The following is a 230,686-nucleotide window of genomic DNA, read 5'->3' as shown; positions in this document are numbered from 1 at the left end:
CCTGGGTGGCCGGAGGCGCGCGTTCGCGCGACATCGGTTTTGACGGCGAGGTGGACACGGTCTACCTCGGCTGCTGGCCGCGCGCCACGTTCGCGAAGGTGGGAGGGTTCGACGAGGACCTCGTGCGCAACCAGGATGATGAGCACAACCTGCGCATCCGCCGTGCGGGCGGCCGCATCTGGCAGAGCCCCGCCATCCGCTCCACGTACTATCCGCGCGGCAAGCTCTCGCAGGTGTTCCGGCAGTATTCGCAGTATGGCTACTGGAAGCCCTTCGTGATCCGCAAGCATGGCCAGCCGGCGGCGCTGCGGCATCTGGTTCCCGCGGGGTTCGTGATCGCGCTTCTTGCCTCGGCGCTGGCCGCCGTGCTTGGCGCCGGCTGGCCGCTGGTGCTGCTGCTCGATGCGTACATCGTGCTGCTGGCGGTGGCGCTGATCGGCATGCGCGAGCAGGCCAACTCGGTGGGCAAGGCGCTGCGCATCGTGGCGGTGATCGGGGCCTACCACATCGGCTATGGCTGGGGCTCGATCTGCGGGTGGCGCGACATCCTGCTGGGCCGCGGTCCGCAGGCGAAGTGGGGAGCGCTGACACGATGAGTGGCGAACCCGGTCCCGGCGGCAAGGCGGCGCGCGAGGCGCTCGAGATGCGCGGCCGCTACGCGCGGCGCGACGCCCAGGGCGATGCGCGGCGCTACAGCCTGGACGACCCCTATGCATTCGCCGCCTGGCGTGAGCGCCTGCAGGAGGTCCGGCGCATGCTGCAGTCCTCGGGCTTCATCGAGAGCATCGGCATGCGCGACGTGCTGGAGATCGGCTGCGGCAGCGGCCGCAACCTGCAGGACCTGCTGGACCTCGGCGCCGATGCCCGGCGCGTGCAGGGCATCGAGCTGTTGCCCGAGCGCGCAGCCGCCGCGCGTGGTGCGCTGCCAGAGGCCTGCCGCATCTGGAGCGAGGACGCGCTGTCGCCGCAGATGTCGCAGCGCATTGCCTTCGGCTCGCAGGATCTGGTGGTGCTGTTCACCGTGTTCTCGTCGATTCTGTCGGACGACGTGCAGCAGCAGCTCGCGCAACGGGCATGGCAGTGGCTCAAGCCAGGCGGAGCCGTGCTCTGGCACGACTTCGTCTATGACAATCCGCGCAATGCCGACGTACGCGGCGTGCGCATCAAGCGCGTGCGTGCGCTGTTTCCCGACGCCTCCATGCAGGTGCGCCGCATCACGCTCGCACCGCCGCTTGGACGCGCGGCATGCCGGATCAGCCCGGCGCTCTATCCCGTGCTGGGCAGCATTCCCCTGCTGCGCACGCATGTCCTGTGCCTGCTGCGCAAGAATTCCTGAAGCCATGACCGAACCCTCATCCTCCTCCTCATCATCCCGGCTTCCGCCCACGCCACCAGCCCTGCCTACCTTGCCTTTCGCGCTGCCCGACATTGGCGAAGCGGAGATTGCGGAGGTGGTCGACACGCTGCGCTCGGGCTGGCTCACCACCGGCCCCAAGGCGAGGCGTTTCGAGCAAGAGTTCGCCGAATTCCTGGGCGATGCGGGCCTGCAGTGCATCGCGGTGAATTCGGCGACGGCAGGGCTGCACCTGGCGCTGGAGGCGGCAGGCATCGGCCCGGGCGATGAAGTCATCACCGCCACGCACACCTTCACGGCGAGTGCCGAGGTGATCCGCTATCTCGGGGCCGATCCGGTGATCGTCGATATCGAGCAGCACAGCTGGTGCATCGACCCGCGCGAGGTGGAGAAGCACATCACCTCGCGCACGCGGGCCATCATCCCGGTGCATTTCGGCGGCCGCAGTGCGGACATGTCGGCCATCCTCGCCATCGCGAAACGCCACGGCATCAAGGTGATCGAAGACGCGGCGCATGCGCTGCCGTGCACGCATCGCGGTGCGATGATCGGCACGCTCGCGAGCGATGCCGCCGTGTTCAGCTTCTATGCCAACAAGACCATGACCACGGGCGAGGGCGGCATGCTGGTGACGCGCGACGAGGCGCTGGCCCGCCGCGCGAAGGTGATGCGCCTGCACGGCATCGACCGCGACGCCTTTGCCCGCTTCAACTCGGCGACTCCGGCGTGGCGCTATGACATCGTCGCACCGGGCTTCAAGTACAACATGACCGATATCGCCGCCGCGATCGGACTGGTGCAACTGACACGTGCGCACGAGATGCGCGAGCGACGTGCAGCCATCGCGGCGCAGTATGACGACTTGCTGGCCGACACGGGCATCGCGCTGCCGCCGCACGCCGAGGCGGGCGATGTGCATGCCTGGCATCTCTATCCCGTCGCACTGCCCGCAGGCCTTCATCGGGACCGCTTCATCGATGCGATGTTCGCCCAGGGCATCGGCATGAGCGTGCACTACATACCGCTGCACCAGCAGAGCTACTGGAAGGAGTCGTGCCGCCTGCATGCCGACGACTTTCCCGTGAGCGAAACGCTTTACCGCAGCACCGCATCGCTGCCGATCTACACGCGCATGACGGACGGCGACGTGCGGCGCGTGGCGGAGGCGGTTCGCAGGGCGATGGAGCCGCAGTGAGTCTCAAGCGCGTCGTCGACGTGGCCGGCGCGGCCGCGGGGCTGCTGTTTCTCTCGCCCGTCCTGCTGGCCTGTGCGATCGCCGTGAAGCGCAGCTCGCCGGGCCCCGTGTTCTATCGCCAGGTGCGCGTGGGGCTGCACGGGCGCGAATTCCGCATCCACAAGTTCCGTTCCATGCGCCTGCATGACGGCAAGGGTCCACAGGTCACGGCGGCTGGCGACGACCGCCTCACGGCTGCTGGCCGCGTGCTGCGCCGCTACAAGCTGGACGAATTGCCGCAGCTCATCGACGTGCTTGCGGGTAACATGAGCCTCGTCGGCCCCCGTCCCGAGGTGCCGCGCTACATGGCGCAGTATCCTGACGACGTGCGTGCGCTGATTCTTTCCGTGCGTCCCGGCATCACCGACAACGCGGCCATTGCCTTCCGGGACGAGGAGCGCATGCTGGCCGAGGCGGTGGATGTGGAGCGCACCTACGTGCAGGACATCATGCCGATCAAGGCCCGCTACTACCTCGACTACGTGAGGCGGAACAGCGTGGCGGGCGACCTGGTGATTCTGGCGCGTACCTTCAGGGCCATCGTGGCCCATCGAGATCGATAGAAATGACAGTGAACGGATTGCATTGGAGCCGCGGCATCCTGGTTTTCGCACTCGCGGACGTGCTGATGATTGCGCTCGCGTGGATGGTCGCGTTCTGGTTGCGCTTCAATTTCGAGATGCCCGACGAGTACCGCGCCATGGCGCTCGACACGCTGCCGTGGGCCGTAGGCTGCATGATGATCGGCCTGTCGCTCGCTCGCGTGCAGCGCCAGGCGTGGCGCTACGTGAGCCTGGCCGATGTGCGCCAGCTGGCCTGGGGCGTGCTGCTGGGCGTACTGGCCACGGTGGCCTGCGTGATGGTGCTGCGCTATCCCGGCTTCGCGCGTTCGGTGTTTCCCATCTTCGGGCTGCTGGTGCTGGCGATGCTGGCCGGCGCGCGCGCGACGTGGCGGTCGCTGGCGGAGAAGCGGCATGCGCGCAGCGATTCCGGACAGACGGCGCTGCTCATCGTCGGCACCCTCGAGGAGGCCGACCAGGCCATGCGCACCATCAAGGGGACGCAGGGATGGCATGTGGTGGGCATCGTCTCGCCACAGGGGCAGGACGTGAGCCAGAGCTTGCAGAACGTGAAGGTGGTCGGCACGACGCTGGAGCTCGGGCGCATCGCGCGGGATCTCAACGTGCGGTCGGTATTGCTCGCCAGCCCCCCGGGCTCGCAGCTGCGCCGCGAGGTGCTGCTCCGCTGGTCGGGATCGGAACTCAACCTGCTGTCCATGCCCACCGCGGAGCATTGGCTCAACGTGCCGGCCACCGACCTCAGGCGCGTGGAGCTGGAGGACCTGCTCGGGCGCTCGCCCGTGGTGCTTGATGCGGGCGACCTCGCGGAATGGCTGTCCGGCCAGACGGTGATGATCACCGGTGCCGGAGGCTCGATCGGGGCGGAGCTGTGCCGCCAGGTGGCGCGTTTCGGCGTGTCGCACCTGGTCTGCGCGGATGTGTCCGAGGCGGCCATCTACACGCTGGAGCAGGAACTGCACATGGCGCACCCCGAGATGCAGGGGCACTATTTCACGGCCAATGTGCGCGAGCACGAGCGCATTCTCGCCATCGCCAACCAGTTCAAGCCGGTGGTGATTTTTCACGCCGCGGCCTACAAGCATGTGCCGCTGATGGAGGAGAGCAACGAGATCGAGGCGCTGCGCACCAACGTGCTGGGAACACTCAATGTCGCACGCGTGGCGGGCGAGTGCGGTGCACGGCGCTTCGTGCTGGTGTCCACCGACAAGGCGGTGAATCCCACGAGCATCATGGGCGCCAGCAAGCGGCTGGCCGAGCGCGTGGTGCAGACCATGGCCGCGCAGTATCCCTCCACGGAATACGTCGCCGTGCGCTTCGGCAACGTGCTGGGGTCGAGCGGCTCGGTCGTGCCGTTGTTCACCTCCCAGATTGCGCGCGGCGGCCCGGTCACGGTCACGCATCCGGAGATCGTGCGTTACTTCATGACCATCCCCGAAGCCGCGCAACTGGTGGTGCAGGCCGGGCGCCTCGGGCAGTCGGGCCAGATCTATGTGCTCGACATGGGCGAGCCCGTGAAGATCGTGGAGCTGGCGCGCCTGCTGATCCGCCTGTCGGGCCGCACCGAGACGGAGGTGCCGATCGTCTTCACAGGCCTGCGCCCCGGCGAGAAGCTGTTTGAGGAATGGCTGGCGAATGATGAGACCACCTCGGCCACCAGCCATCCCCAATTGCGTGTGGTGCGCCAGGAGGCCCACACCGTTGCGACGCTCGATGCGAGGTCGTTGCAGGAATGGATCGTGCGGCTTGGCGCAGCGCCCGTGCCCGCCGTGCTGCGCGACGGCCTGCACGGCTACGTGCCCGAGTATCGCCCGCGCGGCGTGTGATCAGGAGCGCGGCGGCATATCGCTTGTCGCGTATCTTTTTTTGCGTGTTGGGCGGCCGGGCCGGGAAGGGCGTCTACCGCGAGATGCCGGTCTTCTCGAGCACGTCGCTGACCAGTTCAAGCCGGGCCAGCGGATTGTCCAGCGACATCAGACGCTGCTTGAGCTCGAGCGGCAACGGCAGCAGTTCGCACCAGCGGTTGGAGACCCAGGCGCAGTCGTTCAGTTGTTCCGCATCGGGCGTGATGCCCACGGTCTCCGGGGCGCGCTCACGAAGCGAGTGCAGGGCCGTGGCCAGCAGGTCGGCGCAGTACTGCAGTTCCTGTGGAATGGCCACGGACTGGTCGGCCGGGATGATGCGCACGTCGGCGACCCACAGGCCGTGACCGAGCAGGCGCTGCTCCACGATCTGGAAACGGTCGCCTCCCTTGCAGCGCACGGCCAGCAACCCCGCCTGCGGCGATTGCAGCTCTTCGATGGTGGCCAGCGTTCCGGTGGCGTAGAGCTGCTCCTCGGGCGCCCCTGCCTTGCGGACTTCGGAACCGCTGGACAACGCGACCACGCCGAAGGGCGCGCCGGCGTGGTGGCACTTGCGCACCATGTCGAGATAGCGCACCTCAAACACGCGCAGCGCAAGCTCGCCGCCGGGAAAGAGCACGGTATTCAGCGGAAACAAAGGCAGGGAAGACAGGGTGAGTTGTTGGGACATGGGAGGTGGATCGCGGTATGCCTCGCTATCATCCCACGTAGTGCAGGCGATGTCGGCCTGTGGACATACTTTTAGTTGCAAAGTCATGCTTTTTCAAATCATCTCCCTGTTGCTGGACATCGGCTGCGGCCTGGTCACGGGCGCGTGCCTGCTGCGCCTGTACATGCAGATGCAGCGTATTCCGTTTTCCAACCCCGTGGGGCAACTGGTGTTCGTGCTGAGCAACTGGCTGGTGATGCCGCTGCGCAAGGTGCTTCCCTCCTCGGGGCGCGTCGACCTGTCGTGCCTGATGGGGGCGTTCCTCGCGCAACTGGTGCAGTTCGTGGTCCTCGCGCTGCTGGTATCGCAGGGCTTCTCCAATGTCGTCGTGATCCTGCTGCTGGCCGTCTTCGGCGTGCTGCGCGTGGCGGTGACGGGCATGATGGGGCTGGTGATCGCCCATGCGGTGCTCTCGTGGGTGCAGACACGCTCTCCCATCAGCGGCGTGATCGACAGGCTGTGCGAGCCGCTGCTGCGGCCGATCCGCCGCTATGTGCCGCTGATGGGGGGCATCGATTTCTCGTCGCTCGTGGCGCTGATTCTCCTGCAGGTCGTGATGATCGTCCTCGGGCACCTGCAGATGAGCCTGATGGGCATTGCCGCTGCGTAAGTATGTCCGACGGATCATCAGGCAGCCGGTCGAAGCGCCACAAGGTGCAAGACAATCCGTGAAACAGCAATCGACGTTCATCCCCATGGCCACCAAGAAACTGTTCTATTACCCTGGCAACGCCAGCATGGCTCCCCACATGGTCCTGGAGGAAATCGGGCAGCCTTTCGAACTGGTGCTCGTCGATCGCAAGCTGAATGCGCACAAGTCGGCAGACTATCTGCGACTGAACCCGAACGGATTGATTCCGGTATTGCTTGACGGTGACATGGTGCTGTACGAGACGGCAGCCATTTGCCTCCATCTGGCCGACACGCATCCCGAAAGCAGCATGGCGCCCTCTTTGGCGACGCCCGAACGGGCCGAACTGTACAAGTGGCTCATGTGGCTCACGAACACGCTGCAAGCGGCATTGATTGTGTATTTCTATCCCGAGCGTTCGGTGGATGCCGGCAACGTGGTCGGCGCCAGCCAGGTGAAGGCGCATGCGGAGTCGAATGTGGGCCTCATGCTGGATCAGCTGGAGTCGCGGCTTCAAGCGAGCGGCGGCCCCTGGCTGCTCGGGGCGCAGTACACGATCCTGGATCCCTATGTGTTCATGCTCTGCCGATGGACCAGGGGCTTCGCGAGGCCGGCGCGCACCAGGCCGTTGCTGGGTTCGTATTTGCAGCGGATGCTGGAGCGACCGGCGATCCGGCGTGCGATCCAGACGGAGGGGCTTGCCGAGCCGTGGGTGTAGGGGGAGGCACTCCGTACCACCCAGCCCAGCCATCATCTCCAGCTCCCCTGCGAGAATGAAAAAACGCCGTCTCCCGTGATCGGGGGACGGCGTCTTGCAGGAGAAACTGCTGCGGAATGCGCGGCAGGTCAGGCCACGGCATCCACCGGCAGGCGCTGCAGCATCGCCAGCGACTGGGCGATGGTCTGGCGCAGCTCGCGGCGGTCGCAGATGAAGTCGACGGCACCCTTGGTCTGCAGGAACTCGGCACGCTGGAAGCCTTCGGGCAGCTTCACACGCACTGTGGATTCGATCACGCGCGGGCCGGCGAAGCCGATCAGGGCCTTGGGCTCGGCAATCACGATGTCGCCGACGAATGCGAAGCCGGCGGAGACACCGCCCATGGTCGGGTCGGTCAGCACACTGATATAGGGCAGGCCCTTCTTCGCCAGGCGCGTGAGCGCCGCATTGGTCTTGGCCATCTGCATAAGCGAGAGCAGGCCTTCCTGCATGCGCGCACCACCGGTGGCGGTGAAGCAGATGAACGGCACCTTCTGCTCGATGGCGGTTTCCACGCCGCGCACGAAGCGCTCGCCGACCACGGAGCCCATGGAGCCGCCCATGAACTCGAACTCAAAGCAGGCAGCGACCACGTTCACGCTCTTGACCGCACCGCCCATGACGACCAGCGCGTCGGTTTCGCCAGTGTGCTCCAGCGCTTCCTTCAGGCGCTCGGGGTACTTGCGGCTGTCCTTGAACTTGAGCGGGTCGACCGGCAGGACTTCCTGGCCGATCTCGTAGCGGCCTTCCTGGTCCAGGAAGGCATCCAGGCGCGCGCGCGCGCCGATGCGGTGGTGGTGGCCGCAGGTGGGGCAGACCATCTGGTTGTGTTCCAGGTCGGCCTTGTACAGCACGGATTCGCAGCTGGGGCACTTGATCCACAGGCCCTCGGGCATCTGGCGACGCTCCGCGGGGTCTGTCTGTTGAATCTTCGATGGCAGCAGTTTTTCGAGCCAGGACATAGGTTTCCTTTGCAATTCTTCGGCGTTTTCACTTTGTGAAAAAATGAAAACGCAAGGGATGGATTATGCGTCCATTGCCTTGCGCACGCCGCGCAGGAAATCAACGGTCAGGGGAATGACTTTCTCGTGCGGCTGGTCTTCGAGCAGCTGGATGATCTTGCTGCCGATGATGACCGCGTCGGAGAACCTGGACAGGGTCTGCGCGGTTTGCGCGTCGCGGATGCCGAAGCCCACGCCGACCGGGATCTTCACATGCTCGCGGATCCGGGGCAGCATGGCTTCCACGGCGGAGGTGTCGAGGGCGCCCGAGCCGGTCACGCCCTTGAGCGAGACGTAGTAGACGTAGCCGCTGGCGATGCGCGCGACCTGCTGCATGCGCTCGGGCGTGCTGGTGGGGGCGAGCAGGAAGATCAGGTCCATGCCCCTGGCGCGCAGCTTGGCGGCGAACTCCTCGCACTCCTCGGGCGGGTAGTCGACGATCAGCACGCCGTCGACTCCGGCCTCTGCGGCGTCGTTGACGAACGCATCAGCGCCATGGTTCTGGTCGTAGCGTTCCACCGGATTGGCATAGCCCATGAGCACGACGGGCGTGGTCTGGTTCTTCTGGCGGAACTCGCGCACGTAGGCGAGCACCTGCCTGAGGTTCACGCCATTGGCGATCGCACGGTCGCCGGCCTTCTGGATGACCGGGCCGTCGGCCATCGGGTCGGAGAACGGCACGCCCAGCTCGATCACGTCGGCACCGGCCTCCACCATGCCGTGCATGAGCGACGGCGTGATGGCGGCGAACGGATAGCCCGCCGTGATGTAGGGAATGAGTGCCTTGCGGCCTTCGGATTGCAATTTTTCGAATGTGGTGGCGATGCGATTCATGCCGCAGGCCCTCCCTTGACTGTGAGACCGCGCATGCTCGGGCGGTCGTAGTAATCGCCGCCGGTGAGGTCGGCCACGGTGCCGATGTCCTTGTCGCCGCGGCCCGACAGGCACACGAGGATGGACTGGTCCTTGCGCATCTCCCTGGCCAGCTTCATGGCATAGGCGAACGCATGGCTCGACTCCAGTGCCGGGATGATGCCCTCCGCGCGGCACAGGTGGTGGAATGCATCCAGCGCTTCCTGGTCGGTGATGCCGACATACTGAGCGCGCTTGATCTCCTGCAGCCACGCGTGCTCGGGACCGACGCCGGGGTAGTCCAGGCCCGCGCTGATGCTGTGGGTTTCGGTGATCTGGCCGTCCTCGTTCTGCAGGATGAAGGTGCGGTTGCCGTGCAGCACGCCCGAGGAGCCGCGCTGCAGCGAAGCCGAGTGCTTGCCGCTGTCGAGGCCTTCGCCCGCCGCCTCCACGCCGATCAGGCGCGTGTTCTCGAACGGAATGTAGGGGTGGAAGATGCCCATGGCATTGCTGCCGCCGCCGACGCAGGCGACCACGGCATCGGGCTGCTCGGCAGCGATCTGCTGGTCCTTGAGCATCTCTGGCATCTGCGTGAGGCATTCCTTGCCGATGACGCTCTGGAAGTCGCGCACCATCATGGGATAGGGGTGCGGGCCGGCCACGGTACCGATGATGTAGAACGTGTTGTCCACGTTGGCCACCCAGTCCCGCATGGCTTCGTTGAGCGCATCCTTGAGCGTCTTGCTGCCGGATTCCACGGGCACGACGGTCGCGCCCAGCAGCTTCATGCGGTAGACATTGGGGCTTTGGCGCTTCACGTCCTCGGCGCCCATGTAGACGATGCACTCGAGGCCGTAACGCGCGCAGATCGTTGCCGTGGCGACGCCGTGCTGGCCCGCGCCGGTCTCGGCAATGATGCGCGGCTTGCCCATGCGCTTGGCGAGCATGGCCTGGCCGATCACGTTGTTGATCTTGTGCGCGCCGGTGTGGTTCAGATCCTCGCGCTTGAGGTAGATCTGCGCACCACCGATTTCTTCGCTCGTGCGTGCGGCGTGGTAGACGGGGGAGGGCCGGCCCACGAAATGCGCCAGTTCGTAGCGGAATTCGCGCAGGAAATCCGGATCGTTCTGGTACTTTGCGTAGGCCTCGCGCAGTTCGTTGATCGCGTGGGTCAGGGTTTCGCTGGCGAACGAGCCGCCATAGGGGCCGAAATGGCCCTGTGCGTCAGGGAAATTGTATTGGGACATGGGTCAGAGAATTCAAGCAGTTGCCCCATCGGCGGCCCGTACGGCCGCGACGAAGCGGTGGATCTTGTCGGCGTCCTTGATGCCCTTGAGCGTTCCTCCGCCCGGGGCATCGGCTTCCACGCCGGAGCTCACATCAACGGCCAGCGTCAGACAGCGCGGCCTCAACTGCAAGATGCCATCGGTCACGTTTGCAGGCGTGAGTCCACCAGACAAAACGAGATGAGAGGCTACGCTTGGTGGAAGGAGTGACCAATTGAATGTTTTGCCACCGCCACCGTATCCGTCGACATGTGCGTCGAGCAGGATGGCCCGGGCTTGAGAGTGATCCTGGGCGTATTTTACGAGGTTGAACGAAGCTGCGCCATCGCCGAGTGGAATTCGGGCCGCCCGCATCCAGGAATGCCGGCCCCGGCCGCTGGCAATCCAGCATTCCTCGGGGCTTTCGTCACCATGGAACTGGAGCATGGCGCCGGGGATCTGGCCGGCCGCGGCCTGGACAGCCTCGGGTGCCTCGTTCACGAACAGCAGCACTGGCGTGACAAAGGGGGGCAGCCGCCTGGCGAGTTCGGCTGCGCGCGCGGCGCTCACCGCGCGCGGGCTCCTTGCATAGAGCACGAAGCCGATGGCATCCGCCCCGGCGTTGACCGCAGCGTCCACGTCCTGCTCCCGCGTGAGTCCGCAGATCTTGATGCGGGTACGGGTCTGGAGGAGCGAGGAAGGAGTGGCGGAGATTGGGGCGTTGGACGAGCTCATGGGAGCCAATCATACGCAGGCGCACGCGTCGGCAGTCCCCATTTTTCGTCGTAGACCGGGCCAAGGAAGTACAGGCCGTCGGGCGAGAAGGTGGGCGCTGCGGCATCGCGGGAGCGGGCGGCGAGCACCTCGAGTATCCATTCGGGCTCCTTCAGCCCCTGGCCGACCAGGATCAAGCAGCCCATGATGTTGCGGATCATGTGGTGCAGGAAGGCACTGGCCTGGAACTCGAAGCGCCAGTAGCAGGGTGTGAAGTGGTGCGGGCTGTTGCGCTCGATCTCGAGCGGTTGCTGCGGCTTGCCGCCGCGCCGGATCACGTCGATGCCCTGCATGGTCTTGATCGGCGACTTGGCCTGGCAGGCCGATGCGCGGAACGAGGTGAAATCATGCTCGCCCAGCAGGTACGAGGCCGCGCGCTGCATGGCCTCGCCGTTGAGCGGATGGAACACCCAGCCGACACGGCCCGTCTCCACGCTCGGACGAACAGGGGATTGCAGCAGCACGTAGGCATAGCGGCGCGCAACGGCGCTGGCGCGCGAGTGAAACTCGTCCGGAACGGGGTGGGCCCACTGGACCGCGATGTCGGGCGGCAGGAAGGCGTTGGGGCCGCGCACCCAGGAGAAGGGCGCACGCTGCAGTTCGGTGTCGAAATGGACCACCTGCATGAGGCCGTGCACGCCCGCGTCGGTGCGGCCGGCGCAGAGAGTGGACACCTCATGAGTAGCAAAGCGGCCCAAGGCCGCTTCGAGATGATCCTGTACGGTGTTGCCGTCCGGCTGACTTTGCCAGCCTTTGTAGGCCTGACCGTTGTAGCTCACACCCAGTGCAATCCTCATCGAAAACTCCTTTTCAGGAGTGAGAGGATCGCACAGGACGGACGGTTCGGGTCGGCAGGCAGCAAAATCAACCCAGCTTGGCAAGCATTTGCTGCGCACGCTGCTTCAGTTCACCGGAGGCTTCCGCGATCACTTCTTCGACGAGGGTGCGCGCGCCTTCGCTGTCGCCGATGGCATTGAATTCTTCAGCAAGCGCGAGCTTGGTGGACAGCGGGTTGTCGGGAAGCGATCCGCCTGCGCCCATGGGAACCGGCGCGGTGGTCTGGCTCAGTGAGCCGGCCGTGGTGGGCTGATTCAGGTCGAGCGACAGGCCGTCCAGGTCGAATTCGAGCGGCTGGCGTGCCGTTGTCTCGACGTAGTGGGCCGTCTCCGATGCAGGGCTGGGTGCGGCCGCGGCGGGAGTCGCCGGTGCGTCGAACGAAATGTCATCGAGCTGGAAATCCAGCGCGTTGGCCGTGTTGTCCGCGGCTGGCGCCATGGCGGGAGCCGGTGTCGTGGGAGTGTCGAGAGACAGGGAGGGCAGTTCGAAGTCCGGCAGCTTGGGGGAGGCTGCAGCCACGGTGGGGGCGGCAGGAGCCGGTGCCGGTGCGATTGGCGGCGCCCACTGATGCGGCTGGGCGGCGGCACCCAGGTCGAGGTCGAGATCAAGATCCGCCGGCGTGCCGGAGACCGGAGCCGGGGCGGTGCTTGTGGGGTACTGCACCGGCAGGGTGCTTGGCGCATCCAGGTCCAGGTGGGGTGTCTGTGCCAATGCCGCACCTGCGGCTGCAACACCTGCCACGGCGGCAGCGCCTGCAGCGCCCGCGCGGACGGCGGCGGACTGGTACAGCGCGTTTTCCGGATCCTGCGTGCGGCCGAGTTCGGAGACGCGGGCCCAGTCGGGACCCTGGCCCTGTGTCAGCGTGAATAGTTCGCGGGCCTGGGCTTCGAGCGCCTTGCGGTCCTGGCGCTTGGCGTAGATTTCCGCCAGCTTCACGTGGATGGAGGTGCGCTCCGGCGTCACACGCGCGGCTTCGCGCAGGATTTCCTCGGCCTGCAGGTCGCGGCCGTAGGCCAGGTACACGTCGGCTTCGGCCACGGGATCGACCTCACCGGCGTCGAGCTGGCTAGGCGAGTAGGCGAGCGACGAGGAGCCGGTGGACAGGCCGCTGTTGGCCGTGTCCACGCGCTGGCCACCGCTCGCGCCGAAGAACGAGTCGGGCGCCAGGTGGCTGTCCATGATCGAGCTGTCGGAGCCGGCCGCTGCAGCCTGTGCCTTGCGGCGCTGGGCTACCTTGTAGCCGCCGTAACCGAGCAGCAGGGCCAGCAGGGCACCGATGCCGCCGAGCTTGATGGGGTCGTCGAGCAGCGACTCGAGGAACGTGGGCTCCGGCGGAGGAGGCGGTGGCACCACGATCTTGCGCGGCTTCTTGGGCGCCGAGGCGGCGGACGCTGCATCGGAAGCGGCTGCCACAGCAGCGCTGGCTGCATCCACGGCAGCGCTGGCCGCCGATGCGGCATCGGTCGCCGCGGAGGCGACTGCCGCCACCGGGGTAGCGGCAGGCACATCGCTTGCAGCTGTGGCGGCTGCAGGAGCGGGAGCCGGGGTGGTCGCGCCGGGCACCTGGGCCGGAACGGTAGCCACGGCCGGCACCTCGGAGGGCTTGCTGGCCGCGCCCGCGCCGCTGGCACCTGCGGCGGGTCCACCTGCGGCGGTGGAGAGCTTGTTCAGGTCGGAGATGTTCTTCGACAGCTCGGCCATGCGCTCGTTGTTCTGATCGGTCTGGCGGTCGCGCGCCAGCTTCTCGTCCTTCTTCTGGGCCTGGATGCCGCCCTTGGAGAGGGTGAGCTTGTCGGAAGAGGCTGCAGCGGGCTTCTGGTCGTCGACCTGGGTCTGCACGGAGCCGGTGGCGGCGCGTTGGGGTGCCGCCACTTCGGCGGAAGGGGCAGCAGCCGCGAGGCGGCGGCGGAATTCGTTGAAGTTGCGGCTTTGGGTCGCAATGATCTTGCGGGCTTCCTTGTCGGGCGTGGCCTGCGCCTGAGCCTCGGTCGGAATCTGCAGCACGGTGCCCGCACGCAGGCGGTTCACGTTGCCGTTGATGAACGCGTTCGGATTGGCGCGCATCATCGCGACCAGCATCTGGTCGAGCGATACACCGGCGGGGCGGTGCGCGCCCGCGATGCGGCCCGCGGTGTCGCCGGTCTGCACACGGACCTCGCCGGCCGAACCATCGGCAGGTGCGGCCACGGGCGCAGGGGCTGCCTGCTGGTTGGCGGCGGCAGCCGCCTTGGCTGCACGATGCTCCTGCGCAGCGGCGGCTGCGGAGCGACGCTCCTGCACTTGCGGCAGTTGGCGTGGAGCCGGGGCGGCCTCGACGGAGCGTTCAGAACGTTCGATGGAGCGCTCGGGTGCGGTGATCTGGGGCGCGGTGGTGACGGGCGGCGCGGCGCGGCGCATTTCCGGCGGATCCAGCAGCATGGTGTAGCTGCGGACGATGTGGCCGGAGGCCCAGGTGGCGTCGATCACCAGGTCGATGAACGGATCGTTGATGGCCCTGGAGCTGCTCAGCTTGAGCACGCCCGTGCCGTCGGGACGGCGCTGGAACTGTACGCGGATGTCGTTGAGTGCCGAGGTGTACTCCAGCCCCTGCGCGCGATAGACATCAGGAGCGGCGGTGGAGGCCTTCAGTGATTCGGCTTCGGCTGCAGAAACCTGCGGTAGATCGATATCCGCTCGCAATGGCTCCCCCAAAGCGGATCTCACATGGATCTGGCCCAGTGCCAAGGCATGAACATCGGCCGAAAACAGGCCGGTGGATACGATGGCAGCCGCCGCCAAAACAGAGATTTTCCAGCGATGCATGTGTGCAATTATTTGATGATGATTGGGCTTTGCGATGACGCAATTGATCTTCTTTTGGCGCCATCCAACACGGGACGTGAAAATATGTAAAAGCACCATAGCAGCAATGTTTTGCACTGACAAGCTGATGCGGCACGCCAACTTCACTCTCCTATCTTTTGGTAGGAAAGCGCTATTTCAAATGTTGGTAATGGACAACGGGATGTTTCTAACTGTATCCACCCCATCCAGCGGTCGGCCCAGAGCGACCGCTGGATGGTGATTCCCGTCAAATGTTACGCGTCGAGCAGGATGCGCAGCATGCGGCGCAGAGGCTCTGCTGCACCCCACAGCAGCTGGTCGCCGATAGTGAATGCGCCCACATACTCGGGACCCATGGCCAGCTTGCGGATGCGGCCGACCGGGATGGTCATGGTGCCTGTCACGGCGACGGGCGTCAGGTCCTTGAGTGTCGCTTCCTTGTTGTTCGGCACAACCTTCACCCATTCGTTGTCGGCGGCGATCATGGCTTCGATGTCGGCCACAGGCACGTCCTTCCGGAGCTTGAAGGTCAGCGCCTGGCTGTGGCAGCGCATCGCGCCCACGCGCACGCAGAAGCCGTCGACCGGAACGGCCGGCGTGCCGAAGCCTTCGCCCTGGCCCATGATCTTGTTGGTCTCGGCCATGCCCTTCCATTCTTCCTTGGACATGCCGTTGCCCAGGTCCTTGTCGATCCAGGGAATCAGGCTGCCGCCCAGCGGAACCAGGAAGTTGGCGGTTTCTTCAGCCGACAGCGCGCGCTGCTTGGCAACGACCATGCGGTCGATCTCCAGGATTGCGCTCTTGGGGTCGTCCAGCAATGCCTTCACCTCGGCATTCAGCGTGCCGTACTGGGTCAGCAGTTCGCGCATGTGCTGGGCGCCGCCGCCGGAAGCGGCCTGGTAGGTCTGGGTGCTCATCCACTCGACCAGGCCGGCCTTGTAGAGCGCGCCCACGCCCATCAGCATACAGGAGACGGTGCAGTTGCCGCCAATCCAGTTGTTGCCGCCCTTGGCGAGTGCGTTCTTGATGACGGGCATGTTCACCGGATCGAGCACGATCACGGCGTCATCCTTCATGCGCAGCGTGGAAGCTGCATCGATCCAGTGGCCGTTCCAGCCCGCCGCGCGCAGCTTGGGGAAGACTTCGGTCGTGTAGTCGCCGCCCTGGGCGGTGATGATGATCTCGCAGCGCTTCAGGGCGTCGATGTTGTACGCATCCTGCAGCGTGGTTTCGTTCTTGGCCATCGCCGGGGCCTTGCCGCCCGCGTTGGATGTGGAGAAGAACAGGGGCTCGATCAGATCGAAGTCCTTTTCCTGTTGCATGCGGTCCATGAGAACCGAGCCGACCATGCCGCGCCAGCCGACCAAACCTACCAACTTGCTCATTTTCAACGCCCTTTCGATGTAAGAAACAGTGCCTGTACGGACTGCTCGCCTGGCTCGTCAGGCCAGAAAGGGCGCACGACGAACCAGGCTGGGTCAGCCCTTAATCGTCGTAATTTTGGTGATGGATGCGTGCGCGGCCGCACCGGCCGAGGTGGCGGGTGCATTGTTCGAGGCGAACGGGCGGGCGGCACACATAATCGGGCCATTGTATAGCGAGAGCACATTTTCGTGCAGTTTTTTTGGAGCCTGCAGACCCTCCCTAGGCGTTTCTACTGTTTTGCAACAGACAGGCCTTGGTCGATAGTGCGACAGGGTAATCGGGTGCCGCGTGGGCGGTGCCTGTCCTATTGTTCGGCAAGAACCTTCAACTCTCATTCAAGGAGCCTCACCCATGGCAGGTTGGTATGAACTCAGCAAGGCCAGCAACGGTCAGTTTCGCTTCGTACTCAAGGCAGGAAACGGGGAAACCATTCTGACGAGCGAGATGTACACCGCCAGGGCGTCGGCCGAAGGCGGGATCGCCTCGGTGCAGACCAACTCGCCCGAGGAGGGACGCTACGAACGCAAGAACTCGTCTAGTGGCAAGCCGATGTTCAACCTCAAGGCCGCCAACCACCAGGTCATCGGCACGAGCCAGATGTACTCGAGCGAGAAGGCGCGCGACGACGGCATCGAGTCGGTCAAGAAGAACGGCCCGACCAAGGAGGTCAAGGATCTGACCTGACGCCCGCGTCTTCCTGCGTCACAAGCGAACCAAAGGAAAAGGCCGCATTGGCAACAATGCGGCCTTTTTGCTTGGGGTGCCACGCCAGGGCGCAGCCGGCGGTGGATCAGCCCAGCGCCTTCACCACGGCATCGCCCATTTCACGTGTGCTTACCTTGGTCGTGCCTTCGCTGTAGATGTCCGGCGTGCGCAGGCCCTGCGCCAGGACCTTCTTCACGGCGTCTTCGATGCGGTCGGCGGCGGCCTCCTGGCCCAGCGAGAAACGCAGCATCATCGCGGCCGAGAGGATGGTGGCCAGCGGGTTGGCGATGCCCTTGCCGGCGATGTCGGGCGCGCTGCCGTGGCTCGGCTCGTACAGGCCCTGCTTCCTGTCGTTCAGGCTGGCCGAGGGCAGCATGCCGATGGAGCCGGTCAGCATCGAGGCTTCGTCCGAGAGGATGTCGCCGAACATGTTGCCGGTGACGATCACGTCGAACGACTTGGGTGCCTTCACGAGCTGCATGGCCGCGTTGTCCACGTACATGTGCTGCAGTTCGACGTCCGGATAGTCCTTGTGCACTTCGGTGACCACATCCTTCCAGAACTGGAAGGTCTCGAGCACGTTGGCCTTGTCCACGCTGGTGACCTTCTTGTTGCGCTTGCGGGCGGCGTCGAAGGCGACGCGTGCGATGCGCTCGATCTCGGGCTTGGAGTAGCGCATGGTGTCGAAGGCTTCCTCGGCGCCGGGGAAGTGGCCGTCCACGGCCGTGCGCTTGCCGCGTGGCTGGCCGAAGTAGATGTCTCCGGTCAGCTCGCGGATGATCAGGATGTCGAGGCCTGCCACCAGTTCGGGCTTGAGGCTCGATGCGCCCACCAACTGCTCATAGCAGATCGCCGGGCGGAAGTTGGCGAACAGGCCCAGGCTCTTGCGCAGCCCCAGGATGGCCTGCTCGGGACGCAGCGGGCGATCGAGCTTGTCGTACTTCCAGTCGCCGACCGCGCCGAACAGGATGGCGTCCGCTTCCTTGGCGAGCTTGAGCGTGGACTCGGGCAACGGGTGGCCGTGCGCATCGAAGGCCGCGCCGCCGACCAGCGCCGACTCCATCTCCAGATTCAGATCGAGTGCATCGAGCACCTTGACTGCTTCCGCGACGATTTCGGTGCCGATGCCGTCTCCGGGCAAAACTGCGATTTTCATGGTTGATTTCCGATTGATGTGAACGGGTTGTTTTCCACCCACTCCCGGGAACAGGAGAGGGTGGAAGAAGGCGGTGGGCGTTTCTGCCTTGCGATAGCTTTAGGCCGAAGCCGGCATCGTGTGCGCCAGCCAGGGCTTGGTTGCGAGGCGCGCGGCTTCGTAGGCCTTGATCTTGTCAGCGTGGCGCAGCGTGAGGCCGATGTCGTCGAAGCCGTTGAGCAGGCAGTACTTGCGGAACGGGATCACGTCGAAGGGGATCTCCTCGCCCTGCGGGCGCACGATGACCTGGCGCTCCAGGTCAATGGTGAGCTCATAGCCGGGGAATGCGTTCACTTCGTTGAACAGCTGGTCGATCACGGCTTCCGGCAGCACGATGGGCAGCAGGCCGTTCTTGAAGCAGTTGTTGAAGAAGATGTCGGCGAAGCTCGGCGCCAGGATGGCGCGGAAGCCATACTGGTCGAGTGCCCAGGGGGCATGTTCGCGGCTCGAGCCGCAGCCGAAGTTCTTGCGCGCGATGAGGATCGACGCACCATCGAAGCGCGGCTGGTTCAGCACGAAGTCGGGGTTGGGTTGGCGGCTGGCCGGGTCCTGGCCGGGCTCGCCGTGGTCGAGATAGCGCCACTCGTCAAACAGGTTCACGCCGAAGCCGGTCTTCTTGATCGACTTGAGGAACTGCTTGGGAATGATGGCGTCGGTGTCGACGTTCTCGCGGTCCATCGGTGCCACGAGGCCCTTGTGCACGGTGAATTTTTGCATGTGAGTATTCCTTGAGTTCTTTCGATGGAGCGGCGCTTACCTGGCTGCGCGCTCGACGGCGCGGCCCGCTGCCTGAACGTCCTGACCGACGCCCTTGACGGTGTTGCAGCCCGCCAGCAGAAAGCTGCCGACGAGCGTGAAGGCGATTGCAAGCCTGCTCATGTCCGTATCTCCTTGGCCGATCAGGCGAACTTGCGCACGTCCACGAAGTGGCCGTGGATGGCGGCTGCAGCGGCCATCGCGGGGCTCACGAGATGGGTGCGGCCGCCGGCGCCCTGGCGGCCTTCGAAGTTGCGGTTGCTGGTGGAGGCGCAGCGCTCGCCGGGCTCGAGCCGGTCGGCGTTCATCGCCAGGCACATCGAGCAGCCGGGCTCGCGCCATTCGAAGCCGGCGGCTTTGAAGATCTTGTCCAGTCCTTCGCGCTCGGCCTGCTCCTTCACGAGGCCGGAGCCCGGGACGACCATCGCCAGCTTGATGTTCTTGGCGACTTTCTGCCCCAGGTTCTTCACCACGGCCGCGGCTTCGCGCATGTCCTCGATGCGGCTGTTCGTGCAGGAGCCGATGAACACCTTGTCGACGAACACGTCGCCGAGCGGCTTGCCGGGCTCGAGGTTCATGTAGGTCAGCGCACGCTCGATCGCACCGCGCTTGTTCGGATCCTTTTCCTTGTCCGGATCCGGCACGGACGCGTCCACGCCCAGCACCATCTCGGGCGAGGTGCCCCAGGTGACCTGCGGGACGATGTCCGCGCCATTGAGCTCGACGACGAGGTCGAACTTCGCGTCCGCATCGGAGTACAGCGTGCGCCAGTAGGCTTCCGCCTGGTCCCACTCCACGCCGGTGGGCGAGAGCGGGCGGCCCTTCACATAGGCAATCGTCTTGTCGTCCACGGCCACCATGCCCGCGCGCGCGCCGGCCTCGATCGCCATGTTGCAGACCGTCATGCGGCCTTCCATGGACAGGTCGCGGATCGCCTCGCCTGCGAATTCGATGGTGTAGCCTGTGCCGCCGGCGGTGCCGATCCGCCCGATGATGGCCAGCACGATGTCCTTGGCCGTCACGCCCCTGGAAACCTTGCCGTTGACCTTGACCAGCATGTTCTTGGCCTTCTTGGCCAGCAGCGTCTGCGTGGCCATCACGTGCTCGACTTCCGAGGTGCCGATGCCGTGCGCCAGCGCGCCGAAGGCCCCGTGCGTGGAGGTGTGGCTGTCGCCGCAGACCACGGTCATGCCGGGCAGGGTGGCACCGTTTTCGGGACCGACCACGTGCACGATGCCCTGGCGCTTGGAGAGGAACGGGAAGAACGCGGCGGCCCCCACCTCGGCGATGTTCTTGTCGAGTGTGGTGATCTGCTCCTTGCTGATCGGATCGGCAATGCCGTCGTAGCCCTGCTCCCAGTTGGTGGTGGGCGTGTTGTGGTCCGCCGTCGCCACGATGGAGCTCACGCGCCAGACCTTGCGGCCGGCCTCGCGGATGCCTTCGAACGCCTGCGGGCTGGTCACTTCGTGCACCAGGTGGCGGTCGATGTAGAGGACGGCCGTGCCGTCTTCCTCCGTATGGATCACGTGTTCATCGAAGACTTTGTCGTAGAGGGTGCGTCCCATGATGTGCTCGTTTCTTTCGTAGGGTCTGAAGGTATTGTTCGGCGATCCACGCGCGTCGGAGCGTTGTCGGATCAGGCGGCCAGCGGTTGGTTCTCGGTTGCCGGCGCGCTGTGCTGCGTCAGGTGCTCGACGAGTAGTCGGGCCGTGACGGGCAATGCGTTGAAGTCCCGCGCGACGACGCGGAGCTCGCGTTCCGCCCATGGCTCGTCCAGGCGCACGGCGGCCAGATGGCCCATGCCGTGCATCAATGCGAACGCGCGGTCGGGAATCAGCCCGATGCCCAGGCCGTTGTCGATCATGCGGCACATGGCGTCCAGGCTGGTGACCTGCATGCGCTGGCGCAGCGGCTTGGCGGTCTGGCCCGCGGCCTGGCGCATCGCGAGGCTGATGCTGCTGCCCGCCTGCAGGCCGACGATGTCCCACTCCATCACTTCGGCGAAGGTGATGGATTCGCACCGAGCCAGTGCATGGTTCTGCGGCATCACGACCACGAGCCGGTCATGGCGGTAGGGGCGGCTCTGCAGGCCCTCGGGATCGTCGGAGGAGCCGGTATGGCAAACGCCCAGATCGGTGGCGCCGTCGCGCACGGCGTTGAGCACTTCCTGGCTCAGATGTTCCTGCAGATCGATCTTGACCTGGCTGTGTTCGCTCGCGAATGCGCCCAGGTCTTCGGGCAGGAACTGCACGATGGCGGAGATATTGGCATGCATGCGCACATGGCCGCGCACGCCGTCGGCATATTCGGAGAGTTCTCCCTGCATGCGTTCGAGGCCGAACAGTACGGTGCGCGCATGATGCAGCAGGCTTTCGCCGGCCGGTGTGAGCGTGACGCCGCGGCTGTGGCGGTACAGCAGTGCCGTGTCGACGGCGGTTTCGAGGTCGGACAGGCGCTTGCTGACCGCCGACGCCGCAATGAATTCACGCTCCGCGGCCCGCCCGATGCTGCCCAGCTCGCAGACTGCGACGAACAGTTGCAGCGAGGTGAGATCGATGCGGCGCGCAAAACTGCGCTCGGAGCTTTTCATTGCGGGGTTGTAATCGTGAAATCAGAATGCGAATGTCATTTTATGGCGAAAATTTGAATATGACATCGCGATTCACGATGGGTTGATACCCGAACGGTGATGGGCGACCGCTGATTCGGCGATGGCTGGAGGCTTCGCTGAAGGCTTCACATGTCGCCCCGTTGCCTCCATGGGCAACGGGGCGCACCGGCATCACTGCTTCAGGACGCGGCGGTAGAGGACGGCGGCCAGCATGATGAAGTAGGCCAGCCCCAGCCATGGTGCCGCGGCGAAGCCGTCGTCCACCAGTGCGAGCGGCGCGTTCTGGCCGCTGAAACCGATGATGGCGGCGATCAGCAGGCCCATCAGGCTCTCGCCGACGATCAGGCCCGACGCGAGCAGCAGGCCACGCTCTTCGGCGGCGGCTGTCCAGTCCTTGCCCTTGCGTTCTCCCCAGCGCTTGAGGGCGCGCTGGATCAGGAGGCCGAGCACGGCGCCGAGGGTCAGGGTCACGCCGATCGTGGGGGGCAGGTAGATGCCCAGGCCGACGGCGAGCGGCGGCAGGGCCCCGCGCGCGGTCTTCTTGCGCAATGTCCAGTCGATGGCGATCACGACGAGTCCGATCGCAACGCCCAGGCCCAGCATCGACCAGTCGAGCGAGCCGCTGAAGATGCCGTTCGCGATCTGGGTCATCAGGTTGGCCTGTGGTGCCTCGAGCGCGAGCTTGGGGTCCATGTCGGCACGCGGCAGCGCTCCCGCGAAGCCGTAGGCGTTGTAGAGCAGGTCGAGCACCGGGGGAATCACGGCGGCACCCACCACGCAGCCGATGATCAGCACGATCTGCTGGCGCCAGGGCGTGGCACCCACCAGGTAGCCCGTCTTCAGGTCCTGCAGGTTGTCATTGGAGATGGCGGCCATCGCGAGGATCACGGACACCATGAACAGCACGAGGACGACGCCGAGATGGCCTGCGAGCGTGGTGTGGAACGACGGTGTCAGCCAGCTCAGGCCGAGGATGGAGACGCCCATCAGCACCGTGGCGATGATGCCGATGCCCGAGATCGGGCTGGCCGAGGAACCGACCAGGCCGGCCATGTAGCCGCAGGCCGCGGCCACGAGGAAGCCGAAGATGGCCGCGAAAACGACGCACAGCGCCGACAGGCCGTAGCGCTCGCCGGCGGCCAGCGCAGGCATGTAGGTGCCGATGAAGTGGTTCACCACGAAGAACAGGACGGCCAATGCCGCCATGCCGATGGTCAGCATCCAGCTGCGCGGCATGTCGAGATCGGTTTCGTCACGTGCTGTCGTACCGGTGGATGGGGAGGTCCTGTTGCGTGACGGCTGGGCGCGCATCGCGGCGACGATGGGGCCTGCCAGTGTCACCAGTGCCCAGAGTGCGGAGATGGCAATCACGCCGGCACCGACGAACTTGGCCTTCTGCGACCACATCTGGGTGGCCAGTGCGACCAGCGTCTGTCCATCCGCCGGAGTGGTGGATGCGGTGAGCCATGGCACGATCACGAACCAGCACAGCACCACGCCCACCAGCACGGCCACGCCAGCCGCAAGACCCATCAGGTAGCCGGCAGCGAGCAGGGCCGGGGAGAAGCCGGTGGACAGGCGCAGAACGGCCGGGCCTGCGGGAATCCAGTACGTCACGGCATCGCCCAGCACGCGAAAGCCGCCGCTCAGCAGCCCGAACAGCGCCGCCATGCCGGTGCCCCAGCCCAGCTCGCGCATGCCTCCAGGCCGCTGGGCGGATGCGTCCTCCCTGTGGCGCTGGGCTTCACCGACCCGCAGCACCTCGGCTGCGGCAACGCCCTCGGGGTAGGGCAGTTCGGACTGCACCACCATCACGCGGCGCAGCGGAATCGTGTAGAGCACGCCGAGCGTGCCGCCGGCCGCGCAGATCAGGGCGGTCTGCCAGAACGGGAAGCCGCTCCACAGCCCTGTCATCACGAGGCCCGGGATCACGAAGATCACGCTCGACAAGGTGCCGGCGGCCGATGCCTGCGTCTGGACCAGGTTGTTCTCGAGGATGTTGGAGTCCTGGAACTTGTAGAGCAATGCCATGGAGATGACCGCTGCGGGAATCGCCGATGCGAATGTCAGGCCGACCTTCAGGCCCAGGTAGACGTTGGCAGCCGTGAAGGCCAGGGTGATCAGGGCACCCAGAATCACGCCACGCAGTGTGAATTCGCGCAGAGGGGTGTGTTGTTGCATGTTCTTCGGTTCTGGTGATGGGCCGGGCATCCGGCGACGGGGCTGGGCGCACCTTACGGCATGTGCGCCGCCTCGGCTGTCGGACAGGGCCGGCAAGAAAAAAAGGCTGAGACCCGTGTCAACAGGTCTCAGCCATTCTCGGCTCCCGAGGAGGCCGGATCCAATGGATTTAACTGAACAGATTCTTGATCTTGTCAGTCCATGTTTCCGTGGAAGGGGAATGCTTGCTGCCCCCCTTCTTGAGGGACTCGTCGAAGTCCTTGAGCAGCTTGCGCTGGTACTCGGTCAGCTTCACCGGCGTTTCCACGACGATGTGGCAATACAGGTCGCCCGGGTAGCTGCCACGCACGCCCTTGATGCCCTTGCCGCGCAGGCGGAACTGCTTGCCGGCCTGGGTGCCCTCGGGGAGGTCGATCGCGGCCTTGCCGGACAGCGTGGGCACCTCGATCTCGCCACCCAGTGCGGCGGTCACGAAGCTGATCGGCACTTCGCAGTGCAGGTCGTCTCCGTCGCGCTCGAAGATCTCATGCTTCTTCACGCGGATCTCGATGTAGAGGTCGCCTGGAGGGCCGCCATTGGTGCCTGGCTCGCCGTTTCCGGTGGAGCGGATGCGCATGCCGTCGTCGATGCCGGCGGGAATCTTCACCTCCAGCGTCTTCTGCGACTTGATCTTGCCCTGGCCGTGGCAGGCCGTGCAGGGCTCGGGAATGATCTTGCCCGTGCCGCGGCAATGCGGGCAGCTCTGCTGCACGGCAAAGAAGCCCTGGCGCATCTGCACCACGCCGGAGCCCTGGCAGGTGCCGCAGGTCTTGGGGCTGGTGCCGGGCTTGGCGCCCGAGCCGTGGCAGGTGTCGCATTCATCCCATGAGGGGATGCGGATCTGCGCGTCCTTGCCGTTGGCCGCCTCCTCGAGCGTGACTTCCATTGCGTACGACAGGTCGTTGCCTCGATAGACCTGGCGGCCTCCACGGCCGCGGCCTCCCGCAGCACCGCCGAACATGTCGCCGAAGATGTCGCCGAATGCCTCGGCAAAGCCGCCGAAGCCTTCGGCTCCGCCCATGCCGCCGCGCATGCTGGGGTCGACCCCCGCATGGCCGTACTGGTCGTAGGCGGCACGTTTCTGGGCGTCGCAGAGAATCTCGTAGGCCTCCTTGACCTCCTTGAATTTCTCCTCTGCGCCCTTGGCGGCGTCACCCTGGTTGCGGTCAGGGTGGTACTTCATCGCCAGCTTGCGATACGCCTTCTTGATTTCGTCCTCTGAAGCGTTCTTGGGAACGCCCAGGACTTCGTAAAAATCTCGTTTGGACATTTCAGGACATTAGGTCAATACAGCCGGTTGGAACACAAACGCCGCGCTGGCTCCACGACGGGAGCCGAGCGCGGCGACTGGACTGGCAGGGAGTCTCCGACTCGACCCCCGGCGCACCCGCGCTGTCAGTCCTTCTTGACTTCCTTGACTTCTGCATCGACGACGTTGTCGTCGGCATCGGCCTTGCCGGAAGCGGCGCCCTGTGCTGCCGCTTCGGCACCGCCGGCAGCGGCTGCCTGGTCGGCATACATCTTCTCGCCGAGCTTCTGGCTGGCTTCCATCAGTGCCGTGGTCTTGGCATCGATGGCTGCCTTGTCTTCGCCCTTGAGGGCTTCTTCCAGTTCCTTGACAGCGGCTTCGATCTTGGACTTCTCGCCCGCATCCAGCTTGTCGCCGTGCTCGGACAGGCTCTTGGTCACGGTGTGCACGGCGGCCTCACCCTGATTGCGTGCCTGCACCAGTTCCAGCTTCTTCTTGTCGTCCGCGGCATTCAGTTCGGCGTCCTTCACCATCTTCTGGATCTCGTCCTCGGACAGGCCGGAGTTCGCCTTGATGGTGATCTTGTTTTCCTTGCCGGTGCCCTTGTCCTTGGCGCCCACGTGCAGGATGCCGTTGGCGTCGATGTCGAAGCTCACCTCGATCTGCGGCGTGCCGCGCGTAGCCGGCGGAATGCCTTCCAGGTTGAACTCACCCAGCAGCTTGTTGGCGCTGGCGATCTCGCGCTCGCCCTGGAACACCTTGATGGTCACGGCCGGCTGGTTGTCCTCGGCGGTCGAGAAGGTCTGCGCGAACTTCGTCGGGATCGTGGTGTTCTTGGCGATCATCTTGGTCATCACGCCGCCCAGGGTTTCAATGCCCAGGGACAGGGGGGTCACGTCCAGCAGCAGCACGTCCTTGCGGTCGCCCGACAGAACCTGGCCCTGGATCGCGGCGCCAACGGCCACGGCTTCATCAGGGTTCACATCCTTGCGCGGATCCTTGCCGAAGAATTCCTTGACCTTTTCCTGGACCTTGGGCATGCGGGACATGCCGCCCACCAGGATCACGTCGTTGATGTCGGACACGCTGATGCCGGCATCCTTGATCGCGGTGCGGCAGGGAGCGATGGTGCGCTCGATCAGGTCGTCCACCAGGGCTTCCAGCTTGGCGCGGGTCAGCTTGATGTTCAGGTGCTTCGGGCCCGACGCGTCAGCGGTGATGTACGGCAGATTGATGTCGGTCTGGGCGGAGTTCGACAGCTCGATCTTGGCCTTTTCGGCGGCTTCCTTCAGGCGTTGCAGGGCCAGCACATCCTTGGACAGATCGACGCCTTGTTCCTTCTTGAACTCGTCGATGATGTAGTTGATGATGCGCTGGTCGAAGTCTTCACCGCCGAGGAACGTATCGCCGTTGGTGGACAGCACTTCGAACTGCTTCTCGCCATCGACGTCGGCGATCTCGATGATCGACACGTCGAACGTGCCGCCGCCGAGGTCATACACGGCGATCTTGCGGTCGTGCTTGTCCTGCTTGTCGAGACCGAAGGCCAGTGCGGCTGCGGTAGGCTCGTTGATGATGCGCTTGACTTCGAGGCCCGCAATGCGGCCTGCGTCCTTGGTCGCCTGGCGCTGTGCGTCGTTGAAGTACGCAGGCACGGTGATCACGGCCTCGGTGACGGGCTCGCCGAGGAAGTCTTCCGCGGTCTTCTTCATCTTGCGCAGCACTTCGGCGCTGATCTGCGGAGGAGCCAGCTTCTGGTCGCGCACCTGCACCCAGGCGTCGCCGTTGTCGGCCTTGATGATCTTGAAGGGCATCAGGTCGATGTCCTTCTGCACTTCCTTCTCGTCGAACTTGCGGCCAATCAGGCGCTTGGCGGCGAAGATGGTGTTCTTGGGGTTGGTCACGGCCTGACGCTTGGCCGATGCGCCCACCAGAATCTCGCCGTCTTCCTGATAGGCGACGATGGAAGGCGTCGTGCGGGCGCCTTCGCTGTTCTCGATCACGCGCGTGGTGTTGCCTTCCATGATGGCAACGCAGCTGTTCGTTGTGCCGAGGTCAATGCCGATGATTCTTCCCATGTTGTTTCTCCGTGTTCTGAAAAGTTGGTGTGTTAGGTTTGGATGACCAGTTACTTGTGGATAACTTGGCGGCCTTCAAGTCTCTGGTGCAAAAAAATTGTCTGGTTGTCGTGTTGTTTGCGGGCGCTTACTTGGGCGCCGCCACTGTGACCAGCGCCGGGCGGAGCACGCGATCTGCAATCAGGTAGCCCTTCTGGAGGACGCTCACAACGGTGTTCGCTTCCTGTTCGGCGGGCACCATGCTGATGGCCTGGTGCTGGTGGGGATCGAATTTTGCGCCAGCGGCGGGGGCAATGGTCACCACCTTGTTGCGCTCCAGTGCCGATGCCAGCTGGCGGCGCGTGGCGTCGGAGCCCTCGCGCAGTTGCTCGTTGGTCGCATTTTCGATGGAGAGTGCCGCATCGAGGCTGTCGGCCACGGGAAGCAGGCTCTCGGCAAAGCTCTCGATCCCGAACTTGCGGGCCTTGGAGACTTCCTCATCCGCACGGCGGCGCATGTTCTCGGCATCGGCCTTGGCGCGCAGGTACTGGTCGGCCAGCTCGGCATTCTTGGCCTTGAGCTCCTCGAGCTCTGCCTTCAGGCTGTTCATTTCATCGGCAGTCTGCGCATTCTGGGCCGCATCGATCTCCTCGGGAGACATGGGCGCGTCGGCAGGTGCTGTGAATGGATTGTATTTTTGATCGGACATGTCGTTTTATCGTGAAATGAATGACAATGCGCCTCAATTGGGGGCGCAATTCGTGATTTCAATAGGGGCGATTGATGCCGTCTTCAGGGCGGGCCGCCGGCCGATCCTATGGATGGGGCTGGACGATATCGCAATTCGGTAATATAATGCCGGGTTTCCCTTGCCACACCGCAACAATCGACGCCGCGGGTGGTTGCAATCCAGCAATCCAAAAGGAGTTTGCATGCGTCACTACGAAATCATCCTGTTGATCCACCCGGATCAAAGCGAGCAGGTTCCAGCCATGCTCGAGCGCTACAAGAGCATGATCACCCAAGGCGGTGGCCAGGTTCATCGCGTGGAAGATTGGGGCCGCCGTCAACTGGCATACCTGATCAACAAGCTGGCCAAGGCTCACTACCTGTGCCTGAACATCGAAGCCGACCAGGCTGTGATGGCTGAACTGGAACACGCGTTCAAGTTCAACGACGCCGTTCTGCGTCACCTGACCGTCCAGAAGAAGAAGGCCGAAACCGGTGCTTCCTCGATGATGAAGACCGTGGAACGCGAAGAAGCACGCAAGGCCAGCCAGGCTGAAGCCGCTGCTGCCAACGAGCGTTAATCAGACACCACGTTCATCCGACAGCCAGGAGGAGTGACAAACCAGATCGCCCTGACGGCCTGCATCGCAGAGGTTCAGTCCTTGCGTTACACGCCCGCCGGATTGCCCGCCCTGGATCTGCGGCTCGAGCATGAGTCGCAGCAACAGGAGGCCGGAATCCAGCGACAGGTCAAGGTGGCCATCAAGGCGGTGGCGTTCGGGACGCTTGCAGAGCGGCTCGCGCGCCAGGCGCTGGGAAGCAGCTGGATGTTCCAGGGCTTTCTCGCCTCGCCGCGCAATGGCAAAGGTGTGGTTTTTCACATCCAGGATATTCAACAGGATTAATTTTCAAGAGGCTCACAAATGGCCACGTTCAAGAAATTCAACAAGGACAAGCGTCCAAAGCGCAACACCCAGTCGCTGCTGTTCAAGCGCAAGCGCTTCTGCCGCTTCACCGTCGCCGGCGTCGAAGAAATCGACTACAAGGATGTCGACACCCTGCGTGACTTCATCGCTGAAAACGGCAAGATCATCCCTGCACGTCTGACCGGCACCCGTGCCATCTATCAGCGTCAGCTCAACACAGCCATCAAGCGCGCACGCTTCCTGGCCATGTTGCCCTACACCGACCAGCACAAGATCTAAGGAGCACGAACATGCAAATCATTCTGCTCGAAAAGGTTGTGAACCTGGGTAACCTCGGCGATATCGTCAAGGTCAAGGACGGCTACGCACGCAACTTCCTGATCCCTTCGGGCCAGGCTCGTCGCGCCACGGAAGCGAACAAGGCTGAATTCGAAGCCAAGCGCGCTGAACTGGAAAAGGTTGCTGCTGAAAAGCTGGCTACCGCTCAAGCCGCTGGCGAAAAGCTGGCTGGTCAGAACGTGAAGCTGACACAGAAGTCCGGCGTTGACGGCCGTCTGTTTGGCTCCGTGACCAACCACGACATCGCTGAAGAGCTGGGCCGTATGGGCTTCGAAGTGGTGAAGTCGCAAGTGCGTATGCCCAACGGTCCCATCAAGATGGTTGGCGACAACACCGTGAACGTTGCACTGCACACCGACGTGGTCGTCGACGTGCTCGTGTCCGTGTACGGCGAACACGCTTAATTCATTTCTTTTGAAATGATTGGAAAGGCCGCCCCTTGGGGCGGCTTTTTTCTTTTTCTTCTTCTGCTGGGGTGCTCGTTTTCACCCTTGCCCCGAGGCATCGCTGCGCTCATTCGGGCCTTCGGCGCACCTGGCTGGTCGCTTTACAGCCTTGGGGTGACCGACTAGCATCGCCCGTTCGATTTCGAAAAGTGTATTCATCCCATGTCCGCCGTGCTGCCTGATTTCCCTGCCAACGATTCTTCGTCCTCCGTGGATCGCGAGGTGGCGAAGCTGCGCATTCCGCCGCATTCGGTGGAGGCTGAGTCGAGCGTGCTGGGCGGCCTGTTGCTGGACAACATGGCCTGGGACCGGGTGGGGGATCTGCTGGTCGAAGGAGACTTCTACCGCAACGAGCATCGGCTGATCTACTCGGCGATCGCTTCGCTGATCAATGGCAGCAAGCCGGCCGACGTGATCACGGTGTTCGAGCACCTGCAGGGGCTTGGCAAGTCGGATGAGATCGGCGGGCTGCTGTACCTCAACACGCTGGCGCAGTATGTCCCCAGCGCGAGCAATATCCGCCGGTACGCGGAGATCGTTCGCGAGCGTTCGATCCTGCGCAAGCTGGTGACGGCCAGCGACGAAATCTCGACCAACGCCTTCAACCCCATGGGCAAGGCGGTCAAGAGCATCCTGGAGGAGGCCGAGCAGAAGATCTTCGCCATCGGCGAAGAGGGCTCGAAGATGAAGCAGGGCTTCCAGTCGCTGGATGCCCTGGTGATCAACCTGCTCGACCAAGTGCAGGAGATGGCCGACAACCCGATGGACGTGACCGGCGTTCCCACCGGTTTTGCCGATCTCGACCGCATGACCAGCGGCCTGCAGGCGGGTGACCTGGTGGTGCTGGCAGCGCGCCCCTCCATGGGCAAGACCTCGTTTGCCGTGAACATCGCAGAGCACGTGGCGCTCAACGAGGGCCTGCCGGTTGCCATCTTCTCGATGGAAATGGGGGCCGCCCAGCTCGCGGTGCGTATCGTGGGCTCGATCGGCCGCGTGAACCAGGGCAATCTGCGCACCGGCAAGCTCAATGACGAGGAGTGGCCGCGCCTCACCGAGGCGATCGAGCGGCTGCGCACCGTGTCGCTGCACATCGACGAGACGCCCGGCCTCACGCCGATCGAGCTGCGGGCGAATGCGCGGCGCCTGGCGCGCCAATGCGGCAAGCTCGGCCTGATCGTGGTCGACTACCTGCAGCTGATGAGCGGCTCGGGCAGCGCGGCGGCGGACAATCGCGCGACCGAACTGGGCGAGATTTCCCGGGGGCTCAAGATGCTGGCCAAGGAGCTGCAGTGTCCCGTGATCGCACTCTCGCAGCTCAACCGTTCGGTGGAGCAGCGTACCGACAAGCGGCCGATGATGTCCGACCTGCGGGAGTCGGGTGCCATCGAGCAGGATGCGGACATCATCATGTTCATCTACCGCGACGACTACTACAACAAGGACTCGAAGGAGCCGAACATCGCCGAGGTCATCATCGGCAAGCAGCGTAACGGTCCCACCGGGACGGTGAAGCTGTTCTTCCAGAAGAACCAGACCCGCTTCGAGAATCTGGCGATGGGGTACGGGGGAGGGGATGAGTATTGAGGCTCATCCCATGATGGCAGGTTGAATTCCACTCTCCTGCTGGAGGGAGAGGGTGGACCGGCGAGGGACGTCGATCCCTGCACCGGCCGCGGGCTTACCGGGCTCCGATCTGCTTGAACTCGCGCTCCACGGCCTCGTGCGCATCCTGCATGTCCCGGGATGGCGGGGGGCTCATCCTGCTCACGACCACCACGGCGATCCATGCCAGGATGAAACCCGGGATGATCTCGTAGAGGCCAAGCCAGCCCATCTGCTTCCATACCAGCACGGTCACCGCACCGACGATGATGCCGGCCAGAGCGCCGCTGCGGGTCATCCGCCCCCAGACGAGCGACAGAATGATCACGGGGCCGAAGGCTGCACCGAACCCGGCCCAGGCGTAGCTCACCATGCCAAGCACCTTGGATTCGGGGTTGCTGGCGATGGCAATGGCGATCAGCGCCACGGCGAGCACCATGGCGCGGCCGATCCAGACCAGCTCGCGTTGGCTGGCGTTCTTGCGCAGGAAGGTGCGGTAGATGTCTTCGGTCAGCGCGCTGGAGCACACGAGGAGCTGGCAGGACAGCGTGCTCATCACGGCAGCGAGGATGGCTGCGAGCAGGGCCCCAGCGATCCAGGGATTGAACAGCTGCTTGGCGATTTCCATGAACACCGTCTCGGAGTTGGCATTCACGCTGGCGGCACCCGCGGGATGGGCCGCGAAGTAGGGGATGCCGATGAAGCCCACGGCCACGGCGCCCGCGAGGCACAGGATCATCCAGGTCATGCTGATGCGGCGTGCCGTGGGGATGGTTTCGACGGACGAGGCGGCCATGAAACGCACCAGAATGTGTGGCTGGCCGAAGTAGCCGAGTCCCCATCCCAGCAGCGAGATCACGCCGACGAAGCTCGCGTTGCGCAGCATGTCGAACTTCTCGGGCGCCACCAGCGTGCTCCAGCTCTGGCCGGGGGCAAGCTGCCCTTGAACCGCAAGCCAGGCGATCACGGGCGCGAGGATGAGCGCGGTGATCATGAGCGAGGCCTGGATCGTGTCGGTCCAGCTCACGGCCAGGAAGCCTCCAATGAACACATAGGCGATCGTGCACAGTGCACCCACCCACAGTGCGGTGGCGTAGGGCATGCCGAACATGTTCTCGAACAGACGTGCGCCTGCGACAACGCCCGAGGCGCAGTACAGCGTGAAGAACACCAGGATCACCAGCGCGGTGACGATGCGCAGCACATTGCTCTTGTCATCGAAGCGGTTGGCGAGGTAGTCGGGCAAGGTCAGGGCATTGCCGGCCCGCTCGGTATAGAGGCGCAGGCGGGCGGCGACCCAGCGCCAGTTGAGATAGGCGCCGATAACCAGGCCGATGGCGATCCAGGACTCGGAGAGTCCCGAGAGATAGATTGCGCCGGGCAGGCCCATGAGAAGCCAGCCGCTCATGTCCGATGCACCGGCCGAAAGCGCGGTCACGAAGCTGCCGAGGCTGCGGCCGCCGAGGATGTAGTCGGAGAGATTCTTGGTGCCCAGATAGCCCAGCCACCCGATGCCCAGCATCGCCACCAGGTAGATGGCGAACATGATCGATGTAGGGTCGTTCCACTGAAATTGCATGCACTTTCCTTCACTTGCATGGTGATTTATTGCGTATTCAAAACGATGCACGCTCGATGGGCGTGTGGAATCATTTTTCGGAGCCTGAAATGTGGTCCGTATGATTCCGCTTGAGTAAAGGGTTTTCCCTTGGTTTGGCGATTGTATTTTGCAATGCTGGCCGCCCTTTCCCGGGTGGCACCGCCTCCCATGTCCAGAGTTGCCGGACCGGTGCGAGTGAGGGGAACGTGCCCCTCAAGTTGGCGGCGGCCCTGTTATATAGATGTTCCCACGTTTCCCTGTTCCGAATGGTCCGCGGCCTTCAAGGAGCAATGCCAGCCAGATAAGCTCAAGCGAAGTTGTGAAGGCAGGTAAAAAGGGATTCTGACTGTGTGGTCTGCGATGGTGGGAACTGGTTCGCCTTCTGTCCTCAAAAAGACCTTGGCAAAAAAATCGCCCCAAGGGAGTGCTTTTCATCTCAGGCCGACCCGGCAATGAAAAAACAGCGCGGACCTTGCGATCGGCGCTGCCTTGCCTGTTAGGCGAACGAAACGAGGATCAACCGTGCGATGCAGTGGCCACCAGATAGATCACCAGGCCCAGCGATACCGCGCCGAGTGCGATGCATGCCCAGACCAGGCGCTGTGCGCCCACCCGGAGGGCGCCGACCGTGGCGACGAGTTGGGCGTTCTGTTCGGCCAGTTTCTCGATGAGCTCGAGCGACTGGCGCTGTGACTGCTCCTGCCGTTCAAGGCGCTCCTGCAGTTGCCGAACCTGCTGCAGCGCCAGTTCGCCGGTGGAGAGGGCCGGACCTGCGCCATCCGCGAGCGCACCTCGCGCTGCCTCGGTGGCTTGATGCTGGTCATGCTGCTGCTGGGCCTCTTTCTTGCGAAGCATGCCCTTGGCCGTCTTGATGATCTGAGGCGTTGCATCGATCACCTTGTCCCAGGGCACCAGCTTGAGGGCCGTGATCCAGTGAGTGGCCATCGGTCAGAGCACCTCGCTGGCAAAGTCCGCGAGGCGCGAGCGTTCGCCGCGTGCCAGCGTGATATGGCCGCTGTGCGGCCAGCCCTTGAACTTGTCCACCGCGTAGGTGAGGCCCGAGGAGCCTTCCGTGAGGTAGGGTGTATCGATCTGCGCGAGGTTGCCCATGCAGATGATCTTGGTGCCGGGGCCTGCGCGGGTGATCAGCGTCTTCATCTGCTTGGGCGTGAGGTTCTGCGCCTCGTCGATGATCACGTACTTGTTGAGGAAGGTGCGGCCGCGCATGAAGTTCATGCTCTTGATCTTGATACGGCTGCGGATCAGCTCGTTGGTCGCGGCGCGGCCCCACTCGCCGGGATTGCCGCCGTCGCCCTTGGCAAGGAACTCGAGGTTGTCGTCGAGCGCACCCATCCAGGGGCCCATCTTTTCCTCTTCCGTTCCGGGCAGGAAGCCGATGTCCTCGCCCACGCTCACCGTGGCGCGGGTCATGATGATCTCGGTGTAGCGGCGCTCGTCGAGCACCTGCGTGAGCCCGGCGGCCAGCGCCATCAGCGTCTTGCCGGTGCCCGCCGTGCCCGTGAGGGTGACGAAGTCGACCTCCGGGTCCATCAGCAGGTTCATCGCGAAGTTCTGTTCGCGGTTGCGTGTATTGACACCCCAGACGGCGTTCTTCTGGGAGCCGTAGTCCTTGAGCGTCTCCAGCACGGCCGTCTTGTCGCGGATTTCGGTCACGCGTGCGTACAGGCTTGGCTCGCCCGGGGCCTCGAAGAACACGAACTGGTTGATCATCATCTGCGCCACGAGCGGGCTCGTCACGCGGTAGTAGGTGTGGGCGCCGCTCTGCCAGCTCTCGACATTCTTGCCGGCCTTGGCCCAGAAATCCGTCGGCAGCGCAAACACGCCCGAGTACAGCAGGTCACCGTCTTCGAGCGTCTTGTCGTTCTGGTAGTCCTCGGCGTCGAGGCCCAGTGCACGCGCCTTCACGCGCATGTTGATGTCCTTGGACACCAACACGACCTCGCGCGGCGCGAACTGCTGGCGCAGCGCCTCGACCACGCCCAGGATCTGGTTGTCGGCCTTGCCCTGGGGCAGGCTGGCGGGCAGCGTGTAGTTCAGCGGCGACGTCTGGAAGTACAGCTTGCCGCTGGCGGCCTTCTGGCCCGTTGCGTCGAGCTGCAGCCCCAGCGCGATGTCCTCGCCGTCGGCGGCTGCCAGCGCGTCAAGCGTGCGGCTGACCTGGCGGCCATTGCGCGCCACTTCCGTCATGCCCTTCTTGTGGCCGTCGAGCTCCTCGAGCACGATCATCGGCAGGAAGATGTCGTGCTCCTCGAAGCGGAACAGGCTGGTTGGATCGTGCAGCAGCACGTTGGTGTCCAGCACGAACATCTTCTTGGGGCCCGTGCCGCGCGCCGCGCGCGGCTTGGCCTTGGGCGCAGGCGTGGTCTGCCCTGTGGCAGTTGTGGGGGCTGCGCGCGATGGAGTGGGGGCTGTAGCAACAGCAGGTGTCGGGGTGACGATGGGCGTTGCGGCCGGAGGCGCAGCCTTGGCCGTCCTGGACGACCTGACGGGTTTCGCCGTGCTGGCTTCAGGAGCCTTGGCGGTAGCGGTGGCTGTGCGCTTGGTGGCGGCGCTCTTGCGGGTGCCTGTGGATGAGGCGCGGGCAGGGGACGCGGGCGTCGAGCTCACCAGCGTGTCCTGTTCAATATCGGAAGGTACGCGATCGGCGGAGGCGTTCTGGCGAAAGGCTTCTGGAGAGAGCAGCGCGGCGCGCTTGGTCGGGGCTGGTGGCAGGGGCATGGTGCAAAAGGCCTCGCTAGCTAGGAACTCAGGGGAACTTCAGAAAAGCAAAAAGCCGCCTAGGAAACCCAAGCGGCTTTCGAATCTGGAGTGCGCGTTGCAAAAATCAATGGCATTGACCCATTATGCACACTCCATGTGATGCTTTGAAACAAGCGCCGGTTTCAAGCGGCTTTCTTGTCCTGCACCTTGATGGCCTTGACGGCCTTGAGCACTTCGTCCACGTGGCCGGGGACCTTCAGGCCGCGCCACTCCTGGAGCAGCAGGCCGTCGGGGCCGATCAGGAAGGTCGAGCGCTCGATGCCCTTGACCTTCTTGCCGTACATGATCTTGTTCTTGACCACGCCGAACATGTGGCACATCTTCTCTTCGGTATCTGCGATCAGCTCAAAAGGCAGTTCCAGCTTTTCCTTGAAGTCGTCGTGGGACTTCATGTTGTCGCGGGAGACCCCGAACACTGCGGCACCCGCCTTGACAAAATCTTTGTACTTATCGCGGAATTGCATTGCTTCCGTGGTACAACCGGGCGTATTGTCCTTGGGGTAAAAATACAGGATCAGAATCTGGCCCAGATGCGAAGCGTTGGATACCTTGATTCCGCCAGTCGCGTTGGCTTCAAATTCAGGAAGGGGTTTGTTGACAACGATCGCCATGGCACTCAATCTCTCTGGATGTAGTCGTTGAAAAGTCGGGAGCATTGGGGTTTATTGCTCTTATTGAAAGTCTCCCGACGGCAACCTGCAATTTTACCCCGAATCCCCTATTTTTACCAGCTATTGAGTTTTATTCTCAATAGGTGTTATGTATTGGACTCTTCCAGCAGAAGGGCTGCGACCACATTCCGGCCTTCTCCAGCGAGGATGTTGTACGTTCTGCAGGCCGCCTGGGTGCTCATGGATTCGAGGCCGATCTGCCGTTTCATCAGTGGCGCAAGCCAGGCTGGCGGCGGGAAGCGGTTCTTTTCGCCGCTCCCGAAAATCACCACTTCGGCATTGAGGTCTGCCAATTGGGCGAAGTGCTCGGGCGTCAGGTCTTCGTAGCGCCTGCAGTGCCATTCGATGCGCTCGCCGCGCGAACCCACGATGAGACTGTGGGTGAATTTTTCGGTGTCGATGGAAATCCAGCCCGGGCCGTAGCCGCTGATGGTCTGGACGTCAAAGCGGTCGGCATGCAGCTTCATGGGGGCGCTCACTGTCTGAAGGGGTCCCGCGCCGCTGCCAAATAAAGGCTTCGGGAGGCGCAGCACAAGGGGAACTGTGCTTAAATTATAGGTTTCACCGGGATCATTCCGCATCCCGTCCGCATTCACAGCCATCGAGTCGCCATGAAACCCGTCCAAAAATCTGCCAAGTTAGCCAACGTCTGCTATGACATCCGCGGGCCGATCATGGACGCGGCGAAGAAGATGGAGGAAGACGGCCAGAAGATCATCAAGCTCAACATCGGCAACCTGGCCGTGTTCGGCTTCGACGCGCCGGAAGAAATCCAGCAGGACATGATCCGCAACCTGCCGACCTCCGCAGGCTACTCCGACAGCAAGGGCATCTTCGCGGCCCGCAAGGCTGTCATGCACGAGACCCAGAAGCAGGGCATCGCAGGCGTGACGCTGGACGACATCTACCTGGGCAACGGCGCTTCCGAACTGATCAGCCTTGCCACCAACGCGCTGCTGGACAATGGCGACGAGTTGCTGCTGCCGGCGCCCGACTATCCCCTGTGGACCGCGGTGACCAGCCTCTCCGGCGGCACCCCCGTGCACTATTTCTGCGACGAGCAGAACGGCTGGATGCCCAATCTGGATGACATCCGCAAGAAGATCACGCCCAACACCAAGGGTATCGTGGTCATCAACCCGAACAATCCCACGGGCGCGCTCTACAGCAAGGAACTGCTGATGGAGATCGTCGAGATCGCGCGTGAGCACGGCCTCGTGATCTTTGCCGACGAGGTGTACGACAAGGTGCTCTACGACGACGCCAAGCACACGCCGTTGGCCAGCCTGTCGACCGACGTGCTCACGCTGACCTTCAATTCGCTCTCCAAGGCCTACCGCAGCTGCGGCTACCGTGCCGGCTGGATGGTGGTGTCGGGCGACAAGAAGGCTGCCAAGGACTACATCGAGGGCCTGAACATGCTCTCCAACATGCGCCTGTGCGCCAACGTGCCGGGCCAATGGGCGGTGCAGACGGCGCTGGGCGGCTACCAGAGCATCAATGACCTGATCTGCGAGGGCGGACGTCTGCGCAAGCAGCGTGACCTGGCCTGGGAACTGATCAACGCCATTCCCGGCGTGTCGTGCGTGAAGCCGCAGGGTGCTCTCTATATGTTCCCGCGCCTCGACCCGGAGGTCTACCCGATCACCGACGACCAGGAGTTCTTCCTTGAGGTGCTTCAGGAAACGAAGGTCATGCTGGTGCAGGGCACGGGCTTCAACTGGCCCAACCCGGATCACTTCCGCATCGTGTTCCTGCCGCACGAGGCCGACCTGCGCGCGGCCGTCGGCCGTCTCGCCGCCTTCCTGCAGAAGTACCGCCAGCGCCATGGCACCGACAAGCCGCGCAGCGTGAGCACTGCCGCAGCCGTTCCGGCCAAGGCCGCAAAGGCCGGCAGGGAGCAGGCCGCCTGATTCGGCCGCCTGACTCCGCCTATTTCCATCCGCCGCACGCGCCCGCAACCCCTGGCGAGCGCGCGCGGTTCCTTCGACTGACTGAAACTTCGTATATGAAACCGATCCAGGTAGGCCTTTTGGGCATTGGCACTGTGGGTGGCGGCACGTTCAGCGTGCTGCAGCGCAATCAAGACGAGATCCGCCGCCGTGCGGGTCGCGGCATCGAGATTTCCATGGTGGCTGACCTGGACACGGAACGCGCCAGGTCCGTCGTCGGTGACAAGGCCAAGGTGGTGGCCGATGCGCGCGAAGTCATCGGCAATCCGGACATTGACGTGGTGGTCGAGCTGATCGGCGGCTATGGCATCGCCAAGGCACTGGTGCTTGAGGCCATCGCGGCCGGCAAGCACGTGGTCACGGCCAACAAGGCGCTGCTTGCCGTGCACGGTACGGAAATCTTCAAGGCCGCGGCCGAGAAGGGCGTGATGGTGTCGTACGAGGCGGCGGTGGCAGGCGGCATCCCGATCATCAAGGCGCTGCGCGAGGGCCTGACGGCCAACCGGATCCAGTGGGTGGCCGGCATCATCAACGGCACGACCAACTTCATTCTCTCCGAGATGCGCGACAAGGGGCTCGACTTCGACGTGGTCCTCAAGGAGGCGCAGCGCCTGGGCTACGCCGAGGCCGATCCCACGTTCGACATCGAAGGCGTGGACGCTGCCCACAAGGTCACGCTGATGAGTTCCATTGCGTTCGGCATTCCGGTGCAGTTCGACAAGGCCTATGTGGAAGGCATCACCAAGCTGGCGGCGGCCGACATCAAGTATGCGGAGCAACTGGGCTACCGCATCAAGCTGCTGGGCATCACCAAGCGCACGGCCAAGGGCATCGAGTTGCGTGTGCATCCGTCGCTGGTGCCCGCCAAGCGCCTGATCGCCAACGTGGAAGGCGCCATGAATGCCGTCGTGGTGAACGGCGATGCCGTAGGTGCCACGCTGTATTACGGCAAGGGCGCAGGCTCGGAGCCGACGGCTTCTGCCGTGATCGCGGATCTGGTCGACATCGCGCGCCTGCACGAAGCCGATCCCGAACACCGCGTGCCTCCCCTGGCATTCCAGTCGAGCTCGCTGGTTGCTGCCGGAGGCGACCTGCCGGTGCTGCCGATGGCCGACGTGGTCACCAGCTACTACCTGCGCATCCGCGTGTCCGACGAAGCGGGCGTGCTGGCCAAGATCACCGGCCTGCTGGCCAACGCAGGCATCAGCATCGATGCCGTCCTGCAGCGCGAAGCCGACGAAGTGGGCGGCGAAGGTTCCACGCAGACCGACCTGATCATCCTCACCCATGACACGCGCGAAGGCGACATGGATCGCGCGCTGGCGGAAATCCAGGGCCTGCCGACGGTGTTGGCGCCGATCAACCGCATCCGCAAGGAAGAGCTGAGCAACTGAGCGCTCTCCGGTCCCCCCGAAGCCGGAACCGAAACCCAAACCGCTGGCGGCCCGCAGGTCGCCAGCGGTTTTTCTTTGCTTTCTTTTTGTTTCAATTTTTCGGAATGAGCGGGTGGCTTGAATCGCCATTGCCTTCGATAGCCCATATTCTTCGTGCTCCAAAGAACACTGCCGCAGCGGAAAGGGCCTAGGGCCGGATGCTGCGCTGGTGTGGCGTAGAAACACGACAACGACCGAAAGGCGCGCATGGGACAGGAACCAAGGAAATGGGGTGGGAGGGTTTCGCGGTGGCTGATTCTGTTTGGCATACCGCTCGTCATTCTTCTGGTGGGCATGTGGCAATGGAGCCGCGCCGATGCGCCGGTCGATGCCCAGGAGCAGATCAAGGAATACCAGTCGGTGATCGCCGAACTGGACGCACTGATCGCCCGGAAGGGCTTCGGCGTGACCGTGACGGTCAATGACAACGGGAAGAAGGTCCTGGCTGCAAGGGTGCGCTCGGAGTACCAGAAGGAGCTGGCCGACCTGCAGGCGGGCGGACTCCACTCGACGAGCCGTCATCTCCAGCCCTGGCTGGCCCTTTGCACCATGGTCTTCAGCGTGCTTGCGCTGGCATGGTCGGCGCTCGGCGTGGTCTACCAGAAGCGACTGGGCCGAAAAGCGATGGAGTCGCGAGCCATCCTGCTGGCGACGTTCCAGAAGGGGCGCAAGCTGTTGCCGCCCTACATGGTGATCATGGTGGTGCTGCTGTTCGGCGGAGCGATCCCGATGCTGGTCTACGAGATCATGCCCATTCTGCGGCACAGCAACTACAGCAAGGGCGACATGAAGATCATGCTGCTGCTCTCCGGTGTCGCGCTGTTCCTGCTGTATTCGGGCGTGAAGGTGCTGTGGGATGTGTGGAAGGCGTCGCGCACGCCGCTGGTCAACGAGCCGATCGAGGTGATGGGGCAGTCCGTCACGCGCGCGCAGGTGCCTGAACTCTGGGCCTTCGTGGACCGCGTGGTGAGCCACACGGGCGCGGGCACGCCGGATGCCATCGTCGTCGGCCTGAACGAAGGCTTCTTCGTGACCGAGCATCCCGTCAAGCTCCGCAATGGCGATCTGTTGCCCAAGGGTCGCGTGCTGTATCTGCCGCTGCCCTACATGGCCTTCATGAGCGCGGCGGAGGTGGCAGCGGTGATCGGCCACGAACTCGGCCACTTCATCGGCGAGGACACCTTGTACAGCCAGCATTTCTCGCCGATCTACAGTGCCACGGTGAACCATATCGTGGCGGTGGCGGGAGGTGCGGACCATGAGGAGTCCTGGCTCGACGTGCTGCGCAGGCCCGCCACGCTGTTCGGCGAGATGTTCCTCGACAGCTTTCACGAGGCCGTGAGCTATTGGAGCCGCCAGCGCGAGCTTGCGGCCGATGCGGTGGGCGCCAAGGTCACGCATCCGATCGCGGTGGCTTCCTCGCTGCTGCGCATCACGGCGCTGGAGCCACATGTATCGCTTGCGCTGCATGAGAACTGGGACCAGGGGCGCGCGGTGGAGGGCGGCGTGCTCGCGCATGTGCGCCGGCTGGTGCAGGCCCACGGCATGGTCGACCCGAGCGAGCATCTGCAGAACCGGCAATCCCATCCCACCGATTCGCACCCCGAGTTGGCCGTGCGCCTCGAGGCCCTCGGCCAGTCGGCCACGCCGGCCTTGATCGCCCGTGCGATGGACCCGCGGCCCGGCACCTTGCTGCAGGAGCTGGGACTGGAGGCAGCGTCTGAAGAGGCGGGCCCGGTATCGCCCCACGCTGCGGCACCCGATGTGACTTCGGCGCTGCAGCAGGAGCTGAGCGGAGCTGCCGCCAGCGCACGGGCGGAGAAGATCGAGGAACTGTCCGGCATGGTTCAGGATGCCAGGGAGCCGAAGGCGATCTTCGACCGCACCACCAAGATGTTCGTGATGGTGCTGTTCTTCACGCTGGTGCTGTTCGCGATCGGTATCGCGGTTCAGTTCACAGGCAACCCGAAGGCCGATACCCGCTGGATCGGTCTGGGGCTGTGCGCGCTGGGCCTGGGCGGCATTGTCTGGCTGGTGTACTTGAGAAAACGCAAGATGCATCCTGCGCTGGTGATTGAGCAGAAAGGCCTGCGCCTGTTCGACAGTCCCGAGTTGCTGGCGTGGGAAGCTATCGATGATTTCGACTTCACCGAGACCAGCCACATGTTCATCATCAAGCTGTCGCTCGATCGGCAGGTGACCCCGCCGGATCTGAAGGTGAGCAAGCTGCGCGCAAGTTTCAACAAGCGCAGCCATGAGCTCACCGTCAACCTGATAGGCTTCGATGGCAAGCGCGCACAGCAGGTTGCGCAGGACATGATGGGGGCCTGGCGCGCGCACTACGCCGTGCAGGAGCTTGTCCGCATGGGGGTGCATGCGCCGTAGTACAGCCCTCGATACGAGGCGTTTTTCGAGCGGTCGGCGTGCCGCGGCGGCGAGTGACCGATAATCGGGGGTTCCATGGCAGGCTGCGCCGAATGGCGTGCCTGTTCTGGATATCGGATTCCGGAACCCGGGTTCCGCCACGCCCGCTGTCCTTCGCTGTTTGCTGCTAGCTTCAAGCCCTTCCATGCTGTACATCTCCACTCGCGGTCACGCCGATCAAAAACGTTTTTGCGACATCCTGCTGGAGGGCCTGGCGCCCGATGGCGGCCTGTATCTGCCGGTTCAGTATCCGCAGATCGATGATGCAAAGCTGACCACCTTGCGCGAGGTGTACCGCACGCAGGGCTATGCCGCGCTGGCATTCGAGATCCTGTCGCTGTACATCGACGACATCCCCGCGGCCGATCTCAAGGCGCTGTGCGCGAAGACCTATACCCGTGAGGTGTTCGGCACCGATGCGATCGTGCCTGTGCGCCAACTCGAGGACGGCCTGCTGGTCGAGGCGCTTTCCAATGGCCCGACGCTTGCGTTCAAGGACATGGCGATGCAGCTGCTCGGCAACCTGTTCGAGTACGAGCTCGCGCGTCGTGGCGAAGAGCTCAACATCCTGGGTGCCACCAGCGGCGACACCGGCAGCGCGGCCGAATACGCCATGCGCGGCAAGAAGGGCGTGCGCGTCTTCATGACCAGCCCCGATGGCCGCATGAGCCCGTTCCAGCAGGCGCAGATGTTCAGCCTGCAGGACGAGAACATCCACAACATCGCCATCGAGGGTGTGTTCGATGACTGTCAGGACATCGTCAAGGCGGTGTCGAACGACCATGCGTTCAAGGCACGCTACAAGATCGGTACGGTCAACTCGATCAACTGGGCGCGCCTGCTGGCGCAGGTCGTCTACTATTTCGCGGGTTATATCCAGGCCACTTCGTCGAACGGGCAGAAGGTGAGCTTTGCGGTGCCGAGCGGCAATTTCGGCAACATCTGCGCAGGCCACGTCGCGCGCCAGATGGGCCTGCCGATCGCCTCGCTGGTGGTGGCCACCAACGAGAACGACGTGCTCGACGAGTTCTTCCGCACCGGTGTGTACAAGGTGCGGGGCGCCGCCAATACCTATGAGACCTCGAGCCCGTCCATGGACATTTCCAAGGCCAGTAACTTCGAGCGCTTCGTGTTCGATCTGGTGGGCCGCGACGGTGCGCGCACGAAACAGCTGTTTGCCGAGGGCGTGGGCCAGCAGGGCCTCTTCGACCTGAGCGCCGATCCCGTATTCAAGCAGGCGGCAGCGAAGTACGGCTTTGTGAGCGGCAAGAGCACCCACGCCGATCGCCTCGCCACGATCAAGGACACCTACGAGCGCTTTGGCGACATGATCGACACCCACACCGCCGACGGCGTGAAGGTGGCGCGCGAGCATCTGCAGGCGGGCACGCCGATGATCGTCCTCGAGACCGCTTTGCCGATCAAGTTCGCCGCCACCATCGAGGAGGCGCTGGGACGCGAGCCCGATCGCCCGGCCAAGTTCGATGGCATCGAGGCGCTGCCCAAGCGCGTGGTGGTGATGGCTGCCGATGTGCAGAAGGTCAAGGACTTCATCGAGCAGAACTGCCGCTGACGCTGCGCGCTGAAGCAGGATCACAATGCCAACCGGCGCCTGCCCATCGGCACGCGCCGGTTGGCGTTTCAGGGACGTCACAGGAAGAAGCGGAAGAAGCGGGAACGGAGGGAACTATGAAAGCGATCGGTTTCGCGGGATATTCCGGCGCGGGCAAGACCACGGTGCTGGAACAGGTGATCCGCATGCTGTGCGAGCGCGGCCAGCGTGTGTCGGTGGTCAAGCATGCGCATCACGATTTCGACATCGATGTGCCCGGCAAGGACAGCTGGCGGCATCGCAAGGCGGGTGCTTTCGAGATGCTCGTCGTGTCGGGCCGTCGCCTCGCGCTGATGCGCGAGTTCGAGCAGCCGCGCGAAGACCTGTCGGTGCATGAGATGCTGGCAGAGCTCGATGCATCGGTGGACTGGGCCATCGTCGAGGGCTTCAAGCGCAGCGACCTGCCCAAGATCGAGATCTGGCGCGAGCCGTCCGCGGGCGAGAAACCGCGTTCGCTTCGCTATCCCGAAGATCCCGCTATTCTTGCCATTGCCACCGACGATGCGTCCCGCCTGCCTCGGGATTGCACGCTCGAAGTGCTGGACCTGAATCGCCCGGGCGGCATCGTCGACTGGATGATGGCGAACGCCGGACGCCTCGGTTACACGCCGCCTGCAGAACCACATCACAAGGAGAACACACGTTGAAGCCGCAATCCCCGCAGAACCTCATGTCACTGGATGACGCATTGGCTGCCGTGCTGGCGCAGGCTGCGCGGGTCGATGCGCCGCAGAGGGTGGACACCTTCGATGCCGACGGCCGTGTGCTCTGGGCGGATGCGGTGTCCGAGCTGCAGGTGCCGCCGCTCGACAATTCGGCGATGGATGGTTACGCCGTGCGCTGCGCCGATGTGCCGCAGGCGGGTGCCGTGCTGCCTGTGAGCCAGCGCATTCCGGCTGGGCATGTCGGCACGCCGCTGGCCGCGGGAACAGCGGCGCGCATCTTCACCGGCGCCCCGGTTCCACAGGGCGCGGATGCCATCGTGATGCAGGAGGATGCGGAGCTGGTGGATGGCCAGGTGCGCATCCTTGCCGTGCCGAAGCCGGGGCAGTGGATCCGCCGCGCGGGCGAGGACATCGCCCTCGGCAGCACGATTCTCAAGGCGGGGACCCGCCTCACGCCGGCCGCCCTGGGGCTGGCCGCGAGCATCGGCCTCGGGCAGGTGCAGGTGGCGCGCAAGCCGCGCGTGGCGCTGTTTTCCACGGGCGACGAACTGGTGATGCCGGGAACCGTTGCACCGGGGGACATGCCGCCGGGCTCCATCTACAACAGCAACCGCTACTTCCTGCGCGCGCTGCTCGCGCGCCTGGGCTGCGAGGTGCATGACTGCGGCATCGTCCCGGACAACCGCGAGGCCACGATCCGGGTGATGCAGGAGGCTGCGCAGATGAGCGATCTGATCCTGTCCACGGCGGGGGTGTCCGTGGGGGAGGAGGACCATGTGAAGCCTGCGGTGGAGCATCTGGGCGAGCTGAACCTGTGGAAGATCTCGATGAAGCCGGGCAAGCCCTTCGCTTTCGGCAAGGTGCGCCGCAGCGGTCCTGAGGGCGGAAGCGCGCATTTCATGGGGTTGCCGGGCAACCCTGTGTCGAGCTTCGTGACCTTCCTGATGCTGGTGCGTCCGTTCATCCTGAGGCTTCAGGGCGTGGAGCATGTCGCGCCGCGTGTGCTGCATGCGCGCGCGGATTTCGACACCGGAAAGGCCGATGCGCGCCGTGAGTTCCTGCGCGTGCGCCAGAACGAAGAGGGCGCGCTCGAGCTGTTCACCAACCAGAGCTCCGGCGTGCTGACCTCTGCCGTCTGGGGCGACGGGCTCGTCGACAACCCCGCCATGACCACGATTGCCAGGGGCGATGTCGTGCGCTACCTTCCCCTGGCCGAACTGCTGCAATGAGCGAGTCTTCGATGAACACCGTCAACGTTCTTTACTTCGCCTCCATCCGCGAGGCACTGGGAATGGGCAGCGAATCGCTGCAGACCTCGGCGGCGACCGTGGCCGAGTTGCGCGAGGAGATCATCCGCGCCAGGGGCGAGGCTGCAGCCGCGGCGCTGGCACCGAACAAGGCCGTGCGCATGGCGCTCAACCAGGTGATGTGCAAGGGCGGCACGGCCATAAAGGACGGCGACGAGGTCGCGTTCTTCCCTCCCGTGACGGGCGGCTGAGCGCCATGGCGACCGATGTGAAACCTGAGGATGCGGTGCATGCTGCGGGCGCAGCGGATGCCGCAGGCGCACCCCGGGTGGATGCCGCCATCAGCGCGCGCACGCGCAAGGCATTGTCCGAGGCGCGCAGCCGGGGGGTGAGGCTGGGCGCCGCGGGCGCGGACAACATCCGCGCCACGGTGGAAAAGCGCAAGGCCGACGCCGACGTGTTCGCCGAGCAGCACCGTGCGGTCTTTGCCGAGTTTCGGGCCCAGGGGCTCACGCACCGCAGGATGGCGGAGGTGCTCAACGAGCGCGGCATTCCCGCGGCGCGCGGCGGCGCCTGGACACATGGGCAGGTGCAGCGCATGCTCCTGCGGCTGGGCGACGAGCCCGCCGGCGAATGAGGGAGGCGGCCGTCAGGCCGCACGCAGCGCCTGCATTGTCGGCAGCTCGGGCAATTGAATGGCGCAGAGCTGGTCGATCACCGCTTCCGAAGCCGGCATCATGGGCGCGCGAAGCTCGGCACTCATCCAGCCCTGGCGTGCAAGCCAGCCCTTGATGGGAGCGGGGTTGGGCTCCGCGAAACTGCCCCGGATATGCTGCTGGAGCGGTGCCCAGATCGCGCGAGCGGATGCCAGATCTCCGCTGGCAAGCAGACGCAGCAGTGCGACGAAATGCTCCGTGTGGGCATGTGCGCTGGCAGCGATCGCACCGTGTCCTCCGAGCGCGAGGTTCGAGAATATCTGGACATCCTCGCCCGCCAGCACCTGCAGCGCGCCGTCGTCGATGAGGGCCTGCGTCTTGGCGGCATCGCCGCCGCAATCCTTGATGGCCACGATGTTCGGATGGCGAGCGAGCGTGCGCAGCGTGGCGAGCTCGATCGTCGCCCCCGTGCGGTAGGGGATATCGTAGATGACGATCGGATGTGTACTGGCGTCTGCGATGCGGGTGAACCAGTCGAGCAGGCCTTGCTGCGAGGGCCGGATATAGGTGGGGGCGGGGACCAGCAGCGCGGCGAGCGGCTGGCGGCCGAGCTCCCGCACGCGATCAAGCATGCGGCCCAGGTGGCAATCGGCAGCACCCATCATCACGGGCAATCCGCCGCTGGCATGGAGAACGGTGGCGAGCACGGCGTTCTCCTCTTCATGGGACAGCGCCGCCGCTTCGCCCGTCGAGCCACAGGCACAGAAACCCGATACGCCCGCCTGCCGCATGCGCGTCGTGAGCGTGTGCAGTGCGTTGTGATCGACGGCGTTCTCATGGAACGGGGTGACGAGTGGAATCCACAGGCCCGAGAAGTCGGGATGGTCGGTTGAATGCATGGCCAGTCTCTTTCTTTCCAATGGCCCGCGATGTCGATGACGATGACAACGACGTCGTGGGCGCGGGTGAAAGACCGCAAATCACCACCGTCCGGCGCGCGAACGGAAGGCTGGCAACAGGTGAGACGGAGTCTCGGCGGGGGAGAAAAAAGAGGGAGATGGGCTGCCAGGCCGGTTCCGTCGCTCATCCGGACGGAACCTCAGCTCCGGTCAGATGAGCTTTGGTTTTTTGGCTTTGCTCGCGCAGGCGGCCACGGAACGCGTCACGCCAGAGGCGTGGGCATCGATGGTGCTGGCGGAGGCGAAGCAAAAAGGCATGGCGGCAAGTGTAGCCTAGTCCTGCGGATTTGTGCAGGACCGCTGTGCGGAATGCGCTCAGGCGTCGTCGTCAGGGGTCCCGATTTCAGGCGTGCGCCAGTTCAGCAGTTCTGCGAGGCGCAGGACGACCCAGCGCGCCTCGCCCGGCTGCACCGCGGAGCCTTCCCCACTCAAGGCGGCATGCATGCCCAGCAGCACGCCTTCCTCCGACGAATTGCCTCCGTGGTAGAGCATCTGCGCCTGGTCGGTCAGGTGCGTGGCCAGGTCTTCACACAGCTCGTAGCGCGCGACGAGCTCGGGCTTTTCGATCAGCAGCTTGCCGCCGCGGCCGGCGAAGAGCTCGACAAAGCTCGGGGGCGGCTGGATCTGCGAGGTTTCGTCCATGGTGCTCAATCCGGCTTGAACAGGCGTTCGAAACGTGCCAGGTCCTCGGCCAGCTCGCAGCTCACGAGTTGCCCCATCTTGTTGTCCGCACGCCGGTGCGCCGCGAACAGGCTGACGCGGCCCGCGAATTCGAAGTCCGGCAGGTGGATCAGCGCATAGGGGTGCGCGACGAACTTCTGGTGCTCGAACAGCACGCGGTGCTGGTTCTGTGGCGACGGATACAGCGTGTACTCGTCGGTGTTGATGGTTTGTGTGGCCATGGCTTGCAACTCGATGGTTTTCCGATTCGTTTCCGACTCGATGTCCGATGCTAACGCGAGCTGCCTCGCCATTGCGCTTCGCACGCCGATTCTGTGGACAAGCATCCGGTTTTCGGGCCTGGCCTGCGACAATGGCGGCATGCCATCCGCCACATCACCCGCTTCTGCAGTCGCCACGCCCATGCCGCGTGTCTCGGTACAGACCGAGGATTTCGATCTCTCGAAGGAGGTCGCCGTGCTGCGCGCGGGCGATGCGCGCGTGGGGGCCGTGTGCACCTTTGTCGGCACGGTGCGCGACCGCAACGAGGGCGATGCGGTGGCGAGCATGGAGCTGGAGCACTATCCCGGCATGACCGAGAAGTCCATCGAGGCGATCATCGACCAGGCGGTTGCGCGCTTTGGGCTCTACGGCGTGCGCGTGATCCATCGCGTGGGGCTGCTTGCACCCATGGACCAGATCGTGCTGGTGGCGGTGACCAGCGCACATCGCGGCATGGCCTACCAGGGCTGCGAATACATCATGGACTACCTGAAGTCGCTCGCCCCGTTCTGGAAGAAGGAACAGACTCCGGACGGTGCGCGCTGGGTGGATGCGCGCGTGAGCGATGAGCAGGCGCTGGCGCGCTGGACGGCGGACAAGCAGGACTGATGGGAAAAAAGACCGTGTTGATCGACGAAAGCCAGGCTCAGCATTTCATTGACCATTACCAGACGCTGCTCGGGCATGTCGCGATCGTGGGCGGCCTGCTGAAAAAGCCGGTGGACAGCGGCGGTGCGCTTGCGTTGATGCAGAAGGCTCGCAACACGCTGGCGCAAAAGAAATCGCTGCTCGACAAGGCGGCGAGGGCGATGGAGCAGGCGGGAGAGCCCCTGCCGCAGGACATGTACGAAGCAGCTTCCAGCCTGCGCGTGAGCCACTGGGTCTATCTGCGCGACACCAGCAGCTACAGCGTGCTGCTCGAATCCGGCGGACTCGAGGCTGCCTATGGCGTGAAGTGCCTCACCACGACGCTCAAGGATGCGGTCGGCGACAGCGGCGCGATCATCGAGACGGGGCTGCTCGAATACCGTGGCCAGATCGTCTGCGACGACCTGATCGCACTGGCGGCGTGGCTCGGCCCCCAGCATCGTGCGGGCTTCAACGCGCAACTGCGCGAGCTGCGGGCGGAAGGGCGATTCCACCGGGGCCGCCTGCTGCCGCTGCCCGGCGCGAAGCCGGCTCGCCGCGCTGCCTAGCGTCCCGTCCAGGTTCTCCTTTCTTGTCCCCGCGTGCACGCAGGGCGCTGCAGCAGGAGGGACCGAGACAATCAGGTTGTCGATGGGCTGATCCGAGCACGAGCCCATTTGCGTGTTACTCCTACGCACTCTGAGCATGCAGAGCGCAATACTTGAGTCCTCTCATTGTCACGCGTGCGATGTGAGGGTGTGCACTGCTGCTATGGTTTTTGATTTCGGTTTCATTGAAATCCGTCATCGCGTCCAGTTTTCAATTTTCATCACTTGAAATTCGGCGGCCCGCTATCAGATAAATCTCATCGACATCAATCTCGCATTGAAACAAGAACCATGAGACTCGACAAACTGACCACCAAATTTCAGGAAGCCCTGGCCGACGCGCAATCGCTCGCGCTGGGCAATGACAACGCCTACATCGACCCCCTGCATGTGCTGGTTGCCATGCTGCGGCAGCAGGACGGCCCGAAGTCGCTTCTGCAGCGCGCGGGCGTGAACGTGGCGGCCCTCACCACGGACGCCGAAAACGCCATCAAGCAGTTGCCCCAGGTGCAGGGGCAGGACCAGCAGGTGCAGATCGGACCCGATCTGACGCGCCTGTTGCAGGCCACCGAGAAGGAAGCCATCAAGCGCGGCGACCAGTTCATCGCGAGCGAACTGTTCCTGCTGGCATTGGCCGACAGCAGTTCCAAGGCTTCGGCGCTGGCCAAGCAGCATGGATTGACCCGCAAGAGTGTGGAAGCGGCGATCGACGCCGTTCGTGGAGGACAGACGATGGACAGTGCGGAAGGCGAAAGCCAGCGAGAAGCATTGAAGAAGTACACGCTCGACCTGACCGAGCGCGCCCGCAGCGGCAAGCTCGATCCGGTGATCGGCCGCGACGACGAGATCCGCCGCGCGATCCAGGTGCTGCAGCGCCGCAGCAAGAACAATCCCGTGCTCATCGGCGAGCCCGGCGTGGGCAAGACCGCCATCGTGGAAGGCCTGGCACAGCGCATCGTGGCCGGCGAAGTGCCGGAATCCCTCAAGGACAAGAGCGTGCTGGTGCTCGACATGGCCGGGCTTCTGGCTGGCGCGAAGTACCGGGGCGAGTTCGAGGAGCGCCTGAAGGCCGTGCTCAACGACGTGGCCAAGCAGGAAGGCAAGATCATCCTGTTCATCGACGAGATCCACACCATGGTCGGCGCAGGCAAGGCCGAGGGCGCGATGGATGCGGGCAACATGCTCAAGCCGGCGCTGGCGCGTGGCGAGCTGCACTGCATCGGCGCGACCACGCTCGATGAATACCGCAAGTACATCGAGAAGGATGCCGCGCTCGAGCGCCGCTTCCAGAAGGTGCTGGTCGAGGAGCCGTCGGTGGAGGACACCATCGCGATCCTGCGCGGCCTGCAAGTGCGCTACGAGGCCCACCACGGCGTGGACATCACCGACCCGGCCATCGTCGCGGCGGCGGAGCTGAGCCATCGCTACATCACCGACCGGTTCCTGCCTGACAAGGCGATCGACCTGATCGACGAGGCAGCCGCGAAGGTGAAGATCGAGATCGACTCCAAGCCCGAGGAGATGGACAAGCTCGAGCGCCGCATGATCCAGTTGAAGATCGAGCGCGAGGCCATGAAGAAGGAAAAGGACGAGGCCTCGCAGAAACGCCTGGCGTTGATCGAGGAAGACCTCGGGGGGCTGGAGCGCGAATACGCCGACCTGGAGGAGGTCTGGAAGTCGGAGAAGGCTGCGGCGCAGGGCTCCGAGCAGATCCGCAAGGAGCTGGACACGATCCGTATCCAGATCGACGAGTTCAAGCGCAAGGGCGACTTCAACAAGGTGGCCGAACTGCAGTACGGCAAGCTGCCGGAGCTCGAGCGCGAACTGAAGGCTGCGGAGAACAACGAGGCGAAGGCCGAAGGTGTTGCCGGCAAGAAGAACCGCCTGCTGCGCACCCAGGTGGGCGCGGAGGAAATCGCCGAAGTGGTGAGCCGCGCGACCGGCATCCCGGTCTCCAAGATGATGCAGGGCGAGAAGGACAAGCTGCTGCACATGGAGGCCAAGCTGCACGAGCGCGTGGTGGGCCAGGACGAGGCGATTTCCGCCGTGTCGAACGCCATCCGCCGTTCGCGCTCGGGCCTGTCGGATCCGAACCGGCCGCTGGGCAGCTTCCTGTTCCTCGGCCCGACGGGCGTGGGCAAGACCGAGCTGTGCAAGGCGCTGGCGGGCTTCCTGTTCGACAGCCAGGATCACCTGATCCGCATCGACATGAGCGAGTTCATGGAGAAGCACTCCGTGGCGCGACTGATCGGTGCGCCTCCGGGGTATGTGGGCTACGAGGAGGGCGGCTATCTCACCGAGGCGGTGCGCCGCAAGCCCTACAGCGTGGTGCTGCTCGACGAGGTGGAGAAGGCCCATCCGGACGTGTTCAACGTGCTGCTGCAGGTGCTCGACGACGGACGCCTGACCGATGGCCAGGGACGTACCGTGGACTTCAAGAACACGGTGATCGTCATGACCAGCAACATCGGCTCGCAGCTCATCCAGGCCATGGTCGGCGAGAGCTCGGAAGACATCAAGGAAGCGGTCTGGGGGGAACTCAAGAACAATTTCCGACCCGAATTCCTGAACCGCATCGACGAGACCGTGGTGTTCCACGCGCTCGACGCCAGGAACATCGAGGCGATCGCGCGCATCCAGCTCAAGCTGCTGGAGTCGCGCCTCGAGAAGATGGATCTGCATCTCGACGTGTCGCCCGCCGCGATGGAGGAGCTGGCCAAGGTCGGCTTCGATCCGGTGTTCGGCGCCCGCCCGCTCAAGCGTGCGATCCAGCAGCGTATCGAAAACCCGCTGTCCAAACTGCTGCTGGAGGGCAAATATCCGCCCAAGAGCGTGATCCCGGTGAGCGTGGATCCTGTGAAGGACCCAGGGGTATTCGAGTTCGGTGTGGCCCGCGAAGGGGCTTGATGCTGAAATAGCGACTCGGATCTGTAATATGGACAGATCCGTGCCGCAAGGTTTGAAAGGAAAGACTGTTTTGAACGATCTGTTGTCTGGAGTTGCCCGATTCGTGTTGCGCCTCATCGTCATTGCCGGCGGGGTGGTGGTGTTCCTGAGCGTGCTCGCAGCGGCCATGCTGCTGGCGCTGATCTGGGGCGTGCGTGCCCTGTGGGCGCGCCTGACGGGCCAGCCCGTGATGCCCTGGGCGATGAAGATGGACCCGCGCAACGGGTGGAGCACGGTATACCGCAGCACGGCACGCTGGTCGGCGCCGCGCGAGCGCGCGGGCGACGAAGGCGAGTCGCGGATGCGGGGCACCGGCATGTTGCGACCTTCGCCCGATGTGACCGATGTGCAGGCCCGCGAGGTTCGTTGAGGCTTCTTTTCTGACGGTTCAGCGTTAATTCACTGTTAACTATGGCAAACGCCGCTGAGGGATTTCCTCAGCGGCGTTTTTCTTGTCAGTTGGGAAGAGTTGGAGGCGGCACGTTGCCTCGCTCTTTTTCCTATGTGCTCATGTGCTGCGCCAGCGCCTTCCACCCGGCGGCAAATACATGTGTCGAGACGATTTCCTCGTACTTTCCAGCATCACCCGGCGCTTCGTCGAAGTTCGCCCCCCATTCGGCAAACGTCTCGCCCGTTGATGTGATCGGCGAGAGCTTGATCCATGCGAGATAGTTGGTCACGGGAAAAGCCGGCTTCACGAAGTTGTAGCTGAGCCGGTGGTGCGTGTCGTCCAGGGACACCAGCTGCTCGCGTACATGCGCGCCATCCTTCAGGTGGAAGGAGCGCACGCAGCCCACGGAATCCGCGCTGCGGCCGTCCTCGATCTCGCTGCTTGCAATGCCCGGGTGCCAGACGGGCAGGCCGTTGAAGTCGCGCACGAGTTGCCAGACCTTGTCGATCGGTGCGGGAATGATTGCGCTTGCATAGGCTGTCGCCATGATGTGTGTCTCCTTGTGATGTAGGGGTGATGAGCCGATGGATCCGCCTGGCTTAGTTACCTGCCTGCAGGGCGAGGTTTTTGAACGCCCGCGTCTGCTCGACCAAGGCCGTTTCCACCGGTAGGCGTTCCATGCTGGATGCGCCGTAGAAACCGTTGCAGCCCGGGCAGTGGGCGAGGATGTAGCGGGCATCCTCGGGCATGGCGATCGGGCCGCCGTGGCAGAGCACGAGCACGTCCGGGTTCACTTCGCGCGCCGCTGTCGCGATGGCGTTGATTTCGCCCACGCAGTCGGCAAGCGTCAGCGCGGTGTCCGCGCCGATGCTGCCCCCGGTGGTGAGTCCCATGTGCGCGACGATGATGTCGGCGCCCGCAGCCGCCATGGCGCGGGCGTCTTCAGGGTTGAAGACGTAGGGCGTGGTGAGCAGGTCCTTCTCGCGTGCCATGCGCACGAGGTCGACCTCCAGCTGGTAACCCATGCCGGTTTCTTCCAGATTGGCGCGGAACTTGCCATCGATGAGCCCGACCGTGGGAAAGTTCTGGATGCCCGCGAAGCCCATGGCCTTCAACTGGTCGAGGAACGGGCCGAAGCTGCAGAACGGATCGGTGCCGTTCACGCCGGCGAGCACGGGGGTGTGCTTCACCACGGGCAGCACCTCGCGTGCCATGTCCACGACGATGTCGTTGGCATTGCCATAGGCCAGCAGGCCCGCGAGCGAGCCGCGTCCGGCCATGCGGTAGCGGCCCGAGTTGTAGATGACGATGAGATCGATGCCGCCTGCTTCCTCGCACTTGGCAGACAGGCCCGTGCCCGCGCCACCGCCGATGATGGGGCGGCCCTGGCGGATCTGTTCGCGGAATCGGGCAAGGATGGCGCTGCGTTCTTGTTTCATGGATGCTCTCAGATGATGTCGTTGAAATGCCGTACCGCGATGGCGGCGAACTCCGGCGAATTGATGGCGTGCGGCACGCGGATCACGCGGCGCAGTTCGGTGGCATGGACGGTCTCCTCGATCGCGCGGAAGAGGGCTTCGTCGGCCTCGGGGTCATGAAAGGGCATGCCGGGGACGTCGAGCACCGAGACCCCGCCCTCGGGCAGCAGAAAGCGCACGGCGCCCTGGCTCCGGTTCAGGCGCTCACCGATCCAGCGGCCCACGGCGATGTTCTCTTCCCGGGTTGTGCGCATCAGCGTGACCTGCGGGTTGTGCACATAGAGGTTGCGGTGCCGGTACTGCTCCGGGACGGTCTCCTTCGCGCCGAAGTTCACCATGTCGAGCGCGCCGCACGATCCCACGTACGGCACGGGCCGGTCGGCCAGAAAGCCGAAGCGCTGCTCGGTGGCCGGCAGCACGCCGCCGAACAGCAGGTCGCAGACCTCCGTCGTCGTGATGTCGAGCACTCCCTTGAAGAAGCCCCCAGCCGCGAGCTTTTCCATCGATTGGCCGCCGATGCCCGTCGCGTGGAACACCATGCATTCGTAGTGCTCCCCCAGCAGCTCGCTGATCTGCGTGATGCAGGGCGTGGTCACGCCGAACATGGTGAGTCCGATCGCGGACTTGTCGTCCTGCGTCTCGTCGCGCGCGCCTGCGGCCATGCCGGCGATGGCATTGGCGGCATTGCAGAGCACCCTGCGCGAGATGCTGTTCAGGCCCGCGATGTCGGTGATGGAGTTCACCATGTAGATATCGTTGGGACCCACGTAGGCGCTGACGTTGCCCGCGGCCATCGTGGAGACCACCACGCGCGGCGTTCCCACCGGGAGGGCGCGCATGCCTTGCGTGACGATGGCCGTGCCGCCGGAGCCGCCCAGGCCGATCACGCCCGCGACGTCGTTGCGCGACACCATGAAACGCTCGAACGCATCGCCCATGGCGCCGACGGCCGTGCCACGGTCGCCCGTGAACACCGCGTCTGCGCCCTGCGGGTGGCTGGCGGCGACGATCCGCGCGCTGAAATCCGCCTGGGCCGAGGGATGGTGGGTGGACACGTCCACCAGCAGCACCTTGTGGCCCTGCATGCGGATACGGTTGGCGACGTAGGCCAGCTCGGCCTGCTTGGTATCGCAGCAGCCGACGACGTAGATCGTTTTTTCTGTGCTCATGACGGGTTCATCTCCGGGCGGGTGTGTTGGGAATGAGGTGATGGCCTGAAGTTGCCGGAACTTGGGTGCTCTGGCAAAGTCCAGTTGAAGGAAACTGGACCATGAAACGTATTTCCGCTGCCCGTGTGACGCGGCTCATCGCGGGCTGGCAGGTGGGTGACAAGAGCCTTGCCCAGCGTCTGTGCCTGGCGCTGGGCAAGCTGATTGCCGCGCGCGAGTTGCCCGTGGGGGCGCTGATGCCGTCCGAACGCGCGCTTGCCCAGGCGCTCGTGGTGAGTCGCGGCACCGTGGTGGCGGCCTATGGCCTGCTGCGCGACGCGCAACTGGTGAGCAGCCAGCAGGGCAGCGGCTATCGCATCGTTGCGTCGTCGAACCACGCACCAGGGGAGGTGCACAACCGGCTCGTCGGCGAGGTGTTGGCGATGCCCAAGGACATCGACATGACCAGCGGCGCGCTGCAGTCCTCTCCCACGCTGATCGCGCTGCTTTCGGGGCTTGCCGGCAGCGACCTGGCCCGCCTGGTGTCGGGACTGGGCTACGACGCCTACGGCCTGCCCGAACTCCGCGCGGCCGTGGCGCGCTACTACGGCGACCTGGGGCTGCCCACGCGCAGCGAGCAGATCCTGATCACCAGTGGCGCGCAGCAGGCGGTGTGGCTGCTGGCCAATGCGCTGGTCGATACCGCGGACACCGTGCTGGTGGAGGATCCGACCTACCGGGGCTCCATGGAGGCCTTCAGGCGGCGCAATGCGCGCCTGGTGGGCACGCCGGTGACTGCTGCAGGCTTCGACTGGCACGCGCTGGAGCAGAACTTGAGCCTGCGCCCCCACCTGTTCTATTGCTTTGCCGATTGCCAGAACCCCACGGGTCGCTCGCTTGATGGTGCAGCGCGTGAACGGCTGGCAGCCTTGCTGCAGCGCCATCCTGTCTTCGTGGTGGAGGATGGATCGCAATCCGAGTTGGGGGTGGAGCGCACCGCGCCGCCGCTACCGCTCGCCGCCCTGTGTGATCCCGAGCGGGTGGCAACGATCGGCACGTTGTCCAAGCTGTTCTGGGGTGGCCTGCGGGTGGGCTGGATCCGCTCGAGTCCCTCCATGATCGCGCGGCTGGCAAGCATGAAGGCTGTGAACGACCTGGGCTCGTCGCGCTTCGACCAGCGCATTGCGGTGGAGCTGTTCGAGCGGCTGTCCGAGGCACGGGCACACCGGCACGATGAGATCCACCGTACGCTGCACGAGGCGATGCAGATCGTGAGGGCCGAAGGAGGGGACGGCTGGCAGTGGCATGTGCCCGATGGCGGCACGGCGATGTGGATGCGCATTCCGGGCGCCCATGCGGTGGCGCTGTGCCAGGCTGCGGCCAGGCGGGGGCTGTTGCTGTCGGCCGGGCCGGCCTACTCGGTCAACGAAGGATTCGGCGAATACATCCGGCTGCCATTCGTGCGGCCGGCGGGCGTGATCGCCCATACGGTGGGAGTGATCCGCCGGCTGCTGGCCGAGGCTGCGGCACGCGACCCGGCCTGAACCCTGGCCTCCAGACGATTGATACAAATTCCTGGCGCTGCGACGGGGGAGTTGGCCGTGGCTGCATTTCGCACCGATATGATGATTGGCATATGACGAGCTATACCCATCCAGCCGATGTCCGCCAGTGGTTCGAACTGCAACACCAGGCCAGCAGGGCACAGGTCGACGTGCCCCTGGTGGTGCGCCGCGAGCGGCTGTTGCGGCTCGGCAAGCTGCTCGACGAGCATGGGCCGGTGCTGGCGGCTGCGGTGCAGGCCGACTTCGGCATGCGATCGCCGCGCCTGACCGAGGTGGCCGACCTGTTCGTGCTGCGCGCGCAGCTCTCGCACACGCTCAAGAACCTCTCGAAGTGGATGAAGCGCAAGCGCGTGTCCACCCCCCTGTTCCTGATGCCGGGACGTGGCTGGATCGAGCGCCAGCCGCTGGGCGTGGTGGGCATCATCTCGCCGTGGAACTATCCAATCCAGCTGGCGCTCGGGCCCGCCATCGACGCGCTCGCCGCAGGCAACCGCGTGATGATCAAGTGCAGCGAGCTCACGCCCCACACGGCCGCGCAGCTGGCGGCTGTGGTGGCGCAGTTCTTCTCGACCGAGGAAATGTGCGTCGTGCAGGGGGACGCCGCCATCGCGGCGCTGGTGTCGTCGCTACCCTTCGATCACCTGGTGTTCACGGGATCCACCGCGGTGGGGCGCAAGGTGGCCCAGGCGGCCGCCGCCAATCTCACGCCGACGACCCTGGAGCTGGGCGGCAAGTCGCCGTGCATCGTCGATGCGGATTGCGATCTGCAGGATGCGGCGCTCAAGATCGTCCATGGCAAGCTGCTGAATGCCGGGCAGACCTGCATCGCACCCGACTATGTGTTGCTTCCGCGCGGCAAGGAGGCTGCGTTTGCCGATGCCTACCGTGCGGCGGTCGCGCAGCTGTTCCCCTATTTCGAGGGCAATGCCGACTATGCCTCCATCATCAGCTCGCGGCATCTCGCACGGCTGCGCACCATGCTGCAGCAGGCCCAGACGTTGGGCGCGCAGATCGAGGTGATGGAACCCCAGCCCGACACGCCGCCTCCGCCGCCCACGAGCATCGGCGACGGAGTGGCGCGGCAGATGGCACCGACGCTGGTGTTCGGTGTCACACAAGACATGCAACTGTTGCAGGAAGAGATCTTTGGCCCGATCCTGCCGGTGATCAGCTACGAGCGGCTGGATGACGCCATCGCACACATCAATGCCGGTGCGCGCCCGCTCGCGCTGTACTGGTTCGGCAGGGATGACGGCATCCGCGATGCGGTGTTGCGCCAGACCGTCAGTGGCGGCGTCTCGGTGAACGACACACTCATGCACATCACGCACGACAACCTGCCGTTCGGCGGGGTGGGTGACAGCGGAACCGGGGCCTATCACGGCGAGCACGGGTTCCTGCGCTTCAGCCACCAGAAGTCGGTGTTCGTGCAGTCGCGGCTCTCCCTGGGAGCGATGCTCTATCCCCCATACGGTGCCCGGTTTGACCGCATCATGGGCCTGCTCAAGCGCCTGTTCTGACCCAGGCGCCAGACCGCCCGGCGAATCTGCCGCACTGGGGAGTCATGCCGGAAGAAGTCTCTATGAACCATGTCGGCCAATTAGGCAAGCTTGTCGTGAAATAGCAGGGTAGTTGAGGTGGAAACGACGAAAAGCGTGGTTTTCGAACCATAGAAAGGGACCGGTTTTTCCGGTCCTTTTTTTATTCCAAGCTGCTGTGACCCGGTTTCGTTACCCGGTAGATAGCACGTTTGACGCTCGAAGTATGGACACCGAAATGATGGGCTAGGGCGTCCATCGTGTAATAACCAGTTCCATACAAACGCACAAGGTGAGCCTCCTTGACAGGCGTCAAAGATCGCTTGCGACCAAACTTCACACCACGGGCCTTCGCTGCTGCGATACCCGCTGCACTTCGCTCTAGGATCATTTCCCGTTCAAACTCGGCAAATGCGCTCAGCATATGCACAAACATTCGACCGTGCGGCGTATCGGTTTCGATAGATTGCGTCAATGATCGAAACCCAATTCCCCGTCGTTGCAGATCTTCAAAAACCCGCACGAAATGCGAAACACTGCGCGCTAGACGGTCCAATTTATAGACCACCAATACGTCACCTTTTTTTAGGCGCTTCAGCAGCTTGGCAAGTTCCGGTCGTTCCTTTATTGCAGACCGACGTTCTTCAACAATATGCTCTATTCCCGCTCTCCTGAATGCTTCTACCTGAGCATCTGTGTTTTGTTCAGAGGTAGACACGCGTGCATAACCAATCTCCATTTATCCTCCCATATATGGAGAGCTGACTATCGCTTGAAATCGCGCTGAACACGCAATGCCAATTGGTTCAATTGACGCAGCCCGGGCGGCTTGTTGTCCATGCTGTAGCTGATCCTCTCATCACGCTTGGGCACTGGCGATACATGATCCTTCAGCTTGCCACCGGCGAGCGTGAATGCCGGGCTTCCATCGGTTATTGCCTCGCAGTGGTCCACCTCGACCGCCACCGGCCGGCCGCGTCCGGTGTAGCACCGGCATTCATCTGCCATGCGCAAGCATCCATTCGGCACCTGGGCCGCCACTGGAAGCGATACCAGGATGATGAGCAGCAGCGCAACGGCGCTAGCGCGCAAACAGCCGACGTTTATCAAGCACGAATGAGCGCCACGCATTGCCAGATACCGTGCCTCGCGGATGTACGCATCGAATTGCAAGAGCCGCGACGTCTCCGCTTCGCTGACATGGGGCGATGCCCCATACCCCACAGCGCCCCTCATGCAGACAGCCTCATGCGCTGATAGCGTGCCACCAGTTGAAGCGATTGATCTGGTGGCAGCGCTCGAGCCAGCTTAACGACTCGCGCCAACTGAAGGTCAGGCACCAGCGGTGCTAACGGCTTGACATGTTGCGGCTTGGCCTTGAACAAGATAGCGAGCAGCTTTCTCCACCATGGGACCTCATCGCCCGCCAGGAAGCGCCCTTCAACATGCCATGGCGAAAGCACTGAATGTGTGCCGTATGGGTAGTCCAAGCGGAACACCTGCCGCGTGTCGTAGCAAGGCTCAATGTCCTGGCCCTTGAACCAAAGTCGATCGCTCACCAAGTCTTGCGGATTCGTGCCAATCCGGAAAACCGCTTGATGAAAACGCGGCAGATAGCCGAATCGATCGCCAAGCAGCATCCCGATCAACGTGCCGACGAAAGGAATGCGCACCTTGTCATAGCGCACATGTCGCACGGTCTGTTCAATAAACGAGTCCCGTAGCTGCTTATCGACCTGGGAGACGTCCTGCATGATGTAGTAGCAGTCCCAGCCATGCTTACGAGCATGCGCCAGGAAATCAAGGGTTCCGGCCCGCCCCTTATCGTTGAACGTGCGCGCGTTGAACCACGTACCCAACTCATCAAGCACCATGGCCCCGTTTTTATCTTCATCGTAGGAATCCGGGTTGCCATGCCCCGCCGCCAGTAAATCGAACTCAGTCGGCTTATCTGGCACGCGCACATAGGTAACCTTCGATCGCGGACCAAACATGGCTTTCAGATCGATATCCAAGTTTGTGGCCACAGCCCTTTTTCGCTTGAAATAGGTCTCGCGCATGCGCAAGACAGCGTGCTTGCTTTTGCCAGTCCCTTTCTTTCCGACGAACGCGTAATCGGTCATATCAGCGGCTGTAGTTGTGAATGCCAGTCTTCCTGATCTTGTAGACCTGACACCCAATCCACACGGAGGCCATGCACGTCAAGATCGCACCGGCATTGCCAGGAATGAACATACCCACGCCCATCAGGAAATAGGACCAAAGCGCCCCATTACCACCGCCACCACCACCGCCCTGAACCATGCCAAGCAACGTATTCAAACAGACAGAAACTGTCGTGACGAAGGTCGTTAGGATGGTGATCCACACAAGGAAGGACGCCAAGCTCAGCGCAGCTTTGAATCCCAGCCAGCGTGAAAAGAAGCCCGTGAGAAAGGTCGCAATCGACCCTATGAAAGTCGCAAGAATCGGCATTTAAACGGCCTCCCTGATCCAGCCCAAACAAAGCCATATAGCCGTCAGCGCCCACACATAAGCCATGATCGCGCGACCAGTATCGACAACCTCACATTGCTTTTCATAGGCCACACCACCAGGGAGAGGTATGGGCGTGCAAGACGCCAACGGAGGCGCTGAAAAGAGCACATTCATGGAATCGAAAATTCCACCACCAGATTCCTTCATCTGATCGCGATTAGCCTCAATATCGGCCTTCCACTTATCCAGACCTTTGCCACCATCACCCTTGTACTCCTTGGGCGTACCTGTCTCATCGATCTTGCAAGGCGGTTGCCCCGGCGCACCGCACGCAGCTTGCTCTTTACCCTCACCCGGCTTGTTCGTCGTGCCGTCTGGCTTGGTTCCCCCACCAGCCGCGCCCCCAGGGCCACCAGCACTACCGCCTGTGCCAGTACTAGGCGTGCGCCCTGCACCGTCAGTACCAGACCCCTCCCCCTCACTCGGCTTATTGCCCGCGGGAGGGTTGCCCTTATCTGAGCCGTTGTTGTTCGGCTTGTTTGGATCGGTAGATGGCACCGGCTTTTGCGCGTTACCAAAGCACCCCTTGACACCATTGACCTCACCGACATAACCCGGGCACGGTGGGTCTTTCGAGTCATCAGGCGTGAGCAAATCAGGCGCTACCTCACTGTCAGAAGTGCTGCAGCTTTCCCCGCTGTAATGACCTCTGAAATCAGTACTGACCCGGTACATGCCATTGTTACCGGGCGTTTGCGATACCCACCCTTTGCAGTCCGCACACGGCTCATTGGCGTCAATGTCTTGCTTACAACCACTGGTGCCACCCGGCGTGCTAGGACTGCAAACACTGAACTGACCGCCCGAAGGAAGCTGGTTAGTTACAACCCAGGACTCGGAAGGGTCACCAACGCTGGGCGTACGCTTCCATCCCGATGTGATATTCACAATGTCGAACGTACCGGCCTTGCCGCCACACTCCGCAGACTGGTTGGATTTACACTGCCCGCCCTGCTCTGAATAGCCAGACTTGCACACACACTCGCCGCCAACGCTTTCCGAATTTTCAGGGCAGACTTGGGCGGTGCTGCATGGGACATTCATCAAATTGATATCCCGGCCATCCTTGTTCTGAGCCATGATTTGACAGAAGCCTGAAGCCGAAATGCCGTAGAAGCGGTAAGCAACACTCTCCCCGGACGGTGGCTCATTTGCTGCGGCGTCTGCGCATGCAGACTCTTTCGACATACCAGTACCGTAACGGCACACATAGCCTTGGCCTGGAGGCACCGAGGCTATGGCTGAATGACCAAGGACCACCAGCATGACGGCCAGCAGCCAACGCCAATAAACAATTCGCATAACGACTCCTCAAACTGCCTTACACATGCCCCCGAAAGGAGGCATGGCGTAAAGCCGCTTAGGCAGCGGACTTGCCGCGCTTGATCCACTTGATGCCAATCATGATGCCGGTCGCAACGACAGCCAGAGCAAAAAGCGGAGTGGCGTAGCTGCTGGCCTCGCCCTTGAGCGCCTCGAGAGAAGCGGCAGCACTCGGAATCGTTTCCTGCGCCATGACGCCAGCAGACAGAGCCAGAGCACCAACGGCGGCAGCAGCCTTAGAACCGTACTTGACCATCACATTACGAGTTGTGTTCATAGAACCTCCGAAAAGTTGAAAAAAAGGTGCAACTGCACCGGCAAGCGTTGCGCCCCTGCGGGGCACGCTACGCATACCCCGCAGGGGCGCAACGCTTGACGCTAAAGTCGCTTCACTACGCGGCGCGAAAGGCCATCCGCACCATTCGCACCTTGAAGCCAATGACGTAACCAACGGCCCATGCCGCCATGAAATAGACAAGACTCGCGGCCATCAGCATCCCGCCTTCAAACAGCCTTCAGGCTGGGCAGGCAGTACCGACAGCACCGCAGGTGCCGGGATCGGCACGGACCAGGGGTTTTTCCAACCCACATAGATCCTGAACACCCCATAACACACAGCTAGAAAAATCACCCACACGGCCATTCGTTGAGCCATAAGACACCCCCACTGAGACACCGACCGCAAGGCCAGCTAGAAAAGAACAAAAAACGATGGTTGCCAGCAGGGCCAAAGCACCCGCATAGCGTCGAAAAAAGGTCATCCAGCAGCGCCCCCACCGGCCAGATAGCCCAGGCCAAACATGACGGCGACAAGGCCGCTCGTCAGGATTTCAGAGAAGTACTGCAACTGGTCGGGCGTCATTGCGCATCCTTGATTTCAGGGAGCCAGGAAAACGGACCGCATGGTTCGATCCTTCGCGGGCCTCGCCGCACGCGGATAAAGCTATGAAAACCGCCGCCCGTTGGTGCGAAGTCAGAGAGCAAAAGCTCTCCTGTCTCAGCATTGACGTAACCGCCTCCCGGCGCAGGTCTAAAGCGGTCTTGCACCGAAGCATTAGCCTGCACATACGAAGGCCAAAGTACCCAACGGCGGCAAGCACGGCCAGTTTCAGACAGGCCTCCACAGCCATGAATTCGAGCGCCATGCGGAAATCCTCCAATCGTTTTTTGGCCCACCTTGCTGACGTACTTCATCAGGTACGCGACCGGGCAATAGGCCTTGTCCCTTCGGGTCATGCCATGCGGCCACATAGGAGGCTCCCAGAGCTTCAAACCGGCCCGGTCTTTACGTGACCATGGGCGATCCCCTTTCGGCGGCGTAAGGCCCCCTTCCAGCCACACAACGATGTGGTAATGAATGACGCCTCGGTCCTGCAATTCAGCAACCCATGCATAGCGCACTGTCTTGCTGCCGGTCTTGGCGTAGTGCCACTTGCGCAGTGCGTCGAGGTATCGGCTGATGTGCTCAGGCTTCCACGCGCGGTTATCGCCGCGGTAGGTCAGCGTCTGCATCCACATCTGCTGCTTTAAGCTGCCCGCGTTGTGCAGGGCCTTGGAAGCCACGCCCAGCGATTTGCGCAGGCGCGTGATGCGGCTTTGGATTGGATCGATGGTGATGACGTTATCGGTCCATGCCAAAGCCACCTGATCTTTGCCGGTGTAGGTCTCACCGCCAACGATCAGAGACGATCCACTTGCAGTCCTGCAAGTTGTTGATACTGAGACAAGCCCGGCAGCGCTGCGCGCTGCCTGCTCAGCTGCACGCGCCTGCTGACGTGCGAACAGCAATGCACCCATGCTCTGCATGCGTGCCTCGTTCTTGGCCTGAAGCGCGCTCATGCCAACTCCAACGGACGGCACTGATGTGCCAGGTCAACCAGCCATTGCGCAAAGGCCGCAGGAGTGCGTTCACGCTCCGCACGACCCATACGTTCGACCGTGCAGGTCGCAGCGACCTCACCAGGTTCGATAGCTGGCACCGGGCCGACGATGTAGAGACACGTCTTTTTCTGGGCACGATGACCGAACCAGCTCTGCATTACCGGCACCAAAACGCCGCCATGCTGATCGCGAACACCGAACGTGCCGCAGCCTGATACGCCCCACAACTTGGAACTGAATGGATGTTCCAGAACACCGCCAAAGCGGCGCACCATAGCCATAGACCACAGCGCCAGCTCGCGCTCACCGTCCCGCGGCTTTGCAAAGTGCGAGAGCTGGCCCCACGCTCTACACGGTGGATGGAAGATGCCAGGTACACCACCCGGCCAGGTCAAGGCATCGCGATCAATGTCGTAGCAGTCACAGCCGAGCGCCGCATAGTGGTTGTCCGCACGGACGAAAAGAGCAGCGACCATCAGAGGCCCTCCCCGCTCACAGGCATGCCGCCTCGCGTGTACGTGAAATCGACGGTGGTCTCTTCGCCTTCCATGCGGAAATGCGCAGACACACCGTCGATCAATGAGAGCTCTTGTTGACGCTGCTCCATGAACAGCGCCAGGAGCGCGTCATGGGCAGCAGCGAGCCGCGCATCGTGCATGGCTTGAGCCATGGTCAGCCCTTGACGTCAGCAGCTGCGGGGGCGGACTTGATCGCGCGCAAACGCGGCGACATGGCAATGTCACCGTTGCGGCTCACATAGACCGATTCAGGCGCGAGGGTGTACTCGCCGATTGGGTAGTAGAGCGCCGCACCTTCGGAGTTGGTGGGCAGGATGATTTCGACCTTCGTGGGGTACGGCTCAGGGTTGCCGTTCTTGTCCACGAGGTGGAAATAGACGTTCTGGAAATTGAGGCTGTAGGGCTTGCCAGATTGCTTGGAGGTGCCGCTTTGGTTGCGGACGTCGGTCGACTTTACCGATACCTTAATCATGATTTCTCCTAGACTGTGCGACGTTGCACACGTTGACCCTGCACGCAAGGCCAACGTTTGAAACGTCAGGCCAATGCAGAGGGAGAAGAAATGGATTTAAGCCAGTACTCCAAAGTGATGGAGCAGATAGAGCAAATGTGGATGCGCGCGCTGATCGTCGATCTGTGCATTAGCGTGATCGCGTTCATCGTGGTTTGTTGGGTTGCGTACTCGATCACGCGCGCCGCCGTTCGTGATGGCATACGCGATGCGCTTCCGCGCTTTCCAGTCGCAAACAACAAAGGAGCGCCACCAGATGGATTCAGGTGGGAGCTTGTAAAAGACGACGCACCCAAAGCACAGATGCCAGATATGCGCGCTGAAAAGTAACTGATTTTCATAAGAAATTCTTAGCTTAAGAATCTCTTTGTTTATTCGCCAGCGAAAAATGCTAAAACCCACTTATCCCAAGAGGTACTCAGATGCAAAAAACCATGGAACTTTGGGCAAAAGCGCAAGAAATTAAGAGCCCTGCGCAATGGGCGCGCGAGTTCAACGTAACCCCGGAGGCGTTTTACGTAGCAAAACGACAAGGACGGCTAAGCCCAATCCTGGCGGGAAACGTTGCTATTGAATTAGGAGAGAACCCAGAGCATTGGATGGCGATTGCCGCTCTGGAAGCAGAAAAAGAAAGCCCGCTCGTAGCAAGACTACAGCGGGCTGTCAACTCATGGCGGAGGCTGTGAGATTCGAACTCACGGAAGGGTCACCCCTTCGGCAGTTTTCAAGACTGCTGGTTTAAACCACTCACCCAAACCTCCCGAAGCCGCATATTCTACACAATCGGGCCACCGCGAAATGAAGAGCAGCGCGACGAGCGGGAGCTACTTGTGAACAGGGGTTGGGCTCTTGCACCGGCTGGTTGGCTGGGAAGCCCGAGCTGCATAAGCTTATTTCCAACGATTCACATTATTTGAATTGAAACGACAATTCGGTTGAAACTTTACACAGCCCCTCGACTCTAGACTTTCAATCTTTGCAGTCTGGATGACGTGAACGCGGCATGTGATCCATCAAGGCTGCGGAACGTAGTCCGCGATAGATCCACCTTTCATCCATCTTGTCGAACATGCAATCCGCTTCTCGTCAGACGCCCACGCGCTACTCCGGCGTGGCCATGACATTTCACTGGGCCCTGGCCCTTGCGCTCGTCACGCTGTTCGGCGTGGGGCTGTACATGACGGGGCTGCCGTTCTCGCCCCAGCGTCTGAAACTCTACAACTGGCATAAGTGGGCCGGTGTGACGATCCTGGCGCTGTCGGTGCTGCGCCTGCTGTGGCGCTTCACGCACCGTGCGCCGCCGCTGTCTTCGAAGGTCGTGGCAACCATGCCGGGCTGGCAGCAGTTGGCACACCATGCCGTGCACTTCCTGATGTATGCGCTGTTCCTGGCCGTGCCGTTGATTGGCTGGGCCTACAGCTCGGCATCGGGTTTTCAGATCGTGCTGTTCGGCGCGCTGCCGTTGCCTGATTTCGTAGCAGCCGATCCCGAGCTGGCCAAGGCGATCAAGCCCTGGCATGCCTATTCGGCCTATGCACTGGCGGCGCTGGTGGTGTTGCATGTGGCGGCGGTGGTGAAGCACCAGGTCATCGACCGCGATGGATTGCTCTCCCGCATGCTGCCGGGACGAGCCTGAGCAGGGGGGGCAGCCCTTCTGCAGTCCAAGCCTGAATTTTGTTTTTCGCGCCGGGCGCAGTGGTGACCCGGCATGCCGTGATGGTGATCTCCAAGGAGAAATGAAGTGATGAATACAGCAATGATGACAGTGAAGAAGACCGTTTCCGTGTGGGGCCTGGGTGCGGCGCTGGCCGGCGCAGCGCTGGCAATGGCATCCGCCCCCGCGCTGGCCGAGCAGAAGCTGGTGCCCGCGCAGAGCGAGATCGGCTTTGTGAGCAAGCAGATGGGCGTCCCGGTGAACGGTCATTTCACCAAGTTCGATGCCCAGGTGTCGTTCGATCCGGCCAAGCTGGCAACCAGCAAGGTGACGCTGTCGATCGATACCGGCAGCGCAACGTTGGGCGTGAAGGAAACCGATGCGGAATTGCCCAAGCCCCTGTGGTTCAACGTGACAAAGTTTCCTCAGGCTACATTCCAGTCCACGGCCATCAAGGCCCTGGGTGGCGGCAAGTTCGAGGTGGCAGGCAAGCTGAACATCAAGGGCGCGAGCCAGGATGTGACCGTCCCGGTCACGCTGGCGCAGAGCGGCGCCAATACCACTGCCACGGGCAGCTTCGCGATCAAGCGACTGGCGTTCAAGATCGGCGAGCAGGAGTGGGCCGACACTTCCATGGTGGCGGACGAAGTCCAGGTGAAGTTCAAGCTGGCACTGACCGGCGTTCCCAAGATCTGATGCAGTTGCATCCCGTTTTTTTGTTTTATTGAATCGTTTGTTTTTCTTTTGAATGGAGTAGATGACATGCGCACAGCATTTTTCGCCCTTGCCACCGCAGCAGCCCTGATGGCTGGCGCTGCCCACGCCGAAACCGCAACCTACGCGGTCGATCCGACGCACACCTTCGCCACCTTTGAGATCAGCCACTTCGGCGCCAGCGTGAACCGCGCGCGCTTCGACAAGAAGGAAGGCTCCGTGCAACTGGACAAGGCGGCCAAGACCGGCAAGGTGGAGTTGACCCTGCAGATGGACTCCATCAATTCCGGCACGGCGCCATTCAACAAGCACCTGCAAAGCGCAGAGATCTTCGACGCCGAGAAATTCCCGACAGCCAAGTTTGTGGGCGACAAGTTCACTTTCGACGGCGACAAGGTGGTGTCCGTCTCGGGCGACCTGACAATCAAGGGCAAGACCCAGCCCGTCACTTTCAAGGCCAACCAGTTCGCTTGCTACGACAGCCCGATGGTCAAGCGTGAAGTGTGCGGTGGCGACTTCGAAACCACCATCGATCGCACGGCCTTCGGCGTGGACTACGGCATTGCCTACGGCTTCCCGAAGAACGTGCGCATCGTCGCGCAGATCGAAGCCATCAAGCAGTGAGTGTTTGATTGACTTGGTGAGTAAGCGCGCAAGCGCTGGCAAATGCATGGGCCGAAAACGTGAGTTTTCGGCCTTTTCTTTATGCTTTTTTAGTCAAAGATTCGGTATTTGAAACAGAGCGGAGTTCTTCAGAGTTTTCCCTGTATGGAGCGTCATCGGCCTGCAATGACATTTGCGAAATTCGCATAGGGCGGATGAATTGCAAGATAAAAGCAAAACGGAGACTCCATGGCTCATTTCACTCGAATCAATAGTTCGCTGCGCGTATGTGCGATAGCGGCCTTCTCGGCGTGGCTCGCAAGCGGCTGCGGCGGCTCTTCGGGCGGCCTCGCACAGGGCAATGCCAGGCATGCATGCGAGGTGTTGGCGGGAAAGACCATTGCCAACGCGGCACTCACGACGACTGTCGTGGGCGCAAGTGCTGAGGTGCCTGAATACTGCAAGGTATCCGGCAAGATAGGTGCATCGCTGAATTTTGAAATGCGCTTGCCGAATCAATGGAATGGCCGGCTGCACTATTGGGGTGGCGGTGGATACAACGGATCGATTCCACCGCTGACGGGATCGGATGCCAGCTCGCGTCTGCCACTGGTTGCGTTGGAGCGTGGATTCATTACCGTTTCCAGTGATTCGGGACACCAGGGTAGCAGCTTGGATGCGAGCTTTGCGCGGCGCGACCCGGCGGCCGCCCGGATGTACGGCAGCCTTTCGGTTCCCACGGTGATGGCCAGCGCCGTGAAGGTCGTGGAAGCGGCTTACGGAAGCCCTCCCGCGAAGGCCTACTTTGAAGGCTGCTCCAACGGAGGGCGCGAAGCCTTGATGGCGGTGCAGCGCAACCCCAAGCTGTTTGACGGGGTGATTGCCCGGGCTCCGGGATACAACGCGGTGGGATTCATTGGCCACTTCCATCTGACGGCCAAGGACCTCGCGGCCCCCGGAGGAATGTTGTCGGAAGGGAAGATCAAACTCATCGCCTCGCGCGTGCGCGGGGCCTGCGATGCGCTCGATGGGATCAGCGACGGTATCGTGTCCAACGCAGCTGCCTGTACGCCCGAGCTTGTTGGCATGGAGACATTGCGCTGCGACGGCGGTGCCGATATGGGCGATTCCTGCCTCTCGGACGCGCAGATGAAAGTCGTCACGGATTGGACCTCCGATGTGAACTGGAATGGCAGTCCCACCTTTCACAACAAGGGCTGGAGCTTGAGCGGCAACGAGGACTATCCGGGTGTCTGGGATGCGTGGCTGACAGGCATGGGGAACGTGCGTTATTCGGCGCGCTATCTGCTGCAGGACACGACGATCAGGAACTATATGGAAAGCGATCCCGGCGTGGATTCCTTGGCGTATTCTCCGTACGACCAGAATCCAGGCCGTCTGGTGGCCGCGGGAGCCATGAATGACGCGACGGATGCAGACATCAGCCCCTTTCTTGACAACGGCGGCAAGCTGATTTTCTGGCACGGTGGCGCAGACCCTGCGCTCAGCACCCGCTCGACGGCCGTGTACTACCAGCATGTGCGAGCGGCCGTCGGTGTCGACAAGGCCGATGCGGCCACCCGGCTGTATTTCGCCCCGGGTGTGGGGCATTGCGCGGGCGGTCCGGGTGCGGATACGAGCGATCTGCTGGCGGCGCTCGATGCCTGGTCGAGTCAGAAAGTGGCTCCGTCCACATTGGTCGCCGTCAAACGGGACGGTGAGGGCTGGCAGGTCTTCGACAGGCCTTTGTGTGCCTATCCGCAGTACCCGCGCTACGTCGGTCCCAAGGGCGATGCGCTGGCCGCCAGCCATGCGGCCAACTACCGGTGCGTGGTAGATCAGTAAGTCTGCTTGGTACTCATCCGAACACGTTGGCGCGCTTGACGATGTGCTCGGCCTGCGCGCTGGTGACGCCGCCCCCCATGGTGCCGAAATGCGATCCCCAGTCTCCGCCTTGTGCGGGTGCACGCGTGCTGAAGAACGCGTCCACGACCTCGCTGGTGCTGTATCGCAGGAGCTCTGCGGCCTGCAGCGTACGGGCAACGGCCTCGGTCATCGGGCGTGCGTAGAACTCGTCCTCGCGCGCGGCAGCGATGAGTTGCCGGGTGCGGGCAGCCAGCGCGTCGAAGCGCGGGTCCTGGCGGGCCTGGGCGCTCCACTCCGATTCGAGGGCATCGACGACTTCCGGTGTGCGGCTCATGGCGCGGCGCACGTCCATGCACATCATGTTGGCCGTGCCTTCCCACACGCTATTCAGCGGTGCTTCACGGTACAGCCGAGCCATCGGGTTTTCCTCGATGAAGCCATTGCCGCCGTGGCACTGCAAGGCCTCGTTGGCAATGGCCGGTGCGCGCGAGCAGTTGAAGAACTTGGCGGCAGGTGTTGCGACGCGGGCCAGCAGCCTCTCATGCTCGCTGGTCTCCATGCCATCGGTTGCCTTGGCGACGCGCAGTGCGAACAGTGTCGCGGCCTCCACCTCCACAGCCATGTCGGCGAGCACATTGCGCATCATGGGGCGGTCGGCGATAGGGGTGCTGAATGCCGTGCGCGTGGTGGTGTGCTGAAGCGCGAGCGTCAACGCCTGGCGCATCAGGCCGGCCGAGCCGACCGCGAAGTCCAGGCGCGTGAGATGCGCGTGGGACAGGATCTCGCGGATGCCACGGCCTTCCTCGCCCACGCGGATGGCAAGCGTGCCCGCGTACTCCACCTCGCTCGACGCATTCGAGCGATTGCCGGCCTTGTCCTTGAGGCGCTGCACGAAGAAGCGGTTGAACGAGCCGTCGGGCAGGGTTCGCGGCAGGAAGAAGCATGTGACGTCGCCGTCCACCTTGGCAAGCGTGAAGAAGCCGTCCGATTGGGGAACAGAGCAGAACCACTTGTGTCCGGTGAGTTCATACCAGTGTGCGGTTGCACCGTGGTAACTGTCGGAGTGCGAGAAGCGTGCGGTGGTCTGTGTCTCGCGCAGGTCCGAGCCGCCTTGCTTTTCCGTCATCGCATAGCCGATCACCACCGAGGGCTTGTCGCCCACTTCGCGGCGGCTGAATTCATATTGCGTTCCGCGGGACTTCTCGGCCCAGATCGCGAGAGCCGGCTCGGCCGAGAAGCCAGCGTAGGACGCGTAGGCCATGCCGGTGGGGCAGGCCGTTCCCTGCTCGACCTGGTTCCAGAGGTAGGAGAGCACGGCGCGTGCATAGTGGCCGTTGCTCTCGCCGTTGCGCGCGTTGGCGCGCCAGGAGAGGTTGGGCACCTCGTGTTGCCAGGCAAGCGACATCAGCTCGTGCCAGCTGGGATGGAACTCGACCCAGTCGATGCGATGGCCGAAGCGGTCGTGTGTCTTGAGCTCGGGGTTGTGCCTGTTGGCCAGGCGCGCAAGCTCCTGCACGTTCGCGTCGCCCGCCACGGCGCCGAGTGCGTCGCAGCGTGCGGCGGCCCAGGGGGCCTCGCGGCGGATGGCGGATGTCAGGACCGCATCGCCGGAGAAGGCATTGAAGCCGCTGGCGGGTTGCGCCTGGTTGCGTACTTCGTGTGTCTGGTAGCGGTTGGCCGGGGCCGCGAGGGTATTGCTGGACAGAGATTGGTTCATGGTGCTTGTCTCCTGGGTGTTGTGGGTGAGATGGCTGGGGTCAACGGCGAGGGGGCTGGACGCTGGCGCAGGCGAGGGCAGCAATCTGGTCCGCAAGTGCGGCAATTTCCAGTTTCTGCTCGGGCTCTGCCATCTGCGATGTGCTTGCCAGCGGCGAGAGAGGACCGATCAGGCCTTCCATGAAGCCGCCCACGATGACGGTGGCGGCGATGTCCGCGCGTACGTCGCTGCGCATGCTCGCGTCGGCCTGGCCTTGTGCGATGACGCCATGGATCACTTCGCTGATGGCGGCGCGATAGGTCAATCGTTCCTCGTCGATGGCCTTGTCGCAGGGTTCGGCGATCAATGCATAGGCAAGGCGCGGGTTGCGCATGGCGCGCAGCACGAAGGTGGTCACCATCGAGTGCAGGCGCTCATGGGCAGACCCATCCGATGCCGCAATGTCGGAGAGCACATCCACCTCCCGCTGCGAAACACGCGAGAGCACTTCGGCAAAGAGCTCGGCCTTGGAGGGAAAGTAGCGGTACACCGTGCCGGTGGCAATGCCTGCCGTGGCTGCAACGTTGGCCACCTGTGCCTCCTGCCACCCACCTTCGCTCACAAGCGCGCGCGCCGCCTGCAGGATACGTGTGCGGTTGTCGAGCAGACGGGCTTCGACGGCAGGGGTCTGTCTATAGGCCATGGAAAGAAATGAATCTTGATTCACGAAATGAGTGAATCATAGTTCATTTTTTAGAGAAGGCAATTTCCGTCCGCATGTTCCAGGCCCGTGACAGGCCTGTCAGGGAAAGTCCCGTAACTCAAAAATGCTCAACCCCTCTCGGTGGTTGGAGGGTCGATGGCGTTGCTTCATTCGAGGATAGATTCGGTTAATCATCGGGTTTCTTGTTTAGTGAGTGCTTCTCCTAATCTGAAATGCCGCCGTGTCGACAAACTATTCAAGTGCCTGTCACTAGAGTCGATTTCTCCAACCAACCAAGAAGGAGGAGAGAGATGGGCACACGGAACTTCAATCTGGATAGTCGGACTGCGGGATATACGCTGGCTGCGTACGGCGCCCTGTTGATGTCAGGGTGTGGTGGTAGAGGAGGCCCGGCGGATCCGCAGGCTCACACTCTGACGGCGGCTCGGGCCTGCGAGGAGGCTGACGGAAAAGTCATGGGAGATGCGAGGCTCAAGGCCTCGGTGGTGGCTGCGGGCGGCGATGTGCCGGTCTATTGCAAGGTGCAGGGAGTGATCGGCACCTCGCTTCACTTTGAAATGCGATTGCCGGAACGCTGGAACGGCAAGCTGCATTTCTGGGGTGGTGGTGGCTATGACGGCTTCATTCAGTCGATCAGCGGGCCTGACGCCAATTCAAGAATCCCGTTGGTCGCGCTCAAGGCGGGCTATGCGACCGTTTCCAGCGACGGAGGGCATCAGTCCGAGCTGTGGAACGCAAGCTTCGCGCTGGCGAATCCCGAGGCGGCCCGGATGTTCGGAAGCCTGTCGGTGCCCACGGTGACGGCCAGTGCGCAGAAGATCCTGGCCTCCATCTACGGGGCGACGCCCGGAAAGTCCTATTTCGAGGGATGCTCCAACGGAGGGCGCGAAGGCATGGTGAGCATGCAGCGTTATCCCAAGATGTTTGACGGGATCATCGTGCGTGCACCCGCATACAACTGGGCCGGACTCATGGGGCATTTCTCCCGCAACGCGAAAGCAGCCATGGCCCCGGGGGCACGGTTATCGGCAGACAAACTGGCTCTTGTGGCAAGGACCGTACGCCACGCCTGCGACGCATTGGATGGGATCACGGATGGGGTGGTGGCGAACCCGGCGGCATGCACCCCTCTGCGGATCAATCTGCCCGCACTGCGCTGCGATGGAGGTGCCGACCTTGGACGCGACTGCCTTTCCGATGCGCAGATGGCGGTCTTTCAATCATGGACCACGGAGGCCGTGTTCCAAGGCGGATCAACCTTCAGAAACACCGCATGGAACCTGAATGGCAACGAAGACGACCCGCTCAACATGGCGCCGTGGCTGACCGGGAATGGCAATCCGGTCACCACCGAGCAATACCGCTACGAGGACACCACGATCAAGAACTACCTGGCGCGCGATCCCCATGCGGACTCGCTGGGGTATTCCTACGATTCGAACATCGGTGCGCTGGTGGACATGGCTGCGCTCAATGATGCGACCGAACCGGATATCAGCCCCTTCATCAAGAACGGCGGAAAGCTGATCATGTGGCATGGGGGTGCGGACCCGGGCATCAACATGAATTCGACCATCGACTACTACGACAGGATGCGAAAGGCCGTCGGCGATGCCGGTGCGAACGCCGCAACGCGGCTGTACATCGCCCCCGGCGTGAATCACTGCGCGACGGGTGTGGGTGCGGATACGGTGGACTTGTTGGCGGCGTTGGACCAATGGTCGAGCGGGAACAGCGCACCCGCGACCTTGAACGCGAGAAAACTGGATGCCGGGGGAGCAGAAGTCCTGGGTCGGCCGCTGTGCGAGTACCCGCAGTATCCGCGCTATGTTGGTGCTGCCGGTGATGCGGCCGCGGCGCGGCTGGCGAGCAGCTACGTTTGCACGGCACCGTAAGCCTCCCATCCGTGTCCTAGCCATGACCATGAGTGCCGGCTCGGAAAGCAAAACGCCGCGATGCGCTTGCACATCGCGGCGTTCCAGGATGACGAGGGCTCAGGCGCTTACTTGCGCTTGCCCGCCGCGTTGGCCGCAGCCAGCGCCGTCATGTTCACCACGCGGCGCACGGTGGCCGATGGGGTCAGCACGTCGGCCGCGCCGCCACCGCCCAGCAGGATCGGGCCGATGGTCGTGCCATGGCCGCCGGTCTGCTTGAGCACGTTGAACAGGATGTTCGCGGCGTCGAGGTTCGGGCAGATCAGCACGTTGGCGGAGCCGGTGAGGGTGGTTTCCAGCAGCGTGTTGTGGCGCACGGTCTCGGACAGGGCGGCATCGCCGTGCATTTCACCGTCGCACTCGATATGCGGGGCCAGCTTCTGGAACAGGTCGCGGGCCTTGCGCATCTTGAGCGCCGAGGGACGGGTGGACGAACCGTAGTTGGAGTGCGAGAGGAAGGCCACCTTGGGCGGCAGGCCGAAGCGCTGCACTTCCTCCGCGGCCATCAGTGCGATCGACGCCAGTTCTTCCGCCGTCGGGTCTTCGTTGATGTAGGTGTCGGCGATGAAGAGCGTGCCGGTGTCCAGCATCACTGCGTTCACGGTGGCGAGCTGGGTGGCGTGTTCCTTGAGGCCGAGCACATCGCGCACATGGCCGAGGTGGGCGTCGAACTTGCCGACCAGGCCGCAGAGCATGGCGTCTGCGTCACCCAGGTGCACCATCAGCGCTGCGATGATGGTGTTGGAGCGGCGTACGGCGGCCTTGGCGGCCTCGGGTGTCACGCCGTCGCGGCCCATGAGCTTGTGGTATGCCTCCCAGTACTGGCGGAAACGCGGGTCGTCCTCGGGATTGCAGATCTCGACGTCCTTGCCGAGTTGCATGCGCAGGCCGGCCTTGGCGATGCGCGCCTCGATGACAGCGGGGCGGCCGATCAGGATGGGCTTGGCAAGGCCATCGTCGAGCGCCACCTGAACGGCGCGCAGCACGCGCTCGTCTTCACCCTCGGCGTACGCCACGCGCTGCACGTTGGCCTTGGCCGCGGCGAACACGGGACGCATGAACATGCTGGTCTGGTAGACGAAACGCAGCAGGCTTTCGCGGTATGCGTCGATGTCGGTGATCGGGCGGGTGGCCACGCCGGATTCTTCCGCGGCCTTGGCAACGGCCGGTGCGATGCGCAGGATCAGGCGCGAATCGAACGGTGTGGGAATCAGGTAGTCGGGGCCGAAGGTCAGCTCCTTGCCCTGGTAGGCCGCGGCGACCTCATCGCTCACGTCCTGCTTGGCCAGCGCGGCGATCTCGCGCACGCAGGCGAGCTTCATGGCCTCGGTGATCTTCGTTGCGCCGCAGTCGAGCGCGCCGCGGAAGATGTAGGGGAAGCACAGCACGTTGTTCACCTGGTTCGGATAGTCCGAACGGCCGGTGGCGATGATGCAGTCCGGGCGGATCGCCTTGGCGAGTTCCGGGCGGATTTCCGGCTCGGGGTTGGCGAGCGCCAGGATGATGGGCTTGTCGCCCATGGTCTTGACCATGTCGGCGGTCAGCACGCCCGGTGCCGAGCAGCCGAGGAACACGTCCGCACCGTTGACCACGTCGGCCAGCGTGCGTGCCTCGGTCTTCTGCGCGTAGCGTTGCTTGGACTCGTCGAGACCGCCCGGGCGGCCGTCATAGATCACGCCCTTGGAGTCGACCATGTAGACGTTCTCGCGCTTCACGCCGAGACCGACCATCACGTCCACGCAGGCAATCGCCGCAGCGCCGGCGCCGGAAACGGCGATCTTGACCTTGTCGATCTGCTTGCCCACGAGCTCCAGGCCGTTGAGCAGCGCGGCGCTGGAGATGATGGCGGTTCCGTGCTGGTCGTCGTGGAACACCGGGATCTGCATGCGCTTGGAGAGTTCGCGCTCGATGTAGAAGCACTCGGGGGCCTTGATGTCCTCGAGGTTGATGCCGCCGAGCGTGGGCTCGAGGGCGGCAACGATCTCGATGATCTTGTCGGGATCGCGGGCATCGAGTTCGATGTCGAACACGTCCACGCCGGCGAACTTCTTGAACAGGCAGCCCTTGCCTTCCATGACGGGCTTGCCTGCGAGCGGGCCGATGTCGCCCAGGCCCAGAACGGCGGTACCGTTGGTGATCACGCCCACGAGATTGCCGCGCGATGTGTACTCGGCAGCCTTGGAGGGGTCGGCCTGGATGTCCAGGCAGGGATAGGCAACGCCTGGCGAGTAGGCGAGCGACAGGTCGCGCTGGTTGGACAGCGGCTTGGTCGGTGTGACCGAAATCTTGCCCTTGGAGGGATTGCGATGGTATTCGAGGGCGGCTTCGCGCAGTGCCGATTCAGCGGCGGACAAAGATTGGGTCATACGATTTCACTACTTAACAATGTGAAGGGGCAACAGAGCTTACTTCAGCTGGGCAGGCATTTCATGTGGCCGAACCCTAGGTAATGCCTACGGAATGCCTACAACAGTTGTGACAAAAGCATACGCATATGCGTGCGCATGCAAAAAGCCCCGGCACCTTGCGGCACGAGGGCTCTGTTTTCAGGTTCCCCGGGTAGGGGATTCGGGCATGCGGGCAGACATCAGGTCAATGTGCGTCGGCCTGGGCCGCAGCTCGCACAGCGGCGGATGTGTCGCTGGTGGTGCCGTTGAAGAAGATGTTCAATAGTACCGCAGAGAGCGAGGCCAGCAGAATTCCCGATTCGATGAGCGGGTGGATGGCATGCGGCATCCACTGGCGGAAGTTGGGGGCCACCAGCGGGATCATGCCCACGCCGATCGACACCGCGACGATCATGGCGTTGTTGCGATTCTTCTGGAAGTCCACATTGCTCAGGATGCGGATGCCGGTGGCGGCCACCATGCCGAACATCACCAGGCCCGCGCCACCCAGCACCACGGTGGGCAGGGATTCGATCAGTGCGGCCATCTTGGGCAGGATGCCCAGAACGATGAGGATGACACCGCCAGCCACGCAGACCCAGCGGCTCTTCACGCCGGTCACGGCCACCAGGCCCACGTTCTGCGAGAAGCTGGTGTAGGGAAAGGTGTTGAAGATACCGCCAAGCAGCGTGCCCAGGCCGTCCGTGCGCAGGCCGCGGGTCAGGTCGTCCTGCGAGACTTCCTTGCCGGTCATGTCGGAGAGTGCGAGGAACATGCCCACCGATTCGATCATCACCACCACCATCACCAGCGACATGGTCAGGATCAGGACGGGGTCGAACACCGGGGTGGCGATTTCGAATGGCAGCACCAGATCGAACCAGGCTGCGTTGGTGACCTTGTGGAAATCCATCAGGCCCATGGCTGCGGTGATGATGCCGCCCACGACGATGCCGGCCAGCACCGAGACATTGGCCAGGAAGCCCTTGGCGAAGCGTGCGATCAGCAGGATGGTTGCCAGCACCGCACCCGAGATGGCGACGCCGGTCAGGTCCGCATACTTGGGGTTGGGGATGGTCGGCACCACGGCAAAGCCCTTGGGGATGGGGGGCAAGGACGAGCCCGGGGCACCCGCTGCAGATTGCGCATCAGCCAGCCACTTCAGGTGCTCAGGGTTCGGCATGGACGGTGCGGTCGGGCCCACGGGGTTGCCGAAGATCCAGTTGATGCCCACACGCATCAGGCTGATGCCGATCACCGCGATGATGGTGCCCGTCACCACCGGCGGGAAGAAGCGCAGCATGCGGCTGATGAGCGGTGCTATTAATAGAGAGACGATACCTGCGCCGATCACCGAACCGAAGATCAGTCCCGCGCCGGCCTGGCCGCCCGTGGCTTGCGCCATGGAGATCATGGGTGCGACCGAAGCGAAGGTCACGCCCATCATCACGGGCAGCTTGATGCCGAACCACTGCGTCGCACCCATGGCCTGGATCAGGGTGACCAGGCCGCAGACGAACAGGTCGGCCGAAATGAGATGCGCAACCTGCTCGGGCGCGAGGTTCAGGGCGCGGCCCACGATCAGGGGAACGGCGACCGCTCCCGCATACATGACCAGAACATGCTGCAGGCCGAGCGTGGTGACCTTGCCAAGCGGGAGCTTTTCATCGACAGGATGGACGGAAGATGACATGGGTGACTACCTCTAGCGTTGCGAAATACCTTGGCGACTCTGCTTGCAAGGTTTGAGCCAAGGTTCGATGCACTTCTTTTGTGCGCAAAAATTCATACAAAAAGTGTATACAAAACATGTTGGCGAACATCCTCGCGCAAACCCTGAGCCCCGGTTGGGGCCTTCCCTAGTCAATAAAAGGCCGTGCTGAAGTAGGAAAAAGGCGGCCCGGCAGAAGGGCGCCGGGGGCAGCACGGCCGGTTCCCGGAGGAAGGCCGCGCGAAAAGGTGGCTGCCGGCAAGCAGTGCGGCCGGCGCATGGCGCATTGCGCGCCATGAAGTGAATTCGTATTATGGAAATTGATTGCACTATACGGTTGGTGCAATGCTGGAGCAGCCCCGCAGGCTTGTTCATCTGTGGGGCTGCGGGACGGCGGGACTACGAGGGGAGGGTCACTCCGTCTTCATGCAGAGCGCACCCGTGTCCAGCGAAGGCGCGGCGGGACGTGTGCCCGCCTGGTCCAGCCGGTGGCTGGCGGCGGTGAGCAGCAGGCCGATCACGGTCAGTGCTCCTGCGGCCCAGCTCAGCGACAGCAGTCCGAGCCCGCCCGCGATCACCGCGCCGCCGATCCAGGCACCAATGGCATTGCCCAGGTTGAATGCGGAGATGTTGAGGCTGGACGCCAGATTGGTGCCCGAGGCTCCGGCCGACTGCAGCACCCGCATCTGCATCGGAGCCACCGTCATGAATGCGGCGATACCCAGCAGCAGTACATAGGTCATGGCGATCCACGGGTTGCCGAAGGTCCAGCGTCCGGCGATCAGCGCGATCAACAGGCCGCTCAGCGTGATGAACAGTGCGCGCATCGCCCCGCCGCGATCGGAGAGCTTGCCGCCCAGGTGGTTGCCGATGGCCAGGCCTGCGCCGAAGACCAGCAGCGTGATCGCCACGGCCTGGTTGCCCATGTGCGTGACCTGGGTGAGCAAGGGCTCGATATAGGTATAGAGCGCAAACACACCAGCAAAGCCGAACACCGTGATGCCGAGGCCCAGCCACACCTGTGCATTGCCGAGTACGGCGAGCTCCTGCCGGATCGGTGCGGGTGCGGGCATGGCCAGTTGGCGCGGCACGAACACCCAGAGGATGAGGAAGGCCGCAATGCCCACCAGCGCCACGGCTGCAAAGGACATGCGCCAGCCGAAATGCTGTCCGATCCAGGCACCCGCGGGCACGCCGAGCAGCGTGGCCAGCGTGAGGCCCGAGAACATCAGTGCGATCGCCGAGGCCTTTTTCTCGGGGGCCACCAGTCCGGTTGCCACGACCGCGCCCACGCCAAAGAACGTACCGTGAGTGAGCGAGGTCAGCACGCGGGCCGCCATCAGCCAGCCATAGCTGGGCGCGAACACGGCCGCGACATTGCCGGCAATGAAGATCAGCATCAGCGCGAGCAGCAGGCGCTTGCGCGGCCAGGCGCGTGTGCCGAGCGTGAGCAGCGGTGCGCCGACAGCCACGCCGATGGCGTAGCCGGAGATCAGCGTGCCCGCTGCGGGAATGCTGATGTGAAGGTCCTGCGCGACCTGGGTGAGCAGGCCCATGATGATGAATTCCGTGGTGCCGATGCCGAATGCACCGGCGGCCAGAGCCAAGAGAGAGGCGGGCATGGTGGATACCGTTCCTGAGTTTGTCCGTTGGGGTAGGGAACTATGCGGGTTTCCCCGTGTTTTGTTTAGACGGAACAAGGGAAATGGACTTGTGCCATCATGGAATAAATGAATCGACGTCCATCCCCAAGGCAGCCAAGCGCCGCAGCCGTGCGCGCCACGTCGCGCGCGCCCAGGCAACCCGCCACCGAGGTGAACCGCTCGGGCGAGCTCGAGGTGTTCGTGCGGGTGGCCGAGCTGGGCAGCTTCTCCGAGGCCGCCCGCCAGCGTGACGTCTCGCCGTCGGCGGTGAGCAAGATCGTCGCGCGGCTGGAGGTGCGGCTCGGCGTGCAGTTGCTGCAGCGCTCCACACGGCACCTGCAGCTCACGGCGGAGGGGCGCAAGCTGCTCGAGAGCGGCAAGCGCGTGCTGGCCGACCTCGACGAACTCGAGACCTCGGTCACCGCGCGCAGCGTTCCCAGCGGCGTGGTGCGCATCAATGCGAGCACGGCCACCGGCCAGTTGCTGCTGGTGCCCCTGCTTCCGCAGCTCATGCAGGCGTATCCGGAGCTCGTGCTCGACCTGAGCTTCACCGACCATGTGGTGGACCTCATCGAGGCGCGCGCCGACATTGCCATCCGCTGGGGCAGCCTGCCCTCGTCGGACAACGTCGCGCGCCTGCTGGGCCGCACGCGCCAGCTGATCGTTGGTGCCCCCGCCTATCTGGAGCGCATGGGAAGACCGCGCCACCCCGACGACCTTAAACGCTTCGTGCGCATCGGCTGGAACTATCCCCGTGCCGTGCCTCACTGGCCGCTGTGCGATCACGCGAGGAAGGAGCGCTTCATGATCGGCATGGGCGAGGTGCTGCGCGTGAACGACGGGGAGGCGATGCGCAACCTGGCGATCGCAGGCGCGGGCCTCGCGCGCCTGTCGCTCTATCACGCCTGGGCCGACCTGCAGGCCGGGCGGCTCGAGGCGGTGCTGGAGGATTTCAATCCCGGCGATCTGGAGCCGATCCATGCGCTCTATGTGGGCAAGCCCGGCCATCTGCCGCTGCGCACGCGCGTGGTGCTGGATTTCCTGAAGAAGCATGTCGACCTGCGCCATGCGGAAAGCGTGCCGAAGGAGTTCTTGAGGAGGCGGTAGCGGATGCGACAGGCGTCAGGGATGCCAGTGGCTGCGCTGAACGATCGTCTCCTGGTCTGCATACCGTGCAGCGGCAAGCGTCCGGGACAATCGATCCGCGGCATCCATGATCGACTTGGCATGCCGTAGCAGTTCGGCGCTCGCGCCATCGCTGGCGGCCACCGCGAGGCTGAGTGCGCCGATCACGGCGCCGCGCGCGGCGAACACCGGTGCGGCGATGCTGGCGGCCAGGGCATTCGCCTCACCCACGGTCGCGTGATAGCCGCGCTGGCGGATGTCCTCCATCAGCGCTCCTTCGTTCCCCGTGAACGCCAGGATCACCTGGCCCGCAGCTCCCCGATCCAGCGGAAGGGGCTCGCCGACGCGCGTCGGGCTCACGAATCCATCGGCGCCGCGCACGCGCAACAGGCGCACGCGGCGGCCATGTTCGAGCGCGAAGAACGAGGCACTGTGGCCGCTTTCGTGCGCGAGCGCGTGCAGGGCGGGCTCGATCACATTGCGCAGGTCGAACGCGCGCTGATAGCGCGCGCCGAGCAGTGCGACCGCGGGGCCCAGGCGCCAGGCGCCTTCGGGCAGGGCCACCAGATAGCCGGCGCTCGACAGGGTGCGCGCAAGGCGCAGGGCCGTGGGCTTGGCCAGTTGCGTGCGTTGCGCCAGCTGAGCGAGCGAGAGCTGCGCATCGTGCTCTCCGAAGGCATCGAGCAACGCCAGTGCGCGAACCACGGCCGTCACGATGGGGCCCTTGGAGGAGGGCGGGGCTGGCGGTGAATCGTCCGCAGTGGGCATGGCTTGGCGTGGTGGAATGAGGCGGATGGACACGAGGTGACCGCGGAAGCTTGGAGAGCCACGGCTTTCATGAGGGTGTCACTTGCAATCGATAGCGTAGCGGGTTTTGCGCACGCCGTCTGGCCTGCGCAGTGACCATGGAGTGTGATCGAGAGTGGCCGTTATGTTCGAGTTGTCAGAAAAGAAGCGAAACCATGCGAGGAAACGCCGCGAGGTGGGCGACGGGCAAGGGTGGATCGGAAGGGCTTGCCTGCTGCTGGCTCTGATGCTGTGCTCCTGGCTGTGGGCCCAGCGCGCGCATGCGGCGGGTGAGGTGCAGTGGCAACTGGACAGGCAGGTCTACGCCGCGAGTGCGCCCATCAAGGTCCGTTTCCAGAACCTGGCGGCGCCGAGCGCCAAGCACTGGGTCGGCATCTGGGCCTATCCCGACAGCGGGGCGCGTGCGGGCGCATGGGACCGCGCAAGCAACGGCGGCAAGGGATCGCTGAAATGGGCCTATCTGCCCGCAGCGGCATCGGGCGAGGTCACGTTGCAGGGGCTTGCGCCAGGTCGCTACAGCGCCTTCCTGCTGGCCAACGATGGCTACGACTGGCTCTCCACGCCCATCATCTTCCAGGTGACGGCAGATGGCGTTGCGGTCAAGGAGAAAGGCTTGCTGGCCAGCAACCAGCGCGTGTTCGATGAAGGCTCCACGGTATCCCTGGCGTACGACGGCATCACGGCATCGGCCAGGAACTGGATCGGCGTGTGGAAGTACGAGGACGGCCCCGGTGCCAAGGCCGATGGCCCGTGGAGCTTCGCCCAGAGCAACGCATCGGATCCCTGGAAGTACGTAACGGCGGCAAGCGGCACATGGGACGTCGCCAACCTGCCGGCAGGCACCTATGCGGCCTTCCTGCTGGCCAACGATGGCTACGAGTGGCTTGCGCCGCCAGCGGTCTTCGAAGTGAAGGCCAAGCCCATCGATCCATCGACCCTCATCGGGCCGCCGGCGTTCGATGGCCGCTCCACCGAGCTCAAGGTGCTGCAGTTCAACGTATGGCTGCGCGCCACCGGCGTGGGCGCGGGCGGTGCCGACATGGTGGCCGATGTGATTCGCGACACGGGCGCCGACGTCATCACGCTGAGCGAAACCGGCGCGGCATACGGACTGCGCCTGGTCAATGACCTGGCCCAACGCGGCTACCGCTTCCATTCCTATGGGCCGGACAAGGACGTGGGGGTGGTGTCGCGCTACCCCATCCTGGAGACGGGTGAATTCAACCGCTTCTCCAAGGCCGTGATCGATGTGAACGGGACGCCAGTGGCCGTGTACTCGGGACATCTCGAGTACCAGTGGTATGTCTGCTATCTGCCGCGCGGCTATGGCGGCGGTACGCCGGGCGGCAATCCGACCAGCGAATATGGCTGGAACAAGATTGCCTCCGGACCGATCACGGATGTGCCGCTGATCCTGGATCTCAACGAAAAGTCCGGCCGCCCGGAATCGATCCGGCAGTTCGTCGCGGATGCGAAGAAGGAACGGGACAAGGGCCGTCTCGTGCTGATGGCGGGCGACTTCAACGAACCCTCGCATCTTGACTGGAGCGCGGCAACCAGGGATCTCTACGATCACCATGGAGCCATTGTCCCCTGGCAGAGCACCACGTTGCTCGAGCAGGCCGGCTATCTTGACGCCTACCGCGTGCGCTTCCCCGATCCGGTCACGCACCCGGGCTTCACCTGGCCGTCCGACAACCCTGCGGTTCCCACCAGCCGGCTCACCTGGGCACCCGAAGCCGACGAGCGCGATCGCATCGACTATGTGTTCTTCCAGCCCGACGCGCGCCTGCAATTGCAGGGCGCGACGGTGGTGGGCCCGCGCAAGTCCATCGTGAAGAATCAGCGCGTCGAGGAAGCGGGCGGCGATCCGTTCATCGAACCCCTGACCGGCTGGCCGACCGACCACAAGTCGGTGATGGCGACCTTTGTGATCAAGCCGCTGGCCCTTACGCTGCCGGAGCTCTCCCGCGGCAAGCAGAACGAGGCCTATCGCGGCGCGCTGACCGTGCTGGGCGGTGCGGCGCCATTCACCTACCGCATCAGCAAGGGCGATCTGCCGCCGGGGATGACACTGGCCGGCGATGGAACGCTGGGCGGCACACCGACCGCGAGCGGCCTGTTTGCCTTCACGGTGCAGGTCGAGGACGCGAGGGGCAGCGTGGCCGAGCGCGACTACAGCGTGGAGATCGCGGCTGCGGAGCAGCCCGTGAAGATTCGCAGCAAGGTGCAACTGACCTCGTCGTCCAACCCCGCGAAGCCGGGCGACCAGCTGCGTTTCACTGTCTCCGTGGTCATGGAGCCGGTCGCTGAAGGATCTGCCAAGGCCGCCGCGTTGCCCACGGGCCACGTCGAGTTCACGGACAATGGCGTGCTCGCCGCCACTGTGCCGCTACAGGATGGGCAGGCCGGCTGGGCGCCTGGCGCGCTGCAGCCCGGCAAGCACGCCATTGTTGCGAGCTACTCGGGCGACGTGCAGTTTGCGGCGGCCAGCATGTCGATGACACAGGAGGTCAGCGCGGTGGTCGCGAGCAACCCGGCGCCCGTGCCGGGCCTGAACGACTTTGGGCTGTGGCTTGTCGGCCTGGCGCTGGCGGTCCTGGGAGGGCGACGCCTGCGCCGTCACTGAGCCTGTTGGCTTGTCTTGGGGCGATGGCCCGCGTGGAATGAGGTTCCGCGCGGGCCTTTGTGTTTGCGTTTCATGGTGTGGAACGCGATTGTGGGGCGGGTCCGCTGTGTCTACGCTTGCGATCCTGTGCTGATGCCATGCCGCCAGCGCTTGTTTTCCAATACTTCTTCAGGAGACAGCAAGTCATGACCCGCTTTCACTCTATTTCTCCCCTGAGCCGCCGCTGCGCCATCGCCTTCGTGATGCTGTGCGCCAGCGTTTCCTCGTGGTCCGCAGAGACCAGCTACCCGACCAAGCCTGTGCGTATGGTCGTGCCGTTCGCGGCCGGCGGCGCGGTGGACACCGTCGGCCGCAGCGTGGCCGAGCGCCTGTCGCAGCAGATGGGGCAGCCCGTCATCGTGGACAACAAGCCCGGAGCAAACGCCAACATCGGCGCGGAAAATGTCGCCAGGTCACCTGCCGACGGCTACTCCCTGCTGGTCGGCGCGAATGGTGTGGTCACCAACAACACGCTGTATCCCCAATTGTCGTTCAACGGCCTGCGCGACTTCACGCCGGTTGCCCGCATCGGCTACGCACCCCTCGTGCTGGTCACGCCGGCGAATGCACCCTACAGCAGCGTGAAGGATCTGCTCGAAGCCGCGCGCGCCAAGCCCGGCGCGATGAACTACGGCTCCGCTGGCAATGGCAGCTCCGGCCATCTGGCGGGTGCGCTGTTCGAGTCGGTAGGCAAGTTCGATGCGCTGCACGTGGCCTACAAGGGCGGCTCGCCGGCATTGGTCGATCTGATTGCGGGGCGCCTGAACTTCATGCTGCTCAACCCGCTCGAAGTGCTGCCGCACGTGCAGTCGGGCAAGCTCAAGGCGCTGGCCGTGACGGGAGACAAGCGCGCGCCCATGCTGCCCAACGTGCCCACGATGGCCGAGGCGGGTGTTCCGGGCTTCGACGCCAGCGTCTGGTGGGTGCTGCTCGCGCCCGCCAGGACGCCTTCGGACATCGTGAACAAGCTCAACGCCGAAACGCTGAAGGCACTGGACGACGTCGGCGTGCGCGAGCGCCTGAATGCACTGGGCGCCGTCATCACGCCATCGTCATCGGCCGATGCCGCGGCCTTCCTCAAGGGCGAATCCGCCAAGTGGGAGAAGGTGATTCGCGATGCCCACATCAAGGCGGACTGAACACATGATCATCGACTGCCACGGCCACTACACCACGGCCCCGAAGGCGCTTGAGGACTGGCGCAAGGAACAGATCGCCGGCATCGGGGAGCCATCGCGCAAGCCGCGCGCGAGCGACCTCCGGATCAGTGATGACGAGCTGCGCGAATCGATCGAGAGCAATCAACTGCGCCTCATGAAGGAACGCGGCGCAGACCTCACGATCTTCAGCCCGCGCGCGAGCTTCATGGCGCATCACATCGGCGACTTCGAGGTTTCCAGCACCTGGGCGGCAATCTGCAACGAGCTCTGCCATCGCGTCTCGCAGCTCTTTCCCGAATACTTTGCAGGCGCTGCCATGCTGCCGCAGTCGCCGGGCGTCGATCCGGGGACCTGCGTGGCCGAGATCGACAAATGCGTGAAGGACTATGGTTTCGTCGGCATCAATCTCAACCCTGATCCGAGCGGTGGCCACTGGACCAGCCCACCGCTCACCGATCGCCACTGGTATCCGATCTACGAGCGGATGGTGGAGTACGACATTCCGGCCATGATCCACGTGAGCACCAGTTGCAATGCGTGTTTCCACACCACGGGTGCGCACTACCTGAACGCCGACACCACGGCGGTGATGCAGCTCATCGAGGGTGATCTGTTCCGGGATTTCCCGTCCCTCAAGTTCGTGATCCCGCACGGCGGAGGGGCTGCGCCCTATCACTGGGGGCGGTTCCGGGGTCTTGCGCAGGAAATGAAGAAGCCGCTGCTGGAGGAGCACCTGCTGAACAACGTCTACTTCGACACCTGCGTGTACCACCAGCCGGGCATCGACCTGCTGGCGCGCGTCATTCCCGCGCGGAACATCCTGTTCGCGAGCGAGATGATCGGCGCGGTGCGGGGCATCGATCCACAGACCGGGCACCACTACGACGACACCAGGCGCTACGTGAACGCCGCAGCGAACCTGAGCGACGACGATCGCCACCTGATCTTCGAGGGCAATGCGCGCCGCGTGTTCAGCCGCCTCGATGCGCAACTGAAGGCCAGGGGCCTGTGAAGGAGAACACCATGTACGAACTGGGAGTCGTTCATCGCAACATCGAGCGCGCCGACCGCGAGGTCGCCGATGCGCTGGCAGCGCCGGGCTGCGCAACGGTGCACGAGGCCATGGGGCGCGTGGGCCTGCTCAAGCCCTACATGCGTCCGATCTATGCGGGGGCGCAGGTATCGGGCACGGCGGTCACGGTGCTGCTGCAGCCTGGCGACAACTGGATGATGCACGTGGTGGCGGAACAGATCCGGCCGGGCGACATCGTCGTGGCCGGCCTCACGGCGGAGTGCACCGATGGCTATTTCGGGGATCTGCTCGCGACGAGCTTCCAGGCGCGCGGCGCGCGGGCGCTGGTGATCGACGGGGGCGTGCGCGATGTGAGGACGCTCTCGGAAATGCGGTTTCCCGTCTGGAGCCGTGCGATCAGCAGCAAGGGGTGCATCAAGGCGACGCTGGGGTCGGTGAACGTGCCGGTGGTGTGCGCCGGGGCCTGGGTCACGCCGGGGGATGTGATCGTTGCGGATGACGACGGCGTGGTCTGTGTGCCGCGGGCACTGGCCGCGAGAACCCTGGCAGAGGCACGCAGGCGCGAGGAGAACGAGGCCGCGAAGCGCGAGAAACTGGCCAGCGGCGTGCTGGGGCTGGACATGTACGGCATGCGCGAGCCGCTTGCGAAGGCCGGGCTGCGGTACGTGGATTGAGGCCTTGGCCCGAGATGGGCCCGGGCGTTGGCACACGGTAGCCTCCTTGCCGCCGCGCAGCGGGGCAAGGAGGACTTGTCGCGTCAGGCCAGCAAGTCCACCAGGGAACGCGCCACGACCTTGGTGGCACGGCGCAGGTCTTCCAGCACCACGCGCTCGTCGGCACGCTTGGCGTGCGACTCAAGCACCGAGCGCGGGCCGGCGCCGTAGATCACGCCAGGAATGCCGCGCTCGACGTACAGGCGCACGTCGGTGTAGAGCGGGGTTCCCACGGCAGCGGGCTTCTCGCCGAAGACCGCTTCACCGTGCGTCTGGATGGCATCGACCAGAGGCTTGTTGCCCGGCAGCGGTGTCATGGCATTCGCCAGCAGCAGGCGCTTGATGTCGATGCGAACGGCGTCTTCGCCCGTGTAGCCATGGGTCTTGTTGAACGCCGCGATGGCATCGGTCATCACCTGGCGGATGGTGGCTTCGACTTCCGCCGGATTCTCTTCGGGAATCATGCGGCGGTCGACCTTGAGCACCACCTTGCCGGGAATGACGTTGGTGTTGGTGCCGCCCTGGATCTGGCCGACGTTCACATAGGGATGCTTGATGCCGGCCACCTTGGAGGTCACCTGCTTGTACTTCACGTTCTCGCCATACAGGGCGTTCAGCACGGCGGTCGCTGCCTGCAGCGCGTCGACGCCGGTGTGCGGCACGGCCGCGTGGGCCATCTTGCCGTGGATGGTCACTTCCATCTGCAGGCAGCCGTTGTGCGCGGTCACGACTTCGTAGCTGAAGCCCGCGGCCACCATGAGGTCAGGCTTGGTCAGGCCCTTCTCGAGCAGCCAGCCCGGGCCGAGAATGCCGCCGAACTCTTCGTCGTAGGTGAAGTGCAGCTCGACGCTGCCCTTGGCCGGCCTGGCAACGGCCTCGAGTGCGCGCACGGCGAAGGTGAAGGTGGAGAAGTCGCTCTTGCTCACGGCGGTGGCACGGCCGAACATGGCGCCATCGGCGATTTCCGCGCCGTAGGGGTCGCGCGTCCAGCCTTCGCCCGGTGGCACCACGTCACCATGCGCGTTCAGCGCGACCGTCTTGCCGCCGTCGCCGTAGGGGCGGCGCACGATGAGGTTGGTGATGGACTGCATGCCGTAGTCCTTCACTTCCTGCTCGGGAACCACATGCTTTTCCGCATCGAAGCCGAAGGACTTGATCAGCTCGGCAGTGCGCTCCGCATGAGGTGCGTTGTTGCCTGGGGGGGTGTCGGTCGGAACCTGCACAAGTGCCTGGAGGAATCGCACTTGCTCATCGAAATGCTGGTCGATCCATGCGTCGAGCGCTGCATAGGTGGCCTGGCGGTCTTGTGTCATTGCGGTTCCTTGGGGTTCTGTTGTTGGTGGTTTGAAAAGAGGGAATGAATCGATCGAGGAGGGAGGGCGATGCCGCGCTCACGCGTGCTCGGCCGCCAGCTGGTCCAGCACATGGCTGAAGGCATCGACGGACAGCTGCATGTCGTCCGACGTGGACGATTCCAGCGGGTTGTGGCTGATGCCCGAGTTCAGGCCGCGCACGAACAGCATGGCCTGCGGCATGATTTCGTGGATCTTCATCGCGTCGTGGCCCGCGCCGCTGGGCATGCGGAACAGCGGAACGCCGAGTGCGTCCACCGCTCTCTCCCAGCGCTTCTGCCATTCGGGTGCGCTGGGCGCGGCGTCGGCGCTCATGGAGCGCTCGGCCTTGTAGTGCAGGCCGCGGCGCTTGGCGATCTCGTCGAGCTTGGCCAGGATGTCCTTCACCATGGCGTCGCGCTGCGCATTGGTGGGTGCGCGCATGTCCAGGCTGAACAGGCAGCGGCCCGGCACCACGTTGATGGAGCCGTTGGGCACGTTGAGCTGGCCGATGGTGGCCACGCTGTCGCCGTCCTGCGCGGCGCGCTGCTCCACATAGAGGGCCAGTTCCGCCACGCCGACGGCGGCATCGCGGCGGCGGTCCATGGGCGTGGTGCCCGCGTGGCTGGCCATGCCGATCATTTCGCAGACATAGCGTTCGCTGCCGTTGATCGACGTGACGACGCCCAGCGGAATGTCGAGTTCATTGAGCACGGGGCCCTGCTCGATGTGCACCTCGATGAAGCCCAGGTAGTCGGCGGCATTGCGCTGGAGCTTGGGAATATCGTCGATGCACAAGCCCGCATGCTGCATGGCCTCGCGCATGGTGATGCCGTCGGCATCCTTTTGCTCGAGCCATTCGTTCTTGAAGTCGCCGATCAGCGCGCCCGAGCCGAGGAACGTGGCCTTGTAGCGCTGGCCTTCCTCCTCCGCGAACGCCACCACCTCGATGCCGAAGGGCAGCCGCTTGTTGCTGCGATGCAGCTCGCGCACGCAGGCCATCGGCACGAAGATACCGAGGCGTCCGTCGTATTTGCCGCCATTGCGCACGGTGTCGTAGTGGCTGCCGGTGATGAGGTACCTGGCATCGTCCTGCGCGCCCTTGTAGCGGCCGACCACGTTGCCGACGGCATCGATCTCCACTTCGTCGAACCCGCAATCCCGCATCCAGTGGCTGATGCGCTGGGCGCACGCGCGGTGCGCTTCGGTCAGGTAGGTCACGGTGAGCTGGCCGAGCTCTTCGTAGCCGGGGTCGGTGTGCTGCGCGAGCCGCTCCTGCCAGTCCCAGACGTCGTTGCCCAGCGTGGGCTCGAAACCGAACTTGTCGTTCAGGCGGATCTCGGCGATGCGATGGATGTTGCGCAGTGCTTCGGCGCGTTCGAAGTCAGGATGATTGTCCAGGCGACGCGCGAACGTGTCGATGATCTCCTGCTTCGGAAGGCCCACACCGCGCGGGCCGCGCACGGCCAGGATGAACGGGAAGCCAAAGCGCTGGTTGTAGTCGGCGTTGAGCTGCTGGATGCGCGCGAACTCTTCCGGTGTGCAGTTGGTGAGGCCGGCCTTGCTCTGCTCATTGGTCGATTCCGCCGTGAGCGTCTTGGACACCATGGCCTTGCCCGCGAGTTCGGGGTGGGCGCGGATCAGGTCGAGCTGGGCCTGCTTGTCCGCGGTGTTCACCACGTGGGCCATGGCGTACTTGAGGTGCGCGAGCGACTTGAACGGACGCGCGGCCATCGCCCTTTCGGCAATCCAGGGCGAGTGCTCGTAGATGCCGTCCAGCAGCTCGGTGGCCTGTGTCACATCTGCGGTGTTGAGTTGTTCGAATGTCAGCGCCATGGTGTTTGTCTCCAGTCGATGAGGTGAATGCGTGTTGCTTGTGTGCTTGTGATGGGCGTGCGGACTGCTTACAGGGCAGGCGCCGGGAAACGCTGCGCCCAATGGCGCGCGATGTCGATGCGACGGGCCACCCACACGTTGTCGTGCTTCTGGATGTGGTCGAGAAAACGCTGCAGCGCCGTGATGCGGCCGGGGCGGCCGAGCAGGCGGCAGTGCATGCCAATGCTCATCATCTTGGGCGCGTTGTCGCCATTCGCATCACCCTCGGCATACAGCGTGTCGAAGGTGTCCTTCATGTACTGGAAGAACGGGTCGGCATGCGAGTAACCCTGCGGCAGCGCGAAGCGCATGTCGTTCACATCCAGCGTGTAGGGCAGGATGAGCTGCTGGTGCTGGCTGCCGTCGGTCTTGCGCACGGTCATCCAGAAAGGCAGGTCGTCGCCGTAGTAGTCGCTGTCGTAGGTGAAGCCACCGTTGTCGGCCACGATGCGGTGCGTGTTGGGGCTGTCGCGGCCCGTGTACCAGCCCAGGCCGTGATCGCTGTTCTTGCCATAGAGCTCGCCGAAGATCTCCATGCACTGCGCCATGTGCGCGCGCTCGATCTCTTCTGGAACGCCCTGGTAGTGGATCCACTTGAGACCGTGGCAGGCCACCTCGTGGCCGAGTTCGTCGAACGCCCTGGCCACCTCGGGGTAGCGCTTGAGCGCGGTGGCCACGCCGAAGACGGTGAGCGGCAGCTTGCGCTTCTCGAACTCGCGCAGGATGCGCCAGACGCCCGCGCGCGATCCGTATTCGTAGATGCCTTCCATGCTCATGTGGCGCTCGGGGTAGGCGGCCGGATTGAACATCTCGGAGAGAAACTGTTCGCTGGCCGCATCGCCATGCAGCACGCAGTTCTCGCCGCCTTCCTCGTAGTTCAGCACGAACTGCACCGCCACGCGGGCCTTGCCGGGCCATTCGGGATGGGGCGTATCGCGGCCGTAGCCGATCAGGTCGCGAGGGTAGGGAGCGCAGGCGTCGTAGGTCATGGTGGTCTTTTCAGTACCGGTTCGGTGCAATCAATTCGGTGCGATCAAATTCGGGGCGCTCAACTCGTGACGGAGGACAACGCCATCGAGAGATCGCTGGTGGGCATGTCACGGTCGAAGGTCAAGCCTTCCTCCACGTGCTGAAGATGCTGCTGCATCAGCCGCACGGCGGTTTCCTCGTCCCTGTCCGCCAGGGCCTGGACGATGGCCTCGTGCTCCTCGTGCGAGTGCTCGGCCGCGGTGGTGCTCTGGTACATCAGCGTGATGAGCGCGCAGCGCGATATCAGGTCGCCGAGCATCTGCGCAAGCACGGCATTGCCCATGAGCTCGGCCATGACGACGTGGAAGTCACCCAGCAGCTCGGTGCGCTGGCCGACGTCGTTGCGCTCCATGGCCTTCTTCTCGGCCTGGATGTGGGCCTTGAGCGCCTTGATCTGCGCGGGCTTGACCTGCTGGACGAACGAACGGGTCATCGCGGTCTCGAGCATGAGGCGGACACCGAAGACCTGCTTGGCTTCTTCCACGGAGGGCGTGGCGACGAACGCGCCGCGTGCCGGCTCGAGCGTCACCAGCCGGTTCTGCGAGAGCTGGAACAGCGCCTGCCGCACCAGTGTGCGCGATACACCGAAGTGATCGGCCAGCTTCTGCTCGCCCAGTTTGGTCCCGGGCAGAAGCTTGTGCTCGACGATGGCGCGAGTGAGCGATTCGGCGATGGTGCTGGTGGCTGACGATTCCATTTCAAGATTTCTCTTCAAGTTCACAAAAATTGTATACACTTTTGGTCGACAGAGGTACAGTCGAATCCACTTAACGTTTAAGGAGTTATCCCAATGGGCCTGAGCACCCACGTTCTCGACACCATGAATGGCTGCCCTGCCGCAGGCATGCAGGTTGAACTCTTCGGTACAGATGGCGACAAGGCCACCCTGATCAAGAGCCTGACGCTGAACCATGACGGTCGTACCGATGCGCCGCTTTTTGACAACAACAGTCTCAAGGTGGGTACTTACCGCCTGACCTTCGATGTGGCGGCGTATTTCAAGGCTCGCGGCGTGTCATTGCCCGAGCCGAATTTTCTCAACAAGGTGAGCCTGGACTTTGGCGTGGCGCATGCGGATCAGCATTACCACGTGCCGCTGCTGGTGAGCCCCTGGAGCTACTCCACCTACCGCGGTTCCTGAGCGCGCCAACACGCTCTGCACGGGCGCGACCTACTTCTTGCCGCGCAGCGTGATGCGTACGTCGCGGCACAGCTGCGTCTGCTTGCGCTGCGGGCATGCGCGCTCGACGTTGGCAACGATCTTGCGGGAATCCTCCCTGCCGACCGCGCCGGAGCGCAGATGCCGCAGCACCACGGGCTTGAGCCAGGAGCGCTTGCGCACGGCCGCATCAAGCTGGCTGACGCCGCCCGGCCGTGCCGACAGCCGTGCGACGGCCTGTGTGAAGGCACGCGTCTGCTCAGCACGGTCGCATGCCCCCGCATTCTCGTAGAGCTGCGCGAAGCGGTCCCACGAGGCGACGCGGGCGAGTTGCTCCTGCACTTTGCTGAACTGCTGTGCATCGCAGGACGGTGCGGCATGCGCAGCCAGGCCGGACGCAAGGCCCCACAGGAGCACTGCCGCAAGGCGGGCGGTGGTGGACAGGTGCTGGCGTGGAGAGTGGGAAACAGTCATGGTGATCGTCGGTTGCGGAGGCTGGCGGCGCGTGCCGGCATGGCGTGGGCCCGGAGTGTAATGAATCGAGACGCGGTGGATGGCGCGGGTTCAGAGTTGCCCCTCGGTCAGGGTGTCCAGCTGGAATCGGCCGGATTTATCCCACAGCCAGGTGTCGGTGTAGACCACATTGCCCATGCGTACAGGCGCCGGGTAGGGGGCTGCGGCACGAACGGTGCGCTCGATCTCCCGGATGACCTCGGGCGCATGGCGCGGGGCGCGCATCCAGTGCAGGCTGCGCACGCGGCCGTTGCCGTCGATGCTCACCTGCAGGACGCCCACCGCATAGAGCAGCGGTTGCAGCTTGCCCTTGTAGATGCGCGCGGCATTCCTGGCATAGAGATGCCGGGCGGCGTCCTGCCGGTAGGCGCGCGCATTGGTGGCCTGCGAGCCGGGGATGGCCGGCTTGTCGACTTTGGGGGCGGGCTTGGGCGCGGGTGTCGGTGCAGGCTGTGGCTGGCGTTTTTGCGCAGGAGCGGGGAGCGGCGCGGGAGTGGCCGGTTCCGGTGCCGGCACCGGTTGGGGCGTGGGGATGGGGGCTGGCGTGGGCGTTGGTGCAGTGCGCGCTCCGGTCGGCTCGTCGCCGCGCCATTCGAGATAGCGATTCACACCCACGAGGACAAGCGCTGCAAGCAGCACGAGAATCCAGCCGCGTCGGTCCTGAGCCCGGGGGGCTTCAGCGCCGAACTTCATGAGGCTGTTCTTTGTCATCGAGGGGAACGCTGGTTATGCTTTCAATCATTCGTACATGAGGACGATCACCGTGTCACTGGCCCTTCAACAATTGTTGCTGACCTTGCAGACGGCTTCGGCATGTCTGGTGTCCGTGGAGTCTACCCAAGGCTCGGCGCCGCGCGAATCCGGCGCGTGGATGGCCGTGACGCAAGGCTCCGGCGCGCTCATCGGAACCATTGGCGGCGGCCACCTGGAGATGGAGGCGATCACGCTTGCGCGCAACCTCCTGCTGGCCCCTGCGGCGGACGTCGAGCTTCCGCTGGTGCGCCGCTGGTCGCTGGGCCCCAGCCTCGGCCAGTGCTGTGGAGGCGCGGTGAGCCTGCGCTTCGAGATCGTGCAAGCCGAACACGCGAAGACGCTCTCAAGGCGACTGCAGCCCGCATTGCATGACCTGGCACTCTTCGGCGGCGGACACGTGGGTCATGCGCTGGTGCGGGCCCTTGCGCCGTTGCCATTCGCGGTCCAGTGGATCGACAGCCGCGACAGCATTTTCCCGGCGGACGTTCCCCCGCAGGTGCAATGCGAACACTCCGATCCGGTCGAAGCGGCGGTGCTTGACCTGCCGCCCGGCTCGCGCGTGCTGATCATGAGCTTCAGCCATGCGGAAGACCTGAGCATCGTCGCCACCTGCCTCAAGCGCCAGCGCGAGCAGGGGGACCTGCCGTTCGTCGGGCTGATCGGCAGCGCCACCAAGCGCGCGGTGTTCGGGAGCCGGCTGCGCCAGCGCGGGTTCTCGGAGGAAGAACTCGCCCACATCACCTGTCCCATCGGCATCGCCGGAATCACGGGCAAGGAGCCGGAGGTGATTGCCGCATCCGTGGCGGCGCAACTGTTGCAATCGGTCTACAGAGAGGCGGATTCGGCGGTGAAATTTTCGGACAAGGGTATGTCCTAGGTCACCTCTGCGCGTTTTTCGCCAGATTTTGTATACACTTTCAGTCAACAAAATTGGTCGCAGCGGTGCCCAGGTCATTCCAAGTCCAAGGTGCGCGGCCAGATGCTGCTCAGAGCGCCCGCAGTGGTGAGCAGAGTCAAGGCAATGTCGCCCCGATGTTGCCCAACGGCGGCTTCACTGCTGCCAAGGTTGAGAGCTATGGAAAGCTACATTCTCGACTGGGCCAATCTGCTCCTGCGCTGGCTTCACGTCATCACGGCCATTGCTTGGGTCGGTTCCTCCTTCTACTTCGTTTTCCTGGACAGCAGCCTCACGCCGCCGGTCGATGAAGACCTCAAGCGCGACGGCGTATCGGGCGAGCTCTGGGCCGTGCACGGCGGTGGTTTCTACCATCCGGTGAAGTTCAACGTCTCTCCGCCCAAGATGCCGGACCACCTGCATTGGTTCTATTGGGAGAGCTACACGACCTGGCTTTCGGGCTTTGCGCTGCTGACGGTTTCATACCTGTGGAATGCCAACATCTATCTGGTCAATCCCGCCAGCCCGAACCCGATGTCGACCAGCATGGCCATTCTTGCGGCGCTTGCGTTCCTCGCGGTGTTCTGGCTGCTGTACGACGGGATCTGCCGCATGTTCGGCCAGGGCAAGAACGGCGACGGCATCGTGGGCGCGCTGGTGCTCGTGCTGGTGTGCATTGCCTCGTTCCTGGCTTGCCATATCTTCCCCGGCCAGGCGGCCTTCCTGCTCATGGGTGCGATGCTCGCGACCTCGATGAGTGCGAACGTGTTCTTCTGGATCATCCCTGGCCAGCGCAAGGTGGTCGCCGCCCTGCGTGCGGGGCAGCCCGTCGATCCGATCCACGGCAAGCGCGCCAAGCAACGCTCGGTGCACAACACCTACTTCACGCTGCCCGTGCTGTTCGCGATGCTGTCGAATCACTACGGCTGGCTCTACAACCACGAGCTGAACTGGCTGGTGCTGATCCTGATGATGTTCGCCGGCGCGGCCATCCGTCAGTTCTTCGTGCTGCGCCACGGTTTCAAGCTGGGCCGCAACAGCCATCCCTGGCCCTATGCGCTGGTCGGCGTGCTGGTGATCATCGGCGTGGCTGCATGGCTCAAGCCTGCGCCGAAGCCTGTGCTGAAGCCTGTCGCACCCGCTGCCTCGGTGACTGCTCCGGTCGCCGCAGCATCGTCGTCCACCCCCGCTCCGGCGGCGCCCGCAGCACCTGCCGCTGCCGGCGTGCCGAGCTACAACGACGTCCACACCATCATGGAGAAGGCCTGCGTGATGTGCCACAGTGCCAAGACCATGGCGCAGAAGGGCGTGCTGCTCGATACCCCGGAAGAGGTGAAGAGCCACGCGCAGCAGATCTACACCCAGGTGGTGCAGCTCAAGAAGATGCCCTTCGGCAACCCGGCCGGCCTGACCGACGACGAGCGCGATCTGTTCAAGCGCTGGTACGAAGGCGGCGCACCGACCGCACCGTAAACACAAGGGCGCGTACAATCCGCGTCCTCAAAGCACAGGAAGGCTGCTGTCCCGGCAGCCTTTCTTTTTTTTCCATCGCGGCGCCACCCATCTGGCGCCGTTCCGGGACCATGTAGAGGAACACCATGTACAAAAACCTCGCTGCCGCGCTTGCGGCCGCCTGTTTTTTTTCTTTTCTTTCCCCCACCACCCCTGCGCACGCCGAATCCGCCGCAAGGCAGAAGCCGGTAAAGGCCGCATTCGTCTATGTGTCGCCCGTGGCCGACGCTGGCTGGACGCATCAGCACGAAGCCGGCCGCAAGGAGATGATGGCCGCGCTGGGCGACAAGGCCGTGCAATCGACCTTCGTCGAGAACGTCGCCGAGGGTGCCGACTCCGAGCGCGTGATCCGCGACCTGGCCGCTTCGGGCAACGACATCATCTTCACTCCAAGCTTTGGCTACATGGAGCCGACGATGCGCGTGGCGCAGGAGTTTCCGAACGTCAGGTTTGAATCCATCACCGGCTACAAGCGAGCGGCCAACGTGAGCACGGCCAACGCACGCTACTACGAAGGGCGCTATCTCTCCGGCGTGCTCGCGGGTCGCATGAGCCGCTCGGGCGTGGCAGGTTTCGTGGCCGGATTCCCCATTCCGGAGGTGATGCAGGGCATCAATGCCTTCACGCTGGGCATGCGCTCGGTGAATCCCAAGGCCGTGGTGAAGGTGATCTGGCTGGATGCCTGGTTCGACCCACCAAAGGAGCGCGAAGCCGCCATGGCGCTGTTCAACGAAGGCGTGGATGTGGTGTCGTTCCAGGTGGCGTCCACCGCCATCATGGCTGCGGCCCAGGAACGAGGCAGGTACGCGATCGGCTATCACTCCAACATGCGGCACGTGGGCCCTGACGCCCAACTGGTCGCCATCACCCATCAATGGGGCAAATACTATGCGGACCGCGTGAAGGCCGTGGCCGATGGCAGCTGGAAGAGCCAGGACACCTGGGGCGGCGTGCGCGAGGGAATGATTCGCATGGACGGCTTCAGCCCGAAGATTCCCCAGACCGTGCGCGAGGAGGTGAAGGCCCGGGAAAAGGAAATGATCGCCGGAAAGCTGCAGCCCTTCCAGGCCGTCGGTGCTCCGATCCGGGACAACCTGGGCGCGGTGCGCATCGAGGTGGGCAGAGGCCTGAAGGACGAAGAGATCCTCACCATGAACTGGCTTGTGGAGGGCGTGCAGGCACCACGAAGGAAGTAAGGGCGGGGATGAAAAAGGGGGCAAGCAGAAAATACCGCTTTCTTATGGAGACTATGCGCCTGCAAGCATGTCACCCGCCCCCGCAGCTTTTAAGCTCCCACCTATGCCTATCTACCGCTCCGCCCTCCTGCGCTTCGCCCCCTCCGGCGAAGCCATCTACGAACAAGACGGCCTGCTCGCGACCGCCGCGGACGCCCACGGCGTGCAGCGCGTGGTCGCCGCCGGCGACTGGAGCGCGCTCAGTGCCCAGCATGCAGGACAGGGCGAAGTCATCCATCTGCCCGGCCGCCTCATCGCGCCGGGCTTCGTCGACCTGCACATCCACTACCCGCAGACCGATGTGATCGGCTCGCCCGCCGAGGGCCTGCTGCCCTGGCTGGAGAACTACACCTTCCCGCATGAGACACGCTTTTCCGACGCGGGCTATGCGAACGAGGTCGCCAGGTTCTTCATCGACGAACTGCTACGCAACGGCGTGACGACCGCCTTCACGTTCTGCACGTCGCACCCGGGCTCGGTCGATGCGCTCATGGGCGAGGCGCACCAGCGCCGCATGCGCATGGTGGCGGGCAAGGTGCTGCAGGATCGCCATTCGCCAGACGGTGTGCGTGACCAGACCGAGCAGTCGCTCATCGACACCGAGTCGCTGATCCAGCGCTGGCACGGCAAGGGCCGCCTGGGCTATGCGATCACGCCGCGCTTTGCCCCCACGAGCACCGATGCACAGTTGCGCGGCGCGGGCGAGCTGGCTGCGAAGTATCGCGACGTGTGGATCCAGTCGCATGTGGCGGAGAACCTTGACGAGATCCGCTGGGTGCGTGAACTGTTTCCCGCATCGCGCAGCTATCTCTCCGTCTATGACGATTTCGGGCTGATGCGCGAGCGCTCGATTTATGCGCATTGCATCCACTTCGATGCGGAAGACCGTGCGCTCATGCGTGATCGCGGCGTGGCGGCGGCGGTCTGCCCCACGAGCAATCTGTTCCTGGGCAGCGGCTATTTCGACTTCGCGAAGGCGGATGCCGTGGGCTTTGGCTACGGCCTGGCGAGCGACGTGGGCGGCGGCACCAGCTTCAGCCCGTTCCGCACCATGCTGGAGGCCTATTTCGTCGGGCGCGAGGGCCAGGCCAAGCAAGGCCAGTCGCTGTCCCCGCAGGCGTTGTGGTGGCAGCATACGGCGGGTGCTGCCCGCGCGGCTGGCCTCGAAGGCACGGTGGGCAACCTGCAGCCGGGCTGCGAGGCTGATTTCGTGGTCATCAATCCCCAGGCGACGCCGCTGATTGCGCGCCGCACCTCGCAGGCCCGCAACCTGGACGAACTGCTGTTCGCGTTGATCGTCCTGGGCGACGACCGCTTGATCGAGCGTACGCAGATCGCCTGATCCTTGCGGAGCTTCCCGAGGCCTTCTCGTTTGCAGTCAAAATAGCGGCCTTTGAGGGAGCCCTGGGCGGATTCGGAGCGATCCGCCCTGCGGCTGCCGCGCATGAGCACTGTTTTGGACGGTGGCGCAGGGCAGGGACCTGGGCGCCGCTGTCGCCTATTGAAGAATCTGCAAGGAGTGACAGGAATGTCCATCAAGAGCGATAAGTGGATCCGCCGCATGGCCGAACAAGAGGGCATGATCGAACCGTTCGAGCCGGGACAGGTCCGCCAGGTGGATGGCCGCAAGATCATCAGCTACGGTACCAGCAGCTATGGCTACGACATCCGCTGCGCTCCCGAGTTCAAGGTGTTCACCAACATCCACAGCACCGTGGTCGATCCCAAGCACTTCGACGAGAAGAGCTTCGTGGACTTCCATGGCGACTCGTGCATCATCCCGCCCAACAGTTTCGCGCTGGCCCGCACGGTGGAGTATTTCCGCATTCCGCGCAATGTTCTGACCATCTGCCTGGGCAAGAGCACCTATGCGCGCTGCGGCATCATCGTGAACGTCACACCGTTCGAGCCCGAGTGGGAAGGCTACGTGACGCTCGAGTTCAGCAACACGACACCGCTGCCGGCGCGCATCTATGCGGGCGAGGGCTGCGCCCAGGTGCTGTTCTTCGAGAGCGATGAGGTCTGCGAGGTCAGCTACAAGGATCGCGGCGGCAAATACCAGGGCCAAGTGGGCGTCACCCTGCCCAAGGCCTGAGGCTGTCCGCACACTCTGGCATCCTTCCGACCCGCCGAAAAATTGCAAACGCGCGGGCGTCCTACTTCCGGTTCCAGGCAAATTATTGTCAACTCATAGGCCTGCCGCGGCGTTTCTGGAACACGGCGCTGGTTTGCCCTGCATTGCGGGCCTTCTCGGCGTAATATCCTGCACCCAACCGATGGCCTGAGACATGGACAGGCAGGCGTCGCACGCAGTTCAAACCGGAGATCAGACAATGAAATGGGAAGGTAATCGCGAATCCAGCAATGTGGAGGATCGCCGTGGTGAAGGCGGCGGTGGCGGCGGCATGATCGGTGGCCGCTCGATCGGCATTGGCACGGTGGTGATTGCCCTGATCGGCTGGGGCGTGTTCGGCATCAACCCGCTGACGACCATCGGGATGCTCTCCGGCGGCGGGCAGCCGCAAGTGCAACAGCAGCAAGGCCCTGCCAAGGCCCCGCCCGGCGACGATCAGCAGGCCAGGTTTGTTTCCACGGTGCTGGCCTCCACCGAAGACGTATGGACGCAGATTTTCCGCCAGGGCGGCGCGCAGTACCGCGAGCCCAAGCTCGTGCTGTTCCGGGGCGCCGTCCCCACGGCCTGCGGCACCGGCCAGTCGGCGATGGGCCCGTTCTATTGCCCGGGCGACCAGAAGGTCTACCTGGACATGGGCTTCTTCGACACCATGAGCCGGCAACTGGGCGCGCCCGGCGAGTTTGCCCGTGCCTACGTGATCGCCCACGAGGTGGGCCACCATGTGCAGACGCTGCTTGGCACCACTGCCAAGGTGGACAATATGCGCGGCCGCGTCAGCCAGCGCGACCAGAACGCGCTGTCGGTTCGGCTCGAACTGCAGGCCGATTGCTACGCCGGCATCTGGGCGAATCACTCCCAGCAGGCCAAGAACTGGCTGGACCAGAGCGACATCGAGTCCGCCATCAATGCCGCCCAGCAGATCGGCGACGACACGCTGCAGCGCCAGCAGACGGGCTCGGTGCGCCCCGATGCATTCACCCATGGCTCCAGCGCGCAGCGCGTGCGCTGGTTCAGCACGGGTCTCAAGACGGGCAGCGTCCAGTCTTGCGATACCTTCAATACCCAATCCCTGTGATCGTGGCTGCTGCTGTGTCAAGTCCGTTTGTTTTTATGCCTCCTGCCAGAGTTCCAGCGGTGCATGGCATGAGGAAAACCCGGACTTTTCCCGGTAGTGCGACAATAGAGGCTTAATGACACAAGCCTATTCTTCCCTTGCGCTGGCTGAACCGCTCAAGCGCGCCGTAGCCGACATGGGCTACGAGTTCATGACGCCGATTCAGGAGCAGGCCATTCCGGTCGTGCTCGCGGGCCAGGACGTGATGGGTGCTGCCCAGACCGGAACCGGCAAGACGGCGGCCTTTTCGCTGCCGCTGCTCCAGCGCCTGCTCAAGCACGAGACCAGCTCCGTATCGCCGGCGCGCCATCCCGTGCGCGCCCTGGTGCTGCTGCCCACGCGCGAGCTGGCGGATCAGGTCGCCCAGCAGGTTGCGCTGTACGCCAAGTACACCAAGCTGCGCAGCACCGTGGTGTTCGGCGGCATGGACATGAAGCCCCAGACCCTCGAGCTCAAGAAGGGCGTCGAGGTGCTGGTGGCAACGCCTGGCCGCCTGCTGGACCACATTGAGGCCAAGAATGTGGTGCTCAACCAGGTCGAGTACGTGGTGCTGGACGAGGCCGACCGCATGCTGGACATCGGCTTCCTGCCCGACCTGCAGCGCATCCTCTCCTACCTGCCCAAGAGCCGTACCACGCTGCTGTTCTCCGCGACGTTCTCGCCCGAGATCAAGCGCCTTGCCGGCAGCTACCTGCAGAACCCGATCACCATCGAGGTCGCGCGTCCGAACGAGACGGCCTCCACGGTGGAGCAGCGTTTCTTCTCGTCCACCGATGACGACAAGCGCCGAGCGATCAAGCAGGTGCTCAAGGACCGCGGCATCAACCAAGCCTTCATCTTCGTGAACAGCAAGCTCGGTTGCGCCCGCTTGACGCGCGCGCTCGAGCGCGACGGCCTCAAGGCGGCGGCGCTGCACGGCGACAAGAGCCAGGACGAGCGCCTGAAGGCGCTTGAGGCCTTCAAGAGCGGTGAAGTCCATCTGCTGTGCTGCACCGACGTGGCTGCACGGGGCCTGGACATCAAGGATGTGCCCGCCGTGTTCAACTACGACGTGCCGTTCAATGCCGAGGACTACGTGCACCGCATTGGCCGCACGGGCCGCGCTGGCGCCTCGGGTATTGCCGTGACACTGGTGACTTCGCACGATGCCAGGCAGGTTGCCGAGATCGAGAAGCTGATCAAGAAGAAGATCAACGTCGAGGCGATCGAGCTGGACGACGATCGTCCTCGCGGCCGTTTCAACGATGGCCGCCGTGCATGGCGCAGCGACGATGGAGAAGAGCAGCGCCAGGAACGTTCCGACCGCCAGCCCGGGTACTCCCGAGGCCACCGCAGCGAAGGCCATCGCGGCGGCTACCGCCAGGCGCCCCAGGATCCGTTCTTCGACAAGCCCTACGAACCCGGAGCACCTTCGCAGGCCCCGGCAAGCTGGGAGGCCAGCGGCAAGGCGCAACCGGTTCGCGGCTCGACGAACATCCGCTCCAAGCGCAAGATTCCCGCGCTGTTCAAGCCGACGCCCGTGTCGGCCGAGTGATCAATCAATCAATCAGTCAATTGATTGATTGATTGATTAAATAATCGACTCTCGCGGGGGATTCCCTTTCCCCCGATACACCGATCGCCAGCCTGCAGGCATCCGCCGCACGCTGGCGTTTTTCATTGCCAGGTGGCCCGGGATGGAGAGAAACATAGGGGAAAGGGGAGGGGCTGTGCTGAATGATGTCGCTGAGCGGGCTTCAGTTGCCCGGCCGTTGCGACTGCTCACATTGCACGTCGAACAACGTGCGCTCGGACAGCGTCGCGCCGATACGCATCGCACTCAGGCAACCGCCCCACACGCAGCCGGTGTCCAGCCCGAGCAGGTCCGGCCGGTTCATGAGGCCCAGGGTGGACCAATGTCCGAAAGCGATCGTGACGCCGGCCGTCTTGCGTCCGGGAACATCGAACCATGGAAGAAGTCCCTCGGGGGCTGCATCCGCGCTCTCGGCACTCTCGAAATCCATGCGACCTTCAGGAGTGCAGAAGCGAATGCGGGTCATTGTGTTCACGATGCAGCGCAGCCTGTCTGTGCCCGCAAGGTCGCCCTGCCACTGGTCGGGCAGGTTGCCATACATCTGGAAGAGAAATGCAGGCATGTCCGGGCCCCGGAGAATCTGCTGCACCTCCTTGGCGTATGCGAGGGTGTCGTCCATGGTCCATTGCGGCACGACGCCCGCATGCACCATCAGCAGGCGATCGCTGCCCACCCGAAGCTCGCGCGCGAGTGGTTGCTCGCGCACCCAGTCGATCATGGCATTGCGGTCGGGGGCATCGAGCACACTGGCCAGTGTGTCGCGCCGCGAAGCATGCCGGGCCCCATGGGCAGCTGCGAGCAGGTGCAGGTCGTGATTGCCGAGCAAGGCGCGCATGCTGTCTCCCGCCTGCATGCAGCGGCGAAGCACGCCGGCTGATTCGGGGCCGCGATTGACAAGGTCGCCCAGCAGATAGAGCGTGTCGCGGCTTGGCGAAAAATCGATATGGGTCAGGAGTTGGGCGAAGGCGGAATCGCAACCTTGGAGATCGCCGATACAGTAAATGGCCATGAGGTTTGAATGTTGGGGCTGGCGGACGTTTGCGAAGGAAGCAGGTGCGAATCGATCGAGACGCGATTTGTGTGGAGCGGGAAGGTCTGCAGGCGGCGGCAATGGACCTGGGCCGATCATCATCCGATTTTCTGGCGCATTCGATCACCCCTGCCAACGCACGCGCGTGCCGATCCGATTCGGTCATCGATTCCAAAGGTCCTATTGTCCGCCAATCCGCTTGCTGCATGTTGGGAGGTATTCGGAATTCGGAGGCGTGGCAAAGCCGCCTGAACCTGGGGCATGAATGGTAGATTAGTAACCGGATGAATCAATGAGGCAGGATCAGGGAAAGAAAGCATTCAATCAGCTTTCACTTTCGAGGGTCGAAGCGTCATGAATGTGTAAATTTTTGATGAATTGTTGATTCATTGACCCTTTATGGATATCGGAAGAAATTTTCTTCATATAATCGCGCCACAAACTGTTTATTCAACTGATTGGTACCACCATGACTGAAAGCTACAAAGAACTTCTGAAGCAGCGCGAAGACCTCGAGAAGCGAATCAACGACGCGCGCCGCCAGGAGTTGTCGGCAGCGATCGCGCAAGTACGTGGACTGGTTGCTGAGTATGGCCTGACTTCCCAGGATGTGTTTCCGACAGGCCGTGCTGCACGCGCGTCGACCACATCCGGCGTGAAGGTCGCTCCCAAGTACCGCAATCCTGAAACGGGTGAAACCTGGACAGGCCGCGGCAAGGCCCCCAAGTGGATTCAGAACCAGGATCGCGAAAAGTTCGCTATCTGACATTTCCCCGTCTGTCATGTTGTGTTGAGGCTATTGCCTCATGTCAATGTGTGGATTGGGTGGTCGCTCAGAATAAGTCCGCTTCGGCGGACTTTTCTCATTTTCGGGCTCAAGCTATCCAATTGCCGTCAGGCTGACGATATCTAAGTGGTAATACGTAGCCAATGATGTGGTCAATGCCTGGGTTTTCAAGTATTGGAAATGATGCCGGTGTGGCGATTGCGCATACGGCGGCACGGACGGTATATAGGGAATTAGGTTTACCTCTTGATTGCGATATCAGGATTTTTCCAATTGCATTGACATTTCCTTGTGCCTAAGACAGATAGCAGGCCTGAAAGTTCAGTCGCAGAATCGCTTTGATGGCGTCAATTGTTCAAATAACGAACAGATGATGTCGATGAATGGGTCAATTGGCTTGCATCGTGCTTGGTATCAATGCACCACAAACGGGAATGCTGCCGCAATCGTTTCCGATCTATGGAATACATGGATTCAGCATTCGGCCTTTCGTCGGCAGCCGAAAGGCAAAGGCATATTCGATCCGGGTTGGTGTGGTGCGAATGGCTGATTGCTGGTGAGCCGTGCCCTGTGCTCCGGTCAATACGCCTACTGACGTGCGAGATCTTGATCCGCCGATAGCGAAACATCGCAGTGACTGCCAGAATGGGTGCTGTTGTTGTTGTTCCATCGGAGTTCCTCGACATGGCAAAGACCCACGAATCGCGCCACGCTTTTGAATCCACCCTCAAGACATTCAATGCCGGATCCGGCAAGTCCTCGAAGGGAAAGTACTACTCGCTGCCTGCGCTTGCCAAGCAGTTTCCCAATGTGAATCGCCTGCCGGTCTCGCTGCGCATCGTGCTCGAGTCCGTGCTGCGCAATTGCGACGGCCAGAAGGTGATGCCCGAACACATCGAGCAGCTCGCCAACTGGAAGCCCAATGCCGAGCGCATGGATGAAATTCCGTTCGTCGTTGCGCGCGTGGTGCTGCAGGACTTCACAGGGGTGCCGCTGCTGGCCGATCTGGCCGCCATGCGCAGCACTGCGGCTGCGCTCGGCAAGAAGCCCAAGACCATCGAGCCGCTGGTTCCTGTCGATCTGGTGGTGGACCACTCGATCATGGTCGACTACTACGGCAGCAAGAATGCGCTTGACCTGAACATGAAGCTCGAGTTCCAGCGGAACAAGGAGCGCTACCAGTTCATGAAATGGGGCATGCAGGCGTTCGACACGTTCGGTGTGGTGCCTCCGGGCTTCGGCATCGTGCACCAAGTGAACCTGGAGTACCTGGCGCGCGGCGTGCACAAGACCAAGGGCGATGTCTACTACCCCGACTCTCTGGTCGGTACGGACAGCCACACCACCATGATCAACGGCGTGGGTGTGGTGGCCTGGGGGGTGGGCGGTATTGAGGCCGAGGCGGCCATGCTGGGTCAGCCCGTGTATTTCCTGACGCCTGACGTGGTGGGTTTCGAGCTCACCGGCCAACTGCGCGAAGGCGTGACGGCAACCGACCTGGTGCTCACCGTCACCGAGATCCTGCGCAAGGAAAAAGTGGTGGGCAAGTTCGTGGAGTTCTTCGGCGAGGGCACGCGCAGCCTGGCCGTGCCCGATCGCGCGACCATCGGCAACATGGCGCCGGAGTACGGTGCGACGATGGGCTTCTTCCCGGTGGATGAAAAGACCATCGACTACTTCAACGGCACGGGCCGTACCAAGGCCGAAATCGAAGCCTTCGAGGCCTACTTCAAGGCCCAGGGCCTGTTCGGCGTGCCCAAGGCGGGCGAGATCGACTACTCCCACGTGGTCCGGCTCGACCTGGGTTCGGTGGCCCCCAGCCTGGCCGGGCCGAAGCGTCCCCAGGATCGCATCGAGATCGGTCATGTGGCTGACAAATTCACCGAGCTCTTCACTGCTCCTGCAGCGCAGAACGGCTTCAATCTGTCCGCAGACAAGCTCGACAGGCCCGTGAAGGTGCATATCAACGGCGAGGGTGAAACCGTTGAACCGGATGATGCCAAGCCGATTCCCGCGGGCGCGCCTCGCAATGCGGTGGAAATGGTGGCCAACAAACCCGCGGTGGACGATGCCGCCTCCAGCATCAAGGCGGCGGACAAGGCCGTCAAGCGCATCGAAGGCCGCGACGTCGAACTGCATAACGGCGATGTGCTGATCGCCGCCATCACGAGCTGTACCAACACCTCCAACCCCAGCGTGATGCTGGCGGCCGGCCTGCTCGCGAAGAAGGCCGTGGAAGCGGGGCTGAGCGTCGAACCCCATGTGAAGACATCGCTGGCTCCCGGCTCGCGCCTTGTCACGCTGTACCTCACGGAATCGGGCCTGCTGCCCTACCTGGAGAAGCTGGGCTTCTCGATCGCGGGATATGGTTGCACGACCTGTATCGGCAACGCCGGCGACCTGTTGCCCGAATTCAATGCAGCCATCCAGCAGAACGATCTCGTTTGCGCGGCGGTGCTTTCGGGCAACCGGAACTTCGAGGCACGGATTCATCCGAACATCCGCGCGAACTTCCTCGCGAGCCCGCCGCTCGTGGTGGCCTACGCCATCGCCGGCAACGTCCGCAAGGACCTCATGACCGAGCCCGTCGGAAAAGGCAAGAACGGCCGCGACGTCTACCTGGGCGACATCTGGCCGAGCAGCGACGAAGTGCACAAGCTCATGAAGTACGCCATGAACGGCAAGGCATTCCGCTCGAACTACGAGAAGGTGGACGCCGAGCCGGGCAAGCTGTGGGAAAACATCCATGGCGTGACCGGCGCGACCTATACCTGGCCTGACAGCACCTACATTGCCGAGCCGCCGTTCTTCGACGGCTTCTCGCTCGATGTGAAGCAGCCCGAGGGGCAGGCGGACAGCCCGTACGCGGTGCATGGCGCCAGTGTGATGGCGCTGTTCGGCGACTCCATCACCACCGACCATATTTCGCCTGCAGGGTCGATCAAGGAGTCTTCACCTGCAGGACTGTGGCTCAAGGAGCATGGTGTCCAGAAGGCAGACTTCAACAGCTATGGCTCGCGCCGGGGCAACCATGAGGTGATGATGCGGGGCACGTTCGCCAACGTGCGCATCAAGAATCTGATGATTCCGGCTCTGCCCGACGGCTCGCGCGAAGAGGGCGGCCTGACGATCTACCGCGACGCGGAAGGCAAGGCGACGAAGATGTCGATCTACGATGCCGCCATGAAGTACCAATCGCGCGGCCGCGCGACCGTCGTGCTGGCGGGTGAGGAATACGGCACGGGATCAAGCCGCGACTGGGCCGCCAAGGGAACCCAGCTCCTGGGCATCAAGGCGGTGGTGGCACGCAGTTTCGAGCGCATCCATCGCTCCAACCTCGTGGGCATGGGCGTGTTGCCGCTGCAGTTCAAGGGCGAGGACAGCTGGCAGTCGCTGGGCCTGCGCGGCGACGAGGTGATCGACGTGATCCCCGCAGCGGATCTCAGGCCGCAAAGCGACGCCCAACTGGTGATCACCCGTGCGGACGGGACCCGCCAGACCGTGGTGGTGAGGCTGCGGATCGATACGCCCATCGAGGTGGACTACTACAGGCACGGCGGTATCCTGCCGTATGTGCTGCGCCAGTTGCTGGCCGATTGATGTAGCCGTCCTCCATGGACTGAGCGCCGGAAGCCTTGGCTTGCCGGCGTTTTTTCTTGGTTCTTTGCGGAATACCGGGTCTTATGGGTTTCGTGACGAATGGGCCTGCGGTGCTTGGGTTAAGAGTCTTCGTTTGGAGGTGCTGATATGGCCCCTCATACTTTGTTGCAAAGGCTTGCCGTACCAAAGTACTGTCTTCGCCTTTGCGTCGCGTCTGAGGGGCCATCTCAGCATTGTTGTGAACGGTTCAAGGCGGGCGTGCGCTGCTCAGGCGGTCGTTCAGAGAGCCTTCTTCCTCGAAAAGGTTCGATGAACCTTTTCTTGGTTCCTTCGGGAATGAGGAAACGAAGCCTGCGGCTTCGGTGGGTTGTTCGTGTGGGGATGCTGATATTGACCTGAATCAGGCGACTATTCCCGTGGGATTTGTGCTCGGGCAGGGCACCGCAGCACAATCGTGGCCATGCAAAAACAGATTTTGGTGGCCGGGGGCGGCATTGGAGGTCTTGCTGCGGCGCTGGCGGCGGGGCGTGCCGGATGGGAAGTGCGTCTTTTCGAGCGGGCGCAGGCGTTTTCCGAGGTGGGGGCAGGCGTCCAGATCGGGCCGAACGTGGTGCGTCGGTTGCAGGCATGGGGGCTGCATCGCGAGCTGCAGGCGGTGGCGGCTTTTCCCGATCGGCTGCAGGTGCGCAATGCGGTGTCGGGCGATGAGCTGGCGGCGCTGCCGCTAGGCGCCGCGGCGATCGCGCGGTATGGCGCGGCCTATGCCACGATCCACCGTGCCGATCTGCACGCATTGCTGCTGCATGCGGTGCAGGACTCACCACTCGTACATCTGAACCTGAACCAGCCGGTGGAATATCACCAGCAGGGCGATGGCGTGGTCACCATCCGGCTGCGCGATGGCACGCTGGTGGAGGGCGATGCCCTGATCGGCGCGGACGGGCTGCGTAGCGGCACGCGGTCCCGGCTGCTGGGGGAGGTGCCTACGCGCAGCTCGGGGCATCTGGCGTACCGGGCCGTGCTGGTGCAGAAGGATCTGCCGCAGGCGCTGCGCACGCAGCATGTCACCGCATGGCTGGGCCCCAGGCTGCATGTAGTGCAGTACCCGCTGCGCCGCGGCGAACTCATGAATGTGGTCGCCATACGGCATGGCGAGCCACCCGCCGATCTGGAGCACTGGGACCATGGGGCGAATGCGGCCGACCTGGAGGCGGCGTTGGCGCAGACCTGCGCACCGCTGCAGGATCTCGTGCGTGCCGTTGCGCAGATCGGCGATGGCTGGCGGTTGTGGCCGCTGTCCGACCGCCCGCCGGTGCGAGGCCCGGACGACATGGCGCAGGGGCTGGTGGCATTGCTGGGGGATGCCGCCCATCCGATGCGTCCGTATCTGGCGCAGGGCGCCGGCATGGCGATCGAGGATGCTGCCGAGCTGCAGCGCGCACTGTCCATGCACGACCTCGACGTCGATTTGCGCCTGCGCCGCTATGCGCTCAACCGCTGGCAGCGCAATGCCCGCGTGCAGGAGCGTTCGCGCCGCAATGGCCGCATCTTCCATGCGACCGGGCTGGTGCGCTTTGGCCGCGACATGTCGCTACGGCTGCTGGGCGAGCGCTTGCTGGACGTGCCGTGGCTGTATCGCGGCGATGGCTCCAACGCCAGCCAGCTCTGAGATCGTCAACGCGTTCTAGGAGGCGGCGGCCGTCCTGGGCGGGCCGGGCAGCAATGCGAAGGCGACGGCCGCCAGCACCAGCAGCGCGGCAATGCTGTACATCACCGGCCCGAAGGGCTCGATCGAGCGTGACTGGGCGAACGAGGCCACCGCACCGGTGAACCACTGCATCGCCGCGATGCCCAGGAACATGGCCATGGTGAACGCGGCCATCGCACGTCCGGTGAGCGTGGCGGGGTAGGCGCTGCGCACGTCGGCGTATTGCAGGATCAGGTAGCCCGAAAGGAACCCGATGGCCAGCGAGGCGGCGATGTTGGCCGCCGCATGGTGCGAGAACCCGATGAAGGCGAACAGCGCGGCAAAGACCAGCGTGCAGACGGCAAGCCAGCGGCGGCGGTGGTCGGGGCCGGGGTCGATGCGGCCGAACACCATGGGACCGCACAGTGCCACGAGGGACAGCACCAGCGCCACGTTGCCGCTTTGCACCAGCGAGAAATCGTAGCGGCTGATCAGGAGCGGGCCGAGCCACAACCCGCGCAGGCTGATGAAGGCCGCATAGGCGACGAAGCCCAGCGTGACGATGCCCCAGGTGTGCGGGATCAGGAACAGCGAGCCAAAGCGCCTGACGGCCTCGCCCATGGTTTCCTTCCGTGCACCGGCGGCCTCGGGCTGTACGGGCTCGTGCACCACGCGCCAGATCCAGCACCAGGCGATCAGCGACATGCAGGCCAGTACGCCGAAGCCCACGCGCCAGGAGGTGCTCTGCACCAGCCACGCGAGCGGAGTGCCAGTGAACAGCATGCCGAGCGTGCCGATGGCCATGGCCGTGCCCGATACCGACGCAAAGCGCGAGACCGGGAAATGGCGCGAGATGAAGACGGTGCAGGCCAGGAACGCCGGAGCGCAGCCCACGCCGATCAGCGCCTGCCCGGCCAGCAACATGCCGTAGCCGGGAGCCATCGCGGAAATGATGGCACCCGCAATCGCAAGGGGCGATGCCAGCAGCACCGTGCGCCGCACTCCCCACAGGTCGATGGCGATGCCCATGAAGAGCTGCATCGCTCCGAACATGAAGTGAAAGCTGCCGGCAAAGATACCGAGCGCCTGGGGCGTCAGTCCCAGCTCGCTCGACAGCGGGGCAGCGAGGATGGCTGCGACGGTGCGGTAGGCATTGCTCAGGGCGAAGCCGGCCGTCAGCGCGAGCAGCATGGCCCAGGCGGTGGAGCGTGCGGAGGAGGGCTGCGTGCTGCCATGCGGCAGGGGCGACGGGCTGGGTGCTGGCATGTCTCTGTGTTGTGCGGGCTTGCACCCTGTTCCTGCGAGTGTGCTTCAAATCCGCAGGGCCTGCACGGGAACAAACGGTAACCGGGGGCCGGCGGGAACTTTCGCGGGCAGGGAAAGCACATAATCTTCGCTTTCGTTCGTAGTCTGGATATCAACGTGGATCTGCTTTTACTGCTCAAGGCCGCCATCATGGGCGTGGTCGAGGGACTGACCGAATTTCTTCCCATCTCCTCGACGGGGCACCTGATCCTCGCGGGTGCGCTGCTGGGCTTCGATGACGAGAAGGCCAAGGTCTTCGACATCGCCATCCAGACCGGAGCGATCTTTGCGGTGATCCTGGTCTACTGGGAGCGCATCCGAAGCACCATCGTCGAGCTGCCGACACAGCGCAAGGCGCAGAAGTTCGCGCTCAACGTGATCATCGGATTCCTGCCTGCGGTGGTTCTGGCCCTGATCTTCGGCAAATTCATCAAGGCGCATCTGTTCACGCCCGTGGTCGTGGCCACCACCTTCATCCTGGGCGGCTTCATCATCCTGTGGGCCGAAAAGCGCACCGCCGTAGCCACGCGCGTGAACTCGGTCGACGAGATGACACCCATGGATGCGCTGAAGGTCGGTCTGGTGCAGTGCCTTGCGATGATCCCCGGCACCAGCCGCAGCGGCTCCACCATCATCGGCGGCATGCTGCTGGGCCTCTCGCGCAAGGCCGCCACCGATTTCTCGTTCTTCCTGGCCATCCCCACGCTGATCGGCGCAGGCGTCTACAGCCTCTACAAGGAGCGCGCGTTGCTGAGCACGGCAGACATTCCGATGTTTGCCGTGGGCCTGATCTTCTCGTTCATCAGCGCATGGCTGTGCGTGCGCTGGCTGCTGCGCTACATCAGCAGCAACAGCTTCGTGCCGTTTGCGTACTACCGCATCGCGTTCGGCATCATCGTGCTGATCACGGCGTTCACCGGCATGGTGACCTGGGCCGAGGCCTGACGCTGGCCTGAGATCCTCGCGGAGGCGGCTTGCCGGCCCTTCAGTGATGCGGGCCGCGCGCCGCGCGCGATCTGGCCACTTCCGCCAGATTGCGCAGCGAGGCCTCGACGGCGGCCGCCGTCGTATGCGGTTGCTCCATGGGAAAGAGGTGGCTGCCGTCGATCATCGTGATGCGGCCCTGCGTGACACGCTCCGTGAGCGCCATGCCCACCTGGCGCATCTCCACCGACTCCAGCCCGCCAATGAACGCGGCGGGGCATTGCAGGGGGTGTTTCCTGAGTAGCGGCGCCAGGTTGTGCGGCAGGGTGTTGTAGATGGCGGTTTCCACATCGCGGTCGAAGGCCAGCACGCGCTTGCCCGCATGGTCCACGAGACCGTGCTCGACATAGTCGCGCAGCACACGTTCATCCCAGCGGGCAAAGGCCTTCTTGCTGCGGAAATGATCGAAGGCCTCCTGCGTGCTGCCCCAGGCATTGCGGCGCGCGCGGCTCACCTTGCCCGGCGACAGAGCGCCTACCACCTGTGTGCGCTTGGCCATGTCGAGGGCCGTGGCGCGCCAGCCGCTGATGACGGGCGAGTCGATCAGCAGCACGCCGCAGGCGAGCTCGGGATGGCGGGCAGCGGCCATCAGGCTCAGCATGCCCCCGAGCGAGTGCCCCACCAGGTAGACCTTCTCTCCAACGCGCGCGACCTGCTCCGCCGCGAAGTCCGCCAGTTGCTGAACCAGCAGAGGCCAGTTATTGGTGACACGGTAGCGCTCCTCGTGCCCGAAGCGGTCGACCGCGCTCACGTCGAAGCCGCGGCGGCGCAGATCATCGAGCAGTACGCTGTACGTGGCCCCTGGAAAGCTGTTGCCATGGGAGAAAACGATGCTGGGCATGCTGCGTGTCTCTTGTCTTGTCGTTGTGTGTGATGGGCAGGAATACCGGGAGCAGGGTCAGATCAGCTTTTCTTCGGGGCCGGTGATCTTCTTGAGATGCTGGTTGCGATGCGGTTCGACGCGGATGGGCACATCGGTCTGGCCGCCGTTCCACGCCGGATCCTCGATGCTGTCGAACACCGCGCGCAGGCGTTCGCCCCAGCTCTCGCGCACCATGCGGAAATAGGGGTTGTGCTCGTCGATGCAGACGATCTTGTCGGACTCGAACCGGCCCTCTTCATAGAGCACCAGGTCGAGCGGCAAACCCACCGATAGGTTGGATTTGAGCGTGCTGTCCATGGACACCAGGGCGCACTTGGCGGCTTCGTCCAGCGGGGTCTCGGGCGAGATCACGCGGTCGAGCACCGGCTTGCCGTACTTGGATTCGCCCACCTGGAAATAGGGCGTCTCGGCGGTCGCCTCGATGAAATTACCCGCCGAGTACACCTGGAACAGGCGCATGCCCTCGCCCTTGATCTGGCCGCCGAGGATCAGCGAGACATTGAAATCCACGCCCGAGCGTTGCAGGGCCTCGCCGTCGCGTTCCTGGATGCGGCGCACGGCAGCGCCCAGCACGCGGGCCACGTCGAACATGCTGGTGGCGTTCCAGATGGTGATCGGCTCGCCGCCGTCGCTGCAGTTCAGCCGGGTCACCTGCAGGATCTCGCGCACGGACTGCGAAATGCTCAGGTTGCCCGCGGAGAGCAGCACCATGAAGCGATCGCCCGTGTTTTCATAGACCATCATCTTGCGGAACGAGCTGATCTGGTCGAGCCCCGCATTGGTGCGGGAGTCGGAGAGGAAGACCAGCCCGGCTTGGAGCTTGATGGCGACGCAGTACGTCATAGGATGGCAGGAAGTTGGAAGTCGAAAAGGGGCAAGTGTAGTCGCCCGGCGTGCAAAGGCCTGGGAAGGGGCCGTGGCGGGGCGGCGGCACGGACAAGTTTATTCGCGCGGGCTTCACCAATGGTTTACAGGCCATGGCTATCATCGGCCGACCATCTGACCCTTTCAAGGCACCCATGCCACAACGCCCGCCCATCGCCAGCCCGAGCGCCAGCCCAGGCACCAGTCCACGAGCCAGAGCAGGAGCGTCTTCCCTTCGCTCATCGCACGGACGCGCTCGAACCGGTCTTGTGGTGGGGGCCGTGGTTGTGGTGTTGCTGGCCGCGGGCGGTTATGCCTGGTACCGGAACAAGGCATCGTCCGAACCGGGTGCCCGGCAGGCCTCGACGGGAGCGCAGCCGGCAGGCGGCGGCCGGGGAGGGCAGCGCGGCGGGCCACCCGGTGGCGGTGCGCAGGTGCAGCCGGTGTCCGCAGGCGAGGTGCAGCGCGGCGATGTGCGCGTGCTGGTCAACGCCATCGGCACGATGAGCGCTCGGGCCACTGCGGTGGTGCGCACCAAGGTGTCGGGCGAGCTGATCAGGCTGCATTTCAAGGAAGGCGACGAAGTGAAGGCGGGCCAGTTGCTCGCCGAGATCGACCCGCGCAGCTTTGAGGCGGCGCTGAACCAGGTGCAAGGCACGTACCAGCGCGACCAGGCGCTCCTGAAGAACGCACAGCTCGACCTGCAGCGCTACAAGGAGCTGCAGGCACAGGACTCGATCGCCACGCAGCAGGTGGATACGCAGGCGGCGCTGGTACGGCAATACGAGGGGACCGTGGCCTCCGACAAGGCGCAGGTCGATGCGGCGAAGCTGCAGCTCGGCTACACACGGGTGACGGCACCGATCTCGGGGCGGCTGGGCCTGCGGCAGGCCGACCTGGGCAATGTGGTGAACCCGTCGGATACCAACGGCATCGTCACCATCACGCAGATCCGCCCCATCGATGCGCTGTTCTCGCTGCCTGAAGCGCATGTGAGTGCCTTGTCGCGACGCATCACTCAAAAGCAGGACCTGCCGGTGGAGCTCTGGGACCGTGAGCAGAAACAGATGCTGGCCAAGGGGCGCCTGAATGCGCTCGACAACACCATTGACACCACCACGGGCACCGTCAAGGCCAAGGCGTCCTTCGACAATGCCGACAGCAGGCTGTTTGCCAACCAGTTCGTCAACGTGAAGCTGCAGGTCAACCTGCTGCAGGACGTGCTGACCGTGCCGACGACGGCGGTGCAGAACAACTACGTCTATCTCGTGAAGCCGGACAGCACGGTCACGCAGCGCCGCATCACCGTGGGTGTGACCGACGGCGACCGCGTGAGCGTGCAGGGCGAACTGCAGCCGGGAGACCGCGTGGTCACCGACGGCATCGACCGCCTGCGCGAAGGAGCGCAGGTGTCCATCATCGAGTCGGACAAGGTCACCAAGGTGGACCAGGCCGTGCAGAATGCGGCGGGTGCGCCGCGCATGCCGCGCAACCTGCCTCCGGAAATCCGTGCCAAGGTGGCCAGCATGTCGCCCGAGGAGCGCAAAGCGTTCTTCCAGAAGATGCGGGAGGAGCGGGCGGCCAAGGGAGAGGCGGCAAGTGCGCCGCAATCCGCGGCCTCCGCACCCGCACCCGCATCCATGCCTGCATCAGCGCATGTTGCTCCACCGGTGTCCGCACCCGCCTCCGGGGCCGGCCGCTGACCCCGTGTGGCGCGGAGCCTAGCGCAGCAGCACACTGACCGGCGATCCCCATGAATCTCTCCCGTATCTTCATCCTGAGGCCCATCGCCACCTCCCTGCTGATGGTGGCGGTGCTCATCTCGGGCATCCTGGCATACCGGCTGCTGCCGATCTCGTCGCTGCCGCAGGTGGACTATCCCACCATCGAGGTCACCACGCTCTACCCCGGTGCGAGCCCGGACGTGATGACCTCCAACGTCACCGCGCCGCTGGAGCGCCAGTTCGGACAGATGCCGGGGCTCGACCAGATGTCCTCTGTCAGCTCGGGTGGCGCCTCCGTGATCAGCCTGCGCTTTTCGCTGGACATGTCGATGGACGTGGCCGAGCAGCAGGTGCAGGCGGCCATCAATGCGGGCACGAACCTGTTGCCGAGCGACCTGCCGATGCCGCCGCTCTACAGCAAGGTCAATCCGGCCGACGCCCCCATCCTGACGCTGGCGATCACGTCGCCCTCGCTTCCGGTGATCCGCGTGAACGACCTGGTCGAGAACCGCCTCGCACCCAAGCTGTCGCAGGTGAAGGGCGTGGGGCTCGTGGCGATCGCGGGTGGCAGGCGCCCGGCGGTGCGCATCCAGGCGAATCCGACCGCGCTGGCCAGCTACGGGATGACGCTGGACGATGTGCGCTCGGCCATTGCCGCGGCCAACGTGAAGGGAGCCAAGGGCGGGTTCGATGGCCCGTCGCGAGCGTCCACGATCGATGCCAACGACCAGTTGCAGTCCGCCGCCGAATACCGCAACCTCATCATCGCATTCAAGAACGGCAATCCGATCCGGCTCTCCGACGTGGCGGACACGGTGGATGATGCCGAGAACACGCGCCTTGCCGCGTGGGCCGCGAACCCCGTGCAGGGGTCGCAGGCGGGCGTGATCCTGAACATCCGCCGCCAGCCCGGCGCGAACGTGATCCAGACGGTGGACGCGATCAAGACGCTGCTGCCCCAGCTGAAGGAAACGCTGCCCGCATCGCTCGATGTGCAGATACTCACCGACCGCACGGTGACGATCCGGGCATCGGTGGAGGACATGCAGTTCGAGCTGATGCTCGCGATCGGTCTCGTGGTCGCGGTGATCTTCGTGTTCCTGCGCAGCGCCACGGCCACGCTGATCCCGAGCTTCGCCGTGCCGCTGTCGCTGATCGGCACGTTCGGGGTGATGTATCTCGCGGGCTTCTCGATCAACAACCTTACGCTCATGGCGCTCACCATCTCCACCGGCTTCGTTGTGGACGACGCCATCGTGATGATCGAGAACATCGCGCGCTACGTGGAGCGTGGAGAACCACCGATGCAGGCGGCGCTCAAGGGTGCCAAGCAGATCGGCTTCACCATCATCTCGCTCACCATCTCGCTGATCGCGGTGTTGATTCCGCTGCTGTTCATGGGCGACGTGGTCGGACGGCTGTTCCATGAGTTCGCGATCACGATGGCGGTCTCCATCCTCATCTCGGCCGTTGTTTCGCTCACGCTCACCCCCATGCTGTGCGCGCGCCTGCTGCGCCACGCACCCGAGGAGAGGCATGGCCGCCTGTACCGCGCCACGGGCCGTTTCTTCGACGGGATGATCGAGCAATACGGCCGCATCCTCCACTGGGTGCTCGATCACCGTGGACTTACCTGGATCGTCTTCCTGGCAACGCTTGCCATCACCGCGCTGCTGTATTTCGCGGTGCCCAAGGGATTCTTCCCCGAGCAGGACACCGGCACGATCCAGGCCACCACCGAGGCCGACCAGTCGATCTCGTTTGCGGCCATGTCCGAGCGCCAGCAGGCGCTCGTCGAGCAATTGCTCAAGGACCCGGCGGTGCAGTCGATCTCATCCTTCATCGGCGTCGACGGCACGAACACCACGCTGAACACCGGCCGTCTGCTGATCGACCTGAAGCCGCATGCCGACCGTGACGCCGTGGCCACGGTGGTGCGCCGCCTCTCGGGCGATGCAAACCGGGTGCCGGGCATCCGGCTGTTCGCGCAGCCTGTGCAGGACCTGACCATCGAGGATCGCCAGGCACGCACGCAGTACCAGTTGCTGCTGTCCTCGCCCGACATGGACGTGCTCACGCGCAGCACCCAGGCGCTGGTGGAGCGCATGCAGGGCCTGCCCCAACTGCTCGACGTGGGCAGCGACGTGCAGAGCCAGGGCAAGCAGGCCTACGTGAAGATCGACCGCGCGCAGGCCAGCCGCCTGGGCGTGACCGTATCGGCGATCGACACCGCGCTCTACAACGCGTTCGGCCAGCGCCTGATCTCGACGATCTTCACGCAGTCCAACCAGTACCGCGTGGTGCTGGAGGTGGCTCCCCAGTTCAAGATCGGGCCCGAGGCGCTGCAATCGATCTACGTGACCTCGACCAGCGGCCCACCGGTGCCGCTCACCTCGATCGCTTCGATCGAAGAGCGCAACATGTCGCTGTCGGTGAACCATGTGGGGCAGCTTCCTGCGGCCACGATCTCGTTCAACACGGCGTCCGGCGTCTCGTTGGGCCATGCGGTGCAGGCGGTGCAGGATGTGATGAAGACGATGCGCGAGGAGGGCGTGCTGCCGCTGTCGGTGGATGCCAGCTTCCAGGGCGCGGCGCTCGCGTTCCAGGCTTCGCTGTCGAACACGCTGCTGCTGGTGCTGGCGGCCGTGGTCACCATGTACATCGTGCTTGGCGTGCTGTATGAAAGCACGATCCACCCGGTGACGATCCTCTCCACGCTGCCCTCGGCGGCGGTGGGCGCGCTGCTGGCGCTGCTGCTGTTCGGGCTGGATCTCGACATCATCGCGATCATCGGTATCGTGCTGCTGATCGGCATCGTGAAGAAGAACGCCATCATGATGATCGACTTCGCGCTCGAGGCACAGCGCGATGAGGGCCGCAACGCGCATGATGCGATCTTCCAGGCCTGCATGCTGCGGTTCCGCCCGATTCTCATGACGACGCTGGCGGCGCTGCTCGGTGCGCTGCCGCTGATGCTGGGAACCGGCGTGGGCAGCGAACTGCGCCATCCGCTGGGCGTGACGCTGGTGGGCGGGCTGCTGGTCAGCCAGTTGCTCACGCTGTTCACCACGCCCGTGATCTATCTGACGTTCGAGGGCTGGGTGGAGAAGTGGCGCGCCAAGCGCGGCCTTCCTCCCGTGAAACTCGCTCATCCCGAGCAGGAGGATGAGGAGCGCCGCTTGGGAGAGGCTCCATGAAGGGCTGGCCCAGCCTGTCGGCGCCGTTCATCTTCAGGCCGATCGCCACGATGCTGCTGACGATCGGGCTGGCGCTCGCGGGCGGGATTTCGTACTTCCTGCTGCCGGTCGCACCGCTGCCCCAGGTGGACTATCCGACGATCTCCGTGACGGCGAGCCTGCCCGGTGCGGCGCCCGACACCATGGCGGCCACGGTCGCCACGCCGCTGGAGAGGGCCTTGGGCGCGATTGCAGGCGTGAACGAGATGACGTCGAGTTCGAGTCTCGGCAACACCCGCATCACGCTGCAGTTCGACCTGAGCCGCACCGTGGACAGCGCCGCGCGCGATGTGCAGGCGGCCATCAATGCGGCGCGCACGCTGCTGCCCTCGGGCATGCCGAGCAATCCGACCTACCGCAAGATCAATCCGGCCGACGCGCCCATCCTCATGCTGGCGCTCACCTCCGATTCGCTCACGCGCGGGCAGATGTACGACGCGGCATCCACTGTGCTGGCGCAGAAGCTCTCGCAGGTGGAGGGCGTGGGGCAGGCGTCGATCCAGGGGGGCGCGTTGCCGGCCGTGCGCGTGGAGCTCGACCCTGTACGGCTTGCGGCCAACGGGGTATCGCTGGAGCAGGTACGCACAGCGATCTCGGCCACCAATGCGAACAGGCCGCTGGGCGCGGTGGAGCGCGAGGACCATTACTGGCAGGTGGCCACGAACGACCAGGCGCGTGTCGCGGCCGACTATGCACCCCTCGTGCTCAGTTGGTCGAATGGCAATGCGATCCGGCTGCAGGACGTGGCCGATGTCTCCGACTCCGTGCAGGACGTGCGCAACTACGGCGTCATGAACGGCAAGCCGGCGATCCTGCTGCAGGTGTTCAAGCAGCCGGACTCCAATATTCTCGAGGCGGTGACGCGTGTGCGCGCATTGCTGCCGCAGCTCAAGGCGTCGATTCCGGCGGCCATCGACATCACCGTCGTGTCGGACCGCACACCGACGCTGCGGGCGTCGGTAGAGGAGGTGGAACGCTCGCTCGTCATCTCCATCGCACTGGTGATTCTGGTGGTGTTCCTGTTCCTGCGGAACCTGCGGGCCACGCTGATCCCGGCCGTGGCCGTTCCCGCATCGCTGATGGGAACGTTCGGCGTGATGTACCTGTGCGGCTACACGCTCGACAACCTCTCGCTCATGGCGCTGACGGTGGCCACGGGCTTCGTTGTCGACGATGCGATCGTGGTGCTGGAGAACGTCATGCGCCATATGGAGAAGGGCAAGTCCGCCGTGCGTGCGGCGCTTGATGGTGCGCGCGAGATCGGCTTCACCGTGGTGTCGATGAGCATCTCCCTGATCGCGGTGTTCGTGCCCATCATGTTCATGGGGGGCATCGTGGGGCGTTTCTTCCGCGAGTTCGCGGTGGTGATGTCCTCGGCCATCCTGGTCTCGATGCTGGTCTCGCTGACCACCACGCCCATGATGTGCGCCGCGCTGCTGCGCTCGCGCAGCGAGGAGGAGGAACGGCTGCGGAACAGGCAGCAGATGCAGACGACGCGCGGGCGCCTCGGGCGCGCCTGGGATCGGCTGTCCGCCGCGATCGGCCGCGCGGAAGACCGCGCCATGGTTGTCTACCGCCGGTCGCTCGCCTGGTGCCTGCGCCACCAGCCCATCGTCATCCTGGTGCTGCTTGGCGTGATCGCGCTGAACGTGCAGCTGTACCGCGTGATCGAGAAGGGTTTCATCCCCGACCAGGACACGGGCCGCGTGATGGGCTTCATCCGGGCCGACCAGGCGACGTCGTTCCAGGCCATGGAGCGGCGCATCAAGCGTTTCCTGGCGATCGTGCAGGAGGACCCGGCGGTCGAATACGTGACCGGCTTTACCGGTGGCGGCCAGCGCAATTCAGCCAACATGTTCATGTCGCTCAAGCCGCTGGCCGAGCGCAAGGTGTCTTCCGATGAAGTGATCAACCGGTTGCGCGAGAAGCTCAAGGACGAGCCCGGTGCGCGGCTCTTCATGATCAAGCAGACCGACATCCGCATCGGCGGCCGGCAGAGCATGGCCGCCTATGACTACACGCTGCAGGCCGACGACATCCAGGACCTGCGCACCTGGGAGCCCCGCATCCGGCAGGTGCTTTCCACGCTGCCCGAGCTCGAGGACGTGAACAGCGACGTGCAGGACTACGGGCTGCAGACATCGCTCGTGATCGACCGCGACGCCATCGCACGGCTGGGCCTGACGATGTCGCAGGTCGACTCCACGCTCAACGACGCCTTCGGCCAGCGCCAGGTCGGGGTGATCTACAACCCGCTCAATCAGTACCGCGTGGTCATGGAGGCGGCTCCGCGCTTCCTGCAGAGCCCCGAGACCCTGCGCGGATTCTTCTTCGTGAACAAGACCGGGCAGCAGATCCCGTTGACCGCGTTCGCGAAGATCACGACGACCAACACGCCGCTTGCGGTCAGCCACCAGGGCGGAACACCGGCAAGCACCGTGAGCTACAGCCTGGCGCCGGGCGTGTCGCTGTCGCAGGCCAACGACGCCATCCGCAAGGCGGTGGCGGAGCTGGGCGTGCCGGTATCGGTACGCGGCAGCTTCAGCGGCACGGCGGGTGCATTCCAGCAGGCGCTTGCAGGCCAGCCGCTGCTGATCCTGGCGGCCATCATCACCATCTACCTGGTGCTGGGCATCCTGTACGAGAACCTGGTGCATCCGCTGACGATCCTCTCCACGCTGCCGTCGGCTGGCGTGGGCGCGCTGCTGGCGCTGATGCTGTTCAAGACGGAGTTCTCGCTGATCGCCTTCATCGGGGTGATCCTGCTGATCGGGCTGGTCAAGAAGAACGCCATCATGATGATCGACTTCGCGCTCGAGCGCGAGAAGGGCGGCCATGTCACGCCCGCGCAATCCATCTACCGTGCCTGCGACCTGCGCCTGCGCCCGATCCTCATGACGAGCATGGCCGCGATCTTCGGCGCCCTGCCGCTTGCGCTGGGGCGTGGCGATGGCGCGGAACTCCGCCAGCCGCTGGGCATTGCCATCGTCGGTGGCCTGATCGTGAGCCAGTTGCTCACGCTCTACACCACGCCGGTGGTCTACGTGCTGCTGGAGCGCACCCGCCATCGCGTGCGCGCGGCATGGGGCCGGAGGCCGGGCTGGCTGCGCCGCGCGCAACACATGCCGCAGGTGCAGCAGGGGGCGTCGCGCCCTGCGGTGCAGGCCGGGGAATGATGGGGGAACGAATGAACCACGCCACAACGCTACGACAGAACAGAATGCATGGACCGTTGACCATGGGACTGCTGGCAATGGCCATGCTGATGGCTGGTTGCTCCACGCAGCAACCGCTTGAGCGGCCGGCCATCGACGTGCCCGACCATTTCAAGGAAGCCGGCCGCCTCGGCGGCGAGTCGGATATCTGGAAACAGGCGCGCACCGATCTCTCGAGCGACGGCCTGCAGGTGCCCGCACGGTGGTGGACGCTGTATGGCGATGCCACGCTCGACACGCTGCAGGAGGAAGCACAAGCCGGCAGCCAGACGCTGGCACAGGCTATAGCGCGGGTACGGGCCGCGGAAGCCTCGGTGGCCAGCAGCCGCGCCGCGCTGTTTCCCACGCTGGGCACAACGGCCAGCGGCTCGCGCGCCCGCACGGGCGGAGGCTCCTATTCGAACTCGTCGGGCGAGAACGTTGCGCGCAGCGGCAGCATCAACAACACGTACTCGCTGGGCCTGAACGCGAGCTGGGAAGTGGACCTGTGGGGGCGTGTTTCGGGCACGGTGAGCGCCAGCGAGGCCAGTGCCGCGGCAAGTCGCTTCGATCTCGCGGCGGCGCGGCTGTCGCTGCAGGCCTCCGTCGCACAGACGTATTTCTCGATCCGCGCCGCGGAGGCCCAGCAGCGCCTGCTCAAGGAGACGCTGCAGGCCTATGAGCAAAGCTGGCAGCTCACGCAGAATCGGTATCGGTCCGGCGTGGCATCGTCGGCCGATGTGGCGCAGGCCGAGTCGCAGTACAAGAGCACGCAGGCGCAACTCATCGAGTCGCAGTCGACGCGTGCCCAGCTCGAGCATGCCCTGGCCGCGCTGCTCGGCAAGGTGCCCGCGAGCTTCGACCTGCCCGAGACGGGTGTGCTGCCCGCACCCCCGATGGTGCCCGCGATGCTGCCGTCGCAGCTGCTGGAGCGGCGCCCGGACATCGCATCGGCCGAGCGCAGCATGGCGGCTGCGAACGCGCAGGTGGGCGTGGCGCGCGCGGCCTATTTCCCGTCGCTCACGCTGTCCGCATCGGGGGGCTACCGCAACTCGAGCCTCTCCAACCTGCTGAGCCTGCCCAATCTTTTCTGGTCGCTCGGGCCGTCGCTTGCCCTGTCGCTGTTCGATGGCGGGGCCCGGTCGGCGGCCGTCGAGTCGGCACGTGCACAACTGGACCTGACGGCGGCCACCTATCGCGGGACGGTGATCTCCGCACTGCAGGAAGTGGAAGACAACCTGGTGGTGGCAAGCTCGCTGGCGGAGGAGTCGACGGTGCAGAACGAGGCTGCCGCCGCAGCGCGCAAGGCGCTCACCGTGGCCAACAACCAGTACAAGGCAGGCATCGTGGCCTACCTCAATGTGCTTTCCGCGCAGACCACGGTGCTGAGCGCGGAGCGCAGCCTGATCGACCTGCACAACCGGCGCCTGGTGGCGGTGAATACGCTGCTCAAGAATGTGGCGGGCAACTGGGACGGACAGCCCGGTAACCTAGCCACGGGCTCGGCCAAAGAGTAAGCAGGTCGCCTCCCTACAATGAGCTTGCAACCTGCCCGCGCGTGTGGCCTGCATGCGCCGTTACCGATGGAGAGAGACAACCGTGAAGTTCATTCTTTCGTCCCTGGGCGCAGCCGCATGGCTGGCCCTTCATGCTCCCGCTGCCGTCGCGCAGGGCGCGCCCGCACCGCAGGCTTCGGCGTCATCCGCAACGCCCATCGCAGCTATGGCGGGCCAGCCGCGCGATCCCTTTTTCTGGCTGGGAGAAATCAACAAGGCCACGCTGGTGATCAATTCGGAGCAGGGGCTGCTCGATCCCTCCATCGCGCCGCGCCTGGCCGCCGGCGTGGCGAAGGTCATTGCCGACGGCAATGCCAGCGGCGGCAAGCGCCCGGCCAGCGTGATCACGTTCGAGCCGCTGCTGATCAAGGCGGCTGGCGAGGACGTCACGCTGCTGCATGCGGGGCGCTCCAGCCAGGACATGCATGCAACCTACCGCAGTGCCATCCTGCGCGACAAGCTGCTTGAGCTGGCCGAGCAGCTCCATGCGACCTCGATGGTGCTTGTCGAACTCGCAGCCAGGCATGAGCGCACCATCGTGCCCAACTACACCAACGGCGTGGCGGCGCAGCCCAACAGCTATGGCCACTACCTGCTCGGGCAGGCGGCGGGCCTGATGCGGGACGCGGACCGCATCCGCGAAACCTATGCGCGCGTGGATCGCTCGCCGATGGGCACCACGGTGCTCAATGGCACGAGCTGGCCGCTCGACCGGCAGCGCATGGCCCGCTACCTGGGTTTCGAGGCATTGGTGGACAACGCGTATGACGCATCCCAGATATCGTCGATGGACCAGCCTGTCGAAGTGGCCTCCATCGTCACCAGCGTGGCCCTGCGAGCCGGCAATTTCGTCGAGGACCTGATGACCCAGTACGCGCAGCCGCGCCCCTGGATCCTGCTGGAGGAGGGCGGCGGCAATACCTATGTGTCGAGCGCCATGCCGCAAAAGCGCAATCCGGGCCTGCTCAACGACACACGCAGCGAAGCCTCGACCGCGTTGACGCTGGCGCTGGGGCCGGTGGTGCAGACCCACAACATCACGCCCGGCATGAGCGATCCGAAGGATGTGAAGCAGAATTCTGCGATGGTGGACGGCGGCATTGCCACGCTCAAGCGCTGGAGCCGCGTGCTGAAGGCGCTGGTCATCCGCCCCGAGCGCGCGCTGGAGGAACTCAACAGCGACTGGACCGCATCGCAGGAACTGGCCGACGTGCTGATGCGCAAGTACCGGCTGCCGTTCCGCGATGGCCATCACTTCGCCTCCGAAGTGGTCTCGTATGCCAAGGCGAACGACATCAAGCCGCTGGACTTTCCCTATGCCGAGGCGCGACGGATCTATGCGGAATCGATGAAGGACTCCAAGTACGGCGCGGACCTGCCGATGAGCGAGCAGGAGTTCCGCTCCACGCTCGATCCCGTGGCCATCGTGGACAACCGGGCCACCTCGGGCGGACCCCAGCCCGCCGAGATGCAGCGCATGCTGGCACAGGCCCGCGCGCACCTGGCGGCGCAGGATGGCTGGATCAAGGCGCGCCGGGCCCATATCCGCGATGCGCTGGCACAGCTCGACCGGGACTTCGATGCGATCGCAGCCAAGGCGCCGAGGCCCTGAATAGCCGGGGCTTGGGCTGAGCTCCTTCAGCCCATTTCAGCCCATATTGCCATTCACTTCGAATGCATCGCAGAGGCCATCCGCGAAGGCTGCGTTGCCGGTCAGTGTGAGGGTCAGCGTGGTATGGCCCACCTCGGCGTCGTCGTACTGGAGCTGGCGGCTGCGAGCGTCGAAATGGATGACGAGCGCCTGGCCCGCATCGTCCTGCGCGCTCAGCGCGAAGTCCCAGTCGTTGCCTTCCTCCAGCGGGCCGCAGCGGCCCGGGAAGGCGACGTGGGCCCATTGCAGGATGGACTCGATTTCCGAGACAAGCGCCGGTAGGCGCGCCGCGGGTGCGCTTGCCATGGCGTCCCAACTGCCGTTGCCGTCCTCGTCTTCGCTGTAGTCAAAAATCAGGTAGTCGAGAGCGTGGGGCACGGTGGTTGCTGCGTGTTGGACAATGGAGCCCGCATTTTCGCACCGGACCGCGGGCCGGCGCGTATCCTCCATACCATTGCATTTCAAGACACATCCACGGACATGAATACAGGAGAGATGCCATCTCACGCAACGCAGCCCGTCGTCTCCATTGACGGCCTGCACTTCGGCTTTGCCGCCGGTCCGGAACTGTCGTGCCCGGCGCACGCCTGGGCCGCAGGGCTGCATCTGGTGCAGGGCGACGAGGGTGTCGGCAAGACGGCGCTCCTGTGTACCCTGGCGGGCGACATTCCACCGCGTGCGGGCAAGGTCCACAGCCGCGCTGCCGATGTGTTCTGGCAGCATCCGCGCGCCAGCCTGAGCGAGGCGCAGCAGCAAAGCACGTGCCGCGAATGGGTGGCCCGGCGTGCCCTGCAGCATGCGAACTGGAGCGAGAAGGATTTCGAGCGCCATGTGCGGGGCTTCGAGCTGGACGAGCATCTGCACAAGCCGCTGCTCGCATTGTCCTCGGGTTCGCTGCGCAAGCTCTGGATGGCGACCGCCTGGGCGAGCGGGGCGGCACTGACGCTGATCGACGAGCCCTTCGCGGCGCTCGACAAGGGCTCCGTGCGCTACGTGGAAGACACGCTCAACGAATTCACGGCACAAGACCAGCGCGAGCGCCATGGCTCGGCTGGCCGCTGCGTGATCGTCGCGCACTGGGACGCCATGCAGCACGTCGATTGGGACGATGCCTTCACATTGACTTGAACTGCTGCGCGTAGAGGCGGCTTACCGCCAGCGTTTCGGGGCGTTCGCGCAGGGCGACCGTGAGCCGGCCGGTCTCGTCGCGACGCGCGCTGGCGATGCCGGCAGCCCGCACCACCGTGCCGCGATGCACCTGCCAGAACTGCACGGGGTCAAGCTGCACGAGCAGTTCCTTCAACGGCGTGCGGATCAGGAACTCCTGTGTGGCGGTGAGCACGCGCACGTACTTGTCGGCCGCTTCGAGGTAGACGATGTCGTTCACCGCCACCATGTGAATCGTGTTGCCCACGCTGGCCTGCACCCACTGCAACGGCTGGGGAGCAGGCGAGGTGGGCCCTGCGGGCGAACCGGATGCCAGCGGCGTTCGCATGAGCGGCTGAAGCTGCTGCAATTGGCGCAATGCGAGCTGCAGTGCCGCTCCTGCATCGCGCGCCTGGCGCTGTGTCCACCATTGCCGAAGGCGGTTCACGGTGTGCAGCAGGCGCGCGGCGGTCACCGGCTTGAGCAGGTAGTCCATGGCCTGGGCCTCGAAGGCCTCGATCGCGTACTGATCGTATGCGGTGACGAAGACCAGCGCGGGAAACGGCGTATCTTCGGGCCATGCATCGACCAGTTCGGCGGCTGCCTCCAGCCCTGTCTGGCCGGGCATGCGGATGTCGAAGAAGAGGATGTCGGGCCGCCGGGCGAGGGCGCTCTGGACTGCCTGGATGCCGTCTTCCGCCACGTCGCACAGGGTCAGTTCAGGCCACGCCTTCCGCAGCATCTGCCCGAGGTGTTGCGCGAGCAGGGGTTCGTCTTCCGCAATCAGCGCAAGGGGTGGCGCCAGGAGGTCATTCACGCCGAGGCCTCCAGTGGAAAGACAACGCGTGCGATGGTGCCATGCTGGTCCGGGGCCGAGGCCAGCTCGAAACGGGCGGTGTTGCCGAAGCGCGTGGCCAGCCGTTCACGTACGAGCGACAGGCCCATGTGGGTGCCATCCTCGCGGCCGGGGGCGGGTTGCCTTGCAGGCTCCAACCCGAGGCTGGAGTCCGCAACGGTGATTTCCGCAAACCTGTCGCCGTCAAGAAGAATGCTCCGAGCGCTGACATGGATGCTGCCTCCGCCCGGCTGGGGCTCGATGCCGTGGCGGATGCTGTTCTCCACCAGGGGCTGCAGCAGCAACGGCGGCACTCCGACATGGGCGAGAGAATCCGGCAGGTCGAGCGTGCAGTTCAGGCGCCGTCCCATGCGGATCTGCATGAGCGCCAGATAGTCGCCTAGCCGTGCGAATTCGTCGCGCAGCGGATGCTCTGTCTTCTGCGCACCGGTGAGCGTCATGCGCAGGTAGTCGATCAGGTGGTCGAGCATGCTCTGGGCCCTGGCCGGGTCGACGTCGATCAGCGCGCGCAGGTTGGCCAGGGTATTGAACAGCATGTGCGGCTCGAGCTGGGTCTGCAGCAGTGCGAGGCGTGCCTGGGCGGCCTGCCTCTCGGCCTGAGCGGTCTGCAACTGCAGGTGCCGGGACTTGCCGAGAAGGTAGAAGACAAAGGACATCAGCGCGCTGGTGATCACGGTGATCAGCATCGGCAGCAGCCAGGCGTTGAAAGGCCCCGGCCTGGCTTCGGGCCGCATGTGGCCCTGGTAGCTCTGGCCGATGAGCGTGCCCAGGCTGAAGCCGATCAGCATGCCGGCCACGACCACGGCCATGCCGCGCCAGCCCTGGGGCCAGGGAATGCCGCTTCCAACGGAGAAGCGAAAGCGACCGAACTCGATGCTCATCCAGCTCAGCATGCCGATGGAGATGGAATAGACCAGGTTCACATCCCAGGTGCCGACACCCGCCGCAGTCAGTACCACAGTGATCAGAGCGCAGACCAGCAGCGTCGCCGCACCATGGCGCGCCAGCATGGGCAGGAGCGGGGAAGGATCGGAGCGCATGGCCAGCATGGTAGCGGAGGTCAGGGGATGCGGCTTGGTCATGTCTTGGAGGTTTGGAAAGACAGAAGTTTCATATCAGGCCCAGGGTGCTCCAGAGCCAATGGCCGATCAGGCGATTGGGCACGAGCGTGAAGAGCCCGGCCAGCACGCAGGCGCCGAGGTAGACGCGCTGCATGGTGCGCCGGTGGGCCGCGAAATTCCTGCGCTTCAGGTGGATGAAGGCACCGGCGAGCCCCAGTACCGCAAGCGGTATCAACAGGTGGACCAGGGTGAGGCCATGCCAGTTCAGGATGGTCTCGTCGCGCAGGAAGCAGGCCGTGAGGGCGGCTCCGAGAAGGCTGAGGGTGAAGGCATATCCCGCCGCGCGGTGCAGTGCGGGGCGCACGGCCGCCATGCGGCGTGCCCACAGGGCGATCGCGCCGGTGATCAGTGCGCAGGTTGCCAGCAGCGCGTGCGTGGCGATGAGCGGTGTCATGGGCTGGTTCTCCAGTCGGATGCGAGTGAGTTCGCGATGACCGGATGTTCGGCCCGTCTCCTCCCGCACGCGAGCGGGAAGCGACGAGTTGCCGTTTTCGTGGTGCCAGATGCACCTGCGCCGCGCGGAATGCAGCGTGCGCCCGTCGAGCGGTTTTTCCGCCCGGAGGTTCGTCAGCCCAGCAGCTTCTTGAGCTGGTAGAGCGCGTCAAGCGCCTCGCGCGGGCTCATTGCGTCAGGGTTGATGCCCGCGAGCGCCTGTTCGACATGGCTGACCTGGGTGAGCGGTGGCTCGGGCGGCGGTGCGAACAGATCGACCTGCACGTCGTCCTCCCCCGCTCGGGCCTCCAGAGTCTCAAGGGCGTGGCGCGCGTGATTGATGACGGCGGCCGGCACGCCTGCGAGCTTGGCCACCTGGATGCCATAGCTGCGGCTGGCGGGGCCGGGCTGGATCTCGTGCAGGAACACGATGTCGTTGCCGGACTCGGTGGCTCCCACATGCACGTTCATCGCATGCTGGTGGCGCGCAGACAGTTCGGTCAGCTCGAAATAGTGCGTTGCAAACAGCGAGAAGGCCTTGGTCCGGTCGTGCAGATGCGTGGCGATGCCGCTCGCGAGCGCCAGCCCGTCGAAGGTGCTGGTGCCGCGCCCGATCTCGTCCATGAGCACGAGCGAGTGCGGCGTCGCGCTGTGCAGGATCTGCGCGGCCTCGGTCATCTCCAGCATGAAGGTGGACTGCGCATTCGCCAGGTCGTCCGCGGCACCGATGCGGGTGTGGATTGCATCGATCGGGCCGAGGCGGCACGACGCCGCGGGCACATACGACCCCATGCTGGCGAGCAGCACGATCAACGCCACCTGTCGCATGTACGTCGACTTACCGCCCATGTTGGGGCCGGTGATGATCTGCATGCGCGTGTTGGCGTTCAGGCGCGTGTTGTTGGGGATGAACGCGCCCGAGGACGTCTCGGCGAGACGCGCCTCGACCACCGGATGGCGTCCTGCCTCGATCTCGATGCAGGGCTCGGGAACGAACTGCGGCGCGCACCAGTTCAGCGTGAGGGAGCGCTCGGCCAGCGCGCACAGCACATCGAGGGCGGACAGCGCCTGCGCGAGCTGGGTGAGCGCCGGCACATGTGCCTGCAACTGATCCAGTATCTGCTCGTACAGGAACTTCTCGCGCGCCAGGCCGCGCTCCTGTGCCGACAGGGCCTTGTCCTCGAAGGCCTTGAGCTCGGGTGTGATGAAGCGCTCTGCATTCTTCAGCGTCTGGCGGCGACGATAGTTCTCCGGAACGCGGTCGAGATAGCTGGTGGTGACCTCGATGTAGAAGCCATGGACCTTGTTGAACTGAACACGCAGATTGGGGATGCTGGTGCGTTCCTTCTCCTGCGTCTCGAGTTGCAGAAGGAAGTCGTCGCAGTTGTTCTGGATGCCTCGCAGCTCGTCGAGCTCGGCGTCGAAGCCGCTTGCGATCACGCCCCCGTCGCGCACCAGCGCGGCAGGCTCCTCCATGATGGAGGACTTCAGCAGCTGCATGCAATCCAATGGCGGAGCCAGATGTTCGAACAGCCGTGCCAGCAGCGGATCGGGCGCTTTTGGAAACTGTGCGAGCAGCGCGGATTTCTCCAGCGTCCTGCCGAGGGCGACCAGTTCCCGCGGGCGCACCTGGCGCAATGCGATGCGTGCGGTGATCCGCTCGACATCGGCCACGCCGCGCAGTTCGTCGCGCAGCATCTGCCAGGGCCCGTTGCCGGCCCCGGAGCCACGCAGAATGCCGATGGCCGCGTGGCGTTCGCGCGCGGCACTCCGGTCACGCTCGGGCTCCAGCAGCCAGGTCTTGAGCGTGCGGCTGCCCATGCCCGTCATGCAGGCATCGAGCAGCGAGAACAGCGTGGGGGAATCCTCGCCGCGCAGCGTCTTGGTGAGCTCGAGGTTGCGGCGCGTGGCGACAGGCAGGTTGATCAGCTGGTCGTTGCGCTGCACGCGCACGCCATGCACATGCGTGAGCGCACGGCCCTGGGTATGCTCGGCATAGGTCAGCAGAGCGGCGGCCGCGGCATGCGCCTGCGCCAGTCCTTCCGCATTCCAGGCCTGCAGCGTGGCGGCGCCCAGGTGTTCGAGCAGCTTGCGCTCGCCCAGCGCACCGTCGAACTGCCAGTCGGGCCGCAGGCTCAGCGGGCAGGTGAGGAGGCCGGACTGGCGCAACTGAAGCAGTTGCTGCTCGAAGCGCTCGGTGACGCCCGCGCTGTAGATCACCTCGCTCGGCGCAATGCGTGCTATCCACTGAGCAACCTCGTCATGCGAGCACTCGGCCAGGTGCACCAGCCCCTGCGTGACACTGAACCAGGCCAGCCCGGCCTTGGCGCGCGGCCCCTGGTGCAGCGACAGCAGCAGCGATTCGTTCTTGTCGGACAGCAGCTCGCTGTCGGTGAGCGTGCCGGGCGTGACCACGCGCACCACCTTGCGCTCGACGGGTCCCTTGCTCGCGCCCACCTCGCCCACCTGCTCGGCGATGGCGACCGATTCGCCCATCTTGATCAGGCGGCCCAGGTAGTTTTCAAGTGCGTGAAAAGGCACGCCGGCCATCGTGACGGGCTGGCCGGCGGACTGCCCGCGCTGGGTGAGCGTGATGTCCAGAAGCCGTGCCGACTTCTCCGCGTCGCCGTAGAACACCTCGTAGAAGTCACCCATGCGATAGAACAGCAGCGTGTCAGGGTGCTCTGCCTTTAGCGCCAGATATTGGGCCATCATGGGCGTGTGCGCGCTGTAGTCGATCTCGGCAACAGGTTGGATTTTTTCGGATGGTGTACTCATTGCCTTCAAATTCAGTAACTTGAATCCCGATGGCGCACCTGCTGCTTTCATGGCAGCTCTTCCGCCCTTTCGCACCTCCTGCGGCAGGCACGGAGGGGCATGCCGCTCCTCGAAGGAGCTATGCGGCATGCCTCGGTGGCGCAGCGAACGCGGCACCGGGAGAGCGGGCACCATGGGATTCGACATCGGGCGGGCGAAGCGCCCGGTGTCAGGAGAGGTGATTATTGTCGATGATGCACGCTCCCTTTACCCGAAGGCCATGGCGCGACCAGGCTTGCGCCGCAAGGACAGATGGGCGTTTATGGGCGTTCGGGTCGCTAATAGCACTCAGGCCTGCTGCACCCCGGGCCGGCCGTCCTCCACCACGAACTGAGCCAGCTCATACACGTCGCTTTGCGGGTCGAGCGGGTCGCGCACGGCGCGCAGCGTGGTCTTCCACTGCGTGGGGGTGATGTCGCAGAGGCCATAGCCGCGCTCGTCGCATCGTGCAAACAGCACATGCGGATTGGTTCGCTGTATGGCGTCCACCTTGTCCTGGGTGGTGCCGGAGCGCGAGGAGATGGAGGTGCCGCAGAACTCGCTGGCGATGACGCGGGAGGGCCTGTTCTCCATGGCGCGCGCATTCAGGGCCTCGATGTTGCAGACATAGTTCTGATGGATATCTCCACCAAGGAACACGGTGTTGCGCGGAGGGGTGCGCTCCAGGGACTTGATCACCCGGTCGCGCGAGGCAGGGTAGCCGTCCCAGCTGTCCGTGGACTGCACCCCGCTGGGATAGTGGCGCGGAGAAAACAGCGTCTGCTGGGCGACGATGCTCCAGCGCGTGGTGCGCCGCCGCGCGTCCTCCGCGAAGCCCTGGGCCAGCCAGCCTTCCTGTTCGTGGCCGAGAAAGCTGCGGGCCGGATCGAGCAGTTCGGGGCACTGCCCGGGATGGACGGCACCGGCGCCTGAACTATGGGGCTTGCGGCAGGCCTGCCGGTCACGATACTGGCGTGCATCCAGCATGTGCAGGCGCGCGAGTTGCCCCCATTGGATGCGCCGGAACAATTGCAGGCTGTGGAAGCCATCCTCGCGAAGGCTCGATGCACGCAGCGGCATGTGCTCGTAGAAGGCCTGCCAGGCGGCGGTGCGCATGAGCAGGAAGTCTGCCGTCATGCCGTCGCGGCCCTGGCCGTCCGCGTAGTCGTTCTGGACCTCATGGTCGTCCCAGGTCACTGCCCAGGGGGCAATGGCATGGGCTGCCTGCAATGCGGGGTCGCTCTTGTGCAGCGCGTAGCGCGCGCGGTAGTCCGGGAGGGACTGGGGCAATGGAAGATCGTGCACGCGCGCCAGGCCCTTGAGGGCGGCAGGAGAAGCGTACTCGTAGATGTAGTCTCCCAGGAACAACACCAGATCGGGCTGGTCGTCGCAGACCTTCCGCCATGCGGAGTAGAAGCCATGTTCCCAGCGCTGGCACGAGGCATACACCACGCGCAGGTTTCGCGGCATCTCGTGCGGTGCGGGCGCCGTCCGCGTCCTGCCCACGGTGCTGGCGGCATCCCCATGCATGAAGCGATAGAAGTACCAGCGCCCCGGTTGCAGCCCCCGCACTTCCACATGCACGCTGTGCGCGAAGGCGGGGTCGGCGCTGGCGGTGCCGCTGGCGCGGATGCGGCGGAAGCCCTCGTCCTCGGCCACTTCCCAGCGCACCGTCTGTGTCGCCAGCCAGGAGGTGGGCTCGGCTTGGGTGCCGGGCTGCGGCATCAGCCGTGTCCAGATGACCATGCCATCGGGCAGCGGGTCGCCGCTGGCGACGCCGAGCATGAAGGGGTCGTGCTTCAGGCGTGTCGCCTGGGACCATGCCCATCGCGGAGCCGCGCCCATGGCGGCGAGTTGGGCCGCGTGCAGCAGCCATCGACGGCGATCGGGCAGGACGGGAGGCATGGTCGGATGTTTCGGCATGGCGGAGTCGGTCACAATGCGCATGGATCATGCCGCAGAAGGCGGGGTTCCGCTTGACTCATTTTCCGCGCTGCCGACCGGTTCCAACGGGGTCCGATGCCGGGCATCGCTGGAATTCCATGAGGAAACACAAGGGCTTTCGTTGCCGGGCGGAACGTCAGGCGGAATGTCGGGCCTTGCGAGCGGCAGCAGCTCTGCCCTGTTCTTTTATCGCTGCACAATCAAGAACCTGCAGCTCGCGCAACCTACAATCCTGAATTCAGTGCATCTGAGACCATGAAGATTCTCATTTCCAACGACGACGGCTACCAGGCGCCGGGCATCGTGGCCCTTTACGAAGCGCTCAAGACCATTGCCGATGTGGAGGTCGTCGCTCCTGAACACAACAACAGCGCCAAGTCCAACGCGCTGACACTGCACTCGCCGCTGTACGTGCACAAGGCGGCCAATGGGTTCCGCTATGTCAACGGTACTCCCGCCGACTGCGTCCATATCGCGCTGACCGGGTTGCTGGGCTACAAGCCCGACCTGGTCGTGGCCGGCATCAACAATGGTGCAAACATGGGTGACGACACCATCTATTCAGGTACCGTCGGTGCGGCGATGGAGGGCTATCTGTTCGGCATTCCCGCGATTGCGTTCTCGCAGGTCGACAAGGGCTGGGGCGAGATCGACGCGGCGGCCGCCAAGGCGCGGGAGTTCGTGCTGCAACTCGAGGCCGCCAAGCACCTGGGAGGTGTTCCCTGGCTGCTGAACGTGAACATTCCCAACATGCCGCTCGAGGCACTCAAGCCGATGCGCGTCTGCCGGCTGGGGCGCCGACATGCAGCTGAACGCGTGATCGAGCAGCAGAGCCCGCGCGGCGAGACCATGTACTGGATCGGCAGCGCCGGCCCGGCGCTCGACGAGGCCGAGGGCACTGACTTCCATGCCACCGCGCATGGACATGTCTCGATGACGCCGCTGAAGGTGGACCTGACCGATCACGAGCGCATCGGGTATTGGGGGCAGTCGCTCGCCTCCGCATCGCCCGATGCTCCCCGGGAGGCTGCATGAACCAGCGTCGCCCGGGTTTCCCGGCCCGCCTGCCTTCTGCGGCCTCTCCTGCCTTGCCTGCCGGAGCTGCCAGGCCCGCGACACCCAAGGCGGCGGGATCGCCGCTGCCGCGCATCGCGCCGGCACCATCGGGTGTGGGGCTGGATTCGGCGGCGGTGCGCGGGCGCATGGTTCGCCGCCTTGCCGATTCGGGGATCTCGAACGCCGCGGTGCTTGCCGCCATGGGCGATATCGAGCGGCACAGATTTGTTGACAGTGCGCTCGTCAATCAGGCCTATGAAGATACAAGTTTGCCCATCGGTTTGGGGCAGACTATCTCAAAACCCAGTATCGTGGCGCGCATGGCGGAGTTGCTGCTGGGTGCGCCCCTGGTCAAGACCGAGGGCCTTGGCAGGATTCTCGAGATCGGGACCGGCTGCGGCTATCAGGCCGCAGTTCTGGGCCGGATCGCCAAGGAGGTGTACACCATCGAGCGGCTTCGCGCGTTGCACGAAAAGGCCCGCGAGAACTTGCGCCCGCTGAGAATCTCCAATGTCCACCTGATCCTGGGTGATGGCATGCTGGGATATCCCAAGGGCGCTCCCTATGCGGCCATTATTTCCGCTGCCGGCGGAGAAGGCCTGCCCCAGCAATGGTGCGACCAGTTGGCCCTTGGAGGCCGCCTGGTGGCGCCCATGGCAGGCCCCGATGGCAAGCAGATACTTCTTGTCGTGGACAAGACCACGACGGGTCTCAAGCAGACCGTTCTTGAGGCTGTCAATTTCGTCCCTCTAAAATCGGGGGTTGCGTGAAGGAATGTTGTTATGAATATGTCGCGTAGTCTTGTAGCTTGGGCTTGTGTTGCGTCCGCCACCGTCTTCTTGGTGGGTTGCGGCAGCACGTCCGTGAACAGGGCTCCCGTGGAAGATCGTGGAACCTCAGCAGGAACCAGCCAGAGCTCAGGGCAGACGACGGGAACTCCCGCCATCGATCCCAAGACGCTTCCCGGCTACGAGAACATGGGCAAGCCTGGTTATTACACCGTCAAGCCCGGTGATACGCTGATCCGCATCGGCCTCGAGTACGGCCAGAGCTGGAAGGATATTGCGCGCTGGAGCAATCTCGAGAACGCCAATGTGATCGAGGTGGGCCAGGTGCTGCGCGTCGTGCCCCCGACTGCGTCCGGATCCACGGAAACGGTGGCGACCCGCCCCGTGACGCCTGCCACTCCGGCATCGGGCGCGAGCGCGCCCAAGACGGCCGCATCCGGCACGCCAGCCGCATCGACCCCCGCGGCGACGCCCGCGCCTGCACCGGCTCCCGCGCCCACTCCGGCTCCGGCGGCGGCAGGTGGTGACGACCTGAACTTCATGTGGCCGGCGAGCGGCTCGCTGCTGGCGGGTTTCGACGAGGCTCGCAACAAGGGCTATGACATCGGCGGCAAGGCGGGCGATCCGGTCCTCGCGGCGGCTGACGGCCGTGTGGTCTATGCAGGGGCGGGCCTGCGCGGCTACGGCAACCTGATCATCCTCAAGCACAACAACACCTTCCTCACGGCCTATGCGCACAACCAGACGCTGCTGGTCAAGGAAGACCAGAACGTGCGTAAGGGCCAGAAGATCGCCGAGATGGGCAGCACCGATACCGATCGCGTGAAGCTGCATTTCGAGATTCGTCGCCAGGGCAAGCCGGTGGATCCCTCGCGCTATCTGCCTTCCCGCTGATCGATCGGAACTGATCCACATTGGCTCATCAGAAGAAGAAAAGCCCGGTTGCAGCGCAACCGGGTGCAGGCGCCGGCATCGGACCGGATGAAAAACCCGGGCTGCCCGCATCTCCCGGTGCCCACGCCTCAGCCGAAGCCGACGAAGACGTCGAAGGCGCGGAAAGCGACGCGCCGGCCGAGCTGGAGATACGCGATTTCATCGTCTCCACCGGCCAGCACCTGATCCGTGTCGACAAGGTGCTGTCGGATCTCGTCCCCGAGTTCTCGCGCAACTATCTGCAGCAACTGCAGGCCGCGGGAGCGGTGGCGATCAATGGCCGCGAAGTCGTGAAGCCCTCGGCCAAGGTCTCGGCCGGAGACAGTCTGCGCATCGAGATGCGTCCCACGCAGCAGAGCCAGGCGTTCAAGGCCGAGGACCTGCCGATCGACGTGGTCTACGAGGACGAGCACCTGCTGGTGGTGAACAAGCCGGCGGGCCTGGTGGTTCACCCGGCCGCGGGCAACTGGAGCGGCACGTTGCTCAATGCGCTGCTGGGCCGCGACGAGCAGGCGAAGGCGCTGCCGCGCGCGGGCATCGTGCACCGCCTCGACAAGGACACCAGCGGCCTGATGGTGGTGGCGCGCTCCCGGCTCGCGATGGATGCGCTGGTGCGCATGATCGCCGCGCGCGAGGTGAGTCGCCAGTACCTGGCCATTGGCTTGCGGCCATGGGTGGGCATGGGCACGCGGCACGTGAATGCCCCGATCGGGCGCGACCCGCGCAACCGCCTGCGCATGGCCGTGGTCGATCTGGACCGCCATCCCGGCAAGACGGCGCAGACCGATATCGATCTGCTGGAAAACGGCCCTGACGGCTGTCTCGTGCGCTGCACGCTGCACACCGGGCGCACGCACCAGATTCGCGTGCACATGGCCTCGATCAATCACCCCTTGCTGGCCGACGCGCTCTATGGCGGGGCGGGCATCGATGCCATCGCCCGGCAGGCTTTGCACGCGTTCCGTCTGTCTTTTGCACACCCCGTGACGGGTGAGGCGCTGGTGTTCCATTCGGAGCTGCCGGCGGACATGCGCGCCGCACTTGATTTCTGGGGCCTGCGCTACAATGCGGCCCAGGGAACTTCTGCATGATTCCTCGCGGGCCCCGGTGGCCGGCATCGGCAGGCATGTGTGATGCCATCGATGTGGCGGAGGATCGGGCGCGCTGGCTGCAAGAAGCCGCCACGTGTCGCCGGGTATCGTGCAGAGGGGCTTGTTGACCCGACAATGCCGTTGATGCCCGGTCGCTGCCGGGTTCAGGCATAGTGCCTGATGCGGTTTCAACACCGCTGGTGTTCTCCTCTTTCGAGTCGCTGTCCGCTGGGTCAGCCATCTTTTTCCGGAACTGCGGAACCATGAATACGCTGGATGCCAAACGGGTCCTTGAAACCGCATTGATCTGCGCGCAACAGCCGGTGACCGTACGGGAATTGCGGGTGCTGTTCGATGATGCGCTGGGTGCCGACACGATCAAGAACCTGCTGGCGGACCTGCAGCTCGACTGGGCGCAGCGTGGCGTGGAACTGGTGCCCGTGGCTTCCGGCTGGCGTTTTCAGAGCCGCCCGGAAATGCGGGAGTACCTTGATCGCCTGCATCCGGAAAAGCCGCCGCGCTACACGCGTGCCACGCTGGAGACGCTGGCCATCATTGCCTATCGGCAGCCGGTCACGCGCGGCGATATCGAGGACATCCGGGGTGTCACGGTCAACAGCCTGATCATCAAGCAGCTCGAGGATCGTGGCTGGGTGGAGGTGATCGGCCACCGCGAAACGGTCGGGCGGCCATCGCTGTTCGCAACGACGCGGCAGTTCCTGGACGACCTGGGGCTGCAGTCGCTGGATCAGTTGCCGGTGCTCGAGAGCCCCGCTGCACAGTCCGCGATGCTGGATGCTCTCGGCGCTGAGGCTGTGTCAGGCGACGAGGCTCAGGGCGATCTGCTGGAGGGCGCGCCCGAGGCACAGCCCGATGTTGCCGTCGTCGCGGGCGACGACCTCTTCGGTGCATCGCAGGAGCTGGCGCTGGAGGCGGATAGGGATGCCGATGACGTGGCGGTGACGGCGCTCGAGGAAACAGAAGTCACCGGAGACGGTGAAGCCACGGAGACACTGCAGGAATTGGAGCAGCCGCAAGAAGCGGTTGCCACGGATATGGAAGAAGAGGCCTTGCCCGACATGCCTGTCGAGGCTTGGGCCGAACGGTCAGAACCTATAGAACACGAAGAAAGCCAAACGCTGGAAGGTCAAACGCCGCAGGAAGGCGAAAGCGTTGCAGCACAGGAATCGGTTGAGGAGGCCGGCGCGTCGGATGATGATGCATCCGGCGAGCCCCCCGCCTCCGAGGACGATGACGACGCGGAAAAACACACATGACAGAATCAACCAAGAATACCGGCGAACAGCCGAATGCCGAACTGCCCGTGACGGCCGCAGAGACGGATGGTGCCGTGCCTGCGAAGAAGCCGCGTCGCCCTCGCACCGCCAAGCCCAAGGCAGCGGCGGATGCGGATGCCACGGTGCAGGCCGTGTCCGATGCCGTGGCCGTGACCGCCACTGAGGCGCCCGATCACGCCGAGAAAACGGCGGAACCGTCGGCCGAAGCGGCCAGCCCCGCAGCCGACGTATCCGAAAACCAGCGTGGGGACGGCTCGCAGCGCAAGCGTGATCGCCAGCCGCGACGCGAAGGCGGCGGGATGCGTGAAAAGGGTGGCGACGCACAGGGCGCCCAGCGCCGCGGCGAGAACCGTCCGGGTCCGCGCAATGCGCAGCGTGCTGCAGGCGACGAAGAGGGCTATCAGTTTGCCGACATCGTCTCCGGCCAGCTTGACCGTGATGAGGATGACGAGGCCGTTGCCCCCACCAAGCGCGTGCTGCCTCCTCAGGCTGAAACGCCCAAGCTGCACAAGGTGCTGGCGCAGGCTGGCGTAGGCTCTCGCCTCGAGATGGAGCAACTGATCCTGGAAGGCCGCATTTCTGTCAACAACGAGCCGGCCCACATCGGTCAGCGCGTGCAGTTCGGCGATCAGGTCAAGATCAACGGCAAGCCGATCCGTTTCCGCATCGAACCGCCGCCGGTGCGCGTGCTGGCGTATCACAAGCCTGTGGGCGAAGTGGTCACCCACGACGATCCGCAGAACCGCCCCACGGTGTTCCGCAAGCTGCCGCGCCTGGTGCAGGGCAAGTGGCAGTCGGTGGGCCGCCTCGATCTGAATACCGAGGGACTGCTGCTGTTCACGAGTTCGGGCGAACTGGCCAACAAGCTCATGCATCCGCGCTTCGGCCTGGAGCGTGAATATGCGGTCCGCGTGCTGGGTGCGCTGACACCTGATGAGAAGGAGCGCCTGCTCTCCGGCGTGCAGCTTGAGGACGGCATGGCCAGCTTCGGCTCCATCGACGATGGCGGTGGCGAAGGTGTGAACCAGTGGTATCGCGTGACCATCTCCGAAGGCCGCAACCGCGAGGTGCGCCGCATGTTCGAGGCGGTCGGCCACGCCGTGAGCCGCCTGATCCGCATCCGCTACGGTGCCATGATGCTGCCGCGTGGCCTCAAGCGCGGTTCGTTCCTCGAACTCGACGAGCGCGACATCCGTGCGCTGGTGCAGGCGGCTGGCGCAGGCGGCCTGATCGACACACGTGCGCAGGACCAGGGCGGCGGCCGCTCCGGCCAGCGCCGTGACAGCCGTCCGCGCAACAGCGGCCCGCGTGGCGCCATGGGCAACGGAGGCAATACCAGCCCGCGCAGCGGTGGTAATCGTGGCTCGGGCCAGAATGCCTCCTCCGGCCAGCGCGGTCGCGGCAGGCCCGCGGGCGGTGGTGGTAGTGGTGGTGGCTCGCAACCCGATCCGATGAAGACCTCGGTGGGTTACATCGGAGGGGACAGTTTCTCGCGCCAGCGCCAACAGCAGCGCAATTCCGGCGGACGTCGCCGCGATCGTTGACGTGCAGCCAGCGTGGGCCGGGTGTCCTGCGCATGCTGTGCGAAAGCATCGTTTCAGCGTCATGACAGGGCGGTTTTCCCCGCTGCTGCGCCCCCATATCGAATACGGCTTCGCCAAGGAATTGGCGAAAAGCTAGAATATCCGGTTTTGCTTCACAGCGTTTTATCTGCGCCTGGCCGGTTTGCGGCGCGCAGGAATGCATCAGTGCAGATAGGCGCTGGACAAAAAAGTCCATACATCAACAGGAAATCCTCATGGCTATCGAACGTACCCTCTCCATCATCAAGCCCGACGCAGTTGCAAAGAACGTGATCGGCCAAATCTACGCTCGCTTCGAAGCTGCCGGCCTGAAGGTCGTGGCCGCTCGCATGGCCCACCTGTCGCGCCTGGAAGCCGAGCAGTTCTACGCTGTCCACAAGGAGCGTCCTTTCTTCAAGGATCTGGTGGACTTCATGATCTCCGGCCCCGTGATGATCCAGGCTCTGGAAGGCGAGAACGCCATCCTGAAGAACCGTGAGCTGATGGGCGCCACCGACCCGAAGAAGGCTGCTCCCGGCACCATCCGCGCCGACTTCGCCGACAGCATCGACGCCAACGCCGTGCACGGCTCCGATGCCGCTGAGACAGCTGCCGTGGAAGTGGCATTCTTCTTCCCGGGCATGAACGTCTATTCCCGTTAATCGGGGAACTGCACGGGCCGTTGAGGACTCTCAGGGGCCGTGCAAGCTGGATTCTTGAAACTCTTCTCCCACGTGGACATGGACTGGTTTTGTTATGACCACGAATCTTCTCGACTTTGACTTGAATGGGCTCACCGCTTTTTGCGAGGGGTTGGGGGAGAAGCGTTTCCGCGCCACGCAGTTGTTCCGATGGATCCATCAGCGCGGCGCGAGTGATTTCGATCAGATGAGCGATCTGGCGAAGTCGCTGCGCGAAAAATTGCGTGGCTGCGCGCATGTCACGGCGTTGCCCGTGGTGACCGAGCACATCTCCGCCGACGGCACGATCAAGTGGCTGTTCGACGTGGGGGATGGCAATGCGGTCGAATCCGTTTTCATTCCCGAGGATGACCGCGGCACGTTGTGCGTCTCCTCGCAGGCCGGTTGCGCGGTGGGGTGCCGCTTTTGCTCGACGGGGCATCAGGGCTTCAGCCGCAATCTGACGACCGGCGAAATCATCGCCCAGCTCTGGTATGCAGAGCATTTCCTGCGCAAGCGCTTCAATACCGATGAACGCGTCATCTCCAATGTGGTGATGATGGGCATGGGTGAACCCTTGCAGAACTACTCGGCGCTGGTGCCGGCGCTGCGCACCATGCTCGACGACCACGGCTACGGCCTGTCGCGCCGCAGGGTGACCGTATCCACCTCGGGCGTCGTCCCCTTCATGGACAGGCTGGCCCAGGACTGCCCGGTGGCCCTGGCCGTGTCGCTGCATGCGCCCAACGATGCGCTGCGTGACAACCTGGTGCCGCTGAATCGCAAATACCCGCTCAAGGAGCTGCTGCAGGCCTGCAATCGCTACCTGGAGCATGCGCCGCGCGACTTCATCACCTTCGAATACTGCATGCTCGATGGCGTGAACGACCAGGCAGAACATGCAAGGCAACTGATCGATCTGGTGCGCGGACAGGGTGCAGACAACGTATCCTGCAAGTTCAACCTGATCCCGTTCAACCCGTTCCCGGCGTCGGGGCTCAAGCGGTCGAGCGCCAGCCAGGTGGCTGCTTTCTCGAAATTGCTGTCCGATGCGGGTATCGTCACCACCGTGCGCAAGACACGCGGTGATGACATCGACGCGGCATGCGGCCAGTTGGCCGGTGACGTACGCGACCGGACCAGGGTCGAACAGCGCATGGCGAAACTCAGGACGATTGAGATCAAGCCAGCGGCTTGAGGTGTGCAATAGAACAAAGGGGGTCAGTATGAACGGATGGGGCGTTGGGTGGCGGCGTGCAGCCCTGGTCGGGCTGGGTGCTTCAACGGTGCTCGCCGCGGTCATGAGCCTCAGCGGCTGTGCATCGGCGGGAGCATCCGGTGCCGAGGTCGAGAAGGACACGATTTCCTCCAGTGGCGAAACCGATGTGCGCCGCCGCGCTCGCATCCGCCTGGAACTGGCCGCCAATTACCTGCAGCGCGGACAGGCTTCCGTGGCGCTCGAAGAGACGCGCCAGGCGCTCGCGACTGACCCGACCTTCACGGACGCATACCATCTGCGCGGCCTGATCTACATGCAGATGAACGACCTGGGCCTGGCCGAGGAGAACCTGCTCAAGGCACAGGGCATGCGGCCCAGCGATCCGGACATCATGCACAACCTCGGATGGCTCGCGTGCCAGAAGCAGCAGTACGCCCAGGCCGAGCACATGTTCGACAAGGCGCTGGCCGTTCCGACCTACATGGACCGCAGCAAGACCATGATGTCCAAGGGCGTCTGCCTGGTGCGCTCGGGCAAGCCGGAAGAGGCCGAGCCCATCCTGCAGAAGGCCTATGAATTCGATGCCGCCAACCCAATCATCGGGTACGAGCTGGCGCAGCTCAAATACAACAAGGGCGATGCCAGACGCGCCCAGTTCTACATCCGTCGTGTGAACAATGGCAGCTTTGCCTCGGCCGAATCGCTGTGGCTGGGCATCAAGATCGAGCGCTCGCTGGGCGATCAGGCCTCGGTGCGCCAATTGGCAGGCCAGTTGCACAAGCGTTTCCCGGATTCCAAACAGTCGCTGGCCTATGAGAGAGGGGCTTTCAATGAGTGAGCAGGTGGGGCTGGGCGCGCAGGCGCCAGAAGACAACGTGAACGAAGGTCTCCCTCCAGGCGTCACGGCGGGTGCCCTGTTGCGCCAGGCACGCGAGGCCATGGGCGTGCACGCCGTCGCTCTGGCGGTTGCGCTGAAGGTGCCGGTGAGCAAGATCGAGGCGCTGGAGGCGGATCGCCATGACGAGTTTCCCGACAATGTCTTCATGCGCGCCCTGGCTGCAAGCGTCTCCCGCACGCTCAAGGTGGATGCGGCACAGGTGCTTGCCCTGCTGCCCTCGGGCGCGCCGCAGCCGCTGCATGTCACGCGGGGACTGAACGCTTCGTTCAAGGACCCTACAGGCCGCTTCAAGCCCGAATCCTCCTCGCTCGAATCCTCCAACAAGTCACGCTGGATCGGTGTGGCCGTTGTCGGCTTGCTGATCGGTGCGTTGGCTGTTGCCTTCATGCCACGCAAGGAGGCTTCGACTGCCATCGAGCGTGCTGGCACGACCATGGCGGCGAATGACGCGGGGCAGGGCGCTACGGCGGTGTCGGAGCCCGTGGCTGCTGTGGAGCCGGGCGCCGAGCCCGTGGCTCCATCTCCAGCGACCACGTCCGCTCCCCCGGCTGCAACCACACCTGCACAGGTAGCGAGTGCGGCGACCGTGGCAACGCTTCCCTCCGCCGCGAACCCGGGCGCCAGCGCTCCCGTGGCCGCTGCCATGGCGCCGGCCCCAGCGGGCAGTGCACCGCTGCCGGCGGGAGACCCTTCCAAGGTGCTGGAGATCCGCACCCGTGCGCCTTCCTGGATCAAGATCGTGAGTTCCGTCAATGGCGTGGTGCTGCAGCGCGAGCTGGCGGCCGGCGAAAGCGTCGTGGCGACGGGCTCACCCCCATGGAGTGTGACGGTGGGCCGGCCCGACGCGACCGATGTGATCGTGCGTGGCGAGCCCATGTCCATGGCCAACTATGCGCACGGCAAAGTCGCGCGCTTCGAGGTGAAGTAAAGATGACCTTTGCTGAACAACCCGTGGCAATGTCCACGCCTGCCGCCCGCAAGTCGCGGCAGGCGAGGGTGGTGTGGGGCGACCATGTCGTGACGGTGGGCGGGGACGCCCCCGTGCGCGTGCAGTCCATGACCAATACCGACACGGTCGATGCCATCGGCACCGCCATCCAGGTGAAGGAACTGGCACGCGCCGGCTCCGAGATGGTGCGCATCACCGTCAACACGCCCGAGGCCGCCGCGGCCGTTCCCTATATTCGCGAACAACTCGACCGCATGGGCGAGAACGTCCCGCTGGTCGGTGATTTCCACTACAACGGCCATCGCCTGCTCACCGACTACCCGGACTGCGCCAAGGCGCTGTCCAAGTACCGCATCAACCCCGGCAATGTGGGCAAGGGCGACAAGCGCGACAAGCAGTTCGGCCAGATGATCGAGGCGGCCATTGCCTACGACAAGGCCGTGCGGATCGGCGTGAACTGGGGCAGCCTGGACCAGGAGCTGCTCGCCAGCCTCATGGACGAGAACAGCCGCCGCGCGACCCCCTGGGATGCGAAACAGGTGATGTACGAGGCGCTGATCACCTCGGCCATCGATTCGGCCAGGCGTGCGGAGGAAATGGGCCTGAACGGCAACCAGATCATCCTCTCGTGCAAGGTGAGCGGTGTTCAGGACCTGATCGCGGTGTACCGCGCGCTCTCGCGCCGCTGCGACTATGCGCTGCATCTGGGCCTGACCGAAGCCGGCATGGGCACCAAGGGCGTGGTGGCATCGACGGCCGCGCTCTCGGTGCTGCTGCAGGAAGGCATAGGCGACACCATCCGCGTCTCGCTCACGCCCCAGCCGGGCGAGGCCCGTACGCAGGAGGTGGTGGTCGCCTCCGAGATCCTCCAGTCCCTCGGCATGCGCATGTTCGTGCCCAGCGTCACGGCCTGCCCGGGCTGCGGTCGCACGACCAGCACCACGTTCCAGGAACTGGCCAAGCAGATCGACGACTTCCTGCGTTTCCAGATGCCGATCTGGCGAGGACAGTATCCCGGAGTGGAATCGCTCAAGGTGGCGGTCATGGGCTGCATCGTCAACGGCCCGGGCGAGAGCAAGCATGCCGATATCGGCATCAGCCTGCCGGGCAACGGCGAGGCACCCTCGGCGCCGGTCTTCATCGATGGTGAAAAGGCGATGACCTTGCGCGGCGAGGGCATAGCAGAGGAGTTCCAGCAGATCGTGGAAGGCTATATTGCCAAGCGTTTCGGCGCGGTGAAGGCGGCCTGACGGGAACACACCGGGATTAAATCGAGAACAAACGGACACTTGATTGACGGGATCGCGCATCCTTTTTTGAGGCGCACTTTCGCATTCAGGCGAAAATCCCGTCTTTCGATCCAGCGAAGGCGCCAGGAAGCGCCATAGACAACAAAAGGTATTTCAGTTGAGCAAGACTCAAAAATTGGTGGCCATCAAGGGGATGAACGACATCCTCCCGCCAGAATCCGCCAGGTGGGAGTGGCTGGAAGAGAAGGTTCGCAACCTGATGGAGCGCTTTGCCTACCGCAACATGCGCACGCCCATCGTCGAGCCGACGGCCCTGTTCGTGCGGGGCCTCGGCGAGGTGACCGATATCGTCGAGAAGGAGATGTACTCGTTTGAGGACAAGCTCAATGGAGAACATCTCACGCTGCGTCCCGAGGCCACTGCCGGTGTCGTGCGTGCGGTGGTCGAGCACACCATGCTGTACGAGGGCGGCAAGCGCCTGTATTACATGGGCCCGATGTTCCGTCACGAGAAGCCGCAGCGTGGCCGCTATCGCCAGTTCCACCAGGTCGGCGCGGAAGCTCTGGGCTTCCCCGGGGCGGAGGTGGATGCCGAGCTGATCCTGCTGGCCAACAGCCTGTGGGAAGAGATCGGCCTGCAGAACGTCGAGCTGCAGCTCAACAGCCTGGGCCAGCCGGAAGAGCGCAAGGCGCATCGTTCCGCGCTGATTGCCTACCTCGAGCAGAACGTCGATGCCCTCGACGAAGATGCGCGTCGCCGCCTCTACAGCAACCCGCTGCGCATCCTGGACACCAAGAATCCTGCCATGCAGGATCTGGTGAACGCGGCCCCGCGCCTGTTCGATTTCCTGGGTGAGGCCTCGCTCAAGCATTTCGATACCGTGAAGGCGATCCTCGACGCCAACGGCGTGAAGTGGACCATGAATCCGCGTCTCGTTCGCGGCATGGACTACTACAACCTCACCGTGTTCGAGTTCGTGACCACCCAGCTGGGCTCGCAGGGAACGATCTGCGGCGGCGGTCGCTACGACTACCTGATCGAGGAAGTCGGCGGCAAGCCTGCGCCGGCCGTTGGCTGGGCTCTGGGCGCCGAGCGTGTGCTGGAGCTGCTCAAGGAGCAGGGCAGCCAGGTTCCGGCACTGGTGCCGGACGTCTATGCCATCGTGCCCGATGCGGGCAGCCTGCCCCAGGTGATCGCAGCACTCCAGAAGCTGCGTGCAGCGGGAGTGAGCGTGCAGATGCATACTTCCTCGGGCGAGGGCATGGGCAGCATGAAGTCGCAATTCAAGAAGGCGGATGCCAGCGGCGCACGCTTTGCACTGGTCTTCGGCGCGGATGAACTGGCGCGTGGCGCGGTCACCGTGAAGTCGATGCGCGACGGCGAAGGGCGGCAGTCCGAACAGTCGCTCGATGCCATCGGCACCTGGGCGGGTACTCTCAAGATTTCTGGTTAAGCACAACAAGCAGCGGAACACATCATCATGGCCAATCACTTTGACCTCGAAGAACAAGAACAGATCGACCAGATCAAGCATTTCTGGAAGACCTGGGGCACGCTGATCACTGCCGCGGTGGTGGTGGTCTGCGGCGGTTTTGCTGCTTACAACGGCTACAACTACTGGCAGAACCGCCAGGCCGCTCAGGCGTCGGGCCTGCTCGACGAGGTGGATGCGGCGGCCATTGCCAATGATCCGCAGCGCATCCAGCACGCGTTCGACGACATGAAGTCGCGCTACCCGTCGACCGCCCAGGCCGGCCAGGCCGCCCTGACGGCAGCCAAGGTGATGATGGACGCCAAGAATCTCGATGGCGCCAAGACCACGCTCGAATGGCTGGCCAAGGATGGCAAGTACGACGGGCAGAAGGCTGTCGCACGCCTGCGCCTCGCGGCCGTGCTGATGGAGCAGAAGGCCTACCCCGAAGCGCTCAAGCAGCTTGAAGGCAGCGTGCCACCCGAATTTGCCGCCGCATTCGCAGACCGCAAGGCCGATGTGCTGGTGCTGCAGGGCGACACCAAGGCCGCCATCCCCGAATACCAGAAGGCCCATGCAGCGATCGACCCGCGCAACAGCTACCGCCGCGTCATCGAGGCCAAGCTCAACGCGATCGGTTCGTCGGTGCAGGTGGCGTCGGCCAAAACCACAGGGAGTGCCCAGTGAAACTGAAGAAGCTGTCGTCGTCCATTCCATCGCGCACCGCACTCGTCGGCAGTGCCCTGCTGTGCTCCGTGCTGGCCCTGAGCGGTTGCTCGTTCTTCGGCAACAAGGCTCCCAAGCCGGCTGAGCTGGGCCCCAATGTGCCGGTGATCCCGGTGACACAGGCCTGGCGTGCCAAGATTGGAAAGATCGAGAACCTGGTCCTGGATGCCCGCGTGAGCGGCAACAACGTCCTGCTGGCATCCGATACCGGCGAAGTGGCGGCTCTCGACGCGCGCACCGGCGCCGACGTCTGGCGCCTGAACGTCGGCACTCCGCTGTCGGCGGGCGTGGGCACGGATGGCCGCTGGAGCGCGGTGGTCAGCCGCAACAACCAGCTGATCGCCATCGAGGGCGGCCGCGAGATCTGGCGCAAGAGCCTGCCGATCCAGGTGTTCACCGCACCGCTGGTGGCAGGCAACCGCGTGTTCGTGCTGGCGGCCGACCGCTCGGTCTATGCCTATGACGCAGCCTCCGGCCAGCGTCTGTGGACGCAACAGCGTCCGGGCGAGCCGCTCATCCTGCGCCAGCAGGGCGTGCTGCTGCCGATCGGCAATACGCTGGTGACGGGCCTTGCCGGTCGCCTGGTGGGCTTCAACCCCGACAATGGATCGATCCAGTGGGAAGCGCCGCTCGCCAGCCCCCGCGGCACCAACGATGTGGAGCGACTGGTCGAGATCGTCGGCCGCACGAGCCGCATCGGCGACAATCTGTGCGCCCGGGCTTTCCAGACATCGGTCGGCTGCATCGATGCCAGCCGGGGCAGCGTGGTCTGGACCCAGACTGCCAAGGGCAACGAAGGCATCGACGGTGACGACAAGAACATCTACGGTGTCGAAAGCAACGGAACCGTCCTGGCGTGGAAGCGCAGCGACGGCTCCAAGGTGTGGAGCAGCAGCCGCCTGCAGTATCGCGAGCTGACCGCTCCGCTGGTGCTGGGCCGCTCGGTGGTGATCGGTGATTCGACCGGCACCGTGCACATGCTGTCGCGCGAGGATGCCTCGCCGCTCAATCGTCTGACTACGGACAAATCTGGTGTCGCAGCAGCCCCCGTGGCCGTTGCTGGCACGCTCGTCGTGGTGACCCGCGACGGTGGAATCTACGGCTTCAGGCCGGAATAACCTAGAAAAACAACATGAAGCCCGTTATTGCTTTGGTTGGGCGCCCCAATGTGGGCAAGTCCACCTTGTTCAATCGATTGACGAAATCGCGTGACGCCATCGTCGCCGACTTCGCGGGATTGACACGCGACCGGCATTACGGAAATGGGCGCCAGGGCAAGCACGAATACATCGTGATCGACACTGGCGGCTTCGAGCCGGATGCATCCTCCGGCATCTTCCGCGAGATGGCCAAGCAGACGCAGCAAGCGGTTGCCGAGGCCGACGTGGTCATTTTTGTGGTGGACGTGCGCGCCGGTCTCTCGGCGCAGGATCACGAGATCGCCAAGTACCTGCGCCGCCTTGGCAAGCCCGCCCTCTTGGTGGGCAACAAGGCGGAAGGCATGAAGGACAGCATGCACATGTCCGAGTTCTATGAACTCGGCCTGGGCGAGGTCTACCCCATCTCCGCTGCGCACGGCCAGGGCGTCCGCCCGCTGGTCGAGTTGGCGCTCGGTCAGCTGAATCTGCCCGACCCGGACGATGAGGAGGAGGACCGCGAGTCCGGTGTGATTCGCCTGGCGGTTGCCGGTCGCCCGAACGTCGGCAAGTCCACCCTGATCAATACCTGGCTGGGCGAAGAGCGTCTCGTCGCATTCGACATGCCCGGAACGACGCGCGACGCGATCTCGGTTCCCTTCGAGCGTCTCGGCCAGCGCTTCGAGCTCATCGACACCGCCGGCCTGCGCCGCAAGGGCAAGGTGTTCGAGGCCATCGAAAAGTTTTCCGTGGTCAAGACGCTGCAGGCGGTCGAGAACGCGCACGTCGTGCTGCTGCTGCTCGATGCCACGCAAGGCGTGACCGATCAGGATGCACACATCGCCGGCTACATTCTGGAGAGTGGCCGCGCCGTGGTGCTGGCCGTCAACAAGTGGGACGCCGTGGATGACTATCAGCGGCAGATGCTGGAGCGCTCGATCGAGACGCGCCTGTCGTTCCTGAAGTTCGCGCCCATGCACTACATCTCGGCCCGCAAGCGCCAGGGTATCGGTCCGCTGTGGACGTCCATCCTGCAGGCCTACAAGGCGGCGACATGCAAGATGCCCACGCCGGTGCTCACGCGCCTGCTGCTGGAGGCAGTGCAGTTCCAGACGCCCAAGAAATCCGGCATGTACCGTCCCAAGCTGCGCTATGCGCACCAGGGCGGCATGAACCCACCGGTCATCGTCATCCATGGCAATTCGCTCGAGCACGTGACGGACGCCTACAAGCGATTCCTGGAAGCGCGCTTCCGCAAGGAATTCAATCTTGTGGGCACGCCCTTGCGAATTGAAATGAAGACCTCACATAATCCTTACGCCGATAAATAATCGGTTAGGCGCTAGCACTAAAACAACAGCGATTCAAGCCCTTGCATGGTGTAAGGCTGGGCCGCTGTGGTAAGGTGTCGGTTTACAACAACGCTCTGAGAACACGGAGAATATCGTGAGCAATAAAGGCCAACTTCTACAAGATCCCTTCCTGAACGCACTGCGCCGCGAGCACGTGCCCGTTTCGATCTATCTGGTCAACGGTATCAAGCTGCAAGGGCAAATCGAATCGTTCGACCAATACGTTGTGCTGCTGCGCAACACGGTGACCCAGATGGTCTACAAGCACGCCATCTCCACCATCGTCCCCGGACGCGCTGTGAACTTCACCACGGCGGAAAACGCAGAAGCTGACAACAATCAGTAATATCGCCATTTGCATGGCGGTCACTCTTCGGCCGTCAGGTCGAGAGTTTTTTATTTGAAGGCTCTAGACTTTGAGCGTTGAAGCACCAGTCCCTGCACAAGGTAATGCCCCGGTCATTCTTGTCGGGGTCGATTTTGGAGCTCCCCATTTCGATGGGGAGCTTGAAGAACTCGGTCTGCTGGCCGAAACCGCGGGCCTCCGGCCCGTCGCCCGCCTGACCTGCAAGCGCAAGGCTCCCGATGCCGCGCTGTTCGTGGGATCCGGCAAGGCGGAGGAAATCCGTCTCCTGGCGCAGACCTACGGCGCCAGAGAGATTCTCTTCGATCAAGCCCTGAGTCCTGCCCAGCAGCGAAACCTCGAGCGTGCGCTGGAGCTCCCGGTGAACGACCGGACTCTGTTGATCCTTGAAATCTTCGCCCAGCGTGCACGCAGCCATGAAGGCAAGTTGCAGATCGAGCTGGCGCGCCTGCAATACCTCAGTACCCGCCTTGTCCGTCGCTGGTCTCACCTTGAGCGCCAGCGCGGCGGTATCGGTGCGCGCGGCGGCCCGGGCGAGACGCAGATCGAGCTCGACCGCCGAATGATCAATGACGCGATCAAGCGCACCAAGGAGCGCTTGGTCAAGGTCAAGAAGCAACGCAACACGCAGCGTCGCCAGCGCGAGCGCCGCGAAGTGTTCAGTGTCTCGCTGGTGGGCTATACCAATGCCGGCAAATCCACGCTGTTCAATGCGCTGGTGAAGGCCCGTGCCTATGCGGCCGATCAACTGTTCGCGACGCTCGATACCACCACGCGCCAGATGTACCTGGGAGAGGAGGTGGGCTCCATTTCCCTCTCGGATACCGTGGGATTCATCCGCGACCTGCCGCACGGCCTGGTCGACGCATTCCAGGCCACGCTGCAGGAGGCGGTCGAGGCCGACCTGTTGCTGCATGTGGTGGACGCCTCGAATCCGAACTTCCCTGAGCAGATCGACCAGGTGCAGCGTGTGCTGGCGGAAATCGGCGCGGACGAGATCCCGCAGGTGCTGGTGTTCAACAAGCTGGACGCGATCGCGCCGGAGCAGATGCCCGTGCGGATGCGCGACGAGTACGAGATCGATGGCCGCAGGCTGCCGCGCGTATTTGTGAGTGCTCGTGATGGCGCAGGCCTGCAGGTACTTCGCGACGAGCTGGTGAGCAGTGCGCTGGCGTTGGGTAAACACACGATGTCCCCTGAGCCTGCTGCTGAATTTCAGCCTGATGAACATTGATTGGCACAATACTTACCCATCAAGCGTCTAAGAGAACAAGAGACTGGTGAACATGAATCCTGACAACTTCGCATTTCGCTGGGCCAGCCTGCCCCAGCGCATACGCGGGATGTTCAATCTGAATGACCCTCGTTGGGGTCGTGGCGATGACAAGTCCGATGGCGGCTCGCAGCAGCCTTCGGACAATCAGCAGCCGCGCCCACCTCAAAATGGCCAGCAGCCCGATGGGCGTCAACGGGGTGGTCAGGGTAATTCCGGCCAGCCGCCGGACCTGGACGAAATGTTCCGTGACCTCAACCGCAAGCTCGCCGGCCTGTTCGGCGGCGGCAATGGCAAGGGACCGAACAACGGCAACAACAACGGCGGCTTCCAGCCCGGCATGAAGAATGCGGGTGTTGGCATCGGCGTGATTGCGGCCGTGGCGGCCGTGATCTGGCTGGGCACCGGCGTGTTCATCGTGCAGGAAGGCCAGCAGGCCGTCATCACGCAGTTCGGCAAGTACAAGTCGACCGTTGGTGCCGGCCTGAACTGGCGCCTGCCTTACCCCATCCAGAAGCATGAGCTGGTCTATGTGACGCGCATTCGCTCCACCGACGTGGGCCGCGACAGCATCATCAAGAGCACCGGCCTGCGCGAATCGGCCATGCTGACCGAGGATGAGAACATCGTCGAGATCAAGTTCGCGGTGCAGTATCGCCTGAGCGATGCGCGCGCCTGGCTGTTCGAGAGCCGTGATCCCGAAGGCACCATCGTGCAGGTGGCAGAGACGGCCGTGCGCGAGGTCGTCGGCAAGATGAAGATGGACTCGGCGCTTGCGGACGAACGCGATCAGATCGCGCCCCGCGTGCGTGAGCTGATGCAGAGCATCCTCGACCGCTACAAGATCGGCGCGGAAATCGTCGGCATCAACCTGCAGCAAGGCGGTGTGCGTCCGCCCGAACAGGTGCAGGCCGCATTCGACGACGTGCTCAAGGCAGGTCAGGAGCGCGTGCGCCTGCAGAACCTGGCGCAGGCCTATGCCAACGACGTGGTGCCGCGTGCCGCGGGCTCCGCTTCGCGCCTGAAGGAAGAGGCCGAGGCATACAACGCCAAGATCGTGGCCACGGCACAGGGTGATGCGGGACGCTTCAGCTCCGTGCTGACCGAGTACCAGAAGGCCCCGCAGGTCACGCGTGACCGCATGTACACCGACTCGATGCAGCAGATCTACTCCAACGTCACCAAGGTGGTGGTCGATTCCAGCAAGGGATCGAACCTGCTGTACCTGCCGCTGGACAAGATCATGCAATCGGTTTCGCAGGCCTCCAACACGGCCGCAGCCTCGGCAGCGGATGCTGCACCGGCAGCGACGCCACCCGCGGCGACTGCAGCCGCCGTACCCTCTATGGATGCACGCAATCGCGACCCGAATCGCTCGCGTGACCGTGACGCGCGCTAGGAGACAGACGTGAGCAAGATTGGATTTTGGATTACGTCATTGCTGATTGCGCTGGCGCTGGGCAGCTCGATGCTGTTCGTGGTGGATCAACGCCAGTTCGGCGTAGTCTATGCGCTGGGTCAGATCAAGGAAGTGATTACCGAGCCGGGCTTGAATGTCAAGCTGCCGCCGCCATTCCAGAATGTGCGCTACATCGACAAGCGCCTTCTCACGCTCGACAGCTCCGATACGGAGTCCATGCTCACTGCCGAGAAGCAGCGCGTGGTGATCGACTGGTATGTGCGCTGGCGCATTTCCGACCCATCGGCCTACATCCGCAATGTGGGCCCTGATGAAGCCGCGGGCGCGATGCAGCTGAACCGCGTGGTGCGCAACTCCTTCCAGGAGGAAGTGAATCGCCGCACCGTGCGCGAGCTGCTCTCCACCAAGCGCGATGCGCTGATGTCGGATGTGAAGCGCGAGGTGCTGGAAGCCGTTCGCAGCGGTGCCAAGCCATGGGGTATCGACATCGTCGACGTGCGCATCACGCGTATTGACTATGTGGAGGCCATCACCGCGTCGGTCTATGGTCGCATGGAGGCGGAGCGCCAGCGGGTCGCCAACGAGCTGCGCTCCACGGGGGCCGCCGAGGCCGAGAAGATCCGTGCCGACGCAGACAAGCAGCGCGACGTGATCGTTGCCAATGCCTATCGCGATGCGCAGAAGGTGAAGGGCGATGGCGATGCGCAGGCTGCCCGTGTGTATGCCGAGGCATTCGGCCGAGACCCCAACTTTGCCCAGTTCTATCGCAGCCTCGATGCCTACAAGTCGAGCTTCAGCAAGAAGAGCGATGTGATGGTGATCGATCCATCGTCCACGGAATTCTTCAAGAACCTGGTGGCACCAACGGCCACCGCGACGCGCGGCAGGCAGTGATGCGCGGTCCTCGATACCCGAACGCACACCTCGGTTAAATGGACTGGTCGCAAGCCCTCTGGACAGCATTGGCACTGCTGCTGATGTTGGAGGGCTTGCTCCCCTTTTTCTCTCCCGCAAGCTGGCGTCGCGCCATGATGCAGATCGCCCAGCTGCGCGACGGACAGATCCGGTTTTTTGGGCTGATTGCCATCGCTGCAGGTCTGGTGATTCTCCTGCTGCTCTAGTGGATGACCCGAACGATGCTGCTTGATTCAAAGCAGTCCGGTAGAATCACGGTTTTAACAGCACCCCATTTCCCATGTCTGCTTGGGTCCTGCCGGATCACGTCGCCGATGTTCTGCCCTCCGAGGCCCGGCGCATTGAAGAACTTCGCCGTGGATTGCTAGATACAGCCCGTAGCTACGGGTATGAGCTGGTGATGCCGCCGTTGCTGGAGCATTTGGACTCGTTGCTGACCGGCACCGGCGAGGCGCTGGACCTGCAGACGTTCAAGCTGGTCGATCAGCTCTCCGGCCGTTCCCTGGGAGTGCGTGCCGATACCACCCAACAAGTTGCCCGCATCGACGCCCATCTGCTGAACCGCAAGGGCGTGACGCGGCTGTGCTATTGCGGCCCGGTGCTGCATGCCTTGCCCGATCGTCCCCATGCAACGCGCGAGCCGCTCCAGTTCGGTGCGGAAATCTACGGCCATGCAGGCATCGAGGCCGACATCGAATCCGTCCTGCTTGCGCTCGAATGCCTGCGCGTGGCGGACGTACAGAACCCCAGCGTGGACCTGGCCGATGTGCGCATCGTGCGCAGCCTGCTTGCGGGAGTGCCTGCAGGCCTGCAGACTCTGGCCGGTGTGCACGCCGCGCTGGCAGTCAAGGATGCCAGCGAGCTGAAGGAACTGACCAAGTCGTTCCCCGAAGCATCGCGCAACGGTCTTCTGGCGCTGCTACAGCTGTATGGCGACGTCAAGGTCCTGGATGAAGCGCAGAAGGTGCTTGGGCACATCGCCGGTGTGAAGCCGGTGCTCGACGACCTGCGCACGACCGCTGCACGCATCAGCCCGGCGCGTGTCACCTTCGATCTGGCGCATGTGCGTGGCTATGCCTACTACAGCGGTGCCCGGTTTGCCATCTACGTTCCGGGCGCGAGCGATGCCCTGGTGCGCGGTGGACGCTACGACGAGGTGGGGGCCGTCTTCGGCCGCAATCGTCCGGCAGCGGGCTTCAGCCTGGACATCAAGCAATTGGTAGGTGCCGTGGCACCCCAGCCGCTCAAGGCCGCCATCCGTGCGCCCTGGGGTGTTGATGGCGACGTGGCGCAAGCCATCTCCGCGCTGCGCCGCCAGGGCGAAACGGTGGTCTGCGTGCTGCCGGGTCATGAGAGCGAAGTGGATGAGTTCCACTGCGACCGCGAATTGGTACAGGTAGCCGACCAGTGGGTCGTTCGCGCTATCTGACTTTGGATTTTTTAGCATTTGATCGGATTCGAAATGAAGACAAGCAAAGGTCGTAACGTTGTCGTCGTCGGCACCCAGTGGGGCGATGAGGGCAAGGGCAAGCTGGTTGATTGGCTGACCGAGAGCGCACAAGGCGTCGTGCGCTTCCAGGGTGGCCACAACGCGGGTCATACCCTTGTGATCAACGGCGTGAAGACTGCGCTGCACCTGATCCCCAGCGGCATCATGCGCCAGGGCGTGAAGTGCTACATCGGCAATGGCGTGGTGCTGTCGGCCGCGAAGCTGTTCGAGGAAATCGAAGGCCTGGAGAAGGCTGGCGTCGAAGTTCGCTCGCGCCTGCGCGTGAGCGAGGCCTGCCCGCTGATCCTGCCGTTCCATGCTGTGCTGGACGTGGCGCGCGAAGCTGCCCGCGAACGCGGTGGCGTCGAGAAGATCGGTACGACCGGCCGCGGCATCGGCCCTGCATACGAAGACAAGATCGCACGCCGCGCACTGCGCGTGCAGGACCTGAAGCACCCCGAGCGCTTCGCCGCCAAGCTGCGCGAGCTGCTGGCCCTCTACAACCACATGCTGGTGACCTTCCTTGGCTCCAGGGACATGCAGTTCGGCGACGCACTGAAGCCCTATCTGAAGGATGGCGAAGTGCAATTCGACGTGGTGTATGCGGAAGCGATGCGCCATGCGGAGCTGCTCAAGCCCATGATCGCCGATGTGTCCTGCGAACTCAATGCCGCCCACAAGGACGGTGCGAACCTGCTGTTCGAGGGCGCGCAGGGCACATTGCTCGACGTGGACCACGGCACCTATCCGTATGTGACCTCGAGCAACTGCGTGGCCGGCAACGCCGCCGCCGGCTCTGGTGTCGGCCCCGGTCTGCTGCACTACATCCTCGGTATCACCAAGGCCTACTGCACGCGCGTTGGCGGCGGCCCTTTCCCCACCGAGCTGGAATGGGAAAAGGAAGGCACGCCGGGTTATCACATGAGCACGGTCGGTGCCGAGAAGGGCGTTACCACGGGTCGCAGCCGCCGTTGTGGTTGGTTCGATGCGGCCCTGCTCAAGCGCAGTGCGCAAGTGAACGGACTGTCCGGTCTGTGCATCACCAAGCTCGATGTGCTGGATGGCCTGACCGAACTGCAACTGTGTGTCGGCTACGAACTCGACGGCCAGCGCATCGACCTGCTGCCGATGGGCGCGGAAGAGATTGCTCGCTGCATTCCCATTTACGAAACCATCCCCGGATGGACCGACTCCACGGTGGGCGTGACCAAGTACGATGAACTGCCTGCCAATGCACGCAAGTATCTGGAGCGCATCGAGGAAGTGACGGGCGTTCCTGTCGCCATGATCTCCACCAGCCCGGACCGTGACCACACGATCCTGATGCACAACCCCTACGCCGCCGAGTGATCCTCCGGCGTCACCACAAGAGCCCAACTGCTATCCGATCAGGAGTAAAAGAATGTTGACAGAAGACGGCAAGCACCTCTACGTCAGTTACGACGAGTACCACAACCTCATTGAAAAACTGGCACTCAAGGTGCATCAGTCGGGATGGGAATTCGACACCATCCTGTGCCTCGCACGTGGCGGCCTGCGCCCGGGCGACATGCTGAGCCGCATTTTCGACAAGCCGCTGGCGATCATGTCCACCAGCTCGTACCGCGCGGAATCCGGCACGGTCCAGGGACACCTGGATATTGCCCGCTTCATTACGACGCCCAAGGGTGAGATTGCCGGTCGTGTGCTGCTGGTCGACGACCTGGCGGATTCCGGCCACACGCTGAACGCAGTGATCGCCATGCTCAAGAGCAACTACGCTCCCATCACGGAGCTGCGAAGCGCCGTGATCTGGACGAAGGCGCTCTCGACCTTCACGCCGGACTACTCGGTGGACTATCTGGCCACGAATCCATGGATCCATCAGCCGTTCGAGACCTATGACAACCTGACGCCTGAGAAGCTCATGGAAAAGTGGCGCGTCTGATCATCCTTCATCCTGTCTGGATGTAGATAGACAAAGCAGTCATTCAAAGGGAAAGATGAAAATCTTTCCCTTTTTTGTTTTCTGGTCACCAAACCCGTCTACAATTCGTCCCTTCCTCAAGAAGAGCGGGGATTTTCCGGAGTGATCTGGATGGTTCTCAGAGGTTCTTGAAGAAATTCTCGAAACTTTGCCGATTGGGTTTAAAAGTCGGTATAGAATCGAGGGCTTCGCTGCTTGGAGGCGCTGACCGGGAAACTGGTTGATGTTGAAAGTGGTGGCGGTCTTGAAAGAGATTGCGAAGTTGGCGGATTGATTAAAAAATCGTGTTATACTTCAAGGCTTCGCTGCTCAAAACGACGTTTGGTTGCTCTGGGTTGCGGTGGTTGGGTTGGGTGGATCGGTTTTCCGGTTGATCCGATAAAGACCACAAAGTTTGACAGGTCTTTTTAAAACGTGTTAGAATTCAAGGCTTAGCTGATCGCAGCAAGCAAACGAAATCGGAGGGCCCCACGGGGTTGTTCAGGGTTTCGGGTTCATTAAAAACATACAGCCGATAAGCGTGGGCGTTTGATGGCGAATGCCAAGTTCTTCGGAACTATCAAACGCTCATAAACAGTATTGTTGAAGTTAATCTTCATCAATTCCATTTTTGAGCAAAGTCGAAAGACTTTAAATTTTCAAGATCGAACTATAGAGTTTGATCCTGGCTCAGATTGAACGCTGGCGGCATGCCTTACACATGCAAGTCGAACGGTAACAGGTCTTCGGATGCTGACGAGTGGCGAACGGGTGAGTAATACATCGGAACGTGCCCGATCGTGGGGGATAACGAGGCGAAAGCTTTGCTAATACCGCATACGATCTACGGATGAAAGCGGGGGATCTTCGGACCTCGCGCGGACGGAGCGGCCGATGGCAGATTAGGTAGTTGGTGGGATAAAAGCTTACCAAGCCGACGATCTGTAGCTGGTCTGAGAGGATGATCAGCCACACTGGGACTGAGACACGGCCCAGACTCCTACGGGAGGCAGCAGTGGGGAATTTTGGACAATGGGGGAAACCCTGATCCAGCCATGCCGCGTGCAGGATGAAGGCCTTCGGGTTGTAAACTGCTTTTGTACGGAACGAAAAGGTCTCTTCTAATAAAGGGGGCCCATGACGGTACCGTAAGAATAAGCACCGGCTAACTACGTGCCAGCAGCCGCGGTAATACGTAGGGTGCAAGCGTTAATCGGAATTACTGGGCGTAAAGCGTGCGCAGGCGGTTATGTAAGACAGATGTGAAATCCCCGGGCTCAACCTGGGAACTGCATTTGTGACTGCATGGCTTGAGTGCGGCAGAGGGGGATGGAATTCCGCGTGTAGCAGTGAAATGCGTAGATATGCGGAGGAACACCGATGGCGAAGGCAATCCCCTGGGCCTGCACTGACGCTCATGCACGAAAGCGTGGGGAGCAAACAGGATTAGATACCCTGGTAGTCCACGCCCTAAACGATGTCAACTGGTTGTTGGGAATTTGTTTTCTCAGTAACGAAGCTAACGCGTGAAGTTGACCGCCTGGGGAGTACGGCCGCAAGGTTGAAACTCAAAGGAATTGACGGGGACCCGCACAAGCGGTGGATGATGTGGTTTAATTCGATGCAACGCGAAAAACCTTACCCACCTTTGACATGGCAGGAAGTCCACAGAGATGAGGATGTGCTCGAAAGAGAACCTGCACACAGGTGCTGCATGGCTGTCGTCAGCTCGTGTCGTGAGATGTTGGGTTAAGTCCCGCAACGAGCGCAACCCTTGTCATTAGTTGCTACATTTAGTTGGGCACTCTAATGAGACTGCCGGTGACAAACCGGAGGAAGGTGGGGATGACGTCAAGTCCTCATGGCCCTTATAGGTGGGGCTACACACGTCATACAATGGCTGGTACAAAGGGTTGCCAACCCGCGAGGGGGAGCTAATCCCATAAAGCCAGTCGTAGTCCGGATCGCAGTCTGCAACTCGACTGCGTGAAGTCGGAATCGCTAGTAATCGTGGATCAGAATGTCACGGTGAATACGTTCCCGGGTCTTGTACACACCGCCCGTCACACCATGGGAGCGGGTCTCGCCAGAAGTAGGTAGCCTAACCGCAAGGAGGGCGCTTACCACGGCGGGGTTCGTGACTGGGGTGAAGTCGTAACAAGGTAGCCGTATCGGAAGGTGCGGCTGGATCACCTCCTTTCTGGAAAACAGCATTCAAGATTGAACGCCCACACTTATCGGTTGTTGGAACGCGAGCCTGATTGAGCAGTTGAGAGACTGCTGAATATGGGAATGGGTCTGTAGCTCAGCTGGTTAGAGCACCGTCTTGATAAGGCGGGGGTCGTTGGTTCGAGCCCAACTAGACCCACCAAACGTCCAATACCTGGTGAGAAGGAATCCTGGGGGATTAGCTCAGCTGGGAGAGCACCTGCTTTGCAAGCAGGGGGTCGTCGGTTCGATCCCGTCATCCTCCACCATCAACCCGCTTATCGAAGTATCGATTAGATCAACACCAAAGCAGTTTGGAAACAGACTTCTTTGTTGTTGGTTCCGGATTACCGGAGTCAATACGGCTGTTCTTTAAAAATTCATAGAGTCGAAATCAGCGTTGCTGGCGGAAAGCAGAAATTCGTAAAGGTTTTACTGCACCGTGCCGCCAGTGACAAATTTGATTGCGTCAAAACGAATAGACAAAAACTTTGTTTGTTCAAGTAATGACGAATCGTTCTCAAAGCGGTGATCCAGAGATGGATTGCGGCTAAAAGAATCATTCACATTACGGCATAACGCGTGAGGTGAGAGACCTCACATAAGTCTGAGATTCTTGCAGCGATGTATCTCGTAAGAGATGTCAAAGTTATAGGGTCAAGTGACTAAGAGCATATGGTGGATGCCTTGGCGATGATAGGCGAAGAAAGACGTGATAGCCTGCGATAAGCTTCGGGGAGCTGGCAAATAAGCTTTGATCCGGAGATTTCTGAATGGGGAAACCCACCCGCAAGGGTATCGTTGACTGAATACATAGGTCAACGAGGCGAACCGAGTGAACTGAAACATCTAAGTAGCTCGAGGAAAAGACATCAACCGAGATTCCGATAGTAGTGGCGAGCGAATTCGGAAGAGCCTTGCAGTGATAGTCATTGTGTTAACAAAACGGAATGGAAAGTCCGGCCATAGTGGGTGATAGCCCCGTATGTGAAAACACAGTGGTGGTACTAGGCTGCAGACAAGTAGGGCGGGGCACGAGAAACCCTGTCTGAATATGGGGGGACCATCCTCCAAGGCTAAATACTCATCATCGACCGATAGTGAACAAGTACCGTGAGGGAAAGGCGAAAAGAACCCCGGGAGGGGAGTGAAATAGATCCTGAAACCGTATGCTTACAAAAAGTCGGAGCCTCGTAAGGGGTGACGGCGTACCTTTTGTATAATGGGTCAGCGACTTACATTCAGTGGCAAGCTTAACCGAATAGGGGAGGCGTAGAGAAATCGAGTCCGAATAGGGCGTCTTAGTCGCTGGGTGTAGACCCGAAACCAAGTGATCTATCCATGGCCAGGATGAAGGTGCCGTAACAGGTACTGGAGGTCCGAACCGACTAGTGTTGCAAAACTAGCGGATGAGCTGTGGATAGGGGTGAAAGGCTAAACAAACTTGGAAATAGCTGGTTCTCTCCGAAAACTATTTAGGTAGTGCCTCAAGTATTACCTGCGGGGGTAGAGCACTGTTTTGGCTAGGGGGTCATGGCGACTTACCAAACCAAGGCAAACTCCGAATACCGCAGAGTACAGCTTGGGAGACAGAGCACCGGGTGCTAACGTCCGGACTCAAGAGGGAAACAACCCAGACCGCCAGCTAAGGTCCCTAAAATTGGCTAAGTGGGAAACGAAGTGGGAAGGCTAAAACAGTCAGGATGTTGGCTTAGAAGCAGCCATCATTTAAAGAAAGCGTAATAGCTCACTGATCGAGTCGTCCTGCGCGGAAGATGTAACGGGGCTAAGCCAGTTACCGAAGCTGCGGATGTGCAATTTATTGCACGTGGTAGGAGAGCGTTCTGTAAGCCTGTGAAGGTGTCTGGAGACGGATGCTGGAGGTATCAGAAGTGCGAATGCTGACATGAGTAGCGTTAAAGCGGGTGAAAAGCCCGCTCGCCGTAAGCGCAAGGTTTCCTACGCAACGTTCATCGGCGTAGGGTGAGTCGGCCCCTAAGGCGAGGCAGAGATGCGTAGCTGATGGGAAACAGGTCAATATTCCTGTACCGATCAATAGTGCGATGTGGGGACGGAGAAGGTTAGCTCAGCCAACTGTTGGATATGTTGGTTCAAGCCTGTAGTCGTGCCCGGTAGGCAAATCCGCCGGGCTAAGATGAGGGGTGATAACGAGTCTGCTTGCAGACGAAGTGAGTGATACCCTGCTTCCAGGAAAAGCCACTAAGCTTCAGCTATTGACGACCGTACCGCAAACCGACACTGGTGCGCGAGATGAGTATTCTAAGGCGCTTGAGAGAACTCAGGAGAAGGAACTCGGCAAATTGATACCGTAACTTCGGGAGAAGGTATGCCCCAAGTAGGTGGACTCGTACAGAGCGAGCCCAAAGGGGTTGCAAAAAATCGGTGGCTGCGACTGTTTAATAAAAACACAGCACTCTGCAAACACGAAAGTGGACGTATAGGGTGTGACGCCTGCCCGGTGCTGGAAGATTAAATGATGGGGTGCAAGCTCTTGATTGAAGTCCCAGTAAACGGCGGCCGTAACTATAACGGTCCTAAGGTAGCGAAATTCCTTGTCGGGTAAGTTCCGACCTGCACGAATGGCGTAACGATGGCCACGCTGTCTCCTCCTGAGACTCAGCGAAGTTGAAATGTTTGTGATGATGCAATCTCCCCGCGGAAAGACGGAAAGACCCCATGAACCTTTACTGTAGCTTTGTATTGGACTTTGAACAGATCTGTGTAGGATAGGTGGGAGGCTTTGAAGTGAGGACGCTAGTTCTCATGGAGCCAACGTTGAAATACCACCCTGGTGTGTTTGAGGTTCTAACCTAGGTCCCTTATCGGGATCGGGGACAGTGCATGGTAGGCAGTTTGACTGGGGCGGTCTCCTCCCAAAGTGTAACGGAGGAGTTCGAAGGTACGCTAGTTACGGTCGGACATCGTGACGATAGTGCAATGGCATAAGCGTGCTTAACTGCGAGACTGACAAGTCGAGCAGATGCGAAAGCAGGACATAGTGATCCGGTGGTTCTGTATGGAAGGGCCATCGCTCAACGGATAAAAGGTACTCTGGGGATAACAGGCTGATACCGCCCAAGAGTTCATATCGACGGCGGTGTTTGGCACCTCGATGTCGGCTCATCTCATCCTGGGGCTGTAGTCGGTCCCAAGGGTATGGCTGTTCGCCATTTAAAGAGGTACGTGAGCTGGGTTTAAAACGTCGTGAGACAGTTTGGTCCCTATCTTCCGTGGGCGCTGCAGATTTGAGGAAGCCTGCTCCTAGTACGAGAGGACCGGAGTGGACACACCTCTGGTGTACCTGTTGTCACGCCAGTGGCATCGCAGGGTAGCTATGTGTGGAAGAGATAACCGCTGAAAGCATCTAAGCGGGAAACTCGTTTCAAGATGAGATCTGCCGGGGCCTCGAGCCCCCTGAAGGGTCGTTGTAGACCACGACGTTGATAGGCTGGGTGTGGAAGCGCAGTAATGCGTTAAGCTAACCAGTACTAATTGCCCGTGCGGCTTGACCCTATAACTTTGATATGTTCAAAGACTTGTAGTTATGCCAAGTACGCAATCAAATTAACCTCAATACGATTGAGCTGATTGAAGACTCTATGAATTCGCAACGCAGTTCACCAAATGAACTGCCAAGCACCCAGTTATGCCTGATGACCATAGCAAGTTGGTCCCACTCCTTCCCATCCCGAACAGGACAGTGAAACGACTTTGCGCCGATGATAGTGCGGGTTCCCGTGTGAAAGTAGGTCATCGTCAGGCTCTTACAGCCCAAACCGCCCTCCACTCGACAGAGTCGGAGGGCGTTTTGCTTTGGGGGCGCCACAATCGCACAGCACTCCATTGCAGGGGCATGAAAAGGGCTCCCTCTGCCCTGTAGAACATCTCCTCACCTGGCCACACCGCAGAGGCCGGGACTGACCCGCCGGGGGCACTCCCGGCCTCTGAACTCAAGACAAGCAAGAACCGTTCTACAGGGTAGTGCCTTATGAAGAAGCGATCCCCAACAAAAGAAGCCCCCGCATAAGCTCAATGCCCGGCGCCAACGACAACCGGAATCTCCATCGCCGGCGGCGTATTCCTGCTTCTGCCGCACCGAACCAGCCCATCGATCATCACCATCCCCACACCCGGAATATCCCCCAGTTGAACACTGTCGAACAGCGTCCTCCCGGCCGTATGCTGTGCGCGATCGAGGAAGACGAAGTCGGCGGCACGGCCCACTTCGATGAGGCCGCAGTTGAGATCACGCATCCTGGCGGTGTTGCCCGTCGCAAAGCAGAACACGAGCTCGGCAGGGATGTTCCCCAGGCTTGACAGCAGGGCAATCATCCGCAGGATGCCCAAGGGCTGCGCACCTGAGCCTGCAGGGCCGTCCGTGCCGAGGATGATGCGGTGTGGGCATTTGAGGGCAATCGCTGCGTGAGCGGCCGCGATGGCGATTTTTTCGTTGCCGTTGTGGACGATCTCGATGCCGCGGCTGGACTTCTCGCAGAGTTCGCAGACATGTGCCTCGGGCAAGGCGGTGTGGCCTCCGTTGATGTGGCCGATGATGTCGGCGTCGGCTTCCAGCACCACGTCCTTGTCGATCAGGCCGGAGCCCGGGATCGAGGGGCCGCCCGTATGGATGGTGCTCTGGATGCCATATTTGCGTGCCCATGCCACCATGCGCTGGGCTTCCTCGCCTGCCTTCACCGTGCCCAGGCCGACTTCGCCGAGCAGCTTCACGCCAGCTTCGGCCAGTTCCTTGAAGTCTTCCTCGACCATGCCCTTTTCGATGACCGGAGCCCCGGCAAGCACCTTCACGCCTGCGGGCCGGAAATTGTCGAATGCACGTTGTGCGGTGATGGCCAGGGCTTTCAGCCCGACCACGTCCTTGGGGCGGCCCGGCAGATGGACCTCGCCAGCAGAGATCATCGTGGTGACGCCGCCATGCAGCGTGGACTCGATCCAGCCGAGCTGGTTCTGGCGCGGAGTCCAGTCGCCGAAGACGGGGTGGACGTGGCTGTCGATCAGTCCGGGGCACAGGCAGGTGCCGCGTGCGTCGATCAGCGTGCGGGGTTCGCTGGTGTCGCAGTCCTTTTCCTTGCCGACGGCGCTGATGATGCCGTCGTTGACGACGACGGTATCGGCGTCGAGCAGCGGGTTGTCGATGTTCCCGGAGATCATCAGCCCGATATTCCTGATGACGACCTTGCCCGATTTCTCTGCAACTGCTGCTTCTGCCATGACTGTCGACTCCTTGTGGTTTATTGAAGAAAAAGCCGCGGCGCTGTCGCCGTGCACTAGCTGCGCCGCGTGGGGGCGGCGCGTTTTATGGGCGTGGCTGCTGAGGTTCCCGGGAGGGCTGCTGCCGCCACAGCGGTCGTGCGCAGCACGCTCTCGATCGCGAAGGATTCCCAGTGCGCGAGGGCATCGGGCGTATCCAGGCTCTCGCCCAGGAATGATGCAAGCGTGAAGCGATTGGACTGGTAGAAATAGCCCATCGCGGCAATCATCAGGTAGAGGTCTCTTGCGGAAATGTCTGCCCTGAACAAGCCTTGCTGCACACCACTTGCCAGGACGCGGTCCAGGATGCCGATGGCGGGGGAGGAGTGGGCGCCCTTGTTCTTCGACTTGGCAAGATGCTTGCCGCGGTGCAGGTTTTCCTCGTTGAGCAGGGTGACGAATTCGGGGTGTTCGCGGTAGTAGCGAATGATGAATTTCACGATGATCTCGAGCGACTGCCCGGGCTGCTGCATGTCCAGCGTCAGTGTGGCTTCGGCCTGGTTGAAGCGGCTGTAGATCTCCTCGATCACGGCGAGGAACAGGCCTGCCTTGCTGCCGAAGTAGTAGTAGATCATGCGGTCGTATGACTTGGCTGCCTTGGAGATCTGCTCGATGCTGCCGCCGTCGAAGCCGCTTTTGGAAAACACCTTGATGGCCGCGCGCAGCAGGCTGTCGCGCGTGGCCTGGGCAGCCAGCTCGCGCACGCCGGGTTTGCGTGCGGCAGTGCCGTTGCTGCTATTGCTGATCTTGCTTCGAGTGGTCATGATGGAGTGATCGCATGGTCTGTTTCTCTGCGCACGATGCTAGTGCACGCCAATGCAGGTTGCGCTTCCATAAAGGTTGTGGCGACGGGCATCATTGCTCGGCGAAGGCGCGCTCGATCACGAAGGCTCCGGGCGTGGAGGTGTTGCCCTCGGAGAAGCCGCGATGCTCGAGCAGGGTCTTGAGGTCGCGCAGCATCGCCGGGCTGCCGCAGATCATCACCCGGTCCTCCTCCGCATTGAGCTGTGGAATGCCGAGATCGCTGCAAAGCCTGCCGCTGTCCAGCAGATCGGGAATGCGGCCTGTGTTGCGAAAGCTCTCGCGTGTGACGGTGGGGTAGTAGCGCAGCTGGCTGGCCACCATGTCGCCCAGGAATTCGTGGGCGGGCAGGGTCTGCTGCAGCAGGTCATGGTAGGCGAGTTCGTTGGCCTGGCGCACGCCGTGTACCAGGATCACCTCCTCGAAGCGCTCATAGGTGGACGGATCGCGCACGATGCTCATGAACGGCGCGAGGCCTGTGCCGGTCGCGAGCATGTACAGGCGCTTGCCTGGAAGCAGGTAGTCGACGACGAGTGTGCCGGTCGGCTTTCGCCCGACGATGATCGAGTCCCCGGGCTGGATGTGCTGCAGCCGCGATGTGAGCGGGCCGTCCTCGACCTTGATGCTCAGGAACTCCAGGTGATCTTCGTAGTTGGCGCTGGCGATGCTGTAGGCCCGCAGCAGCGGCTTGTCGTTCACGCGCAGTCCGATCATCGTGAAATGGCCGTTGCTGAAGCGCAGGCCCGGATCGCGCGTGGTGGTGAAGCTGAAGAGGCGATCGGTCCAATGGTGCACGCTCTGCACGCGTGCTTCGATGAAGGCGCTCATGGCGTCACGTCCTTATCAAAGAGGAAACTGCGACAGCTTGTCGGGAACGTCCTTCCACTTGTCCGCATCGGGCAGCGGAAGCTTGGTTCTGGAGATCGTGGGCCAGTCGGGTGCGAGGCGCCTGTTGATCTCGATGAACTGCATCATTTCGGCGGGTACATCCTCTTCCGCGTAGATGGCATTCACGGGACATTCCGGAATGCAGACCGCGCAATCGATGCATTCGTCGGGGTCGATGACGAGGAACTCCGGCCCCTCCTTGAAGCAATCCACGGGGCACACATCCACGCAGTCGGTGTACTTGCACCGAAGGCAGCTGTCGGTCACTACATGTGTCATTGCACTCACTCCCGAGAAATTTCCAGACCATGGGTAAACACCCGGTGTCAGATCACGAAGGATGCTTTAAATTTCATTTCATGTAGTGTTTGCAACATTGGCGTGGAGTGAATGCTACATGAATCCAACCGGTGCAACAACAGGATTTTCTCCGCACCGGGCTTTGGCTGGGAAGAGGTCTGCCACGATGACTGAACACACCAAGACGGATGGTCTGCCTGCGATGGAAGGCGTTGCGGCACCGCAGGTGCTCGAGCGCTCGCGTCCTCGCAACGAGCGCATGGCGAGCGACAAGATCGAATGCAATGCCTGTCCGGTTCTGTGCCAGATCGCACAGGGCCGCGCGGGGGCATGCGATCGCTATGCCAATTCCGGAGGCGAGCTGGTGCGCGTCGATCCGGTGGTGCTGCTCAGGCGGACGGTGGGTGAAGATGGCGGACAGGTGGTGCCGTTCCTTCCCGGCACCGGAGCCGATTCTGGGGCATCGTGGGATGGAGACCTGTTGCTCGCCGAGGATGTCTTCGTCACCGGCGTGGGGTCGTCCACCACCTATCCCGATTACAAGCCCGCCCCGTTCATCGTGGGATCGCAGCATGAGGGCGTGGACGTGGTGACGGTGGTCACCGAGGGCATCTTCAGCTACTGCAGTTTCAAGGTGAAGATCGACACGGATCGCTATCTCGGTCCCGAGCAGGCCAACGTGCGCTGCAAGGGCGAAGTGGTCGGGCATGTCACGACCGCCGAGTATGGATCGCAGATGCTGTCGCTGGGCGGCGTGCACCATCTCACGGGCGGAAGCAAGAAAGAGGGCCGCGTCACGGTCGAGATGATGGAGGCGCTCGGCAACAAGAGGGCTGTCGAACTCACCATCGATGGCGGCTCGCAGATCATCATTCAGGCGGGGCGCGCACCTATCGTGAACGGAGTGGAGGAGCAGCGCATGCGCGTCGGCTGCGGTTCGGCGACGATCGGCATCTTCGCCAAGCAGTTGTTCGGGCGGGTCGATGAGGTCGTTGTTGTAGACGATCACATCACGGGGGTGCTGTCGGAGCACCAGGCGGGCCGGTGCCTGGACATGCCGCCATCGGGCATCCAGATGCGGGGGCGCAAGTCCACGCCCGGCCGGTATTTCCAGGTGGCGAATCCGGGCACGGGCTGGGGTGGCACCGACATTGCCGATCCGCTGTCGATCATCGAAGGATGGGATGCGGGCGTCGCGCGGCCGGGCATGCGGTTGCTGATGACCTCAACCACCGGCGAGCACGCGTCGTGGTATGTGCTCGACGAGCGCCTGCAACCCGTGGAGCAGCAGATGCCGGCCGATGTGCAGGCCATCGTCGACCGTATTGGCGAGAACTGCGAGCCGTCGCTGGCCACGGTGCTGTTCCTCGGTGGTGCGGGCGGAAGCCTGCGCGCGGGCGTGACGGAGAACCCCGTGCTGCTCACGCGCTCCATCAAGCAGGCGCTTGTCAATGTGACCTGTGGCGGTGCGCCCGCCTATGTGTGGCCCGGAGGCGGCATCACCGTGATGGCCGATGTGCTGCGCATGCCCGACAACAGCTTCGGCACGGTGCCCACGCCTGCCATCGTGGCACCGATCGAGTTCAGCATGCGGCTTTCCGATTTCAAGGAACTCGGTGGCCACGTGGGTTCCGTGCGCCCCATCGCGGAGGTGCTGAGGACCGGCGCGTGGCACAACGATGGTGCACCCACGGCGCGGCGCGTGCTTCATCGCGCACCGGCCAACCCCTGGCCGCTGGGGCGCGGGCCGCTGTTGGGATGAGGGCAAGACGATGAGCGGAATGATGCGCGCGACCCATGCCCTGTTGAGCGGAGGCCGGCTGCACTTCCAGCATGGCCCGATCGACCTTGTGATTGGTGCGGAGGGGGATGCCCGGTCCGTGCGCGCGGCCCATGTCGCGGCATGGCAGCGGTTCGAGGGATTGCTGGACGCGCTCGTGGCCGAGCTGCCTCTCCTCAAGCGGCCCGTGTCGGGCGCGTGTCCGCTGGCGGGTGAGGTCGCGCGCAGCATGTGGCAGGCCTGCAAGCCTTTTGATGACCAGTTCATCACACCGATGGCTGCGGTGGCAGGGTCCGTTGCACAGGACATCATCAAGGCCTACGCGCGTCCCGGTGTGGAACGCGCGTGGGTGAACAATGGCGGAGACATCGCGTTGCACATGGTGCAGGGGCAGGCTGTGCGTGTCGGCCTGTGGGCGGATCTCGCGCGCTTTCATCCCGCGCTGCTGCAGCATGGCCTGGACCTCGACGGCAACTTGTCCATCGATGCGAACAGTTCCGTGCGCGGGGTAGCCACCAGTGGCTGGCGAGGACGCAGTTTTTCGCGCGGCGTGGCGGACAGCGTCACCGTGCTGGCGAGAACGGCGAGCCAGGCCGATGCCGCGGCAACCGTGATTGCGAATGCAGTGAACGTGGACATTCCACAGATCAGGCGTGCACCGGCCGCGAGCCTCCGGCACGATTCGGATCTCGGCGATATTCCGGTGACGGTGGACGTGCCGGTGTTGCCGCGTGCCGCCGTTCGGGAGGCGCTCGACCGTGGCATGGAATGTGCATCCGACCTGTTGGAGCGAGGACTGATCGAGGCTTGCTTCCTGGCGTGCCAGGGTCAATCCAGGCAGGTGGGTGCGCTCGCATGGCAGAAGAAGCCGCCGCAGCACGGTGCCCTTGCGTGGGGTGTGCTGCCGCAACGCGCCGAGGCGGTGCTTGAAGGAACAACGAGGAGCGATGAATGATCGAGATACGACGTACATACAGCCACGTGGAAGACATCCTCCACGAGTTCGGCCCGCCCGCGAAGGTGCCGCTCAGGCGTGGCTGGATTGCCGTGGTGATGACTAATCCGTTCGCGGGCCGCTACGAGGCGGACATTCTTCCCATGATGGAGCAGCTGAACGACATCGGCCTCGACATGGCGCGACAGCTGCGGGTTGCGATGGATGTGCCTGTCGAGGCGATCACCAGCTACGGCAAGGGGGCGATCGTCGGCGCCGACGGCGAGCATGAGCATGGCGCGCTCTGGCATGTGCCGGGGGGCTACGCGATGCGCGAGCTGCTGGGCTGGAAGGGGGATCGCGCGGCATACATGGCGGGCAAGGGCGAAGAGAAGACGGGGCAGCCCGGCAATGCGCTCGCCATCGTGCCTTCTACCAAGAAGGTGGGGCCCGCCGGCTGCACGCTCGATGTGCCGCTCACGCACATCAACGCGAGCTACGTGCGCAGCCATTTCGATGCCATCGAGGTGCGCATTCCCGGTACGCCGTGTGCGGACGAGATAGCGTTCATTCTCACCATGAGCACAGGCGCCCGCGTGCATGCGCGGGTTGGTGGCTTGAAGGCCGAAGACATTTCCAAATGGGATGGACTGCGCTGAGCGGCCGCCCGGTGCCCGCAAACTGGAACAAGGATGAACAACATGTCTGCAAAGATCCGCAAGCTCGTCGTCGAAGTCGAGGAAACCCGCCTGGAAATGGGGCAGGCCATCACGCCCCCGAAGCGGAAGGCGCTCGCGATGGCCGTGATCGAGAATCCCTACGCGGGGCGCTATTCGGAGAACCTGGATGAACTGATCGCCATCGGTGAAGAGCTGGGCGCACTGCTCGGCGAGCGCTGCGTGAAGGCGCTCGGAATTGCACCGGGCGAGGCACAAAGCTACGGCAAGGCGGCGATCGTCGGTGAGGGTGGCGAACTGGAGCACGCTGCCGCCATACTGCACCCCAAGCTCGGTGCGCCGCTGCGCAACGCCGTGGAAAAGGGCGCGGCACTGGTGCCTTCGAGCAAGAAGCGCGGCGGGCTGGGCACGGCCATCGACGTGCCGCTCGGCCACAAGGATGCGGCCTTCGTGCGCAGCCACTTCGATGCGATGGAGGCCCGCGTGGGCGATGCGCCACGTGCCCATGAGATCGTGGTCGCGGTGGTGGTGACCGATTCGGGGCGGCCATTGCCGCGCATTGGCGGCCTGCAGGTGGGAGAGATCAAGGGTGAGGACGGCTTGCGCTGAACAACGTCCTGGAGTGCTTTTTCAACGGTTGTTTTTCTTCATGGAGTCAACGATGAGCGAGAAAAAGTGGTGGAGGTTGAGCGGGGCGGCCCTGAGCGGAGCAGGCCTGGCCCTGGGGGCGATGGCGTTCGCTGCGCCGGTCCTGGCGCAGGATGTCATCAAGATTGGTGAGGTCAACAGCTACAAGGCGCAGCCGGCGTTCCTGGAGCCCTACAAGAAGGGCATGGATCTGGCGGTCGAGCAGATCAACGCTGCGGGCGGCCTGCTCGGCAAGAAGGTCGAGCTGATCAGCCGCGACGACAACGGCAACCCGGGCGATGCCGTTCGCATGGCCGAGGAGCTGCTCTCGCGCGAGCAGGTGCACGTGCTGACGGGCGCGTTTCTCTCCAACGTGGGCCTGGCGCTGACCGATTTCGCCAAGCAGAAGAAGGTGCTGTACCTTGCAGGTGAGCCGCTGACCGACAAGATCGTCTGGCAGAACGGCAACCACTACACGTTCCGCCTGCGCCCTTCGACCTACATGCAGGTGGCCATGCTGGTGCCCGATGCCGCGGCGCTCAAGAAGAAGCGCTGGGCGCTCGTCTATCCCAACTACGAATATGGGCAGTCGGCCGCCGCAACCTTCAAGCAACTCATGAAGGCGGCGCAGCCCGACGTGGAGTTCGTCGCGGAGCAGGCACCGCCGCTTGGCAAGGTCGATGCGGGCAGTGTGGTGCAGGCGCTCTCGGATGCCAAGCCCGACGCGATCTTCAACGTGCTCTTCAGCGCCGACCTCTCCAAGTTCGTGCGCGAGGGCAATACACGCGGCCTCTTCAAGGACCGCGAGGTGGTGAGCCTGCTGACCGGGGAGCCCGAGTATCTCGACCCGCTGAAGAACGAAACCCCCAACGGCTGGATCGTGACCGGCTATCCGTGGTACAGCATCCAGACGCCCGAACAGAAGGCTTTCGTCGATGCCTACCAGAAGCGGTTCAAGGACTATCCGCGCCTGGGTTCGGTGGTGGGTTACTCCGCGATCATGTCGATCGGCGAAGGCATCAAGAAAGCACAGTCCACCGACACCGAGAAGATGATCGCGGCGCTGCGCGGGCTGCAGGTGTCCACGCCCTTCGGGCCGATCATGTACCGCACGCAGGACCAGCAGTCGACCATGGGCGGCTATGTGGGCAGGACCCGCAACGAGAACGGCAAGGGCATCATGGTGGACTACCGTTATCTCGATGGAGCCAAATTCCAGCCAACGGATGAAGAAGTGAAGAAAATGCGTCCCGCAGGCTGAACGCGCGGGCGGTTCGGCATCCGCTCGTTCGCCGGTGCCCGAGAGGTCCGGCGAGCGGGCTTGAGTCCTTTTTTCAAGTGGTGGTGAGATGCAGCTTTCAGGCCTTGTCGTTCAGCTTCTCAATGGATTGGCTGGTGCGTCATCTTTGTTCATGGTGGCGGCCGGGCTGTCGCTCATTTTCGGCGTGACGCGCATCGTCAACTTCGCCCATGGGTCGTTCTACATGCTGGGCATCTACGTCGCCTACTCGCTCGTGGAGTGGCTCACCGGCAATGTGGGCTTCTGGATGGCCCTGCCGCTCGCGGCCATCGCGGTGGGTGTGATCGGTGCGCTCGTGGAGATCGTGCTGCTGCGGCGCATCTACAAGGCGCCCGAGCTGTTCCAGTTGCTGGCCACCTTCGCCCTGGTGCTGGTGATCCGCGACGCGGTGCTCTGGCTCTGGGGGCCGGAGGAGCTTCTCGGGCCACGGGCACCGGGACTGGAGGGTTCCATCGAGATCCTCGGGCGGCAGTTTCCGACCTACGACCTGTTCCTGATCGTCGTGGGGCCCATCGTGCTGGGCCTGGTCTGGCTGCTGCTGACACGTACGCGCTTCGGCACCCTGGTGCGCGCCGCCACGCAGGACCGCGAGATGGTGGGTGCGCTGGGCGTCAACCAAGCCTGGCTGTTCACGGCGGTATTCGCCCTGGGCGCGATGCTGGCAGGCCTGGGCGGCGCGCTGCAGCTGCCGCGCGAGCCCGCGAACCTGGAGATGGACCTGAACACCATCGGCTCCGCCTTCGTCATCGTGGTGGTGGGCGGCATGGGCTCGATTCCCGGTGCCTTCGTCGCGGCCCTGCTGGTCGCGGAGCTCAAGGCCATCTGCATCTGGATCGGCATGGTCGAGATCTTCGGCATACCGGTGTCGTTCTCCAAGCTCACGCTGGTCGTGGAGTTCCTGGTGATGGCCGTGGTGCTGGTGATCAGGCCCTGGGGACTGCTGGGGCGCAGGCAGGCACCCAGCCGCAACCTGGGCCAGCCCGAGGCCCCTTTGCGCCCGGCGGACAATCTCTTCAAGGCCGCCGTGGCGCTGCTGGCCGTGGTGCTGCTCGCGCTGCCGCTGCTCACCAAGAGCTCGCCCTACATGACGGTCCTGATGACGGACCTGCTGGTGGCGGCGCTGTTTGCCACCAGCCTGCATTTCATCATGGGGCCCGCGGGCATGCACTCCTTCGGCCACGCGGCGTATTTCGGCCTGGGCGCCTATGCCGCAGCACTGCTGGTGCGCTCGGCGCACTTGCCCATGGAGGTGGCCGTGGTGCTGGCGCCCGTGGTCGCGGGCCTGGGTGCGCTGATCGTCGGATGGTTCTGCGTGCGGCTTTCGGGCGTGTACCTGGCGATGCTCACGCTGGCCTTTGCGCAGATCGCCTGGGCCATCGTCTACCAGTGGGACAACTTCACCGGCGGCAGCAACGGATTGACGGGCGTGTGGCCCGCCCAGTGGCTGACGGAGAAGGGCAATTACTACTACTTCTGCCTGGCCCTTGCCGCGCTGGGCATCTTCCTGCTGCGCAGGTTCCTGTTCTCTCCATTCGGCTATGCAATGCGCGCCGGGCGCGACTCACCATTGCGCGCCGACGCCATCGGCATCCACGTCAAGCGAGTGCAATGGGCGGCCTTCATCGTCGCAGGTGCGTTCGCGGGCCTGGCCGGTGTGCTGTTCGCCTTCTCCAAGGGAAGCATCTCGCCCGATGTGATGCATGTGAGCAAGTCGGTCGATGCGCTCGTGATGGTGCTCCTGGGCGGCGTGCAGACGCTGTCGGGGCCGGTGGTCGGCGCGACCACGTTCACCTGGCTGCAGGATGCCGTCTCGCGCAACACCGATTACTGGCGTGCGATGTTGGGCGCAATCATCCTGATCCTGGTGCTGCTGTTCCCGCAGGGCATCGCCGGGTTCGTGCGCCAGCTCGTGTATGGCGGCCGCGATGCGACGGGAGGGCACAAGGCATGAGTCTTCTGAAAGTGACCGGACTCGGCAAGTCGTTCGGAGGTGTCAAGGCCGTTGACGGCATCGATTTCGAGCTGCACGCCGGCGAGCTGCTGGCGCTGATCGGGCCGAACGGTGCGGGCAAGTCCACCACGTTCAACATGGTGAATGGCCAACTGCAGGCCAACAGCGGATCGATCCTGCTCGATGGTGTCGAACTGGTGGGCCTGCAGCCGCGAGAGATCTGGCGCCTGGGGGTGGGGCGTACCTTCCAGATCGCGGAAACCTTTGCATCGCTCACGGTGGTCGAAAACGTGCAGATGGCCCTGCTGTCCGCCGATCGCAAACTGTTCTCGTTCTGGCGCAAGGCGGCCGACTACAAGCGCACGCAGGCGCTGGACCTGCTCGACAAGGTGGGCATGGCGGAGCAGGCCGACCGGCCCTGCAGCGTGCTGGCCTATGGCGACGTGAAGCGCGTGGAGCTGGCCATCGCCATGGCGAATGCCCCCAAGCTGCTGCTCATGGACGAGCCCACCGCGGGCATGGCACCCAAGGAACGCAACGAACTGATGGCATTGACCAAGAAGCTGGTGGTGGAGCGCAACATGGCCGTGCTGTTCACCGAGCACAGCATGGACGTGGTGTTTGCCTACGCCGATCGCATGATCGTGCTGGCGCGCGGTCGGCTCATTGCCCAGGGACGGCCCGAGGAGATCCGCGCACACCCCAAGGTGCAGGAGGTCTATTTCGGCAGCGGCAAGACCTTCGAGAAGGAACGCAAGCAGATGGAGAGCGTGTGATGGACCAGACCGAGGCAACCCACGACAACGCGGCGATGCTGCTCGAAGTGCATGCGCTGCGTGCCTGGTATGGCGCGGCGCAGATCCTGTTCGATGTCGGCCTCGATGTGCGCCGCGGCGAGGTGGTGGCGCTCATGGGACGCAACGGCGCGGGCAAGTCGACCACGCTCAAGGCCATCATGGGCATGCTGGACAAGCGCAGCGGAACGATCTCGTTCATGGGCCGCGACATCTCGCACAGCCCGCCGCATTCGGCCGCATCGCATGGTCTCGGTTTCGTTCCCGAAGACCGGCGCGTGTTCACCGACCTCACGGTGCGCGAGAACCTGGAAGTGGGGCGGCAGAAGCCGCGCAAATGGCCCGACGGCAGCGACGCACCGCTCTGGACGCCCGAGCGGCTGTATCGCCTGTTTCCCAATCTTGGCGAGATGCCGGATCGCCCGGGCGGCAGCATGAGCGGTGGCGAGCAGCAGATGCTGACCGTCGCTCGCACGCTCATGGGCAATCCCTACCTGGTGCTGCTCGACGAGCCTTCCGAAGGTGTCGCGCCGGTCATCGTCGAACAGATGGCGCAGATGATCCTGGAGCTCAAGGCCCAGGGCGTGAGCATTCTGTTGTCGGAGCAGAACATGCACTTTGCGGAGCTGGTGTCCGATCGCGCCTATGTGCTGGAAAAAGGGCAGATCCGGTTTGCCGGAACGATGCTCGAGCTTGCTGCGAATGAAGAAGTGCGTCGCGCCTACCTGAGCGTTTGATGGACGCGCGCGGCGTTGCCGGTGCACGGGTTCATGGCACTGGCGCACGAGGTGGAAATGTCGGTTCAGTTGCATTACAAGGAGACGAGACATGGGTGCCACGAAGTCAGACGACTACCAGTTCTCCGAGCAGATCGGCCATCTGCTGCGCCGTGCATACCAGAGGCACATGGCGATATTCCAGGAAACCGTGCCGGATGCGACGCTCACGCCCACGCAGTTCGTGGTGCTGTGCACCGTGCGCGACCACGATGGATGCGAGATCGCGGACATCGCGCGCGCGACCGCCATCGATGAGCCGTCGGTGCGCGGCATTGTCGAGCGGCTGAAATGGCGCGGACTGCTCGATGCGAAACACGAGCCCGGAGATGCCCGCCACATGAGGATGTCGCTTACCCCGGAGGGGGCCGTGCTGACGGCCAGGACCGTTCCCTTTGCGCGTGAGATTTCTGAAGTGACCTTTGGCGATCTGAACGCGCAGGAGCGCAGTGAGCTCATCGCGCTGCTGCGCCGCATCAGCGGCATGGAGACGGATTGAAGCGGATCGACGCGCATGGGACGAATCGAAGCGGGCCGAAACGTAGGCGACAGATAACCGGGTGCGCGGTCCTGGGCAGGGGCGCACGGCATGAGGGATGACGGCATGCAGGCAGAGGTTTTTCACCTGAGGATCAATGGCGAGGATCGGCAGTTCGATGCACCGGCTTCATCGCAGAGAGCAACCACCTTGCTGCAGTTGCTGCGCAATGATTGCGGTCTCAATGGCCCTAAGTATGGATGCGGCCTGGGGCAGTGCGGGGCATGCACGGTGCTTGTCGATGGCGTCGCCGCGCGTGCGTGCACGATGCCTGCGCACCGGCTTGACGGGCGCGAGATCACCACGCTGGAAGGGCTGGGATCGAGACAGCGGCCGCACCCCGTGCAGAGCGCCTTCATCAAGGCGCAGGCCGCGCAATGCGGCTACTGCCTGAACGGCATGATCATGACCACCGCCGCACTGCTGCGCCGCAACGCGCAGCCGACGGAGGCGGAGATTCGTGCGGAGCTGTCGGGCAATCTGTGCCGCTGCGGAACCCACCTCGAGATATTGCAGGCGGTGCATCTTGCCGCCACGGCCATGGCGGCCGGCCAGGCATGCCCGCAGGATTGGGGAGTGGCGTGATGCGCGCATTCGAGGCGCATTACACGCGTGCGCAGTTGCGTGGCGCGAGCGGCGTGCTGCTCATCTCGCGTATCGTGCCGCCGCCTGCGGCGCCCTCGCCGGGGCAGCCCACCTTCGTCGCGGCCGATCCTTTGGAAGGACCGGAGATCCTGCTGGCGCTCTGGGATGACGGCAGCGTGACCGGCTTTGCGGGGCATGTGGACCTGGGAACCGGGCTGCGCACGGCGCTCACGCAGATCGTCGCGGAGGAGCTCGACCTGTTGCCGGATCGCGTGGCGATGGTGATGGGCAGCACGTCGAGCGTGCCCAACCAGGGCGCGACCATCGCGAGCGCATCCATCCAGATCCATGCGGTGCCGCTGCGGCAGGCTGCGGCGCAGGCCCTCGAGTGGGTGGCGGCTCAGGGCGGATGGCGCAGTGCGCTGGCCGCGCTTGGCGGGCAGTGCCTGGAGCAGCATCTGCGGACGGATGTGGCGGTGAAGGCGCCGCAGGATTACCGGGTGGTCGGCCAGTCCACCGAGCGCGTGGACATTCCGGCCAAGGCGTTCGGCGAAAGCACCTTCGTGCACGACATGCGCATGCCCGGCATGCTCCACGGGCGGGTGATCCGGCCGCCTTATGCGGGGCTCGACGCGGGCGATTTCGTCGGCAACACGCTGGAGGGCGTCGACGAGCAATCGATTGCCCACATCCCCGGAGTGGTGGCCGTCGTGGTCGTGCGGGATTTCGTGGGCGTGGTCGCGGAGCGCGAGGAGCAGGCCGAGGCGGCCATGCGCGAGCTGGTCGTGCGCTGGAAGCCCTGGCCCGGCATGCCGGGTGTCGATCGGACGGAAAACGCGCTGCGCTCCCATCCTTCCACCCGGCGCGTGCTGATGGACCAGGGCGATGTCGATGCGGCACTGGCCTCTGCTGCAACAAGCATGCCCCGTACCTATGTCTGGCCTTATCAGCTGCATGCGTCCATCGGCCCCTCGTGCGCCGTGGCATCGTGGGCGTTGCCCGCAGGCCTGCAGCCGCCTGTCCATGACGAGGTGGCCACGGTGTGGGCCGGGTCGCAGAATCCGCATGTGCTGCGCAGCGACCTCGCGCGGCTGATGGGCGTGGCTCCGGCGCAGATCTCCGTGGTGCGCATGGAAGCATCGGGCTGCTACGGGCGCAACTGCGCGGATGATGTGGCGGCCGATGCATTGCTGCTGTCGCGTGCGGTGGGGCGGCCCGTGCGGGTGCAGCTCACGCGCGAGCAGGAGCATCTGTGGGAGCCCAAGGGCGCGGCGCAGCTCATGCAGGTACAGGGTGGCCTGAACGACGATGGATCACCTGCCGCCTATGACTTCCAGACCTCGTATCCCAGCAACGGAGCCCCCACGCTGGCGCTGCTGCTCACGGGTACGGTGGCTGCCACCTCGCAGGCGTTCGAGATGGGTGACCGCACGTCGGTGCCACCCTATGCCTATGACCACATGCGCGTTGCCGCCAACGACATGCCGCCCATCCTGCGCGCATCGTGGCTGCGGGGGGTGTCCGCGCTGCCCAACTCGTTCGCGCACGAGTCCTATATCGATGAGCTGGCGACCGCCGCGGGCGTCGACCCGCTCGACTACAGGCTGCGTCACCTGAAGGATGAACGCGCGGCCGAGCTGCTGCGTGCCACCGCGGCCAAGGCGGGCTGGATCGCGCATGAGCGGCCGCAGCAGCAGGCGAGCGAGGGCGAGATCCTCAAGGGACAGGGCCTTGCCTATGCGCGCTACATCCACAGCAAGTTCCCGGGCTTCGGCGCAGCCTGGGCGGCGTGGGTGGCCGATGTCGAGGTGAATCGCCGGACCGGTGAGGTGCATGTGAGCCGCGTGGTCGTCGGCCATGACGCGGGGCTGATGGTCAATCCCGCCGGCGTGCAGCATCAGGTGCATGGCAACGTTCTGCAGACCACGAGCCGCGCTCTCAAGGAGGAGGTGCCTGTCGATCCGTTGCTGGGCATTCCCCTTGCGCGGGAGTGGGGCAGCTATCCGATCCTGCATTTCCGGGAGGTGCCGGTGGTCGAGGTGACCTTGATGCCGCGCCAGGGCGAGCCGCCGCTCGGCGCGGGCGAATCGTCTTCCGTGCCGGGCACGGCGGCCATTGCCAACGCGATCTTCGATGCCACCGGTGTGCGCTTTCGCGAGCCGCCCTTCACCGCGGAGAAGATCCGTGCCGCGCTCAACCCCTTGCCCGATGCCTCCGGTGTGCCGGAGGACGGGCACGCGGCGGCCTCCCTGCGGCGCGACGCGGCGCTGCAGATCGGCCTTGCCGGCGGCCCTGCCGCAGTGCCCTGGATCCGGCGCAAGGGGCTCTGGGCCACGGCAGGGGCGCTCGTTGCGGGCGTGGTCGGCGTGGGAGCGTCGCTGTTCGGGGCTCGCGCGCAGATCGCACCCATCGCGGCACCCGACGTCGCGCTGTTCTCCAAGGCCGCGATCGCGCGCGGCAAGGAGCTGGCTGCGCTTGGCAACTGCATGACCTGTCACACGGTGGAGGGCGGCGCGGTCAATGCCGGAGGGCGGGCGATGCAGACGCCCTTCGGCGTGATCCACTCCACCAACATCACGCCCGATCCGAAGACCGGCATCGGGACCTGGTCGTTTGGCGCGTTCCAGCGTGCGATGCGCGAAGGCATTTCGCGCGACGGCCGGCATCTGTACCCCGCGTTTCCCTACACCTCGTTCAGCAGGATGAGCGACGACGATCTGATGTCGCTGTATGCCTTCCTCATGACGCAGCCCGCGGCCAGCGCGACGACGCCAGCCGCGCAGATGGCGTTCCCCTTCGGGCAGCGTTCACTCTTGGGGCTGTGGAATGCGCTGTACCTCACGCCGGGTGCGGAGCCTGTGGCCGATGCGGCACGCTCGGCCCAATGGAATCGGGGCGCCTACCTGGTCAACGGCGTGGGCCACTGCGGCGCCTGCCACACCACGCGCAACGCACTCGGCGCCGAAGGCACGGGCATCCGCTACCTGGGTGGCGCGATGGTCAAGGGCTGGGAGGCTCCGGCGCTCAACGCGCTCGGCAAGTCGCCCGTGCCGTGGACCGAGGCGTCGCTCTACCAGTACCTGGCGAGAGGCTACAGCGCGGAGCACGGTACGGCCGCCGGCGCCATGGCGCCCGTGGTGCAGCAGCTGCAGCAGGTGCCGCAGGAGGACATCCGCGCGATGGCGCACTATCTTGCCTCGCTGCAACCGGAAACCTCGGCGCAGCAGGCGGACGAGCTGGCTGCACAGGCGCGCGAGCGCAGCCGGCAGGCACAGGTGCAACTGCGGGGCAGCCGTGCGCAGCGCATGTTCGATCAGGCCTGCGGCGCCTGCCACCATGACGGCGACGGACCGCGGCTGTTCGGGGCCAACATTCCGCTGGCGCTCAACACCAACCTGCACAGCGATCGCCCCGACAACCTGCTGCGCACCATCATCGAGGGCTCCCAGGACCCGGCGGTGGTGGACAACGGCTTCATGCCTGCCTTCGGCGATGCGCTCGATGACCGCCAGATCGCGGAGCTGGCCGGCTACATGCGCCAGCGCTTTGCGCCGGACAAGGCCGCGTGGGGCGACCTGGAGCAAGCTGCAGCGCGCGTGCGGGCAACGGCGGCCGCTCGGTGACAGGAGCGGGAACTCGGCTACAGTCTGCGTTTTGCCGCAGACGCGGTGACGATCTCAGGTTCGGTTGGGAAATTTTCAAGTGATGCAGTTGCAGGACATGTTGTATTCGCAGGGCTTTGGAGTGCGCAGGGTGTGCTCGGGGCTGGTGCAGCAGGGATGGGTGGAGTTGTTCGACGCCCAGGCGGGGGCGTGGGCCGTGGAGCAGGACTCGACGCGCGAGGTCGATCCCGAAGGCCTGCGTTTTCGGGTGCAGGGCGTCGAATGGGAATACCACCGGCTGGGCTATGCGCTGCTGAACAAGCCCGCCGGAACCGAGTGTTCGCAGAAGCCCTCGGCCTATCCCAGCATCTATTCGCTGCTGCCGGCACAACTGCGCCAGCGTCCCAACAAGGGCGCCGTGCAGGGGCTTCAGGCGGTGGGGCGGCTGGACCAGGACACGACCGGCCTGCTGCTGCTCAGCGATGACGGGCAGTTCATCCACAAGATGACGTCCCCCAAGAAGCATGTACCCAAGGTGTACCGCGTGACCTGCAAGCATCCGGTGGACGAGAAGCAGACAACCAGGTTGTGCTCCGGGGTGGTGCTGGACGATGATCCCAAGCCGGTCAAGGCGGCGGCCTGCGACATCGTGGACGAACATACGCTCGACCTGACGCTGACCGAAGGCAAGTACCACCAGGTCAAACGCATGATCGCGGCGGTGGGCAATCGTGTCGAGGGGCTGCACCGCTCGCGCATGGGGCGCTTCGATCTGCCCGCCGACCTGGCGCCTGGGCAGTGGCGCTGGCTGACCGCGGAAGAGCTGCGTCTACTCACAGCAACATCCTGATCGCGTTGAACGGATTTCCGTCCCATCGCCGGGGCGGCGCGCGTACACTGCGAGCCTCGCTGGACATGGCATTGTGGGCGCTGCCTCTGGTTGGCAGACTGCTGCGGCGAGGCGTTTCAAGAGGTGATTTGTGAACTTTGGTATTTGGCAGAAAGCGGGCGTCGGACTGCTGGCCGCATTCTGCGCACTGGGTGCCATGGCAAACCCGCAAGCCGCGAATCCGCCACCGGCACCGCCGGTCTTCGTGCTCAACTCCCTTGATGCGAACGTCAGCGTCATCGATCCGGCCAGTTGGGCCGAATCCCAGCGCTTTGCCACGGGCAAGGAGCCGCATCACCTGTATCTCACGCCGGACGAGAAATCGCTGGTCATTGCCAATGCGCTGGGTGATTCGCTGACCTTTGTCGACCCGCGAACGGCGCAGGTGCAGCGCGTGGTCACGGGCATCGTGGATCCATACCACCTGCGGTTCAGTCCGGACATGAAGTGGTTCATCACGGCGGCCAACCGCCTGAACCATATCGATTTCTATCGCTGGGACGGCAAGGAGCTGACGCTCGTTCAGCGCGTGCCCACCGGCAAGACCCCGAGCCACCTGTGGATCGACAGCAAGAGCCGCACGGTGTACTCGACCATGCAGGACAGCGACGAACTGGTGGCCATCGACATGGCCACGCAGAAGCTCAAGTGGCGCGTGAAGACCGGGCCGATGCCCGCCGACCTGTACGGATCGCCCGACGACAAGACATTGTTCATCGGCCTGACCGGCGGCAAGGGCGTGGAGGTGTTCGACATCTCCGGCGACCAGCCCGCGCGCAGCGTGCAGATCATTCCCACCGGAGCGGGTGCCCATGCATTCCGCGGCGCTGGCGACGGCAAGCACATCTACGTAAGCAACCGCGTGGCCAATACGATCAGCAAGATCGACATGGCCTCGCGCCAGGCGGTGGAGAGCTATGCGGCGCCGGGCGGCCCCGACTGCATGGATGTATCCGCCGACGGCCGCTACATCTATGTGGGCGCTCGCTGGGCACGCAAGCTGCTGGTGATCGACACGCATGAGAAGAAGGTGGTTCGATCGGTCAACGTGGGCAAGTCGCCCCACGGTGTCTGGACGCTGCATCACGCGGCGCGCTGAACTTGTTGGCGCCGCCGGAGTCATGTGGAACATGTCCTCGCGTCTGTCCCCCTCCCTCGTTGCCCTGACTGCCGTGATCGCCGCCGGTGCGGCCTCCCTCTCCCTGTCCGCGCAGGCGGGCACCGCCTGCGACAGGCCGGTGTACCTGACCTTCGACACCGGACACATGGGCGTCGCACCGCTGATCGCCGAGGTGCTGAAGCGCGAGAAAGTGAACGTCACCTTTTTCGCGGCCAACGAGCCGACGAAGTCGGGCGGCTCCAGCATGGATGCCGAATGGGCGCCCTGGTGGAAGGCGAGGGCGGCCGAGGGGCACGAGTTCGCATCGCATACCTTCGATCACGTCTACTGGCGTGGCGACATCGCCAAGGGCCATGACCTGTCGTTCAAGGTGAAGCCGTCGGCCGGACCGCGTGCGGGTCAGTCGTTCACCATGACGACGGCGCAGTACTGCGAGGAAATCCGCCGCTCGGAGGATCGGTTGCGCGAGATGACCGGCAAGCCACCGCTGCCGCTGTTCCGCGCGCCCGGCGGCAAGACCTCGGAGAAACTGCTGGCGGCCGCCCGGTCCTGTGGATACGCGCACGTGGGCTGGGCTCCCGCGGGGTTCCTGGGCGATGAGTTGCCAAGCGACCGGTATCCGAACCAGCGCCTGCTCGACCAGGCGCTGAAGAACATCCGCAGCGGCGACATCCTGCTCGCGCACCTGGGCATCTGGTCACGCCAGGATCCCTGGGCGCCGGCGGTGCTCGATCCGCTGATCAAGGGGCTCAAGGAGCGCGGCTTCTGCTTTCGCACGCTGCGCGAGCATCCGGACTATGCCGCGTGGACGCGCAGGCAGTGATCGGCATGCGCCGCATGCAGTGTGAATGGACGGAACTGAATCGTGGAATGGTTGACCTCGCTTTTCAACTCGGTGCAGCAATGGCTGTTTGAAACCGTCATCCAGCCGGTCATGTTCCATGCGGGCATGGCCAATCTGCTGGAAGACGGCTATGACGCCACCGGCTGGCTGCTGGTCGGGCTGCTGCAGGTGCTGGTGATCGTGGCGGTGATCGGGCCGCTCGAGCGCTGGCGCCCGGTGGAGGCGGTGACCGACCGCCGCGCCATCCGCACCGACATCCTCTACACGCTGGTCCACCGGCTGGGACTGTTCCGGCTGGGGCTGTTCTTCACGCTCACGCCGCTGTTCGATGAATTGTTCGGCATGCTGCGTGTGCAAGGCCTGCGCACCTACAACATCGACATGGTCTGGCCGGGCGTGACCGATCTGCCGCTGGTCAGCCTGCTGATCTATCTGGCGGTGTTCGACCTGGTGGACTATCTCATCCATCGCGGCCAGCATCGCTTCGAATGGTGGTGGAAGCTGCACTCGCTGCACCACTCGCAGCGCCAGATGACCAAATGGTCGGACAGCCGCAATCACCTGCTCGATGACGTGATCCGCGATGTGATCATCGTGGTCGTCGCGCAGCTCATCGGGGTGGCACCGGGGCAGTTCGTGGCGATCGTGGCCATCACGCAGCTCAGCGAGAACCTGCACCATGCCAATGCCCGCATCTGGTTCGGGCGCATCGGCGAGCGGCTGTGGATCAGTCCGCGCTTTCACCGGCGCCACCACGCGATATCGCTCGTCGAGGCCCGCATCGGTGACTCGCACCTGCCGGCCCCATCGCTTCCGCGTTCCATCGAGCTGGCGCGCGGGTGCAATTTCGGGGTGCTGCTGCCGCTGTGGGACATGCTTTTCAGGACCGCCAACTTCGAGCTGCGCTACGACCCCACCGGCGTTGACGACCAGGTGAAACCGGGTCCGGACGGCAAGGTGCGAAACTATGGGGAAGGGTTCTGGTCACAGCAATGGCTAGGAATTCTCCGGCTGCTGGGCCGAGGCTGACCCCGGTCGGCTGCGGCAGAGGCTATTCTTGGAGCCATGCAGATGTCATCCTTGTTCGATTCCTTCTGGCGCGCGGCGGCTTACTGCCTGATTCCACGCGTCATTTTCCTGTCGCTGCTGCCGCTGGTGCTGATTGCCGTGATCTCCGGCATCGGCGGCTATTTCTTCTGGCATTCCGCGGTGGCCGCCACGGAGCAGTTCCTTGGCAATGCGACCTGGCTGGGAAGCCTGTGGACGTGGCTCTCCGGCATGGGCTGGGACAACGCGTCTGGCACGCTGGCGCCGCTCCTGGTGGTGCTGGCGGCCATTCCCGTGATCGTCCTGATCGCGCTGCTGTTGGTCGCGGTGCTCATGACTCCCGCCCTGGTCAACCTCGTGGCTGCTCGCCGTTTTCCCCTGCTGGTGCGCAAGAAGGGGGGCTCGATGGTGGCCAGCGTGGTCTGGTCCACCGTCTCGACGGTGGCCGCTCTGCTGGCTCTCGTCGTCTCGTCCCCGTTGTGGCTGGTTCCGCCGCTCATCCTGGTGCTGCCTCCGCTGATCTGGGGCTGGCTTACCTACCGCGTAATGAGCTTCGACGCGCTGGCCGAGCATGCCAGCAAGGAGGAGCGCAAGGAGCTCTTTGCACGCCATCGCTACAGCCTGCTGGGCATCGGCGTGGTCTGCGGGTTTCTGGGCGCAGCCCCGAGCCTCGTCTGGGCATCGGCCGTGGTGTTTGCCGCGGCCTTCCTGGTGCTGATCCCCGTTGCCATCTGGATCTATACGCTGGTCTTTGCATTCTCGTCGCTGTGGTTCACCCACTACTGCCTGGCGGCGCTGGAGCGCCTGCGCGGAGAGCGGAGCGAACTGGTGATCGATGCGCCAGCCAACCCGGTGCAGCCGGCCGTTGTCGACGCGACGCCGCCGGCCGCGCTCACCCCACCCGCGCACTCCGCATTGCCCGATGACTCATCGGACATCAAGCCGGGCAATAATTGAGCCTTTCAATTGGAACGGACACCCGTGACGCCTGCATTCGGACTCATCATCGTCGGCGACGAAATCCTCTCGGGAAAGCGTGCAGACAAGCACATGCCCAAGGTGATCGAACTGCTGGCCGCGCGCGGATTGTCCCTGTCCTACGCCCACTACGTGGGGGATGATCCCGCGCGCATCACCGCCGCTTTGCGCGAGGCATTCGCGAGCGGCGACGTGGTGTTCAGCTGCGGGGGCATCGGCGCCACGCCCGATGACCACACGCGCCAGTGTGCGGCGGCCGCGCTGGACCGGCCGCTGGCGCTGCATCCGCAGGCGGCAGAGCTGATCCGCGAGCGCATGCGCGACGTGGCACGCGAGGAGGGCAAGCCCTACGAGCCGGAGCGGGCGGACAACCTGCACCGCCTGAACATGGGCATGTTCCCCGAAGGCGCGCGGATCATTCCCAACCCCTACAACAAGATCGCCGGCTTCACCTGCGATGGCGCGAAGAGCGGCGGCATGGTGCATTTCGTACCAGGCTTTCCGGTGATGGCCTGGCCGATGATCGAGTGGGCGCTCGAGCACTACTGCGCAGAGTGGTTCCACCGCGAGCCCCAGACCGAACATTCGGTGGTCGTCTATCGGGCGATGGAATCCACGCTCACTCCGCTGATGGTGCAGGTCGAGGCGGCCTTCCCGGGCATCAAGGTGTTCAGCCTGCCGAGCGTGGACCATCCCGAACACGGGCGGCATATCGAGCTGGGTGTCAAGGGGGCCGCAGCCCTCGTGCCCGCAGCTTGGCGGATGCTGGTGGAGGCACTGCACAAAACCGGGGCGGAGTTAGGCCCCGAAATGGTGCGAAATCGATGATCTCGCCAAAAAAATGCAATATTGCACCAATATGGTGCAATGCATGGGCATGTGGAACGCCTGCGGATCGTGGCGACCCGTGCCGAACCCTTCTGGTGCAGATGGTGGGCCGATCTGGCACACATTCTGCTAATCAGGATTCTGTTATCAATACGCTCTCATTCCTTGGAGAAGATTAATGGCTAAGACCGTTGCAGACGTGATGAAGATGGTGGAAGAAAACGAAGTCAAGTTCGTTGACTTCCGCTTTACCGACACCCGCGGCAAAGAACAGCACGTGACCGTGCCCGTCTCGCATTTCGACGAAGACAAGTTCACTTCGGGCCACGCGTTCGACGGTTCTTCCGTTGCCGGCTGGAAGGGCATCGAAGCCTCGGACATGCAGCTCATGCCCGACCCGAACACGGCCAACATCGATCCCTTCTTCGAAGAAACCACGCTGTTCCTGCAGTGCGACGTGGTCGAGCCCTCCGACGGCAAGGCCTATGACCGCGATCCACGTTCGATTGCCAAGCGCGCTGAAGCCTATCTGAAGGCTTCCGGCCTCGGCGACACGGCCTACTTCGGTCCGGAGCCGGAATTCTTCATCTTCGACGGCGTGCGCTGGACGAACGAGCCCGGCAAGGTCGGCTTCGAGATCGAGGAATACGAAGCACCATGGAACACCGGCACCAAGTTCGACACCGGCAACCGCGGCCACCGTCCCACCACCAAGGGCGGCTACTTCCCGGTGCCTCCAGTCGACAGCACGCAGGACATGCGCGCCGAGATGTCGCTGATCATCGAATCCCTGGGCATTCCGGTCGAAGTGTTCCACCATGAAGTGGCTGGCGCTGGCCAGAACGAAATCGGTACCAAGTTCAGCACGCTGGTCGAGCGCGCCGACTGGACCCAGCAGATGAAGTACGTGATCTGGAACGTGGCCAACGCCTACGGCAAGACCGCGACCTTCATGCCCAAGCCCTACGCTGGCGACAACGGCTCCGGCATGCACGTGCACCAGTCCATCTGGAAGGACGGCAAGAACCTGTTCGCCGGCGACGGCTATGCAGGCCTCTCCGAGTTCGCCCTGTACTACATCGGCGGCATCATCAAGCACGCCCGTGCACTGAACGCCATCACGAACCCCGGCACCAACAGCTACAAGCGCCTGGTTCCCGGCTTCGAGGCACCGGTCAAGCTGGCCTACAGCTCGCGCAACCGCTCGGCATCGATCCGCATTCCTTACGTGGCGAACCCGAAGGGCCGCCGCATCGAGGCACGCTTCCCCGATCCACTGTCCAACCCCTACCTGTGCTTCTCGGCACTGATGATGGCGGGCCTGGACGGCGTGGAAAACAAGATCCATCCGGGCGAAGCCGCCACGAAGGACCTGTACCACCTGCCGCCGGAAGAGGACAAGCTGGTGCCGACCGTCTGCCACAGCCTCGACCAGGCCCTGGAGGCGCTGGACGCCGACCGTGGCTTCCTGACCAAGGGCGGCGTGTTCTCCGACTCCATGCTCGATGCCTACATCGACCTGAAGATGACCGAAGTGCAGCGCTTCCGCATGGCACCTCACCCGGTCGAGTACGACATGTACTACTCGCTGTAATCTCCTGCAACGAGTCAGCCGCGGACGGCGCCGGAACGTTGAATTCCGAAGGCGGCCTGCGGCGAGATGCAAAAAGGCGGCCTGCGGGCCGCTTTTTCAATGGGGCATGGGATGAGAAAAACATGCCTGGCGGCCACCATTTTTCCTTTGACGCAACGGTTCTGGAGGAACGATCGTGGCCTTTCGGGGTCATTGACTGGAGCTCTGTTATTGTCGGAAGGTTGCGATTGGCTACCGAAATGGAGATTCACGACCATTTGCCGGCCAAGCAGGGCTGACTGACGAATGTCGCGACTGTCGCGCGAGGAACCCATGAAAAAAACACTGACTGCTCTCTTCATCACTGTGGCTTTGCTGCCCACGGCCTGGTCGCAAGACCGCATCTACCGCTGTGGCAACGAGTACACGAACAACGCCTCGCAAGCCAAGGAGCGCGGCTGCAAGGTGGTGGAAGGGGGCAACGTCACCGTGCTGCAGGGCTCGCGCCCGGCCTCGGGCGGCGGCTCGGCCGCGCCGCGCGGTACATCCACATCCACATCTTCTTCCAGCTCCCCCTCCGGCGCACCCAAGGTGGACTCCGCCGACCAGAAGGCCCGTGACTCGGATGCGCGTGCCATTCTCGACGCCGAGCTGAAGAAGGCCCAGAACCGCTACGAGGACCTGAAGAAGGAATACAACGACGGCTTCCCGCAGAAGTCGGCATTGGAGATGCGCAACCCGCAGGGCTATGCGGAGCGCACCGCCGAGATCAAGGCCAATCTCACGCGTGCCGAGGCCGATGTGGAAGGCATCAAGCGCGAGCTCTCGCGGTTGAAATGAGGGAACACCCCCCTGAGGCGCTTCGCGCCTTCCCCCCTCTCTCGAATGGCTGCGCCATTCGGGAGGGGGGACGCAGCCGTCGCTGCGGGGCGGCCCTTGCTTGGCTGCCCTGGCCTGAGGCGCGACGGTTTTATAGGTCGCGCCCGGACCTGATCCCCCTGAGGCGCTTCGCGCCTTCCCTCCTCTCTCGAATGGCTGCGCCATTCGGGAGGGGGGACGCAGCCGTCGCTGCGGGGCAGCCCTTGCTCGGCTGCCCTGGCCTGGGGCGCGACGGTTTTATAGGTCGCGCCCGGACCTGACTCTCCCTGAGGCGCTTCGCGCCTTCCCCCCTCTCTCGAATGGCTGCGCCATTCGGGAGGGGGGACGCAGCCGTCGCTGCGGGGCGGCCCTTGCTTGGCTGCCCTGGCCTGAAGCATGCCCATTGCGTGGGCCGCGCCAGTTTCATAGGGGTGTGTGACATGGCAGATGACGCATTGATCTCCCCCGCTGGCTTTCTCGAGCAGCCATCCGTGCGGCACCGTCCGTCAACTGGCCATGGGAGCGGGCGCTACCAGACGCTTGATCTTGTCTCCACGCTGGTCGCAGTGCTTGGCGCCGACGGCTCGGTGTTGTTCGCCAATGCGGCGCTGGAGACCGCGCTCGGCCAGTCGCGGCGGACGCTCGAAGGCATCGACTTCTGCAGCTACTTCACCGATCCCGGCATCATGCGCAGTGCGCTGGCCGGTGCGCAGGGGCAGGACTTCGCGGCGCTGCGGTTCGAGTCGGGCCTGCGCCGCGTGCCGCAGGATCCGCTCCCCGTGCATGTGAATCTCTCGTGCGTGGAGCAGGGCGGCGACATCCTCGTGGAATGCTGGCCGCTGGAGGCACAGGCCCGCCAGGATCGCGAGGAACGGCTGCGCGAACAGGCGCTTGCCAACAAGGAACTGATCCGCAACCTGGCGCACGAGATCAAGAACCCGCTGGGCGGCATCCGCGGCGCGGCGCAGCTGCTGGAGATGGACCTTCCCTCGCCCGATCTGCAGGAGTACACCCAGGTCATCATCCACGAAGCCGACCGGCTGCAGAGCCTGGTCGACCGGCTGCTCGCTCCGCATCGCCATCCGCACCAGGTCGGCGACGTGAACATCCACGAGGTCTGCGAACGCGTGCGCTCCCTCGTGCTGGTCGAGTTTCCGCGAGGGCTCGAAATACGGCGGGACTACGACATCTCCATTCCTGAATTCCGCGGCGACCGCGAACAGCTCATCCAGGCGCTGCTCAACATCGTGCAGAACGCGGCGCAGGCCCTGACCGATCGCATCGCGGCGGGCGATGCGCAGATCACCCTGCGCACACGCGTCGCCCGGCAGGTAACATTTGGTCGTCAACGTTATCGGTTGGCATTGGATTTGCATGTGATCGACAACGGACCAGGCGTGCCGGAGACGATCAAGGAGCGAATCTTCTATCCTCTCGTCACCGGCAGGGATGGCGGTTCGGGCCTGGGGTTGACGCTTGCGCAGACGTTCGTGCAGCGCCATCACGGCCTGATCGAATGCGACAGTGCGCCAGGGCGCACCGACTTTCGCATCCTCATCCCGCTGCCTTGAGGTCCTTGGAAATCAACGGGGCTCCCGGGCCCCTTTCAACAAGGAAGAACACGCACATGAAGCCGATCTGGATAGTAGACGACGACCCCTCGATCCGCTTCGTCCTGGAGAAGGCGCTGGCCCGCGAGAACCTGCCCACGCGCAGCTTCTCGCACCCGCGCGAAGTGCTGGACGCCCTGGCCGACATTGCCGCCGGTGATTCCGAGCACAGCGGCCCGCAGGTGCTGGTGAGCGATATCCGCATGCCGGGAGGCTCGGGCCTGCAACTGCTCGAAAAGCTGCGCGAGCTGCAGCCGGGCCTGCCGGTCATCATCATGACGGCCTATTCCGATCTTGATTCGGCCGTGTCGGCGCTGCAGCGTGGCGCGTTCGAGTACCTGCCCAAGCCCTTCGACCTGCCCAAGGCCGTGGAACTGATCCGCCGCGCCGTCGAGGAAAGCCAGCGCGAGCAGGTGGCCGAAGACCGGCAGACCCATGCACCCGAGATCCTAGGACAGGCGCCGGCCATGCAGGACGTGTTCCGCGCCATCGGCCGCCTGAGCCAGAGTTCGGTGACCGTGCTGATCACGGGTGAATCGGGGTCGGGCAAGGAGCTGGTCGCGCGCGCGCTGCACAAGCACTCGCCCGTGGCGGGCGGCCCGTTCGTGGCCATCAACACGGCCGCCATTCCCAAGGACCTGCTCGAGAGCGAGCTCTTTGGCCATGAGCGCGGCGCATTCACCGGCGCGCAGGCGCAGCGCCGGGGGCGTTTCGAGCAGGCGGATGGCGGCACGCTGTTCCTCGACGAAATCGGCGACATGCCGTTCGACCTGCAGACGCGTCTGCTGCGCGTGCTGTCGGACGGCCATTTCTACCGCGTGGGCGGGCATGCGGCCGTCAAGTCGAACGTGCGCGTGATCGCGGCAACGCACCAGAATCTCGAGACCCGCGTCAAGGATGGCGCCTTCCGCGAAGACCTTTTCCACCGGCTGAACGTGATTCGTCTGCGCCTGCCCGCGCTGCGCGAGCGCAAGCAGGACGTGCCGGTGCTCACGCGCCATTTCCTGCAGCAGAGCGCGCGCCAGCTGGGCGTGGAGCCCAAGCGCATTTCCGAGGCGGCGCTGGCGCGGCTCGAGGCGTTCTCGTTCCCCGGCAACGTTCGCCAGCTCGAGAACATCTGCCACTGGCTCAGCGTGATGGCGCCAGCGCAGGTGATCTCCGTGCAGGACCTTCCGCCCGAGGTGCTCCAGGCTCCGGCCGTGCCCGCTTCTCCCGAGACGGTGCCCTCCGCGATGGCAGGCATGGGCATGGCACCACAGCAGGCTTTGCCGTCATCGATGGTGGAATTGCCCGAGGCGGCAAGCCCTGCCGCTGTGCCGTCCCAGCCCGGAGCACCCATGGTGGCTTCTGCATCCATGGACCACGCCCCGGCCCAGCCGCAGGCAGGCTGGGAGCAGAGTCTCGAGGCCGAGGCGCGCCACCTGCTGCGCGAGGGCCGTCCCGAGGTATGGGACATCCTCACGCGCCGCTTCGAGTCGCACCTGATCCGCACGGCGCTGCATGAAACGCACGGCCGCCGCATGGAGGCGGCGCAGCGCCTGGGCATCGGCCGCAACACCATCACGCGCAAGATCCAGGAACTGGGGCTGGACGAGCACCGCGGCGCGGAAGATGCCTGAGTCTCCCGGGAGGTGCCGGATTCCCGCACCTCCCCCAGAAGACTCGCACGGGCCAGGCGCTGCCCGTCCAATCGCCGCGCGAATCCGCGACCCGGTGTTCCCCGAAGAATTTTTTTAATCGACTTTCACCCCGTTCCGGTGGTTGCTCCGATTCAGTGGACATGTCCTTCATCCACTTTCGGGAGTGAACACCATGAACCACCGCACAACCCTCCGCAGCCTCTCCTCGTGGCTGGCCTGCTCGATCCTGCTCTGCACAGCCGTTCCCAGCGCCGGTGCACGGGCCGCCACGCTGGCCGATGTGCGCATCGTCGACCGCCACACGGGCCAGCGCCTTACGATCCATCGCCACCAGGGCGAGTACTGGGTGGCGGGGCGGCCGGGTGCCAGCTATTCGGTGGACATCACCAACCAGACCGGTGAGCGCATCATGGCCGTGGTCAGCGTGGACGGCGTCAATGCCATCACCGGCAAGACAGCCTCGGCCGCGCCGCGTGACGGCTACGTGTTCGATGCCTGGCAGAACTGGGGCATCAATGGGTGGCGCAAGAGCGACAGCGAGGTGGCGGCTTTCTATTTTTCGGAGAGCTCGGCGTCCTACGCGAGCCGCACGGGCCGTCCGCGTGACGTGGGCGTGATCGGCGTGGCGCTGTTCCGCGAGCGTCCGGCACCGGTCGCGGTCGAGCCGCCATGGACCCCTCTCAGGGGGCCGGCCCTGGAGGAACGGGAAGACGCCCGCAGCGCGAACAGCGAGTCGTCCATGGAGTCCACCATCCCGGTTCCGGCGCCGTCTGCCGCTGACCCGCGCGCGTCCGAGCGCAAGGCCGCGGAGGCCACTGCCAAGCGCTCGCCGAGCCTGGGCACGGGTCACGGCGCGATCGAGACGTCGCGCACCGTGACCGTCGACTTCGAGCCGGCCACGCGCCATCCCGAGCAGATCGTGCGCATTCGCTACGACAGCCATGCCAATCTGGTGGCGCGTGGCGTGATACGCGCTCCGCGCGGGGAGCGCGTACCCGATCCGTTTCCCGGATCGGGTCGCAACGGCTATGTTCCCGACCCACCACGTTGGTGAGCGGGCATGGCCCGGTGCTGTGCGATTTTCTCCACAGCCCGGGCGGCCATGCAGCGGCGTTTGCATAATCGCGGGCATGGTGGAATCGCTGGATGCTCTTGAGGATGAAGCGCTGATGCTGGCCTATGCGGGCGGCCGGGCGGATGCCTTCGAGCGCCTGTATGACCGCCACAGCCTGCGGATCTGGCGCTACCTGTTCCGCAACACGGGCAACCATGCGCTGGCCGACGATCTGGGGCAGGAGGTCTGGTTCGCCGTGGTCGACGCGGCGCCCGGCTACCGGGTGAAGGCCCGGTTTTCCACATGGCTGTTCACGCTGGCGCACCACAAGCTGGTCGATCATTGGCGTGGCCACAGAAAGGTGCAAAGCCTGGACGATGACTCGCCGGAGTCGAGGCGCCTCGCCGAGACGCTGTTCGCCCATTCCGGTTTCGAACCCGAACGATGGCAGGGGCGCAAGGAACTGGCCCGCGCGCTGCTCGCGGCGCTGGCCGAGCTACCCGCGGAACAACGCGCCGCTTTCCTGCTGCAGGCAGAGGGCGACCTGAGTGTCGCGGACATTGCGGCCGCCACCGGTGTGCCGCCGGAAACCGCCAAGACGCGCTTGCGTTATGCACGCGCCAAACTGCGACAGGCGCTGGAGGTGCTTGCATGACCGATCGCACGACGCCCCACGGAACCTCGACGCCGGGAGCCGACGGACGGGATGCTCTGCGTGCGCTCTACGAGGAGGGCGTGGAGGTGGATGGAGGGCCATCGCAGGAAGCGCGTGACCGTATCCTGGCCTATGCACGCGAGAAGGCGGCGCAGCGCGCGAGTGGGGCTGCTGCCGCCCCGCCAGCGGCACGGCAGGGGACCGAGGCCGCGAACGACCGGCACTGGCTGCGCCATGCCCTGGGCAGCCTGGCGGTGATCGGTTTGGTCGGGTGGCTGGTCATGCAGCAATTCGATCAGCCTCCGGCGGATCCGCAGATGGAGACGTCGGAGCCGGCGGCAACATACCCGTCGTCCCCGGCTCCTGCGAACGCCGAACGGGCTGCGCCGGCGCCGGTGGTTCCCGCGCCTGATCGTGCTCCGGCGCGTGCGTCGGTTGCGCCATCGGCGGCACCGGCCGCCGCGGACAGGGAAGAGCGCTCCAGCAGCGTGCCTGGTGACCTGTCGCCACGCAGTGCGGAGCGTTCGGCGGCCCAGGCCAAGAGGATGCAGGAAGCGGCGCCTCCGGAAGTCAATGCCGCTGCCGCAGGGCTGCCCGACTGTGACCCCGGCATGGGAGCGGCAGAGCTTGCCGAACAGGCACGCCGTATCGAGGCCCAGGGCGATGCGTCGCAACTTCCCGCACCGGTCTGCAGGCCTGTGCCGATGGACGGGGCTTCGAGGCCGGCGGGGCGCTGAAGCCCTGGTCAGCCCAGCGTCAGGACGACCGGAGTGTGGTCGCTGGGCTGCTTGTTCTTGCGCGGTACGCGATCGATCGCGCAGGCCGAGACACTGCCCTTGAGCGCGTTGCTCACGAGGATATGGTCGATGCGCAGGCCGCGGTTCTTCTGGAATCCGAGCATGCGATAGTCCCACCACGAATAGCTTTTCTCCGCCTGCTCGAACATGCGGAAGGTGTCGGTGAGGCCGAGATCCAGCATGCCTTGGAAATGCGCGCGCTCTTCCACGGTGTGGTGGATTGTGTCCTTCAGGCCGACCGGGTCGTACGAGTCGCGATCCTCGGGGGCCACGTTGAAATCTCCCATGACGATCAGGCGCTCATGCTTCTGCAGCTCCGACCGCACCCAGTTCTCGAGGGCCGTGAGCCACTTCATCTTGTAGGCGAACTTGTCGGTTCCGGGCGCCTGTCCATTGACGAAATAGCAGTTGATCACACGCAGGGGGCCTGCATCGGTGTCCACCGTGCCTGCGATCACGCGGGCCTGCTCGTCATCGTGGCCGGGAATGTTGCGCACTACCTCGTCCGCGGGCTTGCGCGTGATGAGCGCGACTCCGTTGTAGGTCTTCTGGCCAAAGCAGACGCTCTGGTAGCCCGCTGCCTCGAAGGCATCGTGCGGAAACTTGTCCTCGGTGAGCTTGAGTTCCTGCAGTCCGAGCACATCGACCGGGTTGGCCTGCAGCCACTCGAGAACCTGCGGCAGGCGTACGGAGAGGGAGTTGACGTTCCAGGTGGCAATTTTCATTTTTCGTTCAAAACTCAATGTGTATGCGGCATTCCGAGGGGGCGATCCGGGTGAAAATCCGGCTAGCTACCCAGCTGGCGACCCATTTCATCGGACCCGGGTCAGGCCCGGCTCACGCCTTGCGTTCGTAGGTGACAAAGCTGAACGGAAGCCCATTGGCGCCCACGTGGTCGGTGCGCGCCGTCTCCTGCCATTCGGGGCCGAGCGTGGGGGCGTACACGTCGCCCTCGAAGACCTGGTGGATCTGCGTGACCTCCACGCGCTGTGCCAGCGGCAGGGCCTGCTCGTAGATCTGCGCGCCGCCCATGATCCAGACGGTGTCGGCAGTCTGTGCCGCGATGTCCAGGGCGTCCTGCAGGCTCGTGGCGGGCTTGGCCCCTTCGTCCTGCCAGACCTCCTGGCGGGTGACGACGATGTTGATGCGGCCCGGCAGCGGGCGGAAACGTTCCGGCAGCGAGTCCCAGGTCTTGCGGCCCATGATGACCGGGCGGCCGTGGGTCAGCTCCTTGAAATGGGCGAGGTCTTCGGGAAGGTGCCAGGGCATGACGCCGCCCTTGCCGATGATGCCGTTCTCGGCGCGTGCATAGATCAGGTTGATTTGCATGGCACTGTCCCCTTGTGAAGAACTCATGTCAAAGGCTCCAACATAGTCTCAAACAGCCACCGGTGCCTTGATGGCGGGATGATGTTCGTAACCAATCACCTCGAAATCTTCGTATTCGTAATCGAAGATCGAGTCGGGGCGGCGCTTGATGTTCAGCGTCGGATAGGCGAACGGCGTACGGGCCAGTTGCGTCTGCACCTGCTCGAAGTGGTTGTTGTAGATGTGGCAGTCGCCGCCGGTCCAGACGAAGTCGCCTACCTCCAGGTCGCATTGCTGCGCGAGCATGTGCGTGAGCAGCGCATAGCTGGCGATGTTGAACGGCACGCCGAGGAAGATGTCGGCGCTGCGCTGGTACAGCTGGCAGCTCAGCTTGCCATCGGCCACGTAGAACTGGAAGAACGCGTGGCAGGGCATGAGCGCCATCTTCGAGAGATCGGCGACGTTCCATGCGCTCACGATGATGCGGCGGCTGTCCGGGTTGGTCTTGAGCTGCTTGACGACTTCCGCGATCTGGTCGATGTGTCCGCCGTCCGGCGTGGGCCAGCTGCGCCACTGCACGCCGTAGACCGGGCCGAGGTCGCCATCTTCGCGGGCCCATTCGTCCCAGATGGTGCAGCCGCGCTCCTGCAGCCATTTCACGTTGCTGTCGCCGCGCAGGAACCAGAGCAGTTCCAGGATGATGGACTTGAGATGCACCTTCTTCGTCGTGACCAGCGGAAAGCCTTCCGACAGATCGAAGCGCATCTGGTGGCCGAATACGCTGCGCGTCCCCGTGCCCGTACGGTCCGTCTTGGCCACGCCCGTATCAAAGACGTGTCGCAGGAAATCTTCGTACTGGGAGCGCACGGGGCGCGGGGAAAGGTTCGAACTCATGGGAGGGGCCTGAATGCTGCGGGCTCCGACCTTCGAGAGGGGAGACCGACGGGTTGACAGACCCTAGTGTGCCACGGTCCCGCAAGTCCTGCGGGAGAGGGTGGGAAGCACCTTTTCGACGCATTGCGATTGGAAACAATTGGGGACGGAGATAGGTTCGCGATCCGCCCCGGCAGCGAGGTGGCGACGGGACAATGGCATTCCAGTTGATGAAAGAAAAGGAAGCCCTGTGACCCTGAAGCTCAATGATGCATGCTGGAAATACGGTGCCGCCGTGTGCGCGGTGACCGCCGTGGCCCTGGGCCTCGGCGGCTGTGATTCCAGGACGTCGCCCGAGGCTCCAAGGGCGCCTGCATCGGCGTCCGCTCCGGATCCCAATGGCGATGCGATCGGTCCGCTCAGTCCTGCGGAGCCGGCCCCTGCGAGCGCCCCTGCCCCTGCTGCAACGGCGGTTGCTCCGCCGCCTGCCCCGATCACGTCGGTGAAAGGCAATGAGTTCCGCAGGCCCTATGCTGCCCAGCCGGGAGCCCCCGAGCTCAAGTCGCTCGAAAGCCTGATCGGCACGTATCCCCATGATGGAGCGAAGTATCTCGAGCAGGGCGTGCTCGCGGAGCGCCTGAAGCGCCTGCTGGACAGCCGGTATGGGGCTCTGTTGAAGAATCTCCAGACCTCGGGGCCGCTCACCAAGGAAGGCGATGTGTGGATGGTCACGGGGAATCGCCAGCACCAGGGCGGAACGGATGCGGCCGCCGTGGTGATCGACCCCGCGCGCAATGCGCTGCGCGTGTGGCTGATGCGCTCGGGCACGCAGACGGTCTACACCGACCTGCGCGAGGGCGAGATCGCCTGGCCCGAATCGGTGAAGACCATGATCGGCAACGCCACTCCGCCCGCCGGCCGCAAGTGACCCCGGTGCGTGACGTCCGCCTGGCTCAGTTCCGGGCGGCGGGCAGCACCCGTCCGGGGTTCATGATGCCGAGAGGGTCCAGCGCCGACTTGATGGCCTGCATCATCGACAGCGCTACGGGCGACTGGTATTTCTGCAGCTTGTCCACCTTGAGCGCACCCACGCCATGTTCGGCCGAGAACGAGCCGCCGAAGCGGGCGACCGCCTCGTAGACGAGGTGGTTCACCCGGTCCTCATGCTCGCGCATGAAGGCCTTCGGATCACCTTCGCTCGGGGCCTGCACGTTGTAGTGCAGATTGCCGTCACCCAGGTGGCCGAAATTCACGATGCGCACGCCCGGAAGCTCGCGCTGCAGCAGGGCGTCGGCATACGCAACGAAGTCGGGTATGCGCGATGCCGCCACGGAGATATCGTGCTTGATGTTCGGGCCTTCCTCGGCCTGCGCGAGCGGAATGCTCTCGCGCACATGCCAGAGCTCGTTCGCCTGCGCGATGCTCTCTGCCACGACGGCATCAAGCACGCAGCCGTCTTCCAGCGCGAGTTCCAGCAGGCTTTCGAAACGTTCGCGCGCATGCTGCTCGGACTCGCTGTCGGAGTTCTCCAGCAGCACGCAGTACGAGGCCCCTTCCATCTCCGCGAAGGGAATGCGCAGCTGCGGCATGTGGCGCGTGACGAAGCTCAGGGCGAACTGGCCCATCACTTCGAAGCCGGTGAGGCCCGCGCCGAGCTGCCGGTGTGCCATGCCCAGGAGCCGCACGGCGGCCTGCATCGATGGTACGGCGGCCCAGGCCGTGAGCTGCGCGGCGGGCCGGGGATAGAGCTTCATCGTTGCGCCGGTGATCACGCCCAGCGTGCCCTCGCTGCCGATGAACAGATCGCGCAGGTCGTAGCCGGTGTTGTCCTTGCGCAGGCCCTTGAGCCCGTCCCAGATCTCGCCCTGCGCCGTCACCACCTCGAGACCCAGGCAGAGTTCGCGCGTATTGCCATACCGCACGACCTGCGTGCCGCCGGCGTTGGTGCCGAGGTTGCCGCCGATGGTGCAACTGCCCTCGGCCGCCAGGGACAGCGGAAACAGGAAACCCTCGCGGTCCGCGGTGTCCTGCAGGCTCTGGAGGATGCAGCCTGCATCGACGGTCATCGTGAGGTTGTCGTGATCGACGTGGCGCACCGTGTTCATGCGCGTGAGGCTGAGCACGACCTGCGAGCCGCTTTCGTCAGGGGTCGAGCCCACGGACAGGCCCGTGTTGCCGCCCTGCGGAACGATGGCGACGCGCTCCTGCGCACATGTGCGCACCACGTCGGCAACCTCCTGGGTGGAGCCCGGACGCACCACCGCAAGCGCCTTGCCCCGCACGCGGCGGCGCCAGTCCTGTTCCCAGGCGATCAGGTCGCCCTCCGTCAGTACATGGTTGGCGCCGACGATCTGGCGCAGGCGTTCAAGAAGGACAGGTGTGGACATGGCGGTACTCGAAGAAGAAGTGTGTGGTTGTCGACCATTCGGTCTTCAGCGGGGGGCGGAGCCTGTGGTGCGGGCTGCAACGGTCGCAAGGGCTGCTCGCTGGCGCAGGCGAACATGCAGTGCGCAGGCGGTGAACAGCAGCAGGCACAGCGCGATCTCGATCATCGCCAGCCACTGGCCCGGCGGCCTGTCGCTCCAGGCGCGCACCACGCCCTCGGTGAAATAGAGCCACACCACCAGGCTGACCCAGCGGTAGGTGTACATCCGGCGCTTGAGCAGCCCGGCCAGCGGAATGCACAGCGGCAAGGCCTTGAGTGCAAGCCACGAACCGCCCGGGCGCAGCGGCGCGAGCCACAGTTCCCAGGCCAGGCTGAGGGCGATGAGCCCGAGCAGGCTGCCCACGGCCAGCCAGCGCGTGGCGGCTACATCGCCATGGACGGCGGCGGGCGATGGGGGTTGTGCGTCTGCGCCGGAGGCTCGGTCTGCTTGGGAGGAAACGTTCATTGCGGCGTGGATCGGGTTCGATAAGATGATGCATCTGCCGCCGCCACGGCCACGAGTCACCCCTGGCGGGGCGCGGGCCGGTGCTTCGCTTCGCACCATGGCGAGGCGAGGGCGGCGATGATCTGCATGAAATCAATCCATCCATCATATCCATCATGACCTTGTCCCTTCAGCAACTTGGCTCGCGCCTGGAGTCCTGGATGGAAGGTCTGTCCCGATTTCCGTGGCGCACCACCGCGCACACGCTGCGCGAGCGCTATGCGGAAGACCGCCTCGGCCTGACCGCCGCCAGCCTCACCTTCACCACGTTGCTGGCACTGGTTCCGTTCGTGACCGTCGCGCTGGCCGTGTTCTCCGCGTTCCCTATCTTCGGCAAGATGCAGTCGCTGCTGCAGCGCTGGCTGGTCGAGAGCCTGATTCCCGAAACCATCTCTCGCCCGGTGCTCGACTACCTGACGCAATTTGCCGCGAAGGCGAGCGAGCTCGGAACGGTGGGCCTGTCCATCCTGATGATCACGGCCCTCACGCTGATCCTCACCATCGACCGCACGCTCAACAACATCTGGCGCGTGCGCAGGCTGCGCCCGCTCGGCCAGCGGGTGCTGATCTACTGGGCAGCGATCACGCTGGGGCCGCTGGTGCTGGCCATCAGTCTCACGCTCACCGCCTGGGTGGCCTCGACGGCGTCACGCAGCCTGGGTGTGGCGCTGCCGCATGCCACGCGCTTCTTTCTGGACTCGATCGAGTTCATCCTGCTGGCGGGCGGAATGGCGGGGCTGTACCGCTATGTGCCCAACGTGCAGGTTCCCTGGCGCTATGCGTGGGCAGGGGGTGTCTTCGTGTCGGCCGGCATCGAGGTGGCCAAGCGCGTGCTGGCGATGTACCTGGCGTCCGTGCCGACCTATTCCGTGCTCTATGGAACCTTCGCCACGGTGCCCATCCTGCTGCTGTGGATCTATGTGGCATGGGTCATCGTGCTGCTGGGAGCCGTCGTCGCGGCGTACATGCCCAGCCTGATCGCCGGCGTGGCGCGCCGTCCCGATACCGGGGGCTGGAGCTTCCTGCTGGGGATCGAGCTGCTGCAGCACCTGAAGGCCGCACAGTCCACCGAGCGGCACGGGCTCACGGCCGCCGAGCTCGCACAGGCAATGCGCGTGGACGGGCTGCAGCTCGAACCCATCCTGGAGACCCTCACGGGGCTGGACTGGATCGTGCAGGTGAACGAGGCGGCACCCGGTGCGCGCGAGGACGTGGATGCGCGCTACCTGCTGGTGGCCGACCCGGTCAGGACGCCGCTGCAGCCATTGGTGCAGGCGCTGCTGATCGAGCGGACCGAGGCGCTGGAGCGCTTCTGGCACAACACCGGAATGGAGGTCATCAAGCTGGCCGACGTACTGCCGCGCGAGACGGCTGTGGCGGCAGCCCGTACTCACTGACGGGGTGACGCGAGCGGCATGGCGCCGGGCGGGGAGGGGAGCCGTTGCGCCGCTGCCGTCCCGTGCAGCACGGCGCCTTCCAGCGTGGCCGGGTAGGGGCCATCCACATAGTCGCCGCAGGCCTGCAGCGACGGAGTGATCTGCATGGCGGGACGCAGGAGTGCGGGCGTGCAGCGGAAGGTGGCGCGTTTTTCGACCACGGTCTGTACGTGCTGCAGGCCCGCCAGGCCCAGTTGCCGCGCGGCCTGCGACAGCACCTGGCCGGCAAGATCGTCCCGCTCGCCTTCGAACGCACTCACGACAAAGGCCAGCAGGCCGGCCGGCCCCCCGAGCTGCTCGCGGTCGAACACGAATTGCGCGGGCTGTCGCGCATCGGGCCGCAGCGCCAGCATCGGGGCATCAAGCCGTGCGGGCCCGCCATCCGGGGTGCGCGCGTACACCGTGGCAATGGCGGAAAACTCCAGCGCCTGCGCGGTGCGCGCCCAATCCCGCAGGGCGCTTTGTTCCGAGGCCGGCATGGCGTCCTGCGCGGAGTCGCCCCATGTCGCTGCCGATGCCGCCGCCGACACCAGCCGCGCTGCTTCGGTGGAGGACGTGGCGAGCACGACCGCATCGAAAGGCTCTCCGTCCACCAGCCAGCCCACGGGAGCGCGCTGCAGCACCTGCACGCGTCTGCCGGTCTCGACACGATGCCCGCGCTGCTCCAGCCAGCGCGCGGCCGGCATGGGAAACAGTTCGCTCAGGTCGGCGCGTGGCAGCAGCATGTTGGAGCCGCCGCGGCCGCTGAACAGGCTGTCCTTGATGACGCGAAGAAACACGCGGGCGCTCGATTGTGCGGCCGGGGTGTTGAGCGCGGAAACACACAGCGGGTCGATGAACTCGTCCATCAGCTTGCGCGGCAGTCCCGCGCAGATGTCGCTCACGCTGGCGGACTCAGGGCAGCGAAAGCCGCTCCACTGCCAGCGGGTTGCACGCGCGAGCAGCGCGATGCGCTCGCCGACGGTCCAGCCGCGTGCCCGGGCGATTCCGGCCAGGGCATCCCATGGCGGCGCACAGTCAGGCAGCGCCAGCCCCGATCCGTCGGGATAGCGCAGCGACAGGGGCATGCGCAGCATGGCGCGTTCGATGTCCACGCCCACCTCGCGCATCAGGCGCAGGCATTCGCCGTAGGCGCCGATGAGGATGTGCTGGCCGTTGTCGAGTGTGAGTGCGCTGCCGTCGCGATCGACGGCATGCACCGCACGGGCCCGTCCACCGAGCGTGCGGGCGGTCTCCAGCACGGTGACGTTGTGGCCTGCGCGCGCCGCGCCCAGCGCGGCGGCCATGCCGGCCCAGCCCGCGCCGATGACGGCCACTCTGCTTGTCTCGCGGGAACTCATGCGTTGCTGCTGCGGATGGGGCGGCTCACATGCGGCCCAGTGCCTGCATCTTCCAGGCCAGCCAGAACTTGCGCAGCGGCGTCAGGCTGATGCGCTGGTGCAGCACCTGGAAATTCTCGGCCTCGATCTCGCGCAGCAGCGTGCGGTAGATGCTGGCCATCATCAGCCCCGGCTTCTGCGTGCGCCGGTCGGCGGCGGGCAGCATGGACAGCGCCTCGTCGTAGAGCGCGTGCGCGCGTTCGGCCTGGAACCGCATCAGCCGGGTGAAGTTGTCGGAATACTTGCGGTTGAGGATCTCATGCGCCTTCACATCGAACTGCTGCAGCTCGGACACCGGCAGGTAGATGCGCCCCATCATCGCGTCCTCGCCGACGTCGCGAATGATGTTGGTGAGCTGGAATGCCAGCCCCAGCTTGTGCGCGAAGCCGGTGGTGGCGGAATCGGTCTGGCCGAAGATCTTCGCGGACACCTCGCCCACGACGCCAGCCACCAGGTGGCAGTAGCGGGCAAGGCCCGGAAAGTCGAGATAGCGGGTCTGCTCCAGATCCATCTGGCAGCCCTGGATGATGGCCTGGAATTGCTGTTCCTCGAGCCCGTACACGGGCACGTGCGGCATCATCGCCTGCATCACCGGATGGTTGGGCTTGCCGGCGAATGCCTGTGTCACCTCCGCCTGCCACCAGGCCAGCTTGGTGCGGGCCACGCCGGGGTCGGACACTTCGTCGACCACATCGTCCACTTCACGGCAGAACGCGTAGAACGCGGTGATGGCGGCGCGCCGGGGGCGGGCAGGAACAGGAAGGCGTAATAAAAACTGCTGCCCGAGCTGGCGGCTTTTTGTTGGACGTACTGTTCCGGATTCATATGGGAGGGGATTGTCCCATGGCTCCGGGGCCGGGGCGCGGGCGGGGGCTGTTTTCTCCGTGGTGCAGAGAGGCGAAGCATGCCGCTGCCTGTCATCGAATTGCCATGCCGGCGTCACACGCCTGTCTCCCCGCGTGCCCACCATGCGGTGTCATGAAACGCGATGACGCTCTGCTGAACGCCTGGAAATCCTCGTCGGCCGTTCCACCCGATGTGGTGGATGACATGCTCGACGCCTCGCGGCCTCCACGGCGGTTCCGGACCCTGTGGATTTCCGACCTGCACCTGGGAACACCCGGGTGCCAGGCCAGGGCGCTGCTGGATTTCCTGCGGCACACCGAATGCGAGACCCTGTTCCTCGTGGGCGACATCATCGACGGCTGGCAGCTGCGGCGCCAGTGGTACTGGCCGCAGGCGCACAACGACGTCGTGCAGAAGCTGCTGCGCAAGGCGCGCAAGGGCACGCGGGTGATCTTCATACCAGGTAATCACGACGAGTTCGCGCGGCGCTACCTGCAACTGGATTTTGGCGGAGTGCATGTGGCCGAGGACTGGATCCACGAGACCGCGGACGGACGCAAGCTCTGGGTGATCCATGGCGACCTGTTCGATGGCGTGATCCAGTGCGCGAAGTGGCTGGCCTACGTGGGCGACTCGCTCTATGAGTTCACGCTCAAGCTGAACCGCCATCTGAATTCCCTGCGGGCGCGCATGGGGCTGCCCTACTGGTCGCTCTCGAAATACCTCAAGCTCAAGGTCAAGCGCGCGGTGAACTACGTGGGCGATTTCGAGAATGCCGTGGCGCGCGAGGCCGGAAAGCGCGGACTGCAGGGCGTCGTGTGCGGGCATATCCACCATGCCGAGATGCGCGACATCGACGGCATCCTGTATGCCAACGATGGCGACTGGGTGGAAAGCCTCACGGCCCTGGCCGAGCATGCGGACGGGACGCTGGAGATCATCCAGTGGGCCGACGAGATGAAGGCGGCCCGCCGCTCCGGGACGCCGGACAAGGCAGCAGCGAAGGAAGCGCATGAAGCAGGCAGCGTTTCAGCGGTGTGAAACCTCGGGAGCGTTCGGCAACGGCGATGCGCCGCTGGTGGAGCTCATCTACTTCAATGCGGGCGGCGGGCACCGGGCCTCGTCCCTGGCGCTTGAATCGGCGATCGAGCGCGCGGGGCTGGGCTGGAAGGTCCGGCGCACGCATCTGTTCGATGTGCTCGATCCCCGTGCGCGGTTCCGCCAATGGACGGGCATGGAGCCCGAGGACGTCTACAACAAGCGCCTCGCGCGTGGATGGACGCTGGGGCTGGCGCAGGAGCTGCGCGTGCTGCAGCAGATGATCCGGTGGGGTCATCGCTCCCTGGTGCAGTCGCTCACGCGGTACTGGAGCCACGGGCGGCTTGCACAACCCGCGATGGTGGTATCGCTGATTCCCAATTTCAACCGTGCGATGGCCGATGCCCTGGCTGTGGCGCTGCCCGGCCGGCCGTTCGTCACGGTGATGACCGATCTGGCCGACTGCCCGCCGCGCTTCTGGGCGGAGCCGCGCACGCAGCAGGTCCTGGTGTGCGGCTCGCCCTTTGCGCAGGCACAGGCGCGCCTTGCCGGCATGGCGCCGCACAGGGTCTGGGGCGTCTCGGGCATGCTGCTCGGCGATGCATTCCACCAGCCGCCGATCGCGGATCGATGCGCGCAGCAGCAGGCGCTCGGGCTGGATCCGGGACGGCCCACGGGACTGGTGCTGTTCGGCTCCGAGGGTTCAAGAGCGATGCTCTCCATTGCGCGCCAGCTCAGCGGCACGCAGCTCATCCTTGCCTGCGGCCGCAATGCCGGACTGGCTGGCGAACTGCGGGCGCTGCCGCGCGAGGCCCCCACGCTGGTGCTCGACTACACGCGTGAAATGGCGCGCTACATGCAGCTGGCGGATTTCTTCATCGGCAAGCCGGGCAGTGGCAGCCTGAGCGAGGCGGTGCAGATGGGGCTGCCTCCCATCGTCGTGCGCAACGCCTGGACGATGCCGCAGGAGCGCTACTGCACGGAATGGGTAAGCGACAACGGACTGGGGCTGGTGCTGCCGAACTATCGCCGCCTCGCGCCTGCCGTGGAGCAGTTGCTGCAGAGGCTCGACGAGCGCAAGGCCGCCACCCGGCGCGTGCGCAGCGCGGCGGCGGTGCAGGTTCCTTTCGTGCTGGCGCAGGTGCTGGAAGCGGCCTCGCGCGCCGAAGGCATGAAAAAGGCGGCCTGAACCGAAGTCCGGCCGCCCTGGCGGATGCATGCGTGTGCTGGGGAGGGGGTCAGCGCGCCTTGCTCACGGCAATGTTCCACAGCGCCACCAGCTGTTCGTACTCCGCGGAAGCGGTGTCCTGATTCAGCGGGAAGATCTTGATCGATTTCAGGTCGGGCAGGCTGGTGAGCTTGGAGACCTGGATGTCGGTGCGTGTCGGGCGGCGGAAGTTCTTCACGAGTTCGGCTTCCTGCACCTCCTTGCTCATCAAGGCGTTGTACAGGGTCTTGGCGGCGTCCATGTTCTTCGCGCCCTTCACGAGGAACATGCCCTCGGGTGCCAGGTAGCTGCCTTCGCTGGGGTAGACCAGCTTGATCTCCTTCTGGCCGCCGGCCACGTATTCCTGCGCGGCGTATTCGATGGTCAGGCCCACGGGATACTCGCCCGCGGCAACGCCCTTGTAGGTGGTGCCGGATGACGAGGTCACGACCGCATTGGCCGCGATCTTCTCGAGCCCGTCCTTGCCGAACTGCTTGAGCAGGCCGTACACCAGCATATAGGCGGTTGCGCTCTTGCTGGGGTCCGTGATGGCGAACTTGCCCTTCCACTCGGGCTTCATCAGGTCGGACCAGGTCTTGGGGGCCGCCAGGCCCTTGAGCTGGCGCTCGTTGACCATCATGACCATCACATGCACGTTGGTGCCGATCCACAGGTCGTCCGGGCCACGGAACTCGGCAGGAATCGCCTCGATGCCGGGAGCCTTGTAGGGCTGCAGCAGGTCCTTGTAGGCGCCCAGCGTGCCGAAGCCACCGCTCCACAGCACATCGCCGCGCGGGTTCTTCGATTCGGCCTGGATGCGCTTCATCAGCGATCCCGTGCCGCCCGTGACCTGCTGCACCTTGAGGCTCGGCGCGGTCTTTTTCACCACGTCGAGAGCGGTCTCGATCGTTTCGGTGTTGTTGGACGAGTACAGCACCACGGTCTGTGCATGGGCCATGGTGGCGACCAGGCCGACGGCCGCGAGCGTGGATTGCAAGAGGACTTTGATTCTTGACTTGATTTTCATGACGGGGTCTCGCTCCTGTGGTTGAAAGATGGTGAGTGTGAAAAACGTTGTCTACTTGCTCGAAAACAAGTTGATGCGGAACACCTTGATCGACACGAAGATCGGCACCAGGATCACCGTCACCAGTGCGGCGCCGTAGGCGGATGCCAGGCCCAGGCGGCCTCCATCGACCTGCCGGAAGATCGCGATCGGCATGGTCTCCAGGCCGCCGCTGTAGACGACGACCGAGGCAGACAGCTCGGAGATGGTCGTCACCCACATCAGGATGGCGGCGGAGATCAGCGAAGCCTTCATCGCAGGCAGAACCACCTTGAAGAACGTCATCAGCGGCGAGACGCCCAGGCTGATCGAGGCCTCCTCGATGGACTCTGGAATGTTGAACAGCGTAGAGGTCGCGTTGCGCACCGCGAAGGGCAGCCGGCGCACCGCGTAGGCCAGCACCATGATTCCGGATGTGCCCGCCAGCACCAGCCAGCCGGAGTTGAAGGTCTGCACCAGCGCAATGCCCAGCACCGTGCCGGAAATGGTGAGCGGCAGCACGACGATGTAGTCGAGCAGCTGCGTCGCCGCATTGCGCTTCTTGATGGTGAGGTAGCTCACCAGCACGGCGAATGCAACGCCCACGACCGTGGCAATGGACGAGTACTGAAGCGAGTTCAGGATGGGCTCGGGCGCATGGCGGATGGCGCGCGTGAGGCTGTCGAGCGACCAACTGCCCCAGCGCATCACCGGCCCGCTGGTCGCGGTGAAAGCGGCGATGAACACCACGATGAGCGGCAGCAGGGAGGCCAGGATGATCACGCCCACCGAGCCGGTGAACAGCGCCGATTTCCATGAGCGCACGCGCTCGGGCGCAGGTGCCCGGCCTTGCGTCATGGTGTAGATCTTGCGTTCCACCACGCGCTTTTGCACAAACAGCACGATCGCCACGATGCCGATGGATACCACCGACATGGCACTCTGCAGTGCGGGGCTTCCGCCCATCTCGCTCACGAAGGTGTTGTAGGTCATCACCGAGAGCAGCGGAACGCGGCTGCCCAGCAGCATCGAGAGCGCGAAGTTGCCGACCACCAGCGTGAAGACGACGAGGGCGTTCACCAGCACGGCGGGCAGCATCACCGGCACCAGGACACGCCACTTGGTGACCAGCGGCGAGGTGCCCAGGCTCAGGCCCGCCTCCTCGAGCGACCCGTCAAAGCCGCGCAGTGCCGCGAGCACGCCCAGGTAGATGTAGGTGTAGTACACCAGCGTCATCGAGAAGATCATGCCCGTCCAGCCATAGAACGAGGGCAGCTCGATGCCGTGGTCTGCAAACAGGTTGGTGAGGATGCCGTTGTTGCCCAGCACCAGCAGCCATGACTGGCCGACGATGATTTCGGGAATCACGATGGTCAGCACCGGAAGCACGGCGACCAGGTTCTTGAGCGGGAACTCGTAGCGCGCCACCATGTACGCGAACGGCACGCCGACCAGCACGGTGCACAGCGTGACGCTGAAGCCCAGGATCAGTGTGTTCCAGAACGCCTTCACGTAGTCGGCGTCGTCCAGCAGCGATGCAAAGGCCTGCAGCGAGAAGCCGCCCTCATCGTTCAGCACACTGTTGCTGAACAGAACGCCGAGCGGGTAGAGCACGAAGAACCCGAGCAGGACCAGGCAGACGAGTGTCAGGAAACCCCAGGGCCACCATTTGATTTTCATGATGCGCGCTCCGCGATTCAGGCCGCCACCACGCGGCAGTCGGCAGGCACCAGCACCTGTACCCGGTCACCCTGGTGGAAATCGGCCACGGTGTTGCCCGCATGCAGCTCGACCCGTATTTCAGGGCCCGAATCCAGCTGGATGCGGTAGGCGGTCTTGAAGCCGAGGTACTGGCGCCGCAGCACCTGGCCGAGAACGGCGTTGGGGACATGCGGCGCGGGCGCCATCAGCGAAAGGTCCTCGGGCCGGGCGATCAGCACGCCGGCGCCTGCCGGAGCCGCCGCATCGGCCGCGTCCGCCACGCCGTTGAGCGTGTGGCCCGCCAGTTCGTAGCGCACATGTGGCGCGCCCTCGGAGGATGCCGAGGTCTTCACCTGAAGCACGTTGGCGGAACCGATGAAGTCGGCCACGTAGGCGTTGACGGGCGTGCCGTAGAGCTCCTCGGGCGTGCCCAGCTGCGCGATGCGGCCGCGGTCCATGATGGCAATGCGGTCGGACATGGCGAGCGCCTCTTCCTGGTCGTGCGTGACGAACACGGTGGTGATGCCGGCCTCCCGCACGAGATCGAGAATCACGTCGCGCATCTGCAGGCGCATCTTGGCGTCGAGGTTGGACAGCGGCTCGTCCATCAGCAACACGCGCGGGCGGATCACCAGGGCCCGGGCCAGGGCCACGCGCTGGCGCTGGCCGCCGCTCATCTGGGCAGGGTAGCGGTCGGCCAGGGCGCCGAGCCCCACCTTGTCCAGGGCTTCGGTCACGCGGCGCGAGATCTCGGGTTTGGCCACCCTGCGCGCACGCAGTCCATAAGCCACGTTGTCGAAGGCCGTCTTGTCGGGAAACAGCGCATAGTCCTGGAACACCATGCCGATGTCGCGATGATGGGTGGACACGCGCGTCACGTCGTCCTTGTCGAACAGCAGCCTGCCGGCATCGGGCTCGTAGAAGCCGGCGATGCAGCGCAGCAGGGTGGTCTTGCCGCAGCCGCTGGGCCCGAGCAGCGTGTAGAACGCGCCATCGGGGATGTGCAATGAGAGATTCTGCAGAACGGTGTTGCCGCCGAACTGTTTGACGATGCCGTCGATAGTGATGGATGCCATATGCAAGGACGCTGGTCACGGGATCGGTCCCGCGAATCGATGATAGGAAGCAGCGGGGTTCGCGGGCCAGCGGTTTTTTTTAGTGGCTGCGGTTAGTTTTTCTTATGGCTTGCTCCACTAAGATGTTCCGCTGTCACGAATCTGTCATGAACCCGTTCATGCACTCCATAACCAAAGGGAAAACCCGCAGTCTGTCGTCCTGGCCATGTTGAAGGTGAACATTCCGCTTCGCGAGACTGCTGTTTCTGCCGGTGCCCGCGTGCTGCGGGCTGCAGCCGGCCCGGCGCGCTGATCCATGGCCAAGCGCACGCTGCCGCCATTGAAGACGCTTCGTGCATTCGAGGCGGCTGCGCGGCTTGCCAACTTCACCGCGGCCGCCGATGAGCTCAGCATCACCCACAGCGCGGTCAGCCAGCAGATCAAGTTGCTGGAGGAATACCTGGACAGGCCTCTGTTCGCCCGCGAGGCACGCGGCGTGGTGCTGCTGCCCCATGCGCGCGAGTATTTCCTGGAGGTGCAGGCCTGCCTCGACCGCATATCGACCGCCACGCAGACGGTGAAGTCGCCCAGTGCGCCGCGCATTCTGCGGGTGTGCACCACGCCGTCGCTTGCCATGAAATGGCTGATTCCGCGCCTGGCGGAATTCCAGGACTGGGAGCCCGGAGTGGACGTGCAGCTCACCACCGTGAACCGCCGCTTCATCGAACAGGCGGATGCATCCAGCGACGTGGTGATTCTGCGGTTCCCATTGCAGCGCCCCGCGCATGCCTGTGTGCGGGTGATGGATGATTTCCTGCTGCCGGTGGCCTCGCCGCGTTTCATTCGCCGCCATGGGCTGCGGAGGCCCATGGACTGCCTGGGGCATCCGCTTCTGCAGGTGGCAGGGTGCATGGACGATTGGCCGCACTGGTTCGGCGCGGCGGGGCTCGAGGTGCCGTCGCAGTTGCCGGGGCCGGTGTTCGATCACCACTTCCTGTGTGTGCAGGCCGCGATGAACGACCTGGGCATCGCACTCGTGCCGCAGTGCATGGTGGAGGAGGACATCCAGGGCCAGCGCCTGCAGCCCCTGTTCGCGCAGCCACGCCTCACGGGCGCGGGGGTGTATGCGCTCTACCAGACCGAGAACGCGGCAGCACCCGCCGCGCGGCGGTTCGCGGATTGGCTGGTGGCATCCGCGGCGCAAAAGGAAGGAGCGACATGAGGGATCGAGAATTGAGGGAGTGGGCGAGCGGGCTGTTCACAAGGCGTGCTGCGCTGCCGCTGCGCTGGCAGGATTTCCGCCTGATCGCCTTCGACATGGATTCCACGCTGATTGCGTCGGAGACCGTGGACGAACTGGCCGAACTCGCCGGCCGCAAGGCGGAGATCGAAGCCATGACGCACGCCGCCATGGCGGGCCCGCATGTGGACTTCGAGCAGAACCTGCGTGCGCGGCTGGCGCTGCTGGGCGGGGTCCCCGAGACGCTGCTGCACAAGGTGCGCGACGAACACATGCCGCTCACGCCCGGTGCCTCCGAACTGATCGCGACCTGCCGGAGCCATGGACTGCGCTGCGTGCTGATATCGGGCGGCTTCACGCTCTTCGCCGACGCCCTGATCGGACGCCTGGGGCTCGACGAGATCCACGCCAACGTGCTGGAGATCGAGGCGGGTGTCTTCACCGGGCGCATCCTCACGCAGCCCGGACAGTCCTTCGTGGGTGCCGCGGGCAAGCGGCAGCGCCTGCTGGATGCCTGCGCGCGGATGGGCGTGCCGCCCGGACAGTCCATTGCGGTGGGCGACGGCGCGAATGATCTGCAGATGCTGGGCGCCGCCGGGCTTTCCGTGGCATTTCATGCGAAGCCCGTGGTGTGCGGGCAGGCCGATGTGGTGATCGAGCGGGGCGGCCTCGATCGGCTGGTCGAGCTGTTCGCCGACTGAGGAAGCGGATTCGCCCGGGCTGCCTGCGGGCTCACATCCAGAGCGCGCGCCAGAGCATCAGGGGGGCATCGGTCACCTGGATCCGCGGACGAGTGACCAGGCTGGCCCCCTGCAGCGCCTCCACCTTGTCGAGAATGCGCAGGCCGCCCTGCACCACGAGCCTTAGCTCCCAGCCGGCGCGGCCCTTGAGCGTGCGGACCAGCGGTGCGCCGGACAGCATCAGTGCGCGTGCCTCGGCTGCGCAGTGCATCACGAGCGCATCGGACTGTGCCGTGCGCCGCTGTGTCGCGATCGCGTCGCGCGCGACCCCGAACCGCAGGCACTCCGCATCGCTCAGGTAGTGGCGGCCGCGGGGCAGGTCGACACTCAGGTCCTGCCAGAAGTTGATGAGCTGCAGCGCGGAACAGATCGCATCGCTTTGCGCGAGCGAGCGGTCGTCATTCACCCCATAGAGATGCAGCAGCAGGCGCCCCACCGGGTTGGCGGAGCGGCGGCTGTAGTCGAGCAGTTCCTCGTGCGTGGCATAGGTGCGGGCGTCGCGTGTAAAGACGATGTCCTGCATGAACGCATCCAGCAGATCGTCCAGCAGGCGCACGGGCAGGGCGTGCCTCTGGATCTGCACCTGCAGCGGCGCGAACACCTGCACCCAGCGGGAGGCCGGGGCCGCGCCGCCGGCGACGCGCTGCAGTTCCGTCCGATAGTCGGCCAGATCCTGAAGGCGCTGCGCGGGCGTGGCATCGCCCTCGTCGGCGAGGTCGTCCGCGGTGCGCGCAAAGCCGTAGATCGCGGCGATGGGCTCGCGCAGGTGCGGCGGGCACAGCCAGGAGGCCACGGGAAAGTTCTCGTAATGCGTGACCGGCGCGGCCTGCAGGGGCGTCGGGTGGAGCCCGGCCTCGGGGGATTTCGAAGAGGACGGCTGGACGGATGGGGGCTGGGATGGGTTCACATCGCTATTGTCGCGCTTGACAAAGCACGGGCACCTCCCATAGATTACTAACCAGTCAGTCATTAATATTGAATGGATGCCGCCATGAGCATGTGCAATCCGGATGAGCCTGCAGGCGAATCAGGCCGAGGAATCGATGCAACGCCCCGCAACGGGGCGTTTTCTTGGGCGCGCGCGCTTCCGCTGGCGCTGACGCTGTCGTTCAGCGTGGCCGTCGTGGGCTGCTCGCGCAAGGAGCCCGAGCCCGAGCCGATCCGCTCGGTCAAGCTGATGACCGTGGGGGCCGCGCCGCTGCATGCGCAGCTGGAATATTCGGCGGAGGTGCGGGCACGGGTGGAATCACGCCTTGGCTTCCGCGTCCCGGGAAAGATCGTCGAGCGCCAGGCCGAGCTGGGCCAGAAGGTGAAGGCCGGCCAACTGCTGGCGCAGCTGGATGCGCGCGACTACCAGCTCTCGGCGCAGGCCGCGCAGGCGCAGGTGAATGCCGCCAAGACCCAGCGTGACCTGGCAGCGGCGGACTTCCAGCGCTACAGCAAGCTGAAGGAGCAGAGCTTCATCAGCGGCGCGGAGCTCGAGCGCCGCGAGGCATCGCTGAAGGCCGCACAGGCCTCGCTTGACCAGGCGAGCGCGCAGTTGGCATCGCAGGGCAACCAGGCGAGCTACACGCGCCTTGTGGCCGATGTGTCGGGAGTGATCACGGGCATCGACGCGGAGCCCGGCCAGGTCGTGGCCGCGGGAGCGTCCGTGGTGCGTATCGCCCAGGACGGCGCCCGGGATGCGGTGTTCTCGGTGCCCGAAGATAAGGTGGCGCAGGTCCGCGCGGGCCAGCCCGTGGCGATTCGCCCATGGGCCGAGGGTGCGAACCTCAAGGGGACGGTGCGCGAGGTCGCGGCAAGTGCCGATCCGGTCACGCGCACCTTCCTGGTCAAGGTGGCGATCGAGGGGGCACAGGTGCCGCCGCTCGGCGCCACGGTCTACGTCGAGCCCAGCGCGCTCGGCCGCGAAGGCGTTGTGGCATTGACGGTGCCGACCACGGCGCTGCGGCAGGAGGGTGGGCAGACGGCGGTCTGGATCTACGACGCGGCCTCGGGCACGGTGCGCTCGCAGGCCGTGCAGGTCGCCACGGCGGACGGTAACCAGGCGGTGATCGCCGGGGGCATCCAGCCCGGCATGCAGATCGTGGCCACCGGCGTCCACGTGCTGTCGCCAGGGCAGAAGGTTACGGTGTACCAGCCCAAGGGCAGCAAGCAGGACGCGGCGACCCCAGCCGCCGCCGCGCCCGCAACGGCCGCCAGCGGCAACTGAGGAACGGCCTGCCCATGTCCACCGAAACCCCGTCCCCGCAATCATCGCCCGAGCAGCCCAAGGCGCACTTCAACCTGTCGAAATGGGCGCTCGACCATTCGGCGCTCACGCGCTACCTGATGGTGGTGCTGATGCTGCTCGGCTTCGCCGCGTACTTCCAGCTGGGTCAGGACGAAGACCCGCCGTTCACCTTCCGCGCCATGGTGGTGCGTACCTACTGGCCGGGTGCCACCGCGCAGCAGGTGGCCGAACAGGTCACCGACAAGCTCGAGCGGACGCTGCAGGAAGTGCCCTATGCGGACAAGATCCGCAGCTATTCCAAGCCGGGCGAGTCGCAGATCATCTTCGAGATCAAGGACTCCTCCAAGCCGCAGGAGGTCGCCAACGTCTGGTACACGGTGCGCAAGAAGATCGGCGACATGCGCTACACGCTGCCGGGCAACATCCAGGGCCCGTTCTTCAATGACGACTTCGGCGACGTGTATGGCGTGATCTACGCGCTTTCCGGCGACGGCTACAGCTATGCGGAGCTCAAGGACTTTGCGGACGACGTGCGCCAGAAGCTGCTGCGCGTGAAGGATGTGGCCAAGGTCGAGCAGTTCGGCGTTCAGGACGAGAGGGTCTGGGTCGAGGTCTCGCAGAAGCGCCTTGCGCAGATGGGACTGGATTTCAACAGCGTGCTGCAGCAGCTCGGTGCGCAGAATGCCGTGGAAAGCGCGGGCGCAGTCAATACGCAGCAGGACATGGTGCAGGTGCGCGTGGGTGGCCAGTTCAGCAGCGTGGAGCAACTGAGCGCCATGCCGATCCGTGGAGGCAACGGCCATCAGCTGCGGCTTGGCGACATTGCCGAGGTGCATCGCGGCTACGTCGACCCCGCGTCGGTGAAGATGCGCTTCGACGGGCGGGATGTCATCGGCCTCGGCATCTCGATGACCAAGGGCGGCGACATCATCGCGCTCGGCAAGGCGCTGCGCGAGTCCACCGGAAGGATCCAGGCGACCCTGCCGGCCGGCGTGAAGCTGGCGCAGGTGCAGGACCAGCCCTCGTCGGTGTCCGACTCGGTGAACGAATTCGTGAAGGTGCTCATCGAGGCGGTGGTCATCGTGCTGGCGGTGAGCTTCATTTCACTCGGGCTGCACAAGGGCGGCCGTTTCGGCTGGTACATCGACTACCGTCCGGGGCTGGTGGTGGCCATCACCATCCCCCTGGTGCTGGCCGTCACGTTCCTGGCGATGCACTACTTCGGCATCGGCCTGCACAAGGTATCGCTGGGCTCGCTCATCATCGCGCTCGGCCTGCTGGTGGATGACGCCATCATCGCCGTCGAGATGATGGTGCGAAAAATGGAAGAGGGCTACGACAAGGTGCGTGCCGCGACCTTCGCCTACGACGTGACCGCCAAGCCCATGCTGACCGGCACGCTGATCACCGCGGCGGGCTTCCTGCCGATCGGCATCGCCAAGTCCGTGACCGGCGAGTACACCTTCGCGATCTTCGCGGTGACCGTGATCGCGCTTGTGCTGTCGTGGCTGGTGTCCGTGTATTTCGTGCCGTACCTGGGCACGCTGCTGCTCAAGGTGAAGCCGCACGATCCCGATGCGCCACCCCACGAGCTGTTCGACTCGGCGTTCTACACGCAATTCCGCCGCGTGGTGGGCTGGTGCGTGGATCACCGCTGGCTGACCATCATCGCCACCGTTGCCATCTTCACGCTCGGCATCATAGGCATGGGCAAGGTGCAGCAGCAGTTCTTCCCGGACTCGAGCCGTCCCGAGATCATGGTGGACATCTGGTTCCCCGAAGGCACGGCGTTCGCGGCGAATGAAGAGGTCACCAAGCGGCTCGAGAAACGCCTGATGGAGCAGGACGGCGTGGCCAGCGTCGCGACGTGGGTGGGCTCGGGCACGCCGCGTTTCTATCTGCCGCTCGATCAGGTCTTCCCGCAGACCAACGTGTCGCAATACATCGTGCTGGCCAAGGACCTGAAGCAGCGCGAGCAGATCCGCCTGCGCCTGCCCAAGCTCATGGCCGAGGAGTTCCCCGAGGTGCGCGGGCGCGTGAAGCTGCTGCCCAACGGTCCGCCGGTGCCGTATCCGGTGCAGTTCCGCGTGGTGGGCAGCGATCCGGATCACCTGCGCAAGCGGGCGGACGAGGTCAAGGACATCATGCGCGCGAACAGCAACATGATCGGCGTGAACGACAACTGGAATGAGTCGGTGAAGGTGATCCGCCTCGAGGTCGATCAGGCCAAGGCACGCGCCCTCGGCGTGACCAGCCAGTCCATCGCGCAGGCCTCCCGCACGATGTTCACCGGCACGACGATCGGGCAGTACCGCGAGAACGACAAGCTCATCGAGATCGTGCTGCGGCAGTCGCCCGACGAGCGCGAGGCGATCTCCGACATCGCCAACGCCTACCTGCCCACGGCCAGCGGCAAGTCGATTCCGCTCACGCAGATCGCCAGGCCCGTGTTCACCTGGGAGCCCGGCGTGATGTGGCGCTGGAATCGCGACTATGCCATCACCGTCCAGGGCGACATCGTCGAGGGCCTGCAGGGTGCGACCGTCACCAACGAACTGCTGCCGCAACTGCGTGCACTCGAGACGAAGTGGAAGGAGCAGGGCGATCTCGGCGTGCGCATCGAAGTGGCGGGTGCGGTGGAGGAGAGCAGCAAGGGCTCTGCCTCGATTGTCGCGGGCGTGCCCATCATGCTGTTCATCGTGTTCACGCTGCTGATGCTGCAGCTGCACAGCTTCAGCCGCTCGGTGCTGGTGTTCCTGACCGGTCCGCTGGGCATCGCCGGAGTGGCGGCGGCACTGCTGCTGCTCAACCGGCCGTTCGGCTTCGTCGCGTTGCTCGGCGTGATTGCGCTCATGGGCATGATCCAGCGGAACTCGGTGATCCTGATCGACCAGATCGAGCTCGACCGCGCCAAGGGCGTGGAGCCGCGCACCGCGATCATCGAATCCGCCGTCCGGCGCATGCGGCCGATCGTGCTGACGGCCGCCGCTGCCGTGCTGGCGATGATCCCGCTGTCGCGCAGCGTGTTCTGGGGCCCGATGGCCGTGGCCATCATGGGCGGGCTGATCGTGGCCACCGTGCTCACACTGCTGGCCCTGCCCGCGATGTACGCCGCCTGGTTCCGGGTCCGAAAGCCGGAGGAGGAGGCCGCGGTGTCCCGCTGAGGCGGCCGGGATTCCAAAACCAGGCCCGACTCAGGCTAGAATCCACGGTTTGACCTGTTCCGCGCCACGGCGCGGAATTCAAGAAACCGCGCGGGTGGCGAAATTGGTAGACGCACCAGGTTTAGGTCCTGACGGTGGCAACACTGTGGGGGTTCGAGTCCCCCCCCGCGCACCACAACCAAGAAAAGCGCCGCTGGAGAGTTCCAGGCGGTTTTCACGTGAAAGGCTGATTCCCGAAAGGGAGGTCAGCCTTTTTTATTGTTTGCAATCCTGTGTGGCGGCCGTTGCGGTGACGCGCAGAAGGTGCGAACCAAGGGGCTTGGGTTCAATGCATTCCGTCGTCGCCACGCTGCCAGCTGAAAACCGGTGTGTCTGATGGCGAAGTAGCTTCGGGGAGTTAAGGGGTTGCTATGTCCGTATATGCTCGATAGCCATGGATATAGATGGTTTGAGGACAACAAGAGGAATCAGGGTACGGCATGACTGGGCTGTTCGGGCTGCGGCCTGGGGAGTGGCCATGGCCCTGTGGTCGATGGGTGGCGTTCCGGCCCATGCACGGGACGAAGGCTTTGCATGGCCGCCCGTGATGTCGCAACTGCGCTCGGGGCCTTCTGAAAGCAGCGTGCCTGCGGAGTTGCCGACCGATGTGGTTGTTGAGGCGCCTGACGCCGCCTCTCCCGGCCACACCCATGCGCGCTGGAGCGGAGTCTGGCGAGGGTGGGCCTGTCCTTCGGCGCAATGCGATGTGAAGGTCGCCGTGGAGAAGCTGTCCTCCGATGGTGCCACCGTGGTCTATGCCGGCGCAAGTGCCATGCAGCGCTTTGCCGAGCGCGGGGAGGCGCGGTTCCTTGACGACGCACTGCAGATGAAGCTGCGCAATGGCTCCACTTTGCTGCTTCGACTGCGCGAAGACGGCGACATGGATATGTCGCTCTGGAGAAACGCGGCGCAGCTGCTCAGCTTTGGCGTTCTGACAGGGAAGCCCTTTCCCTACACGCGAACCGTGGAGCGCGTGCCGACTCCGTGGTCGGAGGCCGGGAATGCGCAGACGCTTGAAATGGTGGTCTACCGCCCTGCAGGGCAGGGGCCGTTTCCCACCATGGTGTTCAACCACGGCTCGACGGGGGCGGGAGACAGGCCCGAATGGTTCAAGCTGACCTGGTCCAGTCCGGAGGTGGGGCGCTATTTCACGGACAAGGGATGGCAGGTGGTGTTCCCGCAGCGGCGCGGGAGGGGGAACTCCGATGGGCTCTATGACGAGGGCTTCGAGCCGGATCGGTCACGCTATTCCTGCAAGGCGGCGCATGCCTTGCCCGGCCTCGATCGCGCCATGGTCGATCTCGACGCGGTCATGGCCCATCTGCACACGCAGGCCGACGTGGACATGCAGCGCCTGTTGATCGGCGGAGTCTCGCGCGGCGGCATTCTTTCGGTCGCGTATGCGGGCACGCATGTGGAGCAGAAATTCCTCGGCGTGCTGAACTTTGCCGGAGGCTGGGTGGGAGAGCGCTGCGCGGAGGCTGGCGACATCAACATTGCATCCTTTCGCCGCGGCGCCGCGTTTCCCCGCCCCGTACTGTGGGTGTATGGAGCCCGGGACTCCTTCTACTCGCTGGAGCACAGCCGCAGAAGTTTCGATGCGTTCATTGCAGCAGGCGGCAAGGGACGCTTCGTGACCGTGGCCCCACCCCATGGTGTCGATGGGCACTACATCCACACGCAGCCGGCGCTTTGGGAGCCCGCTGTCGGGGAGTACTTGGCGGGGCTGGCATCGCCTTGATGTCGAGGGCATGTGTTCCGCAGGGAGACTTTTCCTGAGTGCGCAGATATGGCCGCGGCCTGTACATCATGAAAAAAGGCCTGCATCAAACAATGCAGGCCTTCCTGTCTTGTAACCCGACCCGGCATGATCTGTCATCCGGGCATGGGTCGCAAGGACAGGTTTCTCAGAACGACACCGTAGCCGACACCCGATAGGTGCGCGGTGCGCCCGGCATCACGAAGCCGTCGGTGAACATGCCGATCCAGTACTTCTTGTCGGTGACGTTTTCCACGCTGGCATTGAAGCGCACGGGCGTAGCGCCGAACTTGGTTTCGTACTTCGCAGTCAGGTCCAGGCGGGTCCACGACGGCACGCGCAGCTTGTTGCCGGAATCCGCCCACTGGGCGCCCGTGTACAGCAGGCGACCGCCGGCCGTCAGGCCCTTGACCGGGGTGTCCCAGTCGAGGCCGATGCGGGTGCGCAGCTTGGGTACGCCGTAGTTTTCCAGGCCGGTGTTGATCTGCCGCGATTTGATGTACTCGACGCCGCTCAGCAGCGAGAGGGTCTGCGTGAGCTTGCCGAAGGCGCTCCACTCCAGCCCGCGCAGGCGCTGCTTGCCATCCAGCACCTGGTAGTTGCTGCCGTTGGTGACGATCGAGGGCTTTTCGATCTGGAAGGTGCTCACGGTGTGCGTCACTTCGCCGGACTTCAGCTTAACGCCGATCTCGCCCTGCTTGGTCTTCATGGGCGCCAGGGACTCGCCCGTGTTGGCGTAGCCCACGCCGACGATGCGGCCGGGCTCGAGGCCCTCGGTGTAGTTGGCGAACAGCGAGAGGTGCTCACCCCATGGACGCACGACCACGGCGGCCATCGGAGAGAGGTGGCTTTCGCTGTAGTTGGATGCGACGGCATTCACGCGCGGCGTCTTGATGGTCTGGTGGCGCAGGCCCAGGGTCAGCAGTACCTTTTCGTCGGCGAAGCCCATGGTGTCGGCCAGTGCCACCGAGCGGAATTCATTCTCCGTGGTGTAGCCCTTCCAGACGGGAGCCGAGGGGAAGGTCGGCGTCGTCGGGTCGTACATGTTGGTGGTGTAGCAGTAGTTGCACGCCGTGTTGTACGTCCCTTCCTTGTGCTTGAGGACGTTGAACGACAGCTGCATGCGGTGCTGGACGCTACCCGTCTCGAATTTGCCGATGGCGCCTGCTTCGGCGGTGCGGCGTTCCGATTGGGTATGCACGTTGTAGATTGCGCCGCGCGTGGTGCCGTCCGCACCCGTGACGATGGCGCGGGTGCCGAACAGCAGGCCCTTGCCCTCGGCCTCCGAGCCGCCGAGCGCCAGGTAGCCTTGCAGGTTGGGGCTGAAGTCGACCTCGGCGCGCGCCAGCACGCCGCTGTTGTCGTACTGGCCATGCGTGCCGCGGAACATGTTCACGTCGCCGCTGGGCGGGGGCAGCAGCGTGCCCACGCCGCGGATGGCGGAGCTGCCGAGGAAGCTGAACATGCCGGGGCTGCCGCCCTCGATCTTGTTGACGCTGTTGTAGGCGTCGAGCGACAGGCGGAAGTTGTCACCGAGGTAGTCGAGTCCGAGCGCGCCCATCTTGCGCTTCTGGGTCTCGTCCTTGGCGCCCATGTCGCCGGAACCATATACGCCGTTGACGCGGATGCCCAGGCGCTGCTCTGGGCCGAAGCGCTTGCCGACGTCGGCATGAACCTGCAGGTACGAGTCCGAGACATAGGTCGTGGTGATGTCCGCGATCGGCTGGGACAGCGCGCGCTTGGTCACCATGTTCACGGAACCCGCCACGCTCGCGAGCGGGGGCATGCCGGAGAGCAGCACGTTCGGGCCGCGCATCACTTCCACGCGCTCGAAGAGCTCGATCGGCACGGAGTTGGCGGGAGCGATGCCGTAGAGGCCGTTGGTGGCGATGTCCATCGCCGTCACGTCCAGTCCGCGCAGGTTGAAGTTCTGCAGCAGGTGACCCTTGTTGGTGGTGAAGACGACGGCCGCGTCATTCTCCAAAACATCCTGCAGCGACAGCGCGGACCAGTCTTCGGCCAGTTCGCGCGTGTAGGCGTTCACATGCACCGGCGCATCCACGATGGATGTGGCCCCCAGGATGCCCAGGCGCGCGCCGTTGGCGGCCTTGCGCCCCGGCGCCAACGCGGGCAGATCCTCGCGTTCGTATTTGTCGCGCACCGTGACCTGGGGGAGCGTGGCGGGCTGTTCCTTGGAGTCCTGGGCCGGTTGGGCGGACTGGACGGGGCTGGCGACCGGCGCATCTGCCGTCTGGGCGAGCGCTGCGGAACCGGTTGTGGCGGCCATCAGCGCCAACACGACGGCATTGAGCCGGGGCTTTTGAGAAGGAGGAATATGCATGGATATGAACTCGATGGATGATGAAAACAAAATGGGGTGGCTGGTCGAGGCCCGGACACGGGCCTCGACGGGGCTGTGCAATCAGTCCGCCTGGGTGCGAAGCGGACTGGCTTCCAGTTCCGGGCGTGGCAGGGATGCTCCCGCCCGGGTGGATGCCTCAACGGCCTTGGCCGCCTGTCCACGGCGCTGGCGCATCGCCAGCCAGCCGAAGAACAGGGCGAGCAGGGCACACAGGCCTTCAAGCAGCAGGAAACCGGATGAATGGTTCCTTGGGGCCACGCTGCCAGAGATCGACGGCGCGGCGTATTGCAGCAGCGCCACCAGTGGCAGCAGCGCGTTGCACGCTGCGGTGAACCACAGCAGGGGGACGGCGGCGCGCGCGGCGCTCATGCGCAGGGCGAGTGCGACGCAGCCGAACAGCAGGACATAGAACGTGGACTGGTGCACGAGATCGATACTGTCCACGTTGGCCAGGTGCGGCGCGAACAGGCGCGAGGCCACCAGCGTCGCGGGCAGCGCCGCGGCGCATCCCAGGCATACGCCGAGCGTGACACCCGACAGGATGCGCACATGCAGCGGCCGGTGCTCGATGTCCTGCGTCTTGCGCGCGCGTTTGGTGCGGGTTTCTATCCACAGCAGGTTGCCCGTGTAGAACAGCAGTGCTCCGCTCAGTCCGAGCAGCACGTAGAGCACGCGCACCGGGTCGCCTCCGAAGCTGCCGAAATGCAGGGAGAAGAAGCTGACGAGCGATGCGCTCAGTGCGCTGTCCTTGGCCCCGGGGAAATAGATCTTGTCGTAGATCTCGCCCGTGCCCAGGTTCACAAAGGCGAAGCCATACTGGGAGCCGCGCTTGAAATACCGGTCGTCTCCGCCCGCCACCAGCAGCGTGGTGCGCTTGCCCCCGAGCCCCACATAGTCGAGTGCCACGGGCTCGAAGCCGGGAACCTGCTCACGCACCTTGCGGACCAGTTCGCTGGGAGGCAGCCATTGGGAGCGCTCCACATTCGGGTGCTTCACGCTGTCACGCTGTACCGTGGCCTGCAGTCCATCGCGATAGATGAACTTGTCCTGCGCGTCGTAGATCCAGTCGTGCAGACCGAACACGGCCGCGCTCAGTGCAATCACGAGATGGAACGGCAGGCTGGCAACGCCCAGCAGGTTGTGTACGTCAAGCCACATGCGCTTGATGTTGGCGCCGATGCGCAGGTAGAACAGGTCCTTGACGAGCGAGGGCAGGAGCACGATCACGCCCGATACCAGCGCTAGCGCATACAGCAGCGACACAATGCCGATGATCGGCTCCGCCACTTCGAGCGACAGCGGCAGGCCGCCCTTGCGGTGCAGGTAGTCGACGAAGTTTCCGCTGTCGTTCGCTTCCTGGCCGAGGGGGACTTCGCGGACCACGCCGTCCTTGTGCAACTCGTACCATTGTTCTTCCTGGCCACGGTTGCCCAGGCGCAGCAGGGGCGTGGAGCGGCCGTCCTGCGCCAGGCGCAGGCTCAGGCGGCCCTTGGCATCGGGGTGCTGTGCCAGGAATTGCGCGAAGGCCTCGTCCGTGTCGTGGCTGACATTGGCACTGGAGATGGGGGCCTGCGTCCAGCGGCGGATTTCCGGCTCCAGCATGGAGAACGCGCCCGCATAGAACGCGATGAAAAGAAGCAACCCGCAGACGATGCCCACCCAGCTGTGGACATCGAGGTAGTCGCGCAGCGTCTGTGCCTTGATCTTCATTGCATCACCCACCACAAGCCGCCGACCACCGCGTTGGCCAGCACCAGCCCCCCCACGCATCGTGCGCGGCTGCGGGCCAGGAAAACGATTGAAAAGACCGTGCACCACAGTGGTATCACGATCCACATGGCGACCTGATCGCGCGCCGGAGCCACGGCAGGGCCGAGTCCGGTGTACATGAGCAGCCAGCTCGTCCACAGCGAGAACGGGAAACCCAGCAGCAGCCCGGCGATGCCCTTGAAGAACAGGTGGCGGGGCTCGGCCGCCTTGCGAGGGGTTGCGCCGCCCTCGGCGAAATCGCTTGCGCTCATGGTTTCCTCCGTTCGCGAAGCGAGGCTGTTCCCCGGCCCGTCCGTGATGCGAGCCACCAGCTCGCGCAGGGAAGGGCCAGCGCCAGCAGGCCGATGCCTGCGGAAAGGGTCTCCGCCAGACCGGCGCCGCTCTGGCCAATCATGAAGGTTCCCAGCCCCCAGAGAGCGAGGCCGGCGATGGCTCCCTTCCAGCCGCGCAAGGGGCTGGAGGAGCGTGGCGTGGCCAGGCACAGGAACCAGCTGGCCGCGGCAATGGCCAGACATCCCGGCATCCACAACATGGCATTCATTTGATGATAAAAGTCTAAATGATAATCGTTGCTATTTGTGTTGTGTGAAGAACCAGGCGCTCAATCGTCAAAGTGTTGCAGTGAGTTAACAACATGGTGCATCCGCGATGCGCGGCAGGCGCCACATCGCGAGCCTTGCGATCCTGGGTGGGCGTGCAGTGCGGGAAGTCCTTTCCCGGCGGAAGGAATAGGCGCGCCACGCAGTGCGGCACTGGGGTTTTCGTTGTCCCGGCCAGTCTCCATCCACCAGGGGCGCCCGTCGTTCGGATCGTGCGGAAGGGCGCTGGGTATAATGTTCGGTTTCGCGCAATCCAAAGCTGGAATTTGTCCGGCCTTGGCCCTGCATTTACCCGGTTTATCGGGTGCGAAGAAAAAATACCCTATAGGTTATTGATACACGCGGCGGGCCCTGTCTTCCTGGATGGGGTGCGGCGCGTACACGCAAGTGAGACTTTGGCGGAACACGGTGCAGACTGCCTGCGCTGCAGTCGGCTCGGTCCACAGCCCTGACACTAGGAACTACCATGGCCGTAACTGTTGAAAATCTTGAGAAGCTCGAGCGCAAAATCACGCTGAGCCTGCCCGTTGCCTCGATTCAGAACGAAGTCGAATCGCGTCTGAAGCGTCTGGCACGCACCGTGAAGATGGACGGCTTCCGTCCCGGCAAGGTGCCGATGAGCGTTGTCGCTCAGCGTTATGGCTATTCCGTTCAATACGAAGTGATGAACGACAAGGTCGGCGAGGCATTTGCCCAGGCCGCCAACGAAGCCAACCTGCGCGTCGCAGGCCAGCCCCGCATCACCGAGAAGGACGGCGCGCCGGAAGGCGAAGTGTCCTTTGACGCCGTGTTCGAAGTGTTCCCCGAAGTGAAGATCGGTGATCTGGCTTCCGCCGAAGTGGAAAAGGTTTCCGCCGAAGTGACCGACGCCGCCATCGACAAGACGCTGGACATCCTGCGCAAGCAGCGCCGCACCTTCGCGCAACGCGCCAAGGATGCCGGTGCCGACGACGGCGACCGCGTGACCGTGGACTTCGAAGGCAAGATCGATGGCGAAACCTTCGCCGGCGGCAAGGCTGAAGACTTCCAGTTCCTGGTTGGCGAAGGCCAGATGCTCAAGGAATTCGAAGACGCAGTGCGCGGCCTGAAGGCTGGTGAAAGCAAGACATTCCCGCTGGCTTTCCCCGAGGACTACCATGGCCAGGAAGTGGCCGGCAAGACCGCCGACTTCCTCGTCACCGTCAAGAAGATCGAAGCGGCCCACCTGCCTGAAGTGAACGAGCAGTTCGCCAAGTCGCTGGGCATTGCCGACGGCACCGTCGACGGCCTGCGCGGCGACATCCGCACCAACCTCGAGCGTGAAGTGAAGTTCCGCCTGCAGGCACGCAACAAGCAGGCCGTGATGGACGCTCTGGTGTCCAAGGCTGAGCTGGACCTGCCCAACGCCAGCGTGCTGTCCGAAATCAGCCGCCTGCGTGATGGCGCGATTGCTGACCTGAAGCAGCGCGGCATCAAGGACGCCGACAAGGCCGAGATCCCAGAGGACGTGTTCCGTCCTCAGGCCGAGCGCCGCGTGCGCCTGGGCCTGGTGGTGGCCGAGCTGGTCAAGGCCAACAAGCTGGAAGCCACTCCCGAGCAACTGAAGGCGCATATCGACGAGCTGGCCGCCAGCTACGAGAAGCCGGAAGACGTGGTGCGCTGGTACTTCAGCGATCGTCAGCGCCTGGCTGACGTGGAAGCCGTCGTGATCGAGAACAACGTCACCAACTTCGTGCTGGAAAAGGCCAAGGTCAACGACAAGGCCATCTCCTTCGACGATCTGATGGGCGCTCAGGCCTGATCTTTGCGGGACGTCCCGGTCTTGCCGCTATGATGGACGGCAAGTCAAAGCCATGACGTGGGGGCTTGTACTTTGCGGTGCAAGCCCCATTTCATTTCTGGTGACCTGAATGGGGCGGATTCTTTCGCCCGATCAGGATGGTTTGTACAGGTTTTCGTACGGTATCCCTCTGGAGAAATACATGAGTGCACTGGAAACGCAGGCCCTGGGCATGGTTCCCATGGTGATCGAGCAATCGGGACGCGGCGAACGCTCCTATGACATCTATTCGCGCCTCCTGAAGGAGCGCGTGATCTTCCTGGTGGGCGAGGTCAACGACCAGACCGCCAACCTCGTCGTGGCGCAGCTTCTGTTCCTGGAGAGCGAGAACCCCGACAAGGACATTTCGTTCTACATCAATTCCCCCGGCGGCAGCGTGACGGCCGGCATGGCGATCTACGACACCATGCAGTTCATCAAGCCCGACGTCTCCACGCTGTGCTGCGGTTTCGCGGCGAGCATGGGTGCGTTCCTGCTGGCGGCCGGAGCCAAGGGCAAGCGCTTCTCGCTGCCTAACTCCAAGATCATGATCCACCAGGTGCTGGGCGGCGCCCGTGGCCAGGCGACCGACATCGAGATCCATGCGCGCGACATCCTGCGCACCAAGGAGCAGATGAACCGCATCCTGGCCGAACGCACCGGCCAGCCCTACGAGAAGGTGAAGGCCGATACCGAGCGCGACTACTTCATGACGGCTCCCGAAGCCAAGGAGTACGGCCTCGTGGACGAGGTCATCTCCAAGCGCCCCTGATCATCCGATGGTCTGACGTCGGCGGCGCCGCCCAATGGCGGTGCTGCGGGGCGAGGCGTTTCTTCCGGGCCTGTTGTGGGAGCAGGTTGTCTCGGCGGGCATCATTCCGGCCGAGGCAAAAACCACAAAAAGCATCAGGAGAAGCGCCGTTTTTTATTTCGTTATCATCAGACTACGTTCCTTGTCATAAGGCATTGTTTCCATGGCCGAGAAAAAAGGCTCTTCCAGCGAGAAAAACCTCTACTGCACCTTCTGCGGCAAAAGCCAGCACGAGGTGAAGAAGTTGATCGCCGGTCCGTCGGTGTTCATCTGCGACGAGTGCATCGATCTGTGCAACGAGATCATCCGTGACGAACCCCAGGCCAGCGACGCTGGCCGCGAGGGTCGCGGTGATCTGCCCGCGCCTGCAGAAATCAAGGCCAACCTCGACAACTATGTGATTGGCCAGGAAAAGGCCAAGCGCACGCTCGCCGTGGCGGTCTACAACCACTACAAGCGCCTGCGCCATAAGGATCGGGCCGGCAAGGATGACGTCGAGCTCGCCAAGAGCAACATCCTGCTGATTGGCCCGACCGGCTCGGGCAAGACGCTGCTTGCCCAGACCCTGGCCCGCCAGCTGGACGTGCCGTTCGTGATGGCGGATGCCACCACGCTGACCGAAGCCGGCTATGTGGGCGAGGACGTCGAGAACATCGTGCAGAAGCTGCTGCAGAGCTGCAACTACGACGTGGAGCGCGCCCAGCGCGGCATCGTCTACATCGACGAAATCGACAAGATCTCGCGCAAGAGCGACAACCCCAGCATCACCCGCGACGTGTCGGGCGAGGGCGTGCAGCAGGCGCTGCTCAAGCTCATCGAGGGCACCATGGCCAGCGTGCCGCCGCAGGGCGGGCGCAAGCATCCGAACCAGGACTTCCTGCAGATCGACACGACCAACATCCTGTTCATCTGCGGCGGTGCGTTCGCGGGCCTCGAGAAGGTGATCGAGAACCGCACCGAGGCCTCGGGCATCGGCTTCGGCGCCACGGTCAAGAGCAAGAAGCAGCGTTCCATCTCCGAGGTTTTCCAGGAGATCGAGCCCGAGGACCTGATCAAGTTCGGCCTGATTCCCGAGCTGGTGGGGCGCATGCCCGTCGTCACCTCGCTGGCCGAACTGAGCGAGGATGCGCTGGTGCAGATCCTGACCGAGCCCAAGAATGCGCTGGTCAAGCAATACAGCAAGCTGCTCGCGATGGAAGGCGTGGAGCTGGAGATCCGCCCCGCGGGTCTGAAGGCGATCGCCCGCAAGGCGCTGGCCCGCAAGACCGGTGCGCGCGGACTGCGTTCGATCATGGAGCAGGCGCTGATCGGCACCATGTTCGACCTGCCCACGGCCGACAACGTCGAGAAGGTGGTGGTCGACGAGTCCACCATCGAAGAAGACAAGCCGCCGCTGCTCGTGTACCGCGAGGCGGCCAAGACGGCCTGATTCCGTCCGATCCCACGCTGCGCGCGGCGGACGCGCAGCCAGAGACCGTGATCTGCCGCCGCAGTGCGCCAAGCCCCATGGACAAGGCCTACTGCGCGGCGGGTTGAAATATGAAACCCGCGGCCTCACCTCCAGGGTGCTATTAAAGGATTTTGCATGTCCGGAAACACTCCACTTCCCGCAACCCCCATCGACCTGCCGCTGCTCCCGCTTCGGGATGTCGTGGTGTTCCCACACATGGTCATTCCATTGTTCGTGGGACGCCCCAAGAGCATCAAGGCGCTGGAACTGGCCATGGAAGCCGACCGCCGCATCATGCTGGTGGCGCAGAAGACCGCAGCCAAGGACGAGCCTTCGGTAGAAGACATGTTCGAGGTGGGCTGCGTCTCGACCATCCTGCAGATGCTCAAGCTGCCCGATGGCACCGTGAAGGTGCTGGTCGAGGGCCAGCAGCGCGCCAAGGTCGACTCCATCAACGACGCCGAAACGCATTTCCTGGCACACGTCACGCCGCTGGCGACGCCCGTGCCTGACGATCCGCAGTCGAGCGAGATCGAGGCGCTGCGCCGCGCCGTGATGCAGCAGTTCGACCAGTACGTCAAGCTCAACAAGAAGATCCCTTCGGAGATCCTCACTTCCATCTCCAGCATCGATGATCCGGGCCGCCTGGCCGACACCATCGCCGCGCACCTGCCGCTCAAGCTCGAGAACAAGCAGCTCGTGCTCGACATGGCCGATGTGAAGGGCCGGCTCGAGAACCTGTTCGAGCAGCTTGAGCGCGAGGTCGACATCCTCAACGTCGACAAGCGCATCCGTGGCCGCGTCAAGCGCCAGATGGAGAAGAACCAGCGCGACTTCTACCTGAACGAGCAGGTCAAGGCCATCCAGAAGGAGCTCGGCGAGGGCGAGGAAGGCGCCGACATCGAGGAGATCGAGAAGAAGATCAAGGCCGCCCGCATGCCGCAGGAGGCACGCAAGAAGGCCGAGGCCGAGCTCAAGAAGCTCAAGCTCATGTCACCCATGTCCGCCGAAGCGACCGTGGTGCGCAACTACATCGACGTGCTCACCGGCCTGCCGTGGAGCAAGAAGACCAAGATCAAGCATGACCTGCAGTTCGCGGAAGACGTGCTGAACGAGGACCACTACGGCCTCGAAAAGGTCAAGGACCGCATCCTCGAGTATCTTGCAGTGCAGCAACGCGTGGACAAGGTCAAGGCGCCGATCCTGTGCCTCGTGGGCCCACCAGGCGTGGGCAAGACCTCGCTCGGCCAGTCGATCGCCAAGGCCACCGGGCGCAAGTACGTGCGCATGGCGCTCGGCGGCATGCGCGACGAGGCCGAGATCCGTGGCCACCGCCGCACCTACATCGGCGCGATGCCGGGCAAGGTGCTGCAGAGCCTGAACAAGGCCGGTACGCGCAATCCGCTGTTCCTGCTCGACGAGATCGACAAGCTGGGCATGGATTTCCGCGGCGACCCTTCCAGCGCGCTGCTGGAAGTGCTTGACCCCGAGCAGAACAGCAAGTTCGGCGATCACTATGTGGAAGTGGACTTCGACCTGTCCGACGTGATGTTCGTCGCGACCTCGAACTCGATGAACATTCCGCCGGCGCTGCTCGATCGCATGGAAGTCATCCGTCTCTCGGGCTACACCGAGGACGAGAAGACCAACATCGCGATGAAGTACCTGCTGCCCAAGCAGATGGAGAACAACGGCCTCAAGTCCGAAGAGCTCGAGGTGCAGGAAAGCGCCGTGCGCGACATCGTGCGTTACTACACGCGTGAAGCCGGTGTGCGCTCGCTCGAACGCGAAATCTCCAAGATCTGCCGCAAGGTGGTCAAGCAGTTGCTGCTCAAGCAGGTGGCCCCGCAGGTGAAGGTGAATGCCGAGAACCTGGCCGAGTACCTGGGCGTGCGCAAGTTCAACTATGGCCACGCCGAGAAGGAAGACCAGGTCGGGCAGGTCGTGGGACTGGCATGGACCGAGGTGGGCGGCGACCTGCTGACCATCGAAGTCGCGACCATGCCGGGCAAGGGTGGTGTCACGCGCACCGGCTCGCTGGGCGACGTGATGAAGGAGTCGGTCGAGGCGGCCCGTACCGTTGTGCGCAGCCGTGCGCATCGCTTGGGGCTCAAGGACCAGGTGTTCGAGAAGCGCGACATTCACATCCACGTGCCCGATGGCGCCACGCCCAAGGACGGCCCGAGTGCCGGTGCGGCCATGACGACGGCCATGGTTTCCGCGCTGACGGGTATCCCGGTGCGTGCCGACGTCGCGATGACCGGCGAAATCACGCTGCGCGGCGAAGTCACCGCGATCGGGGGATTGAAGGAGAAGCTGCTCGCGGCGCTGCGCGGCGGGATCAAGACCGTGCTGATCCCGGAAGAGAACGTCAAGGATCTGCAGGAGATTCCCGACAACGTGAAGAGCGGTCTCGAGATCGTGCCGGTCAAGTGGATCGACAAGGTGCTGGAAGTGGCGCTGGTTCGCCAGCCTGTTCCGCTGACCGACGAAGAGATCGCTGCAGCCGCGGCCGCAGCTGCGGCTTCCCCGGCGGCGGCGCCCGCCGCGAATCCGGCGGAGCAGGGCTCGGTCAAGCACTGATCCGCGAGTGATCTCCGAGAGGGCCTGGACTTCAGGCTCTTTGCTGCTTCGCTGGCGGACTCCTCTGCAGCAGGCATGAAGAATGGCTTCAACCGCTCCCAACCGTTCCCGGGGGCGCCCTTCATGCCTGTTTGCAGATTTTTTAAAAAAAAGTGCGGTTTTTTCTAGAAGCCCAAAAAACTGCGCTACAATTCATTCCATCGCAGCGAAACACGGTATATACTGTGAGGCTTCGATAAAAATGCGGGAATAGCTCAGTTGGTAGAGCGATACCTTGCCAAGGTATAGGTCGACGGTTCGAACCCGTTTTCCCGCTCCAACACTGATGTGTTGATCGGTAGGTCAGCATGTCGCCGGAAGCGATCAAGGCGCGGTAGCAAAGCGGTTATGCCCCGGATTGCAAATCCGGTTAGTCCGGTTCGACTCCGGACCGCGCCTCCAGGTTTGAAGGCAAAGGCCATCGTGGAAACGATGGTTGCTGTGAAGAGAAGTTTGACAAGTTCGGAAAACTTCGAGAACGCAGCAAAAAATGTGATAGAATTTGATTCTTCGGTTCGCAAGGGCTGATGAAGAAAATGCGGGAATAGCTCAGTTGGTAGAGCGATACCTTGCCAAGGTATAGGTCGACGGTTCGAACCCGTTTTCCCGCTCCAATTTCCAAAAAGGGAAGCCGTGAAGGCTTCCCTTTTTTGTTGGTGAAGCCTCGGATGCCTGGTTGCCCTGATCCGCAACCGAGCGACTCCGACCTGGAACTTGTGCACTGATACGTGGCCGAAGCCTCTCCGATGGGGTATTCTGGTCCCCTCACGTATCAGGCGCCCCGATGGTGAAATTGGTAGACACTGCGGACTTAAAATCCGCCGCTTCCGTAATAGGGGCGTGCCGGTTCGATCCCGGCTCGGGGCACCAATCAGATTCAATATGTCACATTACAACGCACCCTTCGAAATCCATGTGCACGGCCAAGTGCAACTGCGTGGCGATGTCGACTTCGAGCAATTGCAGGAAGCGCTTCGTCCGTTGTGGAAGTACGCCGGCGCGCGCTCCCTTGCCGACGGGGCCAACAGTGCCTACGAGGAAGAGCCCGGAATCCAGTACGACGTGAAGGCGCATCTGCTGCAGATGTGCTGGACCGTGCGTGGAGACGAGGACTTCCGCCAGTCGCTCGACGAAATGTGCATGGGACTCAATGAGCTGGCCGAGCAGGGCGCGGCCATCGAGGTCACGTTCTATGACGCCGAGTATGACGACGAG

At 63.9% G+C, this 230,686-nt stretch carries 197 protein-coding genes, 8 tRNA genes, 3 rRNA genes and 1 pseudogene (2 of these 209 running past the window's edge); 129 read left to right on the top strand and 80 right to left on the bottom strand.

What is annotated here, in order from left to right:
• The 5 genes in view from H9K76_RS17360 to H9K76_RS17340 are tightly spaced (at most 4 nt apart) and all read left to right on the top strand, a layout consistent with a single transcriptional unit that may run on beyond the window.
• On the top strand, positions 1–596 hold the 3' portion of the coding sequence (locus tag H9K76_RS17360) for a glycosyltransferase family 2 protein (protein WP_187600702.1). 439 nt of this gene lie to the left of the window's left edge; only the last 596 of its 1,035 coding nucleotides appear in the window; the start codon falls outside the window, past its left edge; it ends in the stop codon at positions 594–596.
• Positions 593–1,336 (top strand): class I SAM-dependent methyltransferase, encoded by a 744-nt coding sequence (locus tag H9K76_RS17355; RefSeq protein WP_187596573.1) that lies wholly within the window; start codon positions 593–595, stop codon positions 1,334–1,336. The genes H9K76_RS17360 and H9K76_RS17355 overlap by 4 nt, the downstream gene beginning before the upstream one ends.
• A 4-nt stretch (positions 1,337–1,340) precedes the next feature.
• On the top strand, positions 1,341–2,549 hold the full coding sequence (locus tag H9K76_RS17350; protein WP_187596572.1) for a DegT/DnrJ/EryC1/StrS family aminotransferase: 1,209 nt from the start codon (positions 1,341–1,343) through the stop codon (positions 2,547–2,549).
• On the top strand, positions 2,546–3,151 hold the full coding sequence (locus H9K76_RS17345) for a sugar transferase (RefSeq protein WP_187596571.1): 606 nt from the start codon (positions 2,546–2,548) through the stop codon (positions 3,149–3,151). The genes H9K76_RS17350 and H9K76_RS17345 overlap by 4 nt, the downstream gene beginning before the upstream one ends.
• Positions 3,152–3,153: 2 nt before the next feature.
• Positions 3,154–4,992, top strand: coding sequence for a polysaccharide biosynthesis protein (locus H9K76_RS17340; RefSeq protein ID WP_187596570.1), 1,839 nt, complete (start codon positions 3,154–3,156; stop codon positions 4,990–4,992).
• Between the two features lie 73 nt (positions 4,993–5,065).
• On the opposite strand, the gene H9K76_RS17335 is transcribed toward H9K76_RS17340, so the two are convergent.
• Complete coding sequence (locus H9K76_RS17335) at positions 5,066–5,698, bottom strand: LON peptidase substrate-binding domain-containing protein (RefSeq protein ID WP_187596569.1); 633 nt, start codon at positions 5,696–5,698, stop codon at positions 5,066–5,068.
• A gap of 85 nt (positions 5,699–5,783) precedes the next feature.
• On the opposite strand from H9K76_RS17335, the gene H9K76_RS17330 reads away from it, so the two are divergent.
• Together H9K76_RS17330 and H9K76_RS17325 are read left to right on the top strand one after the other, a co-directional pair.
• Positions 5,784–6,347 (top strand): YggT family protein, encoded by a 564-nt coding sequence (locus H9K76_RS17330; protein WP_187596568.1) that lies wholly within the window; start codon positions 5,784–5,786, stop codon positions 6,345–6,347.
• Between the two features lie 85 nt (positions 6,348–6,432).
• Positions 6,433–7,086, top strand: a complete 654-nt coding sequence (locus H9K76_RS17325; RefSeq protein ID WP_187600701.1) for a glutathione S-transferase family protein — start codon at positions 6,433–6,435, stop codon at positions 7,084–7,086.
• 128 nt (positions 7,087–7,214) lie between these two features.
• Here H9K76_RS17325 and accD read toward each other — a convergent pair whose 3' ends face one another.
• From accD to H9K76_RS17295, 6 genes are all read right to left on the bottom strand, one after another.
• On the bottom strand, positions 7,215–8,087 hold the full coding sequence (accD, locus tag H9K76_RS17320; RefSeq protein WP_187596567.1) for an acetyl-CoA carboxylase, carboxyltransferase subunit beta: 873 nt from the start codon (positions 8,085–8,087) through the stop codon (positions 7,215–7,217).
• Positions 8,088–8,150: 63 nt separating this feature from the next.
• Positions 8,151–8,960, bottom strand: a complete 810-nt coding sequence (gene trpA, locus H9K76_RS17315; RefSeq protein ID WP_187596566.1) for a tryptophan synthase subunit alpha — start codon at positions 8,958–8,960, stop codon at positions 8,151–8,153.
• Positions 8,957–10,225, bottom strand: a complete 1,269-nt coding sequence (gene trpB, locus H9K76_RS17310; RefSeq protein WP_187596565.1) for a tryptophan synthase subunit beta — start codon at positions 10,223–10,225, stop codon at positions 8,957–8,959. The genes trpA and trpB overlap by 4 nt, the downstream gene beginning before the upstream one ends.
• Before the next feature lie 12 nt (positions 10,226–10,237).
• On the bottom strand, positions 10,238–10,978 hold the full coding sequence (locus H9K76_RS17305; RefSeq protein WP_187596564.1) for a phosphoribosylanthranilate isomerase: 741 nt from the start codon (positions 10,976–10,978) through the stop codon (positions 10,238–10,240).
• Complete coding sequence (gene truA / locus H9K76_RS17300) at positions 10,975–11,814, bottom strand: tRNA pseudouridine(38-40) synthase TruA (protein ID WP_187596563.1); 840 nt, start codon at positions 11,812–11,814, stop codon at positions 10,975–10,977. Before truA ends, H9K76_RS17305 begins: the two co-directional genes overlap by 4 nt.
• A 67-nt stretch (positions 11,815–11,881) precedes the next feature.
• Complete coding sequence (locus tag H9K76_RS17295; protein ID WP_246475100.1) at positions 11,882–14,557, bottom strand: motility hub landmark protein FimV; 2,676 nt, start codon at positions 14,555–14,557, stop codon at positions 11,882–11,884.
• Between H9K76_RS17295 and H9K76_RS23500 the strand changes: the two genes are divergently transcribed.
• Positions 14,558–14,746, top strand: coding sequence for a hypothetical protein (locus tag H9K76_RS23500; RefSeq protein ID WP_246475098.1), 189 nt, complete (start codon positions 14,558–14,560; stop codon positions 14,744–14,746). It begins immediately after the preceding gene.
• A 185-nt stretch (positions 14,747–14,931) separates the two neighbouring features.
• On the opposite strand, the gene asd is transcribed toward H9K76_RS23500, so the two are convergent.
• A complete protein-coding gene (gene asd / locus H9K76_RS17290; RefSeq protein ID WP_187596561.1) occupies positions 14,932–16,062 on the bottom strand; it encodes an aspartate-semialdehyde dehydrogenase in 1,131 nt (376 codons plus the stop codon).
• Positions 16,063–16,453: 391 nt separating this feature from the next.
• On the opposite strand from asd, the gene H9K76_RS17285 reads away from it, so the two are divergent.
• Positions 16,454–16,786 (top strand): YegP family protein, encoded by a 333-nt coding sequence (locus H9K76_RS17285; protein WP_187596560.1) that lies wholly within the window; start codon positions 16,454–16,456, stop codon positions 16,784–16,786.
• Between the two features lie 106 nt (positions 16,787–16,892).
• Here H9K76_RS17285 and leuB read toward each other — a convergent pair whose 3' ends face one another.
• The 9 genes from leuB to grpE all read right to left on the bottom strand — a co-directional run bounded on the left by leuB (position 16,893) and on the right by grpE (position 27,604).
• Positions 16,893–17,963 carry a 3-isopropylmalate dehydrogenase gene (leuB, locus tag H9K76_RS17280; protein WP_187596559.1) on the bottom strand — a complete coding sequence of 357 codons (1,071 nt, stop codon included), beginning with the start codon at positions 17,961–17,963 and terminating at the stop codon, positions 16,893–16,895.
• Positions 17,964–18,062: 99 nt separating this feature from the next.
• The gene (leuD, locus tag H9K76_RS17275; RefSeq protein ID WP_187596558.1) at positions 18,063–18,719 is read right to left on the bottom strand and encodes a 3-isopropylmalate dehydratase small subunit; all 657 of its coding nucleotides are present in this window, start codon (positions 18,717–18,719) and stop codon (positions 18,063–18,065) included.
• Positions 18,720–18,755: 36 nt separating this feature from the next.
• Positions 18,756–18,881, bottom strand: coding sequence for an entericidin A/B family lipoprotein (locus H9K76_RS17270; protein WP_187596557.1), 126 nt, complete (start codon positions 18,879–18,881; stop codon positions 18,756–18,758).
• 20 nt (positions 18,882–18,901) lie between these two features.
• The gene (gene leuC, locus H9K76_RS17265; RefSeq protein WP_187596556.1) at positions 18,902–20,323 is read right to left on the bottom strand and encodes a 3-isopropylmalate dehydratase large subunit; all 1,422 of its coding nucleotides are present in this window, start codon (positions 20,321–20,323) and stop codon (positions 18,902–18,904) included.
• A gap of 71 nt (positions 20,324–20,394) precedes the next feature.
• A complete protein-coding gene (locus tag H9K76_RS17260) occupies positions 20,395–21,348 on the bottom strand; it encodes a LysR family transcriptional regulator (RefSeq protein ID WP_187596555.1) in 954 nt (317 codons plus the stop codon).
• A gap of 192 nt (positions 21,349–21,540) precedes the next feature.
• Positions 21,541–23,550, bottom strand: a complete 2,010-nt coding sequence (locus H9K76_RS17255) for an OPT family oligopeptide transporter (protein ID WP_187596554.1) — start codon at positions 23,548–23,550, stop codon at positions 21,541–21,543.
• A 169-nt stretch (positions 23,551–23,719) separates the two neighbouring features.
• Entirely contained in the window at positions 23,720–24,859 is a 1,140-nt protein-coding gene (dnaJ, locus tag H9K76_RS17250) for a molecular chaperone DnaJ (RefSeq protein ID WP_187596553.1), read from the bottom strand.
• A gap of 125 nt (positions 24,860–24,984) precedes the next feature.
• Complete coding sequence (dnaK, locus tag H9K76_RS17245; RefSeq protein ID WP_187596552.1) at positions 24,985–26,916, bottom strand: molecular chaperone DnaK; 1,932 nt, start codon at positions 26,914–26,916, stop codon at positions 24,985–24,987.
• A gap of 127 nt (positions 26,917–27,043) precedes the next feature.
• On the bottom strand, positions 27,044–27,604 hold the full coding sequence (grpE, locus tag H9K76_RS17240) for a nucleotide exchange factor GrpE (protein ID WP_187596551.1): 561 nt from the start codon (positions 27,602–27,604) through the stop codon (positions 27,044–27,046).
• A gap of 223 nt (positions 27,605–27,827) precedes the next feature.
• Between grpE and rpsF the strand changes: the two genes are divergently transcribed.
• The 5 genes from rpsF to dnaB all read left to right on the top strand — a co-directional run bounded on the left by rpsF (position 27,828) and on the right by dnaB (position 30,919).
• Positions 27,828–28,205, top strand: coding sequence for a 30S ribosomal protein S6 (gene rpsF, locus H9K76_RS17235; RefSeq protein ID WP_187596550.1), 378 nt, complete (start codon positions 27,828–27,830; stop codon positions 28,203–28,205).
• Between the two features lie 33 nt (positions 28,206–28,238).
• Positions 28,239–28,529, top strand: a complete 291-nt coding sequence (gene priB, locus H9K76_RS17230) for a primosomal replication protein N (protein WP_187596549.1) — start codon at positions 28,239–28,241, stop codon at positions 28,527–28,529.
• Positions 28,530–28,547: 18 nt separating this feature from the next.
• A complete protein-coding gene (gene rpsR, locus H9K76_RS17225) occupies positions 28,548–28,829 on the top strand; it encodes a 30S ribosomal protein S18 (RefSeq protein WP_166069388.1) in 282 nt (93 codons plus the stop codon).
• Positions 28,830–28,840: 11 nt separating this feature from the next.
• On the top strand, positions 28,841–29,293 hold the full coding sequence (gene rplI / locus H9K76_RS17220) for a 50S ribosomal protein L9 (RefSeq protein WP_187596548.1): 453 nt from the start codon (positions 28,841–28,843) through the stop codon (positions 29,291–29,293).
• Between the two features lie 204 nt (positions 29,294–29,497).
• Positions 29,498–30,919 carry a replicative DNA helicase gene (dnaB, locus tag H9K76_RS17215; protein WP_187596547.1) on the top strand — a complete coding sequence of 474 codons (1,422 nt, stop codon included), beginning with the start codon at positions 29,498–29,500 and terminating at the stop codon, positions 30,917–30,919.
• A 94-nt stretch (positions 30,920–31,013) separates the two neighbouring features.
• On the opposite strand, the gene putP is transcribed toward dnaB, so the two are convergent.
• The 5 genes from putP to H9K76_RS17190 all read right to left on the bottom strand — a co-directional run bounded on the left by putP (position 31,014) and on the right by H9K76_RS17190 (position 36,456).
• Positions 31,014–32,516 (bottom strand): sodium/proline symporter PutP, encoded by a 1,503-nt coding sequence (gene putP, locus H9K76_RS17210; protein ID WP_187596546.1) that lies wholly within the window; start codon positions 32,514–32,516, stop codon positions 31,014–31,016.
• 537 nt (positions 32,517–33,053) lie between these two features.
• Positions 33,054–33,482, bottom strand: a complete 429-nt coding sequence (locus H9K76_RS17205) for a hypothetical protein (protein WP_187596545.1) — start codon at positions 33,480–33,482, stop codon at positions 33,054–33,056.
• 3 nt (positions 33,483–33,485) lie between these two features.
• On the bottom strand, positions 33,486–35,276 hold the full coding sequence (locus H9K76_RS17200) for a PhoH family protein (RefSeq protein WP_187596544.1): 1,791 nt from the start codon (positions 35,274–35,276) through the stop codon (positions 33,486–33,488).
• 164 nt (positions 35,277–35,440) lie between these two features.
• Positions 35,441–35,929 carry a peroxiredoxin gene (locus tag H9K76_RS17195; RefSeq protein ID WP_187596543.1) on the bottom strand — a complete coding sequence of 163 codons (489 nt, stop codon included), beginning with the start codon at positions 35,927–35,929 and terminating at the stop codon, positions 35,441–35,443.
• A 146-nt stretch (positions 35,930–36,075) separates the two neighbouring features.
• Positions 36,076–36,456 carry an Mth938-like domain-containing protein gene (locus H9K76_RS17190; protein ID WP_187600700.1) on the bottom strand — a complete coding sequence of 127 codons (381 nt, stop codon included), beginning with the start codon at positions 36,454–36,456 and terminating at the stop codon, positions 36,076–36,078.
• A 144-nt stretch (positions 36,457–36,600) separates the two neighbouring features.
• Here H9K76_RS17190 and H9K76_RS17185 point away from each other — a divergent pair, with 144 nt between their 5' ends.
• The 8 genes from H9K76_RS17185 to H9K76_RS17150 all read left to right on the top strand — a co-directional run bounded on the left by H9K76_RS17185 (position 36,601) and on the right by H9K76_RS17150 (position 45,959).
• Entirely contained in the window at positions 36,601–37,902 is a 1,302-nt protein-coding gene (locus H9K76_RS17185; RefSeq protein ID WP_187596542.1) for a pyridoxal phosphate-dependent aminotransferase, read from the top strand.
• A 95-nt stretch (positions 37,903–37,997) separates the two neighbouring features.
• Entirely contained in the window at positions 37,998–39,335 is a 1,338-nt protein-coding gene (locus tag H9K76_RS17180; protein WP_187596541.1) for a homoserine dehydrogenase, read from the top strand.
• Positions 39,336–39,668: 333 nt separating this feature from the next.
• A complete protein-coding gene (locus H9K76_RS17175; protein ID WP_187596540.1) occupies positions 39,669–41,759 on the top strand; it encodes a M48 family metallopeptidase in 2,091 nt (696 codons plus the stop codon).
• 184 nt (positions 41,760–41,943) lie between these two features.
• Entirely contained in the window at positions 41,944–43,371 is a 1,428-nt protein-coding gene (thrC, locus tag H9K76_RS17170; protein ID WP_187596539.1) for a threonine synthase, read from the top strand.
• Between the two features lie 116 nt (positions 43,372–43,487).
• Positions 43,488–44,057 carry a molybdopterin-guanine dinucleotide biosynthesis protein B gene (mobB, locus tag H9K76_RS17165; RefSeq protein WP_187596538.1) on the top strand — a complete coding sequence of 190 codons (570 nt, stop codon included), beginning with the start codon at positions 43,488–43,490 and terminating at the stop codon, positions 44,055–44,057.
• Between the two features lie 23 nt (positions 44,058–44,080).
• Entirely contained in the window at positions 44,081–45,304 is a 1,224-nt protein-coding gene (locus H9K76_RS17160) for a molybdopterin molybdotransferase MoeA (protein ID WP_187600699.1), read from the top strand.
• 11 nt (positions 45,305–45,315) lie between these two features.
• The gene (gene moaD / locus H9K76_RS17155) at positions 45,316–45,573 is read left to right on the top strand and encodes a molybdopterin converting factor subunit 1 (RefSeq protein WP_425489710.1); all 258 of its coding nucleotides are present in this window, start codon (positions 45,316–45,318) and stop codon (positions 45,571–45,573) included.
• A gap of 5 nt (positions 45,574–45,578) precedes the next feature.
• Positions 45,579–45,959, top strand: a complete 381-nt coding sequence (locus H9K76_RS17150; RefSeq protein WP_187596536.1) for a recombinase family protein — start codon at positions 45,579–45,581, stop codon at positions 45,957–45,959.
• 12 nt (positions 45,960–45,971) lie between these two features.
• On the opposite strand, the gene dapA is transcribed toward H9K76_RS17150, so the two are convergent.
• The 3 genes from dapA to H9K76_RS17135 form a co-directional block, all read right to left on the bottom strand.
• Entirely contained in the window at positions 45,972–46,877 is a 906-nt protein-coding gene (gene dapA / locus H9K76_RS17145) for a 4-hydroxy-tetrahydrodipicolinate synthase (RefSeq protein WP_187596535.1), read from the bottom strand.
• Between the two features lie 375 nt (positions 46,878–47,252).
• Entirely contained in the window at positions 47,253–47,579 is a 327-nt protein-coding gene (locus H9K76_RS17140; RefSeq protein ID WP_187596534.1) for a hypothetical protein, read from the bottom strand.
• Between the two features lie 5 nt (positions 47,580–47,584).
• Positions 47,585–47,839 (bottom strand): hypothetical protein, encoded by a 255-nt coding sequence (locus H9K76_RS17135; protein WP_187596533.1) that lies wholly within the window; start codon positions 47,837–47,839, stop codon positions 47,585–47,587.
• 139 nt (positions 47,840–47,978) lie between these two features.
• Here H9K76_RS17135 and moaE point away from each other — a divergent pair, with 139 nt between their 5' ends.
• From moaE to H9K76_RS17115, 4 genes are all read left to right on the top strand, one after another.
• On the top strand, positions 47,979–48,488 hold the full coding sequence (gene moaE, locus H9K76_RS17130) for a molybdopterin synthase catalytic subunit MoaE (RefSeq protein WP_425489709.1): 510 nt from the start codon (positions 47,979–47,981) through the stop codon (positions 48,486–48,488).
• The gene (locus H9K76_RS17125) at positions 48,488–49,075 is read left to right on the top strand and encodes a hypothetical protein (protein ID WP_187596532.1); all 588 of its coding nucleotides are present in this window, start codon (positions 48,488–48,490) and stop codon (positions 49,073–49,075) included. The genes moaE and H9K76_RS17125 overlap by 1 nt, the downstream gene beginning before the upstream one ends.
• A 330-nt stretch (positions 49,076–49,405) precedes the next feature.
• Positions 49,406–52,021: an ATP-dependent chaperone ClpB gene (gene clpB, locus H9K76_RS17120; protein ID WP_187596531.1), complete on the top strand. Its 2,616-nt coding sequence runs from the start codon at positions 49,406–49,408 to the stop codon at positions 52,019–52,021.
• A 70-nt stretch (positions 52,022–52,091) separates the two neighbouring features.
• Complete coding sequence (locus H9K76_RS17115; RefSeq protein ID WP_187596530.1) at positions 52,092–52,430, top strand: hypothetical protein; 339 nt, start codon at positions 52,092–52,094, stop codon at positions 52,428–52,430.
• A 130-nt stretch (positions 52,431–52,560) separates the two neighbouring features.
• Here H9K76_RS17115 and H9K76_RS17110 read toward each other — a convergent pair whose 3' ends face one another.
• Genes H9K76_RS17110 through H9K76_RS17100 form a run of 3 tightly spaced genes read right to left on the bottom strand, consistent with a single transcriptional unit; the run spans position 52,561 to position 55,098 of the window.
• Positions 52,561–52,998 (bottom strand): SRPBCC family protein, encoded by a 438-nt coding sequence (locus tag H9K76_RS17110; protein WP_187596529.1) that lies wholly within the window; start codon positions 52,996–52,998, stop codon positions 52,561–52,563.
• A 52-nt stretch (positions 52,999–53,050) separates the two neighbouring features.
• On the bottom strand, positions 53,051–53,890 hold the full coding sequence (locus tag H9K76_RS17105) for a phosphoenolpyruvate hydrolase family protein (RefSeq protein ID WP_187596528.1): 840 nt from the start codon (positions 53,888–53,890) through the stop codon (positions 53,051–53,053).
• 8 nt (positions 53,891–53,898) lie between these two features.
• A complete protein-coding gene (locus H9K76_RS17100) occupies positions 53,899–55,098 on the bottom strand; it encodes a Tm-1-like ATP-binding domain-containing protein (RefSeq protein WP_187596527.1) in 1,200 nt (399 codons plus the stop codon).
• 101 nt (positions 55,099–55,199) lie between these two features.
• Between H9K76_RS17100 and H9K76_RS17095 the strand changes: the two genes are divergently transcribed.
• Together H9K76_RS17095 and H9K76_RS17090 are read left to right on the top strand one after the other, a co-directional pair.
• The gene (locus H9K76_RS17095) at positions 55,200–56,621 is read left to right on the top strand and encodes an aminotransferase-like domain-containing protein (RefSeq protein WP_187596526.1); all 1,422 of its coding nucleotides are present in this window, start codon (positions 55,200–55,202) and stop codon (positions 56,619–56,621) included.
• A 92-nt stretch (positions 56,622–56,713) separates the two neighbouring features.
• Entirely contained in the window at positions 56,714–58,162 is a 1,449-nt protein-coding gene (locus tag H9K76_RS17090; protein WP_187596525.1) for a coniferyl aldehyde dehydrogenase, read from the top strand.
• 181 nt (positions 58,163–58,343) lie between these two features.
• Here H9K76_RS17090 and H9K76_RS17085 read toward each other — a convergent pair whose 3' ends face one another.
• From H9K76_RS17085 to H9K76_RS17040, 10 genes are all read right to left on the bottom strand, one after another.
• Positions 58,344–58,919, bottom strand: coding sequence for a recombinase family protein (locus H9K76_RS17085; RefSeq protein WP_187596524.1), 576 nt, complete (start codon positions 58,917–58,919; stop codon positions 58,344–58,346).
• Between the two features lie 26 nt (positions 58,920–58,945).
• A complete protein-coding gene (locus H9K76_RS17080; RefSeq protein WP_187596523.1) occupies positions 58,946–59,353 on the bottom strand; it encodes a hypothetical protein in 408 nt (135 codons plus the stop codon).
• 59 nt (positions 59,354–59,412) lie between these two features.
• Complete coding sequence (locus tag H9K76_RS17075; protein WP_187596522.1) at positions 59,413–60,303, bottom strand: zonular occludens toxin domain-containing protein; 891 nt, start codon at positions 60,301–60,303, stop codon at positions 59,413–59,415.
• Between the two features lies 1 nt (position 60,304).
• Complete coding sequence (locus H9K76_RS17070) at positions 60,305–60,655, bottom strand: hypothetical protein (RefSeq protein WP_187596521.1); 351 nt, start codon at positions 60,653–60,655, stop codon at positions 60,305–60,307.
• Positions 60,656–62,020, bottom strand: coding sequence for an EB domain-containing protein (locus tag H9K76_RS17065; RefSeq protein ID WP_187596520.1), 1,365 nt, complete (start codon positions 62,018–62,020; stop codon positions 60,656–60,658).
• 58 nt (positions 62,021–62,078) lie between these two features.
• Entirely contained in the window at positions 62,079–62,318 is a 240-nt protein-coding gene (locus H9K76_RS17060) for a hypothetical protein (protein WP_187596519.1), read from the bottom strand.
• A gap of 581 nt (positions 62,319–62,899) precedes the next feature.
• Entirely contained in the window at positions 62,900–63,880 is a 981-nt protein-coding gene (locus H9K76_RS17055; protein WP_246475095.1) for a rolling circle replication-associated protein, read from the bottom strand.
• Positions 63,877–64,398, bottom strand: a complete 522-nt coding sequence (locus tag H9K76_RS17050; protein ID WP_187596518.1) for a hypothetical protein — start codon at positions 64,396–64,398, stop codon at positions 63,877–63,879. The genes H9K76_RS17055 and H9K76_RS17050 overlap by 4 nt, the downstream gene beginning before the upstream one ends.
• Positions 64,398–64,592: a hypothetical protein gene (locus tag H9K76_RS17045; protein WP_187596517.1), complete on the bottom strand. Its 195-nt coding sequence runs from the start codon at positions 64,590–64,592 to the stop codon at positions 64,398–64,400. Before H9K76_RS17045 ends, H9K76_RS17050 begins: the two co-directional genes overlap by 1 nt.
• 2 nt (positions 64,593–64,594) lie before the next feature.
• On the bottom strand, positions 64,595–64,912 hold the full coding sequence (locus H9K76_RS17040) for a single-stranded DNA-binding protein (protein ID WP_187596516.1): 318 nt from the start codon (positions 64,910–64,912) through the stop codon (positions 64,595–64,597).
• A gap of 57 nt (positions 64,913–64,969) precedes the next feature.
• Here H9K76_RS17040 and H9K76_RS17035 point away from each other — a divergent pair, with 57 nt between their 5' ends.
• Positions 64,970–65,281: a hypothetical protein gene (locus H9K76_RS17035; RefSeq protein ID WP_187596515.1), complete on the top strand. Its 312-nt coding sequence runs from the start codon at positions 64,970–64,972 to the stop codon at positions 65,279–65,281.
• A 92-nt stretch (positions 65,282–65,373) separates the two neighbouring features.
• Complete coding sequence (locus tag H9K76_RS17030) at positions 65,374–65,637, top strand: hypothetical protein (RefSeq protein ID WP_187596514.1); 264 nt, start codon at positions 65,374–65,376, stop codon at positions 65,635–65,637.
• On the opposite strand, the gene H9K76_RS17025 is transcribed toward H9K76_RS17030, so the two are convergent.
• Positions 65,623–65,712 (bottom strand) — tRNA-Ser (locus tag H9K76_RS17025). The two genes, H9K76_RS17030 and H9K76_RS17025, sit on opposite strands and share 15 nt — an antisense overlap.
• A gap of 308 nt (positions 65,713–66,020) precedes the next feature.
• Between H9K76_RS17025 and H9K76_RS17020 the strand changes: the two genes are divergently transcribed.
• The 4 genes from H9K76_RS17020 to H9K76_RS17005 all read left to right on the top strand — a co-directional run bounded on the left by H9K76_RS17020 (position 66,021) and on the right by H9K76_RS17005 (position 69,767).
• Positions 66,021–66,587: a cytochrome b gene (locus H9K76_RS17020; RefSeq protein WP_187596513.1), complete on the top strand. Its 567-nt coding sequence runs from the start codon at positions 66,021–66,023 to the stop codon at positions 66,585–66,587.
• A 123-nt stretch (positions 66,588–66,710) separates the two neighbouring features.
• On the top strand, positions 66,711–67,301 hold the full coding sequence (locus H9K76_RS17015; protein WP_187600697.1) for a YceI family protein: 591 nt from the start codon (positions 66,711–66,713) through the stop codon (positions 67,299–67,301).
• Between the two features lie 66 nt (positions 67,302–67,367).
• The gene (locus H9K76_RS17010; RefSeq protein ID WP_187596512.1) at positions 67,368–67,943 is read left to right on the top strand and encodes a YceI family protein; all 576 of its coding nucleotides are present in this window, start codon (positions 67,368–67,370) and stop codon (positions 67,941–67,943) included.
• Positions 67,944–68,303: 360 nt separating this feature from the next.
• Entirely contained in the window at positions 68,304–69,767 is a 1,464-nt protein-coding gene (locus tag H9K76_RS17005; RefSeq protein ID WP_246475091.1) for a tannase/feruloyl esterase family alpha/beta hydrolase, read from the top strand.
• A 13-nt stretch (positions 69,768–69,780) separates the two neighbouring features.
• On the opposite strand, the gene H9K76_RS17000 is transcribed toward H9K76_RS17005, so the two are convergent.
• Both H9K76_RS17000 and H9K76_RS16995 read right to left on the bottom strand, forming a co-directional pair.
• On the bottom strand, positions 69,781–71,505 hold the full coding sequence (locus tag H9K76_RS17000) for an acyl-CoA dehydrogenase family protein (protein ID WP_187596510.1): 1,725 nt from the start codon (positions 71,503–71,505) through the stop codon (positions 69,781–69,783).
• 40 nt (positions 71,506–71,545) lie between these two features.
• Entirely contained in the window at positions 71,546–72,187 is a 642-nt protein-coding gene (locus H9K76_RS16995) for a TetR/AcrR family transcriptional regulator (RefSeq protein WP_187596509.1), read from the bottom strand.
• A gap of 476 nt (positions 72,188–72,663) precedes the next feature.
• On the opposite strand from H9K76_RS16995, the gene H9K76_RS16990 reads away from it, so the two are divergent.
• Positions 72,664–74,103, top strand: coding sequence for a tannase/feruloyl esterase family alpha/beta hydrolase (locus H9K76_RS16990; RefSeq protein ID WP_246475089.1), 1,440 nt, complete (start codon positions 72,664–72,666; stop codon positions 74,101–74,103).
• A gap of 107 nt (positions 74,104–74,210) precedes the next feature.
• On the opposite strand, the gene H9K76_RS16985 is transcribed toward H9K76_RS16990, so the two are convergent.
• The 3 genes from H9K76_RS16985 to H9K76_RS16975 form a co-directional block, all read right to left on the bottom strand.
• Positions 74,211–76,508 carry an NADP-dependent malic enzyme gene (locus tag H9K76_RS16985; protein WP_187596507.1) on the bottom strand — a complete coding sequence of 766 codons (2,298 nt, stop codon included), beginning with the start codon at positions 76,506–76,508 and terminating at the stop codon, positions 74,211–74,213.
• A gap of 226 nt (positions 76,509–76,734) precedes the next feature.
• Positions 76,735–78,222, bottom strand: coding sequence for a nucleobase:cation symporter-2 family protein (locus H9K76_RS16980; protein WP_187596506.1), 1,488 nt, complete (start codon positions 78,220–78,222; stop codon positions 76,735–76,737).
• 431 nt (positions 78,223–78,653) lie between these two features.
• Positions 78,654–79,862, bottom strand: coding sequence for an MFS transporter (locus tag H9K76_RS16975; RefSeq protein WP_187596505.1), 1,209 nt, complete (start codon positions 79,860–79,862; stop codon positions 78,654–78,656).
• Positions 79,863–79,970: 108 nt separating this feature from the next.
• On the opposite strand from H9K76_RS16975, the gene H9K76_RS16970 reads away from it, so the two are divergent.
• Entirely contained in the window at positions 79,971–80,990 is a 1,020-nt protein-coding gene (locus H9K76_RS16970) for a LysR family transcriptional regulator (protein ID WP_187596504.1), read from the top strand.
• 15 nt (positions 80,991–81,005) lie between these two features.
• On the opposite strand, the gene H9K76_RS16965 is transcribed toward H9K76_RS16970, so the two are convergent.
• Positions 81,006–81,776, bottom strand: a complete 771-nt coding sequence (locus tag H9K76_RS16965; protein WP_187596503.1) for an IclR family transcriptional regulator — start codon at positions 81,774–81,776, stop codon at positions 81,006–81,008.
• 163 nt (positions 81,777–81,939) lie between these two features.
• Here H9K76_RS16965 and H9K76_RS16960 point away from each other — a divergent pair, with 163 nt between their 5' ends.
• The 4 genes from H9K76_RS16960 (at position 81,940) to ligK (ending at position 87,350) form a co-directional block, all read left to right on the top strand.
• On the top strand, positions 81,940–84,444 hold the full coding sequence (locus H9K76_RS16960; protein WP_187596502.1) for an endonuclease/exonuclease/phosphatase family protein: 2,505 nt from the start codon (positions 81,940–81,942) through the stop codon (positions 84,442–84,444).
• Positions 84,445–84,629: 185 nt separating this feature from the next.
• Positions 84,630–85,622 carry a tripartite tricarboxylate transporter substrate binding protein gene (locus H9K76_RS16955; protein WP_246475087.1) on the top strand — a complete coding sequence of 331 codons (993 nt, stop codon included), beginning with the start codon at positions 84,630–84,632 and terminating at the stop codon, positions 85,620–85,622.
• Between the two features lie 4 nt (positions 85,623–85,626).
• Entirely contained in the window at positions 85,627–86,655 is a 1,029-nt protein-coding gene (locus H9K76_RS16950) for an amidohydrolase family protein (protein WP_187596501.1), read from the top strand.
• Between the two features lie 11 nt (positions 86,656–86,666).
• Positions 86,667–87,350: a 4-carboxy-4-hydroxy-2-oxoadipate aldolase/oxaloacetate decarboxylase gene (ligK, locus tag H9K76_RS16945; protein WP_187596500.1), complete on the top strand. Its 684-nt coding sequence runs from the start codon at positions 86,667–86,669 to the stop codon at positions 87,348–87,350.
• An 83-nt stretch (positions 87,351–87,433) separates the two neighbouring features.
• Here the strand turns inward: ligK and H9K76_RS16940 are convergent, their stop codons facing one another.
• The 4 genes from H9K76_RS16940 to H9K76_RS16925 all read right to left on the bottom strand — a co-directional run bounded on the left by H9K76_RS16940 (position 87,434) and on the right by H9K76_RS16925 (position 92,321).
• Positions 87,434–88,702, bottom strand: coding sequence for a M20 family metallopeptidase (locus H9K76_RS16940; protein ID WP_187596499.1), 1,269 nt, complete (start codon positions 88,700–88,702; stop codon positions 87,434–87,436).
• A gap of 78 nt (positions 88,703–88,780) precedes the next feature.
• A complete protein-coding gene (gene uraD, locus H9K76_RS16935; protein ID WP_187596498.1) occupies positions 88,781–90,556 on the bottom strand; it encodes a 2-oxo-4-hydroxy-4-carboxy-5-ureidoimidazoline decarboxylase in 1,776 nt (591 codons plus the stop codon).
• Between the two features lie 68 nt (positions 90,557–90,624).
• Complete coding sequence (gene puuE, locus H9K76_RS16930) at positions 90,625–91,584, bottom strand: allantoinase PuuE (protein WP_187596497.1); 960 nt, start codon at positions 91,582–91,584, stop codon at positions 90,625–90,627.
• Between the two features lie 59 nt (positions 91,585–91,643).
• Positions 91,644–92,321 (bottom strand): GntR family transcriptional regulator, encoded by a 678-nt coding sequence (locus tag H9K76_RS16925; protein WP_187596496.1) that lies wholly within the window; start codon positions 92,319–92,321, stop codon positions 91,644–91,646.
• Positions 92,322–92,414: 93 nt separating this feature from the next.
• Between H9K76_RS16925 and uraH the strand changes: the two genes are divergently transcribed.
• The gene (gene uraH, locus H9K76_RS16920) at positions 92,415–92,765 is read left to right on the top strand and encodes a hydroxyisourate hydrolase (protein WP_187596495.1); all 351 of its coding nucleotides are present in this window, start codon (positions 92,415–92,417) and stop codon (positions 92,763–92,765) included.
• A 30-nt stretch (positions 92,766–92,795) separates the two neighbouring features.
• Here the strand turns inward: uraH and H9K76_RS16915 are convergent, their stop codons facing one another.
• The gene (locus H9K76_RS16915) at positions 92,796–93,257 is read right to left on the bottom strand and encodes a hypothetical protein (protein WP_187596494.1); all 462 of its coding nucleotides are present in this window, start codon (positions 93,255–93,257) and stop codon (positions 92,796–92,798) included.
• 90 nt (positions 93,258–93,347) lie between these two features.
• Positions 93,348–93,830, bottom strand: a complete 483-nt coding sequence (locus tag H9K76_RS16910) for a hypothetical protein (protein ID WP_246475549.1) — start codon at positions 93,828–93,830, stop codon at positions 93,348–93,350.
• Positions 93,831–94,044: 214 nt separating this feature from the next.
• Here H9K76_RS16910 and xdhC point away from each other — a divergent pair, with 214 nt between their 5' ends.
• The 7 genes from xdhC (at position 94,045) to H9K76_RS16875 (ending at position 102,473) form a co-directional block, all read left to right on the top strand.
• Complete coding sequence (gene xdhC, locus H9K76_RS16905; protein WP_187596493.1) at positions 94,045–94,926, top strand: xanthine dehydrogenase accessory protein XdhC; 882 nt, start codon at positions 94,045–94,047, stop codon at positions 94,924–94,926.
• A gap of 198 nt (positions 94,927–95,124) precedes the next feature.
• A complete protein-coding gene (locus H9K76_RS16900; protein WP_187596492.1) occupies positions 95,125–96,417 on the top strand; it encodes a urate hydroxylase PuuD in 1,293 nt (430 codons plus the stop codon).
• 125 nt (positions 96,418–96,542) lie between these two features.
• Complete coding sequence (locus tag H9K76_RS16895; RefSeq protein WP_187596491.1) at positions 96,543–97,652, top strand: BMP family ABC transporter substrate-binding protein; 1,110 nt, start codon at positions 96,543–96,545, stop codon at positions 97,650–97,652.
• Positions 97,653–97,755: 103 nt separating this feature from the next.
• Positions 97,756–99,033: a guanine deaminase gene (gene guaD / locus H9K76_RS16890; RefSeq protein WP_187596490.1), complete on the top strand. Its 1,278-nt coding sequence runs from the start codon at positions 97,756–97,758 to the stop codon at positions 99,031–99,033.
• A gap of 186 nt (positions 99,034–99,219) precedes the next feature.
• Positions 99,220–99,786, top strand: coding sequence for a dCTP deaminase (dcd, locus tag H9K76_RS16885; RefSeq protein WP_187596489.1), 567 nt, complete (start codon positions 99,220–99,222; stop codon positions 99,784–99,786).
• Between the two features lie 238 nt (positions 99,787–100,024).
• Positions 100,025–100,900 (top strand): KPN_02809 family neutral zinc metallopeptidase, encoded by an 876-nt coding sequence (gene ypfJ / locus H9K76_RS16880; protein ID WP_187596488.1) that lies wholly within the window; start codon positions 100,025–100,027, stop codon positions 100,898–100,900.
• A gap of 115 nt (positions 100,901–101,015) precedes the next feature.
• Entirely contained in the window at positions 101,016–102,473 is a 1,458-nt protein-coding gene (locus tag H9K76_RS16875) for a DEAD/DEAH box helicase (RefSeq protein WP_187596487.1), read from the top strand.
• Between the two features lie 202 nt (positions 102,474–102,675).
• Here H9K76_RS16875 and H9K76_RS16870 read toward each other — a convergent pair whose 3' ends face one another.
• Positions 102,676–103,521, bottom strand: coding sequence for a symmetrical bis(5'-nucleosyl)-tetraphosphatase (locus H9K76_RS16870; RefSeq protein WP_187596486.1), 846 nt, complete (start codon positions 103,519–103,521; stop codon positions 102,676–102,678).
• A 490-nt stretch (positions 103,522–104,011) separates the two neighbouring features.
• On the opposite strand from H9K76_RS16870, the gene H9K76_RS16865 reads away from it, so the two are divergent.
• The 3 genes from H9K76_RS16865 to H9K76_RS16855 all read left to right on the top strand — a co-directional run bounded on the left by H9K76_RS16865 (position 104,012) and on the right by H9K76_RS16855 (position 109,598).
• The gene (locus tag H9K76_RS16865; RefSeq protein ID WP_187596485.1) at positions 104,012–104,308 is read left to right on the top strand and encodes an H-NS histone family protein; all 297 of its coding nucleotides are present in this window, start codon (positions 104,012–104,014) and stop codon (positions 104,306–104,308) included.
• A 705-nt stretch (positions 104,309–105,013) separates the two neighbouring features.
• Complete coding sequence (locus H9K76_RS16860) at positions 105,014–107,929, top strand: aconitate hydratase (protein WP_187596484.1); 2,916 nt, start codon at positions 105,014–105,016, stop codon at positions 107,927–107,929.
• Between the two features lie 460 nt (positions 107,930–108,389).
• On the top strand, positions 108,390–109,598 hold the full coding sequence (locus H9K76_RS16855) for an FAD-dependent monooxygenase (RefSeq protein ID WP_187596483.1): 1,209 nt from the start codon (positions 108,390–108,392) through the stop codon (positions 109,596–109,598).
• Positions 109,599–109,613: 15 nt separating this feature from the next.
• Here H9K76_RS16855 and H9K76_RS16850 read toward each other — a convergent pair whose 3' ends face one another.
• Positions 109,614–110,882 carry an MFS transporter gene (locus tag H9K76_RS16850; protein ID WP_187596482.1) on the bottom strand — a complete coding sequence of 423 codons (1,269 nt, stop codon included), beginning with the start codon at positions 110,880–110,882 and terminating at the stop codon, positions 109,614–109,616.
• A 156-nt stretch (positions 110,883–111,038) separates the two neighbouring features.
• On the opposite strand from H9K76_RS16850, the gene H9K76_RS16845 reads away from it, so the two are divergent.
• Entirely contained in the window at positions 111,039–111,866 is an 828-nt protein-coding gene (locus H9K76_RS16845; protein ID WP_187596481.1) for an undecaprenyl-diphosphate phosphatase, read from the top strand.
• A 40-nt stretch (positions 111,867–111,906) separates the two neighbouring features.
• Here H9K76_RS16845 and H9K76_RS16840 read toward each other — a convergent pair whose 3' ends face one another.
• Both H9K76_RS16840 and H9K76_RS16835 read right to left on the bottom strand, forming a co-directional pair.
• Positions 111,907–112,746 carry an alpha/beta fold hydrolase gene (locus tag H9K76_RS16840; protein ID WP_187596480.1) on the bottom strand — a complete coding sequence of 280 codons (840 nt, stop codon included), beginning with the start codon at positions 112,744–112,746 and terminating at the stop codon, positions 111,907–111,909.
• A 57-nt stretch (positions 112,747–112,803) separates the two neighbouring features.
• Positions 112,804–113,631 carry a proteasome-type protease gene (locus tag H9K76_RS16835; RefSeq protein ID WP_187596479.1) on the bottom strand — a complete coding sequence of 276 codons (828 nt, stop codon included), beginning with the start codon at positions 113,629–113,631 and terminating at the stop codon, positions 112,804–112,806.
• 293 nt (positions 113,632–113,924) lie between these two features.
• On the opposite strand from H9K76_RS16835, the gene H9K76_RS16830 reads away from it, so the two are divergent.
• The 5 genes from H9K76_RS16830 (at position 113,925) to H9K76_RS16810 (ending at position 124,974) form a co-directional block, all read left to right on the top strand.
• Entirely contained in the window at positions 113,925–115,355 is a 1,431-nt protein-coding gene (locus H9K76_RS16830; protein ID WP_246475085.1) for an MdtA/MuxA family multidrug efflux RND transporter periplasmic adaptor subunit, read from the top strand.
• Positions 115,356–115,405: 50 nt separating this feature from the next.
• Positions 115,406–118,573 (top strand): MdtB/MuxB family multidrug efflux RND transporter permease subunit, encoded by a 3,168-nt coding sequence (locus H9K76_RS16825; protein ID WP_187596477.1) that lies wholly within the window; start codon positions 115,406–115,408, stop codon positions 118,571–118,573.
• The gene (locus H9K76_RS16820) at positions 118,570–121,788 is read left to right on the top strand and encodes an efflux RND transporter permease subunit (RefSeq protein ID WP_187596476.1); all 3,219 of its coding nucleotides are present in this window, start codon (positions 118,570–118,572) and stop codon (positions 121,786–121,788) included. The genes H9K76_RS16825 and H9K76_RS16820 overlap by 4 nt, the downstream gene beginning before the upstream one ends.
• Positions 121,789–121,850: 62 nt before the next feature.
• Entirely contained in the window at positions 121,851–123,323 is a 1,473-nt protein-coding gene (locus tag H9K76_RS16815) for an efflux transporter outer membrane subunit (protein ID WP_246475083.1), read from the top strand.
• Positions 123,324–123,375: 52 nt separating this feature from the next.
• Positions 123,376–124,974, top strand: a complete 1,599-nt coding sequence (locus H9K76_RS16810; protein ID WP_187596474.1) for an argininosuccinate lyase — start codon at positions 123,376–123,378, stop codon at positions 124,972–124,974.
• A gap of 36 nt (positions 124,975–125,010) precedes the next feature.
• Here H9K76_RS16810 and H9K76_RS16805 read toward each other — a convergent pair whose 3' ends face one another.
• A complete protein-coding gene (locus tag H9K76_RS16805) occupies positions 125,011–125,391 on the bottom strand; it encodes a hypothetical protein (RefSeq protein WP_187596473.1) in 381 nt (126 codons plus the stop codon).
• A gap of 117 nt (positions 125,392–125,508) precedes the next feature.
• On the opposite strand from H9K76_RS16805, the gene H9K76_RS16800 reads away from it, so the two are divergent.
• Positions 125,509–126,141 carry an ABC transporter ATP-binding protein gene (locus tag H9K76_RS16800; RefSeq protein ID WP_187596472.1) on the top strand — a complete coding sequence of 211 codons (633 nt, stop codon included), beginning with the start codon at positions 125,509–125,511 and terminating at the stop codon, positions 126,139–126,141.
• On the opposite strand, the gene H9K76_RS16795 is transcribed toward H9K76_RS16800, so the two are convergent.
• The 5 genes from H9K76_RS16795 to H9K76_RS16775 all read right to left on the bottom strand — a co-directional run bounded on the left by H9K76_RS16795 (position 126,128) and on the right by H9K76_RS16775 (position 133,269).
• Positions 126,128–126,976 carry a LytR/AlgR family response regulator transcription factor gene (locus tag H9K76_RS16795; RefSeq protein ID WP_246475078.1) on the bottom strand — a complete coding sequence of 283 codons (849 nt, stop codon included), beginning with the start codon at positions 126,974–126,976 and terminating at the stop codon, positions 126,128–126,130. The genes H9K76_RS16800 and H9K76_RS16795 overlap by 14 nt on opposite strands.
• On the bottom strand, positions 126,973–128,097 hold the full coding sequence (locus tag H9K76_RS16790) for a sensor histidine kinase (RefSeq protein ID WP_246475075.1): 1,125 nt from the start codon (positions 128,095–128,097) through the stop codon (positions 126,973–126,975). The genes H9K76_RS16795 and H9K76_RS16790 overlap by 4 nt, the downstream gene beginning before the upstream one ends.
• Positions 128,098–128,125: 28 nt before the next feature.
• On the bottom strand, positions 128,126–128,530 hold the full coding sequence (locus H9K76_RS16785; RefSeq protein ID WP_187596471.1) for a DUF2306 domain-containing protein: 405 nt from the start codon (positions 128,528–128,530) through the stop codon (positions 128,126–128,128).
• Between the two features lie 173 nt (positions 128,531–128,703).
• Entirely contained in the window at positions 128,704–131,346 is a 2,643-nt protein-coding gene (gene mutS, locus H9K76_RS16780; RefSeq protein ID WP_246475073.1) for a DNA mismatch repair protein MutS, read from the bottom strand.
• A 327-nt stretch (positions 131,347–131,673) separates the two neighbouring features.
• Positions 131,674–133,269 (bottom strand): alkaline phosphatase D family protein, encoded by a 1,596-nt coding sequence (locus H9K76_RS16775; protein ID WP_187600692.1) that lies wholly within the window; start codon positions 133,267–133,269, stop codon positions 131,674–131,676.
• Between the two features lie 294 nt (positions 133,270–133,563).
• Here H9K76_RS16775 and surE point away from each other — a divergent pair, with 294 nt between their 5' ends.
• The 28 genes from surE (at position 133,564) to rrf (ending at position 163,114) form a co-directional block, all read left to right on the top strand.
• A complete protein-coding gene (gene surE, locus H9K76_RS16770; RefSeq protein WP_187596470.1) occupies positions 133,564–134,343 on the top strand; it encodes a 5'/3'-nucleotidase SurE in 780 nt (259 codons plus the stop codon).
• Complete coding sequence (locus H9K76_RS16765) at positions 134,340–135,134, top strand: protein-L-isoaspartate(D-aspartate) O-methyltransferase (RefSeq protein ID WP_187596469.1); 795 nt, start codon at positions 134,340–134,342, stop codon at positions 135,132–135,134. The genes surE and H9K76_RS16765 overlap by 4 nt, the downstream gene beginning before the upstream one ends.
• A 12-nt stretch (positions 135,135–135,146) precedes the next feature.
• The gene (locus tag H9K76_RS16760) at positions 135,147–136,046 is read left to right on the top strand and encodes a peptidoglycan DD-metalloendopeptidase family protein (RefSeq protein ID WP_187596468.1); all 900 of its coding nucleotides are present in this window, start codon (positions 135,147–135,149) and stop codon (positions 136,044–136,046) included.
• Positions 136,047–136,066: 20 nt separating this feature from the next.
• Positions 136,067–137,176, top strand: coding sequence for an RluA family pseudouridine synthase (locus H9K76_RS16755; protein WP_425489613.1), 1,110 nt, complete (start codon positions 136,067–136,069; stop codon positions 137,174–137,176).
• Between the two features lie 263 nt (positions 137,177–137,439).
• The gene (scpB, locus tag H9K76_RS16750; protein ID WP_187596467.1) at positions 137,440–138,453 is read left to right on the top strand and encodes an SMC-Scp complex subunit ScpB; all 1,014 of its coding nucleotides are present in this window, start codon (positions 137,440–137,442) and stop codon (positions 138,451–138,453) included.
• Positions 138,450–140,018 carry a pseudouridine synthase gene (locus tag H9K76_RS16745; protein WP_187596466.1) on the top strand — a complete coding sequence of 523 codons (1,569 nt, stop codon included), beginning with the start codon at positions 138,450–138,452 and terminating at the stop codon, positions 140,016–140,018. The genes scpB and H9K76_RS16745 overlap by 4 nt, the downstream gene beginning before the upstream one ends.
• Before the next feature lie 254 nt (positions 140,019–140,272).
• Positions 140,273–140,698 carry a nucleoside-diphosphate kinase gene (gene ndk, locus H9K76_RS16740; RefSeq protein WP_187596465.1) on the top strand — a complete coding sequence of 142 codons (426 nt, stop codon included), beginning with the start codon at positions 140,273–140,275 and terminating at the stop codon, positions 140,696–140,698.
• Positions 140,699–140,792: 94 nt separating this feature from the next.
• Entirely contained in the window at positions 140,793–141,914 is a 1,122-nt protein-coding gene (gene rlmN / locus H9K76_RS16735; RefSeq protein WP_187596464.1) for a dual-specificity RNA methyltransferase RlmN, read from the top strand.
• 28 nt (positions 141,915–141,942) lie between these two features.
• The gene (gene pilW / locus H9K76_RS16730; protein ID WP_246475072.1) at positions 141,943–142,773 is read left to right on the top strand and encodes a type IV pilus biogenesis/stability protein PilW; all 831 of its coding nucleotides are present in this window, start codon (positions 141,943–141,945) and stop codon (positions 142,771–142,773) included.
• Complete coding sequence (locus tag H9K76_RS16725; RefSeq protein ID WP_187596463.1) at positions 142,766–143,761, top strand: helix-turn-helix domain-containing protein; 996 nt, start codon at positions 142,766–142,768, stop codon at positions 143,759–143,761. Before pilW ends, H9K76_RS16725 begins: the two co-directional genes overlap by 8 nt.
• A 2-nt stretch (positions 143,762–143,763) precedes the next feature.
• Positions 143,764–145,032, top strand: coding sequence for a flavodoxin-dependent (E)-4-hydroxy-3-methylbut-2-enyl-diphosphate synthase (gene ispG / locus H9K76_RS16720; protein WP_187596462.1), 1,269 nt, complete (start codon positions 143,764–143,766; stop codon positions 145,030–145,032).
• Between the two features lie 193 nt (positions 145,033–145,225).
• Entirely contained in the window at positions 145,226–146,485 is a 1,260-nt protein-coding gene (gene hisS / locus H9K76_RS16715; protein WP_223196256.1) for a histidine--tRNA ligase, read from the top strand.
• A gap of 27 nt (positions 146,486–146,512) precedes the next feature.
• Entirely contained in the window at positions 146,513–147,190 is a 678-nt protein-coding gene (locus tag H9K76_RS16710) for a YfgM family protein (RefSeq protein WP_187596460.1), read from the top strand.
• Entirely contained in the window at positions 147,187–148,347 is a 1,161-nt protein-coding gene (gene bamB / locus H9K76_RS16705; RefSeq protein WP_484482091.1) for an outer membrane protein assembly factor BamB, read from the top strand. The genes H9K76_RS16710 and bamB overlap by 4 nt, the downstream gene beginning before the upstream one ends.
• A gap of 14 nt (positions 148,348–148,361) precedes the next feature.
• A complete protein-coding gene (gene der / locus H9K76_RS16700; RefSeq protein WP_187596459.1) occupies positions 148,362–149,696 on the top strand; it encodes a ribosome biogenesis GTPase Der in 1,335 nt (444 codons plus the stop codon).
• A gap of 115 nt (positions 149,697–149,811) precedes the next feature.
• Positions 149,812–150,063 carry an RNA chaperone Hfq gene (hfq, locus tag H9K76_RS16695; RefSeq protein ID WP_187596458.1) on the top strand — a complete coding sequence of 84 codons (252 nt, stop codon included), beginning with the start codon at positions 149,812–149,814 and terminating at the stop codon, positions 150,061–150,063.
• Between the two features lie 70 nt (positions 150,064–150,133).
• Complete coding sequence (hflX, locus tag H9K76_RS16690) at positions 150,134–151,315, top strand: GTPase HflX (protein WP_246475071.1); 1,182 nt, start codon at positions 150,134–150,136, stop codon at positions 151,313–151,315.
• A 52-nt stretch (positions 151,316–151,367) separates the two neighbouring features.
• Complete coding sequence (hflK, locus tag H9K76_RS16685; protein WP_187596457.1) at positions 151,368–152,753, top strand: FtsH protease activity modulator HflK; 1,386 nt, start codon at positions 151,368–151,370, stop codon at positions 152,751–152,753.
• A gap of 9 nt (positions 152,754–152,762) precedes the next feature.
• The gene (hflC, locus tag H9K76_RS16680; protein WP_187596456.1) at positions 152,763–153,668 is read left to right on the top strand and encodes a protease modulator HflC; all 906 of its coding nucleotides are present in this window, start codon (positions 152,763–152,765) and stop codon (positions 153,666–153,668) included.
• Between the two features lie 38 nt (positions 153,669–153,706).
• Entirely contained in the window at positions 153,707–153,895 is a 189-nt protein-coding gene (locus H9K76_RS16675; protein WP_187596455.1) for a DUF2065 domain-containing protein, read from the top strand.
• A 74-nt stretch (positions 153,896–153,969) separates the two neighbouring features.
• The gene (locus tag H9K76_RS16670; RefSeq protein WP_187596454.1) at positions 153,970–155,118 is read left to right on the top strand and encodes an ATP phosphoribosyltransferase regulatory subunit; all 1,149 of its coding nucleotides are present in this window, start codon (positions 153,970–153,972) and stop codon (positions 155,116–155,118) included.
• A 33-nt stretch (positions 155,119–155,151) separates the two neighbouring features.
• On the top strand, positions 155,152–156,528 hold the full coding sequence (locus H9K76_RS16665; protein ID WP_187596453.1) for an adenylosuccinate synthase: 1,377 nt from the start codon (positions 155,152–155,154) through the stop codon (positions 156,526–156,528).
• Positions 156,529–156,580: 52 nt separating this feature from the next.
• Entirely contained in the window at positions 156,581–157,105 is a 525-nt protein-coding gene (locus tag H9K76_RS16660; RefSeq protein ID WP_187596452.1) for a phosphoribosyltransferase, read from the top strand.
• A 685-nt stretch (positions 157,106–157,790) separates the two neighbouring features.
• Positions 157,791–159,323 (top strand): 16S ribosomal RNA (locus H9K76_RS16655).
• Between the two features lie 94 nt (positions 159,324–159,417).
• Positions 159,418–159,494, top strand: a tRNA-Ile gene (locus tag H9K76_RS16650).
• Between the two features lie 30 nt (positions 159,495–159,524).
• Positions 159,525–159,600 (top strand) — tRNA-Ala (locus tag H9K76_RS16645).
• 386 nt (positions 159,601–159,986) lie between these two features.
• Positions 159,987–162,865, top strand: a 23S ribosomal RNA gene (locus tag H9K76_RS16640).
• Between the two features lie 136 nt (positions 162,866–163,001).
• A 5S ribosomal RNA gene (gene rrf / locus H9K76_RS16635) occupies positions 163,002–163,114 on the top strand.
• Together the 16S, 23S and 5S rRNA genes with 2 tRNA genes alongside form the textbook arrangement of a ribosomal RNA operon.
• Positions 163,115–163,381: 267 nt before the next feature.
• On the opposite strand, the gene H9K76_RS16630 is transcribed toward rrf, so the two are convergent.
• The 4 genes from H9K76_RS16630 to fdxA all read right to left on the bottom strand — a co-directional run bounded on the left by H9K76_RS16630 (position 163,382) and on the right by fdxA (position 166,588).
• A complete protein-coding gene (locus H9K76_RS16630; protein WP_187596451.1) occupies positions 163,382–164,581 on the bottom strand; it encodes an amidohydrolase family protein in 1,200 nt (399 codons plus the stop codon).
• Between the two features lie 56 nt (positions 164,582–164,637).
• The gene (locus tag H9K76_RS16625) at positions 164,638–165,384 is read right to left on the bottom strand and encodes a TetR/AcrR family transcriptional regulator (RefSeq protein WP_187596450.1); all 747 of its coding nucleotides are present in this window, start codon (positions 165,382–165,384) and stop codon (positions 164,638–164,640) included.
• 91 nt (positions 165,385–165,475) lie between these two features.
• Positions 165,476–166,249, bottom strand: coding sequence for a ferredoxin--NADP reductase (locus tag H9K76_RS16620; protein WP_187596449.1), 774 nt, complete (start codon positions 166,247–166,249; stop codon positions 165,476–165,478).
• A 15-nt stretch (positions 166,250–166,264) separates the two neighbouring features.
• Positions 166,265–166,588, bottom strand: coding sequence for a ferredoxin FdxA (gene fdxA, locus H9K76_RS16615; protein WP_187596448.1), 324 nt, complete (start codon positions 166,586–166,588; stop codon positions 166,265–166,267).
• A gap of 187 nt (positions 166,589–166,775) precedes the next feature.
• Here fdxA and H9K76_RS16610 point away from each other — a divergent pair, with 187 nt between their 5' ends.
• From H9K76_RS16610 to H9K76_RS16495, 24 genes are all read left to right on the top strand, one after another.
• Positions 166,776–168,371 carry a 6-hydroxynicotinate reductase gene (locus H9K76_RS16610; protein ID WP_187596447.1) on the top strand — a complete coding sequence of 532 codons (1,596 nt, stop codon included), beginning with the start codon at positions 166,776–166,778 and terminating at the stop codon, positions 168,369–168,371.
• Between the two features lie 10 nt (positions 168,372–168,381).
• A complete protein-coding gene (locus H9K76_RS16605) occupies positions 168,382–169,344 on the top strand; it encodes a UPF0280 family protein (RefSeq protein ID WP_246475069.1) in 963 nt (320 codons plus the stop codon).
• On the top strand, positions 169,341–169,982 hold the full coding sequence (locus H9K76_RS16600) for an amino acid synthesis family protein (RefSeq protein ID WP_187596446.1): 642 nt from the start codon (positions 169,341–169,343) through the stop codon (positions 169,980–169,982). The genes H9K76_RS16605 and H9K76_RS16600 overlap by 4 nt, the downstream gene beginning before the upstream one ends.
• A 42-nt stretch (positions 169,983–170,024) precedes the next feature.
• Positions 170,025–170,609, top strand: coding sequence for an amino acid synthesis family protein (locus H9K76_RS16595; protein WP_187596445.1), 585 nt, complete (start codon positions 170,025–170,027; stop codon positions 170,607–170,609).
• A gap of 121 nt (positions 170,610–170,730) precedes the next feature.
• A complete protein-coding gene (locus H9K76_RS16590; protein WP_187600686.1) occupies positions 170,731–171,888 on the top strand; it encodes an ABC transporter substrate-binding protein in 1,158 nt (385 codons plus the stop codon).
• 88 nt (positions 171,889–171,976) lie between these two features.
• The gene (locus tag H9K76_RS16585) at positions 171,977–173,878 is read left to right on the top strand and encodes an ABC transporter permease (protein ID WP_187596444.1); all 1,902 of its coding nucleotides are present in this window, start codon (positions 171,977–171,979) and stop codon (positions 173,876–173,878) included.
• Positions 173,875–174,654: an ABC transporter ATP-binding protein gene (locus tag H9K76_RS16580; protein WP_187596443.1), complete on the top strand. Its 780-nt coding sequence runs from the start codon at positions 173,875–173,877 to the stop codon at positions 174,652–174,654. Before H9K76_RS16585 ends, H9K76_RS16580 begins: the two co-directional genes overlap by 4 nt.
• Positions 174,654–175,409: an ABC transporter ATP-binding protein gene (locus tag H9K76_RS16575; RefSeq protein WP_187596442.1), complete on the top strand. Its 756-nt coding sequence runs from the start codon at positions 174,654–174,656 to the stop codon at positions 175,407–175,409. The genes H9K76_RS16580 and H9K76_RS16575 overlap by 1 nt, the downstream gene beginning before the upstream one ends.
• Before the next feature lie 91 nt (positions 175,410–175,500).
• Entirely contained in the window at positions 175,501–175,947 is a 447-nt protein-coding gene (locus H9K76_RS16570; RefSeq protein ID WP_187596441.1) for a MarR family winged helix-turn-helix transcriptional regulator, read from the top strand.
• A gap of 105 nt (positions 175,948–176,052) precedes the next feature.
• Positions 176,053–176,571 (top strand): (2Fe-2S)-binding protein, encoded by a 519-nt coding sequence (locus H9K76_RS16565; RefSeq protein WP_187596440.1) that lies wholly within the window; start codon positions 176,053–176,055, stop codon positions 176,569–176,571.
• Positions 176,568–180,194 (top strand): molybdopterin cofactor-binding domain-containing protein, encoded by a 3,627-nt coding sequence (locus H9K76_RS16560; protein WP_425489612.1) that lies wholly within the window; start codon positions 176,568–176,570, stop codon positions 180,192–180,194. Before H9K76_RS16565 ends, H9K76_RS16560 begins: the two co-directional genes overlap by 4 nt.
• A gap of 82 nt (positions 180,195–180,276) precedes the next feature.
• Positions 180,277–181,023 (top strand): 16S rRNA pseudouridine(516) synthase, encoded by a 747-nt coding sequence (locus H9K76_RS16555; protein WP_187596438.1) that lies wholly within the window; start codon positions 180,277–180,279, stop codon positions 181,021–181,023.
• 187 nt (positions 181,024–181,210) lie between these two features.
• Complete coding sequence (locus tag H9K76_RS16550; RefSeq protein ID WP_343066354.1) at positions 181,211–182,161, top strand: YncE family protein; 951 nt, start codon at positions 181,211–181,213, stop codon at positions 182,159–182,161.
• Between the two features lie 22 nt (positions 182,162–182,183).
• On the top strand, positions 182,184–183,005 hold the full coding sequence (locus tag H9K76_RS16545; RefSeq protein ID WP_187596436.1) for a polysaccharide deacetylase family protein: 822 nt from the start codon (positions 182,184–182,186) through the stop codon (positions 183,003–183,005).
• 42 nt (positions 183,006–183,047) lie between these two features.
• The gene (locus H9K76_RS16540; RefSeq protein WP_187596435.1) at positions 183,048–184,055 is read left to right on the top strand and encodes a sterol desaturase family protein; all 1,008 of its coding nucleotides are present in this window, start codon (positions 183,048–183,050) and stop codon (positions 184,053–184,055) included.
• Between the two features lie 42 nt (positions 184,056–184,097).
• Positions 184,098–185,030, top strand: coding sequence for an EI24 domain-containing protein (locus tag H9K76_RS16535; RefSeq protein ID WP_187596434.1), 933 nt, complete (start codon positions 184,098–184,100; stop codon positions 185,028–185,030).
• Between the two features lie 24 nt (positions 185,031–185,054).
• Positions 185,055–185,879, top strand: coding sequence for a competence/damage-inducible protein A (locus H9K76_RS16530; protein ID WP_187596433.1), 825 nt, complete (start codon positions 185,055–185,057; stop codon positions 185,877–185,879).
• 178 nt (positions 185,880–186,057) lie between these two features.
• The gene (gene glnA, locus H9K76_RS16525) at positions 186,058–187,473 is read left to right on the top strand and encodes a type I glutamate--ammonia ligase (protein WP_187596432.1); all 1,416 of its coding nucleotides are present in this window, start codon (positions 186,058–186,060) and stop codon (positions 187,471–187,473) included.
• A 312-nt stretch (positions 187,474–187,785) separates the two neighbouring features.
• Positions 187,786–188,292, top strand: a complete 507-nt coding sequence (locus H9K76_RS16520) for a hypothetical protein (protein ID WP_187596431.1) — start codon at positions 187,786–187,788, stop codon at positions 188,290–188,292.
• A gap of 458 nt (positions 188,293–188,750) precedes the next feature.
• Entirely contained in the window at positions 188,751–189,881 is a 1,131-nt protein-coding gene (glnL, locus tag H9K76_RS16515) for a nitrogen regulation protein NR(II) (protein WP_187596430.1), read from the top strand.
• Positions 189,882–189,937: 56 nt separating this feature from the next.
• Positions 189,938–191,539 carry a nitrogen regulation protein NR(I) gene (ntrC, locus tag H9K76_RS16510; protein WP_187596429.1) on the top strand — a complete coding sequence of 534 codons (1,602 nt, stop codon included), beginning with the start codon at positions 189,938–189,940 and terminating at the stop codon, positions 191,537–191,539.
• 193 nt (positions 191,540–191,732) lie between these two features.
• Positions 191,733–192,614, top strand: coding sequence for a hypothetical protein (locus H9K76_RS16505; RefSeq protein WP_187596428.1), 882 nt, complete (start codon positions 191,733–191,735; stop codon positions 192,612–192,614).
• Between the two features lie 76 nt (positions 192,615–192,690).
• A complete protein-coding gene (locus H9K76_RS16500; RefSeq protein WP_246475068.1) occupies positions 192,691–193,269 on the top strand; it encodes a sigma-70 family RNA polymerase sigma factor in 579 nt (192 codons plus the stop codon).
• Positions 193,266–194,006 (top strand): hypothetical protein, encoded by a 741-nt coding sequence (locus H9K76_RS16495; RefSeq protein WP_187596427.1) that lies wholly within the window; start codon positions 193,266–193,268, stop codon positions 194,004–194,006. Before H9K76_RS16500 ends, H9K76_RS16495 begins: the two co-directional genes overlap by 4 nt.
• Before the next feature lie 8 nt (positions 194,007–194,014).
• Here the strand turns inward: H9K76_RS16495 and xth are convergent, their stop codons facing one another.
• The 3 genes from xth to H9K76_RS16480 form a co-directional block, all read right to left on the bottom strand.
• The gene (gene xth / locus H9K76_RS16490) at positions 194,015–194,791 is read right to left on the bottom strand and encodes an exodeoxyribonuclease III (RefSeq protein ID WP_187596426.1); all 777 of its coding nucleotides are present in this window, start codon (positions 194,789–194,791) and stop codon (positions 194,015–194,017) included.
• 112 nt (positions 194,792–194,903) lie between these two features.
• A complete protein-coding gene (locus H9K76_RS16485; protein WP_187600684.1) occupies positions 194,904–195,395 on the bottom strand; it encodes a dihydrofolate reductase in 492 nt (163 codons plus the stop codon).
• Between the two features lie 48 nt (positions 195,396–195,443).
• Positions 195,444–196,268: a thymidylate synthase gene (locus H9K76_RS16480; RefSeq protein WP_187596425.1), complete on the bottom strand. Its 825-nt coding sequence runs from the start codon at positions 196,266–196,268 to the stop codon at positions 195,444–195,446.
• Between the two features lie 229 nt (positions 196,269–196,497).
• Here H9K76_RS16480 and H9K76_RS16475 point away from each other — a divergent pair, with 229 nt between their 5' ends.
• Positions 196,498–197,175, top strand: a complete 678-nt coding sequence (locus H9K76_RS16475) for a hypothetical protein (RefSeq protein WP_223196255.1) — start codon at positions 196,498–196,500, stop codon at positions 197,173–197,175.
• A gap of 25 nt (positions 197,176–197,200) precedes the next feature.
• Here the strand turns inward: H9K76_RS16475 and H9K76_RS16470 are convergent, their stop codons facing one another.
• Together H9K76_RS16470 and H9K76_RS16465 are read right to left on the bottom strand one after the other, a co-directional pair.
• Positions 197,201–198,634 carry an FAD-binding oxidoreductase gene (locus H9K76_RS16470; RefSeq protein WP_187596424.1) on the bottom strand — a complete coding sequence of 478 codons (1,434 nt, stop codon included), beginning with the start codon at positions 198,632–198,634 and terminating at the stop codon, positions 197,201–197,203.
• A 45-nt stretch (positions 198,635–198,679) separates the two neighbouring features.
• The gene (locus H9K76_RS16465) at positions 198,680–199,138 is read right to left on the bottom strand and encodes a DUF2069 domain-containing protein (protein WP_187596423.1); all 459 of its coding nucleotides are present in this window, start codon (positions 199,136–199,138) and stop codon (positions 198,680–198,682) included.
• Between the two features lie 155 nt (positions 199,139–199,293).
• On the opposite strand from H9K76_RS16465, the gene H9K76_RS16460 reads away from it, so the two are divergent.
• Complete coding sequence (locus H9K76_RS16460; RefSeq protein WP_187596422.1) at positions 199,294–200,574, top strand: YihY family inner membrane protein; 1,281 nt, start codon at positions 199,294–199,296, stop codon at positions 200,572–200,574.
• On the opposite strand, the gene hpnE is transcribed toward H9K76_RS16460, so the two are convergent.
• Both hpnE and hpnD read right to left on the bottom strand, forming a co-directional pair.
• The gene (gene hpnE / locus H9K76_RS16455) at positions 200,568–201,953 is read right to left on the bottom strand and encodes a hydroxysqualene dehydroxylase HpnE (RefSeq protein WP_187596421.1); all 1,386 of its coding nucleotides are present in this window, start codon (positions 201,951–201,953) and stop codon (positions 200,568–200,570) included. The two genes, H9K76_RS16460 and hpnE, sit on opposite strands and share 7 nt — an antisense overlap.
• Before the next feature lie 25 nt (positions 201,954–201,978).
• Positions 201,979–202,817: pseudogene (hpnD, locus tag H9K76_RS16450) on the bottom strand (presqualene diphosphate synthase HpnD).
• A gap of 153 nt (positions 202,818–202,970) precedes the next feature.
• Here hpnD and H9K76_RS16445 point away from each other — a divergent pair.
• Both H9K76_RS16445 and H9K76_RS16440 read left to right on the top strand, forming a co-directional pair.
• Entirely contained in the window at positions 202,971–203,879 is a 909-nt protein-coding gene (locus H9K76_RS16445) for a UDP-2,3-diacylglucosamine diphosphatase (protein ID WP_187596420.1), read from the top strand.
• The gene (locus tag H9K76_RS16440; protein ID WP_187596419.1) at positions 203,851–205,065 is read left to right on the top strand and encodes a glycosyltransferase; all 1,215 of its coding nucleotides are present in this window, start codon (positions 203,851–203,853) and stop codon (positions 205,063–205,065) included. Before H9K76_RS16445 ends, H9K76_RS16440 begins: the two co-directional genes overlap by 29 nt.
• A 49-nt stretch (positions 205,066–205,114) precedes the next feature.
• On the opposite strand, the gene H9K76_RS16435 is transcribed toward H9K76_RS16440, so the two are convergent.
• Genes H9K76_RS16435 through H9K76_RS16425 form a run of 3 tightly spaced genes read right to left on the bottom strand, consistent with a single transcriptional unit; the run spans position 205,115 to position 208,905 of the window.
• Positions 205,115–206,110: an ABC transporter substrate-binding protein gene (locus tag H9K76_RS16435; RefSeq protein ID WP_187596418.1), complete on the bottom strand. Its 996-nt coding sequence runs from the start codon at positions 206,108–206,110 to the stop codon at positions 205,115–205,117.
• Positions 206,111–206,161: 51 nt separating this feature from the next.
• Entirely contained in the window at positions 206,162–207,808 is a 1,647-nt protein-coding gene (locus tag H9K76_RS16430; protein ID WP_187596417.1) for an ABC transporter permease, read from the bottom strand.
• A 17-nt stretch (positions 207,809–207,825) separates the two neighbouring features.
• A complete protein-coding gene (locus H9K76_RS16425) occupies positions 207,826–208,905 on the bottom strand; it encodes an ABC transporter ATP-binding protein (RefSeq protein WP_187596416.1) in 1,080 nt (359 codons plus the stop codon).
• Between the two features lie 295 nt (positions 208,906–209,200).
• Here H9K76_RS16425 and H9K76_RS16420 point away from each other — a divergent pair, with 295 nt between their 5' ends.
• Positions 209,201–210,106 (top strand): LysR substrate-binding domain-containing protein, encoded by a 906-nt coding sequence (locus tag H9K76_RS16420; protein ID WP_187596415.1) that lies wholly within the window; start codon positions 209,201–209,203, stop codon positions 210,104–210,106.
• Positions 210,103–210,825: a phosphoserine phosphatase SerB gene (serB, locus tag H9K76_RS16415; protein WP_187596414.1), complete on the top strand. Its 723-nt coding sequence runs from the start codon at positions 210,103–210,105 to the stop codon at positions 210,823–210,825. Before H9K76_RS16420 ends, serB begins: the two co-directional genes overlap by 4 nt.
• Positions 210,826–210,856: 31 nt before the next feature.
• Here the strand turns inward: serB and hpnC are convergent, their stop codons facing one another.
• A complete protein-coding gene (gene hpnC, locus H9K76_RS16410) occupies positions 210,857–211,771 on the bottom strand; it encodes a squalene synthase HpnC (RefSeq protein ID WP_425489609.1) in 915 nt (304 codons plus the stop codon).
• Positions 211,772–211,855: 84 nt separating this feature from the next.
• Here hpnC and H9K76_RS16405 point away from each other — a divergent pair, with 84 nt between their 5' ends.
• The 4 genes from H9K76_RS16405 (at position 211,856) to H9K76_RS16390 (ending at position 218,041) form a co-directional block, all read left to right on the top strand.
• Positions 211,856–213,076 carry an efflux RND transporter periplasmic adaptor subunit gene (locus H9K76_RS16405; protein ID WP_187596412.1) on the top strand — a complete coding sequence of 407 codons (1,221 nt, stop codon included), beginning with the start codon at positions 211,856–211,858 and terminating at the stop codon, positions 213,074–213,076.
• Positions 213,077–213,090: 14 nt separating this feature from the next.
• The gene (locus tag H9K76_RS16400) at positions 213,091–216,261 is read left to right on the top strand and encodes an efflux RND transporter permease subunit (protein WP_187596411.1); all 3,171 of its coding nucleotides are present in this window, start codon (positions 213,091–213,093) and stop codon (positions 216,259–216,261) included.
• An 88-nt stretch (positions 216,262–216,349) separates the two neighbouring features.
• Positions 216,350–216,436, top strand: a tRNA-Leu gene (locus H9K76_RS16395).
• A 342-nt stretch (positions 216,437–216,778) separates the two neighbouring features.
• Complete coding sequence (locus H9K76_RS16390) at positions 216,779–218,041, top strand: alpha/beta hydrolase family protein (RefSeq protein WP_187596410.1); 1,263 nt, start codon at positions 216,779–216,781, stop codon at positions 218,039–218,041.
• A gap of 166 nt (positions 218,042–218,207) precedes the next feature.
• Here H9K76_RS16390 and H9K76_RS16385 read toward each other — a convergent pair whose 3' ends face one another.
• The 4 genes from H9K76_RS16385 to H9K76_RS16370 form a co-directional block, all read right to left on the bottom strand.
• A complete protein-coding gene (locus tag H9K76_RS16385) occupies positions 218,208–220,400 on the bottom strand; it encodes a TonB-dependent receptor (RefSeq protein ID WP_187596409.1) in 2,193 nt (730 codons plus the stop codon).
• Between the two features lie 81 nt (positions 220,401–220,481).
• Entirely contained in the window at positions 220,482–222,131 is a 1,650-nt protein-coding gene (locus H9K76_RS16380; RefSeq protein WP_187596408.1) for a PepSY-associated TM helix domain-containing protein, read from the bottom strand.
• The gene (locus H9K76_RS16375) at positions 222,128–222,442 is read right to left on the bottom strand and encodes a hypothetical protein (protein ID WP_187596407.1); all 315 of its coding nucleotides are present in this window, start codon (positions 222,440–222,442) and stop codon (positions 222,128–222,130) included. Before H9K76_RS16375 ends, H9K76_RS16380 begins: the two co-directional genes overlap by 4 nt.
• A complete protein-coding gene (locus H9K76_RS16370) occupies positions 222,439–222,732 on the bottom strand; it encodes a hypothetical protein (RefSeq protein WP_187596406.1) in 294 nt (97 codons plus the stop codon). Before H9K76_RS16370 ends, H9K76_RS16375 begins: the two co-directional genes overlap by 4 nt.
• A gap of 524 nt (positions 222,733–223,256) precedes the next feature.
• Here H9K76_RS16370 and tig point away from each other — a divergent pair.
• The 9 genes from tig to H9K76_RS16325 all read left to right on the top strand — a co-directional run.
• Positions 223,257–224,570 (top strand): trigger factor, encoded by a 1,314-nt coding sequence (tig, locus tag H9K76_RS16365; RefSeq protein WP_187596405.1) that lies wholly within the window; start codon positions 223,257–223,259, stop codon positions 224,568–224,570.
• Between the two features lie 181 nt (positions 224,571–224,751).
• Positions 224,752–225,360 carry an ATP-dependent Clp endopeptidase proteolytic subunit ClpP gene (clpP, locus tag H9K76_RS16360; RefSeq protein WP_166069628.1) on the top strand — a complete coding sequence of 203 codons (609 nt, stop codon included), beginning with the start codon at positions 224,752–224,754 and terminating at the stop codon, positions 225,358–225,360.
• 202 nt (positions 225,361–225,562) lie between these two features.
• Entirely contained in the window at positions 225,563–226,828 is a 1,266-nt protein-coding gene (gene clpX / locus H9K76_RS16355) for an ATP-dependent Clp protease ATP-binding subunit ClpX (protein ID WP_187596404.1), read from the top strand.
• A 156-nt stretch (positions 226,829–226,984) separates the two neighbouring features.
• Complete coding sequence (gene lon / locus H9K76_RS16350) at positions 226,985–229,432, top strand: endopeptidase La (RefSeq protein ID WP_187596403.1); 2,448 nt, start codon at positions 226,985–226,987, stop codon at positions 229,430–229,432.
• A gap of 243 nt (positions 229,433–229,675) precedes the next feature.
• Positions 229,676–229,751: transfer RNA gene (locus tag H9K76_RS16345), tRNA-Gly, on the top strand.
• Between the two features lie 48 nt (positions 229,752–229,799).
• A tRNA-Cys gene (locus tag H9K76_RS16340) sits at positions 229,800–229,873 on the top strand.
• Between the two features lie 136 nt (positions 229,874–230,009).
• Positions 230,010–230,085 (top strand) — tRNA-Gly (locus tag H9K76_RS16335).
• A gap of 164 nt (positions 230,086–230,249) precedes the next feature.
• Positions 230,250–230,341, top strand: a tRNA-Leu gene (locus H9K76_RS16330).
• 12 nt (positions 230,342–230,353) lie between these two features.
• On the top strand, positions 230,354–230,686 hold the 5' portion of the coding sequence (locus H9K76_RS16325; RefSeq protein WP_187596402.1) for a DUF6806 family protein. 306 nt of this gene lie beyond the right edge of the window; only the first 333 of its 639 coding nucleotides appear in the window; the start codon lies at positions 230,354–230,356; its stop codon lies off the right edge, out of view.

This window comes from Diaphorobacter ruginosibacter (assembly GCF_014395975.1).
GTDB classification, from domain to species: Bacteria; Pseudomonadota; Gammaproteobacteria; order Burkholderiales; family Burkholderiaceae_C; genus Diaphorobacter_A; species Diaphorobacter_A ruginosibacter.
Note: the sequence above shows the minus strand (reverse complement) of the source record. Positions and strands in the feature narration are given on the sequence as shown.

Bases quoted from the DNA above. Each gene is read 5' to 3' on its own strand.
- grpE (WP_187596551.1), bottom strand. From the start codon at position 27,604: ATGTCCGATCAAAAATACAATCCATTCACAGCACCTGCCGACGCGCCC.
- H9K76_RS17065 (WP_187596520.1), bottom strand. From the start codon at position 62,020: ATGCGAATTGTTTATTGGCGTTGGCTGCTGGCCGTCATGCTGGTGGTC.
- H9K76_RS17105 (WP_187596528.1), bottom strand. From the start codon at position 53,890: ATGAAACAAGAACGCAGCGCCATCCTTGCCCGATTCCGCGAACAGATC.
- dnaK (WP_187596552.1), bottom strand. From the start codon at position 26,916: ATGGGAAGAATCATCGGCATTGACCTCGGCACAACGAACAGCTGCGTT.
- H9K76_RS16405 (WP_187596412.1), top strand. From the start codon at position 211,856: ATGAGCATGTGCAATCCGGATGAGCCTGCAGGCGAATCAGGCCGAGGA.
- trpA (WP_187596566.1), bottom strand. From the start codon at position 8,960: ATGAATCGCATCGCCACCACATTCGAAAAATTGCAATCCGAAGGCCGC.
- H9K76_RS16970 (WP_187596504.1), top strand. From the start codon at position 79,971: ATGAATCGACGTCCATCCCCAAGGCAGCCAAGCGCCGCAGCCGTGCGC.
- xth (WP_187596426.1), bottom strand. From the start codon at position 194,791: ATGAAAATTGCCACCTGGAACGTCAACTCCCTCTCCGTACGCCTGCCG.
- H9K76_RS16810 (WP_187596474.1), top strand. From the start codon at position 123,376: ATGCGCCGTTACCGATGGAGAGAGACAACCGTGAAGTTCATTCTTTCG.
- H9K76_RS16660 (WP_187596452.1), top strand. From the start codon at position 156,581: ATGTTGACAGAAGACGGCAAGCACCTCTACGTCAGTTACGACGAGTAC.
- H9K76_RS17070 (WP_187596521.1), bottom strand. From the start codon at position 60,655: ATGCCGATTCTTGCGACTTTCATAGGGTCGATTGCGACCTTTCTCACG.
- xdhC (WP_187596493.1), top strand. From the start codon at position 94,045: ATGAGGACGATCACCGTGTCACTGGCCCTTCAACAATTGTTGCTGACC.
- rlmN (WP_187596464.1), top strand. From the start codon at position 140,793: ATGACCACGAATCTTCTCGACTTTGACTTGAATGGGCTCACCGCTTTT.
- moaE (WP_425489709.1), top strand. From the start codon at position 47,979: ATGCCATCCGCCACATCACCCGCTTCTGCAGTCGCCACGCCCATGCCG.
- H9K76_RS16500 (WP_246475068.1), top strand. From the start codon at position 192,691: ATGGTGGAATCGCTGGATGCTCTTGAGGATGAAGCGCTGATGCTGGCC.
- H9K76_RS17355 (WP_187596573.1), top strand. From the start codon at position 593: ATGAGTGGCGAACCCGGTCCCGGCGGCAAGGCGGCGCGCGAGGCGCTC.
- H9K76_RS17010 (WP_187596512.1), top strand. From the start codon at position 67,368: ATGCGCACAGCATTTTTCGCCCTTGCCACCGCAGCAGCCCTGATGGCT.
- dnaB (WP_187596547.1), top strand. From the start codon at position 29,498: ATGTCCGCCGTGCTGCCTGATTTCCCTGCCAACGATTCTTCGTCCTCC.
- H9K76_RS16570 (WP_187596441.1), top strand. From the start codon at position 175,501: ATGGGTGCCACGAAGTCAGACGACTACCAGTTCTCCGAGCAGATCGGC.
- scpB (WP_187596467.1), top strand. From the start codon at position 137,440: ATGAATACGCTGGATGCCAAACGGGTCCTTGAAACCGCATTGATCTGC.
- H9K76_RS17095 (WP_187596526.1), top strand. From the start codon at position 55,200: ATGAAACGTATTTCCGCTGCCCGTGTGACGCGGCTCATCGCGGGCTGG.
- clpB (WP_187596531.1), top strand. From the start codon at position 49,406: ATGAGACTCGACAAACTGACCACCAAATTTCAGGAAGCCCTGGCCGAC.
- H9K76_RS16760 (WP_187596468.1), top strand. From the start codon at position 135,147: ATGAATATGTCGCGTAGTCTTGTAGCTTGGGCTTGTGTTGCGTCCGCC.
- H9K76_RS17350 (WP_187596572.1), top strand. From the start codon at position 1,341: ATGACCGAACCCTCATCCTCCTCCTCATCATCCCGGCTTCCGCCCACG.
- H9K76_RS17100 (WP_187596527.1), bottom strand. From the start codon at position 55,098: ATGAGCACAGAAAAAACGATCTACGTCGTCGGCTGCTGCGATACCAAG.
- H9K76_RS17040 (WP_187596516.1), bottom strand. From the start codon at position 64,912: ATGATTAAGGTATCGGTAAAGTCGACCGACGTCCGCAACCAAAGCGGC.
- leuB (WP_187596559.1), bottom strand. From the start codon at position 17,963: ATGAAAATCGCAGTTTTGCCCGGAGACGGCATCGGCACCGAAATCGTC.
- surE (WP_187596470.1), top strand. From the start codon at position 133,564: ATGAAGATTCTCATTTCCAACGACGACGGCTACCAGGCGCCGGGCATC.
- H9K76_RS16630 (WP_187596451.1), bottom strand. From the start codon at position 164,581: ATGGCAGAAGCAGCAGTTGCAGAGAAATCGGGCAAGGTCGTCATCAGG.
- H9K76_RS17205 (WP_187596545.1), bottom strand. From the start codon at position 33,482: ATGGCCACTCACTGGATCACGGCCCTCAAGCTGGTGCCCTGGGACAAG.
- mutS (WP_246475073.1), bottom strand. From the start codon at position 131,346: ATGAGTACACCATCCGAAAAAATCCAACCTGTTGCCGAGATCGACTAC.
- putP (WP_187596546.1), bottom strand. From the start codon at position 32,516: ATGCAATTTCAGTGGAACGACCCTACATCGATCATGTTCGCCATCTAC.
- H9K76_RS16445 (WP_187596420.1), top strand. From the start codon at position 202,971: ATGAAACGCGATGACGCTCTGCTGAACGCCTGGAAATCCTCGTCGGCC.
- H9K76_RS17330 (WP_187596568.1), top strand. From the start codon at position 5,784: ATGCTTTTTCAAATCATCTCCCTGTTGCTGGACATCGGCTGCGGCCTG.
- H9K76_RS16625 (WP_187596450.1), bottom strand. From the start codon at position 165,384: ATGACCACTCGAAGCAAGATCAGCAATAGCAGCAACGGCACTGCCGCA.
- H9K76_RS16495 (WP_187596427.1), top strand. From the start codon at position 193,266: ATGACCGATCGCACGACGCCCCACGGAACCTCGACGCCGGGAGCCGAC.
- H9K76_RS16940 (WP_187596499.1), bottom strand. From the start codon at position 88,702: ATGACACAAGACCGCCAGGCCACCTATGCAGCGCTCGACGCATGGATC.
- H9K76_RS16855 (WP_187596483.1), top strand. From the start codon at position 108,390: ATGCAAAAACAGATTTTGGTGGCCGGGGGCGGCATTGGAGGTCTTGCT.
- H9K76_RS16775 (WP_187600692.1), bottom strand. From the start codon at position 133,269: ATGCCTCCCGTCCTGCCCGATCGCCGTCGATGGCTGCTGCACGCGGCC.
- H9K76_RS16850 (WP_187596482.1), bottom strand. From the start codon at position 110,882: ATGCCAGCACCCAGCCCGTCGCCCCTGCCGCATGGCAGCACGCAGCCC.
- H9K76_RS16900 (WP_187596492.1), top strand. From the start codon at position 95,125: ATGGAAAGCTACATTCTCGACTGGGCCAATCTGCTCCTGCGCTGGCTT.
- trpB (WP_187596565.1), bottom strand. From the start codon at position 10,225: ATGTCCCAATACAATTTCCCTGACGCACAGGGCCATTTCGGCCCCTAT.
- H9K76_RS16565 (WP_187596440.1), top strand. From the start codon at position 176,053: ATGCAGGCAGAGGTTTTTCACCTGAGGATCAATGGCGAGGATCGGCAG.
- H9K76_RS16390 (WP_187596410.1), top strand. From the start codon at position 216,779: ATGGCCCTGTGGTCGATGGGTGGCGTTCCGGCCCATGCACGGGACGAA.
- H9K76_RS17135 (WP_187596533.1), bottom strand. From the start codon at position 47,839: ATGGCCACACAAACCATCAACACCGACGAGTACACGCTGTATCCGTCG.
- glnL (WP_187596430.1), top strand. From the start codon at position 188,751: ATGGCAGATGACGCATTGATCTCCCCCGCTGGCTTTCTCGAGCAGCCA.
- H9K76_RS16575 (WP_187596442.1), top strand. From the start codon at position 174,654: ATGGACCAGACCGAGGCAACCCACGACAACGCGGCGATGCTGCTCGAA.
- uraD (WP_187596498.1), bottom strand. From the start codon at position 90,556: ATGGCGCTGACATTCGAACAACTCAACACCGCAGATGTGACACAGGCC.
- H9K76_RS17045 (WP_187596517.1), bottom strand. From the start codon at position 64,592: ATGGCTCAAGCCATGCACGATGCGCGGCTCGCTGCTGCCCATGACGCG.
- H9K76_RS16960 (WP_187596502.1), top strand. From the start codon at position 81,940: ATGTTCGAGTTGTCAGAAAAGAAGCGAAACCATGCGAGGAAACGCCGC.
- H9K76_RS16980 (WP_187596506.1), bottom strand. From the start codon at position 78,222: ATGTCATCTTCCGTCCATCCTGTCGATGAAAAGCTCCCGCTTGGCAAG.
- H9K76_RS16835 (WP_187596479.1), bottom strand. From the start codon at position 113,631: ATGACGTACTGCGTCGCCATCAAGCTCCAAGCCGGGCTGGTCTTCCTC.
- serB (WP_187596414.1), top strand. From the start codon at position 210,103: ATGAGGGATCGAGAATTGAGGGAGTGGGCGAGCGGGCTGTTCACAAGG.
- leuD (WP_187596558.1), bottom strand. From the start codon at position 18,719: ATGCAAAAATTCACCGTGCACAAGGGCCTCGTGGCACCGATGGACCGC.
- H9K76_RS16605 (WP_246475069.1), top strand. From the start codon at position 168,382: ATGAGCGGAATGATGCGCGCGACCCATGCCCTGTTGAGCGGAGGCCGG.
- H9K76_RS16955 (WP_246475087.1), top strand. From the start codon at position 84,630: ATGACCCGCTTTCACTCTATTTCTCCCCTGAGCCGCCGCTGCGCCATC.
- H9K76_RS16790 (WP_246475075.1), bottom strand. From the start codon at position 128,097: ATGACCAAGCCGCATCCCCTGACCTCCGCTACCATGCTGGCCATGCGC.
- H9K76_RS17055 (WP_246475095.1), bottom strand. From the start codon at position 63,880: ATGAGCGCGCTTCAGGCCAAGAACGAGGCACGCATGCAGAGCATGGGT.
- H9K76_RS16785 (WP_187596471.1), bottom strand. From the start codon at position 128,530: ATGACACCGCTCATCGCCACGCACGCGCTGCTGGCAACCTGCGCACTG.
- H9K76_RS17090 (WP_187596525.1), top strand. From the start codon at position 56,714: ATGACGAGCTATACCCATCCAGCCGATGTCCGCCAGTGGTTCGAACTG.
- H9K76_RS16435 (WP_187596418.1), bottom strand. From the start codon at position 206,110: ATGAAAATCAAGTCAAGAATCAAAGTCCTCTTGCAATCCACGCTCGCG.
- H9K76_RS16875 (WP_187596487.1), top strand. From the start codon at position 101,016: ATGACACAAGCCTATTCTTCCCTTGCGCTGGCTGAACCGCTCAAGCGC.
- H9K76_RS16600 (WP_187596446.1), top strand. From the start codon at position 169,341: ATGATCGAGATACGACGTACATACAGCCACGTGGAAGACATCCTCCAC.
- moaD (WP_425489710.1), top strand. From the start codon at position 45,316: ATGAACACCGTCAACGTTCTTTACTTCGCCTCCATCCGCGAGGCACTG.
- H9K76_RS17140 (WP_187596534.1), bottom strand. From the start codon at position 47,579: ATGGACGAAACCTCGCAGATCCAGCCGCCCCCGAGCTTTGTCGAGCTC.
- H9K76_RS16895 (WP_187596491.1), top strand. From the start codon at position 96,543: ATGTACAAAAACCTCGCTGCCGCGCTTGCGGCCGCCTGTTTTTTTTCT.
- uraH (WP_187596495.1), top strand. From the start codon at position 92,415: ATGGGCCTGAGCACCCACGTTCTCGACACCATGAATGGCTGCCCTGCC.
- H9K76_RS17085 (WP_187596524.1), bottom strand. From the start codon at position 58,919: ATGGAGATTGGTTATGCACGCGTGTCTACCTCTGAACAAAACACAGAT.
- H9K76_RS16840 (WP_187596480.1), bottom strand. From the start codon at position 112,746: ATGCCCAGCATCGTTTTCTCCCATGGCAACAGCTTTCCAGGGGCCACG.
- H9K76_RS17185 (WP_187596542.1), top strand. From the start codon at position 36,601: ATGAAACCCGTCCAAAAATCTGCCAAGTTAGCCAACGTCTGCTATGAC.
- hpnE (WP_187596421.1), bottom strand. From the start codon at position 201,953: ATGAGTTCCCGCGAGACAAGCAGAGTGGCCGTCATCGGCGCGGGCTGG.
- rplI (WP_187596548.1), top strand. From the start codon at position 28,841: ATGCAAATCATTCTGCTCGAAAAGGTTGTGAACCTGGGTAACCTCGGC.
- H9K76_RS17000 (WP_187596510.1), bottom strand. From the start codon at position 71,505: ATGAACCAATCTCTGTCCAGCAATACCCTCGCGGCCCCGGCCAACCGC.
- H9K76_RS17110 (WP_187596529.1), bottom strand. From the start codon at position 52,998: ATGGCGACAGCCTATGCAAGCGCAATCATTCCCGCACCGATCGACAAG.
- H9K76_RS16670 (WP_187596454.1), top strand. From the start codon at position 153,970: ATGTCTGCTTGGGTCCTGCCGGATCACGTCGCCGATGTTCTGCCCTCC.
- dnaJ (WP_187596553.1), bottom strand. From the start codon at position 24,859: ATGTCCAAACGAGATTTTTACGAAGTCCTGGGCGTTCCCAAGAACGCT.
- H9K76_RS16595 (WP_187596445.1), top strand. From the start codon at position 170,025: ATGTCTGCAAAGATCCGCAAGCTCGTCGTCGAAGTCGAGGAAACCCGC.
- ntrC (WP_187596429.1), top strand. From the start codon at position 189,938: ATGAAGCCGATCTGGATAGTAGACGACGACCCCTCGATCCGCTTCGTC.
- H9K76_RS16860 (WP_187596484.1), top strand. From the start codon at position 105,014: ATGGCAAAGACCCACGAATCGCGCCACGCTTTTGAATCCACCCTCAAG.
- H9K76_RS16950 (WP_187596501.1), top strand. From the start codon at position 85,627: ATGATCATCGACTGCCACGGCCACTACACCACGGCCCCGAAGGCGCTT.
- rpsF (WP_187596550.1), top strand. From the start codon at position 27,828: ATGCGTCACTACGAAATCATCCTGTTGATCCACCCGGATCAAAGCGAG.
- H9K76_RS16535 (WP_187596434.1), top strand. From the start codon at position 184,098: ATGTCATCCTTGTTCGATTCCTTCTGGCGCGCGGCGGCTTACTGCCTG.
- H9K76_RS16710 (WP_187596460.1), top strand. From the start codon at position 146,513: ATGGCCAATCACTTTGACCTCGAAGAACAAGAACAGATCGACCAGATC.
- pilW (WP_246475072.1), top strand. From the start codon at position 141,943: ATGAACGGATGGGGCGTTGGGTGGCGGCGTGCAGCCCTGGTCGGGCTG.
- H9K76_RS16375 (WP_187596407.1), bottom strand. From the start codon at position 222,442: ATGAGCGCAAGCGATTTCGCCGAGGGCGGCGCAACCCCTCGCAAGGCG.
- mobB (WP_187596538.1), top strand. From the start codon at position 43,488: ATGAAAGCGATCGGTTTCGCGGGATATTCCGGCGCGGGCAAGACCACG.
- thrC (WP_187596539.1), top strand. From the start codon at position 41,944: ATGCTGTACATCTCCACTCGCGGTCACGCCGATCAAAAACGTTTTTGC.
- H9K76_RS17125 (WP_187596532.1), top strand. From the start codon at position 48,488: ATGGGAAAAAAGACCGTGTTGATCGACGAAAGCCAGGCTCAGCATTTC.
- H9K76_RS16440 (WP_187596419.1), top strand. From the start codon at position 203,851: ATGAAGCAGGCAGCGTTTCAGCGGTGTGAAACCTCGGGAGCGTTCGGC.
- H9K76_RS17340 (WP_187596570.1), top strand. From the start codon at position 3,154: ATGACAGTGAACGGATTGCATTGGAGCCGCGGCATCCTGGTTTTCGCA.
- H9K76_RS17020 (WP_187596513.1), top strand. From the start codon at position 66,021: ATGCAATCCGCTTCTCGTCAGACGCCCACGCGCTACTCCGGCGTGGCC.
- H9K76_RS16480 (WP_187596425.1), bottom strand. From the start codon at position 196,268: ATGAGTTCGAACCTTTCCCCGCGCCCCGTGCGCTCCCAGTACGAAGAT.
- truA (WP_187596563.1), bottom strand. From the start codon at position 11,814: ATGAGGATTGCACTGGGTGTGAGCTACAACGGTCAGGCCTACAAAGGC.
- ndk (WP_187596465.1), top strand. From the start codon at position 140,273: ATGGCTATCGAACGTACCCTCTCCATCATCAAGCCCGACGCAGTTGCA.
- dcd (WP_187596489.1), top strand. From the start codon at position 99,220: ATGTCCATCAAGAGCGATAAGTGGATCCGCCGCATGGCCGAACAAGAG.
- H9K76_RS16985 (WP_187596507.1), bottom strand. From the start codon at position 76,508: ATGACCCAATCTTTGTCCGCCGCTGAATCGGCACTGCGCGAAGCCGCC.
- H9K76_RS17285 (WP_187596560.1), top strand. From the start codon at position 16,454: ATGGCAGGTTGGTATGAACTCAGCAAGGCCAGCAACGGTCAGTTTCGC.
- H9K76_RS16590 (WP_187600686.1), top strand. From the start codon at position 170,731: ATGGCGTTCGCTGCGCCGGTCCTGGCGCAGGATGTCATCAAGATTGGT.
- H9K76_RS16995 (WP_187596509.1), bottom strand. From the start codon at position 72,187: ATGGCCTATAGACAGACCCCTGCCGTCGAAGCCCGTCTGCTCGACAAC.
- H9K76_RS17015 (WP_187600697.1), top strand. From the start codon at position 66,711: ATGACAGTGAAGAAGACCGTTTCCGTGTGGGGCCTGGGTGCGGCGCTG.
- H9K76_RS16990 (WP_246475089.1), top strand. From the start codon at position 72,664: ATGGGAGATGCGAGGCTCAAGGCCTCGGTGGTGGCTGCGGGCGGCGAT.
- H9K76_RS16520 (WP_187596431.1), top strand. From the start codon at position 187,786: ATGAAAAAAACACTGACTGCTCTCTTCATCACTGTGGCTTTGCTGCCC.
- guaD (WP_187596490.1), top strand. From the start codon at position 97,756: ATGCCTATCTACCGCTCCGCCCTCCTGCGCTTCGCCCCCTCCGGCGAA.
- H9K76_RS16820 (WP_187596476.1), top strand. From the start codon at position 118,570: ATGAAGGGCTGGCCCAGCCTGTCGGCGCCGTTCATCTTCAGGCCGATC.
- H9K76_RS16610 (WP_187596447.1), top strand. From the start codon at position 166,776: ATGACTGAACACACCAAGACGGATGGTCTGCCTGCGATGGAAGGCGTT.
- H9K76_RS17270 (WP_187596557.1), bottom strand. From the start codon at position 18,881: ATGAGCAGGCTTGCAATCGCCTTCACGCTCGTCGGCAGCTTTCTGCTG.
- H9K76_RS16485 (WP_187600684.1), bottom strand. From the start codon at position 195,395: ATGCAAATCAACCTGATCTATGCACGCGCCGAGAACGGCATCATCGGC.
- H9K76_RS16545 (WP_187596436.1), top strand. From the start codon at position 182,184: ATGTGGAACATGTCCTCGCGTCTGTCCCCCTCCCTCGTTGCCCTGACT.
- fdxA (WP_187596448.1), bottom strand. From the start codon at position 166,588: ATGACACATGTAGTGACCGACAGCTGCCTTCGGTGCAAGTACACCGAC.
- H9K76_RS16870 (WP_187596486.1), bottom strand. From the start codon at position 103,521: ATGGCCATTTACTGTATCGGCGATCTCCAAGGTTGCGATTCCGCCTTC.
- H9K76_RS17305 (WP_187596564.1), bottom strand. From the start codon at position 10,978: ATGAGCTCGTCCAACGCCCCAATCTCCGCCACTCCTTCCTCGCTCCTC.
- ypfJ (WP_187596488.1), top strand. From the start codon at position 100,025: ATGAAATGGGAAGGTAATCGCGAATCCAGCAATGTGGAGGATCGCCGT.
- H9K76_RS16675 (WP_187596455.1), top strand. From the start codon at position 153,707: ATGGACTGGTCGCAAGCCCTCTGGACAGCATTGGCACTGCTGCTGATG.
- H9K76_RS16420 (WP_187596415.1), top strand. From the start codon at position 209,201: ATGGCCAAGCGCACGCTGCCGCCATTGAAGACGCTTCGTGCATTCGAG.
- H9K76_RS16925 (WP_187596496.1), bottom strand. From the start codon at position 92,321: ATGGAATCGTCAGCCACCAGCACCATCGCCGAATCGCTCACTCGCGCC.
- accD (WP_187596567.1), bottom strand. From the start codon at position 8,087: ATGTCCTGGCTCGAAAAACTGCTGCCATCGAAGATTCAACAGACAGAC.
- H9K76_RS16470 (WP_187596424.1), bottom strand. From the start codon at position 198,634: ATGTCCACACCTGTCCTTCTTGAACGCCTGCGCCAGATCGTCGGCGCC.
- H9K76_RS16825 (WP_187596477.1), top strand. From the start codon at position 115,406: ATGAATCTCTCCCGTATCTTCATCCTGAGGCCCATCGCCACCTCCCTG.
- H9K76_RS17325 (WP_187600701.1), top strand. From the start codon at position 6,433: ATGGCCACCAAGAAACTGTTCTATTACCCTGGCAACGCCAGCATGGCT.
- H9K76_RS17050 (WP_187596518.1), bottom strand. From the start codon at position 64,398: ATGGTCGCTGCTCTTTTCGTCCGTGCGGACAACCACTATGCGGCGCTC.
- H9K76_RS17190 (WP_187600700.1), bottom strand. From the start codon at position 36,456: ATGAAGCTGCATGCCGACCGCTTTGACGTCCAGACCATCAGCGGCTAC.
- dapA (WP_187596535.1), bottom strand. From the start codon at position 46,877: ATGCATTCAACCGACCATCCCGACTTCTCGGGCCTGTGGATTCCACTC.
- H9K76_RS16385 (WP_187596409.1), bottom strand. From the start codon at position 220,400: ATGCATATTCCTCCTTCTCAAAAGCCCCGGCTCAATGCCGTCGTGTTG.
- glnA (WP_187596432.1), top strand. From the start codon at position 186,058: ATGGCTAAGACCGTTGCAGACGTGATGAAGATGGTGGAAGAAAACGAA.
- H9K76_RS16975 (WP_187596505.1), bottom strand. From the start codon at position 79,862: ATGCCCGCCTCTCTCTTGGCTCTGGCCGCCGGTGCATTCGGCATCGGC.
- puuE (WP_187596497.1), bottom strand. From the start codon at position 91,584: ATGACCTACGACGCCTGCGCTCCCTACCCTCGCGACCTGATCGGCTAC.
- H9K76_RS16370 (WP_187596406.1), bottom strand. From the start codon at position 222,732: ATGAATGCCATGTTGTGGATGCCGGGATGTCTGGCCATTGCCGCGGCC.
- rpsR (WP_166069388.1), top strand. From the start codon at position 28,548: ATGGCCACGTTCAAGAAATTCAACAAGGACAAGCGTCCAAAGCGCAAC.
- H9K76_RS17260 (WP_187596555.1), bottom strand. From the start codon at position 21,348: ATGAAAAGCTCCGAGCGCAGTTTTGCGCGCCGCATCGATCTCACCTCG.
- H9K76_RS17180 (WP_187596541.1), top strand. From the start codon at position 37,998: ATGAAACCGATCCAGGTAGGCCTTTTGGGCATTGGCACTGTGGGTGGC.
- H9K76_RS16665 (WP_187596453.1), top strand. From the start codon at position 155,152: ATGAAGACAAGCAAAGGTCGTAACGTTGTCGTCGTCGGCACCCAGTGG.
- lon (WP_187596403.1), top strand. From the start codon at position 226,985: ATGTCCGGAAACACTCCACTTCCCGCAACCCCCATCGACCTGCCGCTG.
- H9K76_RS16865 (WP_187596485.1), top strand. From the start codon at position 104,012: ATGACTGAAAGCTACAAAGAACTTCTGAAGCAGCGCGAAGACCTCGAG.
- H9K76_RS16620 (WP_187596449.1), bottom strand. From the start codon at position 166,249: ATGAGCGCCTTCATCGAAGCACGCGTGCAGAGCGTGCACCATTGGACC.
- der (WP_187596459.1), top strand. From the start codon at position 148,362: ATGAAGCCCGTTATTGCTTTGGTTGGGCGCCCCAATGTGGGCAAGTCC.
- H9K76_RS17075 (WP_187596522.1), bottom strand. From the start codon at position 60,303: ATGACCGATTACGCGTTCGTCGGAAAGAAAGGGACTGGCAAAAGCAAG.
- H9K76_RS17150 (WP_187596536.1), top strand. From the start codon at position 45,579: ATGGCGACCGATGTGAAACCTGAGGATGCGGTGCATGCTGCGGGCGCA.
- leuC (WP_187596556.1), bottom strand. From the start codon at position 20,323: ATGGGACGCACCCTCTACGACAAAGTCTTCGATGAACACGTGATCCAT.
- H9K76_RS16555 (WP_187596438.1), top strand. From the start codon at position 180,277: ATGCAGTTGCAGGACATGTTGTATTCGCAGGGCTTTGGAGTGCGCAGG.
- H9K76_RS16585 (WP_187596444.1), top strand. From the start codon at position 171,977: ATGCAGCTTTCAGGCCTTGTCGTTCAGCTTCTCAATGGATTGGCTGGT.
- H9K76_RS16380 (WP_187596408.1), bottom strand. From the start codon at position 222,131: ATGAAGATCAAGGCACAGACGCTGCGCGACTACCTCGATGTCCACAGC.
- ispG (WP_187596462.1), top strand. From the start codon at position 143,764: ATGACCTTTGCTGAACAACCCGTGGCAATGTCCACGCCTGCCGCCCGC.
- clpX (WP_187596404.1), top strand. From the start codon at position 225,563: ATGGCCGAGAAAAAAGGCTCTTCCAGCGAGAAAAACCTCTACTGCACC.
- H9K76_RS16800 (WP_187596472.1), top strand. From the start codon at position 125,509: ATGCCATCTCACGCAACGCAGCCCGTCGTCTCCATTGACGGCCTGCAC.
- hflK (WP_187596457.1), top strand. From the start codon at position 151,368: ATGAATCCTGACAACTTCGCATTTCGCTGGGCCAGCCTGCCCCAGCGC.
- H9K76_RS16965 (WP_187596503.1), bottom strand. From the start codon at position 81,776: ATGCCCACTGCGGACGATTCACCGCCAGCCCCGCCCTCCTCCAAGGGC.
- H9K76_RS16505 (WP_187596428.1), top strand. From the start codon at position 191,733: ATGAACCACCGCACAACCCTCCGCAGCCTCTCCTCGTGGCTGGCCTGC.
- H9K76_RS23500 (WP_246475098.1), top strand. From the start codon at position 14,558: ATGGATCTGGCCCAGTGCCAAGGCATGAACATCGGCCGAAAACAGGCC.
- H9K76_RS17195 (WP_187596543.1), bottom strand. From the start codon at position 35,929: ATGGCGATCGTTGTCAACAAACCCCTTCCTGAATTTGAAGCCAACGCG.
- H9K76_RS16580 (WP_187596443.1), top strand. From the start codon at position 173,875: ATGAGTCTTCTGAAAGTGACCGGACTCGGCAAGTCGTTCGGAGGTGTC.
- tig (WP_187596405.1), top strand. From the start codon at position 223,257: ATGGCCGTAACTGTTGAAAATCTTGAGAAGCTCGAGCGCAAAATCACG.
- H9K76_RS16465 (WP_187596423.1), bottom strand. From the start codon at position 199,138: ATGAACGTTTCCTCCCAAGCAGACCGAGCCTCCGGCGCAGACGCACAA.
- H9K76_RS17335 (WP_187596569.1), bottom strand. From the start codon at position 5,698: ATGTCCCAACAACTCACCCTGTCTTCCCTGCCTTTGTTTCCGCTGAAT.
- asd (WP_187596561.1), bottom strand. From the start codon at position 16,062: ATGAGCAAGTTGGTAGGTTTGGTCGGCTGGCGCGGCATGGTCGGCTCG.
- H9K76_RS16815 (WP_246475083.1), top strand. From the start codon at position 121,851: ATGGGACTGCTGGCAATGGCCATGCTGATGGCTGGTTGCTCCACGCAG.
- H9K76_RS16430 (WP_187596417.1), bottom strand. From the start codon at position 207,808: ATGAAAATCAAATGGTGGCCCTGGGGTTTCCTGACACTCGTCTGCCTG.
- H9K76_RS16915 (WP_187596494.1), bottom strand. From the start codon at position 93,257: ATGACTGTTTCCCACTCTCCACGCCAGCACCTGTCCACCACCGCCCGC.
- H9K76_RS17060 (WP_187596519.1), bottom strand. From the start codon at position 62,318: ATGAACACAACTCGTAATGTGATGGTCAAGTACGGTTCTAAGGCTGCT.
- H9K76_RS16460 (WP_187596422.1), top strand. From the start codon at position 199,294: ATGACCTTGTCCCTTCAGCAACTTGGCTCGCGCCTGGAGTCCTGGATG.
- H9K76_RS17175 (WP_187596540.1), top strand. From the start codon at position 39,669: ATGTGGCAATGGAGCCGCGCCGATGCGCCGGTCGATGCCCAGGAGCAG.
- clpP (WP_166069628.1), top strand. From the start codon at position 224,752: ATGAGTGCACTGGAAACGCAGGCCCTGGGCATGGTTCCCATGGTGATC.
- H9K76_RS16400 (WP_187596411.1), top strand. From the start codon at position 213,091: ATGTCCACCGAAACCCCGTCCCCGCAATCATCGCCCGAGCAGCCCAAG.
- H9K76_RS17160 (WP_187600699.1), top strand. From the start codon at position 44,081: ATGTCACTGGATGACGCATTGGCTGCCGTGCTGGCGCAGGCTGCGCGG.
- H9K76_RS17200 (WP_187596544.1), bottom strand. From the start codon at position 35,276: ATGCCCCTGCCACCAGCCCCGACCAAGCGCGCCGCGCTGCTCTCTCCA.
- ligK (WP_187596500.1), top strand. From the start codon at position 86,667: ATGTACGAACTGGGAGTCGTTCATCGCAACATCGAGCGCGCCGACCGC.
- H9K76_RS17030 (WP_187596514.1), top strand. From the start codon at position 65,374: ATGCAAAAAACCATGGAACTTTGGGCAAAAGCGCAAGAAATTAAGAGC.
- H9K76_RS16725 (WP_187596463.1), top strand. From the start codon at position 142,766: ATGAGTGAGCAGGTGGGGCTGGGCGCGCAGGCGCCAGAAGACAACGTG.
- H9K76_RS16765 (WP_187596469.1), top strand. From the start codon at position 134,340: ATGAACCAGCGTCGCCCGGGTTTCCCGGCCCGCCTGCCTTCTGCGGCC.
- hisS (WP_223196256.1), top strand. From the start codon at position 145,226: ATGAACGACATCCTCCCGCCAGAATCCGCCAGGTGGGAGTGGCTGGAA.
- H9K76_RS17255 (WP_187596554.1), bottom strand. From the start codon at position 23,550: ATGCAACAACACACCCCTCTGCGCGAATTCACACTGCGTGGCGTGATT.
- H9K76_RS16745 (WP_187596466.1), top strand. From the start codon at position 138,450: ATGACAGAATCAACCAAGAATACCGGCGAACAGCCGAATGCCGAACTG.
- H9K76_RS16425 (WP_187596416.1), bottom strand. From the start codon at position 208,905: ATGGCATCCATCACTATCGACGGCATCGTCAAACAGTTCGGCGGCAAC.